The sequence below is a fragment of the Streptomyces sp. NPDC104226 genome, assembly GCF_055584085.1.
Genome location: NZ_JBVJMS010000004.1, coordinates 395,231 through 620,486, shown reverse-complemented (window position 1 = coordinate 620,486; position 225,256 = coordinate 395,231). Strand labels below are relative to the sequence as shown.

Here is a 225,256-nt window from a genome sequence, read left to right as displayed (position 1 = left end):
CGGGCTCGGGCCCAGCCCCACGCCCGCCATGCAGAGCCCGCCCGCCGCGGTGAACCCGCCCGCGAGGAGGAGCGGTCGCCGCGGCCCGAGACGCCCCGTCAGACTCCCCGACCAGGGCGCGCACACCGTGGCCCCGAGCGCGAGGGGCAGGGTCGCGGCACCGGCCGCGAGCGGGGTCCAGCCGAGGGCGTCCTGCAGGTACAAGGTGGTGAGGAGCAGGCTCACGCTCAGCGCGGCGAACACCGCCACCGCGCCCAGGACCGCCGAGGCGAAGGGCGGCCGCCGGAACAGCCGGAGGTCGATCAGGGGCTCGGGCCGGCGGAGCTCGACCCGGGCGAAGGCGGCCGTGGCCGCCGCGGCGACGGCGTAGCAGGCCAGGGCGGCGGGGGAGGTCCAGCCGATGCGGGGGCCTTCGATCAGGACGCCGACCGACACGCACAGGGCCGTCGTGAGGAGCAACTGGCCGGGCAGGTCGAGCCGCCGGGCCCGCTGCCCGCGGGACTCCGGCACGAACACCGCCACCAGGACGAGCGCGCCGACGACCACCGGGGCGTTGATCCAGAACACCGAGCGCCAGCCGAACGCCGCGATGAGGGATCCGCCGATCACCGGCCCCGCGGCCATGCTGAGCCCGAAGACCGAGGCCCATATGCCGATGGCCCGCGCCCGCTCCCGCGGGTCGGGCATCGCGTTGACCACGATCGCCAGGGCCACCGGGCTCAGCATCGAGGCCCCCATCCCCTGGACGGCCCGCGCCGCGACGAGCAGGCCGAGCGACGGAGCGAGGGCGCAGGCGAGGGAGGCCAGACCGAAGACGGCCAGCCCGCACCGGAAGACCCGGCGGCGTCCGAAGCGGTCCGCGAGGGCGCCGGAGGCGATGAGGAGGCTGGCGAGGACCAGGGTGTAGGCGTCCACGACCCATTCCAGACCGCGGGTGTCCGTCCCCAGGCCCCGCCCGATCGCGGGCAGGCCCACGTTGACGATGGTGGTGTCCACTCCGATGAGGAACATGCTCAGCGCGCAGACGGCCAGTACCGTCCACCGCCGGCGCGCGCCGAGGGCCGGCCCTGTGGCCGTTCCGGCCGGGATCGTCGTGGTCATGGGTCCGCCTCGGGTCCGCGACGGCCTGTCGGCCGCCGGCTTCGGATGTCGCCCCATGCTCGGACCGGGCGGCCGCCAAGGCCCAGGAAATTTGCCGGTACCGCAAAATGACCCCATGGACAGGGACGCCGAACACGCCGCGCACGCCGAACTCAAGCGGACCCTGGACGCCATCGGCCCGCGCCTGCGGGCGCTGCGGCGCGAGCGCGGCCTCACCCTGGAGGCCCTTTCCCAGGCTGCCGGGATCTCCGTGAGCACGCTCTCCCGCCTGGAGTCGGGCAAGCGGCGGCCGACCCTCGAACTGCTCCTCCCGCTCGCGCGCACCCATCGCGTCGCCCTCGACCAGCTCGTGGCGGCACCGGTCACCGGTGACGCGCGCGTCCACCTGAAGCCCCGCCGCCGCGACGGGAGCATCCTGGTCCCCCTGACGACGTACCCCGGCCGGGTCCAGGTCTTCAAGCAGGTGCTCGCGTACCGGGAGCCGAAACTGGTGACCCACGCCGGCTACGAATGGCTCTACGTCCTCGCCGGCGAGCTCCACCTCGTCATCGGCGAGCGGAGCCTCACCCTGCGCCCCGGCGAGGTCGCCGAGTTCGACACCGGCGAACCCCACTGGTTCGGCCCCGCCGAAGGCGAGGTGGTGGAGATCCTGCACCTGTTCGGCCCCCACGGCGAGCAGGCCGTCGTCCGCACCGGCTAGGCCGTGCCCCTCTAATACGTGCCCGTCAGGTGGGCGAAGACGACCACGTTGCCCTGGTAGCCGGTGCGCGGGGAGAAGCCCCCGCCGCAGGTGATGACGCGGAGCTCGGCGCGCGGCGATGACCCGTACACGCGGGAGTCGGGGAAGGCCTTGGCGTCGTAGACCTCCACCGCGTGGACGGTGAACACGGCCGTACGTCCGTCGGCGCGGGCGATCTCGATCAGGGCTCCGCGGCGCAGGGCGCCGAGGTGGTAGAAGACCGCGGGGCCGGTGGCGTTGTCCACGTGCCCGGCGACCACGGCGGTGCCGGTGGCGCCCGGGGTGGTGCCCTCGCGGTACCAGCCCGCCAGGTCCCGGCGCGCGGGCGGCGGAACTTCGAGACTGCCGTCGGCCTGCAGCCCGAGCCCGGTGAGCGGGGCGTCCACCCGGATGGACGGGATCCGGATCCGGGTGGGAGGGGAGCCGGGGAGCGCGGCGATGGCTGCGGGGAAGCGGGCCTGGGCGCTCAGCGCCTCACCGGGGGACGGCAGCGGAGGCCGGACGGGCTCGCTGGAGCCGCTGCCGATCAGCCAGACGCCGATGCAGGTGGCGAGCGCGACGAGCCCACCGGCGCGGGCGCGGGCGCGGCGTCCCTCTGCCTCCATGCGGCCCCCTCGGCTTGGTGACGTGTGACGTGTGACGTGAACGAGGTGACTGGCCGTCGCCCGGCCCCGCGAACGGGGGGGACCTCGCGGGGCGGGCGACGGGGGACGGTACCGGTCGGACCGCGGCCGGAGCCGCGGTGGGCGTCCGTCAGTTCCGCGTGCCGCTCGCCCGGCGACGCAGGAACCAGGTACCGCCGACGGCGGTGGCGGCCAGCACTGCCACTCCCGCCGCGATCTTGGCGGGGTCGGTGGTGGTGGTCGTGCCACCGCCCACCCCGGTGCGCACGTGGCCCTGGGGGGCGCGGTCGTGCTCGGTGACGATCAGGTCGCCGGTGGCGAACTTGCCGTTCGCGCAGGTGGCGCCGATCGCGTGGGTGCCGGGGTGGGCTCCGCGGGCGACCTGGAACTGTCCCACGACCACCTCCTTGTGGGTGCCCGGGGTCAGCTTGAAGCGACCGCCCCCGACGGTGGTGGCGTCGCCCTCGGCGTGGCTGCCGGGACCGCAGGCCGTGGTGTTCACCGTGACGGTGGTGCCGGGGGCGGCGGACTTGGGCCAGATCTCCAGCGGGGCGAAGTCGCCGGCCGCGAAGCCCGTCATGCCGAAGCCCGTCATGCCCAGGTCCGCGGCGGCGACCGCGCCGGCCACCGGTCCGGCGAACGCGACGGCGGTCAGCGCGGTGGCGGTGAGCACGTGGGCGGTGCGTCGGCGCATGGCGGGTCTCCTGTGGACACGGGGTCGTGTCTCCGAGGTAACCCGGGCGGCCGGGCGACCGCCTGCTGATGCGGTGTCAGATCGACGTCGGGGGGAGGGGGTGGCGGGGCGTTCCCGCAGGTGGGGCGCGGTGGGAGGACATTTGCGGGCCCCCACCCCGTCCGGGTGACGCCGAGCTCGCGGGTGCGGGCTCGGCCCCCGGGCCGGGTCAGGCCGGGGGGAGGGTGAGGGTGGCCGCGGCTCCGGTGGGGGTGGGGTTGGTGAGGGTGATGCCGGCTCCGATGACGTGGGCCTGGCCCAGGGCGATGGTCAGGCCGAGGCCCGTGCCCTGGCCGCGTTCCGTCGCACCCGTCAGGAACCGCTGCGGTCCGTCCCGCAGCAGCGCCTCCGGGAAGCCCGGGCCCCGGTCCCGTACGGTCACCGTGTTCCCGGACACCGTCACGGTGATCGGCTCCCCGCCGTGCTTGCGGGCGTTGACCAGCAGGTTCGTCAGGATCCGCTCCAGCCTCCGGACGTCCGTGCGGACGCGGGCCGTGCCGTCGGCGGCGCCCAGGACCTGTGCCTCCACCCCCGAACGCCGGGTGACGGCCTCCACCAGCGGCCCCAGGGGGTGGACGTCCAGCTGGGCCACCTCCCGGTCCCCGTCCAGCCGGGCCACCTCCAGGAGGTCCTCCGTCAGGCTGCGCAGGGCTGCGACCCGGTCGCGCACCAGCTCCGTGGGCCGCCCCGGAGGGAGCAGTTCGGCGGCGGTGTGCAGACCGGTCAGCGGGGTCCGCAGCTCGTGCGCCACGTCCGCCGTGAACCGCTGCTCCGCCACCAGCCGCCGTTGCAGGCTCGCCGCCATCGTGTCGACCGCCGCGGACAGCTCGGCCACCTCGTTCCGCGTCCCCGGCACGCCCGACGGGCCTATCCGTGCGTCCAGTTCGCCCGTGCTGATCCGCCGGGCCGTCTCGGCCGCGGACCGCAGGTCCTTGCTCAGCCGGCTGGCCAGCGCCGCCCCGCCGGTCGCCGCGAGGGTGACGACGACCGCCCCGAAGGCCATCAACTTCTGGTCCAGTTCCCACAGTTCCGACTGCTCCGCCGCCAGCGACTGGCGTACGGAGAGCACGTGGTCGCCCCCGACCGGCCGGGCCGCCCACACCGCCGGTTGGGGGCCGCGCAGGTCGAGGTAGGTGGTGCGCTTCCCGGCCAGGGCGGCCTGCCGCAGGGGTTCGGGCAGGCTCGGGCAGTCGAGGCGCGCGTCGGCCTCGCCGACCTTGTCGAAGTCGAGCTGGCCCGTGAGCTCGTACACCTGGCGCACCCGGACGAGCTGCGCGAGGGCGCTCTGGCGCGCCGCGTCGGCCACCTGGTTCGCCCGGGCCTCGTGGATCAGGATGCCGATGGTGAGCGCGACCAGCGAGCAGCCGACGGCGAGCAGGACGGCGATCTTCCAGCGCAGGCCGAGGGAGTGCAGCAGGCGGCGGCCGCGGAGCAGGAGGCGCTTCACCGGCCGCCCCGGTCGGTGGGTCCGGGTGTTTCGGAGCCGGAGTCGGAGCCCGAGTCGGAGCCGTCCGGCAGTGGGGCCGGGCACGTGCCGGAGCCCGGTGCGGAGATGACGTTGCCGAACCTGTGCTCGTCGCTGAGCACGCTCATCCGCTGGCCGTCCCAGTGGTAGCGGATGTCGTGCGCGGAGCCGTCGTCGTCGGTGGTGCGGACCAGCAGATCGGTGCCGACGGTCTCGGCGCTCAGCCGCCGGCCGCTGGTCATCAGGATCGGAACGATCTTCCCGTCGGCCACGGTGTAGACGCTCAGCACCGAACGCCCGGTCTGGGTGTCGGCGGCGACGATCAGCTCGTGGTGTCCGTCGCCCGTCAGGTCCGCGTACCGGGCCGGCCGGAGCCCGGCCTTGCCGGGACTCTGGATCTGCTTCCCGTCGCTGAAACGCTTCATCGCCTTGTCCGCACGGACCACGGCCATCACGTCGACCTTCTCGATGCCCCCCGGCCCCACCGTGGGGGCGTCGTCGAGCGGCCGCGGCGGCGGCACCCGGCCGGCCACCGCCGTACCGCCGGAGCTCGGGGCCTCGGTCCACGTGGGCCAGAGCGGCTTCGGCCGGGGCTGGGCGGACACGGGCGGCGCGACCTCACCGGGTCCGAGGCCCCCGGGCGCGGCGCAGCCGCCGAGGCCGGTGCAGAGCAGGGCGGCCGCGGCGATGCTGCGGAGGGTCGGTCGAGTCATGGGAGGCGGAACCGTCGGGTGGGGGGTGGGGGTGTGGTGGGGGAGGGCGGCGTGCGGGGAGGCAGACTGACGGTAGACGGTGTCGGTCACAGGGACCGGGCGGTCGTGTAACAGCCGTGCGGAGGCGGGATCCCGTGGCCGAAGTCGGGACTTCGGACCCGGACCACGGCCGGTGGGAGACCGGTCAGCAGCCCAGTCTGAAGCGAGGGAGGCCCGTATGACATCGGCCGATCGGCCGGAAGGCCAGGGCGGAGGAACGATTCCTCGGAGCGAGGAGCTGCCGTTCTTCGTCTACGGGACCCTGCGCCCGGGAGAGGTCAACCACGCCCTGTTCCTGCGCGGCCGCACGGCCGCCGAGGAGCCCGCCCGCCTCCCGGACGCGGCCCTGTACGAGGGCCCCGGATACCCGTACGCCGTGGACCGCCCCGGCTCGGCGATAGCCGGAGAGCTGATCACCCCGGCCCCCGGGGCCTACGCGGAACTCCTCGTCGCGCTCGACCTGCTGGAGGAGTACGCCGGCCCCGGACACCCCGCCAACATCTACGACCGCACCGCCCGCGAGGCCCTGCGCCCCGACGGCACCCCGGTCCGCGCCTGGGTCTACCTGGCCGCCCCGTCCCTGGCCCACCACCTGGCCCGCTCCGGCACCCCCATCCCGGGCGGCGACTGGCTGCGCCGCCGGGGAGCACCCTGATCCGGAAGGGACTGCCTACGGACCTACAGGCCTACGGACCTACAGGCCTTCCGCGCCGCGGTTGCGCAGGCGCTGGCCGTACTGCTGGAGCACCCACAGCTCTTCCTGGACCGCCGCGAGCTGCTCCGGGGCGTCCTGGTGGCCGAGGCGGGCCAGGGTGCCCTGGATCTCCTGGACCCGGCGGTCGACGGCGCGGAGCCGCACCGTGACCAGCTGCTCGCCGGCGTAGATCTCGTCCACGGTCTTGCGCATGATGACCTCGACCGCGAGCTCGGTGACCATGGCGCGGACGGTGTCGTTCGGCGCGGACTCCCGGACCCGGACCAGGTAGTCGTCGTCGGCGGCCGAAGCGCCGCCCGCGTCCTGGATGGCCTGGCGGACCGCCGCGTACGGCGGCGCCGTGAACTCGTCGACTCCGTAGGCGTCGAAGGCCGGTGAGACCAGGGCCGGTCGCTGCAGCGCCAGCTTGAGCAGTTCCCGCTCGGTACGGGCGGCGGGGCTGCGCAGGTTCAGCGCGGGACCCGAGGGGGCGGCGGCCGGCGCAGGGATGTCCTCGTACGCGTGGTCGGCCTGCCCCCGGCGCTGCTGCTGGGGCTGGTTGCCGCGCTCCCGGGCCCAGCGGTCGAGCTGGGCGATCCGCTTGACCACGAACTGCTCGTCGCGCATGCCGAGCATGCCCGCCAGCTGGACCGCCGATTCGTGCTGGATCGCGACGTTCTTGATCTTCTTGATGATCGGGGCGGCTTCCTCCAGGGCTGCCGCCCGTCCCGCCGGGTTCTCCAGGTTGTGCCGGGCCACGATGTGCTTCAGCGCGAACTCGAAGAGCGGGGTGCGGGCCTCGACCAGCTCCGCGACGGCCGCGTCGCCCTTGACCAGGCGCAGGTCGCAGGGGTCCATGCCGCCCGGGGCGATGGTGATGGAGGTCTCCGCGGCGAACTTCTGGTCGTCCTCGAAGGCGCGCAGCGCGGCCTTCTGCCCGGCCGCGTCCCCGTCGAAGGTGAAGATCACCTCGGCGGTCGCGTTGTCCATGAGCAGCCGGCGCAGGATCTTGATGTGGTCGCCGCCGAAGGCGGTGCCGCAGGTGGCGATCGCGGTGGTGACCCCGGCCATGTGACAGGCCATGACGTCGGTGTAGCCCTCGACCACGACGGCCCGGGAGGTCTTGGCGATCTCCTTCTTGGCCAGGTCGATGCCGTACAGCACCTGGGACTTCTTGTAGATCGCCGTCTCGGGGGTGTTCAGGTACTTGGGCCCGTTGTCGTCGTCGCGCAGCTTGCGCGCGCCGAAGCCGACGACCTCCCCGCTGATGTCGCGGATCGGCCACATCAGCCGGCCGCGGAAGCGGTCGATGGGCTTTCCGCTGCGGCTGTCCTGGGCCAGGCCCGAGGTGATCAGTTCCTTGTCGCTGAAGCCCTTGCCGCGCAGGAAACGCGTCAGGTGGTCCCAGCCGGCCGGGCTGTAGCCCACGCTGAAGTGCTGGGCGGCGGCCTGGTCGAAGCCGCGCTCGGCCAGGAACTTGCGGCCGATCTCCGCCTCGGCGCTGCCGAGCTGGTCCACGTAGAACGCGGCCGCGGCCTTGTGCGCCTCGACCAGCCGGATGCGCTCGCCGCGGCCGCTGGTGCCGGCGGTGTAGCCGCCCTCTTCGTACCGCAGGGTGATGCCGGCCAGGCCGGCGAGGCGTTCCACCGCCTCCGAGAAGGAGAGGTGGTCGATCTTCATGACGAAGTCGAGGGTGTCCCCGCCCGCCTGGCAGCCGAAGCAGTGGTAGAAGCCCTTGCTGGGGCTGACCTGGAAGGACGGGGACTTCTCGTCGTGGAAGGGGCAGAGGCCCTTGAGGTTGCCGCCGCCGGCGTTGCGCAGCTGGAGGTACTCCGAGACCACGGCGTCGATCGGGACTGCGTCCCGTACCGCCTTCACGTCGTCGTCGTTGATCCGTCCTGCCACACGCGCAAGTCTACGGCCGGGCGGAGACAATCCCGTCAGGCACCCTCCACCGCAACCAGGGCCGAGAGAGGAACGGAGGGATCCGCCAGCTTCTCCCGGTCCACGGGCGCCTTCGACCTGATCAGGGCCTGGATGTCCTCGGTGACGTCCCACACGTTCACGTTCATCCCGGCCAGCACCCGGCCGTCCGAGAGCCAGAAGGCGATGAACTCCCGCTTGCCCGCGTCCCCGCGGATCAGCACCTGGTCGTAGCCGCCCGCCGGGGCGTACCCGGAGTACTCCAGGCCCACGTCGTACTGGTCGGAGAAGAAGTAGGGAACCCGGTCGTACGAGACCTCCTGCCCCAGCATCGCCCGGGCGGCGGCCGGACCTCCGTTGAGCGCGTTCGCCCAGTGCTCCACCCGCAGCCGGGCTCCCAGCACCGGATGGTGCGCGGCCGCCACGTCCCCGACCGCGAAGACGTCCGGGTCGGAGGTGCGCAGCGAGGCGTCCACGGCGATCCCGCCGCCGTGCTCCCGGTCCACCAGGGCCAGGCCCGAGGTCTCCGCCAGCGCGGTCCGCGGGGCGGCCCCGATCGCCGCGAGGACCGCGTGCGCCGGGTGCTCCTCCCCGTCGTCCGTACGGGCCGCCAGCACCATGCCGTCCTGCCCGACGATCTCCGTCAGGTGGGAGCCGAAGTGGAAGCGGACCCCGTGCTCGGTGTGCAGGTCGGCGAAGAGCCGGCCGACCTCCGGACCGAGCACCGCGTGCAGCGGGGTCGGCGCCGGCTCGATCACGGTGACCTCGGCCCCGTACCCGCGGGCGGCCGCCGCGACCTCCAGGCCGATCCAGCCGGCGCCCGCGATCAGCAGGTGCCCGTTGTCCCGGCCCAGGCTGGCCAACGCCTTGCGCAGCCGCTCCGCGTGCGAGAGCCGGCGCAGGTGGTGCACCCCGACCAGCTCGGTGCCCGGGATGTCGAGCCGGCGCGGTTCGGCGCCGGTGGCCAGCAGCAGCTTGTCGTACGGCAGCGCCGTGCCGTCGCCGAGGACCACCTTCTTGGCGTCCCGGTCGAGGTGGACCGCGGGCTGGCCGAGGTGCAGCTCGATGTCGGACGCCGCGTACCAGGACGGCTCGTGGACGAAGACGCTCTCGCGCTCCTCCTTGCCCGCCAGGTAGCCCTTGGAGAGCGGGGGGCGCTCGTAGGGATGCTCGCGCTCGTCGCCGATCAGGATCACCCGCCCCGTGAACCCTTCGGACCTCAGCGTCTCGGCCGCCTTAGCCCCGGCGAGCCCTGCGCCGACGATGACGAACGTCCGGTGTGCGTCGACCACCTGATGCCTCCTCATAACCTCTGCGCCACATGCGACCACATGCGAGCGTCCCGCACCGAGCCTGCCGCGTGAAGGGGGAGTGGCCCGATCGGCTCACCCTTCGGCGCGTCGCGCGCGCTGGGTGAGGCGGGCGTGCAAGGAGCGCGCCGAGGCGTCCGTGAGGGACGCGATCTGGTCCACGACCGCCCGCTTCCTGGCCCGGTCGTCCGGGGCCGCGTCGAAGATCGCACGGAACTGCGGGTCCAGACCCTCGGGCGCGCGGGCGCTGAGCGCCTCCGCCAGTTCGGCCAGGACGATGCGCTGATCGGCGCGGATCCGCTCCTGCTCGTCGCGCTGCATGACGTAGAGGTCGGCCACGGCCTTCAGCACCGCGCACTCGTTGCGGGCCTCGCGCGGCACCACCAGCTCCGCCGCGTACCGGGTCAGCCGGCCGGTCCCGTACGCCTGCCGGGTGGCGCCCTCGGCGGCCAGGCAGAAACGGCCGATCAGCTGGCTGGTCGCATCCTTCAACCGGGCCTGGGCCACGGCCGAGCCGTCGTACCCGTGCGGCCACCACTCCTGCTCCATCAGACGGTCCAGGGCCTCGCGCAGCTCCTCCGGCTCCGTGCCGGCGGGCACGTACCGGCCGATGGCCACCCGCCAGATCTCGGCGCGCTCGGGCTCGGCGAAGAGCAGGTTCGGGTCGAGGTGGCCGGCGTGCAGACCGTCCTCGAAGTCGTGGACGGAGTACGCCACGTCGTCCGCCCAGTCCATGACCTGCGCCTCGAAGCACTTGCGGTCCGCGGGCGCCCCGCGGCGCAGCCACGCGAAGACCGGCAGGTCGTCCTCGTAGGCGCCGAACTTCACCGAGCCCGGGTCGGTGGGGTGGTCCCCGCGCGCCCAGGGGTACTTGGTGGCGGCGTCCAGGCAGGCCCGGGTGAGGTTGAGCCCGACGCTGACGAGCTCGCCGGTCGCCGGGTCGGGGACGAACCGCTTGGGCTCCAGCCGGGTCAGCAGGCGCAGCGACTGGGCGTTGCCCTCGAAACCGCCGCAGTCCTTGGCGAACTCGTTGAGGGCTTCCTCGCCGTTGTGGCCGAAGGGCGGGTGCCCCATGTCGTGCGACAGGCAGGCGGCTTCGACCAGATCGGGATCGCAGCCGAGCGCGGCGCCGAGCTCGCGGCCCACCTGGGCGCACTCCAGGGAGTGCGTCAGCCGCGTACGGGGACTGGCGTCCCAGTCGTACGAACGCGTCCCCGGGGTCACCACCTGGGTCTTCCCGGCGAGCCGGCGCAGCGCGGCGGAGTGCAGCACGCGGGCGCGGTCGCGCTGGAAGGCGGTCCGCCCGGGCCGTTTGTCGGGCTCGGTGGCCCAGCGCTCGACATCGGCGGGCTCGTACGGCTCGCCGGGCAGATCGGAGCCGGGTCGGACAGGTGCGGTGGTGCCTTCCATGCCTTCCATGGTCAAACGGTAACCGCACGAACCGACAAGACGAGTCAAGGGGAGCAATCAGAGCGATTGTGAACCAACCCGACGGCTACGCGGTGGCCAGTTCGAGCGGCCGCTCCCGTCCTGCCGTTCCCGCCAGGGGTTCTGCTACGGATCCTGCGAGCGCGGCGGCGGCTTCGTCGTAGCGCTGGAGCACCAGCCGGGCCAGCGCCGGATGCGCGCCCAGCGGGGCCGCGGCCGGGCCCGGTGCGGCGGCGGCGCTCGCGGAGGCGAAGCGGCCCGGGGCGGTGAAGTAGGAGGCGACCGCGACCCGGTGGAGGCCCCGCGCGGCCAGGGCCCGTACGGCGGCGGGCACGGAGGGCGCGGTGCCCGAGGCGTAGGCGGCCACCACGGGCACCCCGCCGAGGCGTTCCGAGAGCAGGTCGGCGGTGGCCCGCACATCGCAGGCGGAGTCGGGGTCGCGGGACCCGGCGGCGGCCAGCACCACCGCCGACCCGGCGCTCCAGCCGGCCTCCACGAGCCGCTCGTACAGGGCCTCGACGAGCAGCGGATGCGGGCCCAGCGGGGCGGCGACACGGGTCAGCAGGTGCCCGGCGCGGGCGGCGGCGGCCGGGAGGTCCCGCTTGACGTGGGTGCCGCGGCCGAGCAGCAGCGGCACCAGGACGGCGGCTCCGGCTGCCCGTACGGGTCCGTTGAGGGTGTCGTCCAGCAGCGGGTGGTTCAGCTCGATGTGACCGAGCCGGACGTCGAGGCGGGGACGGAGCTCCCGGACCCGTTCGAGCAGGGCTTCGACGGTGTGGAGGGCGCGCGGATCGCGGCTGCCGTGGGCCACGGCGACGAGGGCGGGCTGCTGCATGGGAGGACTCCTGCGTGGTGTCGGGGACGCAGACCGCTGAGCTGCGTGCCGAGCTGGGCGGTGATCCGGGTCAGCAACTCCGCGGTGGTCGCGGGCGGAAGCGGTGGCAGGGACTCGGGAGGATGCGCCGGCTCCGTCATGAACCGATCCTGCGCGCGGCAGGTTGCCGGTGCGTTGCGCGGGCGTGACGGGTGTTTTCCACCTGCTCACAGGGGGGTGGACGGCGGGGGTGGGATCGGGCCGTGCTTCCCTGTGCCGTGCGCTGGCCGCGGGCCGCTGGGGGCATGGGAAACATGGGGGGCACATGGGCGGGTTCCTGACGTGGGCGGACCGCGGCTGCGCGGCGCTGTCCGGCGGCGCGGCGGTCGTCGCCTGCGTGCTGTCGCTCGGCGCGTGGGGCTCCGGCGACCTGCTCGGCCGGATCGCCCTCTGGGGTTGGACCGCCGTCGGCGCCGCCGCGCTGAGCACGGCCACGGCGGCCGCTGCGCGGGCCCTGGCCGAGCGGGACTCGGCCGGTGCGGGGTGGTCCGGTGCGGGGTCGTCCGGCTCGGGGCGGTCAGGACCGGAATCGTCCGGCTCGGGGGTGTCCGGCGCGGTGCGGTCCGGTTCGGGGGCGGCGGGTTCGGGAGCGTCCGGCTCGGGGGTGTCCGGGCCCAAGGCGGCCCGGACGGTGGGTCGGAGGGGATCGGGTGCGGCCCGCCCTGTTTCCGGGGTGCTCGGCGTGCGGGTGCGGGAGGCGGCGGTGTGGCTGCTCGTCGCCCTGGCGTCCGCGGCGCTGCTCGTCGCCTCCTTCCAGCAGCACCACCGGCAGGCGGAGCCCGAACTGCGGCGGGCCGGGGCGGTGGTGGTGACGGCCGTCGTGGTGCGTGCACCCTCGGGCGTGCACGCGCACACCAGCGAGGGCCGGGTGCTGGGGTGGACCTCCCGGCTCGAACTGGCCGTCCCCGGAGGCGCCGAGCCGGTCGGGGCGTCGGCCTACACCTACGGGGAACCGAAGGAGGGAGACCGCGTACAGCTCCTGTACGCGCCCTCGCAGCCCGCCCTGGAAGGCCGGGTCGACGCGCGCAAGGACCTGAGGTCCGTCGCGGGTCCGGTGTCCTGGGAGCCGTTCCCGCAGGTGGACGAGGCGCGCAAAGCGGTCCTCCTGGCCGCGCTGCTGACGCTGTTCGTGCTGTTGGCGGGGCTGGCCGCCACGGCGGTGACGGACCCGGACGAACTGCGCCGGCTCCCGCGCTCTTGGCGCGCGCGGCTCTGCTGGACCGCCGCGCTGCTGCTCGCCCTCGCCCTGCACCTGCCGGCCCTGTACGGACACCCGCAGCCGGTGGTGGGCGCCGTGGCCTGGGTCTCCTTCCTGTTGCCGGCGCTGGGGCGGGGAGCGGCGTACGCGGTGGTGCGGTCCCGGCCGTGAGGAAACCTCCGGGACCGTACGCGCGTCCGTAGACGAGGGGAACGGACCGGCGGGACTGCCGGCAGCACCGACAAGGGGATCGCATTGACGAGGCGTGCAGCGCTACGAGGCCGGGCCCGGGCGGCAGGGGAGCGGCTGAAGGCCGTACGGATCGGGGTGCCCCGGACCGTACGGGCCCGGCGGCGGGCCGTGCGGCTGGTGATGGCGGGCTGCGTGCTGGCCCTGCTGCCCTCGGCCTGGACGCACGCCTACGCCGGTCCCCGGCTGCGCACCACCGCCGACGCGCCCGCCGCCGAGGTGGCGGTGGTCTTCGGCGCCGGGCTGTGGAACGGCCGGCCGACCCCGTACCTCGCGCGCCGCCTGGACGCCGCCGTCGAGCTCTACCGGGCGGGCAAGGTCAAGGTCGTCCTGGTCACCGGCGACAACAGCCGGCGCGACTACGACGAGCCCGACGCGATGCGCACGTACCTGACGGGCCACGGGGTGCCCGACGCCCGCGTCGTCAGCGACTACGCCGGCTTCGACTCGTGGGACTCCTGCGTCCGGGCCCGCGAGGTCTTCGGCGTGCACCGGGCTGTGCTGATCAGCCAGGGCTTCCACATCCGCCGGGCCGTCGCGCTGTGCCGGGCCGCGGGCGTGGACTCGTACGGGGTCGGGGTCTCCGACGTGCACGACGCGACCTGGTACTACGGCGGGGCCCGCGAGGTCTTCGCGGCGGGCAAGGCGGCCCTGGACGCGGTGTTCGAGCCGGAGCCGCGGTTCCTGGGACCGAAGGAAGAGGGGGTGTCGCGGGCCCTGGCCTCTCTGGCAGACTGACGCCGCGATCGGTGTATGCCGATTAGTCATATGGCGATCAGTCCTATGCGTGTCGTGTCGGGGTAAGGGTGTGGAACCGTGGCTGTTGTGGATCTGAGCGGCAAGGTCGTCGTCATCACCGGTGGGGCCCGGGGCCTCGGCGCGGCGGCCGCGCAGGCCGTCGTGGACGGCGGCGGCAAGGTGCTGATCACCGACGTCCTGGAGGCCGAGGGCGTCGAGACGGCGGCCGAGCTCGGCGACGCGGCGCGCTTCCTGCGCCACGACGTGACCAGCGAAGCCGACTGGGACGCGGCCCTCGCCTTCGCCCTGGCCGAGTTCGGCCGCATCGACGGGCTGGTCAACAACGCGGGCATCGCCTCCGGCTCGTTCCTGGAGCACGAGAGCATCGAGCACTTCCGCAAGGTCGTCGAGATCAACCTGGTCGGCGTCTTCATCGGCATCAAGGCCGCGATCCCGCTGATGCGGGCGAACGGCGGCGGCTCCATCGTCAACATCTCCTCCGCCGCCGGCCTCACCGGCCTCGCCCTCACCGCCGGCTACGGAGCCTCCAAGTGGGGCGTGCGCGGACTGTCGAAGATCGGCGCGGTCGAGCTCGCGGAATCCCGGATCCGGGTGAACTCCGTCCACCCCGGCATGACGCTCACCCCGATGACGGCCCCGGTCGGCATCCAGGCGGGCGAGGGAAACTACCCCGGCGCCCCCCTCGGCCGCGTCGGCCTCCCCGAGGAGATCGCCGCCGCCGTCGCCTTCCTCCTCTCGGACGCCGCCGGCTACATGACGGGCGCCGAGCTCGCGGTCGACGGCGGCTGGACGGCCGGCCTCACGGTGAAGTACCTGACCGGCCAGTGACCCGGACCCGGCGCACCCGACCGGCCGGTACCCGGCTCCGGTGCGCAGGGCCTCACCGGAGCCGCCGGGCCGCGCTGAGGAGCCGCACGCCGACTTGTAACGCGGAGCGGCGGCCCGCGTAACACCGCCGACGCACGCTGGCTCCATGCACACCTCGGACGCCACCACCGCCACGCACTGTCCGTACTGCGCGCTGCAGTGCGGGATGAACCTGCGTCCCGAGCCGGGCGGCGCGGGCGTGGCGGTGGAGGAGCGGGCCGACTTCCCCGTGAACCTGGGCGCGCTGTGCGGCAAGGGCCGCACCGCCCCCGCCGTGCTCTCCTCCCGGGTGCGCCTCACCGAGCCGCTCGTCCGCACCCGCGCCGGGCGGCTGGAGCCGGCCACCTGGGAGGAGGCCCTCGACGCCGTCGCCGAGGGCCTCGCCCGCACGCGGCGGTCGTACGGGGCCGACGCGGTCGGGGTGTTCGGCGGCGGCGGGCTGACCAACGAGAAGGCCTACGCCCTCGGGAAGTTCGCCCGCATCGCGCTGGGGACCTCGCAGATCGACTACAACGGCCGGTTCTGCATGTCCTCGGCCGCCGCCGCGCACCAGCGGGCCTTCGGGCTCGACAGGGGGCTGCCGTTCCCGCTGGAGGACATCCCCCGGACCGGCTGCGTCGTCCTCGTCGGCTCCAACCCCGCCGACACCATGCCCCCCGCCCTCCGCTTCTTCCGGGAACTCCGCGAGAACGGCGGCACGTTGATCGTCGTGGACCCGCGCCGCACGCGCACCGCCGAACAGGCCGACCTGCACCTGGCCCCGCGCCCCGGCACGGACCTGGCGCTGGCGCTCGGCCTGCTGCACCTCGTCGTCGCGGGCGGGCACACGGACGAGGAGTTCATCTCCTCCCGCACCAGCGGCTGGGAGGAGGCCCGGGCCGCCGCGATGGCGCACTGGCCTGAGCTCGTCGAGCGCATCACCGGCGTCCCGGTGCCGAAGCTCCGGGAGGCCGTCCGGCTGTTCTGCGAGCCCGAATCCGCGATGGTGCTCACCGCACGCGGCCCCGAGCAGCAGTCCAAGGGCACCGACACCGTCGGCGCCTGGATCAACCTCTGCCTCGCCACCGGCCGGGCCGGCCGCCCGCTCTCCGGCTACGGCTGCCTCACCGGCCAGGGCAACGGCCAGGGCGGCCGCGAGCACGGCCAGAAGGCCGACCAGCTTCCCGGCTACCGCAAGCTGACCGACCCGGCGGCCCGGGCCCACGTCGCCGGGGTGTGGGGGATCGACCCCGACGACCTTCCCGGGCCCGGCCGCAGCGCGTACGAACTCCTCGACGCCCTCGGCGGTGACGTCCGCGCCCTCCTCATCATGGGCTCCAACCCGGTGGTCTCGGCCCCCCGCGCCGCCCACGTCGAGGAACGCATCCGCTCCCTGGACTTCCTGGCCGTCGCCGACGTGGTCCTCTCCGAGACGGCCGCCCTGGCCGACGTGGTCCTCCCCGTCACCCAGTGGGCGGAGGAGACCGGCACCACCACCAACCTGGAGGGCCGCGTCCTGCTCCGCCGCCGGGCCCTGACCCCGCCGCCGGGGGTCCGCTCCGACCTGGAGGTCCTGCACGGCCTGGCGGCCCGACTGGGCGTGGAGAAGGGCTTCCCCACCGCCGCCGAGGAGGTCTTCGAGGAGCTGCGCCGCGCCTCGGCGGGCGGCCCGGCGGACTACTCGGGCATCAGCTACGCCCGCATCGAAGCGGAACAGGGCGTCTTCTGGCCCTGCCCCGCGGCTCCGCGGACCGGGGAGCCCGACCCGGGGGAGCCCGGACCGGAACCGGAACCGGAGCCCCACCCCGGCACCCCCCGGCTCTTCCTGGACCGCTTCGCCACCGAGGACGGCCGGGCCCGCTTCGTGCCCGTCTCCCACCGGGACGCCGCCGAGGTCCCCGACACGGAGTACCCGCTCCTCCTCACCACCGGCCGGGTCGTCGCCCAGTACCAGTCGGGCGCGCAGACCCGCCGGGTGGACGAGCTCAACGCAGCCGCCCCCGGCCCCTTCGTGGAACTCCACCCCCGCCTCGCGGCCCGCATCGGCGCCGTCGACGGAGCCCCCCTCGCGGTCACCTCCCGCCGCGGCCGCGCGGTCGCCCCGGCCCGCATCACGGACGCCATCCGCGCGGACACCGTCTTCATGCCCTTCCACTGGCCGGGCGAAGGCCGCGCCAACTCCCTGACCAACCCGGCACTGGACCCCACGTCCCGCATGCCGGAGTTCAAGGTCTGCGCGGTCCGCGTCGAGCCGGCCTAGGCCGGGCCGGCGGCGAAGGTGGGCGCGAGTGCCGCCAGCAGGCGGCGCGCGTAGGACTCCGGGGATCCGGTGATCCCGGGGTACTCCTGGTGGAAGGTGTCCCAGTCCATCGAGGTGAACCCCTCGAACACCTCCGGGGTGGGCGGCTGTTGCACCCCGCCGGCCTCGAACTCGCCGGAGAACGCGAACACGTCCGCCAGCAGCGGGTACGGCAGTGCGCAGTCCTCCGCCAGCAGGACCGCGTCGTAGAGGTCCTTGCCCTGCGGGTACATGTCCCCGGCCAGCCACACCAGCTTCCAGGCGAGCGACAGTTCCCGGGTGGCCCCCAGCAGCGGTACCCCCGCGACCTCCACGGGCTCGGGGGCGACCGGCAGGGGCTCGTTGAAGACGAAGTCCAGCTGGACCTGACCGCCCCGCATCCCCGGCGCGGACCACGGCAGGACCAGTCGGCGCCCCGGGACGCGTTCGTACGTCCAGATGTACTCGGAGACGGCGTCCGCCGCCGACATCACCAGGTCCGCGGACGAGGCCGCCCGCTCGGCCGCGGCCGCGATCGCCTCCAGCATCCGCCCGGTGCGGTCCTCCTCGATCATCCAGTCCGCGGGGACCACCACGAAGTCCAGGTCGTGCGGTTCCCGCGCGGCCTCCCCGAACCACCGGGACATCAGCATGCTGCCGCGCAGCACCAGCGCATCGGCGTACCCCGAGGCCCCGACCGCGCTCAGCGCCGCCTCCATCGCCGCCCGCCGGGCCGACTGCCAGGCCGTGCGCGCCGCCGGCTGCGGGATGACCGGATCCAGTGGCCGGTACGCCTCGCTGAAGTGCTTGAGGGCGGGATCGAAGGCCATCTCGGTCGGCTCGCCCCGGTCGCCCGTCCGCAGGGTCCGGGGCCGCTCGTCCCTCCGCCTCATCTGCTCCTCCACCGGCTCCGCGGGATCGTCCGGGCCGCCCGGGATCGACGGCTTCCACTCCTGGCTGCTCATCGCGAGCCCTCCTCCTCGATCCACCCGTCGTCCACCGACAGGTCGCTGTCGTACAGCACGAACTCCCGCTCCTCGGAGCGGATCTCGTACCCCGCCCCCGCCAGCGCCGCGACCAGCGCATCGCACGCCGCCGTCGCCTCCGGGGCGCCGCCCCGGCACCGCTGGGTCACGAAACGCTCCTGCGCGGCCCCCGGCAGGACCCGGCGGGCGTTCCAGGAGACGTGCGCCGCGTGCGGGACCACCAGGGACTCCAGCGCGGCCCGGTCCCAGCTGTCCGGGAGCCGCAGCTTGAGGTGGTGCTCGAAGTAGCCGCCGCCCGGCCCCGGCCGGTCCGTGGTCCAGGGGACGGTCTCCACCTTGACCCGGACCGGGTCGAAGCCGGCCGCGCGCAGCCGGGGCACCAGGACCTCGTGCCCGTCCCGGTCGGGCAGCGTCAGCATCGGCTGCGAGACCATCCGGCCCCGGGCCAGCACGATGTGGGTGACCTTCAACTCGCGCTCCGCCGACCATGATTCGAGCCGCGCCAGTTCCCCCGGGTCGGGGCATCGCACGGTGACGTGGGTTTCGTACACGGACATGGCCACGATCTTCTCGGACATGCGTCCGATCCGCATCGGAGTTCTGGTCCGGGGGTAACCATCGGTCACGCACCGGACCCAGAAAGTGGTCGCACGCCCCTCGTGGCAGCGATGTGTCGTACCCCACACTGAGGTGCGGTGCACCCGTCCTCGGAGCCCTGTGGAGGTCGCCCCCGTGCAGACCCAGAGCTTGACCGTCACCGTCAGCCCGCCCGCCGCAGTGCCCCCGGACACAGAGCCCGAGGCCGAGGCAGAGGCCGACGCCATGCACGAGGAGGAGGCCGAGGAGGCCGAGGAGCTCGACGGTCCGGAGCTGACGGACAAGGTGCCCGCGCCGCGCAAGCGCGCGGCCGAGGGCACCGGCGGAGCGGGGCCGTCCGCCGACCTCTTCCGGCAGTACCTGCGCGAGATAGGCAGGATCCCGCTGCTCACCGCCGTCGAGGAGGTCGAGCTCGCGCGGCGCGTGGAGGCGGGCCTGTTCGCGGAGGAGAAGCTCGGCAGCGGAGCCCCGCTCGACCTCCAGCTCACGCTCGACCTCGACAAGCTCGTCGTCATGGGCCGGATGGCCAAACGCCGCCTCATCGAGTCGAACCTGCGGCTCGTCGTCTCCGTCGCCAAGCGCTACGTCGGCCGCGGCCTCACCATGCTCGACCTGGTCCAGGAGGGGAACCTCGGACTGATCCGCGCCGTCGAGAAGTTCGACTACGCCCGCGGCTACAAGTTCTCGACCTACGCCACCTGGTGGATCCGCCAGGCCATGTCCCGGGCCCTCGCCGACCAGGCCCGCACCATCCGGGTCCCCGTCCACGTCGTCGAACTGATCAACCGCGTCGTGCGCGTCCAGCGCCGCATGCTCCAGGAGCGGGGGTACGAACCCACCGCCGAAGAGGTTGCCGTCCACCTGGAGCTGACCCCCGAGCGGGTCCTGGAGGTGCTGCGCCTCGCGCAGGAACCGGTCTCGCTGCACGCACCCGTGGGCGAGGAGGACGACGTCGCGCTCGGCGACCTCATCGAGGACGGGGACGCCGCCTCCCCGGTCGAATCGGCCGCGTTCTTCCTGCTCCGCGAGCACCTGGAAGCGGTCCTGTCGACCCTCGGGGAGCGGGAGCGCAAGGTGGTCCAGCTCCGCTACGGCCTCGCCGACGGGCGGCCGCGCACCCTGGAGGAGATCGGCCGGATCTTCGGGGTGACCCGGGAGCGGATCCGCCAGATCGAGTCCAAGACCCTCAACAAGCTCCGCGACCACGCCTTCGCGGACCAGCTGCGCGGGTACCTGGACTGAGGACGGAAAAGGGGCGCCCCGCAGGGCGCCCCTCCCGGAACCTGCCGGTACCGGCCCCGCTAGTCGACCTCGGCGACCGCCTGCGCGAACTGCGCCGCGTACAGCCGCGCGTACGCGCCGCCCGAGCGCAGCAGCTCCTCGTGCGTGCCCTGTTCCACGATCGAGCCGCTCTCCATCACCAGGATGAGGTCGGCGTCGCGGATCGTGGACAGCCGGTGCGCGATGACGAAGGACGTGCGGCCGTGCGCGAGGCGCGCCATCGCCTTCTGGATGAGCACCTCGGTACGGGTGTCCACCGAGCTCGTCGCCTCGTCGAGCACCAGGATCACCGGGTCGGACAGGAACGCCCGCGCGATGGTGATCAGCTGCTTCTCGCCCGCGCTGACCCCGGCGCCCTCGTCGTCCAGCACCGTGTCGTAGCCCTCGGGCAGGGTGCGGATGAACCGGTCGGCGTGGGCCGCCCGTGCGGCCTCCTCGACCTCGGCCCGCGTGACCTCGCGCGTGGCCCCGTAGGCGATGTTCTCCGCGAGGGTGCCGCCGAACAGCCAGGTGTCCTGGAGTACCATGCCGATGCCGCCGCGCAGTTCCTCGCGGGTCATCTTCGCGATGTCCACGCCGTCGAGGGCGATCTCCCCGCCCGTGACCTCGTAGAACCGCATCAGCAGGTTGACCAGCGTGGTCTTGCCGGCGCCGGTCGGGCCGACGATCGCGACCGTCTGACCGGGATCGACGCTCAGCGAGAGGTTCTCGATGAGCGGCTTGTCCGGCTCGTAGCGGAAGGCGACCTTGTCGAAGGTGACCTGCCCGCGCAGGTTCTCCGGACGCTCGGGGACCTCCGCGTCCGGCTCCTGCTCCGGCGCGTCCAGCAGCTCGTAGACCCGCTCCGCGGAGGCGACGCCGGACTGCACCAGGTTCGCCATGGAGGCGACCTGGGTCAGCGGCATCGAGAACTGGCGCGTGTACTGGATGAAGGCCTGGACGTCACCGATCGACAGGGTGCCCGAGGCCACCTTCAGACCGCCGACGACCGCGACGAGCACGTAGTTGATGTTCGAGATGAACAGCATCACCGGCTGCATGATCCCGCTGACGAGCTGCGCCTTGAAGGAGGCCCGGTACAGCGCCTCGTTCTGCTCGGCGAACAGGGCCGCAGACTCCGCCTGCCGGCCGAAGACCTTGACCAGGGTGTGGCCCGAGTACATCTCCTCGATGTGCGCGTTCAGGGCGCCCGTCGTCTTCCACTGGGCCACGAACTGCGGCTGCGACTTCTTGCCGATCTTCGCGGCCACGTACGCCGACACCGGGATGGTCACCAGCGCGACCAGCGCCAGCACCGGCGAGATCCAGAACATCATCGCCAGCACGCCGACGATCGTCAGGAGGGAGTTGAGCAGCTGACCCATCGTCTGCTGGATCGTCTGGCCGATGTTGTCGATGTCGTTCGTGGCCCGGCTGAGCACCTCCCCGCGCTTCTGCTGGTCGAAGTACGACAGCGGCAGCCGCGACAGCTTCGCCTGGAGCTCCTCGCGCAGCCGGTACACGGTGCCGTTCATGATGTGGTTCGACAGCCGGGTGGCGACCAGCATCAGCAGACCAGCGGCCGTGAAGACGGCCAGCGCCCACAGCGCCACCACCCCGACCGCGCCGAAGTCGATGCCCTTGCCCGGGGTGAAGTCGGTGCCGGACAGCATGTCCGCCATCCCGCCCTCGCCCCTGGCGCGCAGACCGTCCAGCGCCTGCTGCTTGGTGAGGCCCTTCTCCATGTTCCGGCCGACGATCCCCGCGAACACGAGGTCGGTGGCCTCGCCGAGGATCTTCGGGCCGGTCACCGACGCGGCGACGCTGCCGACGACCGCGAGGATCATGCCCCACAGCTTGGCCCGGTCGCGCGCCAGCGCGCTCAGCAGCCGCTTGCCCGAGCCCTTGAAGTCCATGGACCGCGTGGTCGGCGGTCCCATCATCATCCGTCCTCCGGGCCCGCTCACGCCGCCTCCGCTTCCGTCAGCTGGGAGAGCACGATCTCCCGGTAGGTCTCATTGCCGGCCATCAGCTCGTGGTGGCGCCCCTCGCCCACCACCTGCCCCTCGTCGAGGACGATGATCCGGTCCGCGTCGCGGATCGTGGAGACCCGCTGGGCGACGATGACCACGGTGGCCTCCTCGGTCTCGCGGGCGAGCGCGGAGCGCAGCGCCGCGTCCGTGGCGTAGTCCAGGGCCGAGAAGGAGTCGTCGAACAGGTAGATCTCCGGGCGCTGTACGAGCGTGCGCGCGATCGCGAGCCGCTGGCGCTGGCCGCCGGAGACGTTGGTTCCGCCCTGGGCGATCGGCGCGTCGAGCCCGCCCTCCAGCTCGGAGACGAAGCCCTTGGCCTGTGCCACCTCCAGCGCGTGCCAGAGCTCCTCGTCGGTGGCGTCGGGGCGCCCGTAGCGCAGGTTGCTGGCGATCGTCCCGGAGAAGAGGTACGGCTTCTGCGGCACCATGCCGACCGTCCTGGCGAGCAGGCCGGGGTCGAGGCGCCGTACGTCCTCGCCGTCGACGAGCACGTCGCCGCCGGTGGCGTCGAAGAGCCGGGGGATCAGCCCCAGCAGCGTGGACTTGCCGCTGCCGGTCGAGCCGATCACCGCCGTGGTCTCGCCGGGGCGGGCCACGAGGTCGACCCCGCGGAGCACGGGGGCCTCGGCGCCCGGGTAGCGGAAGTCGGCGCCGCGCAGTTCGAGGCGGCCGCGGTGGAGCAGCTTGGTGACCGGGTCGGCGGGCGGGACCACGCTGGATTCGGTGTCCAGGACCTCCTGGACGCGCTCGGCGCAGACCTCGGCGCGCGGCACCATCATGAACATGAAGGTGGCCATCATCACGGACATGACGATCTGCATCAGGTAGGCGAGGAAGGCCGTCAGCTGGCCGATCTCCATGTCACCCGAGTCGATGCGCATCGCACCGAACCAGACGACGGCGACGCTGGAGATGTTCACGACCACGATCACGGTCGGGAACATCAGCGCGAGCAGCTTGCCGGCCGCCAGCGAGACGCCGGTGAGGTCGGCGTTCGCCTCGCGGAAGCGGTCCTTCTCGTAGTCGTCGCGGATGAAGGCGCGGATCACCCGGTTGCCGGTGATCTGCTCGCGCAGGACCCGGTTGACCGTGTCCAGACGCGTCTGCATCGCACGGAACAGCGGGCGGGTCTTCAGCACGATCGCGCCGACCGCCAGGCCGAGGACCGGGACCACGGCGAGCAGCACGCCCGAGAGCTTCACGTCCAGCGAGAGCGCCATGAAGATGCCGCCGACGCACATGATCGGCGCGGAGACCATCAGCGTGAAGGTCATGAGCACGAGCATCTGGATCTGCTGCACGTCGTTCGTCGTACGGGTGATCAGCGACGGGGCGCCGAAGTGGCCGAGCTCACGCGCGGAGAAGCTCTGCACGCGGTCGAAGACGCCGGCCCGGACGTCCCGGCCGAAGGCCGCGGCGGTGCGGGCCCCGTAGTAGACGGCGCCGGCGTTGCAGACGAGCTGGACCAGCGAGACGCCGAGCATCAGTGCGCCGAAGCGCAGGATGTAGCCGGTGTCGCCGTTGACGACACCGTTGTCAATGATGTCGGCGTTCAGCGTGGGCAGGTAGAGGCTCGCGCTGGTCTGCAGCAGTTGCAGCAGGACCAGCACGGAGATCGGTTTCCGGTACGGGCCCAGATGGGTCCGCAGAAGTCGTATGAGCACGCGCAGGCTCCGGTCGGCATGATCGAGGGGGTTCACTCCATCTTCTGCCAACGGGAGGCCGGAACCCACCGGATTTCGTAAAGCCCGGTCAAAAGGAGTAGAACGCCGGACCGGCGGGGCCTACGCCACGCCGGACCGGCCGGGCTGCCGGGCCTTGGCCTATCCCCGGAACGCCCCCGGGTGGATCTGGTCCCGGGTCGCGATGTACTGCTGGCGCGCGCCCTGCCAGGCCGGGTACTCCTCGTCCGGCTCGAACAGCTGCGCCGCGGGCGCCGGCCACACCGGCGGGGTGTTCGCGGCCGGGCCGCCCTGCGCCAGGCCGAGGGCCCAGGCGGCCTGCCGGGCCGCGCCCAGGGCCGCGTAGTCGGCCGGCGCCGGCACCAGGACCTGGGTGCCGAACAGTCCCGGCGCGAAGGCCTGTACGGCCGGCAGCTCGGCGGCCGCGCCGAGCAGGAACACCCGGCGGATCTCCACCCCGCGGCTGCGCAGCACGTCGAGCGCGTCCACCAGCCCGCACAGCATGCCCTCGAAGGCGGCCCGCGCGAGGTGCTCCGGCTTCATGGAGTCCCGGCGCAGCCCCGACAGGGTCCCGGCGGTGTGCGGCAGGTTCGGCGTCCGCTCACCCTCCAGGTACGGCAGGAGGACGAGTCCGTGCGCGCCCGGGGTCGACTTCAGCGCGAGCTCGCTCAGCCCCTCCAGATCGGTGCCCAGCAGTTCGGCGGTGCCGCGCAGGGCCCGTACGGCGTTCAGGGTGTTCACCACCGGCAGGTGCAGCCCGGTGGCGTCGGCGAGGGAGGTGATCAGCCCGCCCGGCTCCGTCAGCGCCTCGTGGTGCACCGCCATCACCGATCCGGACGCGCCCAGCGAGACCACGGCGTCGCCCGGTCCCATGCCGAGCCCGAGCGCGGCCGCCATGGTCTCCCCGGTACCCGCGGAGATCAGCAGCCCCTCGGGCGTGGTCCCGGCGGCTTCGGCCGGCCCGAGCACCTCGGGCAGCAGCGCCCGGTGCCCGAGCGCCCGCTCGACCAGGTCGGGGCGCCAGGCGCCGGTGGCCGCGGACCAGTAGCCGGTACCGGAGGCGCCGCCCCGGTCGGTGGTCCGCCGGGCCGGGCGGCCCAGCAGCTGCCACACCAGCCAGTCGTGCGGGGACATCAGGACGGCCACCCGCCGGGCCGCCTCCGGCTCGGTCCGGGCCAGCCAGGCGAGCTTCGCGACGGGCTGCGCGGCGTGGGGGACGGAGCCGACGGCTTCTGCCCAGGCCTGCCGGCCGCCGAAGGACTCGACCAGGTCGGCGGCGGCGGCCTGGCCGCGCTTGTCGTTGCCGATCAGGGCGGGACGGACGAGGCCGCCCTGCGCGTCCAGCGGCAGCAGCCCGTGCTGCTGCGCGGAGACCCCGATGGCCTGCACCCCTTCGAGGAGCCCGCCGCCGGCGGCCTCGCCGAGCGAGAGCAGCCAGGCCTGCGGATCGGTCTCGTGCGGCACCGCTTCGCCGGTGGGCTGCGGATGAGGGGCGTACCCCTGGCGCAGCACGGCGCCCGTCTCGGTGTCACAGACGACGATGCGTGTGAACGTGGAAGAGCTGTCCAGCCCGGCGACTATCCCCATGCGGAGAATTCTGCCGCACGCGGGGGCGGTCTCGACCGCCCCGGAGCGCCCGGGACGGGCGCCGTCCCTTATGTGGAGCCCCGTACGGGCGGCCGGGCGGGACGCCGGAGCGGGGGCCCTCGGGCGAGGGCCCCCGCTCCGGGCCGGGCCGTCAGGTGTTGCTGGTGCCCCAGTCGTCCTCGGCCGCGCCATTGCCGCCGACCCGCGCCCGCAGGCCCCGTACGCGTCCGGCCAGGGCGTCCGGCACCGCGTCGCCCACCTTGTCGCTCACCGCGGCGAAGGCCTTGCCGGCGAACTCCCGGCTGCTCTGACCGGCGCTTTCGGCGGCGTTGCGGACCGCCGGGTTCTGCGCGAACTCGCGCGCGGACTTCTTCAACTGTTCATACCGCTCGCGTCCGGCCCGGGTCCCGAGCACGTACCCGAGGGCCAGCCCGACCGCGAACGTGACCTTGTACCGCATGCCTGCCACCCTTCGTCGTGTGGTGCCCGGCCCGCTGGCGATACCGATTGGCGGAGCACCCCCCTGCTTGCGCTAATCTATGACTCGCAACGGGCGCTCGCCCCCTGGCCAAGGCCGGAGGTGGGCTGTTCGGTGCAACGCAGCAATCCCCTGTAGCTCAATTGGCAGAGCAGCCGACTGTTAATCGGCAGGTTACTGGTTCGAGTCCAGTCGGGGGAGCGCGGTCCCCTGTAGCTCAATTGGCAGAGCAGCCGACTGTTAATCGGCAGGTTACTGGTTCGAGTCCAGTCGGGGGAGCAAGAAGGAATGAGGACCCCCGGTGGGTCCTTTTTCTTTTTTCTGCCCTCCGCACGCAACCGGGCAGGGCCCGGCGCGGTCTCTCTGGGCAGGCGAAGCCGATCATGCGAGGCATCCGAGGCAGGAGATCGTATGAGCGGCTATGCTGCGGCAGACGGCGCGCACACATGTACGCGCCACGCCGTGAAGGGGCGGTAGCTCAGCCGGTTAGAGCAGCGGACTCATAATCCGTCGGCCGTGGGTTCGAGTCCCACCCGCCCCACTGTGTCCCAGGTCAGGAGAAACGTTCTGGCCTGGGACAACGCTCTTTCGTGATCTTCGCGTGCCTCGGATCGGTGTGGCGAGCGTGTGGCGAAGATTGTTTTCTGTGGGCACGTGCAGGCGCTTGACCTGTGTTTTTGCTCGATTTCCCAGTCGACCGAGTGGTCAGTGCTCCCACCCGGCCCCGCTGTCGCGGAGGATGCAGATCCGATCCTCGACTTCGGCAGGCCCTTCACGCTGAGTGTCCCGGCCTGGGCTGACTCGGAGCCTTGATGGTGCTTCAGTCGCCCTCGATGTCTCCTGAGGTGGGCGGCCGACCCCTGGGTGAGCTGTCGGCTCCTTGGTGCCGACGGCCCGATGTCAGTGATGTCCTTGCCGGTGTGCAGGTCGATGGCGGAGTCGGCGACCTCTGCAACCGAAACACCCTGCTGAAGGTCAGCGCGGGGCGGCGAGCCGACCGCTCCGTGCCGGCGCCGGACCATGAGAGGCGCCCTGCGCGCAGGGGAAGCCTGAGGAGCGTCTCCGTGTATCCGTGAAGGTCGCCCACCGGTCTCCGTGGAGGTCGAGAATCGGCCATTCATCGGTGACGGTCATGGAGCGGTAGTTCCAGGCCGTGTGCGGTTGGCGCATCCGGTGTCGCCAGGCTCGGCCCCGATCGCTCAGGGGCGCCGGGGTGTTTCGTGGCATCCGGGTTCGGGGGCCCCGGCGGATACGGGCCGGCACCGTCGTAGTCCGGATGTCGAGATCCGCCGGCGGACCGTGACTTTAGGCCCGTGTGCAGGCTTGGTGCGCCGCATACTGTGTGACGTTGCATGAGGTGTCACATGGCGGATGCCTCGGTGCGCCTATGTCGTTCGCTGCGTGAAGCCGCAGGGTCGGAGGGGTTCCGAGGATCTTTCCCGCCGCAGCGAACGAGAGCCGGGGGTAGCCGCAGCCTATGAGCGACGAATTCGACGCCATGTACGAGACGTTCACGGCGATCTTGGACTCGTTCCCGCCCGCGGAGGCGGTCAAGCGGCTGGAGCAGTTCGGTATCAGTCCGGACGTCGTGCAGCGGATCCGTGAGAGGCACGAGCAGAAGACGATTCTGATCAAGGAGCTCGAAGAGCCGCATGCGGTGATCCTGGGCAACCGCGACACCTGGTACACGGGTCCGCGGGCCAAGGACAAGTGCTGGCCCGCGATCGAAGACCTGCTGATCAAGGACCGTTGGCCGCGCGAGCCGGCGATCCGGAGTCTCGACGAGTCCTCCACGCGCATCATGTCCCTGCTGAACCACCCCAAGGAGAAGGCCTTCTCCACCCGGGGACTCGTCGTCGGCTACGTGCAGTCGGGAAAGACGACCAACTTCACCTCGGTTATGGCCAAAGCCGCGGACCGCGGCTACAAGCTGTTCATTGTCCTCGCGGGCATCCACAACGGTCTTCGGCGCCAGACGCAGGCGCGACTGGAACAGCAGCTGGTGATGCCCAACCCCGCGATGTGGTCGCAGCTCACAGGGCTCGACAAGGATTTCACTCCGCAGGAGAACCCGGCCTCCTACTTCGGGAAGAGCAACAAGACGCACGTGTTGTGCGTGGTGAAGAAGAACGCGACGGTCCTGCGCAAGCTCTCCCGCTGGCTGGAGAAGGCGTCCGACTACCTCGTGGACTGTCCGGCGCTGATCATCGACGACGAGGCCGATCAGGCCACCGTGGCGACGAAGTCGATCAACCCGCTCATCCTGGACATCATGGGTTGCCTGCCGAAGTCCGCGTACCTCGGGTACACGGCCTCACCCTTCGCCAACCTGCTGATCGACCCGAGTGCCGAGGATCTCTACCCCAAGGACTTCGTCGTCAATCTACCGAAGCCGCACGGGCACTTCGGTACCGAGGTGCTCTTCGGACGTTACGCCCTCGACGGCGAGGATCCGGCTCAGGTCGACGACGGATACGACATGATCCGGTCCGTTCCTCAGGACGACGTCGCATGCGTGCGTCCCGAGAAGAAGGCGGATGTAGAGGGGTTCGAGCCCGTCATCACCGACACCCTGCGCAGGGCGGTCGAGTATTTCTGGCTCGTCACGGCGGCCCGACGCGCACGCGGATCCGGCAACCCGCACAACACGATGCTGGTCCACACCAGCGTCAACACCTCCGTGCACAACAGCTTCAAGCGCCCCCTGCAGCACCTCTGCGAGCAGGCGGCGCAGTCCCTCACGGACGCCGATTACCTTGATCGACTGCGTGTTCTCTGGGAAGAGGAGACCGCGAAGGTATCCGCGGAGGACTTCGGTGAGACCCGCGTGCCCTTCGAGCAACTGGTGCACGAGCTGCCGGCGGTCCTTCGCAAGTGCCGGGTCATCATGGACAACTCCAGCAGTGAGGACCGTCTCGACTACGAGAACGGCCCGGTCGTGGCGATCGCCGTGGGAGGCAACACCCTGTCGCGTGGTCTCACCCTCGAAGGGCTGTCCGTCAGCTACTTCGTTCGCGCCGTGTCCGCCTACGACACGTTGCTGCAGATGGGCCGATGGTTCGGCTTCCGCAACGGGTACGCCGACCTTCCCCGGATTTGGATGACCGACGAGCTCGCCGAGTGGTTCCGTCACCTGGCCACGGTCGAGACCGAGATGCGTCGGGACATCGACGTCTACATGACAGAGGACGAGACCCCCCTCACCTTCGCCGTGCGTCTGCGCACGCATCCGGCCCTGCGCGTGACGGCCGCCGCCAAGATGCGCGATGCCGTCACGGCGGCTTCCTCCTACGGTGGCAAGCGGGTGCAGACACACTTCTTCCACACCGACCGTGACTGGCTGAGCGGCAACATCGCCGCCGCGCGTTCGCTGGTGGAGGCCTCGGTCGCCAACGCCGTCCGCGCCGATCAGCGTCCCGAAGACGGACGGCACGTCTTTCGCGACGTCCCGCACGAGGTCGTCACCGAGTTCCTGTCGACCTACAAGTTCCACGAGAACTCTCCGGAGAACGATCCCGAGCTGATCATCGGCTACATCCGAAAGCGCATCGCAGCGGCGGGCTCGTTGGGACGATGGAACGTCGCCGTCATCGGCAATTCGGCGGGGGACCGGGACTTCACCTTCGCTCCGGGCGTCACCGTCGGGCGGAACCTCCGTGCACGGCTCGCTGTCACCAATCCCACGCCCGGCTCCGCCGACATCAAGACGCTCATGAGCCGTCGGGACGCCGCTGTGGACTTGATCGGAGAGACGGCGAAGCTGACGGAGGAGGGAATCATGGAGCTGCGTCGTGTCCAGGCCCCGGACACCGGCCTGTTGGTCCTCTACCCGATCGACAGGGTCTCGGAGCCCATCCCTTCGAAGAAGCTGCGTACGGCCTTGAACGCCGAAGAGCACGTGATCGGTGTGGGACTGGTCTTCCCGGCGCCACGGCACGGCGACAGCACGGTGGAGAAGTACATCTCGGCCAAGCTCCCCAACATCTCGATCGAGGACGAGGACTTCAGCTTCCTCGACAGTGACGACGCATGAACGAGGAAGTGCTGCGCAAACTCATACAGGAACGTTGGGCCGAGCTCGAAGCGGAGCAGACCGCGGGCGAACGCAGTCTGAGGGTCGCCGAGCTGCCTGTGGTGGTCGACCAGGGTCCGCTGGCCGTGGCCGTCGACAGCGAGGGGCATCGGCACGTCCTCGTGCCGATCCAAGCCAACCGAAAGCTCCGCTCCGGCCTCGACGGTCCCGGCCTCCAGCTCCGCCGACGTGCACTCGAGGGCGAGGAGACGTACCAGGTCTACGCCGACCTGGCCTGTCGGGGCGAGGATCTGGACGACCTCTTCACCGAGCTGTGTGTGGACGTGCTCGGCGAGACTGGAGAACTGCCAGAGAACCCGGTCAAGGCGCTCTACCGGGTTCTGGACCGTTGGAGGGCCCTCTTCCGGACACGGGGAGCGCGGCTCGGCCCGGACCAGGTCGCGGGCCTCTTCGGCGAACTCCTGGTACTGGAGCGGCTGCTCGCGAAGGACCCGAGCGGGCACCGCCTGTGGCGTGGCCCGGAGGGCCACCCCCACGACTTCTCCAACGGGACCACCGCCGTCGAGGTGAAGTCGAGCACGGCCGAAACGGGCCGGCGGCCACGGATACACGGGTTCGCCCAGCTCGAAGCGCCGTCGGCCGGAACGCTCTGCCTGGCCTGGTTCGGCCTGCGGCGCGCCACCTTGGACGGCAAGGGGGTCGCCCTCGTGGATTTGGTCGACCGACTGATGCACATGTGTGATGACGAGAAGGCCCTCCTTGCACGGCTGGCTCGGGTCGGATACCTCCCCCTCGACGCGGAGCAGTACCGGGATGTCCGCTTCGTGATCGCCGAGGAGCGCTGGTACCGAGTCGGTGCAGGCTTCCCCCGTCTGGTGGGGCAGAGCCTCGTCGCCGGAGTTCCGGCCCTGGTCTCGGACGTTTCGTACACCATCGACCTGTCGGGCGAGACGATCGGGACCATGGGGCCCGGCGAGGTGTCGCAGACGGTCGACTACCTGATTCAGGAGTCGCTGTGACGGCGCCACGATGGGTCTCCCAGCCCTACCCGCCGGAAGGCGCGAGTGCCGCGGAGGGCATTCGCAACCAGTTGGGACGCCCTGAACTCGATCTGCTGACGATCCTGGTGAGGGAGTCCGCACAGAACAGCTGGGACGCCCGGGTCCCTTCGTCCTCCGAGCCTGTCGACTACGGCATCGACATGTGGACGGTCGGGCCGGCCCACGCCGAGTCCTGGCGTCGACTGCTGCTCGACGGGGCTCCCGCCGGAGTAAACAACTTTCCGTTGCGCGAGACCGTCAAGCAGGGGGCGATCCGCGTGCTGGCCGTCTCTGACCGGGGCACGCGCGGGCTCGGAGGGCCGACCCGCGCTGACACGGCCGTGGGTCCCGACCGTGATTTCGTCTCCTTCGTCCGCAACATCGGAGAACCGCGCAGCACAGCTCTGGGTGGAGGCACCTACGGCTTCGGCAAGGGCATCTTCTACCTGTTGTCGAGGTCCGGAACCGTCCTGGTGCACTCTCGGTGCCGCACGGAGCAGGGCGGCGCCCAAACACGTCTCATCGGGTGCGCGCTCTGGAAGAGTTACGAAGGTGTGGGCCCGCACGCCGGCCGCCGCTTCACCGGCCGGCACTGGTGGGGCGACACTTCGGGAGATGTGGTGGAGCCTCTACTCGGACAGGAGGCGGAGGCTGCGGCCCACCGGTTGGGCTTGAAGCCGTTCGGCCCCGACGAGACGGGGACGACCGTGGTCGTCATCGACCCGATCCTGGACGGGCTCACGACATCGGAGGCCGCGGACTACCTCGCCGAGTCCATTACCTGGCACCTGTGGCCCAAGGCGATCGCGACCGGAGGCAGAGCACCCGCCATGCGGTTCTCCGTCACCTGTGACGGGGTCGAGCATCCGGTGCCGGACCCGAGGGAGACCCGTCCTCTCGACATGTTCGTCGCCGCCTACGAAGCGATGGCCGGCCCGGACGGCGCCGAACTGGAATGCAAGAGCCCCAAGCGACACCTGGGGCGCCTCGGGTTGGTGAAGCGGATCATCCCGCCGCTGGAACCGACACGGGCATCCCGCATGCTGGACATCGAGGACCTCGTCCACCACGTGTGTCTCATGCGCCCCGCCGAACTCGTCGTCACGTATTTCTCCGGGCCGAAACCCCCGAGCGAGAACCAGGGCTACGCCGGGGTCTTCCGAGCCGACGAGACCATGGACGAGATCTACGCGAAGGCCGAACCGCCGACACACGACGCCTGGAACCCCCAGTCGCTCGAAAGACCCGAGAGCACATTCGTGCACACGACGTTCAGGCGCATCAACGAGGCTCTGGAGGGGCTGCTCACCCTCGGCGGCGTCGCCAAAGCCGGGACGAGCAGCGTCCCGTTGGGGGCGGCGAGCGCGTTCTTCTCCGGGTTGGTCGGCGGCGCGTGGGGGATCGGCGGAGCCACCGCCTACGCGAAGCCCGGCAGCACGGCCACCCGCGCCTCCAATCCCGAAAAGGTGAGGGGAGCCGCGTCCGGCGCGAAGCCGGATCGCCTCGACGACGACGTGGCGACCTCCGGCGGAGTCCCCGGGACAGAGGGCACCGGGCACGGCGCAGCGGGCGTGCCCCGCCGTCGCCCGCGCGTGGAGTACGTGGGCGACCCCTACTACGACGATCACGACGACGACTCCGTGCTGATCCAGAACTTCCGCCTGCCTGTGAGGGGGCCCCAACGAGTTCGGATCGACCTGGCCATCGTGCTTCCGGGTTCCGGGGGTCGAGAGACGGACCCCCCGCTGGGCGCGAGCATGCCCCGGCTCGTCGGCTGGGAGAGCGGGGACGGGCTTCTGTACACCTCCGAGACCTGCGTGATCGAGGGAGGGGACGCCGTCTGGCGTGCCGTCGTGCGGCCGGCGGCGGACACCATGACCGAGATCGGCATCAAGGTCGAGGCGGTGGTGGGTTCGTGACACGACGTGTCCTTCCCTATCGTGTCCCCTCCGAGGACGTCGTCGGCGCCGAGGTATGGCACTTGGTGACCGAGGACGGGGAGGTGGCCCTTTCCGAGGCCCTTTCGGACTGGGACTATCGGATGGACCTCCCGTTGCGGAGGGTCGTACGGGTGGATCTGGACCGAGCCAGGTCGGAGTCGGGCCTCCGCGCGAACGCCGCGCTCATGCTCTCGGTCGTCTGGACCGCCACGGGCTCCAACCTCAGTGGGCCGGCTCGACATCTGCGGCTGACCGGTACCGGAGTCGTCGATCTCGTGCTCGACGTGCGATTGCGTGGCGCCGACCTGGGAGGGTTGCTCCTGCTCGACACGGCGCTCGTACTGGCTGAACGGCTGAGTAACGCCCGTCCGTCCGCCCCCCGTAGAGCGGGCTCCGTGCTGTGGAGCGACCGCCGGTCGCTGCGTTTGCAGGGAGACGCTCCCCAGTTCCCCATGGCGGTGATCGACTTCGCTCGTACCTCCTTCCCCGATGACGCGGCTTGGCACCTGCAGATCAGTGGAGGATTGGAGAGCGCCACCATGGGCTCCCTGCTGTTGTTGGTCAACGAGCGGAACACCGTGACCGCCACCGCATTCCGAAACGCGAGCAAGCCTCGGGCGGTCGATCGGATCGTGCTGTCGGCGGTGTACGCGGACACCGCCCGCATCATGATCGAGCACGCTCTTCACATCGACGAGTTCGTCGAGGACGTCGACTTCCCCGACGGGTCCCTGGGTGCCACCCTGATGAGTCTTTTCGACCGGCTCTTTCCGGGGCGATCGGTCACCGACATGCGGCTGCGCCAACGACAGTCGCCGGCCCTGTTCGCCTCGGACCTTCAGGCGGCGGTCAGAATCTTCGAGGTGTCGTGATGAGCTTCCTCTATCCTCGGCTCCTCGCCGACCAGGCCAAGCCCCTTTTCGAGGAGTACCGGAACCTGACCGTTTCCGAACTCACCGGGCGGGTGGACTCGTCCCACGAGTCGGCGGTGTACGTGGCCACGGGAGGGGACCGGGTCTCCGCCGCTCGGCTCCTGGAACTGCGTGCGGCCATCGTCGACCTGGCCCGGCGGTCCGGCTTCCCCGACGACACAGATCGCACCCGAAACGCGGAGTTCGACCTCCGGCTCGCGGCCTTGCTGCACGCCGAGACGGGCATGGTCCCGGCCGAGGCCGCCTCGCGTGACGTGTGGGCCTTCCTCGCGGTGGTCCTCCTTCCGGACGTCGCGTTCTGGCGTTACCCCAAGCCCCCCGCGGACCGTGTTCTCGGTACGGACCTGACGCGGCACGTCTTCGGGCGCCTGTGGTGGAGGGCGCAGCTCGTGCACTCCTCGGACGCTGCGGAGCCGTACGAAGCCCTGAAGATTCTCGGGGAGGCGGCATTCGACCAGATCTACGCCCGTCGTGCGGCCCTGGGAGGCAGCCCCCATCTGGTGCGGGCCATCCTGCATGTCTGGAGCCGACTGGATCTCACCGGGCTGAACGAGCGCGACACCCTCCGCGATTTCCTCAAGAGACTGCTCCGGCTCGCACCGTTCGTCCTGTTCGACGGTGTGGAGGAAGACGCGCTGGTCGAGGAACTGCATAGTGTCGCCGGGGAGTCAGTGGACGCGCAGCGGCGTGTGTCCGTGCCGGCGGCCGGGCCCACATCCGATCCCGCTTCCACCGCGACCGAACCGGTGTCGGGGACGGATCCGCGGATCGCGGTCTCCCATCCCGTGTCCCCTGCCTCCCAGGTGGCGCCGCGTCGCTTCACATCGGTGGAGCTGTGCGCCGGGGCGGGCGCCCAGGCGCTCGGCCTCGAGCTGGCAGGTTTCGACCCGGTCCTCCTCATCGACAGCAAAGCGGATGCCTGCTTCACGATCGACCTCAATCGTCCGGATTGGGAGGTCGTCTGCATGGACGTGGCGCAATTCCACCCGAGCATGCGGCCGGAGACAGTGGGGGTTGATCTGCTCAGTGGTGGCCTTCCGCGAGTTAAAGCCCAGGCTGCCGTCAGTCGTCCGGAGGACGACAAAGAACGTCACGTACTCAAGGCCGCGATCGCATTGGCGCGAGAGATCAAGCCCAGAGCCGTGCTGCTGGAGAACCTTCCCGAACTTGTAGAGGGGCAGAACTTCGAGGAGGACCGAAAAGAGATCGAGGATGTTCTCGGTGCTCTGGGATATCGAACGGCGTGGCGTGTGCTGAACGCTGCAGATTTCGGAGTTCCGCAGAATCGCAGCAGCGGATTTCTCATCGCGTTGAGAGAAGCGGATTTCCCCGGATTCCGCTGGCCTGAACCGCACGATCTTCCCCCTCCGACCGTGGGTGAGGTCCTCGGCCCGTCCATGGCCGTACACGGTTGGCCAGGGGCCGAACGCTGGATCAAGGGTGCCGATCGCATCGCACCTGCGGTGGTCGGAGGGTCCGACCGTCGGGGTGGCGCGGACCTCGGTCCCACCGGAAGCAAGAAGGCGTGGGCCGCGCTCGGGGTCAACGGCATCAGTCTGGGTGACAGTGCACCAGACGCACAGTTCCCCGTCGATGCCGTACCGAGGCTGACCGTGGACCAAGCCGCGCTGATCCAGGCCATCCCCGAGCAGTGGAAGTTTTTCGGTGGCAAGACCTCCAGATATCGGCAGATCGGACATGCGATGCCTCCACCCCTCGCGGAAGCGGTCGGACGGGCGATCGCAGTGGCCCTGCACGGATAGGATCGTCCCATGCACGCGCGCAGCCCCAAGACCTCCGAGCCCATCACCGTCGTCGATCTGTTTTCCGGCTGTGGTGGCTTCACCCAGGGGTTTCACGAGTTCCGTCCCGAGAGTGGATCCGACGGGGGGGCCGTCTTTCGCAGCATTGCTGCGGTCGAGCACAACAAGGCCGCGGCTGCGACGTATGCCGCGAACTTCGGCAGCGCACGGCTGGAGGCGGATGTCTCGCCGGCCCGTGTGTACGTGGGTGACATCGAGGATTGGCATCCGACGCCGGAGGAACTCCACGCTGACGTAGTGGTCGGAGGTCCTCCGTGTCAGGGGTTCTCGGCCCTGAATCGCACGAAGAAAGGCAGCCACCGAAACCGGCTCTGGGAAGAGTACGTTCGCATCGTCAGGCGTGTTCGCCCGAAGGTGTTCGTGATCGAGAACGTCGACCGCTTCCTGAAGTCGGACGAATTCGCCAATCTACTCGGGGAGGTACAGGAGGGCGGGCTGCTGGAGGACTACCGCCTCGTTGACCCTCCCGGCTGCCTGCCCTCCGACACGCCGGAGGAGCGGAACAAGCGGTACCTCCTGAACGCCGCCAACTACGGTGCCGTTCAGGCGCGTCGACGGGCCATCGTCATCGGAGTACTGCGCAGCGAGTCGAACGATCGGGAGATGGCCTACCCGATTGCGACCCGGACGCGGGCGCCGAAGCGGACGAACACCTCGAAGAAGATCTCCATGCAGCCGATTGACGGGATCGACGAGGGAGCTCTTCACTGGCTGCCCGTCGACAGTGTTTTCGAGGAGTCCTCCCGACTTGGGCTCCGAGGAACCGAGCTGCCGGACGGCAAGGAACACGTCGCCGAGATCGATGCCATGATCCCCGGTTTCTTCAAGACCGAAGATCTTCATTTCGGCCGAAATCCGGAAGAGCTTTCCAGGGCCCGTTACGAGGCCATCCCGCCGGGCGGGAACCGGAAGAACCTGCGTGACACGTGGTATGCGGTCAATGCGAACGGGAAATTTGAATTCTTCTCCGTTCCGAACCCTCCGGGCGTGGTCGCGCCGGTCTCCTATCTCTCGACAGCGAGCTGGGACAGGCACAACAACGGAAGTGGCGATGTCATGGGTCGGCTCCGCGAGGGTGAGCCGTCCGTCACCATTCGGACGGAATTCTTCAAACCGGAGAAAGGTCGCTACCTCCACCCGACCCTGCCCCGTCCGATCACCCACTACGAAGCCGCCCGAATCCAGGGGTTCCCGACCGAATTCCGTTGGTGCGGATCGAAGACCGAAATCGCGACCCAGATCGGGAACGCCGTTCCAATTCCGCTGGGGACGGCCATAGCATCCGCGATCCACGCCTACCTGCGCGGCTGAGAGAGCACAAGGCGGGCCGGCTCGCCGTGCGTCGAAGGCGTAGCCCCGGAGGCTGTTCCGGCTGTGGCTTCGGCGCGCTCCGCTATGACTGCGGGGCCGGCCGGCCCGGCCGGTGACCAGGTGTGGTCTTCCCAAGCGGTGGCACCAGCTGGGTGACATCGTTGCGGTTCCCGTCGGGCGACGACACGGCGGCTGGGATGCCCTGGCCGTCGACGATCGGGTGGTGCTTGCCGACCGGACGCCCACGGTCTACCAGGCAGGCCGGCACCGCTTTGGGCCCCGCCCAGCGGCCCTGGCGTGGGAGGAGTCGATCACTGCGCGTGACCCGTCAGCTTTCGCGACCCGCAGCTTCCTCGGCAACAGCAGGCGCAGATGGTCCCGGACAGCGGCCTCGTAAGGCCCGAGTGTTCATACGCCCAGACTGCCGCACGCGCCCGACGGTTCGGCCGCCAGGGGCAGACCGCAGGCCCGACTTCGCGGACCGCGTCCACGAGGCACGCCCGGCTGCCGTTCGCAGTCAAATGCCGCTCAGGGTAGGGACTTTGTGAAGCCGCGAGCATGTCAACCGTGCTGGTAGAAAGGGTGGGCGGCAGGACGTGAAGGCGATCCCGGCATCAGGCTCACCTTCACCCCGTGCACGTGTAGCGATCAGGGGCCCACCATGACGCCCGCCCCCGACCCCGCGCAGGAACTTGCCACCGAGCGGCAGGTGACCGAGGTGTGGCAGCGCATCTCCAGCTGGCTCGCACAGCATGTGCCTGCTTCTCACGCCGCCCTGCTCCCCGGCCTCACCGACTTGTTCGAGCAGGATCTGGGCGTGCGCATTCCCGTCGAGCGGCGGGCCCTGTGGCACAGGTGCGGCGGAGACGGCGGAACCAACCGAGGAGGCTGCATGCCCGGAAGCATGGCTCTCCTGCCCCGGGAGCAGATTGTCGGCTTCTACCGGCAGCAGATCAACGCGCAGGGTTCCGGCTGGGGTGCCGACTGGATCCTCGTGATGTCCAACAGGGGGGACTGGGCGATCGGGCTGTACCTCGACACCGGAACCAGCATGCTCGGCCAGTGGTCCCGGTACGGCGATACCGAGCTCGACGAAGCCGACACGGTGGTCACCTACCTGGAGGAGATGGCCGACATGCTGGAGTACCCGGCGCTGGCTGCACGGGACCTGCCCGGCCTGGTCGGCGGCCGCCTGGTGTGGGGCGACAGTCTGGACCCCGCTGATGACGCAGCGTGGCGGCCCATGGTTGGGTGATCTCACGCCGACACAGGCGCCAAGTCCCCTCCCCGGCCCGGCGAGTGGGGGAGGTGCCTTGGTGCTGTCGGCCGGCGCAGGACCGCGTTGAGGTTGTTGACGGCCCGCCGGAACGGTACTCGATGGCCGGCAGGCTTGAGCCGAGCAGGGGCCGTTCGGAGGTGAAGTCGAGACGGAAGCGGCATGCCACGCAACGTTGAGGAATGCGAACGGGATTGCGATGACGGACAGGTACCGTTTGGTCATGGGTATTGCGGTGTCGGCACAGTGATTCCCTTCGATGAGGTGCCGCCGTGGCGATGAGGGACCGTATAGACCTGCATCTGGCCGGCGTGCGCCTGGGCCTCCGTAGGGAGCGGTGGCTCACGGCAGGCCTGTACGCATCGCCTGTCCTGTGGCGGCACCGAACGGGTTCGTACGTATCGGCCGAGCACGGCCCGGTCACGGCCCCCGATGCCGTTGCCGTACAGATGGCAGGACCGGACTGGGGAGTTGTTCTGTCCGTCGAACTGCAGGCCGACGGAACGGTCGCTCTGGCCTACCACTCCTCCCTCGGGTGGGTGCAGGAGCGCAGACGTGTCCGCTCCCTCGAAGCATGGGACGCCCTGCTGGACAACGCCGTGCAGAACGGTCACGCACTGACCTTGCAGCATGCCCAGTTGCTTGCCACCAGTTGCACGACGGGCTGGCTCGACTGGTTGCACGGTGAGTTGTGGCTACTGCCGGGCTCGCTGGTCCGCATGCGGGGCGGATTTCGCGACGCGTTCGTGCGGTCACTCAGCTCCGGTGTGCCGGAACACACCGCCACCACTGTGATCAGCTTTGATCCGGCGGCCGTCCTCGCAGGGCACCGCACCAACAAGGTCATCCCCCTCGACGGCATCGGGAACGCCCGTCTGCACCGCGGCCCCATTACGTCCGGCCTTGCCGTGACGATGAAGGACGGCACGCGCCACAAACTGCTGTGGCTGTCCTCCGAGCCGGCTCGCCGCATCCTCGTAGACCGGCTGCTGCCCGTACTCGGCTCCCGCCTGACCCGGTGAGCTGGCAGCCTCCAGGAGCAACTGCCTCTGAACTGCGCGCCCCAGCCCATCGAATTCGGCCTGACGCCGACCACGGTGGAGGCGTCGCCCATCGCGTCTCAGGAACGGAGGTGCCGGCCGCCAAGCCGAGGGCCTCGACGGCGTCCTCGGTGAGCTCGCCGCCCTCGACGGGCGTTGCGGCTCACCCGCACCGTTCGCTCCACTACGAGGCCAAGGGATGCCCACTTGAGAGACGGCGGGACACCTTGGAACTCTCGGTCTGACAACACCCGTCACTCCGGGAGCAGCCCCTACCTCACTGCTCGCTGCCGTGTCATGACCGACGAAAAGCCCGTCAACTCTGCAACGGTAGGGAGTCCCAGCGAAGCCTGCGATCCTGTTCCACCACGGGCATGTCGCGGTCGAGGGGTTGGTTGGTTTCGAGCGACGTGGCGATTGCCACCATGAGCACTGGCAGAGACGTCCACATCTCATGCCTCTGGCGCGAAACGCCCTGCTCCGCGTCGGCATTGTGGACGCGCCCCCGGTCGATCTCGGGACGGTGGTCCAGTACGCATCCCGTCACAGGGTGCTGACAGCCTCAAGGGAGCACTCGGACTGCGGCCGGCTCTGGGCCGGGCGAAGAGACTCCAAGTCCCGATACGCGATGCTTGTTCGCGTAGGACTTGAGATGGTGGCGAGGATGTCCGCCTCTCCTGTTGCCGTTCGTTCGCAGCCTCTGGGCATGGAGGGTTGGGGTGCGCCGGCGGCCGTCGCCGCATCAGCCCCCGGGTGCGAAGTCGATGTGGCAGCCGGAGCCGTGCTGGTCCGGGCGGAGCGTGATCGATGTTGCGGTGTCCGCCACCAGGCCTCGCAGGACGGCTTCGTGTACGGCGCAGACGAGCGGGTTCGAGCGGCGCAGCGGTTCGCCGTAGGGGCAGGCGCGGAGCGGAAGGCTGGTCGGGGAACCTGGGGACGGGGGAGCCTCGGGCGCCATGAGCATGCGGGCGCAGTGCGTGAGGACCCGGTCCGTGGCCGCCGTGTGGGGGAAGCAGGTCCGTGCCAGACGAACACCCCAGGCGTGAGCCGTGTCGAGCACTTCGGCCGGTTTGCCGGTGAGTGCGTCGGCGAGGGTGCCGAACAGCCGGTGGTGCTCGCCTTCCGGCAGGGCTGTGGTGGCGGCGACGTAGCTCAGCCGGGAGCGGCGGCTTCCCTGCCTCGCGGAGTGGACCGGGATCGCGAGTCCGGCTGCGACGAGGGCGCCCAGGTAGTGGCGAAGGGTCGTCGCCGACGGGCCGAGGCGGGCTGACAGGGATGAGAGCGACAAGGGGGAGCCGCTTTCGCGCAGGGCCGCCAGCACGTGCTCCTTGGAGCAGGAAGGTGCGTGGGCGGTCGGAAGGGGAGGTCTGTCCGTGGCCATGGGGGTGATCAGGGCCGCTTCGCCCGACAGCACCGCCATGACGTGCCCGTACGGAGTCGAAGGTCTGTCTCGCCGGGGGCACTGTCCCCGGCGGGGGCAGGGGCCTGGGTGGAGGAGTTACGGGCTGCCGTGGACGGGGTGAGGGGTGCGGTCAGGTCCAGTGCGCAGGTGCGTTGGTTCACGTTGGCTTTCCCGGTGGAGGAGAACCGGTTGCGGCGGTCAGCGGCCAGTGGCCTGGGAGTGCGGACGGGCAGGTGGCCGTCCGGGTGCTGTCTCGCCCGGCCGTCGCGGATACTGCCTGCGGCGGCCGGGCGAGGGGGTGGTCGGTGGCTGTCAGAGGGTGCTGTGGAAGGTGCGGTTGACGACGTCGAGCTGCTGTTCGCGGGTGAGGCGGACGAAGTTGACCGCGTAGCCGGAGACGCGGATGGTGAGCTGGGGGTAGTTCTCGGGGTGTTCCATGGCGTCCATGAGGGTGTCGCGGTCCAGGACGTTGACGTTCATGTGGAAGCCGCCGCTCGCCATGTAGCCGTCGAGGACGCCGGAGAGGTTGGTGACGCGCTCTTCGGGGGTGCGTCCCAGGGCGTCGGGGGTGACGGTGTTGGTGAGGGAGATGCCGTCCTCGGCGTCGTCGTAGGGGAGCTTGGCGACGGAGAGGGCGGAGGCGATGTAGCCGTGCTCGTCGCGGCCGTTCATCGGGTTGGCGCCGGGGGCGAAGGGCTCGCCCGCGCGGCGGCCGTCGGGGGTGTTGCCGGTCTTCTTGCCGTAGACGACGTTCGAGGTGATCGTGAGGATCGACTGGGTGTGGACGGCGTCGCGGTAGGTGGGGTACGTGCGGAGCTTGTCCATGAAGTCGTGCACGATGCGGACGGCGAAGTCGTCGGCGCGGTCGTCGTTGTTGCCGTAGGCGGGGTAGTCGCCCTCGATCTCGAAGTCGACGGCGAGGCCGGTCTCGTCGCGGATCGGGCGGACCTTGGCGTGCTTGATCGCGGAGAGGGAGTCCGCGGCGACCGACAGGCCGGCGGCGCCGAAGGCCATCGTGCGCATCGGGTCGTAGTCGTGGAGCGCCATCTCGATGCGCTCGTAGGCGTACTTGTCGTGCATGTAGTGGATGACGTTCATCGCGTGCACGTACGTCTTGGCGAGCCAGTCGAGCAGCGCGTCGTACTGCCGGGCGACGGTCTCGTAGTCCAGGACCTCGTCGGTGATCGGCTCGAAGCCGGAGGCGACGACCTTGCCGGTCTTCTCGTCGCGGCCGCCGTTGATCGCGTAGAGGAGGGCCTTGGCGACGTTGACGCGGGCGCCGAAGAACTGCATCTGCTTGCCGGTGGCCGACGGGGAGACGCAGCAGGCGATCGCGGTGTCGTCGCCGTACTTGGGACGCATCAGGTCGTCCGACTCGAACTGGAGGGCCGAGGTGTCGATGGCCACCTTGGACGCGAAGTCCTTGAAGCCCTGCGGGAGTCGGGGGGACCAGAAGACCGTGAGGTTCGGCTCGGGGGCCGGGCCGAGGTTGTAGAGGGTCTGGAGGTAGCGGAAGGAGGAACGGGTGACCAGCGGGCGGCCGTCCTCGCCGATGCCGCCGATGGACTCGGTGACCCAGGTGGGATCGCCGGAGAAGCCCTGGTTGAAGTCCTCGGTCCGCAGGAAGCGCACGATGCGCAGCTTGATGACGAAGTCGTCGATGAACTCCTGAGCCTGCTCCTCGGTGATGAGGCCGGCTTCGATGTCGCGCTGGAGGTAGACGTCGACGAAGGTGGAGGTGCGGCCCAGCGACATGGCCGCGCCGTTCTGCTCCTTCACGGCGGCCAGGTAGCCGAAGTAGACCCACTGGATGGCCTCGCGGCCGGTGGTGGCCGGGCCGGAGATGTCGTACCCGTAGGAGGCGGCCATCGCCTTGAGTTCACCGAGCGCCTTGATCTGCTCGGAGATCTCCTCGCGGTCGCGGATGATTGCGTCCGTGGGCCACTGGTCGTCGAGCGCGGCCTTCTCGGCCTGCTTGGCGGCGATCAGGCGGTCCACGCCGTACAGGGCGATGCGGCGGTAGTCGCCGATGATGCGGCCGCGGCCGTACGCGTCCGGGAGACCGGTGATGACCCCGGAGGAGCGGCAGGCGCGGATCTCGGGGGTGTAGGCGTCGAAGGTGCCGGCTTGTGGGTCTTGCGGAGCTTCGTGTAGATCTCCTTGACCCGCTCGTCCGGGGTGTAGCCGTAGTCGGTGAGCGAGGATTCGACCATGCGCCAGCCGCCGTTGGGCATGATGGCGCGCTTGAGCGGGGCATCGGTCTGCAGGCCGACGATCAGGTCCAGGTCCCGGTCGATGTAGCCGGGCGCGAAGGCGTCGATGCGGGACGGGGTGGACACGTCCACGTCGTAGACGCCCCGGGCGATCTCCTCCGGGAACATCCCGCACAGCTTGTCCCACACGGCCTTCGTGCGTGGAGTGGGTCCGGTGAGGAACGAGGCGTCGCCCTCGTAGGGGCGGTAGTTCTGTTGGATGAAGTCGCGGACGTCGATCGCGTCCCGCCAGGCTCCGCCCGTGAAACCGTCCCAGGCCCGCTCGCCGGCCGGGGCTTCAGAAATGGCTGTCATGGGTTCGCGCCTTCCGATTGAGCTGCTGCCCCCCGACTTCTCCATTGGACGACTTTTGATCGATCATTTCGTCCGGTAAAGGTCCCGCACCGAAGGTCCAAGGTCATTCCGGTCCGCGCGACGACACTCCAACTCCGCGGCTGAGAAGGGTCGGAGGGGTGGATCTATCGGACGCGCGCCGACCGGCACGGCATTCTTGATGAAGCCCTGCATTCCGCCCGAATTTGACACTCGGTGCCGATTTAATTCCCTCATGGTGGCACTGAGTGCCATTTAGGGAAGGGTGTCGGTGGTCGCCTTCGGGCCCGTCGGCGCTGTTCTCGCGGATCCGGACGGCGGCCTTGGCGGGCGAGGCGTTCTCACGTCCAGTGGTGTTCGTTGCTCCAGGCGTAGACCGTGTTGCCGCGGACCGCAATCCAGGCCGGGTGCTCGCGGGGTGAGTCGTCGCCGGTGCAGTACGGTGTGGCGTCGTCGGTCAGTCCCTCCGGCATCCAGCGGGGCTGCAGGAACGGGTCCTGCGGTGTGCCGGCGGGTTGGTCGCAGTCGCTGGACGGCAGTGCGGTGGCGCCGAGCTGGAAGCGGATGAGGCGTTCGCCGCCGGTGGTGCTGTAGTCGGCCCGTACGTCTGCGGCGTCCTCGGGAATCCACGAGAAGAGATGACGGGACTGGCCGGCGGTGGCGTCCCGGGCCCGGTCCACGATGAAGCTCTCGCGGTGGAACAGGGTGCTGTCGACTGCGTCGCTCAGGGCGCGGAAGGCTGACGGCCCGTGAGCCGGGACAAGGGTCGCCACGAGGGACATCGTGCCCAGGAACGCGAGCGAGCCCGCCACCAGGGCGGTGCCGACGGTCAATGTGCGGCGGTTCATCAGGGCCTCCGAAATGCGGGTCGGTGCCCTTGACGGGCCGGCTCCCATTGCAACCGGCCATCCGCACCGAAATCGTCATGCACCGGGATGATCCGTCCTAGCTCCTTCGGGCAGGTGACACGCAGCAAGGGGCGCCCGCCCGCGCGGTCGGTGACGTTGTGACCTGCAGTCTTCTCCGCCTCGATGAACGGATGCACGTGCGCCGGCGGCCCCGGAGAGCTCCGGTCCGCCTCACGCCTCGGGAAATCCGAAGGCGTACCCCTGTTCCTTGAGCCAGGGCAGGAGCTCTTCGAGGGCCGCATAGGTCTGTTCGCGGTTCCCGCCGCCGTCGTGCATGAGGATGGTCTGGTGCCCGGCCTGCACGCCGGCCTTGACGTTGTCGACGATGCTCTGGACACCGGGGAGCTTGTAGTCGCCGGGGTCGATGCGCCAGCCGAGCGGGCGCATGCCCTGCTCCGCGGCGTACTGGCGGCTCTCGGGGGTGAACGCGCCGCCGGGGGCTCGGTAGTACAGAGGGGCGATGCCGCCGGAGGCCTTGACGATCTGCTGGCGGGCGTCCTCGATTTCCTTGATCTGGTAGGCGACGGGCTTCTTGTCCATCGCGGTGTCGTGGCTGACGGTGTGGTCGCACAGGCGGTGGCCCGCGGAAACGACCTGCTTGACGACCTCGGGGTGGGCGGCGGCGTTCGGGCCGACCATGCAGAAGACGGCCTTCACGTCGTTCTGCCGCAGCAGTTCGAGCATCTTGGGGGTCCAGGTGGGGTCCGGACCGTCGTCGAGGGTGATGTTGACGGCCTTGCCCTTGGTCTCCGACGCACGCGATATCTCGGAGTTCACTGTGCCGGCCGAGGCTTGCGCGACATCGCCGCTCCGGTCCGGCGCGGGACGCGAACCGGAGCCGAACAAGGCCGGTCCGGCGAAGGCGGCGACGGTGGCGACCGTCACCGCGACGGCCGCGCTCACGACCAGAGGACGGATGCGACGGCGCGCGGGGCGCGGGACCGTCGGGAGCGGGGGCCGCGGAGCCGTGTTCGGGGCTGAGGTCTTGAGTTCGGCTGAGGTCTTGAGTTCGTCGGTCATGGGAGACAGCGAACCAGGGCAAAAACGGCCAATCCCGGTTCGTCATCTCCCCGTCATGGAGCGGGGGCGGGCTCATCACGACAGAGGTGAAGGCAACGCTTACGGAGCGGCCCCGAACGCCGGTACCACCACGGACTGGGGGCCGCAGCGCACGGGGAACGGCGCCCCCCGCGTCTCGGGGCCTCCCGCGCTGTTCTCGTGGACCCGGACGACGACCTTGTCGGGCGGGACGTCGCCGATGTTCTTGGTGTGCGCGAGGGTGCAGACCATCTGGCTCAGTGCGACGTTGTCCAGCTCCCCGGCCGAGATGGTCAGGGGTACGTAGAGGTCCACGCCGCCACTGATCGCGAACGCGCTCGCCTGGCGGGGCTGGAGCGGAACGCGGTTGGTCAGGCCGCGCTCGCGCTCGCTCTCGGTGGGCCCCTCGAGGAGCAGGTTGAGGGCTTGCTGGGGGGTGGTGGCGCCGTTGGCCGGCCGGGAGACCTGACGGACCCCGTACGGGCTGGCGAAGTAGAGCTTTACGGTCTTGGTCTCCGACGGCCGTTGGGGTACTCCGGTCGCGGGGCCGCCCGCACGGACCGGCCCGGTGGAGCTGATGCCGCAGCCCGTCAGGACGAGGAGCGAAGCGGCCGCGGCGGCAGCGGACGGTGCGCCGTACATGCGCGCGGTGCGGAGGGCTCGTCGAGCCCGGCGGGCGGTCAAGGTGCCTGCTCCGTTCCGGGACGCGCGGTGTCGGCATCCGCGTCGGCCAGTGGCAGGGTCAGGGTGAACACCGCACCCCCGCCGGCCCCGTGGGTGTTGGCGGCGGTGAGGGTGCCGCCGTGCAGGTGGACGTTCTCGGCGGCGATGGAGAGCCCGAGGCCGCTGCCGTCGGAGCGGGGGCGGGCGGAGTCGGCCTTGAAGAAGCGGTCGAAGACGTGCGGCAGCGCGGCCTCCGGGATGCCGGGCCCGGTGTCGGTGACGGTGAGCACGGCGGCGGCGTGCCGCGGGCAGGTACGGCCGTGCACGGTGACCGGGGGACGGCCGTGGTGCAGTGCGTTGCCGACGAGGTTGGCGAGGACGACGTCGATGCGGCGGGTGTCGATCCGTACGGGGAGCGGTTCGGGCAGGTCGATCAGGATCCTCGGGTCCTGCGCCCAGCCGCGCAGCCGCAGGGTGGTGGCGAGCGCGGTGCGCAGGTCGGTTTCCTCGGCGTGCAGTTCGGCGCGTCCGGAGTCGAACCGGGCGACTTCCATCAGGTCCTCCACGGTGCGTGCCAGGCGCCGGGTCTCGGTGGCGACCAGGGTGGCGGCGTCGGCGGTGTCGGGCGGCAGGATGCCGGAGGCGGCGTCCTCGTCGAGGACGTCGGTGACGGCCGTCATGGCGGCGAGCGGGGTGCGCAGTTCGTGTGCGACGTCGGCGGCGAACCGGCGGGCGTTCTCCTCCAGGCGGCGCAGCTCCGCGTCATCGTGCTGGAGTTTGCCGGCCATGGTGTTGAAGGTGGCGGTGAGCTGGGCGAGTTCGTCGTTGCCGGTGACGTCGAGGCGGGTGTCGAGGTGCCCTGCCGCGACGCGTCGGGCGCCGTGGTGCAGTTGCCGTACGGGCAGCAGGACCCGGCGGGCGGCCAGCAGGGCGGGGACGAGGGCGAGCGCCAGGGCCGGGAGGATGCCGGCTTCGGCGGCCGTGACCAGTGCGGAGATGTCCGAGGCTTCCTTGCCGAGGGGGAACACGGCGAAGACCCGCAGCCCGGTCGGCTGCGGGGGGCGGCCCTCCGCGGTGGCCGCCAGGGGGACCCCGATGGCCAGCCAGGGTCTGCCGCCGAAGTCGAAGCGCTGGTAGGCGGAGTCGGTGCCCGTGCGCAGCTCGTCGGCGAGGGCGTCGGGCACTCCGGGCGTGGGCGGAGCGGGCCGCCCGGGGGTGGAAGCGCCGGGTGCCGGGGTGGGAACGGCCGCCACGGGGGGCTCGGCGCCCTGTACGGCGGTGGTGGTCCAGCCGCGCGAGCCGCCCGCCAGGTCCAGCTGGAAGGTGAGGGTCCGCAGATCGGCGGTCGTGGGAGGCATCGGTAGATCCGGGGCGAGCGAGGTCAGCTGGGTCCGCAGGTCTCCTACGGCGGCGCTCTGCGTGCGGTCCAGCGTGGAGGCTCGTGCTGCGCGGAAGGTGAGCACCGCGGTCAGCAGGGAGCCGAAGGCCGTGGCGAGGAGGAAGGCCACGATCAGGCGGCCGCGCAGCCCTCCGGCCCAGGCCGTGCGTCGATGGCGGTTCACCGGCCGGCCCCTCGTGCGAAGGTCCTGCCGGTGGGTCGGCCTGCCCGGTCGAAGCGGCTCACAGCGGCCCGAAGCGGTAGCCGAAGCCCCGCACGGTCTGGATCATGACGGGCCGGCGGGGGTCGTCCTCGATGCGGCTGCGGAGCCGCAGGACGCAGGCGTCGACGAGGCGGACGTCGCCGTGGAAGGTGTACTCCCAGACGAGTTCGAGGAGTTGCTGGCGGGAGTAGACCTGGCCGGGGCTGTTGGTGAGGAAGAGCAGGAGCTTCAGCTCGGCGGGTGCGAGGGGGAGCTCGGCGCCGTTCTTGAACACCATCAGGGCCGGGCGGTCGATGGTCAGGGGCCCGTGCACCTCCGGACCGGGCGGCCGGGGCGCGGCGGGCTCCTCCTCCGGACCGGCCGGGGCGACCCGGCGCAGCACCGCACGCATGCGGGCCTCCAGGAGCGCCCCGCTGGCCGGCTTGACGAGGTAGTCGTCGGCCCCGGCCTCCAGGCCCACGATCATGTCGAGCTCCTCGCCGCGGGCGGAGAGGATGATGATCGGGACGCGGGAGACGGCGCGGATCCGCTGGCACACCTCCAGGCCGCTGATCCCGGGCAGCATCAGGTCCAGGAGCACGAGGTCCGGCGCGAAGTCGTCCAGTGCGAGCAGGCCGTCCTCGCCCGTGGGTGCGGCCTCGGCCTCGTGCCCCAGCCGGTGCAGCGCGAGCATGACGCCCCTGCGGACCGCGGGGTCGTCTTCGATGAGCAGAACGCGAGCCATGAAACCTTCCCGGCATTTCGGACAGACAAGGCAGTCTGTCCGATCTCTCGCGGAAAGGATGTGACGGGACGATGACGGTTCCCACGCGTCACGCACGAGGCGCCTCGTCGGCGGCCTCGACCGGGCGCACCCGACGGCTCCACCCCCTCCCCATGATGAATCCACCCGTGATCCATGACGGGAGGATGACGAACGCCGGATCCGCCCGAACCACCTGTTTTCGTGATCGGCATGAACACCACCGAACACGCCCACCGCATCCGGCCCACTCGCTCCGCGAACCCGCTGCGGCGTGCGGTCGTCCTTTCGGCCGCAGCGCTGGCCGCGACCCTTTCCCTCACCGCGTGCGGATCGCAGCCGAAGTCCGGAGCCTCGGACGACGCCGGAGGAACCGAGCAGCAGCAGTCGGGGTCCGCCACCGACGCGTCCACCTCCACCGGCGAGGGCGGCCTGAAGAAGCCCGCGAAGATGCTGTGGATGGGCGACTCCATCGCCGTCGGCGAGGCCCTCCCCGTGACCGCCGCCCTGAAGGCCTCCGGCATCACGGTCACCTCCATGGCCGCGGACGGCGGAGGCGGCATCCTCGGGCCGAAGCCGATCACCGACTCCACCTGGGCGGAACTCGACAAGCAGCTCAAGGAGGTCCGCCCCGACACGGTCGCCTACCAGATCACCACCTACGACTGGGGCAGCGCGCAGGAGCAGCAGCAGGCCTACGAGAAGCTCATCGGCACCGTCAAGGCGGCGGGCGCGCACCTGGTGCTGGTCACCGCGCCGCCCTTCGACACCGACGACGAGTTCTACGCGAAGAAGAAGGCCGACATCGCCTCGGCCCCGCAGGCCGCCAAGGCCGCGGTGGCGGCGCACTCCTCCGACGCCTCCTTCCTCGACGCCTCCGCGCTCTGGGGCACCGACTACAAGGATCCGAAGGCGATGCGCTCCGCCGACAAGACCCACTCCTGCCAGCAGGGGAGCGCGAAGTTCGCCCAGTGGTTCACCACCGAGCTCGGCAAGCTGGCAGGTTTCACCCCCGGCGACGCCAAGGACTGGGCCAACGGCGACTGGACCAAGTCCAAGGTGTTCGCCGAACTGAACTGCTCCTGACGTGCCCGCCACACCGTCGGCGCAGACCGCGCCCGCGCCCCCGCCGCCGTCCCCCGCCGGGCGTACCGCCCCGCCCTCACACCGCCGCACGGCGCCCCGCCGCCGGTCCCACATCCCACCCCTGGACGGCCTGCGCGGCCTGGCCGTCCTCGGGGTCGTCCTCTTCCACCTCGGCTGCTTCCCCGGCGGCTTCCTCGGCGTCGACCTGTTCTTCGTCCTCTCCGGCTTCCTCATCACCGGCCTCCTGCTGCGCGAGGCCGCGGAGAACGACGGCCGGATCGACCTGGCGGCCTTCTGGGGCCGCCGGGCCCGCCGGCTGATGCCCGCACTGGCGGCGATCCTGGCCGCGACGATGATCGTGACCACGCTGCTGGGCAGCCCGGCCATGGTCCTCTTCGCCCACCAGGACGCCCCCTGGGTGGTGGCCAACCTCGCCAACTGGCACTTCGTCTCCGAACAGGTCGGCTACTTCCAGGCCACCCCCACCCGCGTGCTCACCCACATGTGGAGCATCGCCGTGGAGGAACAGTTCTACGTCCTGTGGCCGCCGGTGGTCCTGCTCCTGATGCGAGCGCGCCGGGGCGCCCCCGGCCCCCGCGCCCTGGCCGCCCTCGCCCTCCTCGGCGCCCTGGCCTCCGCCGCGCTGATGGCCCTCCTCCTCAACCCGGCCGACACCACCCGGGTCTACGAGGGCACCGACACCCGCGCCTTCGCCCTGCTGCTCGGCGCCCTCGCGGCCACCCCGGCCGTACGGACCCGCGTGGCACGGCTGTCCGGACCGGCGGCGGGCCGCCTGGCGCTGGTCCCGGCGGGACTGCTGGCCACCGCATGGGCGGTGTCCTCCGGCACCGGGCAGACCTTCCTCTTCCAGGGCGGGCTGTTCCTGCACTCGGCGGCGGCGGCCTGGCTCATGGCCCTGCTCGCGCACGCCCCCGCGAGCCCCCTGGGGCGGGTCCTGGGCTGCCGCCCGCTGACCGTGCTGGGCGGCCTCTCGTACAGCCTCTACCTGTGCCACTGGCCGTTGATCCTGCTGCTCGACCACGCCGGACCCCAACTGCCCGGCTGGGCCCGGCCGCTGGTCCTCGGCGGTACGGCTCTGGCCCTCGCTGTGGCCTCCAAGGTCCTCGTGGAGGACCCCGTCCGCCACCGCGCCCGCTGGGCCCACGGCCGCCGCGGCATCGCCGCCGCCGCGGCCACCCTGGCGGCGCTCGCCGCCCTGTGGCTGGCCCTCCCCCTGGCCGCCCCGGCCGCCCCGGGCCCGGCCGTGGACGTCACGCAGCTGGCGGGCCCGTAGCCGAACCATCTCCTGCCGTTGGCGGCCGGCGACCCACCGCTACGGCCCCCTGGAACGGGGCCGGCGGAACGAGCGAGACGCCCCTCTCCTTCGTCCCGGCACCGGCACGACCTGTTCCGCATTCCGTGAGTTGGCGTCCGGTTAACGGAGCGTCTGCCAACGGACCCAAGACTCCCGGTGGGCGCCGGACCGCACTCCGGTGTTCCGTACATGGCACGTCGTGGAGGTTGCAGTGGTTGGGCGTCGTAAGGTCCTGGGAATGCTGGGCGCGGGTGTCGGGGCGGGAATCGTGGCGTTGGGGGCGGGTACGGCCTCGGCGGCCGAGGTCGAGGCGGAGCGAGGCGGCCCTCGCCGAACCCGGACGCTGAAGGTCATGCAGTTCAACATCTGGCTCGGCGGCGCCCGGGTGGCCGGCGGCCGCGCCGGGATCGCGGACACCGTCGCCGCGGTCCGCCCGGACGTCGTGATGCTCAGCGAGTCCAGCCCGGACCGGGTCGCGAACCTGCTCGCCGACCTCGCGGAGCGCGGGCTGGTCTACTACGGGAACTCCGCCCCCGGCGACGCCGCGGTGATCTCCCTCCACCCGGTCGTGGCGCACGAGTCGTACCCGTACTGGTCCAAGGCGGTCGTCTCCGTGGACGGGACGGAAATAGCCGCGTACTCCGGGCACCTGGAGTACCGCTACTACGTCAACTACCTGCCCCGCGGGTACGGCGGCGGCACGCCCGCGCCGCTGGAGACCTCCGAGTACGGATGGGACGAGATCCCCGCCGGCCCCATCACCGACACCGCGCTCATCAACCGCCTGAACGCGGCCTCGGGGCGCACCCAGGTCACCAGGACGGTCCTGGCCGACGCCGAACGGGAGCGCAAGCGGGGCCGGCTGACCCTGCTGGCCGGCGACTTCAACGAGCCCTCCCACCTCGACTGGACCCGCCGCACCCGCCACCTCTACGACCACAACGGCACGGTGATCGAGTGGTCGACCACCAAGGCCTTCGAGAAGGCCGGCTTCCGCGACAGCTACCGCGAGGTCCACCCCGACCCGGTCACCAGCCCCGGTTTCACCTGGCCCAGCGACAACCCGGGCGCGGACGTCTCCGAGCTGACCTGGGCGCCGAAGGCCGACGAACGCGACCGCATCGACTTCGTCTTCTACCACCCGGACCGCCGCATCCGCCTGCAGGACAGCGTGATCGTCGGCCCCGCCACCTCGATCGTGCGCAACGAGCGGGTACGGGAGAACGGCCGGGACACCTTCGTGGAGCCGACCTGGACCTGGCCCACCGACCACAAGGCCGTCCTGAGCACCTTCCGCCTGGACACCCGACGCCAGGACTGAGCCGGACCGCGCCGGGCGGGCACCCCGATGGGGCCCTCATCGGGTCAGGCGGCCTCCGTCTCGTCCACCAGGTGGTGCAGGACGTCCTTCAGGTCGCCGCGGCGGGCGAAGGCGGTGCGCTGGCGGTGGGCGCCCGAGCCGTCGCGCAGGAGGCCGGCCATGGTTCTCGACGCGTGGTCGAGGTCGCCGGACGCGGACAGTTCGGGGGCCACCAGGTCGAGCAGGGCCTCCGCCAGGTCCGCCGCCGGGAGTTCCACGCCCGTGTAGGGGTCCAGCCCGAAGCCCTCCAGGCCGTCGTGGGCCGCCCGCCAGCGCGCGAGGCGCAGTACGTCGTCCCGTACGGGCGGATCCGGCCGCTGCTCGGCGATCTCGCGCAGGGCCGTCGCGACGAGGGCGCGGGCCAGTTCGGCCTGGAGGATGGCCGAGTCGATGTCCGGGGACATGTCGGGTGCCCGGAGTTCGAGCGTCGGCCAGTTCCCCGAGGGCCGGAGGTCCCAGTAGACCATCTTGGTGTCGAGGGCCGCCCCGGAGCCGAGCAGGGTCTGCACGGAGCGCCGGAAGTGGGCCGTCGAGGTGTGGTGCGGGGGCAGGCCCGCCGAGGGCCAGCCCGCCCAGGCCATCGCCCGCCAGCTGGCGTGGCCGGTGTCGCGGCCGCCCCAGAAGGGGGAATTGGCCGCCAGCGCGATCAGCGTGGGCAGCCAGGGCCGGATCCGGTTGGAGACGGCCACCGCCGTGTCCACGTCGAGGGTGCCGATGTGGACGTGCCGGCCGCAGCTGACGAGGGTGTCGGTGAGCGCGCCGAAGCGCCGGGCCTGCTCGCGCTGGCGCGGCTCGTCGTCGGTCAGGTGGAGGGGGCCATCCAGGGCGACCACCGGCGAGGGCGCGGCCAGCAGCCGGCAGCCGTGGGCGCGGGCGGCCCGCGCGAGGGTGCGCCGCAGGCCGGCGAGCTCGCCGCGCAGGATCGCGGCCGAGTCGGCGACGGGGGTGGAGATCTCCACCTGGTAGCGGGTGCCCTCGGGGTGCAGTTCGTGGGGGAGTCCCGCGGCGGTGGACAGGACGAGCGGGGCGGCCGGGACCACCCGCAGGGTGCGGGCGTCGACGAGGAGGAACTCCTCCTCGACCCCCAGGGTGAGGGGGAAGACCGGACCGGTCGCGCGCGGTCCCTGCGCCTTCGGTCCCGTTGCGCCTTTTGCCGTGCGGCCCGATGGCGTGGTGCCCGATGGCGTCGTGCCTGAGGGCGTGGTTCCCGATGCCGCGGTGCCCGATGTCGTGGTGCCGGTGCTCGTGGTGCTGGTGCCAGGTTCGATCACTGCGCCTCCCTGGACATACGAGTCTTTTCATCATGAGCTGAACTTCCGGCGAGGAGCGCACGTCTATTCGGTCAAATGTCCGGTGATAGTGGCGAGTTAGCGGCAAGGAATGCGCCGCGGCGGGGCGCGGGTTCCGGGTGGGGTGAATGGTGTCCGTGCGGGAAATGCGGAGTCCGCCCGAGCGGCCTTCGGGCGGGCCCTGAGCGGCCTCCCGCCGCGCTTCGAGCGGGCTCCGGCCGGGGAGCGCCGGGTCCCGAACGGGGGCGGGCTTATCATCCGATGTGACTCGTACGACTGTTCCGCCCACATCCACCCGCCCCCGACGCCGCATATGGGCCGATCCCACGCCGCTGAAGACCTCGCCGGACTTCCGCAGGCTGTGGTTCGGCGGAACCGTCTCCTCGCTGGGCCAGGCGATGACCGCCCTGGCCATCTCCCTCCAGGTCTACGAGATCACCGGCTCCAGCCTCTCCGTCGGACTCGTCGGGCTCTGCTCGCTCGTCCCGCTGGTCACCTTCGGGCTCTACGGCGGGGCCATCGCCGACACCGTCGACCGGCGCAAGCTCGGCCTCGTCAGTGCGCTCGGCCTGGCCGTCCTCTCCTTCGCCCTGGCCGGCGCCGCGCTCCTGGACTACCACCGGGTCTGGCTGCTGTACTCCGTGGTCGCGCTCCAGTCCCTCTGCGGAGCCCTCAACGCGCCCGCCCGGTCCGCGATGATCCCGCGGCTCCTGCCCGTGGAGCAGCTGCCCGCCGCCAACGCGCTGAACTCCATGACCTGGACCTTCGGGATGACGGCCGGCCCGGCACTGGGCGGGGTCATCGTCGGCTGGTGGGGCTACCAGGCCGCCTACCTGGTCGACGCCCTCACCTTCGGCGCCGCCCTCTACGCGATGTGGCGGCTGCCGCCGATGAAGCCCGAGGGGTCCGGTGAACGCAGGGGGCGGGCTTCCGTCCTCGACGGCCTGCGCTTCCTGGGGACGCGGCCGAACATCCGGATGACCTTCTTCTCCGACCTGGCCGCCATGGTGCTGGCCCAGCCGAAGGCGCTGTTCCCGGCCGTCGCCGTGCTCTGGTACGGCGGCGACGCCAAGACGGTCGGGCTGCTCGTGGCCGCCCCGGCCGTCGGGGCGTTCCTCGGGGGGCTGCTCTCCGGCTGGCAGGGGCGGATCCAGCGGCACGGGGTGGCGATCCTGCTCTCCGTCGCCGCGTGGGGCCTGGCCATCGCCGTGTTCGGGCTGACCCGGGACCTCTGGCTCGGGCTGCTCTTCCTGGCCCTGGCCGGATGCGCCGACAGCATCTCGATGGTGTTCCGCACCACCATGCTCCAGGCCGCGACCCCGGACGAGATGCGGGGCCGCCTGCAGGGCGTCTTCGTCGTGGTCGTCGCCGGCGGGCCCCGGCTCGGGGACTTCCTCGCCGGCGCCACCGCCGAGCTCACCTCCCCGACCGTCGCGATCACCGGCGGCGGGCTCGCCTGCGTCCTCGTCCTGGCGCTGCTGGCCGCCCGGTGGCGCGGCTTCGCCCGGTACGACGCACGGACACCTCAGGCCTGAGGGGTCCCGGGGCGGGTGCCTCCTGCCGCGGCGGGAGGACGCCCACCACGGGGCCCGCCCCGGGACGGCAGACCGCCCTACGCGTCCACCGGCTCGCGCGTGCGGTCGCTGAGCTCCCCGCCGGTGTTGGCGGTGCCGGTGGGCTCGAACAGCAGGATCGCCGTCTCCCCGTCGGCCTGCGGGCAGTGCTCCACCCCGCGGGGGACCACGTAGATCTCCCCGGGGTTCAGTACGACGTCCCCGGCGCGCAGCCGGATCGTCAGGGTGCCGCTGACGACGAGGAAGAGCTCGTCGGTGTCCTCGTGGGTGTGCCAGATGAACTCGCCCTGGACCTTCGCGATCTTGACCTCGTAGTCGTTGACCCGGGCGATCCGGTGCGGCGCCCACTGCTCGGTGAAACCGGCCAGCTTCTCCGCGATGTTCACCACGGCCGCCGTGGGCCGAGCGTTCTCGTACGTGCTCTCGGATGTCGTCATGCGGACAGGCTGCCGGGGTGCGGGCGGGAGATCTTGTACGTTCCTGACATGTCAGCCGCGATACGTCCGCCGCACCGCACGGTCTCGGCCTGGCAGCCGCCGGTGCCGGGCATCGCCGAGGTGTTCCACGCCCGGTTCACCGACCACGCCTACCCCGCACACGTCCACGACACGTGGACGCTGATGATCCTCGACGGCGGCCGCGTCGACTTCGGGCTCGACCGCGAACGGCACGGCGTGGGCGGCTCGGACACGGTGGCCCTGCTGCCGCCCGGGGTGGTGCACGACGGGCGGACCGTCACCGAGACGGGCTTCCGCAAGCGGGTGCTGTACCTCGACGCGACCGTGCTCCCGGAGTCGCTGACCGGGGCCGCCGTCGACGCACCGCTGCTGCTCGACGCCGCCCTGCGGGACCGCGTGCACGGACTGCACCGCGCGCTGGGCGCCCGGGAACTGCCGGCCGGCGCGGTCGAGCGGCTGGAGGCGCAGTCGCGGCTCGCCTTCGTCCAGGAGCGGCTGCGCACGTGGCTGGAGGGGCGCCCGATGGTCCCGTACGGGGCTCCGCGCCCGGATACGGCCGTACGACTGCGCGAGCTCCTCGATGCGCGGGTCCTCGGCGGGATCACCCTGGAGGAGGCTTCCGCGCTTCTGGGACACACCCATCCCACCCACCTGATCCGCAGCTTCCGGCAGGCGTTCGGGCTCCCTCCGCACGCCTACCTCACCGGGCTGCGGGTCGCGAAGGCGCGGCGGCTGCTGCTCGCGGGGATGCGGCCGGCCGAGGCCGCCGTGGCGGCGGGCTTCTACGACCAGGCGCACCTGACACGGCACTTCGGGCGGCACGTGGGGATCAGCCCGGCACGGTTCGCGCGATCCGGCCGCAGGTGAAGGGAAGTTGGCGGTTTCGTTGCCGTCGCGTTGCCGGGTCTTCCGTTTTCTTTCGATTCGCCATATGACAGTTAGGAAGTAACGCCCCCCCCCGCACCCGCCTCGCAACTCCCCGTCCGATCCAGGAGGAAGGCCTTCATGCGCCTTCGTACGCTCGTCACCACCGCCGTGGCCACCGCCGCACTCTCCGGAGCTCTCGTTCCGCAGGCCCTCGCCGCGCCCACGGCCCCCGGAGCGCCTAAGGGGGACCGTTCCTGCTCGCCGTACCTCTCGGTCGCCGGCTACTCGGACTCCCTCGACAAGGCCCTCCTCGACGGGAAGCCGGTCGGCGGGCTCTCCGGCCTCGCGGTGGACCGGGACGGCACGATCGCCGCGATCTCCGACAAGTCGGCCCTGTACAAGCTCAAGGTGGGCCGCGGCGACACCCCGACGGCGACGGCCGCCGCCCGGCTGCCGCTGACCGACGGCGCGGGCAGGATCCTCGACTCCGAGGGGATCGCCGTCGACCGAGACGGCACCTACCTGGTGACGGATGAGAACGCTCCGGCGATCCGGCGGTACTCCCGCACCGGTGAGGTGCTGGGCACGCTGCCGATCCCGGGCGCCTTCAAGCTCGCGCCCGAGGGCCGGGCCACCGTGAACCAGACCTTCGAGTCCCTGACCCTGCTGCCCGGCGGGCACACCCTGGTCGCCGGCGTCGAGGGCGTGCTGGCCGGAGACGGCAAGGACGCGCAGGGGCGGACCCTCCAGCGGATCCAGACCTGGGAACGCCGCGGCCGGGACGGCGGGTTCGTCCTCGGGCGGCAGTACGCGTACCCGGTGGACGCCGGACACGGGCTGGTGGAGCTCGCGCCGACGCGCGACGGCCGGCTGATCGTGCTGGAGCGCGGCTTCACGCAGCAGTTCAAGATCACCGTGCGGCTGTACGTCGCCGACCCGCTGGGCGCCACCGACACCTCGAAGGTGGCGGCGCTGGAGGAGGGCCCGGGACTGCGGACCGCACGCAAGACGCCGATCGGCGACCTCGACGGCTGCCCGACGCTGGGCGCGCCGTCCAAGCTGCCGCAGAACCACCCCCTGGTCGACAACGTCGAGGGCATGGTGGTCACGGATGACGGCGGGCACGACGGGCACGGCCGGTCCGGCCGTGTGCGGCTGCTGCTGACCAGCGACGACAACGAGCTCCCGCAGCAGATCACCCGGCTGTACCGGCTGGACGTGAAGCTCCCGGCACGGAGCTGGGCCCGGCAAGACCCGAAAGCGACTGCCTAGGTCCCGTCGGTGGACTTCGCGGGGGAGACGATGCCGCGGGCGACGCCCAGGGCGACCAGGTCCTGGGGGCGGACGCGCAGTTGGTCCGCCGTCGCCGGGGCCGACTCCGCGGGGCGCTTGAGGATGGCCGCCGCCAGTTCGGGGGCGATCACCGAGAAGTAGCTGTCCGGGGTGACCCAGGTGTTGCCGGGCGCCGCCAGGGCGAGCGCGCCGCCCGAGCCGCCCTCGCCGATGAGCAGGGTGGTGACGGGGACCGTGGCCGAGGCGAGCGCCGCGAAGGCGTCGGCGATGGCGGCGCCCGCGCCCGCGTGCTCGGCGGCGGCGTCGTTGGCCGCGCCGGGGGTGTCCACCAGGGTGAGCACCGGGATCCCGAGCCGGTCCGCGAGCCGGACGACGCGGGCCGCCGTACGGTACCCGGCCGGGCGGGTCGCCGTGCCGCACTGGGCGGCGTAGGCCACGGCCCGGCCCTCCCGGAGCCCGAACCCGCACAGCATCCCGGGGTCGGTGCCGCCCGCCCGGTCGCCGGAGAGGTGGAGGCGGAGCTCGAAGTAGGCGTCCAGGTACTGCTCCGCGCGCGGCCGCCCGGGGTGCCGGGCCTGCCGGACGGCGTCCCATCCCGTGGCCGGCAGCTCTACGTCGGCCAGCGCGGCGGGGGGTTCCACCGGCTCGGCGGAGCGCGGCGCGGCCAGCACCCGGAGCCAGGCCGCCAGGGTCGCGGGGAGGTGCAGGGCGGGGACGAGGGCGTCCACGTGCCCGGCGGCGTACTGCCCCTCGGCGGTGTAGGCGGCCGGATCCGCGTCCGGCGGCCGCACCCGGGACCCGGCGAACCCGACCTGCGCCCCGGGCAGCGCGAGGATCACGTCGGCCCCCGCTCCGAGGGTGGCCCAGCCGCCGCCGGTCGTGGGGTCGCGCAGGACGGCGATCTGCGGGAGGCCGGCGGTGCGGGTGAGGGCGGACTGGCGGGCCACGCGCTGCAGTTGGGTCAGCGCGAGCATGCCCTCCTGCATGCGGGAGCCGCCGGTGGCGATGAGGGAGACCAGGGGGAGGCGGTGGGTGCGGGCGTGGGTGTAGGCCGCCTCCAGCCGGTCGCCGGTGCGGTGGCCGAGGGAGCCGCCGAGGAAGCCGAACTCGAAGGCGATCACGGTGGCTTCGCGGCCGCCGATGCGGGCGGTGCCGGTGATGACGGACTCGTCCTCGCCGGTGCGTGCGGTGGCGCGGGCGCGGGAGTCGTCGTAGCCGGCCCAGCCGAGGGGGCCGTCGGGGGCGGAGTCCCCTGGCGGGGCGGGGAGTTCGGTGAAGGTGCCGGGGTCGGTGGCGGAGGTGATGGCGGCGCGGGCCGAGGGGCGGGTCGTCACGCCGCCAGCGTACGGCCGCCGGCTGGTGCGAAGCTCGCGTGGCGCCCGACCGCTCCCTGCGGGGCCGTCCCCGACCCGCCCTTCCCCCGTTCCCCGGGCTGCGCCCGGACCCTTGCAACGTGCGGCGCCGTCGCCAGGGGCCAGCCCCCGGACCCCCGCTCCTCAAACGCCGGAGGGGCTGGATTTCGCCCGGCGGGGCCGGATGGTGCCGGAGGCGGCTGGATTGCCCGCAGGGCAATGTCAGCCGCGCCGGCGTTTGAGGCGCGGGGTCTGGGGCGGAGCCCCAGGAGGGGTCCGGGCGCAGCCCGGGGAACGGTGGAAGGGCGGGTAGGGGACTTCGCCCCGCGGGGCACGGCTCCGCAGGGCACGCGAGCGGCGCAGTGTCAGAGGGGGGCTTCCCAGGTCAGGGTGGTGCCCCGGGTGCCCGATTCCGTGCGGCCGTCGTCGGAGACGGTGAGACGGACCCGGGAGGGGACCGCGTCGACCTCGACTTCGATGGAGGTGACCTCCGCCCGCCGGTGCGCCGCGGCCAGCGCCCCCCGCAGCGCGGCGAGGAGGTCGCCCGCGACGGGGTCGGGGAGCAGCGCGTCCACCGTGCCCGCGAAGTGCACCGACGGCTGGAAGCCCAGCAGGACCGCCGCCCCGCCGGTCTCCCGCAGGACCCGGCCCCGGAAGGTGGTCGGGGCGTCCGTCGGCGGCTGCTGGAGGGCGAAGATGGCCGTGCGGACCTCCTGGATGGTGGAGTCGAGCTCGTCCACCGCGCGGCCCAGCTCCTCGCCGACCGTGTCCCCGGCGGGAGACTTGGCGGAGCGCCGCCGCGTGCTCTCCAGCATCATCTCGGTCGCGAACAGCCGCTGGACCACCAGGTCGTGGAGGTCGCGGGCGATGCGGTCCCGGTCCTCGTAGACGGCCAGCTGCTCGCGGTCGTGCTGCGCGTCCGCCAGGACCAGGGCCAGGGCGGCCTGGGAGGCGAACTGCGAGGCCAGCAGCCGGTCGACCGCGTCGTAGGCGGGACCGCCGCGGACCCGGGGCAGGGCGAGCGTGCCGATGAGCTGGCCGCCGCTCTGCAGGGGCAGCATCATGCTGGGGCCGAAGCGCTCCCGTACGTGGGTGGTCATCCGGGGGTCCGTCGCCGAGTCCTCTATGAACACCGGCTCCCCGCCCAGGAGCTGTTCGAGGACCGCCGAGCCCGGGGCGATGGCCGTGCCCACCAGGTCTCCGGGGTCCCCCTGCGTGGAGGCGGCCACGATCTCCATGCCGCCCTCGGGGGTCGGCTGGAGGACGACCCCGGCCGCGGCGTCGGCCAGCAGCCTGGCCCGTTCGGCGACGCACATCAGCGCGTCCGCGGCCGGCCGGCCCGCCAGCAGGGTGGTGGTCACGGCGGCGGCGCCCTCGATCCAGCGCTCCCGGCGGCGCGCGGTCTCGTACAGCCGGGCGTTGCCGATCGCTATCCCCGCCTGCGAGGCCAGGACGCGCACGAGCGCGAGGTCCTCGTCCGTGAACGGGCCGCCGCCCTGCTTGTCGGTGAGGTAGAGGTTGCCGAAGACCTCGGTGTGGACCCGGATGGGGACGCCGAGGAAGCCCTTCATCGGGGGGTGCCCCGGCGGGAATCCCGCCGCGCGGGGGTCCTGGCCCAGGTCCTCCAGCACGAGCGGGCGCGGATCGGTGATCAGGGCGCCGAGCAGGCCGGAACGGCCGTCCGGGAGGTGGGGGATCGCAGCCCTCTCGGCCTCGGTCATGCCGGAGGTGAACAGCTCGGTCAGCCGGGCGCGCTCGGGGTCGACGACCCCGAGCGCTCCGTAGCGTGCCGCGCACAGTTCGGTCGCCGAGTCCACGATGTGCTGGAGGGTGTTGCGCAGTTCGAGTTCGGAACCGACGCTGAGGACCGCCTCCAGGAGGACGGGCAGGCTCGCGGCCTGGCGGGCGGCGATGCCCGTCCCGTCCTCGGGTGGCGGAGCGGAGGACGGGGTCGAGGGCGGAGTGGGGGACTCGGCGCGCGTCATTCGGCCAGGGGGTTCAGAACCATCGGGGCGATCTTCCCTTCGAGCATCATGCCGAGGCCCAGTACCGCGCAGACGTCCGGGCGTTCCGCGATGACCACGGGCATCCCGGTGGCATCGCGGAGCATCTGGTCGAGGCCCGGCAGCAGGGCGCTGCCACCCACCATCATGATCCCTCGGTCGGTCAGATCGGCCACCAGGTCCGGCGGGCAGTCGCGCAGCACCTTGCCGATGCCGTCGAGCACGGCGGTCAGCGGGGTGTGGATGGCGTCCCGGACGGCCGCGGTGTCCACCTGCACGGAGCGGGCGAGGCCTGTGGCCACGTCGCGGCCGTGGATGAGGGTGGAGGTCGGTCCGCCGGCGGTGATGCCGTTGCCGTGCAGGGCCAGTTGGAGCGGGCGGACGGCCTGGCTGGGCAGCATCAGCTCGTGCGCGTGGCGCAGGTGCTGCACGACGGCGTGGTCGATGGCCTCGCCGCCGACGGGGATCCGTACGGCGGTGACGATGGAGCCGAGGGAGAGGACGGCGACCTGCGTTGCGGCGGCCCCGCACACCATGATCATCGTCGCGGTCGGCTGCTCCACGGGCAGTCCGCAGCCGACGGCCGCCGCGATCAGGGTGTCGACGAGTTCGACGCGCCGGGCGCCGAGCCCGACCATGGTCTCCACCGCCGCGCGCTGGGCGAGCGGGTCGGCGTCGTGCGGGGTGCAGGCGGCGGCCCGCAGCCGGGGCTTGCGGCGCAGGGCGCGCCGCAGCTTCTCGCCGAGGAGGTGGCGCAGCATGCGCTGGGCCATCTCGATGTCGACGACGGTGCCGCCGGAGACGGGGCGGACGACCCTGATGTAGTCGGGCGTGCGGCCGGTCATCCGCTCGGCGAAGGTGCCGACGGCGATGAGTGCGCCGGTCCGCGTGTTCACGGCGGCGACGCTCGGCTCGTCCACGACCAGGCCGAGGCCCTTGACGTAGACGCGGGTCCTGGCCGCTCCGAGGTCGACGGCCACGTGGCAGCGGCGCAACTGCTCAAGACTTACGGTCACGGCAGATCCTCCCGAGAGCACTGACGCAAGAAGACCGGCGGGCGCCGGTCACACTTCGTATCTTCTCGGGTGAATTACCCGTATTGCCCGATTTGATGCTCCGGGTGGGGGGTGTCTTGAGATACGGAAGGGTCACGAGAGGTGCCGGTGGGTGCTGCACGGGGGTGGAATTCTGCGACGCCAGGCGCGACCATGCCCGCACCGATCGTGCTACTCGTGCGTAACAAGGTAAAGGGGACTCGATGCTGACGGTCCGCCAGCGACTGCTCGCGCTGCTGACGCTCTGCCTGACGCTGCTCGCGGCGCCCGCGCTCCCGGCCCAGGCCGCCGACGGGCATCGGGGCGCTTCGCCCTCCGGCGCCATCTGGGGGACGGCCCCCGCGGGCGCCATCTGGGGAACGGCGCCCGCCGGTGCCATCTGGGGAACGGCACCCGCCGCCGTGCGCTCCGGATCGGCCGGTGCGCGCAATCCGGTGGTCTTCGTGCACGGCTACAACGCCGACCCCGGCGTCTGGGGCTCCCTGCGCGAGGACCTGCGCGCCGACGGATACGCCGACTCCGAGCTCTTCTCCTTCGGCTACGACACCCACCAGTCGGTCAACGAGGTCCTCTCCGGACGGCTCGCCGCCTACGTGGCCGAGGTGCGCCGGCAGACCGGCGCCGCCCGGGTGGACCTCGTCGCGCACTCCTTCGGCTCGCTGGTCACCCGCTGGTACGTGAAGTTCGGCGGCGGCGGCTCCTCCGTCGACCGCTGGGTCTCCCTCGCCGGCCCCAACCGCGGCACCTCCACCGCCTGGGCCTGCGCCCTGTGGGACCAGGCCTGCCGGGACATGACCCCCGGCTCCTACGTGGTGAAGAACCTGAACTCCGGTGACGAGACCCCCGGCACGGTGCGGTACGCCACCTTCTGGTCGAACTGCGACGAGGTCATCAACCCCGACGACAGCGTCCCGCTCACCGGGGCGGCCAACACCCCGGTCGGCTGCCTCAAGCACAACGACCTGCTCGGGGACGACCCCACCTCGGCGGGCGTACGGGCCTTCCTGCGCTCCTGATCCCTCAGGCCGGCCGGGGCGGCTCCGCCACCGAGACCTCCTGGAGCAGGCCGTACGTGAACTCCGCGACGCAGGCCCGCCCCGACGCGGTGAACGCCAGCCTCCACCGCGTCGGGGCGGTGCCCTCCATGGGGCGCACGGGGGCGAAGGCACGCGCCACCTCGTCGACCGTCGCCGACCAGGGCAGCAGGTCCGCCGCCCCCTCCAGCACGGGCCCGGGCGCACCCGGGGCCCGGACCAGCCACTCGTTCCAGACCGCCCCGTCCGGCGCGGCGAGCACCTCGAAGCGCAGTCCGGGCCACAGCGGCACCGGCCACAGCAGGGCCTCGCACGTCAGATCGCCGATCGTGCGGGAGGAGGCGGACTCGGGCGGGCCGAGCACCGAGCGGTAGCGGGCCAGGGCGCCCCGCGAACGCGGTGAACGGACCATGGCCTGCCAGCGCTTGTTGGCCTCCCGCTGCTCGGCGAGGGAGGCGCCGAGCCGCAGCCGCGCCTCCTCCGCGAGGCCGGGCTGGAAGTCCGCCATCCGGCGCAGCAGCACCAGTTGGAAGCCCCTGGGGCCGAAAGGGCCCGGGGCGGGGGGCGCTGTCCCCGGCGTCCGCGGTGTCCTCGTCATGGGTTCCCACCCTTCCACACAGGATCCTCACGATCCCGGTATACGGCCGTTGCGCGCGGGCGCGTAGCCTGCGGGGCGCCATGGACTATTGCATCGCCTGCCGCAGGTACCTCAACGGCGCGCTGGCGTGCGCCGGATGCGGGACCCCGGCCGAACGCCTGATATCCGCCGCGCCCACCCCGCCCGCCCCGCCCGCCCCGGGCTCCGCCGGCGCCTTCGGGAGCGACCCGGCCGTGCTCGCCGACGTCTACGCCGACTCCCTCGTCGTGCTGTCCGGGGACCGCGAAGACGGCCGGGGCCGGAGCCGGGCCCGCGGACGCGCGGGCGACCGCCGCCGCGCCGGGCACCGCCGACGCCGCCGGACCGCGCTCACCGCGGGCCTCGGGCTGCTGTTCGCCGCCGTCGCGACCCTGGGCCTGGCCCGGCTGACGGCCGACGGGGAGCGCACCGACCGGGCGGCGACGGTGGTGCTGACCGACGACGCGCCCGCGGAGCCGGCTCCGCTGCCGGGCCTGACGCAGGACCCGGCCGCGCCCACCGGGACGGCCACGGCGAAGGGGCGGGCCACCGGCTCCGCGAAGGCCACGGCCGGGAGTGCGAAGCCGGGCGGGGCCGGCCGGAGTACCGGACCCGCCACCGCCGGGTCGTCGGGATCCGCCTCCGCCTCCGCGCCGGCCGAGCCGTCGCGGAGCGCCTCCCGGGCTCCCACGTCCGCCGCTCCGAGCCCGTCGGGGTCCAGCGGCGCGGCCACTCCCGGAAAGCCCTCGGGTACGAAGAAGCCCGAGGGGAAGCCGAAGCCCCATCCGAAGCCGCCCCCGTCCCCGGACCCCACTCCGGAGTGCGACGACTGGTGGAACCCGCTGTGCTGGTGAGCGCGGGGCTCAGCCCAGCATCCGCCTGAGCAGGTCCCGCAGGACCGCGCGCTCGGCCGGGGAGAGCCCGGCCAGGGGCTCCCGGGCGAAGTCCAGGGACTCGCGGAGCCGGTCGGCGGTCTGCAGGCCCTCCTCGGTGGGCGCGGCCAGCTTCACCCGGCGGTCGGCCGGGTCGGGGCGGCGCTCGACCAGCCCCCGGGTCTCCAGGCGGTCCACGATGCCGGTGATGTTCGACGGCTCGCACCGCAGCTTCTGCGCGATCTTGCGCATCGGCATCGGCTCCAGCGAGAGCAGGTTCAGCACGCGCGCCTGGGCACCGGTGAGCTGGTGGCTGGAGGCGGCGTGCTCGTACTCCTGGTGGTAGCGGGTCACGACGTCGCCGATGAGCTCGACGACCTCGAGGGTCAGGGGGTCTGCGCGACGGCTGGGCATGGATCCAGCGTACCCATTTACTTGACAACATGAAATATCCAGGCGCATGGTTGTTTCACGTTCTGAAGCATTTGCACTTCTTCCCCTCCCCAGGAGTGACGCCATGTCCGAGATCCCCGCCGTCAGCCGTGAGTGGCACCTCGTCCGCCGCCCGCAGGGGTGGCCCGTCGCCGAGGACTTCGCCCTGCGCGAGGTACCGGTGAACGCCGAGCCCGCAGCCGGCCGGATTCTGGTGCGCAACCTCCACATGTCCGTGGACCCGTACATGCGCGGCCGGATGAACGACGTGAAGTCGTACATCCCGCCCTTCCAGCTGGACAAGCCCATGGACGGCGGCGCGGTCGGCGAGGTCGTGGCCTCGGCCGACGAGCGCTTCGCGGTCGGCGACCACGTGCTGCACGGTCTGGGCTGGCGCGAGTACGCGGAGCTGGACGCCAAGCACGCCACCAAGGTGGACGCCGCGCTCGCCCCCCTCTCCGCCTACCTCGGCGTCCTCGGCATGCCGGGCCTGACGGCCTACGCCGGGCTCTTCGAGGTCGCCTCCTTCAAGGAGGGCGACTCCGTCTTCGTCTCCGGCGCCGCCGGAGCGGTCGGCAGCCTCGTCGGCCAGTTCGCGAAGATCAAGGGCGCCTCCCGGGTGATCGGCTCCGCCGGCTCCGACGAGAAGGTGACGCTCCTCACGGAGAAGTACGGCTTCGACGCCGCCTTCAACTACAAGAGCGGCCCCGTCGCGGAGCAGCTCAAGAACGCCGCCCCCGAGGGCATCGACGTCTACTTCGACAACGTCGGCGGGGACCACCTGGAAGCCGCCATCTCCTCCCTGAACGTCCACGGCCGGGCCACCCTGTGCGGGGCCATCGCCCAGTACAACGCCACCGAGCCCGTGCCCGGCCCGCGCAACCTCGCCCTCGTCATCGGCAAGCGGCTGCGCCTGCAGGGAATCCTGGTCGGAGACCACGCGGGACTTCAGCAGCAGTTCGTCCAGGACGTGGCCGGCTGGCTGCGTTCCGGGCAGCTCGTCGCCGACGAGACGGTCGTCCGGGGAGTGGAGAACGCCGCCGACGCCTTCCTCGGAATGCTGCGCGGTGACAACACCGGAAAGATGATCGTTTCTTTCACCGGTTAGGCTCACTGCACACCGCCGTGACGCGTGGGCGCGAGTCCCGGCGATTCACCAGGAGGATTTCCTTACATGTCCATCCAGCAGTCCGACGTCGCGTACACCGCTGTTGCCACCGCCGAGAACGGCCGTGACGGTCGCGTCGCCACCAACGACGGTCGCCTCGACGTCGTCGTGAACCCGCCGAAGGAGCTCGGTGGCAGCGGCGAGGGCACCAACCCCGAGCAGCTGTTCGCCGCCGGCTACAGCGCCTGCTTCCAGGGTGCGCTCGGCGTCGTCGCCCGCAACGAGAACGCCGACATCTCCGGCTCCACGGTCACCGCCGAGGTCGGCATCGGCAAGAACGACGACGGCTTCGGCATCATCGTCAAGATCTCGGCCTCCATCCCGAACGTGGACGCCGCCACCGCCAAGGACCTCATCGAGAAGGCCCACCAGGTCTGCCCGTACTCCAAGGCGACCCGCGGCAACATCACGGTCGAGCTCGCGGTCTGATCTCCGACCCGCCCGGCTGTACGCCGAAGGCCGCACCCAGGCACCGGGGTGCGGCCTTCGGCATGCCCGCCGTCCGCCCGTACGTGCGCCAGCCCTAGACTGGATCCATGCGTGATCTTGCGGGGGGATTCGGCTATCTGCTGGCCGGACAGCGATGGGTACTGGGTCACGGACGGTGGCTCGGCTTCGGCCTGCTGCCCGGACTGGTCTCCCTGGTGCTGTACGCCGCCGCCCTCGTCGGCCTCGGCTTCGGCGCCGACGACCTGACCGCCTGGGCGACCCCCTTCGCCGACGACTGGTCCGCCCCGTGGCTCGGGCTCTTCCGCGGCTTCCTGACCGCCCTGGTCTTCTGCCTCGGGCTCTTCCTCGCGGTGATCACCTTCACCGCCGTGACCCTGCTCGTGGGCCAGCCGTTCTACGAGTCCCTCTCGGAGCAGGTCGACCGCACCGAGGGCGGCACGGTGCCGGAGTCGGGACTCACCCTCGCGCAGGAGCTGTGGATCTCCGCCCGGGACAGCCTGCGGATCCTCGGCCGGGTGCTGCTCTTCGGGATCCTGCTCTTCGCGCTCGGCTTCGTCCCGGTGATCGGACAGACCGTGGTCCCGGTCCTCGGCTTCTGCGTCTCCGGCTTCTTCCTCGCCCAGGAGCTCACCTCCGTCGCCCTGATGCGCCGCCGGGTCCAGCTCACCGAGCAGCTCGCGCTGCTGCGCGCGCGCCGGATGCTGGCGCTCGGCTTCGGGGTGCCGCTCGTCGTGTCCTTCCTGGTGCCGCTGGTCGCCGTCTTCCTGATGCCGGGCGCGGTGGCCGGAGCGACGCTCATGGTCCGCGACCTGGTGGGCGAGAACGACACCGAGGACGGGGCCGAGGAGCAGGGCCGGGCGCAGGACCGGGCTCAGGCCCAGCCGCAGGGCCACGGACAGGACCAGGCTCAGGCCTACGGCCGGCCGCACGGCCAGGCTCCGGGTCAGGCTCCGGGTCCGGGGCAGGGTCCCGTTCAGGGCAAGACGCTCAGCGCCTGAGCAGGGTGATCGCCCCGGCCGTGTCCTCGCGGCCGTGGGCCGCCGCGTCGGCCTCCAGCCGTTCCCGCATCAGATCCAGGTACGGGCTGATCAGCTCGGCGCTGACCCCCTGCTCCGCGGCGGTCCGCAGGAGGGTGTCGCTCGCCGTGACCTGCATGGCCAGGTTCGACTCGACCCCCGTGGTGAAGTCCCCCGAGACCAGCCGCTCGGCGGCGGCGCCCGCGAAGAACCCCATCGCCCCCAGCCACTCGGTCAGCAGCGGAGCCAGGTCCTTCGGGGAGACGTCCTCGCCCTCGATCAGCGCGTAGGCGTGCGAGATCCCCGCGAAGAGCCCCGTCATGGCACTCAGCAGGGCCACGTCGTGCAGGGCCGCGTGCCCGGGGTCGGAGCCGACGAAGCGGACTCCGGCCGGGACCTCCAGGGTGCTGCGGTGCTCCTCGAACAGGGCGGGGGAGCCGCTGTAGAAGACGTACCCGCCGGCCGCGGGGGCGCCGATCATCGACGGGGTGCCCATGATCCCGCCGTCGAGGAACCGGGCCCCGCGCTCCTGGGCCCACGCGGCGCGGGCGCGGCCGTCGACGGGCGTGCCGGTGGTCAGGTCGACGAGGTCCTTGCCGGTGAGGTCCAGGCCCTCCAGGGCCGAGCCGACGCTGGCGTGGTCGAGCAGGCAGGTCACGATGAGGCCGTTCGCGGCCACCGCCTCGGCGGCGCTCGCGGCGACGACGGCGCCTTCGGCCGCGAGGGCCCCGGCCTTGCCGGGGGTGCGGTTCCAGACGGTGAGGGGGTGACCGGCGGCGAGCCAGGTGCGGGCGAGGGCGGTGCCCATCGCACCGAGTCCGAGGAGGGTGAGCGGGGTCTTCGTGCCGGTCTTCGTGCTGGTGTCGGTCATGCCGTTTAGCCTGGTTCAGGGCCGTCAGGTGCTCAAGTACGCACTTCGGAGTGGGTGGTTACCCCGAGGTGAGCGAACAGGTGGGGAGGGGTGCGCGATGGCGTCGACTCAGCGGCCGGGCGCGGATCACTGCGGGATCGCCGCGGCGATGTCCGTGATCGACGGCAAGTGGAAGGTGTCGGTGCTGTGGGAGCTGGAGCAGCGCCCGCGCCGCTTCGGCGAACTGCGCCGCCTGGTCCCGGGGGTCTCCGAGAAGGTGCTGGCGGCGCAGCTGCGCGAACTGGAGACGGACGGCATCGTCCACCGCGAGGTCTACGAGGAGGTCCCGCCGCGCGTGGAGTACTCGCTGACCCCGCTCGGCCACGAACTGAACGGGGCCCTGGAGGCCCTCGGGGCGTGGGGCACGAAGCACCTGCTCCCCGAGGCCGTCCAGCCGGTCCGCGCGTGAGGCCGGGGCGGCCGGGCCCTCACTCCGGGCGGCGGAACAGCGCCGTCCAGAGGAAGGCCTCGCCGAAGGAGCCGGAGGACTCGGGCTCGTCGTTCATCCGGCGCAGCTCCACCTCGGTGAGGTCGCCGAAGATCCGGCGCAGCGCCTCGGGCGTGTAGGCGAGCCCGCCTTCGAGGCGGGCCCGGCCGTAGAACTCCGCGTCGGGCAGCTCGGATCCCATGGCGCCCGAGGCGAAGCAGGTCAGGGCGAAGCGGCCGCCGGGGGCCAGCAGCCGGTCCAGCAGGTCCAGGTAGCTGACCCGCCGGTGCGGCGGCAGGTGGTGGAAGCAGCCCGAGTCGTAGATCAGGTCGTACGGACCCACGAGCCCGGCGCCGGCCGCGCCGAAGGCGTCGCCCTGGTGGAAGCGGACCCGGGCCCCCGCGGCGCGGGCGCGCTCCCCGGCCCAGGCCAGGGCCGTCGGGGAGAGGTCGACGGCATCCACCTCGAAGCCCCGGGCGGCCAGGTGCAGGGCGTTGCGGCCGGGGCCGCAGCCGAGGTCAAGGGCGCGGCCGCCCGTCGGGATCAGCCCGCGGTCGAGGCAGGAGACGAGGCTCTCGTCGGGCTTCGCCGCGAAGAAGGGCACCGGCCGCTCGCGGTCCGCGTAGAAGCCGTCCCACCAGGCGGAGCCGCCGTCGGTCCAGCGGTCGGCCTCCGGTGCGAAGAGGCCGTCCAAGAGGGCGAGCACGTCGTCGACACTGCGTATGTTCCGGTCCATTCGAACCCCTTTCAGCTGTCCCCGATTTTATCGGCGATCAAGGAGAAAGCCCAGGTCAGGTGGGGTGTTCGAGAGGTGTGGCGGGTCTTCTGACGCCCCGTCGCGGCAGGGGTGGTCCCGGCCCCCGGGGGCGGGGAGGCCGGGCGCTCCAGGCCCCCGCCCAGGGCCCCGGCGGGCCCTTCTCCGGCCGCTCCGGGCCCTGTTTCCGTACGGGTTCGGGAGCCCTGTCCTGCCGTACCCGACCCTGTGCGGGGGCCTGGGGCACCTCCCGGGACTCCGCAGCGCTCCTGCGCCACCCGATAGGATGACAAGCGGCAAGATTCAAAGCTGTCCCCCACGTCCCAGAGCCCGCGTCCTTGTCCGGAGCATCGGCCGTACGGGGTCCGAGCCCGACAGTGCCTTGCTCAGAGACGACCGGCCGCAGGGCTGTGCACCGACCAGCAGTAGGGACACCTTTCACGTGAGAGTCAGTACCGAGGGGTTGGAGCCTGTGCGCTCGGACCCCGCGAGCGGGCCTGCCACGCGCGCCCGGCCCGTTTCGGGTCCCGCGCGTGGGGTCCTCCGCTCCCGGGGCGCCCTGTTGCTTGTGGAAGCCGTCGTCGCCTTCGCCGCGGCGCTCGTGCTCCCCGTGATGGCCGTGGGCTTCAAGCTCGATCCGCTGGACCGCATCGCCCAGGTCAGCGGCCTGGCCGCGATCCAGTTCCGGTTCGCCCTGATCGGTCTGCTCTTCATCGCCGCGGTCGTGCTCGCGATGCGGCTGCGCGGTGGCCGCCACTTCGACCTGACCACCCGGATATCCGCGGCCGCCCTCGCCGGCCTGGCCAGCGGGTTCGTCGCGGCGGGAGCGGTGGTCGCGCTCCACGGCACGCCCTGGCCGATGTTCGGCCTCAACGGCGACAGCGGCCGGATCGTCGAGTGGGCCCACGCGGTCGTCAACGGGCAGCCCTCCGGCTCCCCGGTCTACCCGCCCGCACCGCTCTACACCCTCGGGTACTACGCGGATTGGTTCCACGGCGGCAACACCGCCTACGCCTTCAAGGACCTCCAGATCCTCGGGGCCGCCTTCTTCGGGCCGTTCGTCTACTTCGCCTGGCGGCTCCTGCTGAGCCCGCTGCGGGCGCTGGCCTTCGGCGTCGTACCGGCCTTCGCGCTGATCGACGCGTACAAGCCGTACGCCCAGACGGTCCTCGTGGTGCTGATCCCGGTCCTGGTCGCCCTGGTGGTGGCGCTGCGCCGCAGCGGCACCGAGAACTGGCGGCCGCTGCTGCTCAAGGCCGCCGGGTTCGGCGCGCTCATCGGTGTGCTCTTCCTCACCTACTCCGGCTGGTTCCTGTGGAGCGCGGCCGGCGTCTTCTTCGCCGCGGCCCTGTACTTCCCCTGGAAGACGAGCCGGGCCAAGGGCGCCGCGTTCCTCGGCGTCACCCTGGCGGCCTTCATGGCCGTGGCGGGGAAGTACCTGGTCGTCATGTTGACCGAGGGCCAGGAGACCAAGGACTTCAACTTCCGCTTCGACACCTTCACCGACCCGGCCTACTACCTGATGTGGCGCACGGACATGCCGGGCAAGGTGGTCGGGGACTGGCCGCCGCCCGGCGAGTTCGGCGGGGTCGGCCTGTTCGCCCTGGTGACCTTCATATGCCTCGGCGTCGCGATATGGCTGGGCCTGCGCAAGCCGATGGTGGTCACCATCACGGCGATGTTCGTCTCCGCCTGGCTGATGCGCATGTACATCGCCTCGCACATGTACGAGACGCAGACCGTCCAGCTCTACACACGCACCAACAACCAGCTGCTCTACTGCGGGCTGATCCTCGCCGCACTCGTCGCCCACCTGGTGTCGCAGCGGCTGGCCGAACGGCGCACATTGGACAATGGTGACGCCACGGCCGTACGGGGCCGGGGATTGCCGGGCCGGGAGGGGGCCGTCATCGGGACCCTGTGCGCCCTGCTGCTCCTGCTCGGAACGGTGTCGTCCTCGATGGCCGACCGGTACATGCCGGCCCAGGACGGGACCTACCGGATCCTGCCGTACGTGTCGCACACGGTTCGGCAGATGAACGGAAAGTGCCCCCAATTCGCCCCCGAGCACAAGTGCTCCAAGGACGGCGATCAGACTTGGCTGACATACATCAGATGATCACGAGGACGACATGATCTCCGCATTGACGCGGCTGGCCGACTGGTCGGCCCGGACCCCCAAGAGGCTCTGGGCCGTCAGCTTCGTCCTCTTCTTCACCATCGCGGCCAGCTGGTCGGCCGCGACGCCGTTGGGCGCGTCGCCCGACGAGCACGCCCACTTCATCCGGGCGGCGGCCGTCGCCCGGGGGCAGATCAACGGCTCCGAGGTGATGGTTCCGCACATCGTCGCGGGCATCAAGGGCGACTTCGCCGAGACCGGCGTGCAGCTCCCCGAGTGGTACTCGGACCTTCCCAAGCACCACGAGTGCTACTCCTGGCACGCGGGTACCCCTGCCTCCTGCGCGCCCGCCATCGGCACCTCGGACACCATCGTCGAGGTCCCCACCGCCGCCGGCCGCTACCACCCGGCGTACTACCTGATGACCGGCTGGCCGAGCCTGCTCGTGGAGGGCACCAACGGGCTCTACCTCATGCGCCTGATGTCGGCGCTGTTCTGCTCGCTGCTGCTGGCCAGCGCCGTGGTGACGGCCTCCGAATGGCGCCGCGGACGCTCGCTGGCCCTGCTCGGCGTCTTCACGGCGGCGACGCCCATGGCCCTGTTCATGGCCGGCATGGTCAACCCCAGCGGCGGTGAGATCGCCGCCGGAATCCTGGTGTGGACGGGCCTGCTGTCGATCCTCATGTCGCCCGATCCGACCCTGCTCAACCGCAGGCTCGCCCGGGTCGGCATCGGCGGCCTGGTGCTGATCAACATCCGGCCGCTCGGACTGATCTGGTTCGCCGGCGCGGTCTGCTTCGGCCTGCTGCTGGCCGAGCGCGGCGTGCTGCGCTCGGTGCTCCGCCGCAAGGCGATGTGGCTCTGGACGGGGCTGCTCGGCCTCGCCACGGTCGGCGCGCTCGCCTGGGCGGCCGCGCACCCCGACAACTCGGTCATAAAGATCCCCAAGTACCTCACCACGACGGAAGCGGCCCGCCGCACCCTCGGCGCCTCCGAGATGTACATCCAGCAGATGCTCGGCTACTTCGGCTGGCTGGACACCCCGGCGCCGCTCGTCACCTGGTACGTCTGGCTCGGCGTGATCGCCGTGGTGACCGTGCTGGGACTGATGTACGGCCGCAAGCGCGAAATGGTGGCGCTGCTCGGCATGCTGATCGCCATCTGGATCGTGCCGGTGGTCGGACAGACCTCGCAGGCCTCGAAGATCGGCCTGGTCTGGCAGGGCCGCTACCTGCTGCCGTTCGCCGTCGGCCTGCCGCTGATGGCGGTGCTGATCCTGGCGCGCCGGATGCCGGAGAAGGGCTTCCCGCTGCGCAGGCTGATCGGCTACTCCCTGCCCCTGCTCGCCCTGGGCAACGCGGCGGCGTTCTACTGGACCCTGCGGCGCTTCGCCGTCGGGATCAGCGGCCCCGTGATCCCGTACGCCGCGCACTGGGCCCCGCCCGGCGGCTGGGTGTTCTGGACCGGCGTCTACACGGTGGCGGCGTTCGCCCTCGTACTGCCCGGGCTGATGCGGGACCGCGTGGCCGACGGGGCGCCCGTACTCCCACCGCCCGCCGCCGTGCCCGCAGCCGGCGGGGCGCAGGGCCCGGCGGACCTTTCCGGATCCCTTCCGGAGCCCGGCGCGGAAGCCCACCGCCACCCACGGGTGACCCAGGTCCGCTGAACCGCCCGACCGCTGAACCGCTCGACCCCCGAACTGCCGGCCCCGGCCCGGCGGGCGCGTCCCCGGACGCCCCGTCAGCCCGGGGCCGCACTCGTCAGCGGCCCCCGTCCCGGCTTCCCGCCGGCGCCTCCGCGGGTACCTCGGCCGGCACGTCCGCCACGGCGACCGACGGCGTGTGCGCGTCCGCCTCGGCCGACGGCGTCCCGTCCGGCGCCCATACGGCCGCGCCCCCGCAGCCGGTCCACGGCCCGGCGGGTCCCACGTGGTTGGCGAGGGCCACGTACATCCCGAACTCCCGGGCGATCCCCGGGTGGACCGCCGCCCGCTCGGCGACGCCGTCGCCCGTGCCGTAGAGCGAGCTCGCCAGGTGGACCCGGCAGCCGGCCGCGGCGCCCGCGGCGGGCACGTCCGCGAAGTGGTTGTCGAAGCAGATCCCCAGGGAGAACCGGATCCCGCCGAGCTCGAAGCGGCCCGGGAGCGTGCCCGCGGCGAAGACCTCCTGCTCGTGGCGGAACAGGTGCTGCTTGGCGTACGTGGTCACGTGCGCGCCGTCCGCGTCGTGGACCAGGGTCGCGATGACGGGCCGGGGGCCGTCCGTGCGCAGCGCGACGTTGACGGCGGTGGCGATCCCGGTGGAACGGACGGGGTCCAGCCGGGGATCCTCGGCGTCCGCCAGCCACAGGCCGGGGTCGGCGGCGAGGGCGGCCGGCTCGTAGCCGGTCAGGGTGAGCTCGGGGAACACCACCAGGGCGGCGCCCTCCTCCCGGGCCCGCACGGCGAGCGCGGCCGCCCGGGCGGCGTTGGCGGACACGTCGGCGGGGACACAGCTCAGCTGCGCGGCAGCGATCTTCACCCGGCCCAGCATGCCAGCCCCGGTCCCGACCCCGCGGGCAGGCCCGGTGACGGGCCCGGGGTCAGGCCCGGGGCCCCTGGATCAGGTCCAGGAAGGCGCGGAAGGCGCCGGGCATGTCCACGGATTCGGGGGCCAGCAGCCACTGGTACTGGAGGCCGTCCATCACGGCGGCCAGCAGCGGGGCCGCCTGCTCGGGGGTGAGCCCCGAGGGGAGCCGGTCGCCGTACTCCGCGCGGAGCACGTCCGCCATCGCCGAGCGCACCTGCGCGTACCGCTCGGCGAAGAACTCCCGCGCCGGGTGGCCGTCGGTGACGCTCTCGCCGAGCAGCGCCGAGAAGGTCTGCACGATCCCCGGGCGCATGGCGTTGTACTCCACCAGCGAGGCCAGCAGCTCCGGGCGCCAGGCGTCGGCCAGCGCACGGGCGCCGCCCCCGGTGTCCCAGCGGTCGCGCTCCTCCAGGACGGCGACCAGCAGGGCCTCCTTGGTCGGGAAGTAGTGCAGCAGCCCCTGCTGGGTCAGGCCCACGCGCTCGGCGACCGTGCCCAGGGCCGCGCCGCGGTAGCCGCGCTCGGCGATCACCTCGAGGGCGGCGCGGACGATCTCCACGCGCCGTTCCTCACTCCTGGCCCTGACCATCGCCCCGCCACCCCTTCCGTTCCACACCTGCCAGCAGGACCGTACGGCATGGCCGCACCGGATCCGGAATATCACGAACAGATTACGAACCCTACCGCTCTACAGGTAATGGGTCCACCATGGGGTCACCGCGCCGCACCGCGCACCCGCACCCAACGAGGAGGCATGGCCGTGACCGATGCCGATCAGGTCCGCAACGACGCCGTAGAGACGGCCCTGGGCAAGCTGGACCTCGACACCAAGACCCGGCTGCTGGCCGGCCAGGACATGTGGACCCTGCCCGCCGTCCCCGAGATCGGACTGAAGTCCCTGGTCTTCTCCGACGGCCCCATCGGGGTGCGCGGGGTGCGCTGGACCGCCGACGACCCGTCGATCGCCCTGCCCTCCCCGACCGCGCTCGCCGCCGCGTGGGACCCCGAACTGGCCCGCCGGGCCGGCCGCCTCCTCGCCCAGGAATCCCGCCGCAAGGGCGTCCACGTCCTGCTCGCGCCCACCGTCAACCTGCACCGCTCCCCGCTCGGCGGCCGGCACTTCGAGTGCTACTCCGAGGACCCGTTCCTCACCGGCGCGGTCGGCAGCGGCTACGTGAACGGCGTCCAGGACGGCGGCGTCGGCACCACCGTCAAGCACTTCGTGGGCAACGACGCCGAGACCGAGCGGTTCACCGTCGACAGCGTCATCGCCCCGCGCCCGCTGCGCGAGCTGTACCTGGCCCCCTTCGAGGCCATCGTCGCCAACGCCCACCCGTGGGGCATCATGACCGCCTACAACCGGGTCAACGGCGTGTTCATGAGCGAGAACGCCCACCTCGTCAACGAGGTCCTGCGCGCCGAATGGGGCTTCGACGGCGCCAACGTCTCCGACTGGATGGCCGCCCGCTCCACCACCGGCGACATCCTCGGCGGCCTCGACGTGATCATGCCCGGCCCCGTCACCGTCTACGGCACCGCGCTCGCCGAAGCCGTCCGCTCGGGCGAGGTCCCCGAGTCGGCCGTCGACGAAGCCGTCCGCAACGTGCTGCGCCTCGCCGCCCGCGTCGGCATCCTGGAGGGCGCCCCCGCCGTGGTCGGCGAGGCCCCCGCCCCCGTCGACGGCCAGGCCCTGGCCCGCGAGCTGGCCGCCCGCGGCTTCGTCCTCGTACGCAACGAGGCCGGCTCCGGCGAGGGCCCGCTGCTCCCGCTCGACGCGTCCGCCGGCCGCACCGTCGCCCTCATCGGCGCCGCCGCCCGCGACGCCCGCGTCCTCGGCGGCGGCTCCGCCACCGTCTTCCCCGAGCGGGTCGTCTCCCCGCTGGACGGGCTCACCGAGGCCCTGCCCGACGGGGCCCTGACCTTCACCGTCGGCGCCGACCCCAGCGACGAACTGACCCCCGCCGACAAGGGCTTCGAGCTGCGGGCGATCTGCCGCGACGCCTCCGGGTCGGTCCTCGGCACGGGCTCCCTGCCCACCGGGCAGCTCCAGTGGATCGGCGACGACCTGCCCGAGGGCGTCACGTACGAGACGATGGCCAGCATCGAGGTCGTCGGTACGTTCGTCCCGCGCGAGAGCGGCGAGCACGCCTTCGGCACCCGCGGACTCGGCGCCTTCAGCCTCGCCGTCGGCGGTGAGGTCCGCTGGCACGGCGTCCAGCAGCTGGGCAGCGAGGCCGACCCCTTCGAGGCCTTCTTCGGCGCCCCCAACGAGCGGGCCCGCCTGGATCTCACCGAGGGCGAAGCCGTCGAGGTCTCGCTGACCTACCAGGTCCCCGACACGACGGCCCTGCCCCTCAAGGCCATCATGTTCTCCCTCCTCCACCTCGGCCCGCAGCGCTCCGCCGACGAGCTCATCGCCGAGGCCGTGGAAGCGGCGCGCGCCGCCGACACCGCCGTCGTGGTCGTCGCCACCACCGAGCGGGTGGAGTCCGAGGGCTTCGACCGCAAGGACCTCACCCTCCCGGGCCGCCAGAACGACCTGGTGCGCGCCGTCGCCGCGGTCAACCCGAACACCGTGGTCGTCGTCAACGCCGGCTCCCCGGTGGAACTGCCGTGGCGCGAGGAGGTGGCCGCCGTCCTGCTGACCTGGTTCCCCGGGCAGGAGGGCGGGGCCGCGCTGGCCGACGTACTCCTCGGCGAGGCCGAGCCGGGCGGGCGGCTGCCCACGACCTGGCCCGCCGAGTTCGCCGACGCGCCGGTCACCGAAGTCACCCCCACCGAGGGGCGCCTGGAGTACACCGAGGGGCTCTTCATCGGCTACCGGGCCTACGAGAAGCACGGGATCGCCCCGGCGTTCCCCTTCGGGCACGGCCTCGGCTACACGGACTGGGCCTACGAGTCCCTGGAGGCCACCCCCGCGCGGGCGACGGTCCGCGTCACCAACACCGGCACCCGGCCGGGCCGCGAGACCGTACAGCTCTACCTCGCGCCCGTCGCGGACACCGTCGAACGTCCGGCGAGCTGGCTCGCGGGCTTCGCGAGCGTGACCGCGGGCCCCGGAGAGAGCGTCGAGGTGGAGATCGCCCTGCCGGAGCGCGCCTACGAGATCTGGGACGAGTCCTCGCACTCCTGGCAGCTGATCGGCGGCTCCTACGAGGTCCGCGCGGGCCGTTCGCACGGCGACACGCGGCTGACGGCGACCCTCGACCTGTAATGGCCGGAAATCACCCCACGCGGAGGTGATCCACACACCGGACCGGGGGCGGGCCCTGACACCCGCCCCCGGTCCCATCCGTTCACCGCGTCAACGCGGAGGCTCGGCCGAGGTCACCTGTCGGTGCGCCAGTTCCGCGAGCCGCGCCTGTCCGCCCTTGCCCGGATGGAACCAGTCCCAGCGGCTCAACTGCTCCGCCGAGAACGGGTACTGGAACACCGCGCCGCCGTCGTAGCGGCACAGCGCGTCCTTCGCGCAGACCTCGCGCAGCGCCTCGTTGTACTCGACCACGCGCGCCCGCACCTGCTCCCGCCGGGCCGTCGCACCGGCGGCCGCCGAGGTCGGATCGGCGAGCATCGACTGGCAGATGCCCAGCTTCCACACCTGGCGCACCATCGGGTCGTCCTTGCCCTGCTCCCACAGCCGCTGGAGGTCCGGGACGCTGGAGACGTACACCTGCGAGGCCGGCGAGGCCGCCCGCAGGCCGGCCAGCGCCTTCTCGAAGCCGGAGCGGAAGGCGGCCACCGGGGTCATCGACGAAGCCGAGGGCCGGCAGGCGTCGTTCGAGCCCACCATCACCGTGACCAGGCCCGGACTGTGCGCGGCGGCCGAGGCGAGCTGACCCGGCAGGTCCGCCATCCGGGAGCCGGTCACCGCGTAGTTCCAGCTGCGCGCGGGCACCTCGGCCTCACCGAGGAGCCGGGCGGCCAGCGAACGCACCTCGGGGTCGTCACCGGTGGCCCAGGAGGCCTCCGGACAGTCGGCCAGCACCGAACAGGCGTCGAATCCGCGCGTGATGGAGTCGCCCACGGCGGCGACCGACGCCGGTGCGGTGTTCCACCGCGGGGCCGCCTGCGCACCGCGTTCGCCCCCGGTCCGCTCCGCGTCCGCCGAACACCCGGTCAGCGCACCCGCCGCCAGGAGCAGCAGGGCGGCCGCCGCGCCCGCGCCCGCAGAGGTCCGACGCGCGCGGCGGCGTGGGGCGGTGGTGCGCATGGCGGAAGGTCCCTCCTCGTCGTCCCCACATCGTTCGGGGGCGTCCTGCTGAGTGAATGCTCTGTGTTTACGGGCTTCGGAGCGACCGTACGTCACACCATGACCCCCGGCGCACGGTAGCTTTTTCCCGTGGCGTTTCGGCCGCAAGTCCCGCGACGCAATGTCAAATAATTTCCGTTACATTACATCACGTCACATACTGTCCGTTTTCTGGAGTTTATTCCCGACCTCGTCCCATACTGGAGGTCCCGGTGACGACACGTGGAGTCCTGTACGTGCACTCCGCACCGCGCGCGCTCTGCCCGCACGTGGAATGGGCTGTTGCGGGCGTGCTCGGGGTGCGGGTGAACCTCGACTGGATCCGTCAGCCCGCCTCCCCGGGCACCTGGAGAGCCGAGTTCTCCTGGCAGGCCGAGGCGGGCACCGCATCGAAACTCGCCTCCGCCCTGCGCGGCTGGCACCTGCTCCGCTTCGAAGTGACCGCGGAACCCTGTCCGACCGCCGAGGGCGAGCGCTACAGCTCCACCCCGCAGCTGGGCATCTTCCACGCCGTCACCGGCATGCACGGCGACATCCTGATCCCCGAGGACCGGCTGCGCGCCGCCCTCGCCCGGTCCGCGCACGGCGAGACGGACCTGGAGGCGGAGATCGCCAAACTCCTCGGCAAACCCTGGGACGACGAGCTCGAACCCTTCCGCTACGCGGGCGAGGGCGCCCCGGTGCGCTGGCTCCACCAGGTGGTCTGAGCCCCGGACACGCCGAAGGCCCGCCCGGGATGCCCGGGCGGGCCTTCTACGTGTCAGCGGACGGCTCAGACGGTCCTGAAGGCCAGGGAGACGTTGTGGCCTCCGAAGCCGAAGGAGTTGTTGATCGCCGAGATCGGGCCGTCCGCCGGGAGCTTGCGGGGCTCGTCGCGCACGATGTCCGCGTCGATGTCCTCGTCGATGTCGTCGAGGTTGATCGTCGGCGGCGCGAGCCGGTGGTACAGCGCCAGCACCGTCGCGACGGTCTCGATGCCGCCCGCGCCACCCAGGAGGTGACCGGTCATCGACTTCGTGGCCGAGATCGCGATGTGGTCGAGGTCCTCGCCCAGCACCTTGCGCAGGGCCTTCAGCTCGGCCGTGTCACCCTGCGGGGTGGACGTGGCGTGCGCGTTCACGTGGACCAGCTCGGCCGGGTCCAGACCCGTGTTGTCGAGCAGGTTCTGCAGGGCGGCCGAGACACCGCGGCCGGTGGGCTCGGGCTGCGCGATGTGGTGGCTGTCCGCGGACAGGCCCTGGCCCAGCACCTCGCAGTAGACCCGGGCCCCGCGCGCGGCGGCGTGCTCGGCGGACTCCAGGACCACGACGCCGGCACCCTCGCCGAGGACGAAGCCGTCGCGGGCCTTGTCGTACGGACGCGAGGCCGTGGTCGGGTGCTCGTTGTTCTTGGACATCGCCATCATGTTGGCGAAGGCCGCGATCGGCAGCGGGTGGATCGCCGCTTCGGTACCGCCGGCGACGACCACGTCGGCACGGCCGGTACGGATCATCTCGACGGCGTAGCCGATGGCCTCGGCGCCGGAGGCGCAGGCGCTGACCGGAGTGTGCACACCCGCGCGGGCGTTGACCTCCAGGCCGACGTTGGCCGACGGGCCGTTCGGCATGAGCATGGGGACGGTGTGCGGGGAGACCCGGCGCACACCCTTTTCCTTCAGTACGTCGTACTGGTCGAGCAGGGTGGTCACGCCGCCGATGCCGGAGGCGATGACGGTGCCCAGACGCTCGGGCGCGATGGACGCGTCCTCGCCCGCCGGGGCGGTGTAACCGGCGTCGGCCCACGCCTCGCGGGCCGCGATGATCGCGAACTGGGCCGAGCGGTCCAGCTTGCGGGCCAGCGGCCGGGGGAGGACCTCGCTCGGGTCCACGGCGACGGTGGCGGCGATGCGGACCGGGAGTTCGGCGAAGCGCTCACCCTCGAGGGGCTTTACGCCGGAACGGCCGGCAAGCAGACCTTCCCAGGTCGAAGCGCTGTCGCCACCCAGCGGAGTGGTTGCGCCGATACCGGTGACGACCACGGTGCGATTGGTCGGGCTCACAGGAATTCTTTCTCCATGTTTCAGGGGGTGAATTGTCACGGCGCCACCGCCAGGTGGCGACAAACGCTCGTCAGGCTCAGGCCTGGTGCTTGAGGATGTAGCTCGCGGCGTCGCCGACGGTCTTCAGACCCTTGACGTCCTCGTCCGGGATCTTCACCTCGAAGCGCTCTTCGGCGGCGACGACGACCTCGACCATGGACAGCGAGTCGACGTCCAGGTCGTCGGTGAAGGACTTCTCGAGCTGGACGTCCTCGGTCGGGATGCCGGCGATCTCGTTGACGATCTCCGCGAGACCTTCGACGATTTCTTCCTGGGTGAAGGCCATGATGGCGCTCCTTCTTTAGCTAGCTGGGGGTCGAACGGAGCACGGGATGTGGATCCCGGGCCCTAGGGGAGGGTAACGACCGTGGCGGCGTAGACGAGCCCCGCCCCGAAGCCGATGACGAGCGCGGTGTCGCCGCTCTTCGCCGCACCGGTCGCCAGGAGCCGCTCCATTGCGAGCGGAATCGAGGCGGCCGAGGTGTTGCCGGTGGTTTCGATGTCACGGGCGACCGTGACGTGCTCCGGCAGCTTCAGAGTCTTCACCATCGAGTCGATGATCCGCATGTTCGCCTGGTGCGGAATGAAGACGTCCAGGTCATCGGCGGTGATCCCGGCTGCGTCGAGCGCCTGCTGGGCCACCTTGGCCATCTCGAAGACGGCCCAGCGGAAGACCGCCTGGCCCTCCTGCGTGATGGCGGGAAACTTTTCGCCGCCGTCCTTGCCGAGGTACTCGTCCCACGGCACGGTCTGCTTGATGGTCTCCGACTTGTCGCCCTCCGAGCCCCACACCGTGGGGCCGATGGCCGGCTCGTCCGAGGGTCCGACGATCACGGCGCCCGCGCCGTCACCGAAGAGGAAGGCCGTCGCGCGGTCCTCCAGGTCGGTCAGGTCGGAGAGCCGCTCCACGCCGATGACGAGGACGTACTCCGCGGAACCTTCCACCACGAGGCCCTTGGCCAGGGTCAGGCCGTAGCCGAACCCGGCGCAGCCGGCGGAGATGTCGAAGGCGGCGGGCTTGTTCGCGCCGATGCGGTGTGCGATCTCGGTCGCCACGGCCGGGGTCTGCTTGAAGTGCGACACCGTCGAGACGATCACGGCGCCGATCTTCTCCGGGGCGATCCCGGCGGCGGCCAGGGCCTTGCCCGAGGCCTCCACCGACATCGCGGCGACGGTCTCCTGCGGGGAGGCCCAGTGGCGCGTCGCGATGCCCGAACGGGAGCGGATCCACTCGTCGGAGGAGTCGATGGTCTCGAGGATGACCTCGTTCGGCACCACACGGACCGGGCGGTAGCCGCCCACTCCGAGGATGCGGGCGTACGGGGAGCCCTTGGCAGGCTTGATCTTCGACATGCTGAGTGGGCTCCTTCTCTCAGACCGCGTGCTCGGAGACGAGCGCCGCGGCCTTGTCGAGATCGTCCGGGGTCTTCAGCGCCACGCTCGGTACGCCCTTCAGCGCGCGCTTGGCCAGACCCGTCAGGGTGCCACCGGGGGACAGTTCGACGATCCCGGTGACGCCCTGAGCGGCGAACGTCTCCATGCACAGGTCCCAGCGGACCGGGTTGGCCACCTGGCCCACCAGCCGGGCGACGACGTCGGCGCCCGTGGTCACGACCTGACCATCCTTGTTCGATACGTACGTCAGCGCCGGGTCGGCCGGGGAGAGCGCCGCAGCGGCCTTCTCCAGACCGGCGACCGCCGGAGCCATGTGGTGCGTGTGGAAGGCGCCCGCGACCTTGAGGGCGACGACCTTCAGGGAACCCTCGGGCTTCTCGGCCTCCAGGGCCGCGATCTGCTCCATGGTCCCCGCGGCCACGATCTGGCCCGCGCCGTTGACGTTGGCCGGGGTCAGACCCAGCTTCTCCAGGTGCGCGACGACGACGTCGGTGTCTCCGCCGAGGACGGCGGCCATGCCCGTCGCGGTGATCGCCGCGGCCTCGGCCATGGCGAGCCCGCGGGTGCGTACGAAGGACAGCGCGTCCGTGTCGGACAGCACCCCGGCGTACGCGGCGGCGGTGATCTCGCCGACGCTGTGGCCCGCCACGGCGCCGAAGGCACCGGGGCCGACCTTGGCGGTCAGTTCGGCCGCGGCCAGCAGGCCCGCGGCCACCAGCAGCGGCTGTGCAACGGCCGTGTCGCGGATCTCGTCCGCGTCGGCCTTCGTGCCGTAGTGGGCAAGGTCGAGCCCGATGGCGTCCGACCAGCCGGCGACGCGGTCAGCGGCGCCGGGCAGTTCGAGCCAGGGAGTCAGGAAGCCGGGCGTCTGTGCGCCTTGGCCGGGAGCGACGAGTACGAGCACCCTCACACTCTCTCTTGTGTTCGGTCCGCGCCGCCCGTGGGGACAGGGACGAAGAACCATCGGGGTAATTGTTGATGTCCGACAAAAGCTTAGGACTGAAGATCGCCGTCGGCCAGACGCCCGAGGATCAGGGCGATTCGCAGCGTGAACGCGGAGCGGACATCCGAGGGCGACCAGCCGGTGACGTCTGTCACACGTCGCAGCCGGTAGCGCACGGTGTTCGGGTGTACGAACAGCATCCGGGCGGCACCTTCGAGGCTGCTCGCCTGCTCCAGGTAGACACTCAGCGTTTCCAGCAGGGCCGAGCCCGCCTCTTCGAGCGGTCTGTAGATCTCCTCCACCAGCTGCTCGCGAGCCGAAGGGTCGGAGGCGATCGCGCGTTCGGGCAGGAGATCGTCCGCGAGCACCGGCCTCGGCGCGTCCTGCCAGGCCGTACAGGCCTTGAGCCCGGCCGCGGCGGCCTGCGCCGACTTCGTGGCGTTCAGCAGGTCCGGGACCACCGGTCCGGCGACCACCGCACCCGCCGCGAAGGGCCCGATCAGCGACTTCGCCACCTGCATCGGATTGTCGCTGCCACCCGCGATGACCACGAGCCGGTCGCCCAGCACACCCGTGAGCACCTGCAGCTTGTGGTGGCGGGCGGCCCGCCGGATCGCCTCGACCGTCAGCTCGCTGTCGCCCTCCGGAGCGGTGCCCAGCACCACGCACACGTGCTCGGGGGAGTTCCAGCCGAGGGCCGCGGCCCGGGACAGCGCGCCCTCGTCGGCCTCGCCGGACAGCACCGCGTTGACCACGAGGGACTCCAGCCGGGCGTCCCACGCACCGCGCGCCTCGGCGGCCTGCGCGTACACCTGGGCGGTCGCGAAGGCGATCTCCCGGGCGTACACGAGCAGGGCCTCGCGCAGGATCGACTCGTCGCCGGGCGCCGCGACCTCGTCGATCGCGGCCTCCATGACCTCGATCGTGGTGCGGACCATCTCGACGGTCTGGCGCAGGGTGATCGCCCGGGTCAGCTCGCGCGGAGCCGTCCCGAAGACGTCGGTGGAGATCGCCTGGGGCGTCTCCGGATGCCGGAACCACTCGGTGAACGCGGCGATGCCGGCCTGGGCGACCAGGCCGATCCAGGACCGGTTCTCCGGCGGCATCGCCCGGTACCACGACAGCGTCTCGTCCATGCGCGCGATGGCGTTGGCGGCGAGCCGGCCGGAGGACTTCTCCAGTCGGCGCAGCGTCGCGGAGTGCGGATGGGGCGGAGCCGGATGCGCGGAGTGGACCGCGGGTGAATGCTCACGTTCGGGTTGGGGCACGTGACAAGACTGCCTTATCGGGACGGCTGCGCGGAGTCCGGTCCCGTCCCGGGCCGCGCCCCGGGGACTACGGTGGCCCCCATGATTGATGTACGCCGAGGCACCGACCGGTACGAGGGAGCGGACGCCGACGCCCCGGCGGGCGGTCCGGCCACGGGGATCACCACCCGGCACGCCTTCTCCTTCGGCCCGCACTACGACCCCGACAACCTGCGGTTCGGCCCGGTCATGGCGTGCAACGAGGAGAGCCTGGCCCCCGGTGCGGGCTTCGAGGAGCACCCCCACAGCCACACCGAGATCGTCACCTGGGTGGTCGAGGGCGAGCTCACCCACCGCGACGCCACGGGCGCGGCCACCCTGGTGCGGCCCGGGGACCTGCAGCACCTCGCCGCGGCGTCCGGGACCCGGCACGTGGAACGCAACGACGGCTCCGCGCCGCTGCGCTTCGTCCAGATGTGGCTGGCCCCGGCCGATCCGGTCGCTCCGGCCGGGGAGCCCTCGTACACGCTGGTCCGGGAGATCGCCGACGGCACGCCCTACGCCGTGCCCGCGGCCGGGGCCGTCCTGCACGTCCGGCGTTTCGGCGCGGGCGAGCGGGTCGCCGTACCGGCCGCCGGGCGGGTCTACCTGCACGTCGTACGGGGGGACCTGCGGCTGGACGGCGCGGAGCTCGGGCCCGGGGACTCGGCGCGGCTCACCGGCGAGCCGGAGCTGGAGCTGGTCGCCGGATCGCCGGCCGAGGTGCTGATCTGGGAGTTCCCGTAGGACTCAGCGGGTCCTGAGCTCGGCGAGCACCGCGTCGGTGAACGGCGGCCAGGCCTCGACCGCCCACGGCCCGAAGGCGCGGTCCGTCAGCGCCACGCAGGCCGCGCGGGCGTCCGGGTCCACCCACAGGAAGGTCCCGGCCTGCCCGAAGTGCCCGAAGGTGCGCGGCGAGGAGCCGGCGCCCGTCCAGTGCGGGGCCTTCCCGTCGCGGATCTCCAGGCCGAGACCCCAGTCGTTGGGGGACTGGTGGCCGTATCCGGGCAGCACGCCCTTGAGCCCGGGGTGGACCACCGCGGTGGCCTCCGCGACGGTGCGCACGTCCAGCAGCCGGGGCTGCTGGAGCTCGGCGGCGAAGCGCAGGAGGTCGGAGACGGTGGAGACGCCGTCCTTGGCGGGGGAGCCCTCCAGGCTGCTCGACGCCATGCCCAGCGGCTCGAAGACGGCCTCGGCCAGGTATGCGGCGAAGGGGATCCCGGTGGCCTTCGCGATGTGGTCGCCGAGCTCCTCGAAACCGGCGTTCGAGTACAGCCGGCGCTGCCCGGGAGGGGCCGTCACCCGGTGCTCGTCGAAGGCCAGGCCGCTGGTGTGGGCGAGCAGGTGGCGCACGGTGGAGCCCTCGGGCCCGGCCGGCTCGTCCAGCTCGATCGCGCCCTCCTCGTAGGCGACGAGGGCGGCGTAGGCGGCGAGCGGCTTGGTGACGGAGGCCAGCGGGAAGCGGTGGTCCACCGGGCCGTGGGAGCCGAGCACGGTCCCGTCGGCGTGGACGACGGCCGCGGCGGCGGTCGGAACCGGCCAGTTCTCGATGATGCGCAGACTCTGCAAGCTCTCCATGCGGCCGAGGGTACTTGCTTGGAGTGCACTCCAAGGATTTAGCGTGGAGCCATGAGCCTGACCCAGACCCCCCTGCAGACGCAGACGCGGTACACGATCAGCGAGGTCGAGGCACGGACCGGTCTGACCCAGCACACCTTGCGCTGGTACGAGCGGATCGGCCTCATGCCGCACGTGGACCGCTCGCACTCGGGGCAGCGGCGGTTCACCGACAAGGACCTCGACTGGCTGGGCTTCGTCGGCAAGCTGCGCACCACCGGAATGTCGGTGGCGGACATGGTCCGGTACGCGGAACTCGTCCGTGAGGGCCCGCACACCGCCGACGACCGGCGCGAACTGCTGGAGCGCACGCGCGACGAGGTGCGGACGCGGATCGCGGAGCTGACCGACGCGCTCGCCGTCCTGGACTACAAGATCGATACGTATGCGATGTGCACCGCCGGCGCGGGAGCGGGCGCGGGAGCCGTCGCGGGAGAGGCAGACCGGACATGACCGGGAACACGGCAGGGATCGAGCAGGTCGAACTGGGCGCCGGCGGCCCGCTGGTGGGCGTCCAGGGCCTCGGCTGCATGGGCATGAGCGAGTTCTACGGGGCCACCGACGAGGCGGCCGCCCGGCAGACGCTGGACGCCGCGCTGGAGGCCGGGGTCACCCTCTTCGACACCGCCGACGTCTACGGACGCGGCGCCAACGAGGAGTTCCTCGCGCCGTTCGTGGCCGCGCACCGGGACCGGATCACCCTCGCCACGAAGTTCGCCATCGAGCGGACGGACGACCCGCTGTACCGGGGGGTCCGCAACGACCGCGCCTACGTCCGCGGCGCGGTGGAGGGCAGCCTGCGCAGGCTGGGTACCGACGTGATCGACCTCTACTACATGCACCGGCGCGATCCGGCCGTTCCGCTCGCCGAGTCGGTGGGCGCGATGGGGGAGCTGGTGCAGGAGGGCAAGGTGCGCCACCTGGGGCTCAGCGAGGTGACCGGCGCCGAACTGCGCGAGGCGCACGCGGTGCACCCGATCGCCGCGCTCCAGTCGGAGTGGTCGCTGTTCAGCCGGGACGTGGAGCGCAGCGCGGTGGGCGCGGCGGCGGAGCTGGGCGTGGCCTTCGTGCCGTACTCCCCGCTCGGGCGGGGCTTCCTGACCGGGGCGTTCGCGGACGCGTCGGCGGAGCTGACGGCCGATGACTTCCGGCAGTACCAGCCCCGGTTCACGGGGGACAACGCGAAGACGAACGGGGCGCTGCTGGCGCCCGTACGGGAGATCGCGGCGGCCCGCGGGGCCACCGCGGCGCAGATCGCCCTGGCCTGGGTGCAGCAGCGGGCGGCGGTGCACGGCCTGACGGTCGTCCCGATCCCGGGCACCCGCAAGCCCTCGCGCCTCGCGGAGAACACAGGCGCGACCCGCATCACGCTGACGCCCGCGGAACTGGCCCTCCTGGAGCCCATCGCCGCGGGGGTCGCGGGCGACCGCTACCCGGACATGAGCTCCACGTCGACGGCGCGCGAGGGGTAGCTCCTTCAGCCGTCCGGCGCTTGAGGGCCGGGGTCCGGGCGCAGCCCGGGGAACGGCGGAAGGGCGGGTGGGGGACAGCCCCGCAGGGTCAGGCTCCGGCCGTGAACCGGTCCCGCAGCGCCCGGTACTCGGCATCCGTGAGCAGCCCCGCATCGTGCAGCTCGGCGAGATGCCGGATCCGCTCCCAGGACCGCTGCGGCGGCACGGCGGCGACCGGGGTGCGCGCCCGCAGGGCGGCCAGCACCGCGGCCGCGAACGGCAGGGACTCGTGCACGGCCCCGCACCCCACGCCGAAGACGGCCGAGGCCAGGTCGTGGTCCGGCCGCGGATCGCCGGCGCCCTCGCGGGGCAGCAGCCGCAGGTGTCCGCCGGACCGTTCCGGGGAGTGCCAGACCAGTCCGGCCAGGGCGGCCAGCGGATACCGCTGGTCGCCCGCCTTCCACTTGGTGCTGGTGGCCCCGGTGCGCGACCAGCGGAAGGTGACGGCCCCGCCGTCGAAGGCGAGCCGGGCGTCGTACGCCTTCAGCGTGGCCGGGGGCTCCGGGACGGAGACGAGGAACCGGTCGGCCGGATCGGCCGGACCCAGCTGCTCGTGGAGGGCCCCGGCGAAGGCCGCCGCCCGGTCTGCCCCGGCTCCGCCACCGGGCAGCACCAGCCGGTACGGATCGCAGGCTTCTCTCAACTGTCCCGCCGCGGCCTCCATCAGGGGGTCCGCTCCCACCCGTACGCGGGCGTGCAGCACCAGGGTGTCCCGCCGTCCCGCGGTCAGGCCCACCCCGGACAACGCTTCGAGGGGAACCCGCCGTTCCCCCAGGGCGTGCCAGAGCCTTGGCGTTCGCATCCCCCGTGCGAAGCGGATGATGAGCGAGTTCGTGGTGCGGTCGAACTCCCAGACGGCATGATTTCCGGCCAGTACGTCACCCATGCGGCACATCGTAAAGGGACGCACCCCCGTGCGTCCCCCCTGCCGTGAGGTCCGATTTCGGGTCGGCCGAGCGGTCAGGGACCGTCCGTCCCGGATGTTCCGCGTCGGCAGGTGTCGTTCCCGGAGGCGCACACCGTGGAACCGAACGCACCGGTTCCGATTTTGGCGAAGTTGTCCAGGGATTCGGTTCCTGGCTCGAAGTAGCCGGTGTGGCTCTTGGCTCCGGCCGCCGACAGGACCCGCGCGCCGAACTCCCCGGAGACCGGATCCGCGCCGTGGCCCAGGCCCCCGAACTCCAGGTGGGGCACGTCGGCGATCCAGTCACCGGCGTCCCGCATCGCCCACACCCGCGCCGAGGTGCCCAGCCCGGCGGCGTTCGCGGCGCGCATTCCGGGGCTGCCCGCCACCACGATGTCCGTGACCCGGGGCGGCAGTTCGCGGGCGGCCACGCCGCACACCACGGAACCGTAGCTGTGGCAGAACAGCGCCACGCTCGCCCGTGCGGGCAGCGCGGAGGTCAGCGAGCGCAGCCTGGCCGCGCCGTCCACGGCCAGTCGCCCGGTCGCCGCGTCCATGCCGACGCCGGTAGGGGCGGTGTAGCCGGCCCAGGCGATGACCGCGGTCCGGCTGCCCGGGGAGGCCGCGCGCTCGGCCGCGTACAGGGACTCCGCCATGCCGACGGGGGCGGTCAGCCGGCGCATCGTGCGCTCGAAGGTCAGCGCGTCGGTGTCCACGCCGGGGACGATCACCGATACCCGGCGGGCCTCCGCGAGGTCGCCGAAGACCTCGGCGACGAGGGCGCTGCCGGTGGGGTCGAAGACGAGGATCTGCCGGCCGGGCTCGGCGAGGGACGCGAAGCGGTGGGCGCGCCGGGCGGCGGTCGCACGGTCGGAAGGGGACAGGGTCCTGTCGCGCGCGCGGGCGTCCTCGGTCCGCACTGCCTGCTTCAGCGCCATCCGGTTGGCCCGGTAGCGGACGCCGGACGGCACGCCGTCGAGATTGCCGACCACCAGCGGGTGGCCCTCGGTGAGCCGGGCGCGCTGGGCGCCGTCGAGGCTCGCGAAGAAGCGTGCCACCACGGGTGCCGGGGCATCCGCGGCGGGCAGGGCCCGGCCTTCGAAGCGGGCCGCGGCCCAGGAGGCGAGCGCCGCGTCGCGCGGGGACGCCTCGCTCGCGGTCCGGTAGACGGCCGTCCAGCCCGTGGTCGCGAGCATCAGGAAGACCACCGTCAGCGCGAGCAGGGCGCGCAGGGCGGCCGGGCGCGCGGGAGCGTCGGCGGAGGTGGGGTGGGCGGGGCCGGGCAGGTTCACTGCGCCCAGCCTAGGAGACCGTCGCGGGTGCCTGCGCGCCGGGTGACGGGAGTCACCGCCGACCGTGGGACGCCCCGCCGGCGGGTGTTCCCGTACGGGATCCGTGTGCGCGGACGCCCCGGCCCGTACGGGATGTTCGTCCGGGTTCGTCCGGCCGGTGCCCGGCGGCGCGTGCCGGGCGGAAAGTGCACCGGTCAGACGGGTCGGCGCCAGTCGGAGGCCAGCGCCGGGCCGATCTGGTCGAGGTAGACCTCGGTCATCCGCCGGATGGCGGCCACGCTCGTGTCCTCGCCCTGCCCCCAGAGCCGTCCGGTGACGCGCATCACGCCCGTGAACGCGGCGACGGCCACCCTCGGGCGCGGATCGGTGTCCACGTCCAGGCCCTCGCGCTCGGCTATCAGCCGGGCGATCCGCTCCTCCAGCTCGGTGGAGCGGCGCAGGTGCACGGCGAGCAGGGCCGGGGTGGACTCGATCAGCCGGTAGCTGCGCATGTACAGGTCGAGCGGGACCAGGTCCGAGATGGCCTCTTCGACGGTGTCCCAGGCGGCCAGCACGGCCGAGCGCATCGCCTCGAAGGGGCCCTCGGCGGGGGGCCGGGAGTGCAGCGCCGCGACGAAGTGCGATTCGACCAGGTCCTGGACGGCGAAGGCGACCTCTTCCTTGTTGGCGAAGTACCGGAAGAAGGTGCGCTGGGACACGTCCACGGCGTCGGCGATCTCGTCGACGGTCGTCTTTTCGTACCCCTGGGCGATGAAGAGGAGGAGGGCCGCGCGCAGCAGCGCGTCGCGCGTGCGCTGTTTCTTGCGCTCGCGCAGTCCGGCCGGCGGTGCGGACACGGGCTGCTGATCGGTCATCACGGCGGTCAGGGTACCTGTGACCGACCTGACAGTGGCTGTCTGACGAACCGGCCTGTGAAGTGTCAGTCGCTGTCACTAACCTGTTCGCATGACTAGTCAGATCACCGTCGACGGCGGGGACGCACTCTCGCTCACCAAGGAACCGGGCCCCTCGCCGACCCGTACGGGCCTTCGGGGCCACCCGTGGCTCACCCTGTTCGCCGTCGCGATCGGCGTCATGATGGTCACCCTCGACGGCACGATCGTCGCCGTCGCCAACCCGGCCATCCAGAAGGACCTCGGCGCCTCGCTCGCCGACGTCCAGTGGATCACCAACGGCTATCTGCTGGCCCTCGCGGTCTCCCTCATCACCGCGGGCAAGCTCGGCGACCGCTTCGGCCACCGCCAGACCTTCCTCATCGGCATCGCCGGTTTCGCCGTCTCCTCGGCGGCCATCGGCCTCTCCACCGGCGTCGAGCTCGTCATCGGCTTCCGCGTGGCGCAGGGCGTCTTCGGGGCGCTGCTGATGCCCGCCGCGCTGGGCCTGCTGCGGGCCACCTTCCCGGCCGAGAAGCTCAACATGGCCATCGGCATCTGGGGCATGGTCATCGGCGCCTCGACCGCCGCCGGGCCGATCGTCGGCGGCCTGCTCGTCGAGAACGTGAGCTGGCAGTCCGTGTTCTTCATCAACGTGCCCGTCGGCATCGTCGCGCTCGCCTTCGGCCTGTTCATCCTGGTCGACCACCGGGCCGAGAACGCCCCGCGCTCCTTCGACGTCCCGGGCATCCTGCTGCTGTCGGCCGGGATGTTCTCGCTGATCTGGGCCCTGATCAAGGCCTCGGAATGGGGCTGGGGCGACACCAGGACCCTCGCCTTCCTCGGCGGGTCCCTCGTGTGCTTCGTGGCCTTCGGCCTCTGGGAGAACTTCGTCTCCGAGCCGCTGATCCCGCTCGGGATGTTCCGCTCGCTGCCGCTGTCCGCGGGCACCGTGCTGATGGTCCTGATGGCCTTCGCCTTCATGGGCGGACTGTTCTTCGTCACCTTCTACCTGCAGAACGTCCACGGCATGAGCCCCGTCGACAGCGGCCTGCACCTGCTGCCGCTGACCGGCATGATGATCGTCGGTTCCCCGCTGGCGGGCCTGGCCATCACCAAGGTCGGCCCGCGGCTGCCGCTGGTCGCCGGCATGGTCGCCACCGCCGCCGCCTGCTTCGGGATGTCCCAGCTGACCCCGGGCACCTCCACCCTCACCATGTCGCTCTGGTTCGCCCTGCTGGGCCTCGGGCTCGCGCCCGTCATGGTCGGCGCCACCGAGGTCATCGTGGGCAACGCCCCGCTGGAGCTCTCCGGCGTGGCCGGCGGGCTCCAGCAGGCCGCCATGCAGGTCGGCGGCAGCCTGGGCACCGCCGTGCTCGGCGCGGTCATGGCGAGCAAGGTCGGCAGCGTCTTCGAGGACAACTGGGCCGGAGCCGGGCTGCCGCCGCTCACCCCGGAGCAGGCGGACCTCGCCGAGAAGGGCATCCAGGTCGGCATCTCCCCGATCCCGCCGGGCGCTCCGGAGCAGCTCGCGGCGACCATCACGGGGGTCGCGCACGACACGTTCGTGTCAGGGATGAGCACGGCCTTCACCGTCGCCGGCGTCGTCGCGGTGTTCGCCGCGATCGTGGCCGGCTTCACGAAGCGCGGCGAGAACGCGGCGGCGGGCGCGGGCGCCGCCCACATCTAGCCCCGGACCGGCCGCGACCGAGCGGCCCCAGGACCGGCGCCGCCCGGGCTGCCCGCTGCTGCCCGGGCGGCGCCTCGCACGCCTCCGCGGCCCCGACCGCCGCCGATCGGAAGGGGCCGCGGAGGCGTCAACTCCGTGCGTACGACAGCCCTGCCGGGCGGTTCCGGCAGGGCTGTCGCCTATCCGGGTGGACCCGCTCGCGGCCCCTTCCGCCGGCCCGTCCGCGCAGGTCAGCGTGGTGCCGACGGAGCTTCGGAAACGGTCCGGGGCCCGCACGTCCACCAGGAGTTGACCCGTCATGCGTACGTGGAGCACCACCCTCACCGGGCGCACCGCCGCCACCGCCACCGTCCTCGCCGCCACCCTGCTGATCCCGACCACCGCGGAATCCGCCCACGCGGCGGGCCTGATCCCCGCCCAGGCCCACGTACAGGCCCAGGCGAAGGAGCGGACGAAGGGCCGGGCGGCCGGGCCGCCGGCGCTCGGGGCCTGCGCCACCGGGCAGTTGTGCCTGTGGGCCAAGCCGGAGTTCAAGGGCGCCCGCACGACCCACGAGCTCAGCACCCTCGACATCAACAGCTGCACCGCCCTGCCCGCCGGGACCACCGCCCAGTCCCTCACGAACCGGACCGGCCGCCCGGTCACCACCTACCAGTCGGCCGAATGCGCCGAGACCGGTGAGTTCCAGACCTACCCGGGTGACGGGGTGTGGCTGCCCCAGTCGCCGTACCAGGTCAGGGCGTTCAAGGTGTGGGAGCGCTGACGGCGGCGCCGCCCTCGGGGGCGACCGGGGCGGGCACCCCCGCCCCGGCCGTCCCTGCCGCGGCCGCCCCCGCGGGAGCCGCCCCGCCGAGGCGGGCGACCTCGGCGCGCAGCGCCCGTACCTCCGCCGCCAGTTCGGAGATCGCCGCCGTCTGGGCGCGCTCCACCTGGTCGTCGCGCTCGAAGCGGGAGATGAACCAGGCCGCGATGTTGGCGGTCACCACACCCAGCAGCGCGATCCCGGACAGCATCAGCCCCACGGCCAGCAGCCGTCCGAGCCCGGTGGTGGGGGAGTGGTCCCCGTACCCGACCGTCGTCATCGTGGTCACCGACCACCACAGCGCGTCCCCGAGGTTCTTGATGTTGCCGTCGGGGGCGTCCCGCTCCACGCTGAGCACCGCCAGCGAGCCGAACATCAGCAGCCCGACCACGGAGCCCGCCACGTAGGTGGTGAGCCGGATCTGCGGGGCCATCCGGGCCCGCCGGCCCACCAGCATCAGGGTGGACACCACCCGCAGCAGCCGCAGCGGCTGGATCATCGGCAGCACCACTGCCATCAGGTCCAGCCAGTGGGTCCGTACGAAGGCCCTCTTCGAGTGCGCCAGGCCCAGCCGCACCAGGTAGTCCGCGGCGAAGGCGGCCCACACCACCCACTCGGCGTGCTTGCAGGCGCCGTGCACCGCCGGGCTCGCGTCGGGCAGGACGATCGGCACCGCGTAGGCCACGGCGAAGCCCAGGGCGAGCACCAGCAGCGGCGTCTGCGACCGGCGTTCCCACCGGGCCTGGGGGGAGGGTTGCTTCATGCGGAGCATCGTAAAGAACGCGTAAGGGGCGCCGGGACAGGTGTCCCGGCGCCCCTCACGGAAGCGCGACTGCTACGCGTCGCCGCCGGCCGCGCCCGGGTCGGCCGCCCGGACGTCCAGCAGCTGGTACCGGTCGATCGCCTGCTTCAGCGCCGAGCGGTCGATCTTGCCTTCCTTGGCCAGCTCGGTCAGCACCGAGAGGACCACCGACTGTGCGTCGATGTGGAAGAAGCGCCGGGCCGCGCCCCGCGTGTCCGCGAAGCCGAAGCCGTCCGCACCCAGCGAGGTGTACGTGCCGGGCACCCAGCGCGAGATCTGGTCCGGGACCGCCCGCATCCAGTCGGAGACGGCCACGAACGGACCCTCCGCGCCGGACAGCTTGGTGGTCACGTACGGGACGCGCTGCTCCTCCTCCGGGTGGAGCAGGTTGTGCTCCTCCACGGCGACGGCCTCGCGGCGCAGCTCGTTCCAGGAGGTCGCCGACCAGACGTCCGCCTTGACGTTCCACTCCTCGGCGAGGATCCGCTGCGCCTCCAGCGCCCACGGCACCGCCACGCCCGAGGCCATGATCTGCGCCGGGACGGCTCCCGAGGTGCCCGCCGAGACCCGGTGGATGCCCTTGAGGATCCCGTCCACGTCCACGCCGGCCGGCTCGGCCGGGTGCTGGATGGGCTCGTTGTAGACCGTCAGGTAGTAGAAGACGTCCTCGGCGTCGGGGCCGTACATGCGCCGCAGACCGTCCTTGACGATGTGCGCGATCTCGTACCCGTACGCCGGGTCGTACGCCACGCAGCCCGGGTTCGTCGAGGCCAGCAGCTGGGAGTGGCCGTCGGCGTGCTGCAGGCCCTCACCCGTCAGGGTGGTCCGGCCGGCGGTCGCGCCGAGGACGAAACCGCGGGCCAGCTGGTCCGCCATCTGCCAGAACTGGTCACCCGTGCGCTGGAAACCGAACATCGAGTAGAAGACGTAGACCGGGATCAGCGGCTCGCCGTGCGTCGCGTACGCCGAACCCGCGGCGATCAGCGAGGCCGTGCAGCCCGCCTCCGAGATGCCGTCGTGCAGCATCTGGCCGGTCGGCGACTCCTTGTACGCGAGCAGCAGGTCGCGGTCGACCGCCTCGTACTGCTGGCCCAGCGGGTTGTAGATCTTGGCGCTCGGGAAGAACGCGTCCATGCCGAAGGTGCGGTACTCGTCGGGGGCGATCAGCACGAAGCGCTTGCCGATCTCCTTGTCCCGCATCAGGTCCTTCAGGATGCGGACGAAGGCCATGGTGGTGGCGATCGACTGCTGGCCCGAGCCCTTCTTGGCCGCCGCGTAGGTCGCGTCGCCCGGCAGCTGGAGCGGCTTCGCACGCACCACGCGGGTCGGCACGTAGCCGCCGAGCGCGCTGCGGCGGTCGTGCATGTACTGGATCTCGGGGGAGTTGCGGCCCGGGTGGTAGTACGGCGGCGCGCCGTCCTCCAGCTGGGCGTCCGTGATCGGGATGTGCAGGCGGTCGCGGAAGCGCTTGAGGTCGTCGGCCGTCAGCTTCTTCATCTGGTGGGTCGCGTTGCGGCCCTCGAAGTTCGGTCCGAGGGTCCAGCCCTTGACCGTCTGCGCCAGGATCACCGTCGGCTGGCCCTTGTGGGCCTTGGCCGCCGCGTACGCCGCGTAGACCTTCTTGTGGTCGTGACCACCGCGGCCCAGGTGCTGGATCTGCTGGTCGGTCATGTTCTCGACCATGGCCCGCAGCCGGTGGTCGCCGCCGAAGAAGTGCTCGCGGATGTACGAGCCCGTCTCGGTGGCGTACGTCTGGAACTGGCCGTCCGGGGTGGTGTTCAGCTTGTTGACCAGGATGCCGTCGCGGTCCTGGGCCAGCAGCGGGTCCCAGGAGCGGTCCCAGATCAGCTTGATGACGTTCCAGCCGGCGCCGCGGAACTGCGACTCCAGCTCCTGCATGATCTTGCCGTTGCCGCGGACCGGGCCGTCGAGGCGCTGCAGGTTGCAGTTGACGACGAAGGTCAGGTTGTCGAGGCCCTCGCGGGCCGCGATGGAGAGCTGGCCGAGGGACTCGGGCTCGTCCATCTCGCCGTCGCCCAGGTACGCCCAGACGTGTGACTTCGAGGTGTCCGCGATCCCGCGGGCCTCCATGTACCGGTTCATCCGGGCCTGGTAGATCGCACCGAGGGGGCCGAGGCCCATCGAGACGGTCGGGAACTCCCAGAAGTCCGGCATGAGCCGCGGGTGCGGGTAGCTGGAGAGGCCGTACGGGGCCTTCGACTTCTCCTGGCGGAACGCGTCGAGCTGCTGCTCGGAGAGCCGGTCCAGGAGGTAGGCGCGGGCGTAGATGCCGGGCGAGGCGTGGCCCTGGAAGAAGATCTGGTCGCCGCCGTCGCCCTCGTCCTTGCCCCGGAAGAAGTGGTTGAAGCCCACGTCGTAGAGGGAGGCGGAGGAGGCGAAGGTGGCGATGTGGCCGCCGACGCCGATCCCCGGACGCTGGGCGCGCGAGACCATGACGGCCGCGTTCCACCGGGTGGCGTTGAGGACCTTGCGCTCGATCTCCTCGTTGCCGGGGAAGAAGGGCTCGTCCTTGGTGGCGATCGTGTTGACGTAGTCCGTGGAGCGCATCTCGGGCACGGCCACGCGCTTCTCGCGGGCCCGCTCGATCAGCCGCAGCATCAGGTAGCGGGCGCGCTCACGGCCCCGCTCGTCGACGGCCGCGTCGAGGGAGTCGAGCCACTCCTGCGTCTCCTCCGGATCGAAGTCCGGTACCTGACTCGGAAGGCCACCAATGATGATCGGATTGCGATCGGATGCGGAAGCCACGCTGTTCCTTCGCTGTCGGGGGTGTCGTGCTGAAGATGTAACGGGGTTCGCCGCCCCCATGGTCTTACGCTCGGCAGAAATCGTCATCTTTACCGTTGGGTAATCCCTGGAGGTGGCGGGATTGCGCTGGCTCCGGCGACGACAACGCCCAAACCGCAACCTTACGCCCATGTCGATCACTCCCTTCGCAAGGCCGTTCGTCCCTCAAACAGGTGCGAAAGTCCCGGGGGCGTGCCGAATGAGGTGGAATGGTGTGGGATGAATCACCAGGGGTACATGCGGAAGGGCTGAAAGTTGCGGCGAGACGGCCGCAATCGTCACCGTTTCGACGGTCTCGGCGGCCGGGTACTTGCGCGATCCGCCGCGCCCGTGTGGACTACGCCCAATGCTGCGCGTACGCGCGCCGCCGAAGAACATTCACCGAACATGAGCAGGAGGCACCCCGTGAGCGCGACCGCGGACCACGCGGAGAACCTGGCCGCCAGGCTGGGTTTCCAGTCCGAACAGGTGGTCCAGGAGATCGGCTACGACGACGACGTCGATCAGGAATTCCGTGATGCCGTAGAGGATCACGTCAACGAGCTCGTCGATGAGGACTTCGACGATGTCGCAGACGCGGTTCTGCTGTGGTTCCGGGAGGACGACGGCGACCTGACGGACGCCCTGGTCGATGCGACCGAGCTGGTCGAGGACGGCGCACTGATCCTGCTGGTGACTCCCAAGACCGGCAAGGACGGTTTCGTCGAGGCCAGCGACATCAGCGAGGCCGCCGAGACGGCCGGCCTTTCGCTGGCGAAGGGTCTCCCCGTCGGCAAGGAGTGGACCGCCACCAAGCTGGCGACTCCGAAGACGGCCAAGTCCAAGCGCTGAGCCGCGCCCCGCAGCCATGCGGACACACGCACCCCGCCCGCCGGAAGCTCTCCGGTGGGCGGGGTGTGTGCGTTTCGCGGGCGGCCGGAGCCGGACGTGCGCGGGACCCATAAGGTGAGATCACCCGAACAGCCCAACGCAGGGATGCGGGACGAAGGGATGCGACAGATGGCGATCGAGGTCGGCAGCAAGGCCCCGGACTTCGAGCTCAAGGACAACCACGGCAGGGTCGTGCGGCTCTCCGACTTCCGGGGGGAGAAGGCCGTCGTGCTGCTCTTCTACCCCTTCGCCTTCACCGGCGTCTGCACCGGCGAGCTCTGCGAGCTGCGCGACCAGCTGCCGCGCTTCCAGAACGACGACGTGCAGCTCCTGGCGGTCTCCAACGACTCCGTGCCGACCCTGCGCGTCTTCGGCGAGCAGGAGGGGCTGGAGTACCCGCTGCTGTCGGACTTCTGGCCGCACGGCGAGGCCTCCCGCGCCTACGGGGTCTTCGACGAGGAGAAGGGCTGCGCGGTGCGCGGCACCTTCGTCATCGACCGCGAGGGCATCGTCCGCTGGAGCGTCGTCAACGGGCTGCCCGACGCCCGTGACCTGAACGAGTACATCAAGGCCCTCGACAGCCTCTGAGTCCGTGCCGCAGGCTCGTGGGCACGGTGCCGACAGGCACGAGGGCCCGTTCGCCTGGAATAAGCCCGTACAGGCGGGAACCCGTCACTAGGATCGAAACGTTGATCCGGTAGCAACCGCACGACGGGGCCCCGCCCCACACAAAACCTTATGGAGGACCCGTGGGAGTCAGCCTCAGCAAGGGCGGCAACGTCTCGCTGACCAAGGCCGCGCCGAACCTGACGGCGGTCATCGTCGGTCTGGGCTGGGACGCTCGCACCACCACCGGTGTCGACTTCGACCTCGACGCCAGCGCGATCCTGACCAACGACCAGGGCAAGGTCGCCAGCGACGCGAACTTCGTCTTCTTCAACAACCTGAAGAGCCCCGACGGCTCGGTCGAGCACACCGGTGACAACACCACCGGTGAGGGCGAGGGCGACGACGAGGCGATCAAGGTCAACCTCGCCGGCGTGCCCGCCGACGTGGCCAAGATCGTCTTCCCGGTCTCGATCTACGAGGCCGAGAGCCGCCAGCAGAGCTTCGGCCAGGTCCGCAACGCGTACATCCGCGTCGTGAACCAGGCCGACAACGCCGAGCTCGCCCGCTACGACCTGTCGGAGGACGCCTCGACCGAGACCGCCATGGTCTTCGGCGAGCTCTACCGCAACGGTGCGGAGTGGAAGTTCCGGGCCATCGGCCAGGGCTACGCCTCGGGCCTGCGCGGCATCGCGCAGGACTTCGGCGTCAACGTCTGATCCTGCTCCACCGGAGCAGTCGTTCCATCCGTCCGGCGCCGTGCACTCGCGTGTACGGCGCCGGACCGGCTTTACGGCCCCGCGGCCGCACTGTCACACCGCGATACCGCCACACCGCCACATCGCCGTACGGTCGTACGGCCACCGCGTCACACCGCCACCGTCGTCCGGGGAGGACCACATCATGGGCGTCACACTCGCCAAGGGGGGCAATGTCTCCCTCTCCAAAGCCGCACCGAACCTCACCCGGGTTCTGATCGGCCTGGGATGGGACGCGCGCTCGACCACGGGCGCCGACTTCGACCTCGACGCCAGCGCACTGCTGTGCAGCAACGGCCGGGTGCTCGGGGACGAGTACTTCGTCTTCTACAACAACCTGAAGAGCCCCGAGGGCTCCGTCGAACACACGGGGGACAACCTCACCGGCGAGGGTGAAGGCGACGACGAGTCGATCATCATCGACCTGACCAAGGTCCCGGCCGGCGTGGACAAGATCGTCTTCCCGGTCTCGATCCACGAGGCGGAGGCCCGCAGGCAGAGCTTCGGCCAGGTCAGCAACGCCTTCATCCGCGTGGTGAACGAGGCGGACGGCCAGGAACTCGCCCGCTACGACCTGTCGGAGGACGCCTCCAGCGAGACCGCGATGATCTTCGGCGAGGTCTACCGGTACGGCGGCGAATGGAAGTTCCGTGCGGTGGGGCAGGGGTACGCGTCGGGGCTCCGAGGCATCGCTCTAGACTTCGGGGTCAACGTTTCGTAAAGCCGTACAACACGATGGGATGCCAGTGGTTCTGAAAACCTTCGGCTGGTCGTTCGCAGTCACTGCGCTCGGACTGGTCGCAGCGGTGTTTTACGGGGGGTGGAAGGCCTTCGGGGTGGTCGCGATCCTGACCATCCTCGAGATCTCCCTGTCCTTCGACAACGCGGTGGTCAACGCCGGAATCCTGAAGAAGATGAATGCCTTCTGGCAGAAGATCTTCCTCACCATCGGTGTCCTCATCGCCGTGTTCGGCATGCGCCTGGTCTTCCCGATCGTGATCGTGGCCATCAGCGCCAAGATCGGCCCGATCGAAGCCGTCGACCTCGCGGTGTCCGACCAGGACATGTACAAGCAGCTGGTCACGGACGCCCACCCGTCCATCGCCGCCTTCGGTGGCATGTTCCTGCTGATGATCTTCCTCGACTTCATCTTCGAGGACCGCGACATCAAGTGGCTCGCCTGGCTGGAGCGCCCGCTCGCCAAGCTCGGCAAGATCGACATGCTGTCGGCGTGCATCGCGCTGATCGTCCTGGTCATCACCTCGATGACCTTCGCCACCCAGGCCCACCAGCACACCGGTCACGTGGACAAGGCGCAGACCGTCCTGATCTCCGGCGTTCTCGGCCTGATCACGTACATGATCGTCGGCGGCCTCTCCGGCTACTTCGAGAACAAGCTGGAGGAGGAGGAAGAGGCCGAGCACGAGGCCGAGGAAGCGGCGAAGAAGAGCGGCAAGCCGGTGACGGCCATCGCCATGGCCGGCAAGGCCGCGTTCTTCATGTTCCTCTACCTCGAAGTCCTCGACGCCTCCTTCTCCTTCGACGGGGTCATCGGCGCCTTCGCCATCACCAGCGACATCGTGATCATGGCCCTCGGCCTCGGCATCGGTGCCATGTACGTCCGGTCGCTCACGGTCTACCTGGTCCGCCAGGGCACCCTCGACGACTACGTCTACCTGGAGCACGGCGCGCACTACGCCATCGGCGCGCTCGCCGTCATCCTGCTCGTCACCATCCAGTACGAGATCCACGAGGTCATCACCGGCCTCGTCGGCGTCGTGCTGATCGCCTGGTCCTTCTGGTCCTCGGTGCGCCGCAACAAGCGCCTGGAACTGGAGGGTTCCACCGCCGAGGCATGATCACGGCGGTAATGCGGAACGCTCAAGTGCGGGGCGGTCCGGCGGGTCCACGGACCCACCGGGCCGCCCCGTCCGCATGTCAGCAGGCGCGTCGGCGGGGGTCCGGGAGCGCCAAGGGAGCAGGGGGGTTGTGGAGATGGGATTCTTCGACGGCATCAGGGGCAGCCGCGGCGCGCAGTTCCAGTCGGGCGGTGCCTCGTCGAACGCGATCGAGCTGACCAAACGCCATCCGACGGTGTCGCTCACCAAACAGGGGGCGGTGCACGGCAATCTGCGCGTGAACCTCTCCTGGCGGATGCGCACCTCGGACTTCGGCGGCCGCAGCGCGGGCCAGAGCGGGCAGCTCTTCCGGCATCCGTTCAAGCTGTTCAAGCCGGACATGGTGCAGGCGCACACCCAGGGCATGGTCAATGTCGACCTCGACATCGGCTGCCTCTACGAGCTGACCGACGGAAGCCGGGGCGTCGTCCAGCCGCTGGGGAACCTGCACGGGGACATCAACAGCCCGCCGTACGTGAAGCTCAGCGGCGACGACCGGTTCGGGGCGCCCTCCGGCGAGACGATCTTCGTCAATCTCGACCATGCCGAGGAGATCAAGCGGCTGCTGGTCTTCGTCTACATCTACGACCAGACCCCGGCCTTCGACCGGACGCACGCCCTGGTCACGCTCTACCCGATCACCGGGCCGCGCATCGAGATCCCCCTGGAGGAGCGCCACCCGCACGCCCGCTCCTGCGCGGTCGTCTCCCTGGAGAACGTCAAGGGAGAACTGATCGTGCGGCGCGAGGTCACCTTCGTGTACGGGTTCCAGGCCGAGCTGGACCGGCTGTACGGGTGGGGCCTCCAGTGGGGCCGGGGCTACAAGACCAAGACCTGAGGGGGCCGGGGAGCGGGCGGGGCGGCCCCGCCGGCCCGGCCGCCGCTCACCGCCGGATGAACTGCGGGCCCTGCGCCGGCAGCCGGAAGGACGGGTCCCCGCCCGGACCCGGTACCGGGGCCTGCGCCACCGGCTGCGGGTAGCCGTAGGCGGGCTGGGCCACCGGCGGGGCCTGGGTGGGCGGCGCCGGGGCCGCGGGGGAGGCCTGGCCCGCGCTCTGGCTGCCCTGGCCCTGTTCCTGGGCCTCGGGGGCGTTCTCGTCGACGGAGATCCCGTGATCGGTGGCCAGGCCGACGAGCCCGTTGGAGTAGCCCTCGCCCAGCGCGCGGAACTTCCACGCGTCGGCCCGCCGGTACAGCTCGCCGCAGATCAGCGCCGTCTCGGCGCCCGTCTCCGGCCGCACGTCGAAGTAGGCCAGCGGTTCGGCGCCACCGGCCGCGGTGGCGTCGTAGAGGAGGATCCGCAGGTCGTGGACCCGCTGGAACGGGACGTCCTCGGCGGAGGCGACGACCAGGATCCGGTCCACGACCGGGGTGACGGCCCGCAGGTCCGCCTGGACCGCGTCGGTGATCGCGTCGCCGATCTGCTTCTTCCCGAGCCGCCAGACGGCCCCGGAGGGGTGCCGGGGCTGGTTGTAGAAGACGAAGTCCTCGTCCGAGCGCACGCGCCCGTCCGCCCCCACGAGCAGCGCCGAGGCGTCCACGTCGGGTACGTCGGGCCCCGCGGTCCAGCGCAGCACCGCGCGGACCGCCACGGCGGCCACGGGGATGTTGGAGCCCTTCTGCATCGCGTGCGTCATGGCGGTCATCCTGCCCTCCCGGGCGGGACCGGGACAATGCGGCCCCCCGTAGACCTTGTCCGCATCGCGAGACCTGGGCATGGTGCATGAGGGGTTACCTGGATTTCATGTGCTTGAGGAATTTTTGACTCGCGTTCGTACGTACTATTACCGGCCACGCCAGATCGGCCGCCGAGCCTGTACGGGGGAAGCACATGCGTCACTTCGGGCATATTTCGCCCACCGTCCGCAAGGACCTCTTCCACCAGGAGCCGGCAGAGTTCACCGCCGCCTCCCCCTCCGCCGTGCTCGCCGCCGCCCTGGGAGCCACGCTCTACAGCCCGGCCACCCGGCCCCAGCTCGCCCGTGACATCCGCAAGCAGGCCGGCCTCGGAGTCGTCTCCATGGTCCTCTGCCTGGAGGATTCCATCAGCGACGCGGACGTCGTGGGAGGCGAGGAGAACCTCGTCCGGCAGTTCGCCGCCCTCCACGAGGACCCGGCCGAGCTCCCCCTGCTCTTCATCCGCGTCCGGGAACCCGAGCAGATCCCCGACCTCGTGCACCGGCTCGGCGGCTCGGCGGCGAGGCTGGCCGGATTCGTGCTTCCCAAGTTCAGCGAGACCCGGGGCATCGCCTTCCTCGACGCCGTCGCACAGGCGGAGGCCGCGAGCGGACAGCCCCGGCTGTACGCGATGCCGGTCCTGGAGACCCCCGAGCTGCTCCACCTGGAGACCCGGGTCGAGGCCCTCGCCGGGATCTCCCGCACGGTCAACAAGTACCGCGAGCGGGTCCTGGCGCTGCGCCTCGGCGTCACCGACTTCTGCTCCGCCTACGGGCTGCGCCGCACCCCCGACATGACCGCCTACGACGTCCAGATCGTGGCCGGGGTGATCGCCGACGTGGTCAACGTGCTCAGCCGCGCCGACGGCACCGGCTTCACCGTCACCGGGCCCGTGTGGGAGTACTTCCGCAGCCAGCAGCGCCTCTTCAAGCCGCAGCTGCGCCGCAGCCCCTTCCTGGAGGAGGGCGTCGAGGAGCTGCGCACCGCGCTGATCGAGCACGACCTGGACGGGCTGCTGCGCGAGATCGAGCTCGACCGGGCCAACGGGCTGCTGGGCAAGACCTGCATCCACCCCGCCCACGTCACCCCGGTCCACGCGCTCTCGGTGGTGTCGCACGAGGAGTTCAGCGATGCTCAAGACATCCTGCGCCCCGAGCGCGGGGGCGGCGGAGTGATGCGTTCCGCCTACACGAACAAGATGAACGAGGTGAAGCCCCACCGGGCCTGGGCCGAGCGCACCATGCTGCGCGCCGAGGTCTTCGGTGTGGCGAAGGAGGAGGTCGGCTTCGTCGACCTCCTCACGGCCGGGCTCCAGGTGTGAGCGGGCCGTTGACTGCGAAGAAGGGCAAGACGATCGAAGCGGTGTGGTCGGGAACGTGGGTCGCGGACCGGCTGGGCGTGAGCCTGGAGGACGGGACGGGTACCGCAACCGGCGGGCCGGCGCTGGAGGAGCTCCTCGGGCTGGCGCTGCGGCGCAACCCCAAGCGGGCGCACCTGCTCGTGTCGCGGGTGCTGGGCAAGCACGTCCCGCAGTCCCCGGCGGCCGTGTACGCCGCCGGGTACGGGCTCGGCGAACGGGTCCGGGAGCTGCTGGGCGACGCGGAGGCGGCCTCGGCGGTGGTCCTGGGCTATGCGGAGACCGCGACCGGACTGGGCCACTGCGTGGCCGACGGCCTGGGCGGCGCCCCGTACCTGCACTCCACCCGCCGCCCCGTGCCCGGCGTGGCCGCCGCGGGCGGCTTCGAGGAGGCCCACTCGCACGCCACCTCGCACCTGCTGCTGCCCGAGGACCCGAAGCTGCTGGCGGGCACGGGCCCGCTGGTCCTCGTCGACGACGAGTTCTCCACCGGCAACACCGTCCTGAACACCATCGCCGACCTCCACGCCCGCCACCCGCGCGGCCACTACGTGGTCGTCGCCCTCGTCGACATGCGCTCCCCGGCCGACCGCGACCGACTCCTCGCCTTCGCGGAGGACCTGGGCGCGCGCGTGGACCTCATATCCCTGGCCTCCGGCACGGTCTCCCTCCCGGAGGGGGTGCTGGAGAAGGGCCAGGCCCTGGTGGAGCGCTACGAGGCCCTGGCGACGGCAGCCGCCGGCGACTCGCCGGCCGACCTGGCTGCCGCCCCGACTGCCGGCTCCGCGGACGATCCGGCCGCCGCTGCGGCCGCTGCGGCGCCCGAGGGCGCATCGCAGCCCGGGGGCGGGCAGATCCAGCCCCTGCGGCGTTTGAGCAGCGGGGTCCGGGGAGGCGCCCCGGGAGACGGCCCGCACGCGGTCACCCGCGTGGAGCTGGGCTGGCCGGCCGGGATACCCGACGGCGGACGCCACGGTTTCACCCCCGCGCACCGCGCGGCCCTGGAGGCGGCTCTGCCCGCCATGGCCGACCGGCTCGCGGCCGCGCTCGGAGCGGCCCCCGCGCGGGTCCTCGTACTCGGCAACGAGGAGCTGATGTACGCCCCGCTGCGCCTCGCGCAGGCCCTGGAGGCGTCCGGCGCCCTCGCCGCACCGGCTGAGGTGCGCTTCTCCACCACCACCCGCTCGCCGGTGCTCGCCGTGGACGACCCCGGCTACGCCATCCGCACCCGGCTGGTCTTCCCCGCCCACGACGCCCCCGCGGACGGCCCCGGCGACCGGTACGCGTACAACGTCGCCCCCGGTGCGTCCGGCGCCGGCTTCGACGCCGTGGTCGCCGTCGTGGACTCGGCCGGGGACACCGCGGAGCTCCGTACCGGCCTGCTCGCGGCCCTCGCCCCGCACACCGGCCGGGTCCTGCTCGCGGTCATACCTTCGTACGTACCCGACCGGCAGGAGCCGATCATGACCGAGCCCCAGCACGGGCCCCAGCACGAGGCCCAGCACGGGCCCCTGGGCGAACCGCTGCGCGGCCCCGCCTTCTCCTCCTACGCCGCCGAGGACGTCGGCTGGCTGCTCCAGGACCTCTCCGACATCGAGCTGGAGGCCCCGACCGAGGAGCGCGAGGAAGCCATCCAGGCCGGCGGCGCCCACTACGCGGAATCGCTGCCGGTGGAGTTCCAGCCGTCCCCGGAGTACCAGCAGCTCTACCAGAGCGCGCTGACCGCCTCCGCCGCCCGGATGGCCCGCGCCGTCGGCACCGTCACCGAGACGGTCCTCGCCGAACGCTCCCCGTCCCCCGTCCTCGTCTCCCTGGCCCGCGCCGGCACCCCCGTGGGCGTTCTCATGCGGCGCTGGGCGCAGGCCCGGCACGGCCTGGACCTGCCGCACTACGCCGTCTCCATCGTGCGGGGCCGCGGCATCGACGCCAACGCGCTGCGCTGGCTGGCCGCCCACCACGACCCGGCCGACGTGGTCTTCGTCGACGGCTGGACCGGCAAGGGCGCCATCACCCGCGAACTGCGCGAGGCCCTGGCCGAGTTCGAGGGCTTCAACCCCGAGATCGTGGTGCTCGCCGACCCCGGCTCCTGCGTGGAGACGTACGGCACGCGCGAGGACTTCCTGATCCCCTCCGCCTGCCTCAATTCCACCGTTTCCGGGCTCGTCTCGCGTACGGTTCTCAGGTCCGACCTGGTCGGGCCCGCCGACTTCCACGGCGCGAAGTTCTACCGCGAGCTCGCCGGTGCCGATGTCTCCGTCGCGTTCGTCGACACCGTCTCCGCGCACTTCGAGGAGGTGGCCGAGGCCGTGGACGCCGAGGTCAAGGAGCTCCTCGCCGCCGACCGTACGCCGACCTGGGTGGGCTGGCGGGCGGTGGAGCGGATCAGCGAGGAGTACGGCATCCACGACGTGAACCTCGTCAAGCCCGGCGTCGGCGAAACCACGCGGGTGCTGCTGCGCCGGGTGCCGTGGAAGATCCTCGCGCAGCGCGGCGCCGGTGCCGACCTGGACCACGTACGACTCCTCGCGGAGCAGCGGGGGGTGCCGGTCGAAGAGGTCGACGGCCTGCCGTACAGCTGCGTAGGACTCATCCATCCCCGCTTCACGCGCGGCGCCACGGGCGCCGACGGAAAGGCTGTGGCCGCCAAGTGACCGTCCTCGTAGCCAGTGACCTCGACCGTACGCTCATCTACTCGACGGCCGCGCTCGGCCTGACCATGCCCGACCCGGTGGCCCCGCGGCTGCTGTGCGTGGAGGTGCACGAGAGCAAGCCGCTGTCGTACATGACGGAAACGGCGGCGGGGCTGCTGGCGGAGCTGTCGGCCGACCCGGGAGCGGTGTTCGTCCCGACCACCACCCGGACCCGCAAGCAGTACCAGCGCATCCGCTTCCCCGGCCGCCCGGCGAAGTACGCGATCTGCGCCAACGGCGGCCAGCTGCTCGTCGACGGGGTCCCGGACCGGGACTGGCGCCGCCAGGTCGCGGCCCGGCTCGCCGCGGAGTCCGTGCCGCTGGAGGAGATGAACGCGCACCTGACGTCCGTGGCCGACCCGGCGTGGCTGCGCAAGGCGCGGGTGGCCGAGGACCTGTTCGCGTACCTGGTCGTGGAGCGGGCGATGGTCCCCGCGGAATGGATCAAGGCGCTGACGGAGTGGTCCGAGGCGCGCGGCTGGACCATCTCGCTCCAGGGCCGGAAGATCTACGCCGTCCCGCGGCCGCTGACCAAGAGCGCGGCGATGCGGGAGGTGGCCCGGCGCACGGGGGCCACGAGCACGCTGGCCGCCGGCGACTCGCTGCTCGACGCCGACCTGCTGCTCGCGGCCGACACGGCCTGGCGGCCGGGCCACGGCGAGCTGGCCGACGCGGGCTGGATGGCGCCGCACGTGACGGCGCTGGCCCAGGCGGGCGTCCTGGCCGGTGAGGAGATCGTGCGCGCGTTCACCCGCGAAGTGACGCGACTGGGCACACCCGCCGCCTGATCGTGGGCACACTGGGCCCATGACCAAGGGCAACAGCACCAAGATCACAGACGAGCTCTACCAGTACATGCTCGCGCACAACCCCCCGCTGGACGAGGTCCAGCGGGGGCTGGTGGCGACGACGTACGAGGTGTTCCCGGACGCGGCCGGAATGCAGTCGGCGCAGGAGCAGGGGCCGCTGCTGGCCTTCCTGGTCCGGCTGACCGGAGCGCGGCACATCGTGGAGATCGGCACCTTCACCGGTTTCTCCTCCCTGTCGATGGCGCAGGCCATGCCGGCGGACGGCCGCCTCATCGCCTGCGACGTCTCGGAGGAGTGGACGGCGTACGCGCGCGAAGCCTGGGCGAAGGCCGGGGTCGCGGACCGCATCGACCTGCGGATCGCGCCCGCGCTGGAGACGCTGCGCGCGATGCCGGAGGAGCCGCACATCGACATGGCGTACATGGACGCCGACAAGCAGAGCCAGGTCGCCTACTGGGAGGAGCTCGTCCCGCGGCTGCGCCCGGGCGCGCTCCTCGTCACGGACAACACGCTGTACCACGGCCAGGTGCTGGACCCGGCGGCGACCGGCGGGGCGGCGGGGGTCCAGGCCTACAACGACCACGTCATGGCGGACCCCCGCATGGAATCGGTGCTGCTGGCGATCTCCGACGGCATCACCCTGTCCCGCAAGCGCTGACCGGCGGCCTCCTAGCCGCAGCCGCCCCCACCACAGCAGCCTCCGCCGCCCCCCATGGGCGCGGCGGGGGCCGCACTCGTCCCGCCGACGGCGACGGCGGAGAGCAGCTTGACGGTGTCGGCGTGCCCGGCGGGGCAGTCGGCGGGCGCGGAGGACTCGGCCATGGGCCGGCTGACCTCGAAGACGTCTTCGCAGGTCCGGCAGCGGAATTCATAACGGGGCATGCGGACAGGCTACGCAGTCCGGCCGGGCCTCCGGAATCCCCGCGCGCCGGATCCGGGGCGCGGTCGGGCCGGCCCTGCGGGGCGAGGTCCCCTACCCGCCCTTCGCCCGTTCCCCGGGCGCTGCCCGGACCCGGTCCGCGCTGCGGCACATCCAGCCCCGCCGGCGTTTGAGGCGCGGGGTCTGGGGCGGAGCCCCAGGAGGGGTCCGGGCGGAGCCCGGGGAACGGGGGAAGGGCGGGGAGGGGACGGCCCCGCAGGGCCCCCGAACCGGCGGAGCCCGGACGCACCCCCGTGTCGCCCCGGCCCCGCCGGAGTCTCAGCGGACCACCGTGCCCGCAGGGGCGGACAGGAGCCCGAGCTCGGCGCGGGTCGGCGCACCCTCCCAGTCACCCCGCGAGGCCACCGCGAAGGCGCCGGCCGTGACCGCCCGGTCCAGCCGGGCCTCCGCCGTGCCCCCGTCGAGGAACGCCGAGAGGTAGCCCGCCACGAAGGCGTCGCCCGCGCCGACCGTGTCGACGGCGCGGACGGGCCGGGCCGGGGCGTGCACCGTCCGGCCGTCGTCCGTGTAGGCCGTCGCGCCGGCCGCGCCGAGTTTGACGACCACCTCGCCGACGCCGAGGGCGAGGAGTTCCTTCGCCTGGACGGCCGGGTCGGCCGGGGTGTGCGCTGGGAGGCACAGGGGGAGTTCGTCGTCGGAGGCGATGAGCACGTCCACCGACGGCGCCCACCCGCGCAGCACCTCCGCAGCCTCCTCCGAGGACCAGAGCCGGGACCGGAAGTTCACGTCCAGGCAGACCAGCGCCGAGTGCTCGGCCGCGAGGCGCAGGGCGAGGGTGCAGGCCGAGCGGGCCGAGCGGGAGAGCGCCGGGGTGATCCCGGTCAGGTGCAGGACCTTGGGCGGGGCCGCCGTGAAGGCCCGCTCCAGGGAACAGGCCTTGAGGCGGGAGCCCGCCGAGCCCGCGCGGTGGTAGTGCACCCGCGTGACCTCCGGCAGCCTGGGCTCCGCGATCATCAGCCCGGTCGGGGCGCCGCCGTCGTCGCGGGAGGCTCCGGAGACGTCGACGCCCTCGGCACGCAGGGTCCGTAGGACCAGCTCACCGGCTTCGTCCTCGCCGACCGCACCCGCCCAGCGGACCGTGTGCCCGAGCCGGGCCAGGCCGATCGCGACGTTCGACTCGGCGCCCGCGACGGAGACCTCCATGGACCCGCCGAGGCGCAGCGGGCCGCTGCCGCGCAGGGCGAGCATCGTCTCCCCGAAGGTGAGGACCTCGGGGGCGGTGACGGCCCCGGCCCCGGTCCAGGTCCCGGTCACGCGCAGGCCGCCTTGAACTCCGCAGCCCGGCGCCGCAGCGCGAGCAGGTCGCCGCCGTCGGCCGCGTCGCCGATCAGCGGGGAGCCCACGCCGACGGCCACCGCGCCGGAGGACAGGTACTCGGCCGCGTCGGCCGCGTCCACCCCGCCGACGGGTACGAACGGCAGGTCGGGGAAGGGGGCGCGCAGGGCCCGGAGGTACGCCGGTCCGCCGATCGTGCCCGGGAACAGCTTGAGCGCGGAGGCCCCCGCCGCGTCGGCCGCCATGACCTCGGTCGGGGTGATGACCCCGGCCAGGACCGGCAGCCCCTGCCGGACGGACTCGTCCACGCCCGCGCCGAGGCCCGGGGTGACCATCAGGTTGGCTCCGGCCTCGGCGGCCCGCTGGGCGTCCTCGGCGGTCAGGACCGTACCGGCCCCGAGCCAGGCCCCGTCGCCGAGCTCCTTGCGGGCCCGGCCGATGACGTCCAGCGCGTCGGTGCCGCTGAGGGAGACCTCGATGAGCGGGACCCCCTCCTCGACGAGGGTCATGACGGTGCGGAAGGACGCCTCCGCGTCCCGTCCGCGGACGATGGCGACGAGCCGCTCCTGTCGCAGCGCTGCGCCGAACTCCATGGGAATGCCTGCCTTCTGATGTGTGGGGGGTGGGGGTGCCGTTGTGGGGAGTGGGGGTGGGGGTGGGGATGCCGCCGGGTGGTGGTGGGGGCTCACCACTCGGCGAAGGAGCCGTCTTCGTGGCGCCACACCGGGTTGCGCCAGGCGTGGCCCTTCCTGTCGGCGGCCCGGACGGCCGCCTCGTCGACCTCGACGCCGAGGCCCGGCCGCTCGGTGCGGACCAGGGAGCCCGCGTCGAAGCGGAACGGCTCGGGGTCGGTGACGTAGTCGAGGAGCTCGGCGCCCTGGTTGTAGTGGATGCCGATGGACTGCTCCTGGATGAGGAAGTTCGGGGTGGTGAAGGCCACTTGGAGGCTGGCCGCCAGGGCGACCGGCCCGAGCGGGCAGTGCGGCGCGATCTGGGCTCCGTAGACCTCGGCGAGGGCGGCGATGCGGCGCAGTTCCGAGATGCCGCCGGCGTGCGAGATGTCGGGCTGCAGGATCGCCACGCCGGCCTGCAGGGGGGCGAGGAACTCCCGCCGGGAGAAGAGCCGTTCGCCGAGCGCGAGGGGGATGTTGGAGGCGTTCACCAGATCGGGGACGGCCTGCATGTACTCGGAGAGGACCGGCTCCTCGACGAACATCGGGTCGTACGGGGCCAGCAGCGGCAGGATCCGGCGGGCGTTAGCGGGGGAGACCCGGCCGTGGAAGTCGAGCCCGAAGTCCCGGTCGTCGCCGAGGACTTCGCGGGCGGTCTCGGCGCGCCGGAGGCAGTCGCGGACCTCGGAGCGGGTCGCCAGGGGGCTCATGCGGCCGCAGCCGTTCATCTTGACGGCCGTGAAGCCCGCCTCGATCTGCCGGACCAGCGCGTCCTCGATCTCGTGCGGCTCGTCGCCGCCGACCCAGGCGTAGGCGCGGATCCGGTCGCGGACCGGCCCGCCGAGGAGCTGGTGCACGGGCTTCCCGTACGCCTTGCCCTTGATGTCCCACAGCGCCTGGTCGAGCCCGGCGACGGCGGAGGACAGCACGGGGCCGCCGCGGTAGAAACCGCCCTTGGTCATGACCTGCCAGTGGTCCTCGATCCGCAGGGGGTCCCGGCCGACGAGGTACTCCGACAGCACCTCCACGGCCGCGCGCACCGGCTCGGCGCGCCCTTCGACCACGGGTTCGCCCCAGCCGACGACGCCCTCGTCGGTTTCCACGCGGACGAACATCCAGCGCGGCGGGGCCATGAACGTCTCGATGCGGGTGATCTTCACGGTTGACGGTGTCCTCTCCTTGTGGGGTGGCAGGAGGGGATCTCTGGGGAGGCGGCGGCCGGCGCTGCGGGCGCTGGCCGATGCCTCGGGTACGGGTCGGGTGCTACCGGTCCTACGGGTCTTGTGCGGGTCTTGCGGGTCCTACGGGTGGTCGCGCTGCGCCATGTCGAGGAGGTCGAGCACGGCCCGGTGCGCCCCGTCCGGGTTCCCGGCCCGGATCTGGTCGACCACGGCCCGGTGGATCGCGTGCGGGTGCTCGAAGTCCCCCTTGTGCACCGCGCGGTCGCGTTCGACGAGGGCCGGGATGATCACCCGGTACATCTGCGTGAAGAACAGGTTGTGCGAGGCGGTCAGCAGCGCCAGATGGAACGAGGCGTCCGCCCGCACGTGCAGTACCGGGTCGGAGTCGCTTGCCGCCATCGCGGTCAGCGCCGCGTCCAGCGCGGCCAGGTCCTGCTCGGTGGCCCGTACGGCGGCCAGCGCGGCGGCGGCCGGCTCGACCGAGCGGCGCAGTTCGAGCAGGTCCGAGAAGAAGCAGTCGGGCGCGCCGGCCGCGAGCTTCCAGCGCAGCACGTCGGCGTCGAAGAGGTTCCAGTCGGTGCGCGGGCGCACGAAGGTGCCGCGCTTCTGCCGGGCGTCGACCAGACCCTTGGCCATGAGCACCTTGATGGCTTCGCGGAGCACCGTCTGGCTGACGTCGAGCTCCTCCATCAGGAGGGGGAGGTCGAGGGTGGCCCCCTCGTCGTGCGTGCCGTCGAAGATCCGCCGCGCCAGTTCCTCCACCGCCGCCTTGTGGACCCCGCGACCGGCGTACGCGGCCTCGCTGCTGCTCATTCCGGTTTCCCCTCTCCCTGCCGGGGCTTTGGTCCCTACTTGTCGCCCTGACAAGGCAAAGACTTGCACAAGTAATCGTTAATTAGCAATTATCGAGTCGCGCTACCGGAACATCTGATTCCGTCTGCTCCGCGCTGTGCTGCGGCCCTCCTGGGCGCTCTCCGGAGCCCCTGCGCGCGCCGCGTACCGCTCGGCACGCGCCGCTCGGCACGCGCCGCTCGGCGCTCCTGGCACGTCACCCCCACACGTCATCCCCACACGTCCCCCCGGGAGACAACGATGTCCCTCAGCCACGACCCGGCCGCCGCGACCACGCGGCCGGGCAGCGGCACCGGCCCCTCCGGCCCGGCGAAGCCACCGGAGCTGCCGAAGCGCAGGATCGGCAGGTACCGTTTCGCGATCCTCGCCGTCCTCTTCGTCAGTACCGCCATCAACTACCTGGACCGCAGCGTCCTGTCGATCGTGGCGCCGGACGTCTCCAAGGACCTCGGCATCTCGCCGGAGACGATGGGCTGGCTCTTCTCCGGCTTCGCCTGGACCTACGCCCTCGCCCAGATCCCCGGCGGCCGCCTCGTCGACAGGTTCGGCCCGCGCATCGTCTACGCCTGGGCGCTGATCGGCTGGTCGGTCATGACCGCACTCGGCTCGCTCGCCAAGGGCTTCGGCTTCCTGTTCGCCAGCCGCATGGGCCTCGGTCTCTTCGAGGCCCCCGCCTTCCCCTGCAACGGGCGCGTCGCCGCCTCCTGGTTCCCGCGCGCGGAACGCGGCCGGGCGGTCGCCGTCTACACCTCGGGGCAGTTCATCGGCCTGGGCGTGGCCTTCCCGCTGATCGCCTGGATGGCCGCCACGCTCGGCTGGCGCCACGTGTTCTGGATCCTCGGCGGCGTGGGCGTCGCCTGGGCGCTGGTGTGGACGAAGGTCATCCGCAACCGACCCGAACAGCACCCCAAGGTCGGCGCGTACGAGCTCGTCCACATCACCGAGGACGGGGCGACCGCCGACAGCTCCGCCCAAGCCCGGGAGAAGGGCGCCTTCCGCCGCGACATGGGCTTCCTGCTGCGGCAGCGCCGTATCTGGGGCGTCTTCCTCGGCCAGTTCGCCATCGCCTCGACGCTGTACTTCTTCCTGACCTGGTTCCCGACCTACCTCACCAACGAGCGCGGTCTGAGCCTCGACAAGGGCGGTCTGACCGGAGCCCTGCCCTTCGTTGCCGCCCTCGTGGGCGTGCTGTGCGGCGGCAGTTGGTCCGACTGGATGGTCAAGCGCGGCATGTCGGCGTCCTTCGCCCGCAAGACCCCGATCGTGACGGGCCTGGGTCTCGCGGGCGTCATCGTCGCCGCCAACTACGTCACCTCGAACGCCGCGATGATCGCCATCATGTGCGTGGCCTTCTTCGCCAACGGCCTCGCGTCGTTCTCCTGGGTCCTGGTCACCGAGATCGCACCGGAGCGGATGCTCGGCGTGGCCGGCGGGGTCTTCAACGTCTTCGGCAACCTCGCCGGCATCGTCGTACCGATCGTCATCGGCTACATGATCGGCGGCGGCGACGGCTCCTTCGCCCTCCCGCTGATGCTGATCGGCGGCATCACGGTCGGCGGAGCCCTGTCCTTCCTCTTCCTCGTGGACAAGGTCGAACGCATCGAGGCGTAGGGCCGGGGGCAGCGCCTAGGCAGGCCTGCCGACGGGCGCCCTCCCGCTCCGGCCCCCGCTCGCGCTCATACGCGCCCGCTGCTCCCGAGCCGCCTCCTCGGGGTGGCGGGCGCGCCAGTACGGGTTGTCGTGCGGCAGGGCGCTGCCCACCCGCCCGTACATCCCGAACCACATCAGCATCACGCCGACCACGAAGCTGAACAGCACGTTGGGGATGCGGAAGGCCAGGAAGTTCATCCCGGTGTCGAGCAGTGCGAGGTTCACGAACCCGCTCGCGATGAACAGCACGCCCAGCACGATGTTGAGCGTCGAGGCGAACGTGCCGCCGATGACCATCCCGATGAACAGCAGCAGTCCGATGCAGATCGACAGCACGCTCAGCGCGCCGTTGGTGTTCAGCGCGAGCACGGTGTCCCCACCGGTGTCGAAGAACCCGATCCGGTCGATGAGCCCGAGGATCCCGAAGACCACCAGCAGGAGTCCGGTCAGCCCGGCGCCGACCCGGTAGACCTTGCTGAGGCGGTGATCGCTGGGCAGGTGCTCGTCGAGGCTCGCGTTCACGGGACGCATCATGCGCTGCAGGACCCCGGGGGAGGTCCGGGGCGGTGCCGCCGTCGCGTACGGCTCGTGGGCGACGTAGGGCGCGTAGTGCTCATGGGGCTCGTGGCACCCGTAGAGCGCGTGGGGCGCGTACGACTCCTGCGACGCGGGAGGCGCCGGGGGCGCAGGGGAAACCCGGGACCAACGGGGCCTGTGCGGCCTGCGCAATCCGAGAGTCATGTGGCGGCGGTGGTGACGGTGGTGGTGATGGTGTCCATGGGAAGCGTGGGCGGCCATGGCGCCCTCCTCTGCTCCGTTCCTGGCCCCTCCAGCATCCGCCGGTGCCCCCGCCCGGACAAGTCCGGACGGCACGGCACTAGCCGTGGCCGCGCTCGGTCCGGATGTCCGTCACCACCCGCTGCACGGACGACCGTACGGCCTCCATCTCCTGGAGGAAGGCCCAGTAGTCGGGGTGCCGGTCCTCCAGTGCGGCCAGCGCCCGGGCGACCCTGGCCACCGCGTCGTCCAACGGGCCCGCGTGCCGGGGCTCGGGGACCGTACGGCCCTCCATCGCCAGGCGCTGCGCGTCCCGGATCGCGAACCGGGTCCGCTCCACCTCCGCCTGCGGATCCCGGGCCACCGCCTCCAGCCGGGTCAGCCGGTCCTGCGCCGCCGACACGGCCTCGTCGGTGGAGTCCAGCGAAGCCCGCACCGCCTCGACCAGGGCCGCCACGACCGCCCACTGCTGCTGGTCACGGGCCCGGCCGGCCTCCGCGAGCCGCTCCTCCGCCTGCGCGACGTCCCGTACCGCCTGCTCCGGAACCTGCTGGAGGTCCTGCCAGCAGGCCGCGCTGAAACGCCGGCGCAGCTCGCTGAGCACCGGATCCACCCGGTCCGCCCGGTTGCGCAGGGCCTGCGCCCGGGTCCGCAGACTCACCAGCCGCCGGTCGATCTCCGCGGCCCGCTCCGGGAGCCGCGCCGCCTCGGCCCGTATCGCCTCGGCGTCGCGCAGGATCCGGTCGGCGCGCTGCACGGTCTCCTGCACGCCGTGCTGCGCGGCGCCCTGGTTCAGCTTCGTCAGCTCCGGCCCGAGCGCGGCCAGCCGCGCCGCCAGATCATCGGCCCGGATCCCCTTGCCGCGCACCTCGTCCAGCGCCGTGCTCGCCGCGAGCAGCGCGGCCCTGGCCCGCTCCCGCGCGGGCGCCACCCGCGCCAGCTGCGTCTCCGCCCGGCCGAGCAGCGGCTGCAGCCCCTGCGCGAACCGGTCGAGCTCGCCCTTGACCCGGACCAGCTCCTCCTTGGCCCGCGTCAGCTCGTCCCGGGCACGCGTCGCGGCCGACGCCTCCAGCTCCACCCGGTCGAGATCGTGCGCGTCGACGGCATCGATGTAGACGTGGCTGACCTGGTCGATCCGCTGCCCGAGCGCGGCGAACCCCTCACCGGCCCGGCGCGCCTCCGGCGACCCGTCCGCGGCCGCGATCGTCTCGATCGAGATCCGCAGATCCCGCTGCGCGGTGTCCAGCTCGTAGAACGCCGCCGCGGCAGCGTCCTTCGCCGCCTGAGCATCCGCCCGCCGACTCTCGTCCCGCCCGCCGCCGAACCACCGCCGGGGTGCCGTCGTCACAGTCGCCTCTCCCGTACCCGGTCCGCATGTCCCCTGCCCCGGCCCATTCTCCCCCACGGGAACGGGTTTGCGTGGGGGGTGCGCCCTGCATGTAGGCTGTCCACTCATCCACGGGTGCGTAGCTCAGGGGTAGAGCGCTGCTCTTACAAAGCAGATGTCGGCGGTTCGAAACCGTCCGCGCCCACCAGTACGAAGGCCCCCAACCGATCATGGTTGGGGGCCTTCGGCCGTAGTTCTCGACGGCAGCCGCCCTTGGGCGGGAGCCTCCCGGTGCGCTCCTGGCGATGGCTCCCACCCGCGGAGTCGGCCGGCCTACGGGCCCAGCCAGGTTCCGCGATGGCGGGCCACGGCGTAGACGGCTTCGACCTGGTCCTGGGTGAGTTTGCCGGTGAGCGGTCCCAGGACGGAGACCTCCCGCTCCCGGTAGATCCGCACGCCGAGCTGAGTCGGGACCCGCGGCAGGTCCTGGGCGCCGACGAAGACGAGCACGGGCTCGACCGGAACGGGGAAGGCGCAGTAGCGCTCCAGCACCCCGCGCACGTACGTCGCTTCGGCCCGGCTCTTGGCCGGGTACGGGCGGGCCGGGCCGTGGTCCACCTTGACCACGTCGTCACCGATCCACACGGACTTCCCTTGCAGGTTCTTGGTGTTGATCGTGAACACCCCGCCTGGCCCGATGAGCAGGTGGTCTACGTCCCCTCCGCGTGACAGCCGGATCGAGTGCAGCACCTTCCACCCGTGCCGGGCCAGCCGCCCGAGCTCGGCGCCGGTCCTCCGCTCGCCGGCCAGGCCCCTGGACCACGAGTCCCACCGGCTCTTCCTTCGCAACAACCGATTGACCACCCGCTCCACCGGCCGCGGCCCCTGAGCCGCCAGCAGGTCGCGCACCTGCGCCCCGGGGCGGTTCCGGGCCAGATCGTTCTCCTTGGTCAGCGCGGGCAGCTCCGCGACACCCCGTGACCGCACTCCTTCCGGGCGCGGACGCGATTCCGGCTCGGGCGACGTGCCCGGCTGCTCCGAAGCCCTGGACTGTTCGGCGAAGTGCGCGCGAAGCGCGGCCACCGCCTCAGCCCGCCGCTCCTCCACCACTATGGTCACCTTGCCGGTCCGAACGTCCGCCCATGCGACGGCGGTCCCGTCCGGGAGGTTCACGTACCACCGGTCGTGACCAGGCCTACGCCATCGGGAAACCCTCAGCTCGCCCATGCCGCCCCCTGACACTTCGCGCCCCGAAGCCAATGGGAACAGCCGAACCGCACCACGACAAGACGACCGGGACGCGTCGCGGTAGCGGGCCGAGACCGCTCTGAGCTCCCCGTGCGTTGCTGTGCGCCCTTCCTGCTCCTCGGAGCTTGCGGCACGGTGCAAGGAGTGCGTACGGCAGGTGAGCGGGAGAGGGGTGGCGGGGTGACGCAGCCGAGGTGTGGTGCGGTGACCAAGCGTGGGGGGCGGTGCCGGAGCAAGGCCATCGTCGGGAGCGGCCAGTGCGGCAGGCACCAGGGGCGCTGGACTCGGCAGGGGGACGCGCAGGCGGAGGCGAAGCGGGCCAAGGCCAAGATGCAGGAGCTGCGGAAGAAGAAGTGGGGGTGGTGGTGAGTGGCCGGCTTTGCCTGTCGGTAGGTGGTGCGGGGCGGGATAGTGGAGGTATGTGCCGATCGATCAAGACGTTGCGTCCGCCCGCCATCCCGGAGAAGGCGACCGAAGAGGAGATCCGGGCCGCCGCCCTGCAGTTCGTGCGGAAGGTGTCCGGCTTCCGGGCGCCCGCCGCGCACAACCAGGAGGTCTTCGACGCCGCCGTCGACGCGGTCGCGGAGGCTACGAGGGACCTGCTGGAAGGGCTTCACGTCAGGGGAGCGGGGGCTGCCGTGGCCGGGTGAGGGTGCCGGGCGGACGGTCAGGCGGCTGCCGGGACGGCGTCCTCTTCCAGGGGGACCACCGCGACCGGGCAGCCGGTGTGGAGCAGCACCGCGTTGGTGACGGAGCCCAGGCGCGGGGAGAGCGGGCGCTTGCGGTGGCGGCCGATGACGATCAGGTCCGCGGCCTGGGAGGCGGCCACCAGGTGGCCGGCCGCGTCGCCGGGCGCCGACAGCTGCTCGATCGCCACCTCCGGGTACTGCTCGGCGTACGGGCGCAGGTGCGCGGCGGCCAGGGCCGCGACCTCGTGGGCGTTGGCGGTCTCCTCGTGCGCTGCCGTGCCGATGGCCCCGGCGACGGTGAAGGTCCGGCCGGGCCAGGCGTGCGCGACGACGACCTGGAGCCGGGCCCCGCGCCGGGCCGCCTCGCGGAAGGCGAAGGAGGTGGTGCTCGCGTCGGGGGCCGCGCTGTTGAGGCCGAGTACGACCTGCCCGTACGGGTCGTGCAGGGGAGGCTCGGCGCGCGGGACGACCACCACGGGGCAGGCGGCCTGGCTCGCGCAGGCGATGCCGTTCGAGCCGAGGAGCAGGCTGGCGAAGCCGCCGCGGCCGCGTGAGCCGAGGACCATCATCTGGCCGTCCTCGCCCAGCCGGGGCAGCACCTGGTCGGGGGCGCCGGGGTGCGAGGCGTACTCGATCGGGGGGAGGCCGGCGCGGCCGTCGAGTGCCTCGCGGACCCGGATCAGTACGGGGTCGTCGTCGAGGCCCGGCTCCGTGAAGCCGCCGGACAGGGCTGCGCCGATGGAGTTCATGTAGAGGCGGGCGTGCACGATGCGCAGCGGGGCGGAGGTCATCAGGGCCTGGGAGATGGCCCATTCCAGGGCCCGGTTGCCGTTCGCGGATCCGTCTACGGCGGCGATCACGGGGCGCGGGCTCTGGTCCATGGCGGGCTCCTTGAGGGGCAGCGGTGCGTGGACTCAGCCTTGCGGGAGGGAATTCCGGGCGGGAGTGGGGAAAGTCCCGAATGCGGCGGGACCATCGGCCACTCCCGTCGGCGGAGTGGGAGTACGGGTTCTGGGTGGGGCGCGGTGGGGGCGCGTCGGGTCGGGTCAGGAGGCGTGGTCCGTGCGGCGGCGCAGGATCCAGGCGCCGGCACCCAGCGCAGCGGCTACGAGGCCGCCGCCGATGGCGATCTGGCCCGGGCTCATGGAGTCGACGCTGCCGCCGAGTCCGCCGCGGGCGGCGCCCGGGGTGATGTTCAGCGCCACGGTGACGCGTTCGCCGCCGGGGCCGCCGCACTCGAAGGTGACGGGGTGTGAGCCGGCGCTGATGTTCCGGGAGGTGGTGGCGGATCCGAAGAGGTTGGTGGCCTCGGCGTTGCCGGGGGTCAGCCAGACGTCGCCGAAGGCGCGGGAGGTGGCCTTGCCGGTGCGGGTGCCGCAGCCGGTGACGTTGAGGCTGACCCGGCCCCCGGGGGCGACGTTGGTCGGGGAGACGCTGCCGGAGGGCTGGGCCTGGGCGAGGGTCGGCGGCGCGCCTGCGGCGAAGGCGACGGTCGCTGCGGCGACGGCCAGCAGGCGGGGGAGGCGGCGGTACCGGCGGGGGCTGTGGGGGGTGGCGGGCATGGAGAGGACTCCTCGGGCTCCGGGAACTGCGCGGCGCGGATTCGGGTGCGCACCGTCCTCTGGACGCTAGGAGCCCCGCGTGGCCGCGGCGATCGCTGCCGGGTGAACGGGTGAGCCACTGCTCCGCCCGGGGGAGGCGGGGCGGGGCGGAACGGGCGGAGCCGTTGTCGGAGCCGGGTGCGGGTTGCTGCGGGCGGGCGGGCGGGCGGCCGGGCGGGCGAGGGAGTCGGGGGATCGGCCGGGGGCCGTACCTCTGGGGGCCGGCTCCAGGGTGTGCGGCTGCGGGGATCGCTGGTGGGGAGCGGGCGGGGTCGCTGCTCCGCCCTGGGAAGGCGGGGCGGAGCGGGCGGGGGCGGAGTCGGGGGAGCGGTGCGGGCCCTACCCGGCGTCGTGCGGCTGCGGGGATCGCTGGCGCGGGAGCGGGTGAGCCGCTGCTCGCCCGGGGGAGGCGGGGCGGAGCGGAGCGGGCGGGGGCGTTGCCGGAGCCGGGTGCGGGTCGCTGCAGGCGGGCGGGCGAGTCGCTGCGCTGCCTGGGGGAGGCGGGGCGGAGCGGACGGGGGCGGAGTCGGGGGACCGGCGGTGCGGGGGCGACCCCGTGTCGTGCGGCCGCGGGGATCGGCCTGGGGCCGGACCTCTGGGGCCGGCTCGGGGGTGTGTGGCTGCGGGGATCGCTGGGCTACCCGTCCAGCGGGGGCGGGGTGGCCCGGGTCAGGCGGTGGGGGTGGGAGTGGGGGTGGGGCGGCGGACCACGAAGGCGGCCAGGGAGCCTGCGGCGAAGAGGGCGAGCAGGGAGATCGCGGTGCCGAGCCAGGTGGTGCCCAGCCACTGGGTGCCGAAGTAGCCGAGGGCGATGCTGTACCCGGCCCAGGCGATGGCGGCCAGGACCGACCAGGGAAGGAACTCCCGGACCTTGCGGTGGGTCTTGCCCGCGCCCAGGGAGACCACCGAGCGGCCGGCCGGGGCGAAGCGGGCGATCACCACCAGGGCGCCGCCGCCGCGCGCGAGGGCGGTGCCGAGGCGCTCGTGGGCCCGGGTCAGCCGGCGCGAGCGGGCGATGGCGCGGTCGAGGCGGGCCCCGCCCCGGCGGGCCAGCCGGTACGCGGCCATGTCACCCAGTACCGAGGCGGTGACGGCCGTGACCAGCAGCGCCAGGATGTCCGGCACCTGGGACTGCACGGGCACGGGTCCCGCCGCCCCGGCTGCCGCCGCGGCAGCCGCCGCAGCGGTGACCACCAGCACCCCGCTCGGCAGCACCGGGAGGAACACGTCGAGCAGGATGGACAGCGCCACGAGGGCGTAGATCCACGGGCTCGAAGTCATCGAGCCCAGAGTCTCAAGCAAAACGGGACTCCCCAGTCCGGTTGACGTGCCTCGGCGTGAGGCGCCGCGACGTCGCGGGGGAGCGGCAGGGGCGGCTGACAGCGGAACAGCGTACGCCGGGTGTCCACGGACCGGACGCCCGGGTCGGTGCTCCGCCGTGACGGGTCGCCCGCCGTGCGTCAGCGCGGCGGCGTGAGGTCGCGGTCCAGGACCGTCACCAGGCGGGGGCCCTTGCGGGCCTGGTCCAGGCACAGCCGCGCCGAGCGCCCCGACAGCGCGAGCGTCATGAGCTGGTTGCCGAAGAACGGGCCGCCCGTCCGCCGCCAGCTCAGCGGGGGCCGGCCCGTCCGGCCGTGCCGGGAGAAACCCCGGCCCAGCCACCGGCCGAGCCGTGACCAGCCCAGCCTGAAGCCCCACTTCACTGCGGTGTGGATGGAGTTGTGGACCGGGGAGCAGGTCAGCTGGAACACCTGCGCCGTGCTGGGTATTCGGGGCTCGGCCACGTACGCGTGGTGCACGTCCCCCGAGAGCACGCACACCGTCGCCGGCGCCCGCGGGCCCGTGCCCACCTCCTCGATCAGGTCGCTGAGCATCGCGAACGAGGCCGGGAACGCCGCCCAGTGCTCGAGGTCGCTCCGCCGGCGCAGGTCCTCTCCGATCCGGGCCCACCTCGGGCCCCGCTCCCCGCGGCACAGCGCGGCATTCCACACCTCCGCGTCGTGCACGAGCGGCGGCATCAGCCAGGGCAGTGAGGAGCCGATGAGGAGGTGGTCGTACGCCCCGTGCCCGTCCAGGGCGTTCTCGCGGAGCCACTGCTGCTCCGCCGGGTCGAGCATGGCCCGCTCGTCCTCGGCGAGCACCCGGGCCGCCCGGGTGTCCACCATCAGCAGCCGGGACCGGCCGAAGTCGCGGCGGTAGCTCCAGCGCACCGTGGTCGGGTCGGCGTCCGCCGAGGTGGCGAAGGCCCGTAGCGCGTCGGTGCCGTCGGGGGTCGCCCGTACCGCCTCGAACACGGGGTCGGCCGCCAGCTCGGCGGGGGAGAGGTTGCCGAGGTGCTGGTACACCCAGTACGTCATGAGGCCGCTGACCACCCGCTCCTGCCACCACGGGGTGGCGCGCATCTCCGCCAGCCACGCGGCGCTGGTGTTCCAGTCGTCGATGACGTCGTGGTCGTCGAACATGTGCAGGCTGGGGACGGTGGAGAGCAGCCAGCGGATCTCCGGATCGAGCCAGGACTCGTAGTAGAGCCGGGTGTACTCCTCGAAGTCCGCGACCTGGGCGCCGGGGGCCTCGCGCAGGTCCCGCCGGGCCGCCAGCCATTGGCGGGTGGAACGGGAGAGCTGGTCCGCGTACACCTGGTCGCCGAGGAGGAGCAGGACGTCGGGCCGCACCGCCTCCGGGTCGGCGGCCAGATCGGCGGCGAGGGTGTCGAGCGCGTCGGGGCCGTGGGGTCCGCGCCGGTCGGCCGGCGGGGCGGCCTGGCGGCAGGAGCCGAAGGTCAGGCGCAGGTCGGGAGCGGTCGCGGAGCCGCGCCGCCCCGCGGGCGGGGTGGTGATGGTGCTCGCGGGGAACGGGCTGTCGGGCAGCGGCCAGACCCGGAGGCCGTCGAGGAGGACCTCGTAGGCCGTGGTGGAGTCCGGGGTGAGGCCGGTGACGGTGATCAGGGCGTAGTGGTGGCCGGCTATCTGGAAGGTGTGGACGCTCCCGCCGGAACCGTCGGCGCACCGCACCTCGGCGGTGCACGGGCGGTCCGCCTCGATCCACAGCGTGGCGGAGTCGCCCGCGTCCCAGTCGACGTGGCGCAGCAGTGGTCCCAGGCGCAAGGCCCCCATGTAACTCCCCCTCCTTCGTCCGGCGTTGCCGTGTGATCACCGTACGACGGGGAGGGGGTGGTCCACCTCCCCCTGGCGGGGGAAAGATCCTTGGCCAGGGGTGGGGTGGGGGCCTGGTGGGGCTGTGTGCTGCGTCAGCAGGCGTTGAGGATGTTGACCAGGGCCGTCTTCTCCGTGGAGTCCATGCTCAGGGCCCAGTACTGCTTGACCTGGACCCACATGCGCGCGTAGGTGCAGCGGTAGGCGGTGCGCGGCGGCAGCCACTTGCCGGGGTCGAGGTCGCCCTTGGCCTGGTTCACGTTGTCGGTGACCGCGATGAGCTGGGGGCGCGTGAGGTCGTTGGCGAACTGCTGGCGCTTGGCGGTGGTCCAGGAGTTGGCGCCGGATCGCCAGGCCTCGGCGAGGGGGACCATGTGGTCGATGTCGATGTCCGAGGCGGCCGTCCAGGTGGCGCCGTCGTACTCGGAGTACCAGCTGCCGCTGACGGCGGCGCAGGCGGAGTCCTGGACCACGCCCGAACCGTCGCGCTTCAGGACGGTCTCGCGGGTGTTGCAGGTGCCGGAGACGGTGCTCCAGTGGGGGAAGAGGTCCCGGCTGTAACCGCTGGTGGAGCCTTCGGTCTTCGGGGTGACGGTGGCGAGGTACGAGCGGGCGGCCGCGGCGCTGATGGGGGTGGGAGGGGAGGCGGCGGCGGTAGGGGCGCTGAGGAGGGTGGTCAGGGAGGCTGCCGCGAGTATGGAGGCGAGCGTGCCCAGTCGACGCGCGTAGACGGAGGACGTGGAAGTGCGGGAGGGGGTGGAGGACATGAGGGCTCCTGGGTGGGGTCAGGGGTGGTGGGCGCCGGGGCGCCGGAGGCGCTGTGGGCGCGGGTGCGTGGTGCGGCGTGGCCATGCTGGCCGCGCCGGGTTTCGGGGGGATGGGCGCGAAGTGACAGTCTGAAGGCATGAGCATGTCATGGCGAGGTTCGTGACGGGGCCTGGGGTGGGGGGAGTTGGAGTTCTGGGGTGGCTTGGGCGGGGGTGAGGCTAATGTTCCGCGCCCGGTTCGGGGGGTATGGCGACGGCGCCGCGCCCGGTCGTTCCGGGGGCGGCGCCGTGATGCGGAATCAGAGTCCGGTGGTGAAGGGGTTGTTGTGGACCGCGTTGGAGTGATAGGTGACCCGGTCCTTGCGGAGCTGCTCGGTGCGCTCCAGCTCGATCAGGATCCCCTCCGACGCCACCGAGCGGCGGCGGCTTTCGCGGCGCAGCACCTTGACGATGAGGTACAGCGCTGTGATCCCCATCAGGCTGAACAGGACGATCAGTTCGGTCATGGCATTTCCCCCCGTGGTCACGCTCTCGGCCTGCGCACTCCGGTGATCCGGTGATCTGGTGATCGAGTCATCCGGTGCGCCGTGGTCGACCGTACCTTCCGTTGTCAGACCCGCCTGCGAGGCTGAGGCCATGGAGACCACGTTGCAACTGACGATCGACTGCGCCGATCCGGCGGTGATGGTGACGTTCTGGGTCGAAGCCCTCGGCTACGTGCCGGAGCCGGCGCCGGACGGGCACGCGACCTGGCGGGCGTACTGGGAAGGCATGGGGGTGCCTGCGGAGGAGCTGCCCGAGGGGGTCGGGGAGTTGCCGGAGTCGATCGTGGATCCGTCCGGGCGGGGGCCCCGGGTGTGGTTCCAGCAGGTCCCGGAGTCGAAGGCGGGCAAGAATCGGCTGCACCTGGACCTGAAGGTCAGCGGTGGGCGCGGGGTTCCGATGGAGCTCCGGAGGCGGCGGGTCGACGACACGGTGCAGCGGCTCACCGGTGCGGGGGCGAGGGTGCTGCGCGTGCTGGACGAGTTGGAGACGCACTATGCGGTGGTGATGCAGGACCCCGAGGGGAACGAGTTCTGCGTCGCCTGAGCCTGGGGCGCGGTGCGGGCCTTGTGTGGGCGCCAGGGTGGCGTGGGAGCACCGGCTGCGCCCCGCGGTGTGCGGGATGCCCGGCCGCGGCCGCGGCCTCGGTCGTAGGCGGGCCTGTCGGGGCGACCGGGCCCGCCGGAACGGGCCGCCGGGGTGCTCGTCGGGGGGCTCCGAGTGAGCCGTCTGGTCGTGTGGCCCCGGCGGGCCGTCCGTCGGGGTGCGCCGGCGGGCCGTTCCGGCGGGCTGCCCGGGTGGGCTCTCGGTCAGGCCGTTTCGATGGTGAGGGTGATGGAGCCGTCGGGGGAGGTGGTGACGGCGACGGCGGTGAGGTCGAGGACGTGGGCGGTGGGGCCGTGGGCGGCGGCGCGGGGGCCGACGCCGATGACCCGCATGCCCGCGGCCTGGCCTGCGGCGATGCCGGCGGCGGAGTCCTCGAAGACGATGCAGTCGGCCGGGTCCACGCCGAGGGCGGCGGCGCCCATCAGGAAGCCCTCCGGGTCGGGCTTGCTGGCCTGCACGGACTCGGCGGTCACCCGCACCTCGGGCATCGGCAGGGCGGCGGCCGTCATCCGGGCCGTGGCCAGGGCCGCGTCGGCGGAGGTGACCAGGGCGTGCGGGAGGGTGCTGAGGGCGGCCATGAAGGCGGGAGCGCCGCCGATCGGGACCACGCCCTCGGTGTCGGCGGTCTCGCGGGCGAGCATCACCGCGTTCTCGGCGAGGTTCTCCTCCATCGGGCGGTCCGGGAGAAGGATCGCCATCGTGGCGTAGCCCTGGCGGCCGTGGACCACCTTGAGGGCCTCCTTCGGATCCAGGCCGTGCTCCACGGCCCAGTCGTGCCAGCAGCGCTCGACCACCGCGTCCGAGTTGACGATGGTGCCGTCCATGTCCAGGAGCAGGGCCTTGGCGGTCAGGACGGCGGGGGCGGTGGTGGTGCTGGCCGGCATCGGAGGGGCTCCAGACGGGACGGGAAAAGAGAACAAGTGGTTCCGTCCACCGGTCAGGGAGTGAGGACGGAACCACTTTGTTCCTGAAGAATACAAAACGCAGAGGGGTGCTCGCCACCGGATGGGGTGTGTTCTATCCCTCCAAGGCGCGACGGGTCGCCGGGCCGTAGACGCCCCAAGGGTCCTCGTCGATGCCGTTGTACGCCTGGAACGTCGAGACCGCCGATTCCGTACGCGCGCCGTAGCGCCCGTCGTACTTGCCGCGGTAGATGCCCTGCGCTGCCAGCAGGCGCTGGAGCTTCTCCACCTCGGGGCCCGAATCCCCGTACCGGAGGGTCGGTGCCTGCGTCGGGGGCCGCGAGGTCGGTCGGGAGGTGCGGCTCGGGGTGGGGGAGGGGGTGGCCGACGGGGTCGACGAACGGCTCGGGGTGGGGGAGGGCGAGGGAGAGGGGGACAAGGACGCGGAGGCGGAGGTGGACCGGGACGGGGTGGTGGAGGGCGACGGGGTCGGACCGGTGCTCGCGGTGGCCTGTGACGGGGCGACCTGCGTGAGGCTGGTCAAGGGGGAGGAGGGCTTCGCGTCGACGAGGGCCGTCTCCGGCGAGGCGGGCCCCGAAGTGGCACGCAGGGCGAGGACGACCGCGCCGATCACCACGACGGCGGCGCCCGCCATGAGGGCGAGCGCGCGGGTGCGGCGTCGCGGGGGTTTGGGGGAGTGCGCCCCGTCCGGCCCCTCGGGCCCGTAGGCCCCGTACGCCGGGCCGCCCGCGCCTCCGGGGTGGGGTGCGGGTGCCCCGTACGGGTCGTACGGGGGTACCGGGCGCAGCTGCATCGTTTCTTCGGGCAGGGACGCTACGGGTGTCCCGTACGCGGGAGTCTCAGCCCCGGGCGGCACCGGCTCGGTGCGGGTGGGGGTGGTCGGGGGTGAGTGCGGCGACGCGGGATCCGCCGGGCCGGGGTAGGCCGGGAGCACGGCCGTCGGGCCGGTGTGCGCGGAGGTGCCCACGGCCTCCGTGCCGGCCGCACCGGAGTGCGCGGCCGTGCCCGCCGGGCCGGGGTGTACCGGCGGGGCGTCGGCCGGGCCGGGGGCCGTCGGGGTGGCGCCCACCGGGTCGGTGGCGGGCGTAGGGGTGTTCGCCTCGCCGGGGTGTGATGGCAAGCCGGGTACCCGGCCCGGGTGCGGAGCGGAACCGGTCGAGTCGGGCCGCGCAGCGGCGCCGGTCGAGCCGGAGTAGGGCGACGCGGTGCCCGTCGGCCCCGGGTAGGCCGACAGGCCGGTCGTGGGGCCCGGGTGCGGTGCGGGGTGTGGGGAGACGTCCTGCGCAGGGCTGTCGGCGGGGTCGGCTGTGCGCGTGCTTGCCGGGTCGGAGTAGGGCGGCGCGCCGGCCGTTTGGCCCAGGTGCGGTGCGGGATGCGGGGAGGCGGAGCGCTCAGTCGTGCCCGTGCCCGCCGACGGGGTATTGCCCGGCTGGGGATGCGGTTGCAGCCCGGCAGACTGGGTCGCCCCCGCGGGCGTGCCCGTCGGGCTGGCGTGCGCCGGGGATTCCGCCGGGCCGGGGCCCGCGGACGTGATGCCCGTCCAGCCGGGCCGCCGCGTGGTGTCCGGTCGGGCTGCATGGGGCGGCGTCGTGGCCCCATTGCCCGGGTGGTGCACCGGGACGGCTGGCGGCCCGGGGTGTGGCGGGGTGGCGCCCGGGTTGGGGCGCGGAGCAGTGCTCGCCGAGCCAGGCGGCGGAGTGGTGCCCGGCATCCCTGCGTGCGGCGGCGTCATCCCCGCCGGGGCGGGGTGGTGGGCCGTCGTGGCTGTCGGGCTGGTGTGCGTCGCCTGGGTGTCGGCCGGGCCGGGGTGGACAGGGGTGGGGCTCGTCCAGTCCGGGTAAGGCGGCGTGGTGTTCGGTATGCCTGCGTGGTGCGGTGGCGTGCCCGCCGGGCTGGGGCGCGTGGAGGTGGTGCCCGGGCCGGGGTGCGGGGCAGCGCTCGCCGGGCCAGGGAGCGGTGGAACGGCGCCCGGTATGCCCGCGTGGGGCGGTGTTGTGTCGACCGAGCCGGGCTGGTGGGCCGTGGTGCCAGTCGGGCTGGTGGGCGTCGGCTGGGTGCCAGCGGGGCCGGGGCGGGTGGAGGTGCTGTCCGTCCAGCCGGGGTGAGGCTGAGCGGTGCCCGGCATGCCTGAGTGCGGCGGTGTCGTGCCCGCCGGGGCGGGGTGTGCGGAGGTGGTGGCCGTCCAGCCGGGGTGAGGCGGCGTGGTGCCCGGGCCCGGGAGCGGAGCAGTGGGCGCAGGGCCGGGATGCGGAGTGGTGCTTGGCGGCGGTGGCGTGGAGTTCGGGTGGGCTGTGTGGGGTGTCGCCGTGCCCGCTGAGCCGGGGCGTGCGGACGTGGTGCCCGGGCCGGGCGGCTGCGGCGCGGTGCTCGCTATGCCCGTGTGGGGCGATGTTGTGCCCGCCGAGCCGGGGCGTGCGGAGGTGGTGCCCGGGCCGGGGGGCCGCGGCGCGGTGCTCGGTATGCCCGTGTGTGCCGAGGTGGTGCCCGCCTGGCCGGGGTGTGCGGAAGTGGTGCTCGTCCAGTCGGGGTGGGGCGGCGTGGTGCCCGGGCCCGGGAGCGGAGCAGTGGGCGTCGGGCCAGGGGGTGGTGGAAGGGTGCCCGGTGTGCCGGAGTGGGGCGGCGTCGTGCTCGCCGGGGCGGGGCGTGTGGAGGTGGTGTCCGGGCCGGGGTGTGGCGCCGGGGGGTTGGGGAGGGTGATGTACGGGCGGATGCGGAGGGGCTGGAAGCCTGGTGTGCAGTCGCAGGTTCCTTCCGTCGTGCCGCATTCCGGACAGTGCTCAGTACTCACTCGAATCCCTCCCCTGGCTGCTGCCAGCGATTATGCAGACCGCCGGTAACCCGCCCAACCCGCCCGGGAGGCCATAACGGGACACACCGCTCAGGATGGAGGAGTCGATCAGGCCCGAGGAGGAGCCGATGGTGCAGGACGTGACCACGGAGCCCGGCCCGCGCAAGCGGACATCCGGCCCCAGCGCCGAACACGCCTCACGCGAGGTGCTCGTCTCCATCGGTGCGCTGCTGCTGGGGCTGCTCATCTCTTCGCTCGACCAGACGATCGTGTCGACGGCCCTGCCGACGATCGTCAGCGACCTCGGCGGGATGTCGCACCTGTCCTGGGTGGTCACGGCCTACATGCTCGCTTCGACGGCCGCCACCCCGCTGTGGGGCAAGCTCGGGGACCAGTACGGGCGCAAGAAGCTCTTCCAGGGCGCCATCGTGCTCTTCCTGATCGGGTCCGCCCTGTGCGGCCTGGCGCAGAACATGCCGCAGCTCATCGGCTTCCGCGCGCTGCAGGGACTGGGCGGCGGCGGGCTGATGGTGCTGTCGATGGCGATCGTCGGGGACATCGTCCCGCCGCGCGAACGCGGCAAGTACCAGGGGCTCTTCGGCGCGGTCTTCGGAGCCACCAGCGTGCTGGGTCCGCTGCTCGGCGGACTGTTCGTGGACCACCTTTCGTGGCGCTGGGTCTTCTACATCAACCTCCCCATCGGTCTCGTCGCCCTCGTCGTCATCGCCGCGGCCCTGAAGATCCCGGTGCGCACCGAGAAGCACACCATCGACTACCTCGGCACCTTCCTCATCGCCTCCGTCGCGACCTGCCTGGTGCTCGTGGCCTCGCTCGGGGGTACGTGGGGCTGGAGCTCGCCCGAGATCATCGGGCTCGCGGTGCTCGGACTCGTCCTGCTGGTCTGCTTCGTCCTCGTCGAGCGCCGGGCCGTGGAGCCGGTGCTCCCGCTCAAGCTGTTCGGGATCCGGACCTTCACCCTCTGCTCGCTGATCAGTTTCATCGTCGGCTTCGCGATGTTCGGCGCGATGGTCTACCTGCCGACCTTCCTCCAGGTGGTCCAGGGCGTCTCCCCGACCATGTCGGGCGTCCACATGCTGCCGATGGTGCTCGGACTGCTGATCACCTCCACCGTGTCCGGCCAGATCGTCAGCCGTACCGGGCGCTGGAAGGTCTTCCCGATCGCGGGTACGGCACTGACCGCGGTCGGGCTGCTGCTCCTGCACCAACTGGAGCGCACCAGCTCCACCTGGGAGATGAGCCTCTACTTCTTCGTCTTCGGCGCCGGCCTCGGGCTGGTCATGCAGGTGCTGGTCCTGGTGGTGCAGAACTCGGTCAGCTACGCCGATCTCGGTGTCGCCACCTCGGGCGCCACCTTCTTCCGCTCCATCGGCGCCTCCTTCGGCGTCGCCATCTTCGGCACGATCTTCACCAACCGGCTCGACGACAAGCTGGCCGGTGCGCTCAAGGGGATCCCGCTGCCGCCGGGGGTGAACGCGGGCAGGCTGGAGGCCGACCCGCGCGCCATCGGCGCCCTCCCCGCCGTGCTGCGACCGCGCGTGCTCGACGCCTATGCCACCTCCATCACGGACGTCTTCCTCTACGCGGCACCCGTGGTGCTGGTGGCCTTCGTCGTGGCCTGGTTCCTGAAGGAGGACAAGCTGCGCGGTTCGGTGACGGCGCCCGATGTCACCGAGACCCTCGCCTCCAACCCCGTCCAGCGCTCCTCGCGGGAGGAGGTCGCCCGCGCCCTGACGGTGCTCGGGACCCTGCAGGGCCGCAAGCACGTTTACGAGAAGATCACTGCGAAGGCCGGCTACGACCTGCTGCCCGCCGCCAGCTGGATGCTGCTGCGGATCAACAAGTACGGAACCGTCGATCCGGCCGTGCTGGCCGAGAAGACCATGGTGCCGCTGCGAGCCATCACGGACGCGGGCCGCCAGATCGAGGAGCGGGGGCTGGCCGTCCGCGAGGGTCTGCCGCTGGTCCTGACGGAGAAGGGCCGTGAGAGTGCGCTGAAGCTGTCCGCCGCGCGGGAGGAGTCGCTCGCCGAGCTGCTCGGAGACTGGTGGACCGCGGACCGCCCGACCGACCTCTCCGAGCTCGTCGCGGAGATCAACTCGGAGCTCTGCGGATCCGTCGACGAGGAGCCCTACGAGACCTTGCCCCGCCGGGACCATTCCGCCCGGTGAACGGGCAGGCCAGGTGAACGGTCAGGCCCGTGAACAGTCAGGCCCGTGAACGGTCAGGTCAGGCGCTTCTCGAACCAGTGCTCCGCGTAGGGGCCGGAGTTGTACGCGGGTATCTCCGCGTACCCGTGGCGCGCGTACAGCGCGCGGGCCTCCACCAGGTCGGACCGGGTGTCGAGCCGGACCCGCTCGGCGCCCAGGGCGCGGCCCGCGTCCTCCAGGGCCCGGAGCAGGGCCGCCCCGCCGCCCGTACCGCGGGCGCGCGGGTCCACGTACACCCGGGTGAGCTCGGCCGTGACGGGGTCCAGGAGGCGTATCCCGCCGCACGCGAGGGGCTGCCCGTCGAGCCGGCCGACCACGAACCGGCCCGTCCGTCCCGTGAGCTCGTCGTCCGGGAAGTCCAGGAGGCCCTGGTCGATCTCGGCCTCGGTGACGGACCGCCCCCAGTACCGGCCGGCGACCTCCGCGTAGTACGCGCGGCGCAGCAGCGTGGCGTCCGGGGTGGTGAACGCTTCGGTGGCGACCTGCCAGGCCCCGCCCGAGGGCCGGGCGATGGGTGTGGGTGTGGGGGCGGGCGTGGGGGTGCGTGTGGACGCAGGGGTGGAGGTAGGGGGAGGGGTGGAGAGGGTCTCTTCCGTGGTCATGGCGTCATTGTGGGGCGGCGCCGCGCTGCCCGCGTTGGAATATCCACAGGGCCGGGCCGATGATAGGGAAAAGGGCAAAACGTACCCACGAAGGGCGTGACCGTCATGTCGGAGCATCCTGACTGTGCCCTGATCCGCCGCGGCTACGAGGCTTTCGGCCAGGGCGACATGGAGAAGCTGAGCACGATGATGACGGCCGACGTCATCCAGCACATGCCCGGAAGCGGCCCCCTCTCGGGGCACCACAAGGGGCGGGAAGCCGTCTTCGAGCTCTATCGCCGACTCGGCGAGGAGACGAACGGCACATTCAACATACATCTGGACAAATTGCTCGCCGACGGCCGCGGCCACGTCATGAGTTTCCACACAGCGCGCGCCGACCGGGGCGACCGCGGGATCGAGATCCACGAGGGAATCTTCTTCACGATCGTCGCCGGAAAGATCAGCGACCTCGACGTCTGCACCGAGGACATCGAGGAGAGCGACAGCTTCTGGGCCTGAGGCCCGAGGCCCGAGGGGCCCGGGGCTCCCGAGGGGGAGCAAGAGGAACGTGAGAAGGGCCCGGAGCCGTGGCTCCGGGCCCTTCCGATGCTCAGCCCTGCTTCGGCGCCGCCTGCTGCACGACCTCGAACGACCACACCGACGAGCCCGTGGCAGCGGGCTTCGGGCGCTCCGCGCCGCCTTCGGCACCCGCCGCGCCGCCCGCCGGACCGCCACCCTGGTGGGCCGCCTTCATGGGCCCCTCCATCCACGCCTGGAAGTCCTCCTCGGAACGCCACCGCGTGTACACGAGATACTGGTCCGTGCCCTCGACGGGCCGCAGCAGCTCGAACCACTCGAAGCCGTCCGAGCTCTCCACGGAGCCGGCACGGGAGGCGAACCGCTGCTCCAGAACCTCTCGCTGCGCGTCCGGGACGGTGAGGGCGTTGATCTTCACGATGCTCATGCCCGCCATCCTAGGTATCGCGCGGGAGATATCGTCGTCCGGGTAAATGAAGCGCGCGGTATGAAACGCAGTACGAAACGCGGCAGCCAGGCGAAGTCAGGGTTGCAGTCAACAGGGCGGGAGGCCGGCGAGGCGTGGCTAACGCGGCGGAGCACAGTGGTGCGAACGGACATGCCGGGGTCATAGGCGGTAGCGGCGGCAGCAGACTCGGGGCGGCACGCCTCATGCTGTGGGCGCTGGCCCTGCTGCTCGCCGTCAGGCAGGCCGCGGTCGTGCTGCGCGTGCCACCGGGCGAGTGGCTCAGCGGCTTCCACCTCCCGGGCAGCCTGCCGGGCTCGCTCTACACGAACGGCCAGTTCACCGGGACCCCCTTCGCGGGGCTGGTCCTCAAGCCGCTCCTGGGCCTTGCCGCGCCCTCCCTGGAGGTGGCCTGGACCTGCGTGACGCTGCTGCTCGTCGCCGCCGTCGGGCTGGTCGCCGCGCGCGCCCTGCCCGACCCGGTGCCGCGGCGCACCGCGCTGCTGGCCGCGCCCGTGCTGGTCGCGCTGATGATGGTTTCGCTGCCCGTACGCGAAGCCGCGCTGCCCGGGCAGACCGCCGTGCTGCCCGTGCTGCTGGTGCTCCTCGCCGTGTTCCGGGTCCCGAGCGAGCGCCCCTCCGGCTTCCTGATCGGCCTGGCCGCCGCCCTCCAGCCCGCGCTGCTGCTCTTCGCGCCCCTGCTGTGGCTGTCCGGACGCCGCACCACCGCGCGCTCCGCCGCCGCGGCCTTCGCCGGAGCCACGGCCCTCTCCTGGGCGGCCCTGCCCAGCGACTCGTGGACGTACTGGGTCCAGCACCTGGCCGGCACCGGCCTCGGCGGCGCACCCGATGGGCTCGCCAACCAGTCCGTGCACGGCGCCCTGCTGCGCCTGGGCCTCTCCGGCCCCGGCGAGATCCTGCTCTACGTCGCCCTCGCGGCCCCGATCGTCTGGATCGGCCTGCGCCGCGCCGCCCGCTACGCCCGGGACGGCCAGCTGCTGCTCGCCGTCGCGATCACCGGCTGCGTGGCCGTCGCCGTGTCCCCGACGGGCTGGCGCCACCAGCTGCTGTGGGTGCTGCTGGCGGTCGCGGGCAAGGTCGGCAAGCGGGCCGCGGACCGGCCGGTGTGGCCGGTGGCCGTGGTGCTCGCCATGACCCTGCCGAGCGACGTGCTGCTGCCCAACCTGGTCGCGCTGGCCCCCGTACGGGACAACGTGCTGCTGCTCGCCGCCCTCGCGGCGGCCTGCGCGGTGCCGTTCCTGCCGCGCTCCTCCCCGTACTGGCGCGAGCCGGTCCCCACCGCCTATGGACGGCCCGCGCCCGCACGCTGGGCGCGGGTCCCGCTGCTGCCGTTCTGGCGGCGCGTGCTGTCGCGTCCGAACCTGCTGCTGGAACTGCTCCTGATACGGGTGGGCTACTCGCTCTACTCGCACATCCGGGCCGCCGCCCCCACCAGCCGGACCCTGGCGGAGGGCAACGGCAGCCAGATCCACGGGATCGAGAAGGCGCTCGGGATCGACATCGAGCACGCCGTGAACCACGCGGTGGTGAACACGCCCTGGCTGGAGGCGTTCTTCAACTTCTACTACACCTCCTTCCACTTCGTGGTCCCGCTCGGGATCCTGGCGGTGCTGTACTGGCGCCGGCCCAAGGACTACCGGTGGGCCCGCGCCTCGCTGGGACTGGCGACGGTGCTCGCGCTCATAGGGTTCTGGCTGTATCCGCTGGCGCCGCCGCGGCTGATGCCCGGCCTGGGCTTCGTCGACACCGTGCACGGGGTGCAGGACCTGGCGAACCCGAGCTACGGGGCCATGACGGCGATCTCCAACCAGTACGCGGCGATGCCCTCGCTGCACTTCGGCTGGTCGCTGTGGTGCGGGGTCGTGATCGTGACGCTCGCGCCGAAGGGGTGGCAGAAGCTGCTGGGTGCGCTGCATCCGACGATCACCGTGTGCGCGATCGTCGCGACCGCCAACCACTGGGTGCTCGACGCGGTCGGCGGCGCGCTCGTCGTCGGGGCCGGGTTCGGGCTCGTCTACGTGCTGTCGGGGCCCCGGGGCGATGCGGTGCCCGCCGGGGTGGCCGTGCCGAGGCCTCGGAGGCCGGAGCGGGTCGGAGCGGGGTCCGTGGAGCGGACCAGGGCCTGATCGGCCGCCTGGGTGGCCTGGGCGGCCGGGGTGGCCGGGGTGGCCGGCGTGTGACGAAGGGGTGCCGGGGCGGTGTAGCAGCCCGCCCCGGCACCCCTTCGCGATGGATCGCCGCGTTCTGCCAGGATCCGCCCGCGGGGTGGCTTCCGCCACTCGGAGCGGGGGCGGCCGGGGCCGGCGGGGTGGGGCGGGCCCTGCGGGGCTGTCCCCTACCCGCCCTTCCACCGTTCCCCGGGCTCCGCCCGGACCCCTGTCGCGTGCGGCGCCGTTGCCGGGGGCCAGCCCCCGGACCCCCGCGCCTCAAACGCCGGCGGGGCTGGAATTGGCCCGGCCCGGTCAGTCCGTCGGCAGGTTGGCCACGACCAGGGCTATGGCCGCGTGGGCCGTGTCGGCTTCGCCGAGGATGGTGGTTTGGCGGGGGTTCCGGACGCGGAAGCGGCCGTCGGGGAGGGGTTCCACGGCCGGGGCGGTCACGGCGAAGGGGTGGCCCGTGGAGGCGCTGAACCACAGGGTGAAGTGGCTGGTGTACGGGTAGAGCCGGCGGAGTTCCGGCTCCTCGCGGGCGGCCTCGATGAGGGCCAGGACGCCCCGGCTCATGGGCTCGGACCCGCCGCTGAGATCGACCATCCGCTGCCACGTCGTGGGCAGCCGCTGCCACCGTCTCGCGCTGGGGTCATCGAGGTTCATCCGGGCAGTCTGGGGTCCGCCCCGGCGCCAAGGCAATGATCCCGAAGGCGGCGAGACGGTAACGACCGGTGACCGGCGAGTAACAACCGGGGGACGGCAGGGGCCGGGCGTGGGAGGTGGGGCCCCTGCCGTCCTGGGTCACGGGTCACGGGTCACGGGTCAGGCGTCAGCCGGTGGGCCTCAGCTGTGGCTGACCCGGAGTTCCTTGATGCCGTTCAGCCAGGCCGCACGCAGCCTGCGCGGGCCCTCGCCGACGAGGCGCAGGTCGGGCAGGGTGTCGGCCAGGGCGTTGAACATCAGGTCGATCTCCATGATGGCCAGCGACTTGCCGAGGCAGAAGTGCGGGCCGCCGCCGCCGAAGCCGAGGTGCGGGTTCGGGTCGCGGGTGATGTCGAAGACGTCGGGGTCGGTGAAGACCTCGGGGTCGTGGTTGGCCGAGGAGTAGAACATGCCGACCCGGTCGCCCGCCTTGATCTTCTGCCCGCCCAGTTCGGTGTCCTGGGTGGCGGTGCGCTGGAAGGACACCACGGGGGTGGCCCAGCGGACGATCTCCTCGGCGGCGGTGGAGGGTCGGGTGCGCTTGTAGAGCTCCCACTGCTCGGGGTGGGTGAGGAAGGCGTGCATGCCGTGGCTGATGGCGTTGCGGGTGGTCTCGTTGCCGGCGACCGCCAAGAGGAGGACGAAGAAGCCGAACTCGTCGGAGCCCAGGTTGCCCTGGCCCTCGGCCGCCACGAGCTGCGTGACGATGTCCTTGGCCGGGCACTCCTTGCGGGCGGCGGACAGGTTCATCGCGTAGCCGATCAGCTCCGCCGCGGCGTTGCCGCCGACTTCGGCGGTGATCGCGTACTCCGGGTCGTCGTACGCGATCATCTTGTTCGACCAGTCGAAGATCCGGGACCGGTCCTCCTGCGGTACGCCGATCAGCTCGGCGATGGCCTGGAGCGGGAGTTCGCACGCCACCTGGGTGACGAAGTCGAAGCTGCCGTCCGCGGAGGCTTCGAGGGCCTCCGCGACGATCTTGCGGGCCCGGTCGCGCAGGGCGTCCTCCAGTCCGCGGACGGCCCGCGGGGTGAAGCCCCGCTGCACGATCTGGCGTACGCGGGTGTGTTCCGGCGGATCCATGTTCAACATGATCAGTCGCTGGGCATCTATGGTCTCGCGCTGGATGTGCTCGTTGAAGCGGATGATCGCGGTGTTCGTGGTGGAGGAGAACAACTCCGGGTGCGTGGAGATGTACTTGACGTCCGCGTGCCGGGTGACGGCCCAGTACCCCTCGTCGTCGAAGCCGGTGATCCCCCGCGGCTGCGGGCACCACCACACGGGTGCGGTCTGCCGCAGCTGTGCGAACTCGGGGTAGGGGACCCGGTCTTGGAGGACGTCCGGGTCGGTGGCGTCAAAGCCTTCGGGCAGCGCGGGGCAGGTCATCGGGCGACTCCAAAGTCTGACGGCCCATCAGAAGTTGGCTTGAAGGTAATAACGAGTTCTAGAAGTGACAAGGGGCCCCGCGCCAACTGTTGCGTGTGGAATCCGTGTAAGCCGCGTGCAAGACCCTTGCGTACCGGGTGTTCTCGTCATAAGACTGCGGGGAGAACTAGAACGCGTACTAGTTCGGGTGGGGCGCCGGGACGGCCCGCCCGTCAGCTGAGGCGCGCTAGCCGATGCGCGCTGTGCGCTACGCAGGAGCAGGAGAGGACGAGCTCATGGCCGCGGAACCCGTCATCGTCGAAGCCGTACGCACCCCGATCGGCAAGCGCGGGGGCGCGCTCGCCAATCTTCACCCCGCCTACCTCCTCGGCGAGACCTACCGCGAACTCCTCGCCCGCACCGGAATCCAGCCCGACTGCGTGGAGCAGATCGTCGGCGGCACCGTCACCCACGCCGGCGAGCAGTCGATGAACCCGGCCCGCAACGCCTGGCTGGCCATGGGCCTCCCGTACGAGACCGCCGCGACCACCGTGGACTGTCAGTGCGGCAGCTCCCAGCAGGCCAACCATATGGTCGCCAACATGATCTCCGGCGGTGTCATGGACATCGGCATCGCCTGCGGCGTCGAGGCCATGACCCGCGTACCGCTCGGCTCCGGCTCCAAGCACGGCCCGGGCAAGCCCTTCCCGGACGAGTGGAACGTCGACCTCCCGAACCAGTTCGAGGCCGCCGAGCGCATCGCCCGCCGCCGGGGCCTGACCCGCGAGGACGTGGACCGCCTCGGCGTCCTGTCCCAGCAGCGGGCCGCCGCCGCGTGGGCCGAGGAGCGGTTCAAGCGGGAGACCTTCGCCGTGCAGGTGCCCACCACCGAGGCCGAGCAGGCCGCCGGCCAGGGCATGTGGCGGCTGGTCGACCGGGACGAGGGCCTGCGCGACACCTCCATGGAGGGCCTCGCCCGGCTCAAGCCGGTCATGCCGACCGCCGTGCACACCGCCGGGAACTCCTCGCAGATATCCGACGGCGCCGCCGCCGTGATGTGGGCCTCGCGCAAGATGGCCCGCGCGCTCAAACTGCGGCCGCGCGCCCGGATCGTCGCCCAGACGCTGGTCGGCTCCGACCCGCACTTCCACCTGGACGGGCCGATCGACGCGACGCGTGCGGTGCTGGGCAAGGCCGGCATGTCGCTGAAGGACATCGACCTCGTCGAGATCAACGAAGCCTTCGCCTCCGTCGTGCTCAGCTGGGCCCAGGTCTTCGACCAGGACCTGGAGAAGGTCAACGTCAACGGCGGCGGCATCGCGATCGGCCACCCCGTCGGCGCGACCGGCGCCCGCCTGATCACCACCGCCCTGCACGAGCTGGAGCGCCGGGACAAGGAGTTCGCGCTGATCACCATGTGCGCGGGCGGCGCGCTGGCGACGGGCACCATCATCCAGCGGCTGTAGCACCTGCTGCGCCGCCTTTGGACCCTGTGGGATGGGATCGCGAAGGCCCCGGTGGCCGGACCTGGGGAGGTCGGCTGCCGGGGCCTTCGCATGTGCGTGTGCTGGTGGTGCGTGGTGCGTGGTGCCGCTGGCTTAGTACCAGTGGTGGGTCTGCCAGAAGTTCCAGGCGCCCTCGGGGCTGCCGTAGCGGGAGTTCATGTAGTCCAGGCCCCACTTGATCTGGGTGGCCGGGTTGGTCTTCCAGTCCGAGCCCGCCGAGGCCATCTTCGAGGCCGGCAGGGCCTGGACCAGGCCGTAGGCGCCCGAGGAGGCGTTCGTGGCGGTGTGGTTCCAGCCGCTCTCACGGGACACGATGTTGTTGAACGCCGCGAACTGCGCCGGGTCCTTGATCATCTGCTGGGCGATCGCCTTCGCACCCATCGGAGCAGCCTGCGCCGGAACGGCGGCCAGCATGGAGCCGGCAACGCCCAGGGCGAGGACGGTGCCCGCGAAGGTCTTCTTCGAAGCGGCGATGCGGCGGATGACGGCGTTGGACACGGAGCAACCTTTCGGCGGGGGCAAGGGCGGTCGCAGGCACGCCGGAGGCGTGCGTGAGCCACTCACGCGAAGGAGAGGGGATCGGTGGCGGGAGCGGGAGGACCGGGTGTGTACCCGGGGGATCTCCGTCCGCCCTGCGACTCATCCAGTTCTACGGGGGTGGAGCCCGCCTGGCAACGACCCCTCTTACTAGTGGTCCTCGCAGCCGAGGCGCAACGACCCCTCCCGGGGCGGGTGGGTATCGGTGCAGGTGGGGGGTGGTGCGGAGGGGGTGATGTGGGACGAGTGAGGACTACTATCCCGCTTCGTATGTGACCTGGGTCCTGTGGGGCGGGTCACCGCCGGGAGGCCCGGATCTCACCCTCCGTGGCTGCTCGTACCCCTTCCGGGGGAAGGTTCCGGCGCGGGTCCGGCCCCCGGATCGAAGGCCACGGGTGCGTCGAACGCCGCTTTCCGAGTGGCCCGCCGCAATGCCTTCAGCAGGGTCGCGCCGAGCGTGAGGGTCAGTACGACGGTCAGCGCGGCCCGGCCCAGGTCCCAGCCGAGCGAGGTCGTCAGGTAGTACACGACGAACCGCACCAGGTTCGCGGGCAGCGGCTCGCCCGGTCTGAAGGCGATGCCCTCATTGAGCCCGGCAATGATCGTCCAGCCCTGCAGGTTCATGATGAAGCCGTACGCGAAGGCGGCCGCGAATCCGTACGCCGCGAGCATCGCCAGCTCGGCCCGCCCCCGGATCCGGTCCGCACCCGGCAGCAGGCCGGCCCCCAGGGCGAACCAGCCCATCGCCAGCATCTGGAACGGCATCCACGGCCCGACACCACCCGTGAGCAGGGCCGACGCGAACATCGTGACCGCACCCAGGACGAAGCCGAAGCCCGGGCCGAGGACCCGGCCGCTCAGTACGAGCAGGAAGAACATGGGCTCCAGGCCGGCCGTACCGGCGCCGAGCGGGCGCAGGACGGCGCCGACCGCGGCCAGTACGCCGAGCATCGCGACGGCCTTCGCGTCCATGCCGTCGTCGGCGATGGTCGCGACGACCACGCCGACGAGGAGCGGCAGCAGGGCGGCGAAGAGCCAGGGGGCGTCCTGGGCGTGGGCGAGGCCGGACCGGGCGTCGGCGAGCAGCGGCCAGCCGAAGGCGGCGATGCCGATGAGGGTGACGAGGACCAGGGCGGCGGCGGCGCGGGGGCCGATGCGGAGGGGGCGGGTGCGGAGGGGACTGGGGCGGAGGGGACTGGGGCGGAGCGGGCTGGTGCGGGGGGTGGCCGCGTCGCCGCGGGGGCTCATGAGCCGTCCCGGGCGGAGAGGGCCGCCTCGACCTGGGAGACCGTGAGCCAGTGGCCCGGGGCCAGGATCTTGGCCACCTGCGGAGCGAAGGCGGGGGAGGAGACGACGACCTCGGCGGTCGGGCCGTCCGCGACGATCTCGCCGCCGGCCAGGATCACCACGCGGTGGGCCAGCTCGGCGGCGAGCTCCACGTCGTGGGTGGCCAGGACGATGGCATGGCCGTCGGCGGCGAGCCCGCGCAGGATCTCCACCAGGCGGGCCTTGGCGGCGTAGTCCAGCCCGCGGGTCGGCTCGTCGAGGAGCAGCAGGGCCGGACGGCCGGTCAGGACCAGCGCCAGGGCGAGGGCCAGGCGCTGGCCCTCGGAGAGGTCGCGGGGGTGGGTGTCGTCGGGGACGTCGGGGAGGAGCGCGGCGACGAGGGCACGGCAGGTGCCGGGTGCCTGGCCGGCGTCGTGGTCGGCGGCCGTGCACTCGGCTGCGACGGTGTCGGCGTAGAGGAGGTCGCGGGGCTCCTGGGGGACCAGGCCGACGCGCGTCACCATCTCGGCGGGTGGCGTGCGGTGGGGGGTGCGGCCGCTGACCGTGATCTGGCCGGTGGTGGGCTCCAGCGTGCCGATGAGGGTGGCGAGGAGGGTGGACTTTCCGGCGCCGTTGCGGCCCATCAGGGCGATGGTCTCGCCCGGGGCGACGGTGAGGTCGATGGTGCGGAGGACTTCGGCGCGGCCGCGGCGGAGGGATACGGCCTTGGCCGTGGCCGGGGTGGCCGGGGTGGCCGGGGCCTGGCCGGTCGGCTGCGCGGGCCGGGGGGTGGGGTGGCCTCCGCGGGCGCGGCGCAGCCGGGCGAGCAGGCCGGTGCGGGTGCGGGGGCCGGTGCCGGTGTGGGGGCCCTGCGGGCGGCCGTCCCCTACCCACCCTTCGCGCGTTCCCCGGGGCTCCGCCCCGGACCCCGCCGGGGGCTGCGCCCCGGCGCCCGCTTGGGGCTGTGCTCCGGCACCGGCCTGGGGCTTCGCCCCGGACCCCGCCGGGGGCTGCGCCCCGGACCCTGCTTGGGGCTGCGCCCCGGTACCGGCCTGGGGCTGTGCCCCGGTACCCACCGGGGGCTGTGCCCCGGACCCGGCCGGAAGCTGCGTCCCGACACCCGCCTGGGGCTGTGCTCCGGCACTGGCCTGGGGCTGCGCCCCGGACCCGGCCGGAAGCAGCGTCCCGGCACCCGCCTGGGGCTGTGCTCCGGCACTGGCCTGGGGCTGCGCCCCGGATTCCGCGTGGGGCTGTGCGCCGGACCCCGCGTGGGGCTGTGCCCCGGCGCCCGCCGGACGCTGCGCCCCGGTACCTGCTTGGGGCTCCGCCCCGGACCCCGCCGGGGGCTGTGCCCCAGCACCGGCCCGGGGCTCCGCCCCGGCCCCCGCCGGATGCCCCGCCCCCGGCGTCGGAGGCTGCGGTAGGCGGGCCAGGAGGGGGGCTGCGTGGCGGCGGGCGTTGCGGATGGAGAGGGGGAGGGGGGACCAGTTGGCCAGGCGGCCCAGGGCTACCACCGGGGGGTGGACCGGGGAGACGGCCATGATGTCGGCGGGGGTGCCCAGGACGGCGGGTGCGCCCGGGGAAGGGAGGAGCAGGACCTGGTCGGCGTACTGGACCACCCGCTCCAGGCGGTGCTCCGCCATCAGAACGGTCGTGCCCAGGTCGTGGACCAGGCGCTGCAGGACGGCCAGGACCTCCTCCGCGGCCGCGGGGTCGAGGGCCGAGGTCGGCTCGTCCAGGACCAGGACCTTCGGGTGCGGGGTGAGGACCGAACCGATCGCCACCCGCTGCTGCTGGCCCCCGGACAGGGTGGCGATGGGGCGGTCGCGCAGCTCGTTGAGGCCGAGGAGGTCGAGGGTCTCCTCGACGCGGCGGCGCATGACGGAGGGCGGCAGGCCCAGGGATTCCATGCCGTAGGCGAGCTCGTCCTCGACGACGTCGGTGACGAAGTGCGCCAGCGGGTCCTGGCCCACCGTGCCGACCACGTCCGCGAGCTCCCGCGGCTTGTGCGTGCGGGTGTCCCGGCCGGCGACCGTGACCCGGCCCGTGAGGGTGCCCCCGGTGAAGTGCGGGACCAGGCCCGAGACCGCCCCGAGGAGGGTGGACTTGCCGACGCCGGAGGGGCCGACCAGGAGGGTCAGCTCGCCTTCCGGGAGCGTGAAGTCGGCGTGGACGAGGGAGGGGGAGGCCGCGCCCTCGTACGTCACCGACACGTCTTCGAAGTGGATCATGGGGGCTGCTCACGCCTCCTGTGAGGGCGGTCGGGGGGCCACCAGGGCCGGGAGGAGGCCGATCAGGATCGCTGCCGCAGGCCAGAGCGGGAGGGCGGGGGCGACGAGGGGGACGACGCCGGGGCGCAGGGCCCCCGGGTCCAGGGACGCGGCCCGGATCATCAGCGCCGCGACCGCCGCGCCCGACCCGGCGACCAGCCAGGCCCGTACGCCCCACCGGTCCGGCCGGTACCGGGTCCGGATCGACCGGCGGCCGCCGAGCCGCAGCCCGGCCAGGGCCAGGAGGAGGGAGGCGAGGAGGAGGGCCAGGCCGTACTCGGCTCCCTCCGCCGCCAGCAGTCCGTACGTCCCCGCGCAGATGCCGAGCAGCCCGCCGAGGGTGAGCACGTTGGTGGTGTGCCGGACGGCGGCGGGGACGCGCGCGGTGCGGCCGTAGCCGCGGGCGTCCATCGAGGCGGCGATGGCGACCGAGCGTTCCAGCGCGCCTTCGAGGACCGGCAGGCCGATCTGGAGGACGGCCCGGACCCCGCCCGTGGGACGGCCGCGCAGGCGGCGGGCCGTGCGGAGGCGGACCACGTCCGCGACCATGTTCGGCGCGAAGGTCATCGCGACGACCACGGCGACGCCGACCTCGTACAGGGCAGCGGGCAGCGACTTCAGCAGCCGTGCCGGGTTCGCGAGGGCGTTGGCGGCGCCGACGCAGATGAGGAGCGTGGCCAGCTTCGCGCCGTCGTAGAAGGCGAAGACGAGCTGCTCGGCGGTGACCCGGCCGCCGAACCGGATGCCCTGCGCCCAGGCCGGGAGCGGGACCTCCGGGAGGGTGAAGAGGGTGTGCGTGCCGGGGATGGGGGAGCCGAGGAGCATGGAGAAGACGAGGCGCAGGCCGATGACGAAGAGGCCGAGCTTGACGAACGCCCCGTAGGAACGCGCCCAGGGCGCGTCCGTACGGCGGGCCGCGACCACGTAACCGGCGACGCCGACGATCAGGCCGAGGAGGAGCGGGTTGGTGGTGCGGGAGGCGGCGGTCGCGAGCCCGAGGGCCCACAGCCACCAGGCACCCGCGTGCAGGGCGTTGCCACGCGTGGCCTCGGGGGCGCTCCATTTTTCGTACGCCGGCACCCGCGGGCCGCCGGTTGCCCGGCCGGTGATGCGGGCGGTCGGGGTGGGGACGTCGTGTGCGGGGCCGTGGGTGGTGCCGTGGGGGTGGCGGGTGCGGGGGGCGCGTGCCGCGCCGTCGTGGGTGCGCCCGGCCTGCGGCCGGGCGGGGTTCCCACCCGCACCACCCGTGCGGGTGGCCCTGGTGGGTGGTTGCCCGCCGTCGGCGGCCGTCCCGCCGTTCCCGGCGCCCGTCCCGCCGTTCCCGCTCCCGCCCACCACCGTCATCGGGTCCGGCGGCGGCGGGACTGCCAGAGGGCGGCCGCGCCCAGGGCGGCCACCGCTGCGATGCCCGCGAGGAGGCCCGCCGACGGGCCGCCGCCGTCGGAGCCGGCGGCAGTGTCGGCGGCAGGCGTGGCCGTGGCCGGCGCCGCATCCGGGAGGGGCTCGCCGCAGCCCTGCTTCGGGTAGCCGGAGATCGCGCACAGCAGGGCCGCGCTGTTGTAGCGCAGCGGCTTGGCCACCTCCGCGAGCGCCTCGGCCGTCGTGGCGTCCGGGCCGACCTGCGCGCACGCCGTACGCGGAGCGTCCTGCGGCGGGGTCTCGCCCGCCTGGGCTTCGGCGGAGGTGCCGAAGTCGATGACCAGCGCGATCCGCTTCTTGCCCGCCGCCGGGGCGGTGCCCGAGCAGATGGACGCGAAGTCGGGAGCCGTGCGCGGCGGGGCGGCCTGATCGGCCGCGTCCTTGCTCACCACGAAGTGGAAGCCCTGCACGGAGCCGTCCGCCGGGCGGAGCGAGGAGGGGCCCTGGGTGGCGTACGCCCAGGTGCCGCCCGCGCCCGTCCCTTCCCAGAACGACCAGTAGCGGTAGGTCGAGGCCAGGGCGGGGGACGCGGCGAGCAGGGTCATGGCCAGGGCCAGGACGATGCCGATGACGCCGCCGACGCGGGCGGGCAGGGCCGGGCGGGCCGGGCGGGCCGGGCGGGGGCTGCGCATCAGAGCTGGTTCTTCTTCCGGCGGCCGCTCAGCACGATGCCGATGCCCATGCCGGCCGCCGCGCCCGCGAGGATCATCCACCAGACGTTGCTGCTGCCGGAGTCCTCCTTCTTGTCGTCCTTCTTCTTCTCCGCCGGCTGCTCCGACGCGTTCGCGGACGCGCCCTGCGGGGCCGGGCCCGTCGCGTTCAGCGCCGTCACCAGGTCGGTGCCGCCGAAGGCCTTCGGGTCGGTGCCGGTCGCGTGCGCGGCCAGGATCAGGGTGGCGAGACCGGCCGGGTTGCCCTTGGACCACTCGGCGGAGTTGGCCTTCAGCCATTCCAGGGCGCCGGCCGCGGACTGCTTGTGCCCGGCCGCGGCCAGGGCGATGACCGCGTCGGCGGTGTTGCCGTGGTCGGCGGTCGACTGGTCGGCACCCGGGGTCAGGGCGGTGAGGTGGCCGTCCTTCTTCAGGGCCTCCGCCAGGTAACCGGCGCCGCCCTGGGCCGCCGCCACCGGGTCGCCGGCGGTCGCCGGGCAGGCGAGCGGGGCCGCGGGGGTGTCCGTGGCGGAGGGGGCGATGACCGGGCCCGTGCCGAGTCCGGCCACCACGGCGGCGGCCGTCGCGTCGGCGCTGGCGGACAGCTTGCCGCCGGCCGGCTGGAACGCGAAGGCGCCCCGGTCGGCGGCCGGCTCGGCCGAGCAGCCCAGCTGGAAGGTGAGGAGGGCCTCGTACGGGGACTTGCCCGCCTTCGACTTGACCTCGGCCGGCTTCTCGCCGGCCGCCTCCAGGGCGCGGATCACGAGGGCGGTCGAATTGGCGTCCGAACCGTTGTCCATGGCGCCGCCGGGGTTGCTGCTCCAGCCGCCGTCGTCCTTCTGTACGGACTTCAGCCAGCCGACCGCCTTCTTCACCGTGTCGGCGTGCCCGCCGACCGCGGTCAGGGCCTGCACGGCGACCGAGGTGGCGTTGGAGTCGATGTACGACGAGGCGTCGCAGGGCTTGGCGGTGTCCGCGCGGAAGGCGGCGAAGGAGCCGTCGGCGCACTGCTGGCCGACCAGCCAGTCCACGGCCTGCGGCGCGGGCTTCTCGCCCACCGTGGTCTGGGCGAGCAGCGCGAACGACTGCCGCCACACCCCGTCGTACGACGGGTCGGCCTTGCCGAAGAGACCGGAGGGGACCACGGGCGACGGGGACGGCGTGGCGACATCGGCGAGGGCCGCGGGGGCCGAGCCCGCGCAGAGCACGGCGGAGACGGCGAGCGTGGCGGCGCTGCGGCGGACGTTCATGCGGGGCGGGTGCCTCTCGTGCTGGGGAACCGGGAGGCAGGCAGCACAGCGGTGGAGGCTGGTACCGGGCTCCGGCTCCGTTTACCTCGACGGTGCCGGCCGCCGGAAGACCCGGCGGCACGAGCCGCGCACCTCCGCAACGGGGCAATCCGGCTCCCCGCCCCGATGCTGCCGGGGCGGGTCACGGTTGCGGGTCAGCGCCGGATTCGCACCGGCTTCCCCCCGTACGGAAGTGTGGACGACCCCCGTACTCTACCGGCCCGTAGCCCCGGTGCCGGGTGGCGCCGCCCGCCCGCGCCCCTTACACGGCGCGGTACGTCACGGGGTCGCTGCCCGGCACCGCCTCCGCGCGGCCCTGCTTCACCAGGCGCCGCAGGTGGGCTTCCGCTTCGGAGACGGCGATGTTGCGGGAGCCGTACGGGATCTGCTCCCAGGGCCGGTTCCACTCCATCCGCTCCGCCAGCGCCCACGGGGTCAGCGGCTCGGCGGCGAGCAGGTCGCGCAGCCCGGTCAGCCGTTCCTCGTGGTGGTCCAGCAGTTCCCGTACGCGGCCCTGCGCATCGGTGAAGGCGTACTGGTGGGCCGGGAGCACCTCGGCGGGCCGGAGGCGGCCGATGCGTTCGAGGGAGTCGAGGTAGTCGCCGAGGGGGTCGGTGACCCGCTCGGAGGAGGGGTCCTCGTAGAGGCCGATGTGGGGGGAGATCCCGGGCAGCAGGTGGTCTCCGGAGAAGAGGCGGCCGTTGCCGGGGAGGTTCCCCGGGTGCTTCTCCTCCAGGTGGAGGCAGACGTGGCCGGGGGTGTGCCCGGGGGTCCAGATCGCCCGGAGCCGGCGCCCGGCCAGCGGCAGCAGCTCGGCGGGCACGATCTCCCGGTCGGGGACGGCGGCGCGCAGCCCGGGCAGGGTGGTCATCCGGCCGCTCGCGCGGGCGGCGCGCAGCGGGGCGATGTGTTCCTCGGGGGCTCCGGCGGAGGCCAGCTTCTCGCTCATGTAGTCGAACCAGACGCCTGGTTCGGAGGACCGGGTCCGTACGACGACCTCGGTGTCGGCGGCGTGCATGGCGATCCAGGCGCCGGAGGCCTCGCGGACCCGGCCGGACAGGCCGTGGTGGTCGGGGTGGTGGTGGGTGATGACCACGCCGTGGATGTCGGTGACGGCGAGGGAGAGGGCGCCGAGGCAGGCGACGAGGGTGTCCCAGGACTCGGGGTCGTCCCAGCCGGTGTCGATGAGGACCGGGCCGCGGTCGGTGTCGAGGACGTGGACGAGGGTGTGGCCGAGCGGGTTGTCGGGGATGGGGACCTTGATGCCCCACACGCCTCCGCCGTGATCGGTGACGTGGGGGGTGCCTTGTGTCGTGCCCCGTGTCGTGTCCTCTGCCTTGAAGGGCTCCACTCTGGCTCCACTCTCACGAGAACGTGTTGCATTAGTAGCCCAAGTCGACCACTTGAGCGGCGTTCTGACTAGTCGTTGGATCTTCGATGTGTTGTACGAGGCGGTTCGGTCAGCTCCGTGGACTACTAGAACTAGAACTGGTATCAGTTCTGGAACGCCAAGCCGCAGGAGGCATCAGCCATGACCGAGCTCGTGGAACACGGAAAACTGTTCATCGGCGGTGAATGGACGGATCCGCTGGGCACCGACACGATCAAGGTCGTCTCGCCCCACACCGGGCAGGTCATCGGCAGCGTCCCGCACGCCTCGAAGGCGGACGTGGACCGGGCCGTCGCCGTGGCCCGCAAGGCCTTCGACGAGGGCCCCTGGCCGCGCACCTCGCTCGAGGAGCGGATCGCGGTCGTGACCAGGATCAAGGACGCCATAGCCGTCCGGCACGAGGAGATCGCCCGCTCGATCAGCTCCCAGAACGGGTCTCCGTACTCCTGGAGCGTCCTCGCCCAGGCCCTCGGCCCGATGATGGTCTACGACGCCGCGATCACCGTGGCGCGCGACTACCCGTACGAGGAGTACCGCCAGGGAGCCCTCGGCCCGATCCTCGTCCGGCGCGAGGCCGTCGGCGTCGTCGCAGCCGTCATCCCGTGGAACGTCCCGCAGTTCGTGGCCGCCGCCAAGCTGGCGCCCGCGCTGCTCACCGGCTGCACCGTGATCCTCAAGCCGTCCCCCGAGGCCGTCCTCGACTCCTACATCCTCGCCGACATCGCCCGCGAGGCCGGACTGCCCGAGGGAGTGCTGTCGATCCTGCCCGCCGACCGCGAGGTCAGCGAGTACCTCGTCGGCCACCCGGACGTGGACAAGGTCGCCTTCACCGGCTCCGTGGGCGCCGGCCGCAGGGTCATGGAGGTCGCCTCCAAGAACCTCACCCGCGTGACCCTGGAACTCGGCGGCAAGTCCGCGGCCGTCATCCTCCCCGACGCCGACCTCGACACCGCCATCGCCGGCATCGTCCCCGCCGCCTGGATGAACAACGGCCAGGCCTGCGTGGCCCAGACGCGCGTCCTCGCCCCGCGCAGCCGCTACGAGGAGATCGCCGACGCCCTCGCCGCCGCCGCCTCCGCGCTGGTCGTCGGCAACCCGATGGACCCCGCCACCCAGCTCGGCCCGCTGGTGGCCAGGCGGCAGCAGCAGCGCTCGCTCGACTACATCCGGATCGGCCAGGAAGAGGGCGCCAAGGTCCTGTCCGGCGGCGGACGTCCGGCCGGCTCGGACCTGGACCAGGGCTGGTACGTGGAGCCGACCCTCTTCGGAGACGTCGACAACTCGATGCGGATCGCCCGCGAGGAGATCTTCGGCCCGGTCGTCTGCCTGATCCCGTACGGGGACGAGGCGGAGGCCGTACGGGTCGCCAACGACTCGGAGTTCGGGCTCAGCGGCAGCGTCTGGACCGGCGACGTGGAGCACGGCATCGACTTCGCGCGGCAGGTGCGGACCGGCACCTTCAACGTGAACACCTTCAGCCTGGACATGCTCGGGCCGTTCGGCGGCTACAAGAACAGCGGTGTCGGGCGGGAGTTCGGCCCGGAGGGGCTGAGCGAGTACCTGGAGCACAAGATGATCCACCTCCCGGCCGGCTACGTACCCCCCGCGGCCGGTGCGTGATGGGTGACCGCTGGCACGTCGAGGTGGACCGCGGCGTCTGCATCGGCTCGGGGATGTGCGTGAACCACGCCCCGGACGGCTTCGCCCTCGACTCGGCCCGGCAGTCGCATCCACGGGCGGCGGAAACGGACGCGAACGAGCCGGTGCTCACGGCGGCGGAGGGATGCCCGGTCGAAGCGATCGCCATCACCCTCCTGGGCAGCGGCGAGGCGGTGTTCCCTCCGGAGGAGTGACCGCCCCGGCACCGGTGCCGCGACCGGGCCCGGGGCCGGGGGTGCGACCCCCGACCCCGGGCCCCTTCGCGGGCTCCGCGCTTGCTCCTCGTCCCGGCGGGTACGAGCATCCACGTACAGGAGTGGCTCGTGGGTGAGGAGTGGCGGAAGTGATTCGCAAGCTGCAGGCCGTCGCGTTGGACTGTGCCGATCCGGTGGGGCTGGCGCGGTTCTACGCCGAGCTGCTCGGCGGCCGGGTCGTCGTGGACGCCGAGGACTCCGGGTGGGTCGAGGTGCACGGCTTCGAGGGGATCCCGATCGCCTGTCAGCGGGTGGACGGCTACCGGCCGCCCGTATGGCCCGGCCAGGAGCGTCCGCAGCAGCTCCACCTCGACTTCGACGTGGACGACCTCGACGCCGAGGAGGCGCGGGCGCTCGCGCTCGGAGCCACCCTGCTGGAGCGGACGGACCAGCTCCGCCCCGAGGCCAACTGGCGGATCTATGCCGACCCGGCGGGGCATCCGTTCTGCCTCTGCGTGCACTGAGCCCGCAGGCGCCCGCAGGAGCCCGCAGGCCCGCCCGGGGCAACGGCCAGATCAGGACTTTTTCGGGGGCTGCGCAGAGGGCTCGGGCGAGGACTCGGGTGAGGACTCGGCCGGGGGCTTCGGGGCCGTGAGGTCGATCAGGCGGCAGACCGTCTCGATGTCGATCTTCACCTGGGCGATCGAGGCCCGGCCCGACAGCCAGGTGATCAGGGCCGAGTGCCAGGTGTGCTCGATGACGCGGACCGCCGACAGCTGTTCCGCCGTCGGCGGGGCCTCCAGGCCCATCGCGTCCAGGATGATCGCCGTCGTGAGGCGGGACACCGTGTCCACCTCCGGGCTCACGCTGCGGTCCGCGAAGGTCAGCGCCCGGACCATCGCGTCCGCCAGCTGCGGCTCCCGCTGGAGCGCGCGGAAGGCGCGCATCAGGGTCTCCGCGACGCGGGCCGCGGGCTCGTCCCCGGCCGGCGGGCGCTTGCGCAGCGTTCCGTGCATGTGCTGGAGCTGGTCCTGCATGGTCGCGACGAGCAGGTGCACCTTGGAGGGGAAGTACCGGTAGAGGGTGCCCAGCGCCACGCTGGAGGACTCCGCCACCTCCCGCATCTGCACCGCGTCGAAGCCGCCCCGGCTGGCCAGCTGGGCGCTGGCGTGCAGGATCCGCCTGCGCCGCGCCTCCTGGCGCTCCGTCAGGGGCGGAGACGCCGGTGTGGTGACGGCTGGGGTCACGGCCTTCGCTTCCGCTGTCATCTGTCCCGTTCCGGTTCCGAGGCGTTCCAGTTCCAAGGCGTTCATGTCCGTGGCGTTCGTGTCTGTGCCGGGGCGGCCGCGGAAGTCGCCCCGGACCGTCGCGCGCCCAGCATGGCAGGCGCCCGAGCCGTGGCGCGAATCACCTGCCACCCCTCTTACGGTGTGGTTTCCGGCCGGTAGATTCAATGCTCTTCAGCGGATCAAGTCTGAAACTTGTTCTACATTATCCGAGCGGTTACGCTCCGGCGAAAGTGCAGGGAGAAGGGGGCCGGGAGTGACCGCAGAGGCCATGGTGACAAGCCCTCCCACGGGTCGGGCAGACGACGGCAGCCGCCCGCTGCGGATCGCGCTCCTCACCTATAAGGGGAACCCGTTCTGCGGTGGCCAGGGCGTCTACGTCCGCCACCTCGCCCGCGAGCTCGTCAAGCTGGGACACTCCGTCGAGGTCATCGGCGCGCAGCCCTACCCGGTGCTCGACACCGACGCCCTCACCGGCGAGGGCGCCACCCTCACCGAGCTCCCCAGCCTGGACCTGTACCGCAGCCCCGACCCGTTCCGCACCCCCAAGCGCGACGAGTACCGCGACTGGATCGACGCCGTCGAGGTCGCCACCATGTGGACCGGCGGGTTCCCCGAACCGCTGACCTTCTCGCTGCGTGCGCGCCGCCATCTCGCAGCCCGCGCCGGTGAGTTCGACGTCATCCACGACAACCAGACCCTCGGCTACGGACTGCTGGCCGACCTCGGCGCCCCGCTGGTCACCACCATCCACCACCCCATCACCGTCGACCGCAAGCTGGACCTGGCCGCCGCCAAGGACCGCCGCAAGCGGGCCTCCGTACGGCGCTGGTACGGGTTCACCCGCATGCAGGGCCGCGTCGCCCGGCGACTGGCCTCCGTGCTCACCGTCTCCGGCTCCTCCAAGAAGGAGATCGCCGAGCACCTCGGCGTCCGGGACGAGCGCATCCACGTCGTCCACATCGGCGCCGACACCGACCTCTGGTCGCCCGACGACTCCGTGGCCGAGGTGCCCGGGCGGATCGTGACCACCTCCAGCGCCGACGTCCCGCTCAAGGGGCTCGTGCACCTCGTCGAGGCGCTCGCGAAGCTCCGTACCGAACAGCCCGACGCCCACCTCGTCGTCGTCGGCAAGCGCGCCGAACAGGGCCCGGTGGCCCGGGCGATCGAGACGTACGGACTCCAGGACGCCGTCCGCTTCGTCAAGGGCATCACCGACACCGAGCTCGTCGACCTGGTCCGCAGCGCCCAGATCGCCTGCGTGCCCTCCCTCTACGAGGGCTTCTCGCTCCCGGCGGCCGAGGCCATGGCCACCGGCACCCCGCTGGTCGCCACCACCGGCGGCGCGATTCCCGAGGTCACCGGACCCGACGGCGAGTCCTGTCTCGCCGTGCCGCCCGGCGACGCGGGCGCACTGGCCGCCGCGCTGGGCCGGCTGCTGGCCGACCCCGAACTGCGCACCCGGCTCGGCGCCGCCGGCCGCGAGCGGGTCCTGTCCCGCTTCACCTGGGCCAAGGCCGCCGAAGGCACCGTCGTCCACTACCGCGCCGCCATCGAGCGCGCGGCAGCGGCGGGCGCCAAGGCCCCGAAGGCCTCGAAGGACTCGGCGGGCGCCAAGGCCCCGACGGCCTCCACGACCCGGTGACCTCCACCTTCCGTCCGATGCAGTTCCCTTCCCCACCCCGCGACCGCGAAGGCAGGACCACGTGCTGACCGTCGATTTCTCCCGGTTCCCGCTCGCCGCAGGCGACCGTGTACTCGATCTGGGCTGCGGCGCAGGCCGGCACGCCTTCGAGTGCTACCGGCGCGGCGCCCAGGTGGTCGCCCTCGACCGCAACGGCGAGGAGATCCGCGAGGTCGCCAAGTGGTTCGCCGCGATGAAGGAGGCCGGCGAGGCCCCGGCCGGTGCCACCGCCACCGCGATGGAGGGCGACGCCCTCGCGCTGCCCTTCCCCGACGAGTCCTTCGACGTCGTCATCATCTCCGAGGTGATGGAGCACATCCCCGACGACAAGGGCGTCCTCGCCGAGATGGTCCGCGTCCTGAAGCCCGGCGGCCGCATCGCCATCACCGTGCCGCGCTACGGCCCCGAGAAGATCTGCTGGGCGCTCTCCGACGCCTACCACGAGGTCGAGGGCGGCCACATCCGCATCTACAAGGCGGAGGAACTGCTCGGCAAGATGGAGTCCGCGGGCCTCAAGCCGTACGGCACCCACCACGCGCACGGCCTGCACTCGCCCTACTGGTGGCTCAAGTGCGCCTTCGGCGTCGACAACGACAAGGCGCTGCCCGTCAAGGCGTACCACAAGCTCCTGGTCTGGGACATCATGAAGAAGCCGCTGGTCACCCGGCTCGCGGAGCAGGCCCTGAACCCGGTCATGGGCAAGAGCTTCGTCGCCTACGCCACCAAGCCGCACCTGCCCGCAGCCGAGGTGGCGGACGCGGACGCGGCCGAGCCCGTGGGCGCCGCACAGTGAGCTCTCCCGGGCGCACCGCACCCGAACACCTCGTCCTGGACGGCGTACTGACGGCCGACCAGGCCGCCGCCACCGTCGCCGGGATCCTCGCCGCGCAGCGCGCCGACGGGGCCATACCCTGGTTCCGCGGGCACCACCTCGACCCGTGGGACCACACCGAGGCCGCGATGGCCCTCGACGCGGCCGGCGAACACGAGGCCGCCGAGCGGGCCTACGACTGGCTGGTGCGCCACCAGAACGACGACGGCTCCTGGTACGCGGCCTACACCGACCGCGAGGACGGCGTCGACACCCGCGAGCCGCAGGACGCGAGCCGGGAGACCAACTTCGTCGCGTACCTCGCCGTCGGCGTCTGGCACCACCACCTGTCCACCGGGGACGACGCCTTCCTCGACCGGATGTGGCCCGCCGTCTACGCGGCCGTCGAGTTCGTGCTGCTGCTCCAGCAGCCGGGCGGCGAGATCGGCTGGAAGCGCGAAGCCTCCGGCGAGGCCGTCGCGGACGCCCTGCTCACCGGCTCCTCCTCCATCCACCAGGCGCTGCGCTGCGCGCTGGCCATCGCCGAGTACCGGGGCGATCCGCAGCCGGACTGGGAACTGGCCGCGGGAGCCCTCGGGCACGCGATACGCCGGCACCCGGAGCGGTTCCTCGACAAGTCCCGCTACTCCATGGACTGGTACTACCCGGTCCTCGGCGGCGCGCTGACCGGCGCGGAAGCGAAGGCCCGGATCGAGGAGCGCTGGGACGAGTTCGTCGTCCCCGACCTCGGCGTGCGGTGCGTGCTGCCGAACCCGTGGGTGACCGGCGGGGAGTCCTGCGAACTGGCGCTCGCGCTGTGGGCGACGGGGGAGTCCGACCGGGCCCTGGAGATCCTGCGCTCGATCGGCCACCTGCGGGCCGACAACGGCATGTACTGGACCGGGTACGTCTTCGACGACCGCAAGGTCTGGCCCGTGGAGCAGACCACCTGGACGGCGGGCTCGCTGCTCCTCGCGGTGGCCGCCCTGGGCGGCGACGAGGCCACCGGCACGGTCTTCGGCGGGCTGACGCTGCCGTCCGGACTCGAACCGGACTGCTGCGGCTGACGGCAACCCGACTGCAGGGAGGAGCGGACACGGGCTGCGCCCGTGCCCGCTCCTCCTTCGTGTGCGTCCCGCCCTACTGCACGTCCACGTAGTCCACGCGGCCGATGCCGATGTAGTACGGCTGGGCGGCGTCGAGGTAGCGGATCTGCCAGTCGCCGTCGCTGCGGGCGGTGACCTTGGTGCTGAACGAGCCGTTGGCGGCGGTCGTCGCGGCGCCCTGGTAGGCCCAGGCGGAGCCGGGGGCCTTGGCCTTGAAGTAGACGCGGACCTTCTGGCCGGCGATCGGCAGCCAGGAGGTGCCGGACTTCGCCTGGAGCACTCCACTGGCAGTGATCCTGGTCCCGGCGGGGATCTGCTCGGGGGCCAGGTTGTCGCGGACGATCCGGGTCGTCTTGCGGGTGAGCCGGACGGTCGGGGCGGCGGGGCCGATGTCGGCGGTGCCGGCGTAGCGCAGGCGGACGTAGTGGCCGTCCTGCTCGGCCGTGTGCCTCACCTGCTGGCTGAAGTCCGTCCCGAAGGCGGTGGTGAAGGACTTCACCGTCTTCCACCCCGTCTTCCCGTCCGCGGACAGCTGCACGTCGACCGTGGCCTTGGCGCCCGCGGGGGCGGACCCCTGCTGGACGGCCAGCCGGCCGGCGGCGGTGATCGTCCGGTTCTGGTCCGCGGTCACCTTCAGCGGGGAGAAGGTGGTGGTGTGCGTGGCGTCCACGGACAGGCGGGCGGAGAGGCTGCTGCCGGTGAACCATCCGTTGTTCGCGGACGGCAGCAGCTCCACGCGTGCGTATCCGTCCCGCGTGACGGGGTAGGGCACGTCGAAACCGCCCGCGGTGTCACTGGACTGCCAGTCCAGCACGCACTGGGCCCCCGAGCACCCTTCGTTGGACAGGCCCACGGCCGCGTCCGCCAGCGGCCGGACGGTGCCGTCGGAGCCCGTCCAGGTCACCGTTCCCCGGACGGGCGCCTTGCTGCCGTACCGCCCGACGATCCCTGCGGCGGGCTGCCGGACGGTGAGCTTGGCGGGCGTCGCGCGCACCTGGAGGTCCAGGGTCCGCTGCACCGTGGGACCGGGGGTGCCCGGCGGCTGGTCGAACAGGGCCTGGATGCGGGGCTTCGCTTCGCCGCCCTTGTACTGGAAGAGAGCGGCGAAGCGGCCGGCGCCGTCGGTGGTCAGGCGCTCCGTCTCGTGATTGCCCCCGTCGGACCGGCGGACCAGCTGCACCGGGGCGTCCACCAGCGGTTTCACTTCGTGGGTGCGGGGGTGCTCGGCCACCAGGGTGCCGGAGGCCTTCCCGGCGCGGTGCTCGTAGGAGAGCACCGGAATGCTGGACGTCAGGGCGGCGAACCGGGGGTTGAGTGCGTAGGCGAAGCTCTGTCCTGCCTGCATGTACTCCCTTTCGTCCGCGGCTCCCTTGTGCAGGACGACGTCCAGGTCGTACATGCCCATGTCGTCGAGGACGAACGGCGCCGAGTCGCTGCGACTCAAGGTGCAGTCGTCGTCGAGCTCGGTCACGCACGACCAGGTGCCGAACCCGCCGACCTCGGCCACGGCCTTCTCGCCGTCCTTGGGCCGTACCCGGACCACCGTCTCACCTGCGGGTTCCTGACCGGCAACGACCCGGATGCGGAACTCGCCACCGGACTGGAGAACGACGACCGAGGGGATACCGACGTCGTCGGCCTGCGCCACCGAACCGAAACCGAGACCCGACGCGGCCGCGGTGACGGCCAGGGCGACGCCGAGCGACGTCGTCAACTTCTTCAACGATCCCCCAGGAGAAGGCATGTGTGTGCGGCGGTGTGTCACGGGGTCACCACGGTGAAGGTGGGGCTGGTGACGGGCTCCAGTCCCTTGGCGCCCTCGAAGTGGATGCGCCAGGTTCCGCCCGCGGGGAAGGTGCCCGGTTCCAGCGTGAGCAGGATCGGCCCGGTGCGCCGGAGAGAGGTGCTCCGGTACGTCTTCCAGCCCGTCTTGCCGTCGGCCGAGTGCTGGATGCGGTACACGTCCTTCTCGGAGTTCGTGCCGTAGCCGAGCCGGGTGCTGCCCTGGACGGTCAGGCGGCCCTGGGCGTCCTTGGTCGCCTTCAGGTCCGAGAAGGCCTCGGTCCGGTCGACCTTCACGGCGACGGGGGTCCGGGCGACTCCTTCGAGCAGCGGTCCGGGACGGTGGGTCACCGCCAGCACGGTGTCACCGTGCACGGTGTACCGGTCCCAGTCGAACAACGGCCCGTGGTTCCGCGCGGTGATCGTTCCGCACTGCGGTCCGGAGGCGTCCCGGATCTCGCAGGTGTCCCCGTCGCGCACGAGATCGAGGTTCGAGAGGGAGCGCAGTTTGCCGTCGCCGCCCAGGAACCTGACCTGGCCCGAGATGCGGAAGCGGCTTCCGTACCCGGGTTCCACCGAGGACGGCGTGCTCAGGGTGATGACGACCTTGCGCTTCTCCACGGGGAGTTCCGCCGTGGCCGGTACGGCTCCGTCCGCCTTCGCGGTCACGGCCGTGCTGGTGTTCCGCGGGGTGTAGGTGTAGGAGGTGGAGAAGGCCCCGTCGCTGCCGGCGACTGCCAACTGTGCCTCTGGGTTTCCGTACTGGCCGACGAACACGAGCGTCACCGTGCGGCCCTTGAGCGGGCTCTCGGCGCGGGTACGCGGATTGCGCAGGACCACCTTGCCGGTGACGGTCGCCGTCGGCTTGTCCAGGGAGACCGGCGCGGTCGCCGGATCCAGGGTGACCACGGGGTGCGGCAGGTAGCGCAGTTCGCCGCTGTCGGCGCACTTCACGGCCTTGCCCGCGGCGTCCGTGTACCGGACGTCGAGGGCGTAGCGGCCCAGCGAGGCGAGCGCGGGCAGCGCGGCGGAGCGGTGGCGCACGCCGAAGCCGGGCCGCGCCGCGGACTCGAAGCCCCCCGCGGTGGCCAGCACCTGAGTGGTGCCCGGCGCGCGGACGTCGACCCGGAGGTCCTTCAGGGCGCCGAACGCGTCGACCTGCACCCTGGCCGCGTCGGCGAGATCGGTCACGGCCACCACGTCACAGGCGTTGGCGGCCGTGGCGGCGAGGCTGCCCGGCGCGGCGGCGACCATCGTCGCCGCGATACCGAAAGAGGCAACGAGAGCCGTTGCCGTACGAGTTGTCCTGGCGGACATCAGCGGATGTCCTCCCGTTCTGTCTTGGCCCGTGCCTGTCCTTGGTCCTGCGGGGCGGGCATGGCGGGACCCCCGTACCGGTCTTGCCCGCCCCGCAGACGTTCGTACGAGGCACGGGTCAGCGGATGGCGGCGTAGTCCTCGCGGTGGTGCGCCCGTCCCCCGGTGGAGACGGCGAACCGGAAGACGGCGCAAGGCTCACCCGGGGCGGCGGGCGCCGTCGGCGGCTGGGGCGCGGAGTCGGCGGGCACGGCTGACTCGGGCGCGGTGTTCTTCTGCAAAAGAGCCCCCCCGGGCGAGGTCCAGTTGATCGACCTGATCAACTCTCGCCCGTACGACCAGCGACCGGCACGGATGGTTGCCCTCGCATGCCGGAATTCTTTGGAGGAGAAGAAACGAAGCGCGCGGCCGCTGACGGCATGCCCCGGCGGCTCGTCGGCCGGGCAGGGCGATCTAGGGTGTGCCCGTGAAGACCCTCCCACCACCGCAGATACCGGCGAATGAACTCCGGCCCAGCCGCCGCTGGTATGCCACGGCAGTCGCGATCGCCGTCGTGCTGATCGTGACGGGCGTGGTCATCGGTGCGTTCCGGTTCTACGACGCGATGGACTCGGTGGACACCGGCCATCGGTTCGCCAACGGCGAGACCGTCACCCTTCGTCTTGAGCCGGGGAGCGAGAAGGCCATCTGGATCAGGGACGAGGAGTTCGGCCCGGACGCCGCCCCGAAGTGCAGCATCACCGGGCCGGGCGGCGCCCGTCTCACCGATCCGGGAGCCGACGTGTTCCTCACCCGTGACGAGACCTGGAATCCGCTCTCCACCATCGACGTGCGACGAGCAGGCGAGTACGAGATCACCTGCTCGTCGCACGCACGCTCCGCCTACGCCATCGGCGACTCCGGAGGCCTTTTCGCCCTTGCGGGCTGGCTGGTCCTGGCCATCGCCCTGCCCGTCCTCGGAATCACCCTCTGCGCCGTCCTCGTCCTCGTCACCGCCGTCCGCCGCAGCCGCCACCGCAAGCAGCTGCTCGCCGAACGGCAGACGGCCTAGGTCGTCTCTTTCGGATCTTGTCGGCCGAGTCCGCGGTGTCTGGTGCCGTGCCTGGGCGTGCTGTCGGGGCGCTCGCGTACTGGGCGTACGTGGTCGTCTCGGCAGTGCGGCCGGGCGCGGTGCCGGGCGCCGCGGGCCCGGCAAGATCCGAAAGAGACGGCCTAGCGGCGGTACAGGCGGCCCGCGATGGCGTGGCCGATGACGAGGTAGGCGACGGCGGCGATGCCGTAGCCGATCACCACCTGGACCCATTCGCGGTTGAAGGTGAAGAGGTCGTACGACCAGCCGGCCAGCCAGCTCGCCGCGTCGTGGATGAAGTCGACCAGTGAGTTCCCCTGGTTGGCGTCCAGCAGGTACAGCAGGATCCACAGGCCGATCACGAAGGCCATGACGTCGGCCACGACCGCGACGGCGCGGCCCGCCTGGCTGCTTCCTCTGGTGTGTGCTCGCGTATGTGTGGGCATGCCGCGCTTCTGGCCGCTTCCCGGCCGGGTAAACCCCGCCGGGGAACCCGAACGGGTCCCCCGGGTGGCGGAGCCCGGTGCCCGGGGCGAGGCTGCGGGGGACGCCTCAGTCCCCGGAGGAAACCCGTGTCCCTACCCACCACAGCCGTCCGCTTCCGCCGTGCCCTCACGGCGGTGCTCCTGTCCTGCGCCCTGCTCGGCGGTGCCACCGCCTGCGGCTCGGGCGGTGGCGACAAGGTCGCCGCCGGTCAGGCCGACGAGGTTTCGGTGGCCATGGCCGCGTTCGCCGAGGCCGACGCCGCGGCCTCCGCAGAGGACGCGGAAGCGGCCGCCGCCACTCCCTCGCCCAGCACGCCGGCAGAGAAGCAGAAGTTCGCCAAGACCCGCTTCGTCGCCAACGCGGGGCTCGCGGCCGGAGCCACGTACCAGTGGATCATCAAGCCGTACCGCGACGGCAAGTTCAAGAAGGGCGCCAAGGGCCGCACCTTCGCCCTGGTCAAGGCGGGTCTCGCCGGTGCCTTCGCCTACAACCGGCTCAAGGCGGCCAGCGAGAACGCCAAGGGCGACCCGCTGCTGTCGAAGGCGGTGGGCCCGCTGACGGCGGGCATCGACTCCCTCAAGGGGCTCGGTACCAAGCTGCGCAAGGGCCAGGCGGGCGACGCCGACATCGGTGCCTTCGAGGACGTCATCAACAGCGTCAAGGAGGCCGGCAAGAGCGCGGGCGCCACGGTGACCGACAAGGTCCCGAGCGCGGGCCAGCTGACCGGCTGAGTGCTCTTCCTCTCGCAGCAGACCGGACCGGAGCATTCCGGTCCGGTCTGCTGCGTGCCCGTTCCACCTGTTTGAATGGGTGGGTGATCGAGTACGTGGTCCTCGCCGGCGCCGCCGCCGGAACCGCCTGGCTGATGCGCCGCAAGCACCGCAGCCGCCAGGCCGCGACGCCCGTGCCCGGGATCCCGTGCATGGCGCGGCGCCCCGCGGGCAGCGGCCGCTGGCGCAGCGGCCGGTTGTACGCCGACCAGGGCGCGGCCCGTTGGGTGCCCGGCCGGGGCGAGCCCGTGGTCCTGACCGGAGCCCGGGCCACCGGCGTACGGGCGCCCTCCGTGAAGGAGGGCATCTCCATCAACCCGGGCTCGCGGATCGTGACCGTCGAGTGCGGGGGAGACGCCGACGGCATGGAGATCGCCGTGATGCCGCTGGACCTGCGGGAGCTCCTGGCGGCCCTCCCGGAGACGCCCCCGGCGGCCCTCGCGGAGGAACCCCCGGGCGCCGAGCCGCGGTAGCCCCGCCGGCCGCGACGCACCCTTCGCAAACCCCCGGCCCGCCCCGAGAATGGGCGCCATGGCCGACAACACACTCTGGGTGGGCGTCCTCACCGCGGGCACGGCGGTGGTCGCGAGCTGGGTGACCAGCCGGGGCACGGCCCGGGCCGCCCGGATCCAGGCCGAGACGACCGCCGCCGTCCAGCGGACGGACCAGCGGCGCACCGCGCGGCGCAACGCCTACGCGGACGTCATCGAGCAGGCGCAGAAGATGGGCGACCTGCACTGGAAGGTCAACGACGCCCACGCCGACCCGGATCCCGAGGCGCGCACCGCCGCGCTCAAGGACCTGCGCCTGCGGCTGCGCGACGCGTACGCGGAGCTGCGTCACCTCGTGCGCATCGTGGAGCTGGAGGGGCCGGCGGAGGTCGCGGCGGCCGCCGACCGGCTGCGGCGGTCGACGTCCGACAGCTACCAGGCGCTGGAGGACATGATCGGCGGCGACGCCGATGCGATCCAGCGGTTCGACGAGTGCTACGCCCCGTTCTGGGCGACCGTGGTCGCCCTCGTGGACGTGGCGCGGGAGGTGCTCCAGGACGGTGCCGTCTCCGTTCGCGTTCCCGCCTCCGCTCCCGTTCCCGTCCCGCGGACCCGGCCGCGCCGGCCGGGACTGTGGCGGCGGTCGGGGCCGGGGCCGGGGCCGGGGTCGGAGGGTGGGCGGGTCGGCTAGCCGGCCTAGTTGTTCAGCTCCGCCAGGACCCGCAGGGTGTGCGGGTCGGGGGCGGTCAGCAGGAGGTCGGTCACCGGGCCCTTGCGCCACAGTTCGAGGCGCTCGGCGATCCGCTCCCGCGGTCCGACCAGGGAGATCTCGTCCGCGAACGCGTCCGGGACGGCCATGACGGCCTCTTCCTTGCGCCCGGCCAGGAACAGTTCCTGGATCCGGTGCGCCTCCTCCTCGTAGCCCATCCGTCCCATGAGGTCGGCGTGGAAGTTGCGTGCCGCGTGGCCCATTCCGCCGATGTAGAAGCCCAGCATCGCCTTGACCGGGAGGAGTCCCTCCGCGACGTCGTCGCAGACCTTCGCGCGGGCCATCGGGGCGATCATGAACCCTTCGGGGAGCTCGGACAGCGAGGCCTGGTAGACGTCCGTGCGGGTCGGCGACCAGTAGAGGGGGAGCCAGCCGTCCGCGATGCGGGTGGTCTGGGCGATGTTCTTGGGACCCTCCGCGCCGAGCAGGACGGGCAGGTCGGCCCGCAGGGGGTGGGTGATGGGCTTGAGCGGCTTGCCGATGCCGGTGCCGTCCGCTCCCCGGTACGGGTGGCTGTGGAAGCGGCCGTCGAGCGCGACCGGCGCCTCGCGGCGCAGCACCTGGCGGATGACGTCCACGTACTCCCGGGTCGCCGTCAGGGGGCTGGAGGGGAAGGGGCGCCCGTACCAGCCTTCGACCACCTGCGGTCCGGACAGGCCGAGGCCGAGCATCATCCGGCCGCCGGACAGGTGGTCCAGGGTCAGGGCCTGCATGGCGGTGGCGGTCGGGGTGCGGGCGGCCATCTGCGCGATGGCGGTGCCCAGGCGGATGCGCGAGGTGTGCGCGGCGATCCAGGTGAGCGGGGTGAAGGCGTCGGAGCCCCAGGCTTCGGCGGTCCAGACGGAGTCGTAGCCGAGGTTCTCGGCTTCGGCGGCGAGGTCGAGGTGGTCCGGATTGGGGCCGCGGCCCCAGTAGCCGAGTGCGAGTCCGAGGCGCATGGGACGGTCCCCTCCAGGAATCTGACGATGCGTCAGGTGACTGTAGGGCAACGGCCCCCCACCCGGAAGGGCAGGGGGCCGTCGTACGTGCGCGTGCCCGGGATCAGCCGCGCTGGATGCCCGAGGTGTCGTTCAGGACGCCGCGGCGGCCGTCCTGGGTCTGGGCGATCAGGGTGGCCGGACCGCGCTGCTCCACGGCCAGGTACCAGGTGCCGGGCGCGAGCTCCGCGATCGGGGCGGGGCTGCCGTCCTCGGCAAAGAGGGGGCGGGCCACCGGAACGGCGAACCAGAACGGCGTGAAGTCCGCCGCCGGGGCCGGAGCCGGGGTCTGGTCCTGCGGAGCCTGGGCCTGGTCCTGGCCGCCGTAGGGCGGGACCGGCTGCGGGGCGGCCCCGTACGGCTGCGGCTCCTGGCCGCCCGGGTAGCCGTACCCGGCGCCCGGCTGCTGCTGGCCGTACGGCGGGACGGCCGCCGTGGGCGGCTTCGGGTCCGGCACGAGCTGCCCGGCGAGCGCGGGGATCTTCGAGCCGAAGAGGGTCACGCCGGCCAGCGCCGCGGTGGCGAGGAAGGCGATGACGGCGCCCGCGCCGAGGTCGGCCCCGGTCGGGCAGGTGATGAGCCCCCAGAGCGCCGACCAGGCGGCCGCGACGGAGAGGACCGTGCCCCAGGCCTCGAAGGGCAGGCCCAGGAGCTGGCGCCCGGCGGGCTGCAGGCGGGCGGCGACGAGCAGGCCGACGGCGATGAACGCGAGCAGGAAGATGCTCGGCAGCGCCAGGCGGTACACGTCGGTGTCCCATGCGCTCGGTGCGTCGACACCGGGTGCGGAGTAGAAATCGAGGAACGAGGCGATGAACAGCAACGCCGCTGCTCCGATCACCACGCCGTCGCCTCGAGTGAGGGATCGGATGTTCACGTCTTAGGTGTCCTTCTCGGTCTCGTCGTCTCGTGGTGCCGTGGGTGCCCGCCGTGACGCAGGGGTGGCGGGCGGCACCATGGTACGGAGCTTCGCCGCGGCCGAGAGGATCGGGGCTGCGGGCCGTCCGGAGGGACGGTCCTGGTGGCCCTACCCGCCGAGGAAGCCGACGATGCCGTCCGCGATGCCCTGGGCCGCTTTCTGGCGCCACTCCGGACTCGACAGCTGTGCCGCGTCCTTGGCATCACGCATGTTGCCGCATTCGATGAACACCTTGGGGCGGGTCGAGAGGTTCAGTCCGCCCAGATCGTCGCGGACGACCAATCCGGTGCCGCTGCCGAGGTAGTTCGCGGGGGCGGCACCGGTGGTCCGGGCGAAGTTCCCGGCGATCCGCTCGCCGAGCTGCCGGGACGGTCCGACGATCTTCGCGGTGTCGGCGCCGCCGCCCTTGACCTTGGCGGGGAGGATGACGTGGAAACCGCGGCTGCCGGCCGAGACCCCGTCCGCGTGGACGGAGACCACGGCGTCGGCGGCGGCCTCGTTGCCGATGCGGGCGCGCTCGTCGATGCAGGGGCCGAAGGGGCGTTCCTTGCCGGCCTCGTGCGTGAGGACCACCTTGAGGCCCTTGGCCTCCAGGACGGTGCGCAGCCGCCGGGACACGTCCATGCTGAACTCGGCTTCCATGTAGCCGGAGTTGGTGGTCGTGCCGGTGGTGTCGCACTCCTTGCGGTTGGTGCCGATGTCCACCTGGCGGTTGATCTCGGTGGTGTGCTTGAAGTTGCCCGTGTTGTGGCCGGGGTCGATGACGACGGTACGGCCGGCGAGGGCGTTCGCCGCGGCCCCTCCGGGGGTTGCGCCGGGGGCCGGACTCGCGGCGGAGGCGGAGGCGGACGCGGACGCCGGTGCGGATGCCTGTGCCGGTACCGGCGCTGCGGAGGATGCCGCCGCCGACGCCGCGAGCGGCATCACGATCCGGGGCGGCCGCGAGTCGTCGCTCGCACCCCCGCCCAGCACCTCGGTCAGGACCCAGCCGGCCAGGCAGGCCGGGGCGATCGCGGCCGCCGCGACGACCAGGGTCGACCGGCGGGCGTACCAGGGCCGGTCCGGGCTGATGGAGCTCGCGGACTCGGGGAGCGGCGGGGAGCTTTCGTCGTAGCGCACCCGGCGATGCTAGACCGGAGGTCGGTCGGGTGTACGGACCGTGGGCCATCCGGGGGCGCGGTGAGGTTATATGCCGGGGCCCGCTCCTGGGCCCGCTCCGGGACGTGCCCGGGCGGGCCCCGAAGGTCAGATGCCCGGGCCCGTGCGGCGCAGGACGCGCAGGGAGTCGGTCACCGAGACCTCCTCGAAGGCGCCCGAGGCCAGGGCGCGCAGGTAGATGCGGTACGGGGCCTGGCCGCCGTCGGCCGGGTCGGGGAACACGTCGTGGATCACCAGCGTGCCGCCCTCGGCGACGTGCGGGGCCCAGCCCTCGTAGTCGCCGGTGGCGTGCTCGTCGGTGTGGCCGCCGTCGATGAAGACCAGGCCGAGCTTGCCGCCCCAGGCCGCGGCGACCTGCGGGGAGCGGCCGACGATCGCGATGACGTGCTCCTCCAGCCCGGCCCGGTGCAGGGTCCGGCGGAAGGTGGGCAGGGTGTCCATCAGCCCGATCTCCGGGTCCACGACGCTCGGGTCGTGGTACTCCCAGCCGGGCTGCTGCTCCTCGCTGCCCCGGTGGTGGTCCACGGTGAGCGCGCTCACCCCCGCCTCGCGGGCGGCGTCGGCGAGCAGGATCGTGGAGCGCCCGCAGTACGTTCCGACCTCCAGCAGCGGCAGCCCGAGCCGCGCCGCGGCGGCGGCCGCCTCGTACAGGGCGAGCCCTTCCCCCACGGGCATGAACCCCTTGGCGGCCTCGAAGGCGGCGAGGGTCTCCGGCTTGGGGCTGGCCATGGTGTTCCTCCTGCGGATCGGTCGGCATACGGCACACGGCGTACGTCGGCATGCGTCGGCGCACGTCGGCGGCCCATGCTGCCTTACCCGCTGGTAGGACGCCATGCCCGGGGCCGCGGGCGATCTTCGGCCCGCCGCCCCGCGTCCCTGTCGTGACAGTTTTACTTGTCACAGACACTCTCGACAGGTAAACATGTCGCATGAGCGATTCGACGGGACCGATCCCGACCCCCGACAGGAACGACGAGGACTTCTGGGCCGCCGTCACGGCCCTGGTGGAGCCGCCCTGGAGTGAGCCCGCCCAGGACGAGGCGTTCGCCATGGACGACCAGGTGCTCGACGCGGTCCGGCCGCTGGCCCAGCGCATCTCGACGCGCGCACAGGCCTACAGCGCCGCGGGCAAGCCCTTCGACGCCGCCCTCATGGCCGCGCCCGACGTACAACTGGCCCTGCTGCGGGCCCTGTACGAAGCCAAGCGGTCCGTCGACCGGATGGCGGAGAGCGCCGCGACCGTCGCCGGCCGCAGCGGAGCCAACTATGCGCAGCTGGGTGCGGCCTGGGGCGGCATCAAGCGCCAGTCCGCCCGCCTCAAGTGGCCCCACGCGGTGGCGAAGCGCCCCGCCGGCGAGTCCATCCCGCTGCGCTACGCGGGCGGCACCGCCGCCATCCACCACGACCCGGACGCCGAGGCCTGGTGGTACACCGCCGAAGCCGCGGACGGCCGGGAAGAGGAGTCGCAGCCCGTACACCCCACGTACGCCGAAGCCATCGCCCGAGCCGCCGAATTCCTCCTGGCCCACGCCGACCCCACCGGCCCGGCGGCTTCCTGACGCCCTGCCGGGGTCAGCGACCGAAGAGGCGGGAGAGGGCGCCGCTCCCCGTGCCGGCGCCGCGCCGGCGCTCGCGCAGTGCGCGGCGCAGGTCCGCCCGGGTGTCCGTGACCTCCTGGGTCAGCCAGTCGCCGCTGCCGAAGACGAACGGGAGTCGGTGCAGCAGCGGGCCGATGAGGCTCAGGGCGGTCTCGGGGTCGCCCGCCTCGCCGATGCTGCGGATCACCCGGTGCGCCACCTCGGGGTCGCCGCGTTCCACGAGCTCCTCCAGGTCCGGGAACAGTCGCAGGTACAGCGGTGCGGCCGCCGCGAAATCGCCGACCAGCCACGCGTCGTGCGCCAGTCGGCGCCGTACGTCGAGAAGGATCGGCCCGTCCGCGGGCAGGGCCCGCTCCAGCCCGGGCAGCAGCGGTCCCAGCAGCGTGCGTTCGCTCTCGGCCCGCTCGGGCGTGCGGGCGTCCCACTGGCCGTCGCGGTCCCGGGCGCCCCGCTGCGTCGCCGAAGCCAGGTAGTACCGGGCGGTCATCGTGACCTCGTCGTCCGGGCCGAAGACCCGGGCCGCCTGCTCGATGATCTCGCGCAGTTCGCCCTCGTGGCGGTGGCCGTCGCCCGGTCCGTGGGCCGCGGCCTCGCCGACGGACGCGATCCGCGCGGTGATCGTGTCGGGGTGCTCCAGGCCGAGCACCCGCACCATGCGGGGCAGGAGGCGCTCCAGCTCGATGCCGGACTGCCCGCGCAGGCGTACGGCCCGGTGGTACGCGGCCCGTACCGTCAGCGGGTCGTTCGCTCCGAGCTCTTCCGTCGAGTCGGCGGCCAGCATGCCCAGCCGTTCCAGGAGGTCCGCCGGGCCGTCCGCCAGGAGCCGCTCCAGGCGCCGCCGCAACAGGGCCCGGACGGGATCCTCGACCGGCTGCGCCCCGAGGACGTGGACGGTCGGGGAGTACGACGGCACCGGAGGCGCGGAGGAGGGGGCGGACGCCGGTCCGGGCGAGGGGGTGAGGGCCGGCACGGACATCGGTCCGCCCCGGGCCAGCTCCGTCAGCCGGCGTGCCACCTCGTGGGCATCGGCGGGACGTTCGCCGGGGTCCTTGGCGAGCAGGCCGAGGACGAGCTCGTCGAGGCCGGGCGGCAGCCCCGGCCGGAGCGAGCCGGGGGAAGGCGGTGCGGCCGTCAGGTGCTGCGCGAGGAGCTCGTGCATCTCGCGTGCCGGGAAGGGGCGTTGGCCGGTGAGCAGCTCCATCAGGACGCAGCCCAGGGCGTACAGATCGCTGCGTCCGTCCACGGGGACCCCGTTCGCGCCACCCGTCCAGCGCTCCGGAGCCATGTAGGGGAAGGAGCCGATCACCATTCCGGTGCCCGTCAGCTCCGTACCGGGTCCGCCCCGGGCCTTGGCGATCCCGAAGTCGAGGACCTTCGCCACCCCGTTCCCGACCACCATCACATTGGCCGGCTTGACGTCCCGGTGGACGATCCCGGCGTCGTGCGCGGCCCCGAGGGCGTCCGCGATCTGCCGCGCCCAGTCCAGGGCGTCATCGAGGGGCGGCACCCCTTCGTTCAGGATCTCGGCGAGGCTGCGTCCCGTGAGCAGCTCCATGACCATGAACACCGCGTCGTCCCCCGCACGTTCGGTGCGGCCGAAGTCGTGGATGGTGGCGATGTGGGGGTGGGCGAGGCTTCCCGCGAGGCTGGCCTCCCGCTCGAACCTGCGGGTGTCCTCGTACGTCAGGGGGTACCCGATCTTGACGGCGACGACCCGGCGGCCGACCCGGCGGTCGGTGGCCCGCCACACCTCGCCGAACCCGCCCCGGCCGAGCAGATCCTCCAACTCGTACCGGTCCTCGATCAGTTCCCGCACCCGCTCGTCTCCCCGCCGTGATCTTCGCCCCGCCTGGGCGAAGCCTATGGCCGGCGCAGCTCCGTGCGGCCCGTGAGGAAGGAGACCAGGTTCGCCGTGTGCGGGGTCGGGTCCGTGGGGTGGAGGAGTTCCGTGCGGTGGACCAGGCGGGGGGTGCGGACCGGGACCGCCGTGGTGCCGGGGAAGGCGGCGGCCAGGGAGAGGGGGAGGGCGGTCAGGCCGTGGCCGGCGGCGGCCAGGGCGGCCAGGGCGTGCGGGTCGGTGCCGTGGTGGCGGATGCGGGGGTGGAAGCCGGCGGTGTGGCTGACCTCGCGGAGCCGGGCGAGGGGGACCGCCGTGTCGGGGGCGTCGATCCACTGGGCCTGTGCGAGGTCGGGCAGCCGGACCGAACGGCGTCGCGCGAGGGGGTGGGTGTGCGGGAAGAGCACGGCCAGGGGCTCCTCGGCGACGGCCAGGGTGACGGTCGGGCCGAGGTCGGGCAGCGGGAGGGGGTCGCTGGGTGCGGCCACCCCGTCCACGAGGCCGAGGTCGGCGCGGCCGGTCAGGACCTCCTCGACGACCGCCTCCCGACCCAGGACGCGGAGGTCGACCTCCACCGGCCCCGCGGCACGCAGCCCGGCCAGGGCCCTCGCCGCTTCCGGGCCGAAGGCCGCGGGGGAACAGGCCAGCGTCAGCCGGGCGTCGGGGGCCCGGCGCAGCCGGGCGATGTCGGCGCGGGCCGCGTCCAGGCGCAGGAGCAGCGCGGGGGCGTGTTCCATCAGCCGGGCCCCCGCCCCGGTGGGGGCGACGGGCCGGCGTTCGACCAGCCGGGCGCCCAAGTCGGCCTCCAGCGCGGCGATGTGCTGGGAGACGGCCGACTGCGTGTAGCCGAGGACCGAGGCGGCGGTGGAGAAGGAGCGGTGTTCGAGGACCGCGACGAAGGTGCGGAGCAGATGCGGATCCATGGGCACCAGTATGGCTCAGGCATCAGGATCGCTTATGTGGACAGTGGAGATCATCGTTGGACGTGATGGGGCGGCGGCTCCGAGGATGGTCTTCATGAACGCGAACCACACCGGCAGCACGCCGTCCCCCGCCCGCATCGCCCTGATCGCGGACCGCTCCGACGCCGTACGGTCCCACGCCCGTGTCCCCGGCCTGCTGGAGGCGCTGCGCCTGCGCGAGGGCCTGGACCTGGACGCCTACTGGATCCCCACCGAGGAAGCCGGCGAGGGCATGGACGGCTTCGATGCCGTCTGGGTGCTGCCCGGCAGCCCCTACCGCAGCGAGGGCGGCGTGCTCACGGCGATCCGGGACGCCCGCGAGAACGGCATCCCCTTCCTCGGCACCTGCGGCGGCTTCCAGCACGCCCTGCTGGAGTTCGCCCGTACAGTCTGCGGCCTGGACCGGGCCGCCCACGCCGAGAACGACCCTGCGACCGCCGACGCGGACGCCGTGGTCGTCCCGCTGGCCTGCTCGCTCGTGGGCCACGAGGGGACCGTACGGGTCACCCCGGGATCCCGCGCCGCCCACCTGCTCGGCGCGGACCGCACGCAGGCCCGCTACCACTGCAACTACGGCCCCAACCCCCTCCACCTGGACCTGCTCCGGGCGCACGGCATGACCTTCACCGGCACCGACGAATCCGGCGACATCCGCATCGCCGAACTGGCCGAGCACCCCTTCTTCCTGGCGACCCTCTTCCAGCCCGAACTCGACGGCGACGGCACCCGCGCCCACCCCCTCGTCGCCGGACTCGCGGCGGCGGCGGTCCGGCACGCGCGCACCGGGGGAGACGCGTAGGCCGGGAGCGCGGACCGTCCGTCACTTCGCTCTGCCCGTAAGCCCGTAAGCCCGTACAACCTTCGGGCGGGCCGCGAAGTCCTCTGGGTGATCGTTGACGACGCATCACGGGGGGACACGATGAACAGGAACATCAGCGCCACACTCTGCACCATGACGGCCTTGGCCGCCGTCCTGTCCGTGCCCACGGCCGCGCACGCCGCGGACCCCTTTGCGAAGGGGGTCGTCGCGACCGCGGGAAACGAAGAGGTGAACGTGTATGTCCGAACGGGCGGAGACACGTGGCCCGAGAACCTCAAGGTCCACCTGCGCGCGAAGGGCACGACTGCCCGGGTGGCCACCCTCACCAGGTTCGTACAGGGCGGCCCGAGTGACTGCGAGCCCTCCTGCGGCCCCGACTTCGTCCGCTTCCAGGCAGACGTGCCCAAGCTCGCCGCCCTCGGCGACTACACCGTGGACGTGGAGTACACCGGCACCCGTGGCGAGCCCGTCCTCCACCAGGGCAAGGCGACGCTCAACTACCGCCTCCGGCCGGTCTTCTCCGGCCTGAAGGCCGCGAACGCGGTGTCGTTGGACGGGCGGGACACCACCCTCTCCGGCGACATCAAGCTCTACGATCCGCGTGACGGCTCGCAGAAGCCGTACGCGGGCGCCGCGTTCACGGCCGCCAGCGGGGGCGTCACCACCGCACTGGTCGCCGACGCGCAGGGGCACTTCGCGTCCAAGGTGACCGTGCACGGTATCGAAGGCAACTCGGTCCGGGACCCCAGGAGCGGGAAGCTGCTCGGGTGGGAGACGGCCGTCAGCCTCTCGACCGAGGCGAACGGCAAGAAGGAGCAGACGAGGGCAGCCGTCCCGGTGACCCCGGTGGAGGCGCGCATCGCACTGGACTCGACGACCGTGACGGGCCCCTACGCCACACGGGGCAAGGTCGGCGGCTCCTTCACGTGGAAGGCCGCGGACGGCACCTGGAAGCCGGTACCCGGGGCCATGAAGCTCGTCGTCCACAGCGGCTCCGTCGCAACCGACACCGCGGGCCGGTTCACCTGGTCCGGCGAGCTGACGGAGGACACCTCGTGGCGCGTCAGCGAGTGGAACGCCTGGGTGTCCGCGGAACTCCAGGACGTGAAGGTGGACGTCACGGGCGGGACCTCCTTCCCCTCGCTCACCGCCAGGGTGGACCAGAGCAAGATCCTGAGACTGGTGGGGGAGTTCAACCGCGGTCAGATCCCGGCAGGCGTCAACGCGGTCACGGTGGAGGTCCAGTACTCGGCGGACGGCAAGACCGGCTGGACCACGCGCAAGAAGGTGGAGGACTACATCGGGCACCCGGTGAGCGGCGTGCACACCCTCAGGACCGCCCTGCCCTACCCGGGCCCCGGATTCGTCCGGATGCGGTACGCGGGCACCCCGGACATCAACGGCTCGGTCTCGTCCCCCGTCCAGGTCGTGCCGCGGACCGAGACGGTGATCCCGGAGTTCAACGCCGCACCCGAGCCGGTCAAGAAGGGCAAGCCGATCACGCTGACCGGGAAGCTCACCACGGCCGACCCGGCCCGTAAGCCCCTCGCGGGCCGGTACGTCCACTACTACTTCCGGCCCGCCGGCAGCACGGAGTGGAAGCTCATGGGCTACTCGGTCACCCGAGACGACGGCACCTTCACCAGGAAGTACACCGCGACGCAGAGCGGCTCCTGGTCCGCCCGCCACCACCTCACGGACGAGGCGCACTACCGCTCGTCGAGCCGCGAGGACGACGTCGTCGTCACCCCGTGACGGGCCGGGGGGCATCGCACTCGAACCACACCGTCTTACCGGTGAGATCCGGGTCGGTGCCCCAGCGGTCGGTCACCGCCTCGACCAGGAGCAGGCCGCGGCCGCCCTCGCCCAGCTCCTCCGGATCGGCCGCCGCACGCCGTGGCGGCGCGGGGCACCCGTCCGAGACCTCCACGCGCAGCCCGTCCGGCTGCCGCAGGAAGAGGACCACGCAGCCCCGTCCCGGTACGTGGCGCACGACGTTGGCGACCAGCTCGGTGAGCGCGAGCTCCGCGGGGTCCGCGAGGGCGTCGAGCCCCCACTGGGTGAGGAACATCCGGAGGATGTGGCGCATGTGGCGGGCCGAATGCTCACCGACGGTGAAGCCCATGCGGTAGCTGCCGTCAATTGCTGCCGATGAGGGGCCAGTTGCAAGATTCACGACTTCAGGGTGGGGCTGCGTCGTTACGCTCGGCTATGGACCGAAACGAACGCCGCACGGTGTGAACTTGGGGGTGACCGCTCCATGGTCAACATCCGCAGTCTCGACCCCAGCGCTTCTCCGCTGGACTACTACGGTTCGGAACTGCGCCGCCTACGGGAGGCCGCCGGGCTCAAACAGGGCCAGCTGGGCGACATCATCTTCTGTGCGGCCTCGCTGATCGGCCAGATCGAGACGGCGAGGAAGGTGCCGACCCGGGACTTCTCCGAGCGGGTCGACGCGGCACTGGTCACGGGCGGTGTGTTCTCCCGCCTGGTGGGGTTGGTCCTACGGAGCCAGCTGCCCACCTGGTTCCAGGCGTACGCGGAGATGGAGGCGAGGGCCACGTACATCTCCTCGTTCCAGGCGCAGTTGGTCTACGGCCTGTTGCAGACGGAGTCGTACGCGCGGGCGATCCTCGGGGTCCGGGGTGACGAGGGGCTCGACGGGAAGGTCGCCGCCCGTATGGAGCGGCAGCGAATCATGGACCGGAGTGAGCCGCCCTTGATGTGGGTGGTGTTGAGCGAGGCGGTACTGCATCAGGAGATCGGCGGCCGGGAGGTGATGCGGGAGCAGCTCGCGCACCTGTTGGACCTGCGACAGCGGGAGTGGGTGAAGGTGCAGATCCTGCCCTTCGAGGTGGGTGCGCACGCGGGGCTCCCGGGGTCGTTCACAGTTCTGCGGTTCGACGACGACCCGGACCTCGTCTACACCGAGGACTTCGTGCAGGGGCATATGACCGCTAATCCGCAAGCCCTCAGGGAGGGTTCGCTCCGTTACGATCACCTGCAGGCTGCCGCCCTGTCCGTAGAGGGATCGGCGGCACTGATCGCCCGTGTGATGGAGGAACGCTATGGACAGCATCCAGGACCTGACGGGCGCGCGCTGGCGTAAGTCTTCGTACAGCTCGGACACCGGTGGCGAGTGCGTCGAGTGTGCCCCGCTCGGCCCCGCCGACTGGCGCAAGGCCTCGTACAGCGGCGACACCGGCGGCGACTGCGTGGAGATCGCCACCCAGCCCTGCCGGATCGCCGTCCGGGACTCCAAGGTGCCCGACGGGCCCGCCTTCACCGTCGCGCCGGCCGCCTTCGTGGAGTTCGTGCGGAGCCTCTGACAGGTGGGGCGGCCCCCTCGGGGCTGGGTCACTCGTTCGGCATGCGCACATACGTTTCTTCCTGCGCCGGACGAGTGGCCGGGCGGGTCACCCCGCGGGATCGGGGAAATCCAGGGCTGACCCGATCCCGCGCGTGCAAAGGAAGCCCGACATGAAACCCGCCCGCTCCCTCGCCCTGGCCGCCGTGACCTCGCTCGTGCTCCTGGCCGGCAGTGCGTTTTCCGCCAACGCGTGGGACTCCGGGGGCGATCCGCCCAAGCCCGCGCCGCCCACCGACGCCGGTGTGGTCGCGCCGCAGAGCGCGCACGCGCAGTACCGGGGCGACAACGTCTTCATCCCGGCCGGCGGGTTCGGATTCGCGCACGTGAGCTGCCCGGCGGGCACGGTGCCCACCGGAGGGGGCGGCCAGACCGGCAGCACGCTCACCTTCCTCACCGACTCCCTGCCCAGCCCCACGGGCTGGTCGGTGGGAGTGAAGAACACCGACACCGGACAGAGCCACGCCGCCTCCGCCTGGGTCGTCTGCACCGCGGCGTAGGCCTGGGCGTAGCTTCATCCTGAACGTAACTGCCCTTACCCTGAGGCGGGTTCGGCCGGACACGCCAGTCCGGCCGACCGCGACGGACCATCGGGGGACGGGGCAGCATGAGCAGCGTGCGCAGGGATGACGACGACAACGTCGAGGGGGGCATAAAGCCGCTCGCATCCGGTGATCCGAGCCGGATCGGGCCGTACCTGCTCCTCGGGCGCCTCGGGGCCGGCGGGATGGGCCGGGTGTACCTGGCCCGGTCCGAGGGCGGGCGTACGGTCGCGGTCAAGGTGGTGCACGAGGAGCACGTCGCCGACGCGCAGTTCCGGGCCCGCTTCCGCCGGGAGATCGACGCCGCCCGGAAGGTCGGGGAGCGGTACACCGCCCCCGTCCTGGACGCCGACCCCGACGCCGAACGTCCCTGGGTCGCCACCGGATACGTACCCGGGCTCTCGCTGGAGCAGATCGTGCGCCGGCACGGCCCCCTGCCCGTGGACTCCGTCCACGCCCTCGCGGACGGGCTGCTGCACGCCCTCAAGGACATCCACACCGCCGGGATCGTGCACCGCGACCTCAAACCGTCGAACGTGATGCTGACCGTCGAAGGCAGCCGGGTCATCGACTTCGGGATCTCGCGCGCCCTGGAGACCTCCGTCGAATCGCTGCTCACCAGCACCGGCATGGTCGTCGGCTCGCCCGGGTTCATGTCGCCCGAGCAGGTGCGCGGTCAGCGGGCCGGGGCGAAGAGCGACGTGTTCACGCTCGGCTGCGTCCTGATGTACGCGGCCACGGGGGAACTGCCCTTCGGGCACGGGGCCAGCAACCAGCACGCGGTGATGTTCCAGATCGTGGAGGGCGAACCGGCCCTGGAACGGGTCGCGGACGAGTCCCTGCGTGCGCTCATCGGCCGCTGCCTGGTCAAGGGAGTGGAGGAACGGCCAGGCGTCGACGAGCTGCTGGCCGACCCCGAGCGGGTCCTCCCTGCGGCACGCGGCGGGGCGTGGCTGCCGCCCGGCGTGGTGGAACGCCTCGCCCGGCAGGCGGCGCGGCTGCTCGACGCGGAGGCGGCACCGGCGGCGGAGGAGGCCGCGGCCGTACCCGTACCCGTACCGGCGCCCGAGGTGCAGACCCCGGACCGGGGGACGCTCGGGCTGCGGCCGGAGGCGGGAGCGGCGGGGGAGTCCGGCGAGCAGGTCGTCGCGGCCGTCGAGGGAGCCGGTCCGGCGACCGGGCCGTCCACCGCCGGCGGCGTGGCGGCGGGGGAACGGCGCGGGGCGCGGCGGCGGTTGACCGTCGTGGTGCCGGCCGTCCTGGTGTTCACCGTCGGCGGGGGCACGGTGGCCCTGCTCCAGCCGTTCGGCGGCGGTGACGCCGACGGGCGGCTGGCTTCGCCCCCGGCGAGCAGTGCGCCCGTGGTGCCCGGTGCCTCCTCCGGCTCCCCTTCGGCGGCGAGCGGCTCACCGGCTCCGGGTGCGCCGAACTCCGAGAGCCCCCAGGCCCCCCAGAGCCCGCCCGTACCGGCGCCGGACGGCCAGGCCGCCGCCGGGCAGGGCGCGGCGGCGGGTGCGGGGACCCCCGGCGGGGGAGCCGGCACCCCGGGCGGCAGCAGCGCGAGCCAGGGCGGAGGCGGGAGCCCGGCCGGCGGAGGCACCGGTACGGGCACCAGCCCGGGCGCCACCCCGGGGGGCGCGGGCTCTCCGAGCGGAGGCGGCTCCCCGAGCGGGGGGTCTCCGAGCGGCGGCTCCCCGAGCGGCGGCGGCTCGCCCAGCGGCGGCTCGGGCGGCGGCGACGCGGTGCCCGCGTACTTCGCCGGGACCTGGACCTACAAGGCCGACCTCAACATCGGCCAGCCGAGCACGGTGATCATCAGTCGCTCCGGGGCGGTCCGCCTGATCACCGAGTCCCAGATGGGGCACTGTGAGCACATCGCCAAGGTGACCTCGCTGGCCTCCGGCGGGAACCGGATCAACATCGGCGCGGGCGCGGAGGACAAGTCCAAGTCCACCAGCCAGTTCTGCGGGGTCCTGGACCCCTCCTTCTTCACCAAGAGCCTGCCGAAGGGCCTCCAGCACAACGTGGGCCCCTCGCACGGCGACGGCTACTACTACGAGAAGTCCTGACCGGGCGGATCAGCGGAAGGCGGGGAGGGCGAGGGCGAGGGCGGCCCAGCCGAGGAGGGCGGTGGCGGTCACGAGGAGCACCCGTCCGATCCACTCGAAGGCGTCGCCCAGGCCGCTGGGCACGACTGCGCGTGCAGGGTGGGCGGGGTGATAGGAGACGCGGTACGGACCGCTCGCTGCGTTGCCGCCGGGGGCGGGCCGGACCCTGCCGTCTGTGGCGGTGTATCCGTAGGCGGCCAGTCCGCGGACCTGGGTGGGCTGTGCCTCGACCGTGATGCCGTGGCGGGGCAGGTACCACCTGTTCCACAGGGTCACCGTCGTTGTGAGCAGCAGACGGCCGGCCCCCAGGGCGGTGGCGCCGAGCAGCAGCACGGCGAGTGCGCGGCTCACGTGATCCCCGGTGATCACCACACCCGCGGCGAGGGCGAGGACCCCGAGTCCGGCGGCGGCCGTCACGCAGCGGACGACGACGTCAACCGGCTGCAGCGCCTCCGCCGGCTCCGCCTCCTCCTCCGCTTCGCCGTCCGCTTCCCGGCCGCCGTCCGCACCGTCCCGGGGCGTGACCGTCACGAGCGTCGAGCCGTCCACCAGGGCCTCTCCGGCGGGGCGTTCGGGCAGCGAGGCGTTCAGCGCTTCCGCGAAGACGGCGGCCGCGGCGCGGCTCACGCCCTCGATCCGGTACAGGGTCGCCCCGGTCCCGGCGGGGGCCGTCAGTTCCACGGCCACCACCCTCCCGTTCGCGTGTACGTGCGCGACGGCGGCGAGGGGGATGCGGACCTCCTCGCGGGGGCGTCGTAGGAGCAACCCATCTTCCTCGGCTCGGAGTTCGGCTCCGTGGTCACCCAGGAGGACGGGTATGGAGGAAATGATCGACATGGGCGCGATCGTATGGGGCCGGGGTTTCCCGGAGGTAGTCGCGGACGTACGGTCACCGATGTGGACATGGTCATTCTGGTACTCACGGTGTACGTCCTGGCGGGCCTCGGCCTGGCCTTCTTCGGTCTGATGTGGCTCTGGGGGGAGAGCGGCAACGTCAAGGAGTTGAAGGAGCTGAAGGAAACCGGCGTCGAGGTCACCGCGGTCCTGGTGGCGCTGGAACCGCTGCGGGGGACCGACACCCTGCGCGCCCACTACGACTACCCGCAGGCGGGCGGCACGACCGCCCGGCACACCGAGGGCGTCGGCCCCCGGCCCCCGCGCGTCGTGGGCGACGAGTACACGCTGGTGCGGCTGCCGCGCGTGGCGAAGCGGGTCCAGATGGGCACGATGGCCGCCGTGCGCAAGGAGCTCGGGGAGCGCGAGGGGTACGTCCGCTCCGCCCGGTGGATCGCGATCGCGGGTGCCGCGGCGCTCGCCACGGCCGTGACGGGGCTCGCCCTCCTCCCCTGAGGCCACTTCGCCCCCTGGCGCCCCGTCCACAGAGTGAGAACACGTTTCAGTTCTGACCTTCCGTCAGAATGAAACGTGTTCTACTCTGCCGCGCATGGGCATCGGAATCACGAAGGAACAGCGGGAGTTGGCCGAAGCCGTCCGCGGCTGGGTCGCGCGGGCCGTGCCGCCCGAGGAGGTCCGCAAGCTCCTCGACACCCCGCCGCAGACGGGCGCGCGGCCCGCCTACTGGGACGGGCTGCTCGCCTCCGGGCTGCTGGAACCGCACCTGGAGGGCGGCACCCTGCTCGACCTCGCCGTCGTGGTGGAGGAGGCCGCCCGGGCGGCGCTGCCCGGGGCGTACCTGCCGAGCGTGCTGGCCTCCGTCCTCCTCGACCGGGCCGGGGCCGAACCCCTCGGCGGCCGGGTCGGCGCCGTGGCGCTCGGACCCGGGGACCTCACCGCCGTCGCCGTGGAGGGCGGCTACCTCCTCGACGGGACCGCCCCGCCGGTGCTCGGCGCCGGCGAGGCCGACCTCGTGCTGCTCGCCGCCGAGACCGCGCACGGGACCCGCTGGTTCGCCGTCGACGCCGCCGCGCTGGACATCCGCACCCAGGACAGCGCCGACCCCACCCGGCCCACCGCCGAGGTCCGCGCCCGCGGAGTCACCGCCGGACCGGGGGCCCAGCTGGAACTCGACGCCGCCCTCGTACGCGACCTCGCCTGCGTGCTCTTCGCCGCCGACGCCTGCGGCACCGCCGCCTGGGCGCTGCAGACCGCCGCCGAGTACGCGAAGGTGCGCGAGCAGTTCGGGCGGCCCATCGGGCAGTTCCAGGGGATCAAGCACCTGTGCGCCGACATGCTGGTGCGCGTGGAGCAGGCCCGCGCGCTCGCCTGGGACGCCGCACAGGCCGCGGAGGAACCGGCCGAGGTGCGCTCGCTGGTGGCCGCGCTGGCCGCCGGCACCGCGCTCGACGCCGCGTACTCCTGCGCCAAGGACTGCGTCCAGGTCCTCGGCGGCATCGGCTTCACCTGGGAGCACGACGCCCACATCTACTTGCGGAGGGCCTTGGTCGCCCGCCAGCTCCTCGGCTCCGGAGACGGCCACCGGGTCCGGGCCGTACGGCTCGCCGCGGCCGGAGCCCGGCGCGAGCTGCGCCTCGAACTGCCCGCCCAGGCCGAGAAGCACCGCGCGAAGGCCCGTACCGCCATCGCGGACGCGGCCGGGCTCGACCCCGCCACCGCCCGCCGGGTCCTGGCACCCACCGGGTACGCGGCCCCGTACCTGCCGGCCCCGTACGGGCTCGGCGCCGGACCCGTCGAGCAGCTCGTCGTCCAGCAGGAACTCAAGGCCGCCGGGGTCAAGGTCGCCGACCTCGGGATCGCCACCTGGGTCGTACCCTCCCTGCTCGCCTACGGGACCCCCGAGCAGCAGGAGCGCTACCTGCTGCCCACGCTGCGCGGCGACGTCACCTGGTGCCAGCTCTTCTCCGAGCCGGGCGCGGGCTCCGACCTCGCCTCGCTGCGGACCAAGGCGGAGCGGGCACCCGGCGGGGACGGCTCCTGGGTGGTCAACGGGCAGAAGGTGTGGACCAGTTCCGCGCAGAGCGCCGACTACGGGATCCTGCTCGCGCGGACCGACCCGGACGCCCCCAAGCACAAGGGGCTCGGATACTTCGTGGTGGACATGAAGACCCCCGGGATCGACATCCGGCCGCTGAAGGAGATCACCGGCGAAGCCCTCTTCAACGAGGTCTACTTCGACGACGTGCCGCTCCCGGCCGACGCCCTGGTGGGCGCGGAGAACGGGGGCTGGAAGGTCGCCCGCAACACCCTCGGCAACGAACGCGTCCACATGGCCGACCAGATGACCTTCGACACCGGCCTGGAAGCGCTGCTCGCCCGCTCCGCCGAACTCGAAGGCGGATACCGGGTCCGGATCGGGGCCCTGGCCGCCGAGGCACACGCCCTGGCCTGCATCGGGCTGCGCACCACGCTCCAGCAGGTGTCGGGGCTGGAGCCGGGCGCGGGTGCGTCCGTACGCAAACTCGTCCAGACCCCGCACCAGCAGCGGACCGCCGAGCTCACGCTCGAACTGCTCGGACCGGCGGGCGCGGTGAGCGAAGGGGTGGGGAAGCGGGCGGTGCACGGCATGCTCATGTCGCGCTGCCTGACCATCGCCGGAGGCACCACGCAGGTCCAGCTCAACGTCGTCGCCGAGCGGATCCTCGGCCTTCCCAGGGACTGAAGGGCAGTACAGACATGAAGTCGTACATCGTGGGCGTCGGCATGACGAAGTTCGAGAAGCCGGAGTCGAGGGACTGGCAGTACTGGGACATGGCGAAGGAGGCCGGCGACGCGGCGCTCGCGGACGCGGGCATCGAGTACGGGCTGGTCGAGCAGGTACCGGTGGGCTACTGCTTCCAGGCCTCCACGGCCGGCCAGCGGGCGGCGTACGAACTGGGACTGAGCGGGGTCCCCGTCTACAACGTCAACAACAACTGCGCGACGGGCTCGACGGCGCTGATGATGGCGCGACAGTTCGTCGAGGGCGGGATCAACGACTGCGTGCTGGCGCTCGGCTTCGAGAAGATGAAGCGCGGGGCGCTGGGCGGCGGTTCGGACGGCGGGGACTTCAAGACCTCGCCGGTCGCCCGGCACTACGGGATCATGGCCGCCGGGCACGGCTTCGAGATGTCCCCGCCGACCGCGCAGATCTTCGGGAACGCGGCGCGCGAACACATGAAGCTGTACGGGACTACGGCCGCGCAGCTCGCGATGGTCGGGGCGAAGAACCACCGGCACTCGGCGAACAACCCGAACGCGCAGTTCCAGGACGTGTACACCGTGGAGGAGATCCTCGCGGCGAAGGCCATCCACGAGCCGCTGACCAAACTCCAGTGCTCGCCGACCTCCGACGGGGCGGCGGCTGCGGTCGTCGTGTCGGAGCGGTTCGTGGAGCAGCACGGGCTCGGGGACCGGGCGGTGGAGATCGTCGCCCAGTCCATGACCACGGACACCGAGGCGTCCTTCGCCTCCGGCACCTGCATCGACGCGGTCGGCAAGCCGATGACGGCGGCGGCGGGGCGGGCGGTGTTCGAGGCGTCGGGGCTCGGGATCGGGGACGTGGACGTCATCGAGCTGCACGACTGCTTCTCGATCAACGAGCTGCTGACGTACGAGGCGCTGGGCATGTGCGAGGACGGTGGGGCGGGGGCGCTGGTGGAATCGGGCGCGACGACGTACGGCGGGCGGTGGGTGGTCAACCCGTCGGGCGGGCTCATCTCGAAGGGCCACCCGCTCGGTGCGACGGGGCTCGCGCAGGCGGCGGAACTCGTCTGGCAGCTCCGGGGTGCGGCGGGGCCGCGGCAGGTGCCGGGGGCGCGGGTCGGGCTCGCCCACAACATCGGGCTGGGCGGGGCGGCGGTGGTCACCCTGCTGCGGCGGTAGCCGGGGACCGGTCCCCGGACCCCTGCGCCTCAAGCGCCGGCGGGGCTGGGGTTGGCCTGGGCGCGGGGTTGCTGCGGGTGGGGGGCGGTGCCGGGGCCGGGGTGGGGTGTCGGTCTGGACTGCATGATTTAGGCGCCCCCTGCCCTACTCCGACAAGGCGAAGCCTGTTTCCGCGCCACAAATCACGCTCTACGTCCAGACCGACACCCCACCCCGTCCCCGTCCCCGCCCCGGCCGTCTCCAGCCTCGCCGGCGTTTGAGGCGCGGGGTCTGGGGCGGAGCCCCAGGGGGTCCGGGCGCAGCCCGGGACCCTGTCTTTCAGCCCGTCCGGCGTTTGAGGACCGGGGTCCGGGCAGCGCCCGGGGAACGGTGGAAGGGCGGGTAGGGGACTCTGGCCCGCGCAGCGGTGGCCGTCGCAGCGGGTCTGCTGTGGGGACTTCGGCCCGCGCAGCGGTCAGACGGGTGCGGGGCTCAGCGGAGCCAGGGCCGGCATCAGGCGCAGCGCGTTGTCCCGGTTGATCGCCCGATGGTGATCCGGCGTCAGCGCGGGGTCGGCCGCCAGCGCGGGCAGCGCGACGTCCGTGACCATCTCCGCGGGGCACGCCGGCCAGTCGGTGCCGAAGAGGATCCGGTCGGGGGACGCCATCGCCAGCAGGGTCCCCGCAGGGGACATGGGCCCGGCCGTGTCGTAGTAGAAGCGGGCCAGGTGGTCCCGGACCATTGCCGGCTCGACGGGCGGGGTGAGCGACCCCGCGAAGGCCTCCACCCGGGTGGCGATGTGCGGGAGGAAGCCGCCCGCGTGCGGCAGGATCACGGACAGGTTCGGGAAGCGGTCCAGCGTGCGCTTGTGGATCATGTTCAGCGCCGCCCGGGTGGTGTCCAGGAGGAAGTCGCACAGGAAGTGCGGGATCCCCGGCACGGCCACCGCCCCCGGCCCGCCGGCCCCGCCCGGCCCGTGGCCCCCGCCGGGTCCGCCGCCCGCCCCCGGCCCACCGTCCGCACCGGGCCCCGCATGCGCCCCGGGTCCTCCGCCCGGCGGGGGTCCGCCGCCGACTCCCGGGAGGTTGTGCGGGTGGGTGTCCACGATGGCGGAGCGTTCGTTCAGGTCCGCGAAGAGGGGGTCGTAGGAGGGGTCGCCCAGGTAGACGCCTCCGTAGTTCGCCGTCACGTTCACACCCACCGCCCCCATCTCGTCGAGCCCCCACCGCAGCGCCCACCGCGCGACCTCCGGGTCGTCGAAGAAGAGCGGGACGTGGAACGCGAAGCGGCCCGGGTGGGCCCGGGCCACCTCCGCCGCCGCCCGCAGGGTGACGGTCGTGGCCTCGCGCAGTTGCGCGGACGTGGCGTAGCGCGCCGGCAGCATCGGCTTGAGGACGGCGGTCGCGATGCCCGCGCGGTCCATCAGGGCCAGGGCCGCCGCCGCGTCCCAGCGCGCCCACGGCGGCAGCGCCTTCCGGTTCGCCAGGCCCTGGCCTTCGGCCCACTCCAGCCACTCCGGGGCGCAGAAGTGGTGGTGGACGTCGATCCTGCTGTCGCTGCCGTCGTCGGGCGGGAGCGGGGTGGTGTCTGCGATGTCCGGCATGGGGGGACCTTATGGCGGGGCCCCGCGGGCGTTCGCGGGACGGCTCGGGGACCCGGCCGATCCGCTCAGGCGGGCGTAGTTTCGGGCCCGAACGGGGTAACGGGCGTTATGCGGGGCGCGGGCCGAGGGAGTGAGGGGCTGGACAGTCGAGCCCCGAGCCCCGAGCCCCACGAGAGGTCTACGCCGTGACGACCGAACCCGCAGTGGCCGTGAGTGACGGCCTTCCCGTCGGCGAGGCCCAGGCGGCCGTGTCCATGGGCACGCCGGAGTACCGTACGTGCCCCTACCCGGTCTACCGGTCGCTGCGCGAGCAGGCCCCCGTCTGCAAGCTGACCACGCGCCACGGGGTGGACACGTATCTCATCACCCGGTACGAGGACGCCCGGCTCGCGCTGTCCGATCCGCGCATCGGCAAGGACATGCACGAGGGCATCGACATCTACCACGCGGTCTTCGGGGACACCTGCGACGCCCTCGACGACAACCTGATCTTCGCCGACCCCCCTCGGCACACCCGGCTGCGCCACATCGCCCACGAGGCCTTCACTCCGCGCCACGTCAAGCTGCTGCGCCCGCGCATCGAGCAGCTCGCCGACGAGCTGCTGGCGAAGTGTCCGACGGACACCCCCGTGGACCTGATGACGGCCTTCGCCCTGCCGCTCCCCGTCATGGTCATCTGCGAACTCCTCGGCATCGTCGGGGACGAGCGCACCGACGTCCTGAAGTGGTTCGGGCAGGTGACGCGCTCCCGGTTCAGCAAGGACATGGCGGGCGAGCTGGCCGAGGCGGAGGACTGGCTGCGGAACTACTTCCTCGACCTGGTGGCCCGTAAGCGCGCCGAACCCGCGGACGACTTCCTCACCGTGCTGATCCAGACGCAGCACGAGGACGGGGCCCTGACGGACGACGAACTCGTCTCGATGATGTGGGTCCTGCTCTTCGCGGGACACAAGACCACCACCTACCAGATCGGCAACGCGGTCTTCTCTCTGCTGTCCCACCCCGACCAGCTCGCGCTCGTCCGGGCGGACCGGGGGCTGCTGCCCCAGGCGGTCGAGGAGCTCGTCCGGTTCGAGTGCTCGGTGGAGACCTCCACGTTCCGCTACGCCCTGGAGGACGTGGAGATCGGGGGAGTGACCATCCCGAAGGGGGCACTGGTCCAGATCGCGATCTCCTCCGCCAACCGGGACCCGGAGAAGTTCGCGGAACCGGACACCCTGGACGTGACGCGCAAGGGGCTGCAGAGCACCCACCTCGGCTTCGGCCACGGACCGCACTACTGCCTGGGCGCCCCGCTCGCCCGGATGGAGCTGGAGACCGCGCTGACGGCCCTGCTCGACCGGTTCCCCGAGATGGTCCTGGCGACCCCGGAGCCGGGCCACGAGGAGTGGCTCAAGGGGCCCTTCCCGGCCTTCCGCGGGCTGGAGAGGCTGCCCGTCGCCCTGGATCCGTCGCGGACGGTCGACGACTGGACGGCGCCCGCCTCCGGCCGCTGAGCAGGCCGTCTGCCGCACACACACCCGCCCCGCGGATCCGGAGGATCCGCGGGGCGGGTGTGTGTGCGAGGTCCCGGCCCTACGTGGCCTGCGGGTCGCGCGGGGTCGCCAGGGCCGGGTCGACCACCGACTCGCCCCGGGACGCGCGGCGGATGCCGTCCGCGAGGTCCTCGACCGGGCCGTCCCGCAGGACCAGGCCGGCCGCGCCGGCGGCCAGGGCGGCCTCCGGCAGGCCCGGATGGGCGGAGCCCGTCAGCACCAGGATCCGGCATTCCGGATCCTCCGCCAGGAGGGCGGGGACGCGGTCCACCGCATCCGTCAGCGCCACCGCCGGGCGGGCCAGCGGCGAGGCCACGACCTCGATGTCCGGCTGGAGGCCGAGGTGGACCGCCAGGGCAGGGTTCGGCGGGTCCAGGAGCACCCGCAGGGATCGGGCGGGGCGCTGGGGAACGGGCATCTCATCCACCCGGCCAGGGTAGGGGCGAAGTATCCCGTACCCGCGCAACGCGCCGTGCGTGAAGTAAGTCTGACAGATAGTCAGGAGTCTTCCCAAGTGCTGGGGCGTGCGTTATACATTCCTTCACCGGGCAACCTAGAACGCGTTCTAGAGTGCCGGGTCCCGCATACGACCTCGGTGCGGCCGACGGTGCGGACGGCCGCGCCGAGGTCTTCCAAGGCACCGCGCTCTCACAGCCGGTGCCGCACAGCAGGTGCCTCAAAGACGGTGTTTCCAACACAGGGAGCAGCACGCCCATGCCGATCGATGCCGCCAAGGCCCTCGCCGCCGAACCCCGCAAGGGGAACATCGCCTGGGACCACAAGGACATCCAGCTCTACCACCTCGGACTCGGCGCGGGGACCTCCCCGAACAACCCCGGGGCCGCCACCGACCCCGAGGAGCTGCGCTACACCCTGGAGTCCAAGCTCCACGTGCTCCCCAGCTTCGCGACGGTCGCCGGTGCCGGCATGGCCATGATGGGCGGCCTCGCCGCCCCCGGCATCGAGGTCAACCTCGCCAACGTGCTGCACGGCAGCCAGTCCATCGAGCTGCACCGGCCTATCCCGGTCAAGGGCCAGGCCGACTCGACGGCCACGGTCGCCGCGATCTACGACAAGGGCAAGGCCGCGGTGATCGTCCTGCGCACCGAGGTCGCGGACGCCGACGGGCCGCTGTGGACCTCCGACGCCTCGATCTTCGTACGCGGTGAGGGCGGCTTCGGCGGCGACCGCGGGCCCTCCGTCAAGGCCGAGCAGCCCGAGCGGGCGCCCGACCGGGTGGAGGAGCGCAAGATCCGCGAGGAGCAGGCGCTGCTGTACCGCCTCTCCGGAGACTGGAACCCGCTGCACGCGGACCCCGAGTTCGCCAAGATGGCCGGCTTCGACCAGCCGATCCTGCACGGCCTGTGCTCGTACGGGATGACCCTCAAGGCCGTGGTCGACACCGTCCTGGACGGCGACGTGTCCCGCGTCCGCGCCTACCGCACCCGCTTCGCCGGGATCGTCTTCCCCGGCGAGACCCTGCGGATCCGGATGTGGCAGGAGCCCGGCCGCGTCCTCGTCACGGTGAGCGCCGCCGACCGGGACGACGCCCCGGTCCTCGCCGACACCGTCGTCGAACACGGCTGAGCCGACCGCAGCGGCCGGCTCGGCCGAAGTCCGCGAGTACCCCCGCACCCACCACCGAAGGAGCCGCACCGTGCGCGCAGCACTCCAGAGCGAGATAGGCCAGGACAAGCTCGAAGTCGTCGAGGACATGCAGGCCGTGGGCTTCGGCCCCGGCAAGGTCAGGATCCGCATCAAGGCCACCGGCCTGTGCCACTCCGACCTCTCCGCGATGAGCGGCGTCCTCCCGCAGCCCGCCCCCTTCATCCCGGGCCACGAGGGCTCCGGCGTGATCACCGACGTCGGCGACGGGGTCACCAGCCACAAGATCGGCGACCGGGTCCTGGTCTGCTGGCTCCCGCCCTGCGGGCACTGTCCCTCCTGCAAGCGCGGCCAGGGCCACCTGTGCCTGGAGGCCTTCGGCAACGTCGCCACCCCCAACTTCCAGCGCGGGGACGCCGGCATCTTCGGCTTCGCGGGCACCGGCACCTTCGCCGAGGAGATGGTGGTCCCGGCGGCCTGCGCCGTACCCATCCCGGACGACGTGCCCTTCGACATCGCCGCCCTCATCGGCTGCGGAGTCACCACCGGGCTCGGCGCGGCCATCAACACCGCCAACGTGGAGGCCGGTTCCTCGGTCGCCGTCATCGGCTGCGGCGGCGTCGGCATCTCCGTCATCCAGGGCGCCAAGGTGCAGGGCGCCGCGCAGATCATCGCCGTCGACCCGGTCGCCTCCCGGCGCGAGGCCGCGCTGCGCTTCGGCGCCACCGAGGCGGTCTCCCCGGAGGAGTTCGCCGACGCCAAGAACCGGATCACCGCGGGCGAGGGCTTCGACTACGTCTTCGAGGTCGTCGGCAAGTCCGCGACCACCAAGACCGCCTACGACATGACCCGCCGCGGCGGCTCCGTCGTCGTGGTCGGCGCCGGCGCACTCGACGACAACTACTCGATCAACATGTTCTCCCTCTTCTTCGACGAGAAGAAGATCCTGCCGTCGATGTACGGCGGCGGCGACGTGCTCCGCTCCTACGAGCGCACCATCGCGCTGTGGCGGGCCGGCCGGGTGGACCTGGCGGGCCTGATCACGCACCGCGTGCAGCTCGCCGAGATCAACGACGCGCTCGACCAGATGCGTACGGGCACGGCCCTGCGCACCTGCATCGAACTCTGACCCGTTTCGAGAGGAACCGTACGGATGTCACTGCCACTTGAGGGACTCGTCGCCATCGTCACCGGGGCGGGCCGCGGGCTCGGCCGGTCCGAGGCGATCGAACTCGCCCGGCTCGGCGCGAGCGTGGTCGTCAACGACTTCGGGCAGCCCGGCCGCGACGGCTCCGGCGAGGCCTCGGCCGCACCGGCGGAGGAGGTCGCGGCGGAGATACGCGCCGCGGGCGGACAGGCGGTGGCGCACCTGGGCGACGTGGCCGACTTCGAGCAGGCGCGCGAGCTGGTCGAGCTGGCGGTGAACAGCTTCGGCAAGCTCGACATCCTGGTCAACAACGCGGGCATCCTGCGCGACCGGATGGTCTTCTCGATGTCGGAGGCGGAGTGGGACTCGGTCATCCGGGTCCACCTCAAGGGCCACTTCAACACGACCCACTTCGCCTCGGTGCACTGGCGCGAACGCTCCAAGGCGGCGGGCGGACCGGTCTACGGCCGGATCATCAACACCTCCTCCGAGGCCTTCCTCGGCGGCTCGGCCGGCCAGCCCAACTACGCGGCGGCCAAGGGCGGCATCGTGGGCCTGACCACGTCCACCGCCCTGGCGCTCGCCAAGTACGGGGTGACGGCCAACGCCATCTGCCCGCGGGCCCGTACCCGGATGACGGAGGACGTCTTCGCGGGCTTCCAGGTCCCGGAGGAGGGCAAGCTCGACGCCCTCGCCCCCGAGCACGTCTCCCCGCTGGTCGGCTACCTGGCCTCCCCGGCCTCGGCGAAGGCCAACGGGCAGCTGTTCGTCGTCCACGGCGGCATCGTGGTCGTCATGGAACGCCCGAAGGTGGCGGCGAAGTTCGACACCACCAAGGAGTCCTTCTCCTACGAGGAGCTCGACGAGGTCCTCACCCCGCACTACGACTCCCGCCCCGCGAACGAGACCTTCGCGGCGGCGGAGGTCCTCGGCCTCAAGCACGGCGGCTGACCGATACGACGGATACGCAGCTACGCGAGCGCCGGGCCCGGGGTGTCACACCCCGGGCCCGGCGTCGTTCCGGGAGACCGCTGGGAAATTTGAATGCGTTCAATTACTGTGGGGGGTGGGTCGCAAGGGCTCGAACCCGGGCTGCCGTCCGGGTGGTTGGGGGGAAGTGTGCGCGTGATGCGACGGGTATGGCGGCCGGTCTCGCTGGTGGCCGCGGCGATGGCTCTCACGGCGTCCTGCGGCCTCGCCGCGGGAATCTACGCCGCCGACCTCTCCGCGGAACGGCTGGAAGGGCGCTGGACCGACGGCGGGGTCGCGTCCCTGACCTTCCGTGCGGACCACACGTTCAGCGCCGAGAACCTCGACAGGTACCCCGTCGCCTCGAAGTGCGGGACCGCCGCAGGCCCGGCCTCGGGCACCTGGGCGTTCTGGGCTCCCACCGAGCCGGGGGACACGTCCTTCACCGTGCAGGAGACCGCCACGCGCGGCAGTGCGCTGTCACTGACGTTCGACGGCCGGAAGTGCAGCATGGACGTCTACCTGTACGGCGACGACGACGCCCCTGCGATGTGCCCGGCCGTCGACGCCGACGAGGGCTGCGCCATGACCGGGTACCTCAGCCGGAGCGACGAGGACTGACGGCCCGGCCCGCCGGGCACCCGGTGGGCGGGCTACCCCAGCGGGGCCTGCTGGAGCGGGACCGGGCGGGTGGGGGCCGGGGGGAGGGGGATCGGGTCCAGGCGGATGGGTGGGGGCGGGGAGACCGGGATGTTCATCCCGAGGATGCCGCACGGCACTTCGGGGGTGGCGTACGGGAGGTGCAGGCGGCCCTCCGCGGTCCAGCGGCCCGTGCCGCCGAGCCAGCCGGCCGGGGCGCCGAGCCGGAACACGTGCCGGTCGGCGGGGCGCCACAGGGCCAGCCCGGCCACGGAGCCGTCGTAGCCCTCGCCGGCCTCGTCCACCCGCAGCGCGACCCCGCAGCTCTCCGGCATCAGCACCTGCCCCGGCTGCACCGCGAACGGCGTCGCCGTCGCCCCGACCGCCCGCAGGCAGTCCGGGAAGCGCACCGGGCGGGCGCTGCCCAGCACCCCCCAGCCGAGCCGGGGTTCGCCCGGCGCGTCCGAGCGGATCAGCAGCAGTCCGCTGTCGGTGTCGGCCAGCAGCAGCCGGTCGTTGCTGTCCTCCGCGATCTGGAGCAGCGGCGACACCTCCCCGGCCCGCCGCAGGTCCACCGCGACGGCCTTGGTGACCGGCCCGCCGGGGCCGTCCGCGCCGCCGGGGCCGTCCAGTTCGCGGTCCAGGGCCAGCAGCCGGCCCGTGCGGTCCAGCCAGACCCCGCCCGAACAGCGCCCCGGGATCCGGGCCACCCGCTCCGGCCCGAAGGGGACCCCGGCCACCTGCCACACCGTGGTCGCGGTGGCCTCCACGGCCAGGGCGAAGGCCCCGTGCCCGTCGGGGGACGGGGGCAGCAGGGTGACCCGTACGCCGTCGGCCGCCGGGATCGCGCCGAGCTGGAGCTCCCCGGTCCGGGGCCCGGCGCCCGCTTCGCCGCCGCCCGTCGGGTAGAGCAGTGCGAACGCGTGCCGCTCCGCGACCCGCCGGTGGATCAGCACCCGCCCGTCGGTCAGCGGCAGCACCTCGCTGTCGGCCTCCTCGGGCTGCGCGAGGGGCAGGGGCACCGCGTACGGCTCGGGACCGGTCAGCGTCCACCGCTCCGGATAGCGGGCTTCGCCGTCCCCGGCCAGCCGGGCGGCGTAGGACCCGTCCGCGGCGATGGTGAACGGGGTCGCGCTGGTCTTCTCGATGGCACAGACAGTCATCTGCGGACACCTCCGCCGAGGAAAGTAGTGATCGCGCTTCCCTCCGGACAACGCGACAATCCCCGCTTCACACATACGGGTGGTGCGGTGGCGATTCGGCTGTGGTGGGGGAGGCGATTGTGCTGCGCGATATCAGGGCGTTTAGGGTGAGGGGCCTGGTTAGGTACACCTAACCCGGTTTTTGTCGGCTTTCGCTGTTTCGCCCTCCCCCCACCCCCCTCAGGAGACGTTCCATGTCCCTCCGACGCCGCACGCCCCGGCGCGGCTCCGCCGCCGTCGCCCTGGCCGCTGCCGCCGCACTCGTCCTCACCGCCTGCGGAGGCCAGGACGACAAGGCCGCGCAGCCCGGCAAGGAGGCCCCGGCCGGAGGCACCGAGAAGAAGGCCGCCGCGCAGGGCGGCAAGGACTTCTCCGACGCGGCGAAGAAGACGGCGGCCTTCGGGACCACCGCGGCCGCCGGGCAGTTCCCGCGGACCGTCACCCACGCCATGGGCTCGACCGAGCTGAAGGCCGCGCCCAAGCGGGTCGTCGTCCTCGACGTCGGCGAGCTCGACAACGTGGTCTCGCTGGGCATGCAGCCCGTCGGCTACGCGCCCACCGAGGGCGACGAGGGCATTCCGACCTACCTGAAGAAGGACGCGGGCGAGCCCAAGTCCGTCGGCACCATCAACAACCTCAACCTCGAAGCGATCAACGCCCTCAAGCCCGACCTGATCCTCGGCAGCCAGCTGCGCTCCGCGGACAAGTACGACGCGCTCTCGAAGATCGCCCCGACCGTCTTCTCCATCCGCCCCGGCTTCCCGTGGAAGGAGAACTACCTCCTGAACGCCGCCGCCCTCGACAAGACCGCCGAGGCCAAGGCCAAGCTCGACGCCTACCAGGCCAAGGCGGCGAAGCTCGGCGCGGACCTCGGCGAGAAGAAGCCGACCGTCACGATGCTGCGCTACATGCCGGGCAAGACCCGGCTCTACGCCGGCGCCTCCTTCATCGGCACGATCCTGAAGGACTCCGGCATCCCGCGCCCGCAGAACCAGCAGGTCGAGGACCTCGCGGTGGAGATCAGCCCGGAGCGCATGGACGAGGCCGCCGCCGACTGGATCTTCACCGGCGTCTACGGGGCCAAGGACAAGACCAAGCGCGACTCCGCCGAGGACAACCCGCTGTGGAAGGGCCTGGAAGCCGTGAAGCAGGGCCGGGCCAAGGACGTCCCGGACGAGACCTGGTACCTGGGCCTCGGCGTGACCGCCGCCGACAAGGTCCTCGACGACCTGCGCACGTTCCTGATCAAGTAGACGGAGCGGCTGGCCGGTCGCCACGGACGGTAGCCTTGGCCTGTGCCCCGTCTCTCTGAAGTCATCGCCGCGCTGGACGCTCTGTGGCCCCCCTCGCGGGCCGAGGAGTGGGACGCCGTCGGCACCGTCTGCGGCGACCCCGACGCCGAGGTCACCCGGGTCCTGTTCGCCGTCGACCCCGTCCAGGAGATCGTCGACGAAGCGGTAAAGCTGGGTGCCGACCTCCTCGTCACCCACCACCCCCTCTACCTGCGGGGCACCACCACCGTCGCAGCCGGCACCTTCAAGGGCCGGGCCGTGCACACGCTGATCAAGAACGACATCGCGCTGCACGTCGCCCACACCAACGCCGACACCGCCGACCCCGGCGTCTCCGACGCCCTCGCCGGCGCCCTCGACCTGCGCGTCACCGGCCCGCTGGTCCCCGACCCGACCGACCCCAAGGGCCGCCGGGGCCTGGGCCGGCTCTGCGAGCTGGACCGCCCCGAGACGCTGCGCGAGTTCACCGCGCGCGTCGCCGCCTGGCTCCAGCCGACCGCGCAGGGCATCCGGGTGGCCGGCGACCCCGACGCGATGATCCGTACCGTCGCCGTCAGCGGCGGCTCCGGCGACAGCCTCTTCGCGCAGGTCCGGGCCGCCGGAGTCGACGCGTACGTCACCGCCGACCTGCGCCACCACCCGGTGTCCGAGGCCCGCGAGCAGAGCCCGCTCGCCCTCGTGGACGCCGCCCACTGGGCCACCGAATGGCCCTGGTGCGAGCAGGCCGCGGCCCAGCTCGACGCCATCTCCGAGCGCAACGGCTGGGGTCTGCGGACCCACGTCTCGCGCACGGCCACCGACCCGTGGACGGCGCACGCGCCGTCCGTGACATCCCCTTCTCACCCTGGAGCCCCCAACTGAACGCCGAGCCCGCCGACCAGATCCGACTTCTCGACGTCCAGGCCCTGGACGTCCGGCTGTCTCAGCTGACCCACAAGCGCAAGATGCTCCCCGAGCACGCCGAGGCCGAGGCGCTGACCAGCGACCTCGCCCAGCAGCGCACCTTCCTCATCGCCGCCCAGACGCAGGCCGCCGACGCGGCCCGCGAGCAGACCAAGGCCGAGCAGGACGTGGACCAGGTGCGCCAGCGCGCCGCCCGCGACCAGGCCCGCCTGGACTCCGGCACCGGCGTCTCCGCCCGCGACCTGGCCAACCTGCAGAGCGAGATCGTCGCCCTCGCCAAGCGCCAGGGAGACCTGGAGGACGTGGTCCTGGAGGTCATGGAGCGCCTGGAGGGTGCGCAGGAGCGCGTCACCGAGCTCACCGACCGGGTCGCCTCGCTGGAGGCCAAGCTCGTCGACGCCACCGCGCGCCGCGACGCCGCCACCGGCGAGATCGACGCCGAGGCCGCGGGCATCGCCAAGGACCGCGAGGTCATCGTCACCTCCATGCCGGCCGCGCTGATCGCCCTGTACGAGAAGATCCGCGCCAAGCAGGGCGGCGTCGGCGCCGCCCGCCTGTCGCAGCGCCGCTGCGAGGGCTGCCGCCTGGAGCTCGACCTCGCCGAGGTCAACGAGATCAAGGCCGTCCCGCGCGACCAGGTCGTCCGGCACGAGAGCTGCGGCCGCATCCTGGTCCGCATGGCCGACTCGGGCATCTGATGCCGAAGTTCGTTGTGGAAGCCGACGGCGGCTCCCGGGGCAACCCGGGGCCCGCCGGCTACGGCTCCGTCGTCCTCGACCCGGCCACGGGCGAGACGCTGGCCGAGCGCGCGGAGTACATCGGCGTCGCGACGAACAACGTGGCCGAGTACAGGGGCCTCATCGCCGGACTGAAGGCCGCCCGCGAGCTGGACCCCGACGCGGTGGTCCTCGTACGCATGGACTCCAAGCTCGTCGTCGAGCAGATGTCGGGCCGCTGGAAGATCAAGCACCCGGACATGAAGCCGCTGGCGGCGGAGGCGGCGAAGGTCATGCCGCGCGCCCAGGTGACGTACGAGTGGATCCCGCGCGAGCGGAACAAGCACGCGGACCGGCTCGCGAACGAGGCCATGGACGCGGGCAAGCGGGGCAAGCAGTGGGAGCCCTCGAACTCCTCCGCCGCCCTGGACGCCTCGGCGGCCCGCGCGCTGGCCGGGCCTCCCGGCGATGCGGCGAAGGGCGCTGCGGCGGTCCGTGCGGCCCTCGCCTCCGGCGGCGGTACGCGGACCCGCGCGGGCGCCGCCGCGGGCCTCGGGGCCGGCTCCGCACCGGCCGGGGCGGACACCCTCTTCGGCGACCCGGCGGCTCCGGTGGCCCCGGCCGACCCGGTGGCCCCGGCTGCCGGGCCGGACGCGACCGCCGCGGCCGGGCCCGCCGGCGGTGCGTCCGCCGACACCGCCGGCGCTCCCGCGGCGGGACAGGGCTGGGGGCCCGACATGGGACCCCCCGCCACCTTCGTGCTGCTGCGCCACGGAGAGACCGCGCTGACCCCGCAGAAGCGGTTCTCCGGCAGCGGCGGCAGCGACCCGGAGCTCTCCGACGCGGGCCGCCGCCAGGCCGCCGCCGTCGCGGAGTCACTCGCCGCGCGCGGCACCATCGAGACGGTGATCAGCTCTCCGCTGCGCCGCTGCCGGGAGACCGCGCAGGCCGTCGCCGACCGGCTCGGGCTCACCGTCACGGTCGAAGAAGGGCTGCGCGAGGTCGACTTCGGCGCGTGGGAGGGGCTGACCTTCGCGGAGGCGCGCGAGCGCCACCCCGAGGACCTCCAGGCATGGCTGGACTCCCCGAAGGCCGCCCCCACGGGCGGCGGCGAGAGCTTCGCCTCGGCCACCCGCCGGATCTCGGCGACCCGGGACCGGCTGCTCGCCGAACACGCGGGCCGCACCGTCCTGCTGGTCTCGCACGTCACGCCGGTCAAGATCCTGGTCCGGCTGGCGCTGGGCGCCCCGCCGGAAGCGCTGTTCCGCATGGAGCTGTCGGCGGCCTCCCTGTCGGCGGTCGCCTACTACGCCGACGGCAACGCCTCGGTCCGCCTCCTGAACGACACGTCCCACCTGCGCTGATCCCCCGGACCCGGCCCCGGCCGCACGAGAAGACCCCCCGCCCCGACCCGGGCGGGGGGTCTCTCCGTCCCTCCCGCCCTGACACGACACGGGCCGGTCCACACCATGAACGAACGACCTGAGCATCCTGAGCACCACAGGAAGGACCGCCCGTGCCGCCGTCGTACCCGTCCGGCTTCCGGTAGGTACCCCAGGAGAGCCCTGGGGCGCCGCTGGAGGACCTCCATGTCCCGCACCGCCCACCACATCCCCGCCGAACGCACCCCGTTCGCAGCGCGGCGCCGCGAGGAGCGCGACGCGTTCGGCCGGCACCCGTACGCCGGCCCCTGGCGCCGGGTAGACCTGCGCAGCCTGCGGTACCCGGCCACCGAACTCCGCACCGCTGCCCGGGAAGGCCGCCGCCCGCACCCGCGGCAGATCCGCCGCGCCTTCGACAGCTGGCGCTACTGCTGCGCCTTCGGCGGCTCCCGCTCCGAGGACGCGCGCCTCGCGGAACGCCGCGCCCGCGCCCGCTCCCGTACGGCCTGCCGCGCCGCCCTCCACGACCCCGAGACGGTCATCGAGCCCTACCGGCACCGCCACGGGGTCCACTGGGGGGCCTGAGCAAGGCCCCGCCGCCCACGGAAGGGCGGGCCGCCCCTCTCCTCGGGTGAGGAAGGGACGGCCCGCCCCGAGGGCCCGGGTCAGGTCACGTGCAGAACGGGACCTCGCCGAGGTTCTTCGCGTAACGGGCGGAGATCCAGCCGCGACCGTCGGCGAGGCGGTACCAGAGGTTGTTGTCGCCGACCTGCTCGCCCTTCACCTTGCACGTGAGGGGCACGACCGTGCCCGGCTTGATGGTCCCGACGGTCTTGCTGGACCGGGTGCTGCCGCTGTGGATCGGCAGCGGGCCGTGCGAGGTGACCTTGGCCTTGTGGTGGTGGTGCTTGCCGCAGTTCCGGCAGGCACCGGGCTCACCCTGGTCCCCCTTCTCCCCCCGGGGCCCGGCGGGACCGGTGTCCCCCCTCGGCCCCTGAGGCCCCGCCTCCCCGGTGGCGCCGGGGTCGCCCTTCGGACCCTGGTCACCGGTGGTGCCGGGGTCGCCCTTCGGGCCAGTCTCACCGGCTGTGCCGGGGTCGCCCTTCGGGCCAGGGGTCCCGGAGGGACCTGCCTCACCCCGTGTGCCCGGGTCGCCGGTGGCTCCGGTGGCACCCGTCTCGCCGCGCCGGCCGGGCTGTCCCTGCTCGCCCTTCGGGCCGACCGGGCCCTGCGCTCCGGCCGGACCCTGCGGGCCCGCGTCACCCCGGTCCCCGCGGTCGCCCTTCGCGCCCGGGTCGCCCTGCTCGCCCTTCGAACCGGCCGGACCGGCGGGCCCGACCGGGCCCTGGACGCCCGGCGTTCCGCCGTCACCCTTGGTCCCTGCGGGACCCCGCTGTCCAGCGGGCCCCTGAGGCCCGGCCGGACCCTGCACTCCGGCAGCGCCCTGCTCGCCCTGGACCCCGTCGGCACCCTTGGCCCCGGCGGGACCCTGAACGCCATCCGCACCCTGCGGTCCGGCCGGGCCCTGGTCTCCGGTGGCGCCCTGGTCGCCCTTGGCCCCGGCGGGGCCTCGGACGCCGTCCGCACCCTGCGGTCCGGCCGGACCTTGGTCTCCGGTGGCGCCCTGGTCGCCCTTGGCCCCGGCGGGGCCTCGGACGCCGTCCGCGCCCCGCGGTCCGGTCTGGCCTTGTGCTCCGGTGGCGCCGGGCTGCCCTTGCTCGCCCTTCGCCCCGGCAGGGCCTCGGACACCGTCCGCGCCCTGCGGGCCGGTCGGGCCTTGGACACCGGCAGCGCCCTGCTCGCCTTGGACCCCGTCGGCGCCCTTGGCCCCCGCGGGGCCTTGGACGCCGTCCAAGCCCTGCGGACCCGTCGGGCCTTGTGCCCCGGTGGCGCCGTGGTCGCCCTTGGCCCCGGCGGGGCCTCGGACGCCGTCCGCGCCCTGGGGGCCGGCCGGGCCCTGCGTACCGGTTGCGCCTCTTTCGCCTCGGGTGCCGACGTCGCCCTTGGGCCCGGTCGGGCCCTGCTCGCCGGCTGTGCCCTGGTCGCCCTTGGGTCCGGCGGGGCCCTGGATGCCGTCGCCGCCCCGGGGGCCGACCGGGCCTTGTACACCGGCTGGGCCCTGCTCGCCGCGGGTGCCGTCGTCGCCCTTCGGGCCGGCCGGCCCCCGGACGCCGTCCGGGCCCTGCGGGCCCGCCGGGCCCTGGGCGCCGTCCACGCCCTGCGCACCTCGGTCGCCTGGGTCGCCCTTGGGCCCGGCCGCACCGGCGGTGCCCTGCTCGCCCTTCGCCCCGGCGGGCCCGGCCGGGCCCTGCGCGCCGTCGTCGCCCCGCGGCCCGGGGATGCCCTGCGGACCGGCTGCACCCTGCTCACCCCGCGGACCGGCCGCTCCGGCAACGCCGTCCGCGCCCGTGTCGCCCTTGGCGCCCTTGAGGGAACTCACCCAGGTCTCGTGGTTCTCCTGGTTGCTCTTGCCCGGGTTCGTGGTGAACGTGCCGGTCTCGACGGCGATCTCGTACGCCGACTTCCCGGCCGGACCCGTCGCCCCGGCCTCGCCCTGCGGGCCGATGGCGCCGTCCGCGCCCCTGTCGCCCCTCGGCCCTACCGAGCCGACGGCTCCGGTCGCCCCCGTGGCCCCCTGGGGCCCGGTCGCTCCGGCAACCCCGGGGTCACCCTTGGCGCCCGGTGCTCCGTCGGACCCTTGTGCGCCGGTGGCACCGCGTTCGCCCTGTGCCCCGGTCTGGCCGGAGTCTCCCTGGGCTCCGGTCTCGCCCTTGGCTCCGGTCGCGCCGCGCTCGCCCTGGGCGCCGACGGCTCCCGTGTCGCCCTTCGGACCGACCGCCCCGGCCTGACCGTCGTCCCCCTTCGCGCCCGGCGTTCCGGCTGCGCCGGTGTCGCCCTTCACGCCCGGGTCGCCCTTGGCGCCCGAGGCACCCGCCGGACCCTGCTCGCCGGTGGCGCCTCGCGCTCCCGCGTCGCCCTTGGCCCCCGTCACTCCCGGCGCACCGGTTGCCCCCGTGGCACCCTGGGGCCCGGTCTGGCCGGTGTCACCCTTGGCGCCCTGGGGGCCGGTCGCTCCAGCAACCCCGGGGTCACCCTGGAGACCGGTCGCTCCCTGCGGGCCGACGGCTCCGGTATCGCCCTTCAGGCCGGTCGCCCCCTGCGTGCCTGTGGCGCCCTGGGCGCCGACCGCTCCCGTGTCGCCCCGGGCGCCGGCCTCACCGCGCTCACCCTGGGCGCCGGTCGCGCCGGTTACCCCTTGCGGGCCGGTGGTTCCGGTGGCTCCGCTGTCGCCCTTCGGGCCGGATGGTCCGGTGGCTCCCTGGGTACCGGTTGCACCGGTACTGCCTTGCGGGCCGACTGCTCCCTCCGCGCCCGCGTCGCCCTTCGGGCCGGTGGCTCCCTGCATGCCTGTGATGCCCTGGACTCCGGTCTCACCACGTTCACCCTGGGCTCCGGTCGCACCGGTTACCCCTTGCGGGCCGGTGGCTCCGGTATCGCCCTTCGCGCCGGTACTGCCTTGCGGACCGACTGCTCCGTCCGTGCCCACGTCGCCCTTTGGCCCGGTGGCTCCCTGCATGCCTGTGGTGCCCTGCGGTCCGACCGCTCCCGTGTCGCCTCGGGCGCCGGTCTCACCGCGCTCGCCCTGGGCGCCGGTGGGTCCGGTTACTCCTTGCGGGCCTGTGGCTCCGGTATCGCCCTTCGCGCCCGTGGTGCCCTGCGGTCCGACCGCTCCCGTGTCGCCCCGGGCGCCGGCCCCACCGCGTTCACCCTGGGCGCCGGTCGGCCCAGTTGCCCCTTGCGGGCCGGTGGTTCCAGCGGCTCCGGTGTCCCCCTTCGGGCCGGATGGTCCAGTGGCTCCCTGGGCTCCAGTCGGTCCGGTTGCGCCCTGCGGGCCGGTGGCTCCTGCGTCGCCCTTGGGGCCCTGCAGGCCGGTGGCTCCCGTTGTGCCCTGAGGGCCGGTCGCTCCGGTGTCGCCCTTCGGGCCGGTGATGGGGGTGTTCACTGCGAACAGCCCGGGGGAGCCCGTGTAGCCGGTCTCCACGACCCACCGGCCGCCCTCCAGCGTCGTCCCCTGGGGGGCGGCCGCGTCTACGCGGAGCACCACCGACAACCGGGTGCGGGTGTTCGCCGGGAAGAGCGGTGCCCCCGGGATGGTCGGGATGCACGTCAGGAGCCGCTGGTCGGCCGATGCCGTGCACGGGATCGTGCCCTGCGAGTCGTCGAAGTAGTAGCGCGTCTCGGCGAACGTGGTCTGCGCCGGAGCCGTGATGCGGAACGCGGCGATGCCCGCGGCCCCCGCACCGTTGGCCGCCACGATCATGGCCCGCCCGGTCGCGCCCGGCGCGATCGTGGGGACGTACGGCTGCGTGAACGTCATCGACGCCGCGTCCGCGTACGCGAGCGGGGAGAGCGGAGCCACCAGGGTTCCGGTGGCGAGCGCGGCGACCATCACGGCGCGCAGGTGTCTACGGGACATCGGGGTTCCTCGTCTGGGGGCGGTCCAAGGCCGTCAAGGAGTGCAGAGCGCTGACGATGAGCTGATGATCGACATGGCGCGCACCGGGTGCGGCTCGCCACGCCACCGGCAGCCGGAAGCTGGCCCGCCCGGCCCAACTGGACGCGCGTGACGGGAACGTTCCGGCTGGTCGCAGCGGGTGCGGCACACCCCGGCCCCCGGAGCCGACCGGGCCCGGACGACCCGGAGGTGTCCTGGTGGCCTCTGCACGGGTAGCCACCGTTTCCCGTCGCCGTGGCGCCCGTTCGGGTGGCGTCGTGTCGGTCCTTCGGGTGGGGACGGGGGCCGGGGGAGGCCGGCGGCGCCCGCTCCGTGAAAGCTGTCCCCGGGGCCGTGGTGGCCCGTGTTGCGCCGGTGAAGGGATCAGGTCATGGGGATGGGTGGACTTCGGTCGTGCTGCGCTGCTGCAGGCCTCGCGGTCGCACTGCTGGGCGGTGCGGTGTCGGCGGCCCCGCCCGCCGCGGCCTCCGCTCAGGCCGTCCCCGGGGCGGGTACGACCGACTGCACGTGGGAGCCGAACGTGTGGAATCCGCAGGGGCCCTGGGTGTGCATCCCGCCCGGCGCGGTCCAGTAGGGAGCGGCCGGAGGGCCGTACGCGGATCGAAGTGTGCGGCGCCGGCAGGGAGTTCCCCGGCCGGGAGTTCCCCGGGCGGAGGAAGGACGGCAGACGAGTCGGCCTGTACGCCGGGTTCTGTCACCCGGTGACCTCGCGGTCGCCGGGGAGACGGCCATCCATCTAGGACCGGCGTTGCCGCCGGCCTCGTGCGGTCTACCCGCGAACTCGGGCGGGCAGCCCTCGAACGTTCGCGCAGGGCCGTCCGAGAACGACCCCTCTTGACCTTGCTCCGGGTGGGGTTTACCTAGCCGCCTGAGTCACCTCAGGCGCTGGTGGTCTCTTACACCACCGTTTCACCCTTACCGGGGGCCGAAGCCCCAGGCGGTCTGTTTTCTGTGGCACTGTCCCGCGGGTCACCCCGGGTGGCCGTTAGCCACCACCCTGCCCTGTGGAGCCCGGACGTTCCTCGGCGGGATCCGGGGACCCCGACGCGGCCGCCCGGCCGACTCGTCTGTCGTGCCGCCCATCGTACCGGCTGCGTCATCACGGCTTGACCTTGACGCAGCGGCAGGGTTTCTACTGGAGCGCATGCGGATCGGAGAGATCGCCGCGCTCGTCGGGCTCACCACCCGGGCGATCCGGCACTACCACCACGTCGGCCTGCTCCCCGAGCCGGACCGGCGCCCCAACGGCTACCGCGCCTACACCGTGCGCGACGCCGTCCGGCTGGCCCGGGTGCGCCGGCTGACCGAGCTCGGGCTGAGCCTCGACGAGGTGCACGACGTGCTCGCGGACGACGCGGGGCGCGAGCTGGCCGAGGTGCTGGCCGAGCTCGACGCCGACCTCGCCCGCCAGCAGGCCGAACTGGCGGAGCGCAGACGGCGCCTCGCCGTCCTGCTCGCCGCCCCGCCCGGGGAGGCCGAGCCGGTCTCGCCCGCACTCGCGGAGCTGCTCGCCAGGGCGCCCGCGACGACGTCGCCGTCGGCCGCGCTCGACCGCGAGCACCTGAGCCTGCTGGACGCCTCGGGCGCCGTGGGGGAGGAGCTCTACGCCGTGCTCGGCACGGTCGCCGCCGACCCGGCCGTGCTCGCGCTGTACGAGCGGCTCGACGAGCTCGCCGACGCGGACGGGGACGATCCCCGGATCGGGCCGCTCGCCGCGGACCTGGTGGCCGCGGTGCCCGCCGAGGCGTTCGCGGCGATGGCGACGGCGTCGGCGACGACGGCCGGAGAGGGGGCCGGCGGGCGGCAGGACGTGCCGGGCTTCATGGAGGCCCTGCTCGCCGAGTACGCCCCGGCGCAGGCGGAGGTCGTCCGCCGGGTGATGGAGGCCTTCACCGACGCGTGGGCCGCGCGGACCGACGTACGGACCGAAAGGGGCCGGGAATGAGCGCGATACGCGCGGCACGGATCGGGGTGGCCGCCGTGCTCCCCCTGGAGCTGGCGCTGGTGGTGTGCGTGGCCGCCGGAGTGCGGCCGCCCGGCTGGGCCCTCGCCGTCGCCGAGGTGGTGGTGCTGGGGGTCCTCCTCCTGGAGGCCCGCGTCCTGTACTCCCTGTACGCCGCCGCCCGCGCCCGCGGCGCCGACCCCGCCACGGCCCGCCGCGAGGCCGTACGGGCCGTGGTGCCCGTGCCCGTACGCCGCCTCGTGCTGCACGAGCTGCGCGCGTCCGCGGCGCTGGCCCGCTGGGCCCTGCGGCGGCCGCCGCACGGGGTGCGCCCCGGAGACCACGCAGCCCCGTACACCGGACCGCAGACGGCCATGATGTACGGCCTGGTCTTCGTGTCGCTGATCGAGACGGTGGCGCTGGCCGTCCTGATCCCCTGGCCGGCCGTGCACCGGGTGGTGCTCGTCCTCGACGTGTACGGGGTGCTGCTGGTGCTCGCCCTGCACGCCGCCTGCGTGACCCGGCCGCACGTCGTACGGCCCGACGGGACCCTGCGCGTCCGCTACGGAGCCCTCTTCGACCTGACCGTCCCGCCGGACGCGGTGGCCTCGGTCCGGGTGGACCGGCGCTACCCCGAGGGCCGGCTCGTCACCCTCTCCGAGGACGGGGTGCTCGACCTGATCGTCGGCAGCCAGACCACCGTCACCGTCGAACTGACCCGGCCCCTCGCCTTCCGCCGCCCGCTCGGCGCCCGCGCCGAAGCCCGCGTCATCCGCTTCCACGCGGACGAGCCCCGTGCGCTGGTCGCGGCACTGCGGCAGCCCGCACCCCCGTGACGGGCCGCCGTAGTGCCGGGGGTGTGCGCCGAGCGTGACAAGCCGGTGCGCGCCTGTCTTGTCGAAAACGGCACGGCCGGAAAACGACGCCTCCGACGGGACGGGAGGGGCGCAAGAGGTTGCGGACGAGGTTCTAGCGGATCAGCCCGAAGGTCGTGGCCGCCACGGCCGCGCCGACCGCGGTGCCCGCGATGACCTGGGCGAGGGTGTGGTCCTTCAGCTCGACCCGGGACCAGCCGACGACGGCGACCAGCGCGTACGCGAGCAGCAGCCAGGGCCCGTAGGTCATCGCGAGCATGGCGACGCTCCCGGAGGAGACGGCCGCGTGCACGCTGATCTTCCAGGCGGGGGTCACGGCGAGCAGGGCCGCGAGGGTGACCAGCATGGCCGCGATCAGCGCGATCATCGTGCGGGGGGAGCCGAGGAGCGCCATCAGCAGGATGCCGGTGGCGACCGAGCCGATGATGAACACCATGACGACGATGCGCTGGTGGCGCTGGCCGACGTGCCGGTCGGCCCAGCGTCCGCGCCGGATGCCGTACTTGATGAAGGCGAGCGGGATGACGGCGGCGAACAGGCAGCCCAGGAGCCCCCATCCGACCCCGGCGAGGCCGGCGGTGTGCCAGCCGATCAGCAGGGTGTCGGCGATGATCCAGGTCTTGGGATCGAGCCCGTCGGTGATCAGGCGGGCGGATCGGGACTCGGCGGGCGGGGTGGTGAGCGTGGCGGTCACGCCGTGGCCTCCTGGCTGGTCGTGGTGAGGAACTCGTCGGCCACGGCGGAGTGGTAGACCCGGGCGAGCTGGATGAGGCGCAGTACCTCGGTGCCGAAGTCGAGGTCGTCGATCCCGACGGCGGCCGCGGGCTCCTGGGCGCCGCGCAGCGGCAGGGCCCCGCGGGCCTTGCCCTCGCGGGCCGCCCGCATCCAGAGCGCTTCGGCCGCCGGACTCGTCGCCGGGTCGAACCCGGCCGCCAGGGCGGCGCGGTGGGCGCGCTCGCGGACGTCGGCCGTGGTGTAGGCGTCCAGGGTCAGGGCGGCGTCGCGGATCTCGATCACCCGCCGGTACAGCCGAAGCCGCGGGCTGCGCAGGAGGCCGGCCTTCAGGACGATGTCGGGGGTGACCGCGGTCAGGTCCTGCCAGAGCGGCTGGAGCCGGCGGTGGTGGCGGCCGTCCTGGACGGTGCGCCAGGCCACGCCGAAGGCGGGGATGCTGCTCCCGATCAGGATGAAGCCGATCGCCAGGTACTTCAGGGCGTCGGTGGCGTTGTCGACGGCGATGTCGCTGGTGTCGTCCGTGAGGCCCGTGAGGCGGGTCGCGATGTACCCGGCCCGCACCAGGGTGTAGAACACGCCGACGGCGGTTCCGATGCCCATGAGGCGGACGCCGGTCCGCAGCCACAGAGCGCTGGCATGCCGGGCGCTGCCCCAGAACAGCCAGGTGGCGGTGGCCATGGCGATGCCGAGGTAGACGACGAAGAGGAGGTAGTAGGCCGTGGCCCAGCCGTTGCCGGCGGTCTCCTCGAAGAAGTCGGTCATCTCGTGGGGCCGCGGGACGAAGAACGCGAAGAGCACCGCCATGGCCGTCATCGCGGTCAGGGCGGCGTAGTGCCGGGCCCGCAGTCGGCGGCCGGTCTCCGGGCGGGCGATGGCGACGACGAAGTCGACGACCGCGCCGGCCGCGATCATGCCGAGCCAGTGCTTGATCAGGGTGGAGAGGTTGTTGACCCCCGCCCAGTCGTCCAGGGTGCGCATCACGCCGGGGAGGCGGAGCGTCATGGAGAGGGTCAGGGCGGCGAACGCCGTCCACAGGGCCCGCTGTTTGACCGACCGGACGGCCGAGGGGGCGCGCCAGAGGGTCACCGTCCAGAGCATGACCAGGATGGCGATTTCGAGGTGTTTCACTTCACGACCACGTGTTTCGAACGGGGTGCCCGAGGGCGTCATGGAGGCGTACGAGACGGTCCTCGGCCTCACTGTCACGGGAGGTCGACTGCGTCGTGTCGTAGCGGCCGGCCCGCTCGTGGATGAGCGTGGCCAGGGTCTCGGCCTGCCGCTCCTGCGGGCTGGCGAACTTGCTCCGCCCCATGAGGTGCGCCAGGCGGTCGATGTCGAGGCCGAGTTCCTCGTCGATCGATTCGGTCGTGCGGGCCACGGTCCGGATCCGGGCCGCCTCGGTGCGGATGATCGAGGCCACGGGCAGCTCGGGGCGGTCGATCCCGGAGACGGCCGTGTGCGTGCGCGTCAGCAGCCGCTGGAAGTGCTCGGAGGCGCGGGCGATCTCCTGGTCCGACGGCTGTTCGGGGATGTCGAGTTCGGGAGCGACGTGGCCGAGCAGCATGTGCGAGATCTCGTGCAGGACGATCTGGACCTTGAGGATCTCGGCCGCGGCGGCGTCGTAGAAGACGAGGTCGGCGACGTCCAGTCCGAGCCAGATCCCGCAGGGCAGGGCCGGGTCGGGGGGTCCGTCGAGGGGCAGCAGGATCAGCGGGCGGCCGCGCTGCGCGGCGATCCCCTCGCAGAAGGCTTCGAGGTCGAACGGCCGGGGTATGACGAGCCGGTCGGCGACGGCGGCGCATTCCGCGTCGGCGCGCTTCCACCAGCGCATGGTCGCCCTCCCCGCCCGTCGTCGCTCCAGTCCGCACACCCGATCGGGTCGAGAGTAACCGGAAGCGCAGCAGGGGCTCACTGAGGGCGTACGGGTGGCCGGAATACGGCTGACAGGGTGCGGCGCGTGGCTGGTTTGCGCCTCAGGCGTCCTTGCCGCGGCGGCGGCGGGGCTTCACATCCGGAAGCCCTTCGGCCTTCCTGAGCTGCTTGATCAAGCCGGTGACGGACCGCATGGAACCGGCGGACAGCCCGCTCAGGCGGAAGGCCGCGGCCTTGACCTGTTCGTCCTCCAGGACCTGGGCGAACTCGTCGGCCGCCGCGGCCTTGCCCATCTCCTCGCGCAGCCGCGCGATCCGCTCCTCGATCCGCTGCTCGATCGCCTGGGCGTTCTCCCCGTCGGCCAGGTACCCGACGGTGACGCCGAAGAAGTTGGCGATGGCGCGGATCGAGTCGATGCCCGGGTTCGGGTTGTTGTTCAGGCGGATGGTCTGGACCGTGCCGTGCGAGACGGAGGGACCGGACAGCTTCTTGGTGCCCTCGGCGATCTCCTGGTACGTGTACGGACCACGGCCCGCAGGGTGGATCGTCTCGATCAAGAAGCCGAGACGGTCGCCCATGGTGTCCCGGCGGCCGGTGGGGGTCTCCTCACCCATCACCGTCACTGCTCCCGTCTCCTGCTGGATCGCATGGTCCAGTACTAAATCATCGCCAGCATTATCTACCTGCCTAGATGGCTTTCGCCACACAGTGCAACGAACTTCGTCTACCCAGCTAGCGGACCCAGTGGAATGTGACCCACGCCATATTGCCCCTGGGGCACGCCGCGGGACCTTGACAGGGCATGCGTACGGCGGCGTATCTTCGTCCAGCCGTCTAGCGCACTAGATGGATCGGCGCTCAAACGCTCGACGCACAGCGTCTAGCCGACTGAGCGGCCGAGCCGGTGTGCGAAGGCGGAAAGGGGGAGGGGCCGCAATGCCGTCACGGCGGCAGGCTCCAGGTGCAGGACCAGGGGGTCGGAGCGCCCGCTCACGGGCTGAGGTACGGGGGTCCTCAGCCCGGGGCGGGCGAACCGCCCGACGACGGGAGCCGACGCCCGTCGCCGGGGTCCGGCGGAATTCCAACGGGGGAGCCGCCGCCGGACGGTACGGTCCGGCCGCGACCCGGGACGCGATCCGAGGCGCGCCCCGGGTCGCGATCCGGGTCGCGATCCGGCGGGGCCCGTACGCCGGGATCCGTTCGGGTCGTACGCCGGGATCCGGTCGGCCGTACGTCGGCCGCGTGCCCGGCCCAGGCCGTCCGACAAGATCCGAAAGGGACGGCCTAGCCGGCCAGCAGCACGCTGCTGACGCGGCCCGCCATCCGGTCCAGGGCCGAACCGGGCGCCAGCCCGCCCCGCAGCAGGACGAACCGGGACGGGGGCAGCCCCGTCATCGCCTTCACCTCACGGCTCAGGTGCGCCTGGTCGTGGTAGCCGCACACCGCCGCCACCTGCGCGGCCGCCGTCCCCGCGGCCAGCATCCGCAGCGCGTGCTGCAGCCGGAACACCCGGGCCACGGCCTTCGGGGACAGCCCCACCTGCTCGCGGAACCGCGCCCGCACGGTACGGGCGCTCCACCCCGTCGAGGCGCTCACCCGGGTCAGGGACCGGGCGTCGGCCCAGAGCCCGGAGAGGGCTCCGTCGACCTCGGGCGCCGCGAAGGGCCCCTCGTCGAGGCGGGCGCAGAACACCGCGTCGAGCAGCGCGAACCGCTCCGTCCACGAGGGGAGCGCCTGCAGCCGTTCGCAGAGGTGGCGGCCCTGCCGCCCGAGCACCTCCACCAGGTCCACATGGGCGTCCTCGAAGTGCCACATGGGGATGCCGAACAGCCGGTAGCAGCCCTGCGGGGTCATGTTCACCTCCAGCCCGTGCACGACCCCCGAGTGCACCCCGATCGCGGGGACCGTGCGCGGGCCGCTGATCATCGCCCGGGCGGCCGGTCGCAGCCGGGCCGTGGCGAGGTCCTCCGTACGGGAGACCCACAGGCCCTCGGAGAAGCTGAAGACCAGGGTCACGCAGCCGGTGGGCAGCTCCAGTCGGCGCCTCGGGGCGGTGAACTCCGTGTGGAAGCCCGTGTAGTTGATGATCAGCGGTCTCAGTGCGGCGGCCGGCGGGCGGCGGCGGGCCGATCTGCCGCCCGTGGCGGCGGCCGGCACGGTGCCTGCGCCGAAGGTGTCGACCGATCCCATGTCCGGTCCCTCTTCCCGCTGTTGCGCGGCCGGTGGTACCGCGCGGTCGGCCGATGATGGCAGGCCAGGGGGCCTGATGGCCAGAGCGGCCCGGCAGCGGACCGGGGCCGCCGCACCTGCCGCCGGGCCGGGCCGGGCTGTCAGGATGCGTGCATGACAGAGATCATCAAGGGGGGCAACCTTCCGCTCAGCGGCGAGTCGATGCGCGTCGCCGTCGTCCGCCGGGACGACGGACCCGGCTCGCCCGCGGTCGACGCGGCCGCGCTGCTCGTCGGGGCGGACGGCAAGGTCAGGGGCCGGGGCGACCTGGTCTTCTACAACCAGCCCGAGCACGCGCGGAGCGCCGTACGGCTGTCGGGTGACGCCCGGGGCGAGGGCGGGGTCGCCGCGGACTGGCTGGAGATCGACCCCGGCCGCGTCGAACCGGGCGTGGAGCGGATCGTGGTCGCGGCGTCCTGCGACGGCGGGACCTTCGGGGAGGTCGAGGGCCTGTACCTGCGGGCGGTCGGCGCGGCCACGGGGGAACAGCTCGCGCTGTACGCCGTGGAGGGGGCGACGACGGAGACCGCGATCCTGCTGGGCGAGTTCTACCGCCGGGACGGGGGATGGAAGTTCCGTGCGGTGGGGCAGGGCTACGCGTCCGGGCTGCCGGGCCTGGCGACCGACTTCGGCTTCACGGTGCCGGCGCCGGTGCCTCCGGCGGTCGTGGAGCCCCTGCCGAGCGCGGTGGTGCCGGTGCCGGTGCCGCTGCCGTCGCCCCAGGCCCCGCAGCCCCGGGCCGTCGCGAAGGTCGCGGGCCCTGCGCCGGGCCCCGTGCCGGTCTCCGGCCTCGCTTCCGTGCCGGGCCCCGTGCCGGTCTCCGGCCCCGGTTTCGTGCCGTGCCCCGTGCCGGTCTCCGGCCCCGGTTTCGTGCCGGGCCCCGTGCCGGTCTCCGTTGCTGTGGAGGCGGCGGCTGCGGGGCGGCTCAACTCGCTTCCCTTCGAGTTCGGCAAGGAGTTCGAGCCGATCCGGTGGTCCGGGTCGGGCCCCGGCATGGTCGAGATCGACACCCCGATCCCGCGCGGCTTCGTCGTGGTCGAGGTGGCGAAGGAGGGCGTCGGGCACGTCGACGTGGTCCTCCTGAGGCCCGACGGCGACGGCCGCCGCAAGACGGCGATCATGAGCAGCCGGATCGACGACCTGCGGGGCCGGGCCGTCTTCCGCAACCTCGGCGACCTCCCGCTGCGGCTGGAGGTGGACACCCGGTGCGCGTGGACGCTCACCCTGCGGCCCGTGACGGTCGTCCCCGAGCTGTCCCACGACCGGATCGAGGGGCACGGCCCGGACGTACTGGCCTGCCAGTACGTCCTCGACGTCAAGATCAGGAACCTCGGCAAGCAGGAGGAACGGGGCGACATGGAGGTGCTGGCCGCCCGGAACAACGACAACCGCGAGCGCATCTTCCACCGCCACCGCCGCGGCCGCGGCCGCGGCATCGCCACGCTCCCTCCGGGCCCGCGCCTCCTGCTGATCGACGCGCCCGGCGCCTGGTCCATAGAGCCCGCGGAGCTGAACGCCGTCAGCTTCTGGCTCCGCCACCGCTGACCGCTCCCGGAGCGGGCCCGGGGCGGGAGCATCCGCCCCGGGCCTAAGCCGGTGCGAAGAGCACCTTCGCCCGCCCCGGGTCCGCCTCCGTCAGCCGGACCCGGATCCGCTCGCCCAGCGGGAGCTCCCGCGCCGTGGACTCCACGCGGCCGATCACCGCCGGCTCCTCCAGGTGGACCGTGCCGACCATCGGCTCCCGTTCCTTGACGTCGATGACCGTCGCCTCGAAGGTCTCCCCGACGCGGTCCTTGAGCAGCGCCGCCTCCACCAGGTCCACGGCCTCCCGCTCCGCCGAGTTCGCCAGCCGGGTCCCGTCCGCCATCTCCTTCGGCAGGGCGTCGAGCGCCTCCAGCGCCCACCCGGGGGGTTCGGTCCCGGCCGGATCGAGCCCGCGCACCAGCTCCGCGTACGGGACGTGGTGCGGCCACTCGATCCGCAGGGCCTTCGCCGCCCGGCGCAGCCGCCCGACGGCTCCGTCGGGGGCGGTCGGCAGGGTCCGTAGGATGCCGGTCCCGGCGGCGAGCATCAGCTCGGCGGCCGCCATGCCGGTCATCAGGGAGATCTGCGCGTTCCAGCCGTCGGCCGGCAGCGGAGCCCGGTAGGCCAGGCGGTACGAGCCCTCGTGCTCGACGATCTCCTGCTCGGGCACGTTCAGCGAGATCCCCCCGCGCTCCGCCTCCAAGGCCTCGCGCAGCCGCCCGATGTCCTTCAGCAGGGCCAGCGGCTCCTCGGCGGTGCCGCCGTCGATGGACTTCTGCACGCCGTCGTAGTCGAGCTTGGCCCGGCTGCGGACGAGCGCGCGGCGGACCTCGGTGCTTTCGACGCGGCCCTCGGCATCCAGGTCGAGCCGCCACAGCAGGGCCGGGCAGGTCTGGTCGGGGAGCAGGCTGGCCGCGCCCTCCGAGAGCACGGCCGGGTGCAGGGGGACCTTCTCGTCGGGGAAGTAGAGGGTGGTGACCCGGCGGTGGGCCTCGGCGTCGAGGGCGCCGCCGGCAGTGACGTAGGCGGCGACGTCGGCGATGGCGTAGTGGACCCGGTAACCGCCGGAGGGGCGCTTCGCCAGGTGCATGGCCTGGTCCAGATCGCGTGAGGTCGGCGGATCGATCGTGAAGAAGGGGATGTCGGTGGCGTCGGAGTCCGGCAGGCGGGGGCTGCGCACCGCCCGCTCCGCCTCGGCGAGTACGGGTGCCGGGAACTCCTCCGGCACCCCCAGCTTCGTCCGCAGTTCACGCAGCGCGGCCCGCAGAGCAGCCCCGTCTGCGCCGGTCATGATCATTTGACGGCGTGGCATGAGCCGAGCCTATGGCCGGTGGGCCCGAGCGGCGCGGCGAGCCGTCTACCCTGGTCGGGGGCCGCACCCCCGCCGCTGTGTCATGCCCGCCCGAAGGAGAACCACCGTGCTCGTGCTGCTGCCGCCCTCCGAAGGAAAGGCCGCCGGCGGCTCCGGCGCACCGCTGAAGCCGGAAGAGCTCTCGCTGCCGGGGCTGGCCGCGGCCCGCGCGGCGGTGCTGGAGGAGCTGGTCGAGCTGTGCGTGGGCGACGAGCTGAAGGCCCGTGAGGTGCTCGGCCTGAGCGAGGGCCTGCGCGGCGAGGTCGCCAAGAACGCGGAGCTGCTGACGGCGGTCGCCCGCCCGGCCGGGGAGATCTACACGGGCGTCCTGTACGACGCGCTGGGCCTGTCCACGCTGACGCCGGAGGCGGCGGCGCTGGCCGCGGAGTCCCTGCTGGTCTTCTCCGGTCTGTGGGGGGCGGTCGGGGTCGGGGACCGGATTCCCTCCTACCGGTGCTCGATGGGCGTGAAGCTGCCGGGGCTGGGGGCGCTGGGTGCGTTCTGGCGTGAACCGATGGCTTCGGTGATGCCGGAGGCGGCGGGGTCGGGGCTGGTCCTGGACCTGCGGTCCTCGGCGTACGCCTCCGCCTGGAAGCCGAAGGGGGAGGTGGCGGGGCGTACGGCGACGGTGCGCGTGCTGCACTCGCAGATGGTCGACGGGGTGGAGAAGCGGTCGGTGGTGAGCCACTTCAACAAGGCCACGAAGGGCCGCCTGGTCCGCGACCTCCTGTCGGCGGGCGCGGTCCCCGCGTCCCCGGCGGAGCTGGTGACGGCCCTGCGCGACCTGGGCTTCACGGTGGAGGCGGAAGCGCCCGCGAAGCCGGGCAAGGCGTGGTCGCTCGACGTGGTCGTCACGCAGATCCACTGACTGGGGGAGGGCTGCTGCGGGTGGGGGTCGGGGACGGGGGCGGGGTGGGGTGTCGTCCGGGACTGCATGATTTAGGCGCCCTGACCCCGACATTCGACAGCCGGGCCTCGTGCAGCGCCACAAATCACGCTCTACGTCCCGGACAACACCCCACCCCGCCCCCGTCCCCGACCTGGCCGACCGCAGTCAGTTCAGCCGTCCGGCGTTTGAGGACCGGGGTCTGGGGCGGAGCCCCAGGGTTCGTGCGGGTCAGGGCGGAGCCCTGGGAACGGTGGAAGGGCGGGTAGGGGAACTCCGCCCCGCGCAGCGGCGACGGTCGCAGCCGGCACTGCTGGGGAGGCCGCCCCGCGCAGGGGGTCAGCGGCCCAGGGGCCAGGCGACCGTGGCGGGGGTGTGGTCGGAGGCGCCGGCGTAGGTGGCGCACGCGTCCGTGAGGGTTTCCAGCAGGGTCAGCGGATCGACGAGCGGATGCTCCATGCCCCGGAGCCAGGACACGGAGAAGTCACCCGGCAGTGCGGCCGGCGGGACCAGGACGTAGCTGCCGCGGCAGTGCCAGCGCAGCCCGGGGTGCTCGTCCATCGTCTCGGGGTGGCAGTCCAGTTCGCAGGGCCACCACTCGTCCTCGTCCTCGGGGGTGCCCCGGGTCGCGGTGAAGAAGAGCATCCGGGCCTGGTCGCCCGTACCGCCGGACTCGGCGACCGGGCCGACCTCGATGCCGGCGGCCAGCAGGCGTTCCAGCGCGTTGTGGCCGGCTTCCAGGGGGACGTCCAGTACGTCGTGGACCATGCCCGTCGCGGTGATGAAGTTGGCCGCGGGCTGGTTGCGGGCCCAGCGTTCGACCTGGGCGCGGTCCGTCGTGGACTGCGTCTGCCAGGCGAAGGAGAGGGGGTGCCGTGCGGGCGTCGGACAGCCGATCCGGTCGCACGAACACCGGTATCCGGCCGGATGCGCGGCGGGCGAGAGCGGCAGACCCGCTCCGGCGACGGCCAGCAGCAGGGCCTCGCGTTCTCGTGCGGGGTCCTCGGCGTCGGGTTTGGGCTTGCGGCGCAGCCACTGGGAAATCCTGCTCTGCTCGCCGCGCGTGACGCGGCCCGACTCAGACCCCATCTATCCCCTCACCTACACCGTTGCCCCGGCAGACCCTCACATGTTCCCACCATCCTGGGCGCCGGGTGACCGCACCCCCCGACCAGGGCTCCCACATAACCATAGAAACAGGCCATATGTTCTCGGCCGTCAGGTGGTCCGGCCGTCAGGCGGTCATGACTTATCCCACCCCGCCCCGGCCAGCACCGAGTCCACCAGCGCATCCGCGTACGCGTGGGTGAGCGGCGCCGTGCGCAGCAGCCAGCGGTAGGTCAAAGGTCCGAGCAGCATCTCCACGGTCAGCCGCAGATCGGTGTCGGCAGGGAGTTGACCGGCCTCGCGGGCCGAGCGCAACCGCTCCTCGTACAGCGCGAGCTGGGGCTCCAGCAGCTGCTCGGTGAAGCGTGCCCCGAGCTCGGGATCGGTGGCGCCGGCCGCCGTCAGGGCGCGCGCGGGGGCCGCGTACCGCTCGTCGGCGAACTCGTCGACCGTCGCCCGCAGTACGTACTTCAGGTCGGCGGCCAGGTCCCCGGTGTCGGGGAAGCCGGTCCACGCCCCCTCGTCCTGAGCGTCGCCGGCGAGGGCGACCGAGGCGTCCAGCAGGACCGCGGCCTTCGACGGCCACCAGCGGTAGATGGTCTGCTTGCCGACTCCGGCGCGGGCGGCGATGGCCTCGATGGTCAGCTTGTTGTAGCCGACCTCACCCACCAGATCGAGCGCCGCGTCCAGGATGGCCCGCCGCGAGCGGTCGCTGCGACGCGTGGCGTCCGGGGACCGGGGGGCCGAGGAGACGTCGGGTCCGGATTCGGGGCCGGGAGCGGGGAGGGGACTGGAGCTCATTTCGGCAATTTATCAACCGTGAACCGCTCGTCTTTCAGCCGTTCGGTAAACCACCCAATCAGTTCACTGCGCGGTGACCGTGGAGGAGGGACGATTCTCTTCTCATCACCGTGAGGAGCCTTCATTGCGCAGAGACGCCACACCCCGGCGCTACCTGATGTGCCCGCCCGCGCACTTCAAGGTCACGTACTCCATCAACCCGTGGATGGACCCCACGAAACCGGTGGACCTGCCCCTGGCCATGGCCCAGTGGGAGGACCTCCGCGACCGCTACCGGGCCCTCGGCCACACCGTCGAGACCCTCGTCCCCGACCGCGGACTGCCCGACATGGTCTTCGCGGCGAACGGCGCCCTCGTCGTCGACGGCCGGGTGCTGGGCGCGCGGTTCGCCTACCCCGAGCGGGCCGCCGAGGCGGAGATCCACCTCGACTGGTTCCGTGCCAACGGCTTCCCGGACGTCCACGAGCCGTCCCACGTCAACGAGGGCGAGGGTGACTTCGCCGTCACCGCCACCTACATCCTGGCCGGCCGAGGCTTCCGCTCCAGCCCGCTCTCGCACGACGAGGCCCAGGAGTTCTTCGGCCGGCCGGTCATCGGTCTCGACCTGGTCGACCCGCGCTACTACCACCTGGACACGGCCCTGTCCGTGCTCGACGGCGACGAGGTCATGTACTACCCGGAGGCCTTCTCCGAAGGCAGCCGTGCGGTCCTGCGCCGGCTCTTCCCGGACGCGCTGATCGCGACGTCCGAGGACGCGGCCGCCCTCGGGCTCAACGCGGTCTCGGACGGGCTGCACGTGCTGCTCCCGCAGGAGGCGGCCGGGCTCTTCGCGCCCCTGCGGGCGCGGGGGTTCGAGCCGGTCCCCATGGACCTGGGGGAGCTGCTCAAGGGCGGCGGCAGCGTGAAGTGCTGCACGCAGGAGCTGAGGCCCTAGGGGGCGGCGGGTTCCTGCGGGTCCGGGCCGGGCCCACGGGCCCGGCCCGGGCTCAGGCCCTCGGGGCCCCGGTGGCTCAGGACTCGTCCTGCGGGGGCGGCCACTCCTGGCCCCAGTCGGCGTTGCGCGCGGCCTTGTACAGGTCGCCGTGGCGCTTGGTCACGTTGACCCGGGTCTGGCCCTCGGTCTCGGGTCCGCACAGCTCCAGCTGGACCAGCCCCTTCCGGATCTGCGGCCTGCGCGTGATCCGGGAGGCGGCCGGCTCCACCGGGAAGCGGGTCGCGGCCACGTAGCTGAACTTCTCGTCCTCGTAGGAGAGGGAGCCGCCCTTGACCTGGCGGTGCAGCGAGGACCGGCTGACCCGGGCCGAGAAGTGGCACCAGTCCTTGCCGATCTCGATGGGGCAGGTCCCGTCGTGCGGGCACGGGGCGGCGACCCGCAGCCCGGCCTCGATCAGCTGGTCGCGGGCCTCGCGGATGCGCAGGTACCCCTCGGGCGTGCCCGGCTCGACCACCACCACGGCCTGACCGGCCCGCGCCGCCTCGGCGACCACCTCGCGGCGGGCCTCCGGGGTCAGTTCGCCCAGCACGTACGAGACCGTCACCAGGTCCGCGCCGGGCAGTGTCATCCCGGCCCCGATGACGCTCTGCCGCCACTCGGCGGCCCGCAGCGCGGCGGAGGAGGAGGCCGCGGCCAGCTCCTTGCCGAGCACCAGCGCCGGATCCGCCCAGTCCAGTACGGCCGTCTCGCGCGGCCCGCCCCAGGTGGCGTCCGTGGCCCAGGCCGCCGCGCCGGTGCCGCCGCCCACGTCCACGTGCGAGGCCGGGGACCAGTCCGGGGCCGCCTCGGCGAGCCCGTCCAGGGCGGACCGTACGGCCTCGAAGGTGGCGGGCATCCGGTACGCCGCGTACGCGGCCACGTCGGAGCGGTTGCGCAGGACGGGGGCGTTGGTCGGGATCGTGCCGCGGTAGTTGGCGATCAGCCGCTCCACGGCGGCCGTGGCCTGCTTCTGCGGGAGGCCTTCGAGCAGCCCGGCGAGGGCGCTGCGCAGGGTTTCGGCGGTGGTGGTGGCGGTGTCGTTCACCCGCCAAGTTTACGGGCGGCGGGCGGCGGGGCCGGGCCGGGGAAGAACCCCCGGTCCGGCCCCGCCGCCGGCCCGTCCGGTCAGGCCGTCGGCGCCGCCGCCGTCCGGCCGCGCCAGGGGCGGCACAGGGCGGTGAAGCAGAGGACCGCCAGGAAGGAGCAGGCCGCCTGGACCAGGGCCATCGGTACGGCCGTGTCCTCACCCGCGATGCCGACCAGCGGGGAGGCCACGGCCCCGACCAGGAAGGAGGAGGTGCCGAGCAGGGCGGAGGCCGAGCCGGCCGCGTGCGGGGCGCGCATCAGGGCCTGCGCGTTGGTGTTCGGCAGCACCAGGCCCATCGCGGACATCAGGACGAACAGCCCGGCGCAGATCGCGAAGAGCCCGACCTCGCCGAAGACCCCGGCGGTCATGAGGAGCAGGGCGACGGAGGCCGCCGCGATGACCGCGAGCCCGTACCCCAGCACCTTGTCCAGGCTGACCCGGCCGACGAGCAGCTTGCCGTTGATCTGGCCCACCGCGATCAGGCCGAGGGAGTTGACGCCGAACAGCAGGCTGAAGGTCTGGGCCGAAGCGCCGTAGATCTCCTGCACGACGAACGGCGAGGCGGAGATGTACGCGAACAGCGCCGCGAAGGCGAAGCCGCCGGCCAGCGTGTAGCCGGCGAAGACCCGGTCGGCGAACAGCCCGCGCATGGTCCGCAGCGCGGCGCCGACGCCGCCGGTCTGGCGCCGCTCGGGCGGCAGCGTCTCGCCGAGCTTCCGCCAGACCAGGAGGGTCAGCAGGGTCCCCACGACGGTGAGGACGAGGAACACCCCGCGCCAGTCGGCGAAGCGCAGCACCTGGCCGCCGATCAGCGGGGCGATGATCGGGGCCACGCCGGATATGAGCATCAGGGTGGAGAAGAACCGGGCCATCTCGACCCCGTCGTACAGATCGCGTACGACGGCCCGCGCGATCACGATCGCGGCCGCGCCGGCCAGGCCCTGGAGCAGCCGGAAGGCGATCAGCAGCTCGACGGTCGGGGCGAAGGCGCAGATGGCCGTGGCGAGGACGTAGACGACCATGCCGATGAGCAGGGGGCGCCGGCGGCCCCACTTGTCGCTCATCGGGCCGATCACGAGCTGGCCGAGGGCCATGCCGGCGAGGCAGGCGGTGAGCGTGAGCTGGACGGTCGCGGCCGGGCTGTCCAGGGCCGTGGTCACCGTCGGCAGGGCCGGCAGGTACATGTCCATGGACAGCGGGGGCAGTGCGGTGAGCCCGCCGAGGATGAAGGTGACGAGCAGTCCCGTCCGGCGGGCGGCCGTCAGGGGCGCGGTGAGGGAGGGGGTGGAAGTGGGGGAAGGGGAGGGGGTCGAGGGCGACTCGTCCTTCGAGGGCGCGGTCGCGGGGCCTCTCTCCGACATGCGGACACTCCAGTCTTATCGTCATTTCTCAGCACCCCTGCCGCCCCATGCTCTCAGCAATCGGAACGTTCCGGGACGGGAGCCGCATGTGACGTAGCCTGCGGCCCCATGAACGCACGTGTGAAGCAGATCGCCGTAGTGACCGGAGCCGGATCCGGGATCGGCCGTTCCGTGGCCCTCACCCTCGCCGCCGCCGGATGGGCCGTGGCGGCGGCCGGCCGCAGGATCGGGCCGCTGGAAGAGACCGCCGAGGCCGCCAGGGCCGCCCACCCGGACGCGGACGTGCTGTGCGTCCCGGCCGACGTCAGCGATCCGGACGCCGTGGCGTCGCTGTTCGAGACCGTCCGCGAGCGCTACGGGCGGGTCGACCTGCTCTTCAACAACGCCGGCACCTTCGGCCCGGCCGGAGTCCCGCTGGAGGACATCTCCTACGAGGCCTGGCGCTCGGTGGTCGACGTCAACCTCACCGGCTCCTTCCTCTGCGCGCAGGCGGCCTTCCGGGTGATGAAGGCCCAGGACCCGCAGGGCGGCCGCATCATCAACAACGGCTCCATCTCCGCGCACGTCCCCCGGCCGAACTCGATCGCGTACACCGCGACCAAGCACGCCATGACCGGCCTGACGAAGTCCCTGTCGCTGGACGGGCGCCCGTACGGGATCGCGTGCGGGCAGATCGACATCGGCAACGCGGCCACCGAGATGACCGAGCGGATGCAGACCGGGATCATGCAGGCCAACGGACAGCTCGCGGTGGAGCCCGTCATGGACGCCTCCGACGTGGCGCGCACCGTGCTGCACATGGCGGAGCTCCCGCTCGGGGCGAACGTGCAGTTCGCGACGGTGATGGCGACGGCGATGCCGTACATCGGGCGCGGCTGACCCGGTTCTCCGCCGGACCGGGGCCTTCCCCTTTTCCGGCCTGCGGATACGCCCCGGACCCGGGAATGCCGGGCCGGGCGCGGCCGTTGAGTCGATCATGACAGACGTGTTGCGCTACACCGCCTTCTCCGACGACCCGGCCGGCGGCAACCCCGCCGGTGTCGTCCTCGACGCCGCGGGCCTCGACGAGGCCGCCATGCTGAGGATCGCCGCCGAGCTGGACTACAGCGAGACGGCCTTCCTCACCGCTCCGCCCGAGGGCCTCGGCGGCGAGCCCGGGAGGGCCTTCTCCGCGCGCTACTTCAGCCCCAAGATGGAGGTCCCCTTCTGCGGGCACGCCACCGTGGCCACCGCCGTTGCCCTCGGCGAGCGGGTCGGCCCCGGCGAGCTGCTGTTCGCGACCGCGGCGGGCACCGTACCGGTTTCGGTGACCCGCGAGGGGGACGGCCTGCGCGCCACCCTGACCAGCGTCGAGCCGCACACCGAGGACCTGGACCCGGCCGACCTCGCCGAGGCCCTGGCCGCGCTGAACTGGCCGGCCGCCGACCTGGACCCGGCGTTCCCGCCGCGGATCGCCTACGCCGGCGCCCGCCACCTGGTGCTCGGCGCCGGCACCCGGGCCCGGCTCGCGGACCTCGACTACGACTTCGCCCGGCTGGAGGCACTGATGCGCCGCCTCGACCTGGTCACCGCCCAGCTCGTGTACCGGGCGGGCCCGGCGGAGTTCCACGTACGCAACCCCTTCCCGGTCGGCGGAGTCGTCGAGGACCCGGCGACCGGCGCTGCCGCGGCCGCCTTCGGGGCGTACGCGCGCGAGCTCGGGCTGGTCCCGGCCGACGCCGTCCTGACCCTCCACCAGGGCGAGGATATGGGCCGCCCGGGCGTGCTCACCGTCGAGCTGCGCTCCGGCGACGACCGGGTCCGGGTGGGCGGCGCGGGGGCGCTGATCCCGTAGTGGGAACCGAGGGGTCCATCGAGACCTACGAAGCCCTGCCCTCCGGGCTCGCCGAGCAGGTGGCGGCCCTGGAGGCGCAGGCATGGCCCGGGTCGTCCCCCGGGCACGACCCGGCGCTCGCCCCGCGCGCGGTCCTGCTGCTGGACGCCGGCGGGCGGGTCGCCGCCAGCCTGGCGCTGCTCCACAAGCCGGTCCGGCTCGCGGACGGGCGGACGTACCGCGCGGCCGGGCTGAGCGGCGTGGTGACCCGGGCCGACGTACGGGGCCGCGGGTACGGGGGCCGGCTGGTCGCGGCCGCCCGCGCCCTGCTCGCCGCCGATCCGGGGGTGGACCTGGCGCTGTTCAGCTGCGACCGGGAGCTGGTCCCGTTCTACGAGGCGGCCGGGTTCGAGGTGCTGCCCGGCACGGTCCTGGTCGGCGGCACCCCCGCGGAGCCGCTCGCCACGGACGCCCCGGGCATGGACAAGACCGTGCTCGGGGCGTTCCCGGTCCGCGCCGGGGACGGCGAAGGCCGCGCGGACGGGGTCCGCGCGGCCTTCACCGGCATCCGCGTCCCCCTCTACCCGGGGACGATCGACAGGCTGTGGTGAGTCAGGAGCCGCTCGGCTCCGGCTTCGGTCCGGCCTTCGGCCCGGTGCGCTTGCCCGGAGCCTGAGCCAGGAACAGGGCGAGCACCGGGACCAGGTACAGGGCCCACACGATGACCTGGAGCACGGTCGGGTCCGGCTGGAAGTTGAGGGTGCCCTTGAGCAGGGTCCCGTACCAGCTGTCCGGCGGGATCGCCGAGCTGACGTCGAAGGCCTTGTCGGTCAGACCCGGCAGGAAGTCGGCCTCCTGGAGGTCGTGGACGCCGTACGCGAGGACGCCCGCGGCGACCACGACCAGCATGGCGCCGGTCCAGGTGAAGAACTTCGACAGGTTGATCTTCAGCGCGCCCCGGTAGAACAGCCAGCCCAGGAGGATCGACGACCCGATGCCGAGCAGCACGCCGATCAGCGGGCCCGCGCCGTCACCGGCCGCGTGCACCGAGCGCCACACGAACAGCGAGGTCTCCAGGCCCTCCCGGCCCACGGCCAGGAACGCCGTCGCCACCAGGGCGCCGGTGCCCATCGCGAGCGCCGCGTCGAGCTTGCCGTGGAGCTCGGCCTTCAGGTGCCGCGCGGTGCGCTTCATCCAGAAGACCATCCAGGTGACCAGGCCGACCGCGACGATCGACAGGCTGCCGCCGATCGCCTCCTGCGCCTTGAAGGTCAGTTCCTGCGTGCCGAACTCCAGGCCCGCGCCGAAGGCCAGGGACAGGGCGGCGGCCAGGCCGACGCCCAGCCACAGCGGCGCCAGCCTGTCCTTGTGCCCGGTCTTGACCAGGTAGGCGATGAGGATGCAGACGACGAGGCTGGCTTCCAGTCCCTCGCGCAGCCCGATCAGATAGTTGCTGAACACTTCGGTTCTCCCGGTCCCTTACGCGAACAGCGTCCGGCCCCACCAGTCGTCCTTGTCGCGGACGCCCGGCGGGACGGCGAAGACGGCCGAACCCACGTGCTGGATGTATTCGTTGAGGACGTCGGACTTCGCCAGCTTGCGCTGGATCGGCACGAAGCCCGTGCGCACGTCGCGCTGGTAGGCGAGGAAGAACAGGCCCGCGTCGAGGCGGCCCAGTCCGTCCGTGCCGTCGGTGAAGGAGTAGCCGCGGCGCAGGATCGTCGCACCGTCGTTGGAGTCCGGGTGCGCGAGGCGGACGTGCGCCTCCGGCTTCATCGCCTTCAGGAACGGCTCGTCGCGCTCCTTGGACTTGCCCACGGGGGCACCCTCGCCCTTGTCGCGGCCGAAGATGTCCTCCTGCTCGCCCAGGGGCGTGCGGTCCCACGTCTCGATGTTCATCCGGATCCGGCGCGCCACGAGGTACGAGCCGCCGGTCAGCCAGTCGCTGCCGTCGCCGGCGCCGACCCACACGTGCTTGTCCAGGGCGGCCTTGTCGGTGCCGGCGATGTTCCGGGTGCCGTCCTTGAAGCCCATCATGTTGCGCGGGGTCTGCTCGTCGGGCGTGGTCGACGAGGTCTTGCCGAAGCCCAGCTGCGACCAGCGCACCGCCGTCTTGCCGAAGCCGATGCGGGCGAGCTGGCGGATGGCGTGCACCGCGACCTGCGGGTCGTCGGCGCAGGCCTGCACGCACAGGTCGCCGCCGGAGCGGGCCGGGTCGAGGTTGTCGCCGGGGAAGAGCTCCAGGTCGATCAGGGCGCCGGGGCGCTTGCCCTCCAGGCCGAAGCGGCCCTTGGCGAACAGGCCCGGCCCGAAACCGATGGTCAGGGTGAGGCGGGAGGCCTTCAGGCCCAGCGCCTCGCCCGTGTCGTCCGGCGGGGCCTCCGGGAGGCCGCCGTAGCCGCCCTCGCCGACCGGCTGGCCGGCCGTCATCAGCCGGGCCGCCGCGGTCCAGTCCTTCAGGAGCTGGACCAGCTCGGCACGGTCCTTCGTCTTCACGTCGAAGGCCGCGAAGTGCAGGCGGTCCTGGACGGCACTGGCGATGCCGGCCTGGTGCTCACCGTGGAACGGTACGGCCGCGCCGGCCGCGGCCGCCGAGACCATGTCGGAGCCCGAGGACAGGGCGACGGCCGTACCGCCGGCCGCCGCCGCGCCGAGCGCGAGGCCCGCGCCGCCCCAGCCGAGGACGGCCCGGCGCGAGGGCGCACCCGCGCCCGGCTGCTGCTCCGGCGCGGCATCGAGCGCGGCCTGCGCCTCGTCCTGCACGGGCTCCTGCCCGGACACCGACTCGCTCATGTGAGGATCTCCCGCCTGCTCTGCTGATCCGGAGTTACTTCGCGACCGCGGCAGCGAGCTTCGAGAGCGGCTCGGCCAGCGCGTTGACGCCGTCGGAGAGCTCCTTGCGCTCGGCCTCGCCGACCTTGTCGTACGAGACGAACTCGTAGGCGGCCTTGTTCGGGCGGTACTTCTCCAGCAGGTTGTTCAGCGCGGCGAACTGCTTGTCCAGCTCGGCGGTGAGCGCCGGGTCCGTCTTCGAGGTGACCGGCTTGAGCAGCTCGTACGCCTTCTCCGCGCCCTCGACGTTGGCCTTGAAGTCGACCAGGTCGGTGTGGCTGTAGCGCTCTTCTTCACCCGTCACCTTGCCGGTGGCGACCTCGTCGAGGAGCTCCTTGGCGCCGTTCGCCATCGAGGTGGGGGTGATCTCCGCCTCGCCGACCTTCTTCTGCCACACGGCCAGGTCGGCCATCAGGGTCTCGGCGAGCTTCTTGTCGTTGTCGTCGATCTTGTTGCCCTCGAAGAGGGACTTCTCCAGCTTGTGCCAGCCGGTCCAGTCCTTCTCCGGGTCCTGGCCCGCCTCCAGGCCGTCCTCGCGGACGTCGACCTTCGGGTCGATGTCGCCGAAGGACTCGGCGACCGGCTCGGTGCGCTCCCAGCCGATGCGCGAGGGGGCGTACGCCTTCTTCGCGGCCTCGACGTCGCCGGCCTTGACCGCGTCCGCGAAGACCTGCGCCTTCGGGATGGTCTCGTCGGCCTGCTCCTGCACGTACTTGCGGTACGCGGCGACCGCGGCGTCGGCCTCGGGGCTGCGCTTCACGGCCTCGCCCGAGCCGGTGGCCTTGACGCTCTGGCGGATGCCGTCGCCCTTCATGCCGGGCTTGCAGGCGATCTCGTAGTCGCCGGCCTTGAGCTCGGCGGTGATGGTGGCCTTGGTGCCGGGGCCGATGTTCTCGCGCTCGGCGACGATGCGGTCGTCGGGGAAGAGGACGTAGAGCTCGGTGACCTTGGAGCCCTTGTTCTCGACCTCGAAGGCGACCTTGCCCGCGGGGAACTCCTTGGTGGAGACCTCGCAGGAGGAGTCGGTGGCCGCCACCTTGATGGTGCCGTCGCCGGACGCGTCGCTCTTCTCGGAGCAGCCGGTGACCGCGGTGAGGGCGGCCGCGACGGCGGCCGCGGTGACGACGGTGAGGCGGACGGGGCGCATAGGGGGCTCCTGGCAGTCTGGCGTTCGGCAGACGACCGCCCCGATCGGTTGGGGGCAGCCGGTGAGGCGGACCTAACTTAACCGAGGCTTACCTGACCCATACCCGCACGTCCAGTGATACAGCCCACACATTTCGGGGCCGGACACGGGGCCGTCACGGGTGCCCCACGCCGACCCCATGGCCGGGTCAAGCAGAGGTCAAACCCAGCCGGCCGTTCCGTACTGCGGAACGCTCGCCGCCGGGCTGCTCCGGCTCGCCGTCCCGTACGGGGACCACCAGCGGCGCCCCGGTGCGCGGGTGCGGGAGCACCTCCACCGGCTGGCGGTAGACCCGGCTCAGCAGCCCGTCCTCGAACACCTCCGCGGGCGGGCCGTCCACCGCGATCCGGCCGTCGTGCAGGACGGCCACCCGGTCCGCGTACGCCGCCGCCAGGCCCAGGTCGTGCAGGACCACCACCACCCCGTCCCCGGCCGCCGCCCGGTCCCGGCAGATCCGCAGCACCAGCTCCTGGTGGCGCAGGTCCAGCGCCGCCGTCGGTTCGTCGAGCAGCAGCAGCGGGGCCCCCTGGGCCAGGACGCGGGCCAGCGCGACCCGGGCCCGCTCGCCGCCGGAGAGCCCCGAGAACGGGCGGGCCGCGAAGCCCGTCACCTCGGTGGCGGCCATGGCGGCGGCCACCGCCTCCTCGTCGCCGTCGGCCGTCCCGGTGCCCGCCCAGGGGGCCCGGCCCATCCGTACGACGTCCTCCACGGGAAAGGGGAAGGCCAGTTCGGCCGACTGGGGGAGCACCGCCCGGCGCAGGGCCAGCTCGGGAGCCGGCCAGCCGCCCACCGGGCGCCCGTCGATCCGCACCTCCCCGGAGCCGGCCGGCAGGTCCCCGGACAGGGCCGCCAGCAGGGTGGACTTGCCCGCGCCGTTCGGCCCGACCAGGGCCAGCACCTCCCCGGCCCGCACGGTCAGCCCGATCCCGGCGAGCACCTCGCGCCCACCGAGCCGCAGCCGCAGGTCCGTGACCTCGGCGAGCGTCGCGCCGGGGGCCGGCCGGGCGGGAACGGTGCGCTTGTTCCTGCGGAGGGCGGCGAACAGGGCGCTCATGCCCAGCCTCCTTGCTTGCGGCGGGTGCGGCGCAGCAGCCAGAAGAAGAACGGGCTGCCGAGCAGGGCGGTCAGGACGCCGAGCGGCAGCTCGGCGGGCTGGGCGAGGGTCCGGGCGGCCAGGTCCCCGGCGACCAGCACCACGGCTCCGGCGAGCGCACTGCCGGGCACCAGGAAGCGGTGGCCCGGACCGTTGGCCATGCGCAGCAGGTGCGGCACGAGCAGCCCGACGAAGGTGATGATCCCGGCCACGGCGACGGCCGCCGCGGTGAGCAGCGCGACGACCAGGATCAGCGCGAGGCGCAGCCGCTCCACGTCGACGCCGAGGTGGCGGGCGGGGCGCTCGCCGAGGGACAGCAGGTCCAGCTTGCCCGCGTAGAAGGGGGCGACCAGCAGGCCGGCCAGCGCACAGGGGAGGACGGCCAGCACCTTGGGCCAGGTGGCCTGGGCGAGGGAGCCGAGCTGCCAGAAGGTGATCTGGTTGACCTGGCCGCTGTCCGCGAAGAACACGAACAGGCCGATCAGGGCGCCCGCGAAGGCGTTGACGGCGATGCCGGTCAGGATGAGGGTGACCACCTCGGTCTTCCCGCCGTTGCGGGACAGCAGGTAGACGGCGCCGACGGTGACCAGCCCCGCGACGAACGCACAGGCGGTGATGGTCCAGTTGCCGAAGAAGCTCAGGCCCAGCCCGATCGCGGCCACCGCGCCGACGGCCGCGCCCGCCGAGATCCCGATGACCCCGGGCTCGGCCAGCGGATTGCCGAACACCCCCTGCATCAGCGCCCCGGCGCAGCCGAGGCTCGCCCCGACGAGCAGCGCGAGCACCACGCGCGGCAGCCGTACGTTCCACAGCACGCTCTCCCCGACCCGGTCGAGGGCGGCGCCCCCGAGGCCGAGGCGGTGCTGCACCGACCCGACGACCTCCCCGAGCGGGATCTCGTAGGCGCCGACTCCGGCGGAGACCAGCGCGAGGAGCACGAGTACGACGGCCAGTCCGCCGGTGAGCCAGGCGGAACCCCACCGCCGCCGGGGCGGTGCGCCGGCGGCGGTGGGGACGGCCCGGGACGCCGCCCGCTCGGGAGCGGGAAGGGGGTCCGCCGGGGGCGGCGTCCCGGGGGCTTCGTAGGAGAGGGGCACGTCAGGAGGCCTTGCCGTAGAGCTGGGTGATGAGGGAGGCCAGGACCTGGTCGGTGCGCGGGCCGTAGTTGAGCAGGACCCCGTCGTCGACGGTGACCACCCGGCGGTCCATGCCCGCCGGGGTCTGGGCCACGCCCGGGATCTTGACCAGCCCGTCCACGCCGCCGACGGACTCCAGGCCCTTGGACATGACGAGGATGGCGTCGGGCGCGGCGGCCGCGAGGGCCTCGCTGGTGATCGGGGTGAAGTCCTTGCCGAGCCCGGACTCCGGGCCCGTGTCCAGCGCGCCGGCCGCCTCCAGCAGGGAACCGGCGCCGGAGTCGGAGCCGCCCATCAGGTACACGGAGGCGGTGCCGCGCAGGTAGAGGAAGGCCACGCGGGGCTTCTTGCCCGAGGCGGGCAGGGCCTTGCGGGCGGCGGCGATGCGGTCGGCGGTGCGCTGGTTGAGCTGCGCGCCGGCCTCCTTGACGCCGAGCGCGGCGGCGACGGCGTCGGTCCGCTTCGCCACGTCGTCCAGGGACTTGGCCGGGGCCACCACCAGCAGCGGGATGCCCGCGTCGCGGATCTGGGCGATCGCTTCGGCGGGGCCGGAGGTGGTCTCGGCCAGCACCAGGGTCGGACGGAGCGACAGCACGCTCTCGGCGGAGACCTCGTGGCCCCGCGTCACCACCGGGAGCTCCGCCGCCTGTTCGAAGGTGGCGGTGATGTCCTTGGCGACGACCTTGGGGCCCAGCCCGAGGGTGTACACGATCTCGCTGAGGCCGCCGGTCAGCGGGATCACCCGGTCCGCCGAGGTGACGGTCACCTGGACGCCGTCCGCCGAGGCCACGGTCGCCGGAAGCGCGGGCACGGGCGCCTGGGCGAGGGGTTCCACCCGGTCGGGGAGGGCCGGGGCGCCGGCTCCGGTGGCGGGGGAGGGGGCGGCCGTACCTCCGCAGGCGCTCACGCCGAGTGCCAGGACCACGGAGGTCAGGGCGACGGCGAAGCGGGACATGCGGGTTGACGCGGCGGGCGTAGGCACGAAGGCACCGTCCTGATCGTCCGACTGGGGTGGTGGACCCGGTTCGCTGGTGGTGGAGACCCGGTTCGGGTTCCGGGTGCCAGGGGGTTTCACACCCGGCCGAACGTAGCTTAGGTTAGCCTAACCTCGCTCGCTAGACCCTGGAGGGGACATTCATGCCCGCTAGACCCGTCCGCGCGTCCGCCGTCGCCCTGCTGGCGACCCTGGCCGCCCTGGGTGCCGTCCTGCTCCCGGCGCCCGCAGCCCAGGCCGCAGGCCGGACCGTGGAGGGCGGGCGGCTCGACTGGGGCATCAAGTCCTCCTTCCAGAGCTACGTCACCGGGCCGGTCGCGAAGGGCGCGTTCAAGCTGAGGAACGGAGCCGCCACGGCCGGCGGCAGCCTGTTCCGCTTCCACTCCGCCAGCGGCTCCTACGACCCGGACAGCGGCTCCCTGGAAGCCTCCTTCAGCGGCGGCGTCACCTTCCAGGGCCACCAGAAGGCGGACGGCACGTACGAGCTGGACATGAGCGTCAGCCGCCCCACCGTCAAGATCAGCGGCGGCAGCGGCACCCTCTACGTGGACGTCTCCAGCAAGGCCAAGGAGGGCGGAGCGGTCACCACCGCCTCCCAAGTGCCCTTCGCCAAGCTGAACCTGGGCGGGGTGAACATGAAGGGCGGCACCAGCCCCGTCGCCCTCGCGAACGTCCCGGCCACCCTCACCGACCAGGGCGCCAAGGCCTTCGCCGGCTACTACGCGGCCGGCGCGCAGCTCGACCCGGTCTCGCTCTCCGTGGACGTCAAGGCCCCGGCGGCCGAACAGCCCGCCCCGCCGGCGTCCTCGCCCAGCACTCCGGCCGGCTCCCCGTCCCCGCAGGCCGCCGGGCAGTTCACCGACGCCGCCGTGGACTGGGGGGTGCGGCGCACCTTCCGCGAGTACGTCTCCGGCTCCATCGGCCAGGGCAAGTGGGAGCTCGCCGACGGCGCCCAGGACGGCGGGGCGCTGTTCCGCTTCCCGCAGGGCAAGGGCGTCTACGACCCCGCGAAGGGCATCCTCGACGCCGCCTTCGCCGGCTCCGTGCACTTCACCGGGGCCCACCTCGACCTGAAGCTCGCGAAGCTCACGGCCAAGGTGGAGAACGGCAAGGGCGTGCTGTCCGCGGACGTCACCACCGGCACGGACACCAAGCCCGCCGTCCCGCTCGTAGAGTTCGACGCCAAGGGCCTCACGGCCGCGGGCGGCCTCGCCACCCTCGCCGAAGCCCCGGCCACCCTGACGGAGGGCGGAGCCCAGGCCTTCAACTCCATGTACAAGGCCGGCACCGAGATGGACCCCGTCTCCCTCGCGGTCGCCCTCGACGGGGCCGCGAAGCTCCCGGCCCTCCCGAACCTCGGCTCCACGGCCACCCCGTCGGCCCCCGCGGCCCCGGCCACGCCCGCCGCCGCGCAGCCGGCCGCGTCCTCCTCGAACACCGGCCTGTACGCCGCCCTGGCCGCAGCCGTCCTCGTCCTCGTGGGCGGAGCCGTCTTCCTGACCCTCCGCACCCGCAAGAACCGACCCGCCCAGGCGGAGCCCGCCCCGACCCCGGCCCCGGGCGCCGCAACTCCGGCCCCGACCCCGGGTGCCGAAGCCCCGGCCCCGGGCGCGGGCACCGCAACTCCGGCCCCGGGCGCCGCAACTCCGGCCCCGAGCGCCGAAGCCCCGGCCGCTCCGGCAGCCGGGAAGCCCGACTCCTCCGACTCCCCGGGCCCCTCCGGGGACGACGGGGGCGCCCCGCGCGGCTGATCCGCGCACCTACCGTCCGCCCGGCCCCCGCGCCACCCCCGCCGCGCGGGGCCGGGCTCGCCCGAACCGCCCAGCCCGCACGCCCCGTACAGCCGTACACCCGTACACCCGTCCAAGCCCCGCAGGGCCCCGCACCGCCGGGGCTCGGCTTCGCCCTGCCCCGCAGGGATCCGCCTCCTTCACCCCCGTTCAGGAGACCCGCCATGTCATCGACCCGCCGTCCCCTCGCCCTCGCGGCCGCCGTGGCCACCGCCGTGGCGATCGGAGCCACCGCCCTGGTCCTCCCCGCCACCGCGGCGGGCAGCGCCCCCGCCGCCCCCGCCGCGCAGGGCGCCCCCGCGACGATCCCGGTCCTCGGCGGCACCCTCGACTGGGGCGTCCTGGAGAGCTACCGCACCTACGTCACGACCATCGCCCAGGGCCAGATCACCGTCGCGGACGGCGCGAAGAAGACGGCCAACGGCTTCACCTTCGTCTCCGCCACCGGCCAGTACGACCCGGCCACCCACCTCGTGACCGCCGCCTTCAAGGGCAGCGTCACCTTCACCTCGGCCGCGCACCACTTCGAGGTCAAGCTCGCCAACCTCCGCATCGACACCGGCAAGAAGCTGCTGATCGTCGACGTCACCCGGGACGGCAAGCTCACGAAGGACGTCGGCTTCGCGAAGGTCGCCTTCACCGGGCCGTCCATGTCCGGCCTGGCCACCACCCTGACGGAGGATGCCGCCAAGCTGCTCGGGTCGGACGGCTACAAGGACAAGGCGGGCGACCCGCTGACGGCCGTACTGGAGTTCCCGCCGCCGCCCTCCCACAGCCCCTCCCCGTCCGCCTCGGCCTCCTCCTCCCCGTCGCCGTCGGCGTCCGCGTCCCCGTCGGCCTCCGCCTCCCCGTCGAAGCCGGCCTCTCCCACCCCCTCCGCCTCCACCAGCTCCCCGGCGACCGGCGGCCCCCAGCAGGTCCTCGACGGCAAGCTGGCCTGGGGCGTCAAGGAGTCCTTCCGCCAGTACGTCCAGCGCGCGGGCGGCACCGTCACCCCCACCGACGGGGCGGTCGCGAACGGCGACAGCTTCGCCTTCGCCGGAGGCAAGGGCACCCTCGACACCAAGGCGCGGAAGCTGAACGCCGCCTTCGCCGGCAACCTCCGCTTCCAGTACGCGGCCCACGGCATCGACATGACCTTCGGCAACGTCCGCATCACCGCGGAGGGCGCCAAGGGCACGCTGGTCCTGGACGTGAAGACGGCCGCCGGGGTCAAGGCGAACATCCCCTTCGCCACGCTCGACCTCTCCAAGGCCGAGTACAAGACCGACAACGGCGTCCTCACCCTGAACGCCGTCCGCACCGCGCTCACCGCGGAAGGCGCGGCGGCCTTCGCCAACGACGCCACCGGCTCCATGTACCCGCCGGGCACCCGCGCGGACGACGTCAACCTGACCGTCTCCGTGACCAAGGGCGCCGTCCTGCCCACGAGCCCGGCCGGCACGGGCGGCAACACGGGCGGCAGCACGGGCGGCGCCGGTACCACCGGA

Annotated in this window: 198 protein-coding genes, 4 tRNA genes, 1 other RNA gene, 3 pseudogenes and 1 riboswitch (2 of these 207 cut by a window edge); of the genes and pseudogenes, 99 read left to right on the top strand and 107 right to left on the bottom strand. The window is 72.6% G+C overall.

From position 1 onward, the window contains the following. Positions 1–1,101: the 5' portion of an MFS transporter gene (locus ACZ60J_RS16250; RefSeq protein WP_469682379.1), read on the bottom strand. The gene continues 318 nt to the left of window position 1, outside the view; 1,101 of the gene's 1,419 nt are visible here — the first part of the coding sequence; its start codon is at positions 1,099–1,101; its stop codon lies beyond the left edge, outside the window. A 115-nt stretch (positions 1,102–1,216) separates the two neighbouring features. Here ACZ60J_RS16250 and ACZ60J_RS16245 point away from each other — a divergent pair, with 115 nt between their 5' ends. Further along, positions 1,217–1,801, top strand: a complete 585-nt coding sequence (locus ACZ60J_RS16245) for a helix-turn-helix domain-containing protein (protein WP_469682377.1) — start codon at positions 1,217–1,219, stop codon at positions 1,799–1,801. Between the two features lie 11 nt (positions 1,802–1,812). Here ACZ60J_RS16245 and ACZ60J_RS16240 read toward each other — a convergent pair whose 3' ends face one another. The 4 genes from ACZ60J_RS16240 to ACZ60J_RS16225 all read right to left on the bottom strand — a co-directional run bounded on the left by ACZ60J_RS16240 (position 1,813) and on the right by ACZ60J_RS16225 (position 5,374). Next, positions 1,813–2,445 (bottom strand): class F sortase, encoded by a 633-nt coding sequence (locus tag ACZ60J_RS16240; protein WP_469682376.1) that lies wholly within the window; start codon positions 2,443–2,445, stop codon positions 1,813–1,815. Between the two features lie 148 nt (positions 2,446–2,593). Further along, entirely contained in the window at positions 2,594–3,157 is a 564-nt protein-coding gene (locus ACZ60J_RS16235; RefSeq protein ID WP_469682375.1) for a hypothetical protein, read from the bottom strand. 208 nt (positions 3,158–3,365) lie between these two features. Beyond that, the gene (locus ACZ60J_RS16230) at positions 3,366–4,643 is read right to left on the bottom strand and encodes an ATP-binding protein (protein WP_469682374.1); all 1,278 of its coding nucleotides are present in this window, start codon (positions 4,641–4,643) and stop codon (positions 3,366–3,368) included. Next, the gene (locus ACZ60J_RS16225; RefSeq protein WP_469682373.1) at positions 4,640–5,374 is read right to left on the bottom strand and encodes a hypothetical protein; all 735 of its coding nucleotides are present in this window, start codon (positions 5,372–5,374) and stop codon (positions 4,640–4,642) included. The genes ACZ60J_RS16230 and ACZ60J_RS16225 overlap by 4 nt, the downstream gene beginning before the upstream one ends. Positions 5,375–5,591: 217 nt before the next feature. Between ACZ60J_RS16225 and ACZ60J_RS16220 the strand changes: the two genes are divergently transcribed. After that, a complete protein-coding gene (locus ACZ60J_RS16220) occupies positions 5,592–6,068 on the top strand; it encodes a gamma-glutamylcyclotransferase family protein (protein ID WP_469682371.1) in 477 nt (158 codons plus the stop codon). Between the two features lie 39 nt (positions 6,069–6,107). Here ACZ60J_RS16220 and dnaG read toward each other — a convergent pair whose 3' ends face one another. The 4 genes and pseudogenes from dnaG to ACZ60J_RS16200 form a co-directional block, all read right to left on the bottom strand. Then, complete coding sequence (gene dnaG / locus ACZ60J_RS16215) at positions 6,108–8,012, bottom strand: DNA primase (protein WP_469682370.1); 1,905 nt, start codon at positions 8,010–8,012, stop codon at positions 6,108–6,110. A 35-nt stretch (positions 8,013–8,047) separates the two neighbouring features. Then, positions 8,048–9,322, bottom strand: coding sequence for an NAD(P)/FAD-dependent oxidoreductase (locus ACZ60J_RS16210; RefSeq protein WP_469682369.1), 1,275 nt, complete (start codon positions 9,320–9,322; stop codon positions 8,048–8,050). 93 nt (positions 9,323–9,415) lie between these two features. After that, complete coding sequence (locus ACZ60J_RS16205) at positions 9,416–10,759, bottom strand: deoxyguanosinetriphosphate triphosphohydrolase (RefSeq protein ID WP_469682367.1); 1,344 nt, start codon at positions 10,757–10,759, stop codon at positions 9,416–9,418. Between the two features lie 76 nt (positions 10,760–10,835). Beyond that, a pseudogene (locus ACZ60J_RS16200) lies at positions 10,836–11,743 on the bottom strand (sirohydrochlorin chelatase). A 164-nt stretch (positions 11,744–11,907) separates the two neighbouring features. Here ACZ60J_RS16200 and ACZ60J_RS16195 point away from each other — a divergent pair. From ACZ60J_RS16195 to ACZ60J_RS16180, 4 genes are all read left to right on the top strand, one after another. After that, positions 11,908–13,011 (top strand): hypothetical protein, encoded by a 1,104-nt coding sequence (locus ACZ60J_RS16195; protein WP_469682366.1) that lies wholly within the window; start codon positions 11,908–11,910, stop codon positions 13,009–13,011. A 201-nt stretch (positions 13,012–13,212) separates the two neighbouring features. Further along, positions 13,213–13,827 (top strand): SanA/YdcF family protein, encoded by a 615-nt coding sequence (locus ACZ60J_RS16190; RefSeq protein ID WP_469682464.1) that lies wholly within the window; start codon positions 13,213–13,215, stop codon positions 13,825–13,827. A 78-nt stretch (positions 13,828–13,905) separates the two neighbouring features. After that, entirely contained in the window at positions 13,906–14,676 is a 771-nt protein-coding gene (locus ACZ60J_RS16185; RefSeq protein WP_469682365.1) for a glucose 1-dehydrogenase, read from the top strand. A 145-nt stretch (positions 14,677–14,821) separates the two neighbouring features. Beyond that, the gene (locus ACZ60J_RS16180) at positions 14,822–16,954 is read left to right on the top strand and encodes a molybdopterin oxidoreductase family protein (protein ID WP_469682363.1); all 2,133 of its coding nucleotides are present in this window, start codon (positions 14,822–14,824) and stop codon (positions 16,952–16,954) included. On the opposite strand, the gene ACZ60J_RS16175 is transcribed toward ACZ60J_RS16180, so the two are convergent. Continuing rightward, on the bottom strand, positions 16,951–17,937 hold the full coding sequence (locus tag ACZ60J_RS16175) for a nucleotidyl transferase AbiEii/AbiGii toxin family protein (protein WP_469682362.1): 987 nt from the start codon (positions 17,935–17,937) through the stop codon (positions 16,951–16,953). The two genes, ACZ60J_RS16180 and ACZ60J_RS16175, sit on opposite strands and share 4 nt — an antisense overlap. Beyond that, on the bottom strand, positions 17,934–18,536 hold the full coding sequence (locus ACZ60J_RS16170) for a hypothetical protein (RefSeq protein WP_469682360.1): 603 nt from the start codon (positions 18,534–18,536) through the stop codon (positions 17,934–17,936). Before ACZ60J_RS16170 ends, ACZ60J_RS16175 begins: the two co-directional genes overlap by 4 nt. A 112-nt stretch (positions 18,537–18,648) precedes the next feature. Between ACZ60J_RS16170 and ACZ60J_RS16165 the strand changes: the two genes are divergently transcribed. Next, positions 18,649–19,797: an RNA polymerase sigma factor gene (locus tag ACZ60J_RS16165; protein ID WP_469682358.1), complete on the top strand. Its 1,149-nt coding sequence runs from the start codon at positions 18,649–18,651 to the stop codon at positions 19,795–19,797. Between the two features lie 59 nt (positions 19,798–19,856). On the opposite strand, the gene ACZ60J_RS16160 is transcribed toward ACZ60J_RS16165, so the two are convergent. The 4 genes from ACZ60J_RS16160 to ACZ60J_RS16145 form a co-directional block, all read right to left on the bottom strand. Beyond that, a complete protein-coding gene (locus ACZ60J_RS16160; RefSeq protein WP_469682356.1) occupies positions 19,857–21,782 on the bottom strand; it encodes an ABC transporter ATP-binding protein in 1,926 nt (641 codons plus the stop codon). Further along, positions 21,779–23,512 (bottom strand): ABC transporter ATP-binding protein, encoded by a 1,734-nt coding sequence (locus ACZ60J_RS16155; RefSeq protein ID WP_469682355.1) that lies wholly within the window; start codon positions 23,510–23,512, stop codon positions 21,779–21,781. Before ACZ60J_RS16155 ends, ACZ60J_RS16160 begins: the two co-directional genes overlap by 4 nt. Positions 23,513–23,671: 159 nt before the next feature. Continuing rightward, positions 23,672–25,117 carry an FGGY family carbohydrate kinase gene (locus ACZ60J_RS16150; protein WP_469682353.1) on the bottom strand — a complete coding sequence of 482 codons (1,446 nt, stop codon included), beginning with the start codon at positions 25,115–25,117 and terminating at the stop codon, positions 23,672–23,674. 151 nt (positions 25,118–25,268) lie between these two features. After that, positions 25,269–25,577, bottom strand: coding sequence for a YtxH domain-containing protein (locus tag ACZ60J_RS16145; RefSeq protein ID WP_250745599.1), 309 nt, complete (start codon positions 25,575–25,577; stop codon positions 25,269–25,271). A 146-nt stretch (positions 25,578–25,723) separates the two neighbouring features. On the opposite strand from ACZ60J_RS16145, the gene ACZ60J_RS16140 reads away from it, so the two are divergent. From ACZ60J_RS16140 to ACZ60J_RS16085, 12 genes and pseudogenes are all read left to right on the top strand, one after another. After that, positions 25,724–25,796 (top strand) — tRNA-Asn (locus ACZ60J_RS16140). Between the two features lie 5 nt (positions 25,797–25,801). Continuing rightward, positions 25,802–25,874, top strand: a tRNA-Asn gene (locus tag ACZ60J_RS16135). A gap of 188 nt (positions 25,875–26,062) precedes the next feature. After that, positions 26,063–26,136 (top strand) — tRNA-Ile (locus ACZ60J_RS16130). Positions 26,137–27,072: 936 nt separating this feature from the next. After that, entirely contained in the window at positions 27,073–29,628 is a 2,556-nt protein-coding gene (locus ACZ60J_RS16125; protein ID WP_469682351.1) for a Z1 domain-containing protein, read from the top strand. Then, positions 29,625–30,647 (top strand): PD-(D/E)XK motif protein, encoded by a 1,023-nt coding sequence (locus tag ACZ60J_RS16120; protein WP_469682349.1) that lies wholly within the window; start codon positions 29,625–29,627, stop codon positions 30,645–30,647. The genes ACZ60J_RS16125 and ACZ60J_RS16120 overlap by 4 nt, the downstream gene beginning before the upstream one ends. Next, the gene (locus ACZ60J_RS16115; RefSeq protein WP_469682347.1) at positions 30,644–32,587 is read left to right on the top strand and encodes a hypothetical protein; all 1,944 of its coding nucleotides are present in this window, start codon (positions 30,644–30,646) and stop codon (positions 32,585–32,587) included. Before ACZ60J_RS16120 ends, ACZ60J_RS16115 begins: the two co-directional genes overlap by 4 nt. A 65-nt stretch (positions 32,588–32,652) precedes the next feature. Further along, positions 32,653–33,480 (top strand): hypothetical protein, encoded by an 828-nt coding sequence (locus ACZ60J_RS16110; RefSeq protein ID WP_469682346.1) that lies wholly within the window; start codon positions 32,653–32,655, stop codon positions 33,478–33,480. Further along, the gene (locus ACZ60J_RS16105; RefSeq protein WP_469682345.1) at positions 33,480–35,303 is read left to right on the top strand and encodes a DUF6339 family protein; all 1,824 of its coding nucleotides are present in this window, start codon (positions 33,480–33,482) and stop codon (positions 35,301–35,303) included. The genes ACZ60J_RS16110 and ACZ60J_RS16105 overlap by 1 nt, the downstream gene beginning before the upstream one ends. Positions 35,304–35,312: 9 nt before the next feature. Continuing rightward, positions 35,313–35,957, top strand: a pseudogene (locus ACZ60J_RS16100) (DNA cytosine methyltransferase); the annotation flags it as partial. Positions 35,958–36,350: 393 nt separating this feature from the next. Then, the gene (locus tag ACZ60J_RS16095; RefSeq protein ID WP_469682462.1) at positions 36,351–36,674 is read left to right on the top strand and encodes a DNA cytosine methyltransferase; all 324 of its coding nucleotides are present in this window, start codon (positions 36,351–36,353) and stop codon (positions 36,672–36,674) included. Positions 36,675–37,335: 661 nt separating this feature from the next. Next, entirely contained in the window at positions 37,336–37,929 is a 594-nt protein-coding gene (locus ACZ60J_RS16090; RefSeq protein WP_469682343.1) for an SMI1/KNR4 family protein, read from the top strand. Positions 37,930–38,222: 293 nt separating this feature from the next. Continuing rightward, positions 38,223–38,972 carry a hypothetical protein gene (locus ACZ60J_RS16085; protein WP_469682341.1) on the top strand — a complete coding sequence of 250 codons (750 nt, stop codon included), beginning with the start codon at positions 38,223–38,225 and terminating at the stop codon, positions 38,970–38,972. A gap of 760 nt (positions 38,973–39,732) precedes the next feature. On the opposite strand, the gene ACZ60J_RS16080 is transcribed toward ACZ60J_RS16085, so the two are convergent. From ACZ60J_RS16080 to ACZ60J_RS16050, 7 genes and pseudogenes are all read right to left on the bottom strand, one after another. Further along, on the bottom strand, positions 39,733–40,410 hold the full coding sequence (locus tag ACZ60J_RS16080; RefSeq protein ID WP_469682339.1) for a helix-turn-helix domain-containing protein: 678 nt from the start codon (positions 40,408–40,410) through the stop codon (positions 39,733–39,735). A 294-nt stretch (positions 40,411–40,704) separates the two neighbouring features. Next, positions 40,705–42,959 (bottom strand): annotated as a pseudogene (gene pflB, locus ACZ60J_RS16075) (formate C-acetyltransferase). A gap of 359 nt (positions 42,960–43,318) precedes the next feature. Then, a complete protein-coding gene (locus ACZ60J_RS16070) occupies positions 43,319–43,825 on the bottom strand; it encodes a hypothetical protein (protein WP_469682338.1) in 507 nt (168 codons plus the stop codon). Positions 43,826–44,056: 231 nt separating this feature from the next. Then, a complete protein-coding gene (locus ACZ60J_RS16065) occupies positions 44,057–44,905 on the bottom strand; it encodes a polysaccharide deacetylase family protein (protein ID WP_469682336.1) in 849 nt (282 codons plus the stop codon). Between the two features lie 99 nt (positions 44,906–45,004). Further along, entirely contained in the window at positions 45,005–45,607 is a 603-nt protein-coding gene (locus tag ACZ60J_RS16060; RefSeq protein ID WP_469682335.1) for a GerMN domain-containing protein, read from the bottom strand. Next, positions 45,604–47,148, bottom strand: a complete 1,545-nt coding sequence (locus tag ACZ60J_RS16055; protein WP_469682333.1) for a sensor histidine kinase — start codon at positions 47,146–47,148, stop codon at positions 45,604–45,606. Before ACZ60J_RS16055 ends, ACZ60J_RS16060 begins: the two co-directional genes overlap by 4 nt. Positions 47,149–47,206: 58 nt before the next feature. Beyond that, a complete protein-coding gene (locus ACZ60J_RS16050; protein ID WP_469682331.1) occupies positions 47,207–47,911 on the bottom strand; it encodes a response regulator transcription factor in 705 nt (234 codons plus the stop codon). A 231-nt stretch (positions 47,912–48,142) separates the two neighbouring features. On the opposite strand from ACZ60J_RS16050, the gene ACZ60J_RS16045 reads away from it, so the two are divergent. The 3 genes from ACZ60J_RS16045 (at position 48,143) to ACZ60J_RS16035 (ending at position 51,651) form a co-directional block, all read left to right on the top strand. After that, on the top strand, positions 48,143–49,015 hold the full coding sequence (locus tag ACZ60J_RS16045; RefSeq protein WP_469682329.1) for an SGNH/GDSL hydrolase family protein: 873 nt from the start codon (positions 48,143–48,145) through the stop codon (positions 49,013–49,015). Between the two features lies 1 nt (position 49,016). Continuing rightward, positions 49,017–50,309 carry an acyltransferase family protein gene (locus ACZ60J_RS16040; RefSeq protein ID WP_469682328.1) on the top strand — a complete coding sequence of 431 codons (1,293 nt, stop codon included), beginning with the start codon at positions 49,017–49,019 and terminating at the stop codon, positions 50,307–50,309. A 373-nt stretch (positions 50,310–50,682) separates the two neighbouring features. After that, a complete protein-coding gene (locus tag ACZ60J_RS16035) occupies positions 50,683–51,651 on the top strand; it encodes an endonuclease/exonuclease/phosphatase family protein (RefSeq protein ID WP_469682326.1) in 969 nt (322 codons plus the stop codon). A 44-nt stretch (positions 51,652–51,695) separates the two neighbouring features. Here ACZ60J_RS16035 and ACZ60J_RS16030 read toward each other — a convergent pair whose 3' ends face one another. Further along, entirely contained in the window at positions 51,696–52,961 is a 1,266-nt protein-coding gene (locus ACZ60J_RS16030; RefSeq protein WP_469682324.1) for a carboxylate-amine ligase, read from the bottom strand. A 281-nt stretch (positions 52,962–53,242) separates the two neighbouring features. Here ACZ60J_RS16030 and ACZ60J_RS16025 point away from each other — a divergent pair, with 281 nt between their 5' ends. Further along, positions 53,243–54,514, top strand: coding sequence for an MFS transporter (locus ACZ60J_RS16025; RefSeq protein WP_469682323.1), 1,272 nt, complete (start codon positions 53,243–53,245; stop codon positions 54,512–54,514). A gap of 77 nt (positions 54,515–54,591) precedes the next feature. Here the strand turns inward: ACZ60J_RS16025 and ACZ60J_RS16020 are convergent, their stop codons facing one another. Further along, positions 54,592–54,990, bottom strand: a complete 399-nt coding sequence (locus tag ACZ60J_RS16020) for a cupin domain-containing protein (protein WP_469682321.1) — start codon at positions 54,988–54,990, stop codon at positions 54,592–54,594. A gap of 48 nt (positions 54,991–55,038) precedes the next feature. On the opposite strand from ACZ60J_RS16020, the gene ACZ60J_RS16015 reads away from it, so the two are divergent. Next, positions 55,039–55,878: a helix-turn-helix domain-containing protein gene (locus tag ACZ60J_RS16015; protein WP_469682319.1), complete on the top strand. Its 840-nt coding sequence runs from the start codon at positions 55,039–55,041 to the stop codon at positions 55,876–55,878. A 138-nt stretch (positions 55,879–56,016) separates the two neighbouring features. After that, positions 56,017–57,150, top strand: a complete 1,134-nt coding sequence (locus ACZ60J_RS16010; RefSeq protein WP_469682318.1) for an esterase-like activity of phytase family protein — start codon at positions 56,017–56,019, stop codon at positions 57,148–57,150. On the opposite strand, the gene ACZ60J_RS16005 is transcribed toward ACZ60J_RS16010, so the two are convergent. From ACZ60J_RS16005 to ACZ60J_RS15995, 3 genes are all read right to left on the bottom strand, one after another. Then, positions 57,147–58,505: a carboxyl transferase domain-containing protein gene (locus tag ACZ60J_RS16005; protein WP_469682316.1), complete on the bottom strand. Its 1,359-nt coding sequence runs from the start codon at positions 58,503–58,505 to the stop codon at positions 57,147–57,149. The genes ACZ60J_RS16010 and ACZ60J_RS16005 overlap by 4 nt on opposite strands. Positions 58,506–58,888: 383 nt before the next feature. Then, positions 58,889–60,508 (bottom strand): sensor histidine kinase, encoded by a 1,620-nt coding sequence (locus ACZ60J_RS16000; protein ID WP_469682314.1) that lies wholly within the window; start codon positions 60,506–60,508, stop codon positions 58,889–58,891. After that, positions 60,505–61,542 (bottom strand): rod shape-determining protein, encoded by a 1,038-nt coding sequence (locus ACZ60J_RS15995; RefSeq protein WP_469682312.1) that lies wholly within the window; start codon positions 61,540–61,542, stop codon positions 60,505–60,507. Before ACZ60J_RS15995 ends, ACZ60J_RS16000 begins: the two co-directional genes overlap by 4 nt. A gap of 242 nt (positions 61,543–61,784) precedes the next feature. On the opposite strand from ACZ60J_RS15995, the gene ACZ60J_RS15990 reads away from it, so the two are divergent. Further along, complete coding sequence (locus ACZ60J_RS15990) at positions 61,785–62,597, top strand: esterase/lipase family protein (protein ID WP_469682310.1); 813 nt, start codon at positions 61,785–61,787, stop codon at positions 62,595–62,597. Between the two features lie 4 nt (positions 62,598–62,601). On the opposite strand, the gene ACZ60J_RS15985 is transcribed toward ACZ60J_RS15990, so the two are convergent. Further along, the gene (locus tag ACZ60J_RS15985; RefSeq protein ID WP_469682308.1) at positions 62,602–63,213 is read right to left on the bottom strand and encodes an RNA-binding protein; all 612 of its coding nucleotides are present in this window, start codon (positions 63,211–63,213) and stop codon (positions 62,602–62,604) included. Between the two features lie 80 nt (positions 63,214–63,293). On the opposite strand from ACZ60J_RS15985, the gene ACZ60J_RS15980 reads away from it, so the two are divergent. Further along, positions 63,294–64,085, top strand: coding sequence for an SCO2400 family protein (locus ACZ60J_RS15980; RefSeq protein WP_469682306.1), 792 nt, complete (start codon positions 63,294–63,296; stop codon positions 64,083–64,085). Between the two features lie 9 nt (positions 64,086–64,094). Here ACZ60J_RS15980 and ACZ60J_RS15975 read toward each other — a convergent pair whose 3' ends face one another. Continuing rightward, entirely contained in the window at positions 64,095–64,517 is a 423-nt protein-coding gene (locus ACZ60J_RS15975; RefSeq protein ID WP_250745587.1) for a MarR family winged helix-turn-helix transcriptional regulator, read from the bottom strand. Positions 64,518–64,620: 103 nt separating this feature from the next. On the opposite strand from ACZ60J_RS15975, the gene ACZ60J_RS15970 reads away from it, so the two are divergent. From ACZ60J_RS15970 to ACZ60J_RS15960, 3 genes are all read left to right on the top strand, one after another. Then, positions 64,621–65,643, top strand: coding sequence for an NADP-dependent oxidoreductase (locus ACZ60J_RS15970; protein ID WP_469682305.1), 1,023 nt, complete (start codon positions 64,621–64,623; stop codon positions 65,641–65,643). Positions 65,644–65,709: 66 nt separating this feature from the next. Further along, a complete protein-coding gene (locus ACZ60J_RS15965; RefSeq protein ID WP_266877487.1) occupies positions 65,710–66,132 on the top strand; it encodes an organic hydroperoxide resistance protein in 423 nt (140 codons plus the stop codon). A 107-nt stretch (positions 66,133–66,239) separates the two neighbouring features. Further along, a complete protein-coding gene (locus tag ACZ60J_RS15960) occupies positions 66,240–67,151 on the top strand; it encodes an EI24 domain-containing protein (protein WP_469682303.1) in 912 nt (303 codons plus the stop codon). Here ACZ60J_RS15960 and ACZ60J_RS15955 read toward each other — a convergent pair. Next, positions 67,141–68,040: an NAD(P)-dependent oxidoreductase gene (locus ACZ60J_RS15955; RefSeq protein WP_469682302.1), complete on the bottom strand. Its 900-nt coding sequence runs from the start codon at positions 68,038–68,040 to the stop codon at positions 67,141–67,143. The genes ACZ60J_RS15960 and ACZ60J_RS15955 overlap by 11 nt on opposite strands. A 97-nt stretch (positions 68,041–68,137) precedes the next feature. On the opposite strand from ACZ60J_RS15955, the gene ACZ60J_RS15950 reads away from it, so the two are divergent. Then, on the top strand, positions 68,138–68,488 hold the full coding sequence (locus tag ACZ60J_RS15950) for a winged helix-turn-helix transcriptional regulator (RefSeq protein WP_469682300.1): 351 nt from the start codon (positions 68,138–68,140) through the stop codon (positions 68,486–68,488). Between the two features lie 19 nt (positions 68,489–68,507). On the opposite strand, the gene ACZ60J_RS15945 is transcribed toward ACZ60J_RS15950, so the two are convergent. Next, positions 68,508–69,242 (bottom strand): class I SAM-dependent methyltransferase, encoded by a 735-nt coding sequence (locus ACZ60J_RS15945; protein ID WP_469682298.1) that lies wholly within the window; start codon positions 69,240–69,242, stop codon positions 68,508–68,510. Positions 69,243–69,822: 580 nt separating this feature from the next. Here ACZ60J_RS15945 and ACZ60J_RS15940 point away from each other — a divergent pair. Next, positions 69,823–71,379 carry a hypothetical protein gene (locus ACZ60J_RS15940; protein ID WP_469682297.1) on the top strand — a complete coding sequence of 519 codons (1,557 nt, stop codon included), beginning with the start codon at positions 69,823–69,825 and terminating at the stop codon, positions 71,377–71,379. Positions 71,380–71,392: 13 nt separating this feature from the next. After that, a complete protein-coding gene (locus ACZ60J_RS15935) occupies positions 71,393–73,045 on the top strand; it encodes a DUF2142 domain-containing protein (RefSeq protein WP_469682295.1) in 1,653 nt (550 codons plus the stop codon). Between the two features lie 94 nt (positions 73,046–73,139). Here ACZ60J_RS15935 and ACZ60J_RS15930 read toward each other — a convergent pair whose 3' ends face one another. Further along, entirely contained in the window at positions 73,140–73,898 is a 759-nt protein-coding gene (locus ACZ60J_RS15930) for a carbon-nitrogen hydrolase family protein (RefSeq protein ID WP_469682293.1), read from the bottom strand. A gap of 61 nt (positions 73,899–73,959) precedes the next feature. Then, positions 73,960–74,535: a TetR/AcrR family transcriptional regulator gene (locus tag ACZ60J_RS15925; protein WP_469682291.1), complete on the bottom strand. Its 576-nt coding sequence runs from the start codon at positions 74,533–74,535 to the stop codon at positions 73,960–73,962. A gap of 165 nt (positions 74,536–74,700) precedes the next feature. Here ACZ60J_RS15925 and ACZ60J_RS15920 point away from each other — a divergent pair, with 165 nt between their 5' ends. Next, positions 74,701–77,160, top strand: a complete 2,460-nt coding sequence (locus tag ACZ60J_RS15920; protein WP_469682289.1) for a beta-glucosidase — start codon at positions 74,701–74,703, stop codon at positions 77,158–77,160. A gap of 90 nt (positions 77,161–77,250) precedes the next feature. Here the strand turns inward: ACZ60J_RS15920 and ACZ60J_RS15915 are convergent, their stop codons facing one another. Beyond that, positions 77,251–78,156: an SGNH/GDSL hydrolase family protein gene (locus ACZ60J_RS15915; RefSeq protein WP_469682287.1), complete on the bottom strand. Its 906-nt coding sequence runs from the start codon at positions 78,154–78,156 to the stop codon at positions 77,251–77,253. A gap of 251 nt (positions 78,157–78,407) precedes the next feature. On the opposite strand from ACZ60J_RS15915, the gene ACZ60J_RS15910 reads away from it, so the two are divergent. Continuing rightward, entirely contained in the window at positions 78,408–78,902 is a 495-nt protein-coding gene (locus ACZ60J_RS15910) for a DUF3145 domain-containing protein (protein ID WP_267754836.1), read from the top strand. Positions 78,903–78,967: 65 nt separating this feature from the next. Here ACZ60J_RS15910 and fabF read toward each other — a convergent pair whose 3' ends face one another. From fabF to ACZ60J_RS15885, 5 genes are all read right to left on the bottom strand, one after another. Beyond that, entirely contained in the window at positions 78,968–80,233 is a 1,266-nt protein-coding gene (fabF, locus tag ACZ60J_RS15905) for a beta-ketoacyl-ACP synthase II (protein WP_469682285.1), read from the bottom strand. Positions 80,234–80,309: 76 nt separating this feature from the next. Then, positions 80,310–80,558, bottom strand: a complete 249-nt coding sequence (locus tag ACZ60J_RS15900) for an acyl carrier protein (RefSeq protein WP_243329395.1) — start codon at positions 80,556–80,558, stop codon at positions 80,310–80,312. Positions 80,559–80,620: 62 nt separating this feature from the next. Beyond that, positions 80,621–81,625 carry a beta-ketoacyl-ACP synthase 3 gene (locus ACZ60J_RS15895; protein ID WP_469682283.1) on the bottom strand — a complete coding sequence of 335 codons (1,005 nt, stop codon included), beginning with the start codon at positions 81,623–81,625 and terminating at the stop codon, positions 80,621–80,623. A gap of 19 nt (positions 81,626–81,644) precedes the next feature. Then, positions 81,645–82,571, bottom strand: a complete 927-nt coding sequence (locus ACZ60J_RS15890) for an ACP S-malonyltransferase (RefSeq protein ID WP_469682281.1) — start codon at positions 82,569–82,571, stop codon at positions 81,645–81,647. Positions 82,572–82,660: 89 nt separating this feature from the next. Next, positions 82,661–83,878, bottom strand: coding sequence for a PucR family transcriptional regulator (locus ACZ60J_RS15885; RefSeq protein WP_469682280.1), 1,218 nt, complete (start codon positions 83,876–83,878; stop codon positions 82,661–82,663). Positions 83,879–83,959: 81 nt separating this feature from the next. On the opposite strand from ACZ60J_RS15885, the gene ACZ60J_RS15880 reads away from it, so the two are divergent. Beyond that, positions 83,960–84,643: a pirin family protein gene (locus tag ACZ60J_RS15880; protein WP_469682279.1), complete on the top strand. Its 684-nt coding sequence runs from the start codon at positions 83,960–83,962 to the stop codon at positions 84,641–84,643. Positions 84,644–84,646: 3 nt separating this feature from the next. Here the strand turns inward: ACZ60J_RS15880 and ACZ60J_RS15875 are convergent, their stop codons facing one another. Beyond that, entirely contained in the window at positions 84,647–85,474 is an 828-nt protein-coding gene (locus ACZ60J_RS15875) for a serine hydrolase domain-containing protein (RefSeq protein WP_407839324.1), read from the bottom strand. A 51-nt stretch (positions 85,475–85,525) separates the two neighbouring features. Here ACZ60J_RS15875 and ACZ60J_RS15870 point away from each other — a divergent pair, with 51 nt between their 5' ends. After that, positions 85,526–85,966 (top strand): MerR family transcriptional regulator, encoded by a 441-nt coding sequence (locus ACZ60J_RS15870; protein ID WP_469682277.1) that lies wholly within the window; start codon positions 85,526–85,528, stop codon positions 85,964–85,966. After that, positions 85,963–86,985, top strand: coding sequence for an aldo/keto reductase (locus tag ACZ60J_RS15865; RefSeq protein WP_469682276.1), 1,023 nt, complete (start codon positions 85,963–85,965; stop codon positions 86,983–86,985). The genes ACZ60J_RS15870 and ACZ60J_RS15865 overlap by 4 nt, the downstream gene beginning before the upstream one ends. 88 nt (positions 86,986–87,073) lie before the next feature. Here the strand turns inward: ACZ60J_RS15865 and ACZ60J_RS15860 are convergent, their stop codons facing one another. The 3 genes from ACZ60J_RS15860 to ACZ60J_RS15850 form a co-directional block, all read right to left on the bottom strand. Next, positions 87,074–87,919 (bottom strand): DUF4429 domain-containing protein, encoded by an 846-nt coding sequence (locus tag ACZ60J_RS15860; protein ID WP_469682274.1) that lies wholly within the window; start codon positions 87,917–87,919, stop codon positions 87,074–87,076. 65 nt (positions 87,920–87,984) lie between these two features. Further along, positions 87,985–89,214, bottom strand: coding sequence for an alpha/beta hydrolase (locus ACZ60J_RS15855; protein ID WP_469682460.1), 1,230 nt, complete (start codon positions 89,212–89,214; stop codon positions 87,985–87,987). 200 nt (positions 89,215–89,414) lie between these two features. After that, a complete protein-coding gene (locus tag ACZ60J_RS15850) occupies positions 89,415–90,074 on the bottom strand; it encodes a TetR/AcrR family transcriptional regulator (RefSeq protein ID WP_469682273.1) in 660 nt (219 codons plus the stop codon). Positions 90,075–90,165: 91 nt separating this feature from the next. Between ACZ60J_RS15850 and ACZ60J_RS15845 the strand changes: the two genes are divergently transcribed. Together ACZ60J_RS15845 and ACZ60J_RS15840 are read left to right on the top strand one after the other, a co-directional pair. Continuing rightward, a complete protein-coding gene (locus ACZ60J_RS15845) occupies positions 90,166–91,782 on the top strand; it encodes an MFS transporter (RefSeq protein WP_469682271.1) in 1,617 nt (538 codons plus the stop codon). A 298-nt stretch (positions 91,783–92,080) separates the two neighbouring features. Continuing rightward, positions 92,081–92,545 carry a peptidase inhibitor family I36 protein gene (locus tag ACZ60J_RS15840; protein ID WP_469682269.1) on the top strand — a complete coding sequence of 155 codons (465 nt, stop codon included), beginning with the start codon at positions 92,081–92,083 and terminating at the stop codon, positions 92,543–92,545. On the opposite strand, the gene ACZ60J_RS15835 is transcribed toward ACZ60J_RS15840, so the two are convergent. Next, a complete protein-coding gene (locus ACZ60J_RS15835) occupies positions 92,526–93,347 on the bottom strand; it encodes a potassium channel family protein (RefSeq protein WP_469682267.1) in 822 nt (273 codons plus the stop codon). The two genes, ACZ60J_RS15840 and ACZ60J_RS15835, sit on opposite strands and share 20 nt — an antisense overlap. Before the next feature lie 72 nt (positions 93,348–93,419). After that, complete coding sequence (aceE, locus tag ACZ60J_RS15830) at positions 93,420–96,152, bottom strand: pyruvate dehydrogenase (acetyl-transferring), homodimeric type (protein ID WP_469682265.1); 2,733 nt, start codon at positions 96,150–96,152, stop codon at positions 93,420–93,422. Between the two features lie 444 nt (positions 96,153–96,596). Between aceE and ACZ60J_RS15825 the strand changes: the two genes are divergently transcribed. The 6 genes from ACZ60J_RS15825 (at position 96,597) to ACZ60J_RS15800 (ending at position 101,161) form a co-directional block, all read left to right on the top strand. Then, positions 96,597–97,022, top strand: coding sequence for a DUF3052 domain-containing protein (locus ACZ60J_RS15825; RefSeq protein ID WP_469682263.1), 426 nt, complete (start codon positions 96,597–96,599; stop codon positions 97,020–97,022). A gap of 168 nt (positions 97,023–97,190) precedes the next feature. After that, positions 97,191–97,649: a peroxiredoxin gene (locus tag ACZ60J_RS15820; RefSeq protein ID WP_469682261.1), complete on the top strand. Its 459-nt coding sequence runs from the start codon at positions 97,191–97,193 to the stop codon at positions 97,647–97,649. A 161-nt stretch (positions 97,650–97,810) separates the two neighbouring features. Continuing rightward, a complete protein-coding gene (locus ACZ60J_RS15815; RefSeq protein WP_112446263.1) occupies positions 97,811–98,386 on the top strand; it encodes a TerD family protein in 576 nt (191 codons plus the stop codon). Positions 98,387–98,570: 184 nt separating this feature from the next. Next, the gene (locus tag ACZ60J_RS15810) at positions 98,571–99,146 is read left to right on the top strand and encodes a TerD family protein (protein WP_266877467.1); all 576 of its coding nucleotides are present in this window, start codon (positions 98,571–98,573) and stop codon (positions 99,144–99,146) included. Between the two features lie 25 nt (positions 99,147–99,171). Beyond that, on the top strand, positions 99,172–100,284 hold the full coding sequence (locus tag ACZ60J_RS15805) for a DUF475 domain-containing protein (protein WP_469682458.1): 1,113 nt from the start codon (positions 99,172–99,174) through the stop codon (positions 100,282–100,284). 136 nt (positions 100,285–100,420) lie between these two features. Further along, positions 100,421–101,161 carry a TerD family protein gene (locus ACZ60J_RS15800; RefSeq protein WP_469682456.1) on the top strand — a complete coding sequence of 247 codons (741 nt, stop codon included), beginning with the start codon at positions 100,421–100,423 and terminating at the stop codon, positions 101,159–101,161. Positions 101,162–101,207: 46 nt separating this feature from the next. Here the strand turns inward: ACZ60J_RS15800 and ACZ60J_RS15795 are convergent, their stop codons facing one another. Further along, a complete protein-coding gene (locus tag ACZ60J_RS15795) occupies positions 101,208–101,960 on the bottom strand; it encodes a TerD family protein (RefSeq protein ID WP_469682455.1) in 753 nt (250 codons plus the stop codon). Between the two features lie 194 nt (positions 101,961–102,154). Here ACZ60J_RS15795 and ACZ60J_RS15790 point away from each other — a divergent pair, with 194 nt between their 5' ends. From ACZ60J_RS15790 to ACZ60J_RS15775, 4 genes are read left to right on the top strand one after another with little or no spacing between them, the layout of a single operon-like run. Continuing rightward, a complete protein-coding gene (locus ACZ60J_RS15790; protein ID WP_469682259.1) occupies positions 102,155–103,321 on the top strand; it encodes an HpcH/HpaI aldolase/citrate lyase family protein in 1,167 nt (388 codons plus the stop codon). Positions 103,322–103,329: 8 nt separating this feature from the next. After that, complete coding sequence (locus ACZ60J_RS15785; protein ID WP_469682258.1) at positions 103,330–106,008, top strand: phosphoribosyltransferase; 2,679 nt, start codon at positions 103,330–103,332, stop codon at positions 106,006–106,008. Then, positions 106,005–106,835, top strand: a complete 831-nt coding sequence (locus ACZ60J_RS15780) for an HAD family hydrolase (protein WP_469682257.1) — start codon at positions 106,005–106,007, stop codon at positions 106,833–106,835. The genes ACZ60J_RS15785 and ACZ60J_RS15780 overlap by 4 nt, the downstream gene beginning before the upstream one ends. 19 nt (positions 106,836–106,854) lie before the next feature. Then, positions 106,855–107,514, top strand: coding sequence for an O-methyltransferase (locus tag ACZ60J_RS15775; RefSeq protein ID WP_469682255.1), 660 nt, complete (start codon positions 106,855–106,857; stop codon positions 107,512–107,514). 11 nt (positions 107,515–107,525) lie between these two features. Here ACZ60J_RS15775 and ACZ60J_RS15770 read toward each other — a convergent pair whose 3' ends face one another. From ACZ60J_RS15770 to ACZ60J_RS15750, 5 genes are all read right to left on the bottom strand, one after another. Beyond that, positions 107,526–107,738, bottom strand: coding sequence for an FmdB family zinc ribbon protein (locus ACZ60J_RS15770; protein WP_469682253.1), 213 nt, complete (start codon positions 107,736–107,738; stop codon positions 107,526–107,528). 316 nt (positions 107,739–108,054) lie between these two features. Then, complete coding sequence (locus ACZ60J_RS15765; RefSeq protein ID WP_469682252.1) at positions 108,055–109,050, bottom strand: sugar kinase; 996 nt, start codon at positions 109,048–109,050, stop codon at positions 108,055–108,057. Further along, positions 109,047–109,664, bottom strand: coding sequence for a bifunctional 4-hydroxy-2-oxoglutarate aldolase/2-dehydro-3-deoxy-phosphogluconate aldolase (locus ACZ60J_RS15760; protein ID WP_469682251.1), 618 nt, complete (start codon positions 109,662–109,664; stop codon positions 109,047–109,049). Before ACZ60J_RS15760 ends, ACZ60J_RS15765 begins: the two co-directional genes overlap by 4 nt. Positions 109,665–109,756: 92 nt before the next feature. Further along, positions 109,757–110,902, bottom strand: a complete 1,146-nt coding sequence (gene dgoD, locus ACZ60J_RS15755) for a galactonate dehydratase (protein WP_469682249.1) — start codon at positions 110,900–110,902, stop codon at positions 109,757–109,759. A 141-nt stretch (positions 110,903–111,043) separates the two neighbouring features. Beyond that, on the bottom strand, positions 111,044–111,736 hold the full coding sequence (locus ACZ60J_RS15750) for a FadR/GntR family transcriptional regulator (RefSeq protein WP_469682246.1): 693 nt from the start codon (positions 111,734–111,736) through the stop codon (positions 111,044–111,046). A gap of 279 nt (positions 111,737–112,015) precedes the next feature. Between ACZ60J_RS15750 and ACZ60J_RS15745 the strand changes: the two genes are divergently transcribed. Further along, positions 112,016–113,386, top strand: a complete 1,371-nt coding sequence (locus ACZ60J_RS15745) for an MFS transporter (protein ID WP_469682244.1) — start codon at positions 112,016–112,018, stop codon at positions 113,384–113,386. 15 nt (positions 113,387–113,401) lie between these two features. Here the strand turns inward: ACZ60J_RS15745 and ACZ60J_RS15740 are convergent, their stop codons facing one another. Next, positions 113,402–113,956 (bottom strand): DUF4383 domain-containing protein, encoded by a 555-nt coding sequence (locus tag ACZ60J_RS15740; protein WP_469682453.1) that lies wholly within the window; start codon positions 113,954–113,956, stop codon positions 113,402–113,404. Between the two features lie 346 nt (positions 113,957–114,302). Next, positions 114,303–115,550 (bottom strand): hypothetical protein, encoded by a 1,248-nt coding sequence (locus tag ACZ60J_RS15735; RefSeq protein ID WP_469682243.1) that lies wholly within the window; start codon positions 115,548–115,550, stop codon positions 114,303–114,305. Positions 115,551–115,662: 112 nt separating this feature from the next. On the opposite strand from ACZ60J_RS15735, the gene ACZ60J_RS15730 reads away from it, so the two are divergent. Next, a tRNA-Val gene (locus tag ACZ60J_RS15730) sits at positions 115,663–115,737 on the top strand. Positions 115,738–115,862: 125 nt separating this feature from the next. Here the strand turns inward: ACZ60J_RS15730 and ACZ60J_RS15725 are convergent. Next, positions 115,863–116,648 (bottom strand): nuclease-related domain-containing protein, encoded by a 786-nt coding sequence (locus ACZ60J_RS15725; RefSeq protein ID WP_469682241.1) that lies wholly within the window; start codon positions 116,646–116,648, stop codon positions 115,863–115,865. 333 nt (positions 116,649–116,981) lie between these two features. Between ACZ60J_RS15725 and ACZ60J_RS15720 the strand changes: the two genes are divergently transcribed. Both ACZ60J_RS15720 and ACZ60J_RS15715 read left to right on the top strand, forming a co-directional pair. Next, complete coding sequence (locus ACZ60J_RS15720) at positions 116,982–117,146, top strand: hypothetical protein (RefSeq protein ID WP_469682240.1); 165 nt, start codon at positions 116,982–116,984, stop codon at positions 117,144–117,146. A gap of 50 nt (positions 117,147–117,196) precedes the next feature. Further along, a complete protein-coding gene (locus tag ACZ60J_RS15715; protein WP_254385331.1) occupies positions 117,197–117,427 on the top strand; it encodes a DUF2277 domain-containing protein in 231 nt (76 codons plus the stop codon). Between the two features lie 17 nt (positions 117,428–117,444). On the opposite strand, the gene ACZ60J_RS15710 is transcribed toward ACZ60J_RS15715, so the two are convergent. The 6 genes from ACZ60J_RS15710 to ACZ60J_RS15685 all read right to left on the bottom strand — a co-directional run bounded on the left by ACZ60J_RS15710 (position 117,445) and on the right by ACZ60J_RS15685 (position 123,492). Continuing rightward, positions 117,445–118,347: a universal stress protein gene (locus ACZ60J_RS15710; RefSeq protein ID WP_469682238.1), complete on the bottom strand. Its 903-nt coding sequence runs from the start codon at positions 118,345–118,347 to the stop codon at positions 117,445–117,447. 165 nt (positions 118,348–118,512) lie between these two features. Beyond that, a complete protein-coding gene (locus ACZ60J_RS15705) occupies positions 118,513–119,028 on the bottom strand; it encodes a hypothetical protein (protein WP_469682237.1) in 516 nt (171 codons plus the stop codon). A gap of 708 nt (positions 119,029–119,736) precedes the next feature. After that, positions 119,737–120,369, bottom strand: coding sequence for a DedA family protein (locus ACZ60J_RS15700; RefSeq protein ID WP_469682235.1), 633 nt, complete (start codon positions 120,367–120,369; stop codon positions 119,737–119,739). A 158-nt stretch (positions 120,370–120,527) separates the two neighbouring features. Next, a complete protein-coding gene (locus ACZ60J_RS15695; RefSeq protein WP_469682233.1) occupies positions 120,528–122,180 on the bottom strand; it encodes an alkaline phosphatase D family protein in 1,653 nt (550 codons plus the stop codon). A 134-nt stretch (positions 122,181–122,314) separates the two neighbouring features. Beyond that, a complete protein-coding gene (locus ACZ60J_RS15690; protein ID WP_469682232.1) occupies positions 122,315–122,986 on the bottom strand; it encodes an HNH endonuclease family protein in 672 nt (223 codons plus the stop codon). Between the two features lie 299 nt (positions 122,987–123,285). After that, the gene (locus tag ACZ60J_RS15685) at positions 123,286–123,492 is read right to left on the bottom strand and encodes a hypothetical protein (RefSeq protein WP_469682231.1); all 207 of its coding nucleotides are present in this window, start codon (positions 123,490–123,492) and stop codon (positions 123,286–123,288) included. A 130-nt stretch (positions 123,493–123,622) separates the two neighbouring features. On the opposite strand from ACZ60J_RS15685, the gene ACZ60J_RS15680 reads away from it, so the two are divergent. After that, positions 123,623–124,075 (top strand): VOC family protein, encoded by a 453-nt coding sequence (locus tag ACZ60J_RS15680; protein ID WP_469682230.1) that lies wholly within the window; start codon positions 123,623–123,625, stop codon positions 124,073–124,075. 263 nt (positions 124,076–124,338) lie between these two features. Here the strand turns inward: ACZ60J_RS15680 and ACZ60J_RS15675 are convergent, their stop codons facing one another. Continuing rightward, positions 124,339–125,019, bottom strand: coding sequence for an HAD-IA family hydrolase (locus tag ACZ60J_RS15675; protein WP_469682228.1), 681 nt, complete (start codon positions 125,017–125,019; stop codon positions 124,339–124,341). Between the two features lie 133 nt (positions 125,020–125,152). Further along, positions 125,153–126,178, bottom strand: a complete 1,026-nt coding sequence (locus ACZ60J_RS15670) for a peptidoglycan-binding domain-containing protein (protein ID WP_469682226.1) — start codon at positions 126,176–126,178, stop codon at positions 125,153–125,155. A 1,796-nt stretch (positions 126,179–127,974) separates the two neighbouring features. On the opposite strand from ACZ60J_RS15670, the gene ACZ60J_RS15665 reads away from it, so the two are divergent. Then, positions 127,975–130,035: an MDR family MFS transporter gene (locus ACZ60J_RS15665; protein ID WP_469682225.1), complete on the top strand. Its 2,061-nt coding sequence runs from the start codon at positions 127,975–127,977 to the stop codon at positions 130,033–130,035. 53 nt (positions 130,036–130,088) lie between these two features. Here the strand turns inward: ACZ60J_RS15665 and ACZ60J_RS15660 are convergent, their stop codons facing one another. Next, entirely contained in the window at positions 130,089–130,676 is a 588-nt protein-coding gene (locus ACZ60J_RS15660; protein ID WP_469682223.1) for a GNAT family N-acetyltransferase, read from the bottom strand. 105 nt (positions 130,677–130,781) lie between these two features. Between ACZ60J_RS15660 and ACZ60J_RS15655 the strand changes: the two genes are divergently transcribed. Further along, positions 130,782–131,177 (top strand): nuclear transport factor 2 family protein, encoded by a 396-nt coding sequence (locus ACZ60J_RS15655; RefSeq protein ID WP_469682452.1) that lies wholly within the window; start codon positions 130,782–130,784, stop codon positions 131,175–131,177. A 91-nt stretch (positions 131,178–131,268) separates the two neighbouring features. On the opposite strand, the gene ACZ60J_RS15650 is transcribed toward ACZ60J_RS15655, so the two are convergent. After that, a complete protein-coding gene (locus tag ACZ60J_RS15650; RefSeq protein ID WP_469682222.1) occupies positions 131,269–131,622 on the bottom strand; it encodes an antibiotic biosynthesis monooxygenase family protein in 354 nt (117 codons plus the stop codon). Positions 131,623–131,846: 224 nt separating this feature from the next. On the opposite strand from ACZ60J_RS15650, the gene ACZ60J_RS15645 reads away from it, so the two are divergent. After that, a complete protein-coding gene (locus ACZ60J_RS15645) occupies positions 131,847–133,787 on the top strand; it encodes a bifunctional glycosyltransferase 87/phosphatase PAP2 family protein (RefSeq protein WP_469682221.1) in 1,941 nt (646 codons plus the stop codon). Between the two features lie 336 nt (positions 133,788–134,123). On the opposite strand, the gene ACZ60J_RS15640 is transcribed toward ACZ60J_RS15645, so the two are convergent. After that, positions 134,124–134,474: a DUF6193 family natural product biosynthesis protein gene (locus tag ACZ60J_RS15640; RefSeq protein WP_469682219.1), complete on the bottom strand. Its 351-nt coding sequence runs from the start codon at positions 134,472–134,474 to the stop codon at positions 134,124–134,126. A 180-nt stretch (positions 134,475–134,654) separates the two neighbouring features. Then, the gene (locus ACZ60J_RS15635; protein ID WP_469682218.1) at positions 134,655–135,899 is read right to left on the bottom strand and encodes a cytochrome P450; all 1,245 of its coding nucleotides are present in this window, start codon (positions 135,897–135,899) and stop codon (positions 134,655–134,657) included. Positions 135,900–136,174: 275 nt separating this feature from the next. Between ACZ60J_RS15635 and ACZ60J_RS15630 the strand changes: the two genes are divergently transcribed. Then, a complete protein-coding gene (locus tag ACZ60J_RS15630) occupies positions 136,175–137,344 on the top strand; it encodes a steroid 3-ketoacyl-CoA thiolase (RefSeq protein WP_469682217.1) in 1,170 nt (389 codons plus the stop codon). A gap of 132 nt (positions 137,345–137,476) precedes the next feature. On the opposite strand, the gene ACZ60J_RS15625 is transcribed toward ACZ60J_RS15630, so the two are convergent. The 7 genes from ACZ60J_RS15625 to ACZ60J_RS15595 all read right to left on the bottom strand — a co-directional run bounded on the left by ACZ60J_RS15625 (position 137,477) and on the right by ACZ60J_RS15595 (position 146,165). Then, entirely contained in the window at positions 137,477–137,881 is a 405-nt protein-coding gene (locus tag ACZ60J_RS15625; RefSeq protein ID WP_469677952.1) for an aggregation-promoting factor C-terminal-like domain-containing protein, read from the bottom strand. A 357-nt stretch (positions 137,882–138,238) separates the two neighbouring features. Continuing rightward, positions 138,239–139,168, bottom strand: a complete 930-nt coding sequence (locus tag ACZ60J_RS15620) for an ECF transporter S component (protein WP_469682215.1) — start codon at positions 139,166–139,168, stop codon at positions 138,239–138,241. Beyond that, positions 139,165–141,417 (bottom strand): ABC transporter ATP-binding protein, encoded by a 2,253-nt coding sequence (locus ACZ60J_RS15615; RefSeq protein ID WP_469682213.1) that lies wholly within the window; start codon positions 141,415–141,417, stop codon positions 139,165–139,167. The genes ACZ60J_RS15620 and ACZ60J_RS15615 overlap by 4 nt, the downstream gene beginning before the upstream one ends. Positions 141,418–141,426: 9 nt before the next feature. Then, positions 141,427–142,566 carry an energy-coupling factor transporter transmembrane component T gene (locus ACZ60J_RS15610; RefSeq protein ID WP_469682451.1) on the bottom strand — a complete coding sequence of 380 codons (1,140 nt, stop codon included), beginning with the start codon at positions 142,564–142,566 and terminating at the stop codon, positions 141,427–141,429. A gap of 230 nt (positions 142,567–142,796) precedes the next feature. Further along, positions 142,797–143,510 carry an SCO2322 family protein gene (locus ACZ60J_RS15605; RefSeq protein WP_469682450.1) on the bottom strand — a complete coding sequence of 238 codons (714 nt, stop codon included), beginning with the start codon at positions 143,508–143,510 and terminating at the stop codon, positions 142,797–142,799. Then, positions 143,507–144,775, bottom strand: coding sequence for an LPXTG cell wall anchor domain-containing protein (locus ACZ60J_RS15600; RefSeq protein WP_469682212.1), 1,269 nt, complete (start codon positions 144,773–144,775; stop codon positions 143,507–143,509). Before ACZ60J_RS15600 ends, ACZ60J_RS15605 begins: the two co-directional genes overlap by 4 nt. A gap of 173 nt (positions 144,776–144,948) precedes the next feature. Continuing rightward, positions 144,949–145,021: riboswitch (cobalamin riboswitch) on the bottom strand. Positions 145,022–145,076: 55 nt separating this feature from the next. Continuing rightward, positions 145,077–146,165, bottom strand: a complete 1,089-nt coding sequence (locus tag ACZ60J_RS15595; RefSeq protein ID WP_469682210.1) for an MBL fold metallo-hydrolase — start codon at positions 146,163–146,165, stop codon at positions 145,077–145,079. Between the two features lie 180 nt (positions 146,166–146,345). Here ACZ60J_RS15595 and ACZ60J_RS15590 point away from each other — a divergent pair, with 180 nt between their 5' ends. The 3 genes from ACZ60J_RS15590 (at position 146,346) to ACZ60J_RS15580 (ending at position 148,581) form a co-directional block, all read left to right on the top strand. Then, entirely contained in the window at positions 146,346–147,824 is a 1,479-nt protein-coding gene (locus tag ACZ60J_RS15590; RefSeq protein WP_469682208.1) for an aldehyde dehydrogenase, read from the top strand. Beyond that, a complete protein-coding gene (locus ACZ60J_RS15585) occupies positions 147,824–148,057 on the top strand; it encodes a ferredoxin (RefSeq protein ID WP_328298408.1) in 234 nt (77 codons plus the stop codon). Before ACZ60J_RS15590 ends, ACZ60J_RS15585 begins: the two co-directional genes overlap by 1 nt. A gap of 149 nt (positions 148,058–148,206) precedes the next feature. After that, entirely contained in the window at positions 148,207–148,581 is a 375-nt protein-coding gene (locus ACZ60J_RS15580; protein WP_469682207.1) for a VOC family protein, read from the top strand. A 51-nt stretch (positions 148,582–148,632) separates the two neighbouring features. Here the strand turns inward: ACZ60J_RS15580 and ACZ60J_RS15575 are convergent, their stop codons facing one another. Beyond that, positions 148,633–149,325, bottom strand: a complete 693-nt coding sequence (locus ACZ60J_RS15575) for a TetR family transcriptional regulator (RefSeq protein ID WP_469682205.1) — start codon at positions 149,323–149,325, stop codon at positions 148,633–148,635. A gap of 274 nt (positions 149,326–149,599) precedes the next feature. Here ACZ60J_RS15575 and ACZ60J_RS15570 point away from each other — a divergent pair, with 274 nt between their 5' ends. The 3 genes from ACZ60J_RS15570 to ACZ60J_RS15560 all read left to right on the top strand — a co-directional run bounded on the left by ACZ60J_RS15570 (position 149,600) and on the right by ACZ60J_RS15560 (position 152,905). Further along, positions 149,600–150,988 carry a glycosyltransferase family 4 protein gene (locus ACZ60J_RS15570; protein ID WP_469682204.1) on the top strand — a complete coding sequence of 463 codons (1,389 nt, stop codon included), beginning with the start codon at positions 149,600–149,602 and terminating at the stop codon, positions 150,986–150,988. Positions 150,989–151,049: 61 nt separating this feature from the next. Next, the gene (locus ACZ60J_RS15565; protein WP_469682202.1) at positions 151,050–151,820 is read left to right on the top strand and encodes a class I SAM-dependent methyltransferase; all 771 of its coding nucleotides are present in this window, start codon (positions 151,050–151,052) and stop codon (positions 151,818–151,820) included. After that, on the top strand, positions 151,817–152,905 hold the full coding sequence (locus ACZ60J_RS15560) for a prenyltransferase/squalene oxidase repeat-containing protein (protein WP_469682200.1): 1,089 nt from the start codon (positions 151,817–151,819) through the stop codon (positions 152,903–152,905). Before ACZ60J_RS15565 ends, ACZ60J_RS15560 begins: the two co-directional genes overlap by 4 nt. Before the next feature lie 73 nt (positions 152,906–152,978). On the opposite strand, the gene ACZ60J_RS15555 is transcribed toward ACZ60J_RS15560, so the two are convergent. The 3 genes from ACZ60J_RS15555 to ACZ60J_RS15545 all read right to left on the bottom strand — a co-directional run bounded on the left by ACZ60J_RS15555 (position 152,979) and on the right by ACZ60J_RS15545 (position 156,323). Further along, positions 152,979–154,667 carry a hypothetical protein gene (locus tag ACZ60J_RS15555; protein WP_469682198.1) on the bottom strand — a complete coding sequence of 563 codons (1,689 nt, stop codon included), beginning with the start codon at positions 154,665–154,667 and terminating at the stop codon, positions 152,979–152,981. Between the two features lie 38 nt (positions 154,668–154,705). After that, complete coding sequence (locus ACZ60J_RS15550) at positions 154,706–155,980, bottom strand: hypothetical protein (protein WP_469682197.1); 1,275 nt, start codon at positions 155,978–155,980, stop codon at positions 154,706–154,708. Between the two features lie 181 nt (positions 155,981–156,161). Next, entirely contained in the window at positions 156,162–156,323 is a 162-nt protein-coding gene (locus ACZ60J_RS15545) for a hypothetical protein (RefSeq protein ID WP_469682195.1), read from the bottom strand. A gap of 185 nt (positions 156,324–156,508) precedes the next feature. Between ACZ60J_RS15545 and ACZ60J_RS15540 the strand changes: the two genes are divergently transcribed. After that, the gene (locus tag ACZ60J_RS15540; protein ID WP_469682193.1) at positions 156,509–157,093 is read left to right on the top strand and encodes a hypothetical protein; all 585 of its coding nucleotides are present in this window, start codon (positions 156,509–156,511) and stop codon (positions 157,091–157,093) included. 161 nt (positions 157,094–157,254) lie between these two features. Here ACZ60J_RS15540 and ACZ60J_RS15535 read toward each other — a convergent pair whose 3' ends face one another. Next, positions 157,255–157,557, bottom strand: a complete 303-nt coding sequence (locus tag ACZ60J_RS15535; protein ID WP_469682192.1) for a hypothetical protein — start codon at positions 157,555–157,557, stop codon at positions 157,255–157,257. 273 nt (positions 157,558–157,830) lie between these two features. Between ACZ60J_RS15535 and ACZ60J_RS15530 the strand changes: the two genes are divergently transcribed. The 3 genes from ACZ60J_RS15530 to ACZ60J_RS15520 all read left to right on the top strand — a co-directional run bounded on the left by ACZ60J_RS15530 (position 157,831) and on the right by ACZ60J_RS15520 (position 159,549). After that, complete coding sequence (locus ACZ60J_RS15530; RefSeq protein ID WP_469682449.1) at positions 157,831–158,328, top strand: hypothetical protein; 498 nt, start codon at positions 157,831–157,833, stop codon at positions 158,326–158,328. A gap of 83 nt (positions 158,329–158,411) precedes the next feature. After that, entirely contained in the window at positions 158,412–158,840 is a 429-nt protein-coding gene (locus ACZ60J_RS15525; RefSeq protein WP_469682190.1) for a hypothetical protein, read from the top strand. A 58-nt stretch (positions 158,841–158,898) separates the two neighbouring features. Further along, positions 158,899–159,549 (top strand): hypothetical protein, encoded by a 651-nt coding sequence (locus tag ACZ60J_RS15520; RefSeq protein ID WP_469682188.1) that lies wholly within the window; start codon positions 158,899–158,901, stop codon positions 159,547–159,549. Between the two features lie 5 nt (positions 159,550–159,554). On the opposite strand, the gene ACZ60J_RS15515 is transcribed toward ACZ60J_RS15520, so the two are convergent. From ACZ60J_RS15515 to ACZ60J_RS15500, 4 genes are all read right to left on the bottom strand, one after another. Next, on the bottom strand, positions 159,555–160,565 hold the full coding sequence (locus ACZ60J_RS15515) for an LLM class F420-dependent oxidoreductase (RefSeq protein ID WP_469682186.1): 1,011 nt from the start codon (positions 160,563–160,565) through the stop codon (positions 159,555–159,557). 103 nt (positions 160,566–160,668) lie between these two features. Further along, positions 160,669–161,478 carry a hypothetical protein gene (locus ACZ60J_RS15510; RefSeq protein ID WP_469682184.1) on the bottom strand — a complete coding sequence of 270 codons (810 nt, stop codon included), beginning with the start codon at positions 161,476–161,478 and terminating at the stop codon, positions 160,669–160,671. Between the two features lie 150 nt (positions 161,479–161,628). Continuing rightward, positions 161,629–162,639: an N-acetylmuramoyl-L-alanine amidase gene (locus ACZ60J_RS15505; RefSeq protein WP_469682183.1), complete on the bottom strand. Its 1,011-nt coding sequence runs from the start codon at positions 162,637–162,639 to the stop codon at positions 161,629–161,631. Between the two features lie 126 nt (positions 162,640–162,765). Further along, positions 162,766–163,407, bottom strand: a complete 642-nt coding sequence (locus ACZ60J_RS15500; RefSeq protein WP_469682181.1) for a class I SAM-dependent methyltransferase — start codon at positions 163,405–163,407, stop codon at positions 162,766–162,768. Between the two features lie 200 nt (positions 163,408–163,607). Here ACZ60J_RS15500 and ACZ60J_RS15495 point away from each other — a divergent pair, with 200 nt between their 5' ends. Next, on the top strand, positions 163,608–164,237 hold the full coding sequence (locus ACZ60J_RS15495) for a hypothetical protein (RefSeq protein ID WP_469682179.1): 630 nt from the start codon (positions 163,608–163,610) through the stop codon (positions 164,235–164,237). Positions 164,238–164,250: 13 nt separating this feature from the next. Here the strand turns inward: ACZ60J_RS15495 and ACZ60J_RS15490 are convergent, their stop codons facing one another. Both ACZ60J_RS15490 and ACZ60J_RS15485 read right to left on the bottom strand, forming a co-directional pair. Continuing rightward, positions 164,251–166,092 carry a serine/threonine-protein kinase gene (locus ACZ60J_RS15490; protein ID WP_469682178.1) on the bottom strand — a complete coding sequence of 614 codons (1,842 nt, stop codon included), beginning with the start codon at positions 166,090–166,092 and terminating at the stop codon, positions 164,251–164,253. A 44-nt stretch (positions 166,093–166,136) separates the two neighbouring features. Further along, on the bottom strand, positions 166,137–167,036 hold the full coding sequence (locus ACZ60J_RS15485; protein ID WP_469682176.1) for a LysR family transcriptional regulator: 900 nt from the start codon (positions 167,034–167,036) through the stop codon (positions 166,137–166,139). 94 nt (positions 167,037–167,130) lie between these two features. Between ACZ60J_RS15485 and ACZ60J_RS15480 the strand changes: the two genes are divergently transcribed. Both ACZ60J_RS15480 and ACZ60J_RS15475 read left to right on the top strand, forming a co-directional pair. Continuing rightward, entirely contained in the window at positions 167,131–167,874 is a 744-nt protein-coding gene (locus ACZ60J_RS15480; RefSeq protein ID WP_469682175.1) for a CTP synthase C-terminal region-related (seleno)protein, read from the top strand. A 153-nt stretch (positions 167,875–168,027) separates the two neighbouring features. After that, positions 168,028–169,650 carry a hypothetical protein gene (locus tag ACZ60J_RS15475; protein ID WP_469682173.1) on the top strand — a complete coding sequence of 541 codons (1,623 nt, stop codon included), beginning with the start codon at positions 168,028–168,030 and terminating at the stop codon, positions 169,648–169,650. On the opposite strand, the gene ACZ60J_RS15470 is transcribed toward ACZ60J_RS15475, so the two are convergent. Further along, a complete protein-coding gene (locus ACZ60J_RS15470; RefSeq protein WP_469682448.1) occupies positions 169,640–170,020 on the bottom strand; it encodes an ATP-binding protein in 381 nt (126 codons plus the stop codon). The two genes, ACZ60J_RS15475 and ACZ60J_RS15470, sit on opposite strands and share 11 nt — an antisense overlap. 135 nt (positions 170,021–170,155) lie before the next feature. Here ACZ60J_RS15470 and ACZ60J_RS15465 point away from each other — a divergent pair, with 135 nt between their 5' ends. The 4 genes from ACZ60J_RS15465 to ACZ60J_RS15450 all read left to right on the top strand — a co-directional run bounded on the left by ACZ60J_RS15465 (position 170,156) and on the right by ACZ60J_RS15450 (position 173,873). Then, entirely contained in the window at positions 170,156–171,004 is an 849-nt protein-coding gene (locus ACZ60J_RS15465) for a helix-turn-helix domain-containing protein (protein ID WP_469682172.1), read from the top strand. Next, complete coding sequence (locus ACZ60J_RS15460) at positions 170,964–171,224, top strand: DUF397 domain-containing protein (protein WP_469682170.1); 261 nt, start codon at positions 170,964–170,966, stop codon at positions 171,222–171,224. The genes ACZ60J_RS15465 and ACZ60J_RS15460 overlap by 41 nt, the downstream gene beginning before the upstream one ends. 151 nt (positions 171,225–171,375) lie before the next feature. Beyond that, positions 171,376–171,762, top strand: a complete 387-nt coding sequence (locus ACZ60J_RS15455) for a hypothetical protein (RefSeq protein ID WP_469682168.1) — start codon at positions 171,376–171,378, stop codon at positions 171,760–171,762. 107 nt (positions 171,763–171,869) lie between these two features. Beyond that, on the top strand, positions 171,870–173,873 hold the full coding sequence (locus ACZ60J_RS15450; RefSeq protein WP_469682166.1) for a serine/threonine-protein kinase: 2,004 nt from the start codon (positions 171,870–171,872) through the stop codon (positions 173,871–173,873). A gap of 9 nt (positions 173,874–173,882) precedes the next feature. Here the strand turns inward: ACZ60J_RS15450 and ACZ60J_RS15445 are convergent, their stop codons facing one another. Beyond that, on the bottom strand, positions 173,883–174,749 hold the full coding sequence (locus ACZ60J_RS15445) for a hypothetical protein (RefSeq protein WP_469682164.1): 867 nt from the start codon (positions 174,747–174,749) through the stop codon (positions 173,883–173,885). 60 nt (positions 174,750–174,809) lie between these two features. Here ACZ60J_RS15445 and ACZ60J_RS15440 point away from each other — a divergent pair, with 60 nt between their 5' ends. From ACZ60J_RS15440 to ACZ60J_RS15430, 3 genes are all read left to right on the top strand, one after another. Continuing rightward, on the top strand, positions 174,810–175,262 hold the full coding sequence (locus ACZ60J_RS15440) for a hypothetical protein (protein ID WP_469682162.1): 453 nt from the start codon (positions 174,810–174,812) through the stop codon (positions 175,260–175,262). Positions 175,263–175,356: 94 nt separating this feature from the next. Beyond that, positions 175,357–177,489, top strand: a complete 2,133-nt coding sequence (locus tag ACZ60J_RS15435) for an acyl-CoA dehydrogenase (RefSeq protein WP_469682160.1) — start codon at positions 175,357–175,359, stop codon at positions 177,487–177,489. Between the two features lie 14 nt (positions 177,490–177,503). Further along, the gene (locus tag ACZ60J_RS15430) at positions 177,504–178,691 is read left to right on the top strand and encodes a thiolase C-terminal domain-containing protein (RefSeq protein ID WP_469682158.1); all 1,188 of its coding nucleotides are present in this window, start codon (positions 177,504–177,506) and stop codon (positions 178,689–178,691) included. Positions 178,692–179,145: 454 nt separating this feature from the next. Here ACZ60J_RS15430 and ACZ60J_RS15425 read toward each other — a convergent pair whose 3' ends face one another. Beyond that, positions 179,146–180,273, bottom strand: a complete 1,128-nt coding sequence (locus ACZ60J_RS15425; protein ID WP_469682157.1) for an amidohydrolase family protein — start codon at positions 180,271–180,273, stop codon at positions 179,146–179,148. Positions 180,274–180,458: 185 nt separating this feature from the next. Between ACZ60J_RS15425 and ACZ60J_RS15420 the strand changes: the two genes are divergently transcribed. After that, entirely contained in the window at positions 180,459–181,769 is a 1,311-nt protein-coding gene (locus tag ACZ60J_RS15420; RefSeq protein WP_469682155.1) for a cytochrome P450 family protein, read from the top strand. Between the two features lie 79 nt (positions 181,770–181,848). Here ACZ60J_RS15420 and ACZ60J_RS15415 read toward each other — a convergent pair whose 3' ends face one another. Continuing rightward, positions 181,849–182,226 (bottom strand): response regulator, encoded by a 378-nt coding sequence (locus tag ACZ60J_RS15415; protein WP_469682447.1) that lies wholly within the window; start codon positions 182,224–182,226, stop codon positions 181,849–181,851. Positions 182,227–182,522: 296 nt separating this feature from the next. Between ACZ60J_RS15415 and ACZ60J_RS15410 the strand changes: the two genes are divergently transcribed. The 4 genes from ACZ60J_RS15410 to ACZ60J_RS15395 all read left to right on the top strand — a co-directional run bounded on the left by ACZ60J_RS15410 (position 182,523) and on the right by ACZ60J_RS15395 (position 186,150). Continuing rightward, positions 182,523–183,395 carry a MaoC/PaaZ C-terminal domain-containing protein gene (locus ACZ60J_RS15410; RefSeq protein ID WP_469682153.1) on the top strand — a complete coding sequence of 291 codons (873 nt, stop codon included), beginning with the start codon at positions 182,523–182,525 and terminating at the stop codon, positions 183,393–183,395. Between the two features lie 70 nt (positions 183,396–183,465). Further along, positions 183,466–184,542, top strand: a complete 1,077-nt coding sequence (locus ACZ60J_RS15405) for a Zn-dependent alcohol dehydrogenase (RefSeq protein ID WP_469682151.1) — start codon at positions 183,466–183,468, stop codon at positions 184,540–184,542. Between the two features lie 24 nt (positions 184,543–184,566). Then, complete coding sequence (locus tag ACZ60J_RS15400; protein ID WP_469682150.1) at positions 184,567–185,511, top strand: 3-oxoacyl-ACP reductase; 945 nt, start codon at positions 184,567–184,569, stop codon at positions 185,509–185,511. A gap of 177 nt (positions 185,512–185,688) precedes the next feature. Continuing rightward, a complete protein-coding gene (locus ACZ60J_RS15395) occupies positions 185,689–186,150 on the top strand; it encodes a hypothetical protein (RefSeq protein WP_469682148.1) in 462 nt (153 codons plus the stop codon). 32 nt (positions 186,151–186,182) lie between these two features. On the opposite strand, the gene ACZ60J_RS15390 is transcribed toward ACZ60J_RS15395, so the two are convergent. Continuing rightward, positions 186,183–187,331: a hypothetical protein gene (locus ACZ60J_RS15390; protein ID WP_469682146.1), complete on the bottom strand. Its 1,149-nt coding sequence runs from the start codon at positions 187,329–187,331 to the stop codon at positions 186,183–186,185. Positions 187,332–187,564: 233 nt separating this feature from the next. On the opposite strand from ACZ60J_RS15390, the gene ACZ60J_RS15385 reads away from it, so the two are divergent. The 5 genes from ACZ60J_RS15385 (at position 187,565) to ACZ60J_RS15365 (ending at position 192,248) form a co-directional block, all read left to right on the top strand. Next, the gene (locus ACZ60J_RS15385) at positions 187,565–188,623 is read left to right on the top strand and encodes an ABC transporter substrate-binding protein (RefSeq protein WP_469682144.1); all 1,059 of its coding nucleotides are present in this window, start codon (positions 187,565–187,567) and stop codon (positions 188,621–188,623) included. A gap of 42 nt (positions 188,624–188,665) precedes the next feature. Then, complete coding sequence (locus ACZ60J_RS15380) at positions 188,666–189,523, top strand: Nif3-like dinuclear metal center hexameric protein (RefSeq protein ID WP_382971606.1); 858 nt, start codon at positions 188,666–188,668, stop codon at positions 189,521–189,523. Further along, on the top strand, positions 189,520–190,263 hold the full coding sequence (locus tag ACZ60J_RS15375; RefSeq protein WP_469682446.1) for a zinc ribbon domain-containing protein: 744 nt from the start codon (positions 189,520–189,522) through the stop codon (positions 190,261–190,263). Before ACZ60J_RS15380 ends, ACZ60J_RS15375 begins: the two co-directional genes overlap by 4 nt. Then, positions 190,263–191,645 (top strand): bifunctional RNase H/acid phosphatase, encoded by a 1,383-nt coding sequence (locus ACZ60J_RS15370; RefSeq protein ID WP_469682142.1) that lies wholly within the window; start codon positions 190,263–190,265, stop codon positions 191,643–191,645. The genes ACZ60J_RS15375 and ACZ60J_RS15370 overlap by 1 nt, the downstream gene beginning before the upstream one ends. A gap of 225 nt (positions 191,646–191,870) precedes the next feature. Then, positions 191,871–192,248, top strand: a complete 378-nt coding sequence (locus ACZ60J_RS15365) for a hypothetical protein (protein WP_469682140.1) — start codon at positions 191,871–191,873, stop codon at positions 192,246–192,248. Between the two features lie 85 nt (positions 192,249–192,333). Here the strand turns inward: ACZ60J_RS15365 and ACZ60J_RS15360 are convergent, their stop codons facing one another. Both ACZ60J_RS15360 and rnpB read right to left on the bottom strand, forming a co-directional pair. After that, positions 192,334–196,140, bottom strand: coding sequence for a collagen-like protein (locus ACZ60J_RS15360; RefSeq protein WP_469682138.1), 3,807 nt, complete (start codon positions 196,138–196,140; stop codon positions 192,334–192,336). A gap of 703 nt (positions 196,141–196,843) precedes the next feature. After that, positions 196,844–197,245: RNase P RNA component class A (gene rnpB, locus ACZ60J_RS15355), an RNA gene on the bottom strand. A gap of 78 nt (positions 197,246–197,323) precedes the next feature. On the opposite strand from rnpB, the gene ACZ60J_RS15350 reads away from it, so the two are divergent. Continuing rightward, positions 197,324–198,124 (top strand): MerR family transcriptional regulator, encoded by an 801-nt coding sequence (locus ACZ60J_RS15350; RefSeq protein ID WP_469682136.1) that lies wholly within the window; start codon positions 197,324–197,326, stop codon positions 198,122–198,124. Further along, positions 198,121–198,957, top strand: a complete 837-nt coding sequence (locus ACZ60J_RS15345) for a hypothetical protein (protein ID WP_469682134.1) — start codon at positions 198,121–198,123, stop codon at positions 198,955–198,957. The genes ACZ60J_RS15350 and ACZ60J_RS15345 overlap by 4 nt, the downstream gene beginning before the upstream one ends. A 133-nt stretch (positions 198,958–199,090) precedes the next feature. On the opposite strand, the gene ACZ60J_RS15340 is transcribed toward ACZ60J_RS15345, so the two are convergent. The 5 genes from ACZ60J_RS15340 to ACZ60J_RS15320 all read right to left on the bottom strand — a co-directional run bounded on the left by ACZ60J_RS15340 (position 199,091) and on the right by ACZ60J_RS15320 (position 203,793). Continuing rightward, positions 199,091–199,690 carry a hypothetical protein gene (locus tag ACZ60J_RS15340; protein WP_469682133.1) on the bottom strand — a complete coding sequence of 200 codons (600 nt, stop codon included), beginning with the start codon at positions 199,688–199,690 and terminating at the stop codon, positions 199,091–199,093. Continuing rightward, on the bottom strand, positions 199,687–200,859 hold the full coding sequence (locus ACZ60J_RS15335) for an MAB_1171c family putative transporter (protein WP_469682131.1): 1,173 nt from the start codon (positions 200,857–200,859) through the stop codon (positions 199,687–199,689). Before ACZ60J_RS15335 ends, ACZ60J_RS15340 begins: the two co-directional genes overlap by 4 nt. A 1-nt stretch (position 200,860) precedes the next feature. Continuing rightward, positions 200,861–201,562 carry a hypothetical protein gene (locus ACZ60J_RS15330; protein WP_469682129.1) on the bottom strand — a complete coding sequence of 234 codons (702 nt, stop codon included), beginning with the start codon at positions 201,560–201,562 and terminating at the stop codon, positions 200,861–200,863. Positions 201,563–201,704: 142 nt separating this feature from the next. Next, the gene (locus ACZ60J_RS15325; RefSeq protein ID WP_469682444.1) at positions 201,705–202,217 is read right to left on the bottom strand and encodes an XRE family transcriptional regulator; all 513 of its coding nucleotides are present in this window, start codon (positions 202,215–202,217) and stop codon (positions 201,705–201,707) included. 670 nt (positions 202,218–202,887) lie between these two features. After that, a complete protein-coding gene (locus tag ACZ60J_RS15320) occupies positions 202,888–203,793 on the bottom strand; it encodes a helix-turn-helix domain-containing protein (protein ID WP_469682127.1) in 906 nt (301 codons plus the stop codon). A gap of 153 nt (positions 203,794–203,946) precedes the next feature. Between ACZ60J_RS15320 and ACZ60J_RS15315 the strand changes: the two genes are divergently transcribed. After that, on the top strand, positions 203,947–205,377 hold the full coding sequence (locus tag ACZ60J_RS15315; RefSeq protein WP_469682125.1) for a TerD family protein: 1,431 nt from the start codon (positions 203,947–203,949) through the stop codon (positions 205,375–205,377). 43 nt (positions 205,378–205,420) lie between these two features. On the opposite strand, the gene ACZ60J_RS15310 is transcribed toward ACZ60J_RS15315, so the two are convergent. After that, positions 205,421–206,668, bottom strand: coding sequence for an RNB domain-containing ribonuclease (locus ACZ60J_RS15310; protein ID WP_469682123.1), 1,248 nt, complete (start codon positions 206,666–206,668; stop codon positions 205,421–205,423). A gap of 106 nt (positions 206,669–206,774) precedes the next feature. Between ACZ60J_RS15310 and yaaA the strand changes: the two genes are divergently transcribed. Next, entirely contained in the window at positions 206,775–207,575 is an 801-nt protein-coding gene (gene yaaA / locus ACZ60J_RS15305; protein ID WP_469682121.1) for a peroxide stress protein YaaA, read from the top strand. 357 nt (positions 207,576–207,932) lie between these two features. On the opposite strand, the gene ACZ60J_RS15300 is transcribed toward yaaA, so the two are convergent. Both ACZ60J_RS15300 and ACZ60J_RS15295 read right to left on the bottom strand, forming a co-directional pair. Next, complete coding sequence (locus ACZ60J_RS15300; protein ID WP_469682120.1) at positions 207,933–208,682, bottom strand: bifunctional DNA primase/polymerase; 750 nt, start codon at positions 208,680–208,682, stop codon at positions 207,933–207,935. 153 nt (positions 208,683–208,835) lie between these two features. Continuing rightward, entirely contained in the window at positions 208,836–209,501 is a 666-nt protein-coding gene (locus ACZ60J_RS15295; protein ID WP_469682118.1) for a TetR/AcrR family transcriptional regulator, read from the bottom strand. Between the two features lie 79 nt (positions 209,502–209,580). Here ACZ60J_RS15295 and ddaH point away from each other — a divergent pair, with 79 nt between their 5' ends. Next, entirely contained in the window at positions 209,581–210,435 is an 855-nt protein-coding gene (gene ddaH / locus ACZ60J_RS15290; protein ID WP_469682116.1) for a dimethylargininase, read from the top strand. A gap of 76 nt (positions 210,436–210,511) precedes the next feature. Here ddaH and ACZ60J_RS15285 read toward each other — a convergent pair whose 3' ends face one another. Then, positions 210,512–211,519, bottom strand: a complete 1,008-nt coding sequence (locus ACZ60J_RS15285; RefSeq protein WP_469682114.1) for a small ribosomal subunit Rsm22 family protein — start codon at positions 211,517–211,519, stop codon at positions 210,512–210,514. Positions 211,520–211,599: 80 nt separating this feature from the next. Beyond that, complete coding sequence (locus ACZ60J_RS15280; protein ID WP_469682113.1) at positions 211,600–212,922, bottom strand: Bcr/CflA family multidrug efflux MFS transporter; 1,323 nt, start codon at positions 212,920–212,922, stop codon at positions 211,600–211,602. Positions 212,923–213,030: 108 nt separating this feature from the next. On the opposite strand from ACZ60J_RS15280, the gene ACZ60J_RS15275 reads away from it, so the two are divergent. From ACZ60J_RS15275 to ACZ60J_RS15265, 3 genes are all read left to right on the top strand, one after another. Then, entirely contained in the window at positions 213,031–213,801 is a 771-nt protein-coding gene (locus ACZ60J_RS15275; protein ID WP_469682111.1) for an SDR family oxidoreductase, read from the top strand. Between the two features lie 97 nt (positions 213,802–213,898). Continuing rightward, positions 213,899–214,756 (top strand): PhzF family phenazine biosynthesis protein, encoded by an 858-nt coding sequence (locus tag ACZ60J_RS15270; protein WP_469682109.1) that lies wholly within the window; start codon positions 213,899–213,901, stop codon positions 214,754–214,756. After that, entirely contained in the window at positions 214,756–215,346 is a 591-nt protein-coding gene (locus ACZ60J_RS15265; protein WP_469682107.1) for a GNAT family N-acetyltransferase, read from the top strand. The genes ACZ60J_RS15270 and ACZ60J_RS15265 overlap by 1 nt, the downstream gene beginning before the upstream one ends. Before the next feature lies 1 nt (position 215,347). On the opposite strand, the gene efeU is transcribed toward ACZ60J_RS15265, so the two are convergent. From efeU to ACZ60J_RS15235, 6 genes are all read right to left on the bottom strand, one after another. Continuing rightward, positions 215,348–216,196, bottom strand: a complete 849-nt coding sequence (efeU, locus tag ACZ60J_RS15260) for an iron uptake transporter permease EfeU (RefSeq protein ID WP_469682105.1) — start codon at positions 216,194–216,196, stop codon at positions 215,348–215,350. Between the two features lie 18 nt (positions 216,197–216,214). After that, on the bottom strand, positions 216,215–217,528 hold the full coding sequence (gene efeB / locus ACZ60J_RS15255) for an iron uptake transporter deferrochelatase/peroxidase subunit (RefSeq protein WP_469682104.1): 1,314 nt from the start codon (positions 217,526–217,528) through the stop codon (positions 216,215–216,217). Between the two features lie 34 nt (positions 217,529–217,562). Then, complete coding sequence (gene efeO / locus ACZ60J_RS15250) at positions 217,563–218,714, bottom strand: iron uptake system protein EfeO (RefSeq protein ID WP_469682103.1); 1,152 nt, start codon at positions 218,712–218,714, stop codon at positions 217,563–217,565. 187 nt (positions 218,715–218,901) lie between these two features. Further along, complete coding sequence (locus ACZ60J_RS15245) at positions 218,902–219,807, bottom strand: heme ABC transporter ATP-binding protein (RefSeq protein ID WP_469682101.1); 906 nt, start codon at positions 219,805–219,807, stop codon at positions 218,902–218,904. Continuing rightward, entirely contained in the window at positions 219,804–220,943 is a 1,140-nt protein-coding gene (locus ACZ60J_RS15240; protein ID WP_469682099.1) for a FecCD family ABC transporter permease, read from the bottom strand. Before ACZ60J_RS15240 ends, ACZ60J_RS15245 begins: the two co-directional genes overlap by 4 nt. Before the next feature lies 1 nt (position 220,944). Further along, positions 220,945–221,937 (bottom strand): heme/hemin ABC transporter substrate-binding protein, encoded by a 993-nt coding sequence (locus ACZ60J_RS15235; protein WP_469682097.1) that lies wholly within the window; start codon positions 221,935–221,937, stop codon positions 220,945–220,947. A 182-nt stretch (positions 221,938–222,119) separates the two neighbouring features. On the opposite strand from ACZ60J_RS15235, the gene ACZ60J_RS15230 reads away from it, so the two are divergent. Next, positions 222,120–223,727, top strand: a complete 1,608-nt coding sequence (locus ACZ60J_RS15230; RefSeq protein WP_469682095.1) for an HtaA domain-containing protein — start codon at positions 222,120–222,122, stop codon at positions 223,725–223,727. Between the two features lie 203 nt (positions 223,728–223,930). Then, positions 223,931–225,256, top strand: the 5' portion of a protein-coding gene (locus ACZ60J_RS15225; RefSeq protein WP_469682093.1) for an HtaA domain-containing protein. The gene runs 144 nt beyond the window's last position; the window shows 1,326 of its 1,470 coding nt (coding positions 1–1,326); the start codon lies at positions 223,931–223,933; its stop codon lies off the right edge, out of view.

What these genes read in the sequence shown, in the direction of transcription:
- ACZ60J_RS15275 (WP_469682111.1), top strand. Translation starts at nt 213,031, where the DNA reads ATGAACGCACGTGTGAAGCAGATCGCCGTAGTGACCGGAGCCGGATCC.
- ACZ60J_RS15880 (WP_469682279.1), top strand. Translation starts at nt 83,960, where the DNA reads ATGATTGATGTACGCCGAGGCACCGACCGGTACGAGGGAGCGGACGCC.
- ACZ60J_RS15760 (WP_469682251.1), bottom strand. Translation starts at nt 109,664, where the DNA reads ATGGAGTTCGGCGCAGCGCTGCGACAGGAGCGGCTCGTCGCCATCGTC.
- ACZ60J_RS15370 (WP_469682142.1), top strand. Translation starts at nt 190,263, where the DNA reads ATGCCGAAGTTCGTTGTGGAAGCCGACGGCGGCTCCCGGGGCAACCCG.
- ACZ60J_RS15480 (WP_469682175.1), top strand. Translation starts at nt 167,131, where the DNA reads ATGAACGCGAACCACACCGGCAGCACGCCGTCCCCCGCCCGCATCGCC.
- ACZ60J_RS15915 (WP_469682287.1), bottom strand. Translation starts at nt 78,156, where the DNA reads ATGCGCACCACCGCCCCACGCCGCCGCGCGCGTCGGACCTCTGCGGGC.
- ACZ60J_RS15690 (WP_469682232.1), bottom strand. Translation starts at nt 122,986, where the DNA reads ATGTCCTCCACCCCCTCCCGCACTTCCACGTCCTCCGTCTACGCGCGT.
- ACZ60J_RS15750 (WP_469682246.1), bottom strand. Translation starts at nt 111,736, where the DNA reads ATGAGCAGCAGCGAGGCCGCGTACGCCGGTCGCGGGGTCCACAAGGCG.
- ACZ60J_RS16235 (WP_469682375.1), bottom strand. Translation starts at nt 3,157, where the DNA reads ATGCGCCGACGCACCGCCCACGTGCTCACCGCCACCGCGCTGACCGCC.
- ACZ60J_RS15550 (WP_469682197.1), bottom strand. Translation starts at nt 155,980, where the DNA reads ATGGTCGCCGCCGCGCCGGGCAGCCTCGCCGCCACGGCCGCCAACGCC.
- ACZ60J_RS15425 (WP_469682157.1), bottom strand. Translation starts at nt 180,273, where the DNA reads ATGCCGGACATCGCAGACACCACCCCGCTCCCGCCCGACGACGGCAGC.
- ACZ60J_RS15310 (WP_469682123.1), bottom strand. Translation starts at nt 206,668, where the DNA reads ATGCCACGCCGTCAAATGATCATGACCGGCGCAGACGGGGCTGCTCTG.
- ACZ60J_RS15320 (WP_469682127.1), bottom strand. Translation starts at nt 203,793, where the DNA reads ATGGGATCGGTCGACACCTTCGGCGCAGGCACCGTGCCGGCCGCCGCC.
- ACZ60J_RS15775 (WP_469682255.1), top strand. Translation starts at nt 106,855, where the DNA reads ATGACCAAGGGCAACAGCACCAAGATCACAGACGAGCTCTACCAGTAC.
- ACZ60J_RS15500 (WP_469682181.1), bottom strand. Translation starts at nt 163,407, where the DNA reads ATGGCCAGCCCCAAGCCGGAGACCCTCGCCGCCTTCGAGGCCGCCAAG.
- ACZ60J_RS15235 (WP_469682097.1), bottom strand. Translation starts at nt 221,937, where the DNA reads ATGTCCCGCTTCGCCGTCGCCCTGACCTCCGTGGTCCTGGCACTCGGC.
- ACZ60J_RS15935 (WP_469682295.1), top strand. Translation starts at nt 71,393, where the DNA reads ATGATCTCCGCATTGACGCGGCTGGCCGACTGGTCGGCCCGGACCCCC.
- ACZ60J_RS16205 (WP_469682367.1), bottom strand. Translation starts at nt 10,759, where the DNA reads ATGGAAGGCATGGAAGGCACCACCGCACCTGTCCGACCCGGCTCCGAT.
- ACZ60J_RS15470 (WP_469682448.1), bottom strand. Translation starts at nt 170,020, where the DNA reads ATGGGCTTCACCGTCGGTGAGCATTCGGCCCGCCACATGCGCCACATC.
- ACZ60J_RS15385 (WP_469682144.1), top strand. Translation starts at nt 187,565, where the DNA reads ATGTCCCTCCGACGCCGCACGCCCCGGCGCGGCTCCGCCGCCGTCGCC.
- ACZ60J_RS16010 (WP_469682318.1), top strand. Translation starts at nt 56,017, where the DNA reads ATGCGCCTTCGTACGCTCGTCACCACCGCCGTGGCCACCGCCGCACTC.
- ACZ60J_RS16190 (WP_469682464.1), top strand. Translation starts at nt 13,213, where the DNA reads ATGGCGGGCTGCGTGCTGGCCCTGCTGCCCTCGGCCTGGACGCACGCC.
- ACZ60J_RS16070 (WP_469682338.1), bottom strand. Translation starts at nt 43,825, where the DNA reads ATGAACCGCCGCACATTGACCGTCGGCACCGCCCTGGTGGCGGGCTCG.
- ACZ60J_RS15975 (WP_250745587.1), bottom strand. Translation starts at nt 64,517, where the DNA reads ATGCCCAGCCGTCGCGCAGACCCCCTGACCCTCGAGGTCGTCGAGCTC.
- ACZ60J_RS16000 (WP_469682314.1), bottom strand. Translation starts at nt 60,508, where the DNA reads ATGACGCGCGCCGAGTCCCCCACTCCGCCCTCGACCCCGTCCTCCGCT.
- ACZ60J_RS15925 (WP_469682291.1), bottom strand. Translation starts at nt 74,535, where the DNA reads ATGGTCAGGGCCAGGAGTGAGGAACGGCGCGTGGAGATCGTCCGCGCC.
- ACZ60J_RS16035 (WP_469682326.1), top strand. Translation starts at nt 50,683, where the DNA reads ATGCAGTTCAACATCTGGCTCGGCGGCGCCCGGGTGGCCGGCGGCCGC.
- efeB (WP_469682104.1), bottom strand. Translation starts at nt 217,528, where the DNA reads ATGAGCGAGTCGGTGTCCGGGCAGGAGCCCGTGCAGGACGAGGCGCAG.
- ACZ60J_RS15640 (WP_469682219.1), bottom strand. Translation starts at nt 134,474, where the DNA reads ATGAACCTCGATGACCCCAGCGCGAGACGGTGGCAGCGGCTGCCCACG.
- ACZ60J_RS16240 (WP_469682376.1), bottom strand. Translation starts at nt 2,445, where the DNA reads ATGGAGGCAGAGGGACGCCGCGCCCGCGCCCGCGCCGGTGGGCTCGTC.
- ACZ60J_RS15835 (WP_469682267.1), bottom strand. Translation starts at nt 93,347, where the DNA reads ATGAAGCAACCCTCCCCCCAGGCCCGGTGGGAACGCCGGTCGCAGACG.
- ACZ60J_RS15810 (WP_266877467.1), top strand. Translation starts at nt 98,571, where the DNA reads ATGGGCGTCACACTCGCCAAGGGGGGCAATGTCTCCCTCTCCAAAGCC.
- ACZ60J_RS15870 (WP_469682277.1), top strand. Translation starts at nt 85,526, where the DNA reads ATGAGCCTGACCCAGACCCCCCTGCAGACGCAGACGCGGTACACGATC.
- ACZ60J_RS15485 (WP_469682176.1), bottom strand. Translation starts at nt 167,036, where the DNA reads ATGGATCCGCATCTGCTCCGCACCTTCGTCGCGGTCCTCGAACACCGC.
- ACZ60J_RS15705 (WP_469682237.1), bottom strand. Translation starts at nt 119,028, where the DNA reads ATGCCCGCCACCCCCCACAGCCCCCGCCGGTACCGCCGCCTCCCCCGC.
- ACZ60J_RS16120 (WP_469682349.1), top strand. Translation starts at nt 29,625, where the DNA reads ATGAACGAGGAAGTGCTGCGCAAACTCATACAGGAACGTTGGGCCGAG.
- ACZ60J_RS15800 (WP_469682456.1), top strand. Translation starts at nt 100,421, where the DNA reads ATGGGATTCTTCGACGGCATCAGGGGCAGCCGCGGCGCGCAGTTCCAG.
- ACZ60J_RS15395 (WP_469682148.1), top strand. Translation starts at nt 185,689, where the DNA reads ATGCGACGGGTATGGCGGCCGGTCTCGCTGGTGGCCGCGGCGATGGCT.
- ACZ60J_RS15245 (WP_469682101.1), bottom strand. Translation starts at nt 219,807, where the DNA reads ATGAGCGCCCTGTTCGCCGCCCTCCGCAGGAACAAGCGCACCGTTCCC.
- ACZ60J_RS15955 (WP_469682302.1), bottom strand. Translation starts at nt 68,040, where the DNA reads ATGACCGACACCAGCACGAAGACCGGCACGAAGACCCCGCTCACCCTC.
- ACZ60J_RS15980 (WP_469682306.1), top strand. Translation starts at nt 63,294, where the DNA reads ATGGACTATTGCATCGCCTGCCGCAGGTACCTCAACGGCGCGCTGGCG.
- ACZ60J_RS16245 (WP_469682377.1), top strand. Translation starts at nt 1,217, where the DNA reads ATGGACAGGGACGCCGAACACGCCGCGCACGCCGAACTCAAGCGGACC.
- ACZ60J_RS16170 (WP_469682360.1), bottom strand. Translation starts at nt 18,536, where the DNA reads ATGTCCGAGAAGATCGTGGCCATGTCCGTGTACGAAACCCACGTCACC.
- ACZ60J_RS15680 (WP_469682230.1), top strand. Translation starts at nt 123,623, where the DNA reads ATGGAGACCACGTTGCAACTGACGATCGACTGCGCCGATCCGGCGGTG.
- ACZ60J_RS15295 (WP_469682118.1), bottom strand. Translation starts at nt 209,501, where the DNA reads ATGAGCTCCAGTCCCCTCCCCGCTCCCGGCCCCGAATCCGGACCCGAC.
- ACZ60J_RS16050 (WP_469682331.1), bottom strand. Translation starts at nt 47,911, where the DNA reads ATGGCTCGCGTTCTGCTCATCGAAGACGACCCCGCGGTCCGCAGGGGC.
- ACZ60J_RS15520 (WP_469682188.1), top strand. Translation starts at nt 158,899, where the DNA reads ATGGCCGACAACACACTCTGGGTGGGCGTCCTCACCGCGGGCACGGCG.
- ACZ60J_RS15770 (WP_469682253.1), bottom strand. Translation starts at nt 107,738, where the DNA reads ATGCCCCGTTATGAATTCCGCTGCCGGACCTGCGAAGACGTCTTCGAG.
- ACZ60J_RS15410 (WP_469682153.1), top strand. Translation starts at nt 182,523, where the DNA reads ATGCCGATCGATGCCGCCAAGGCCCTCGCCGCCGAACCCCGCAAGGGG.
- ACZ60J_RS15875 (WP_407839324.1), bottom strand. Translation starts at nt 85,474, where the DNA reads ATGGAGAGCTTGCAGAGTCTGCGCATCATCGAGAACTGGCCGGTTCCG.
- ACZ60J_RS15860 (WP_469682274.1), bottom strand. Translation starts at nt 87,919, where the DNA reads ATGTGCCGCATGGGTGACGTACTGGCCGGAAATCATGCCGTCTGGGAG.
- ACZ60J_RS16080 (WP_469682339.1), bottom strand. Translation starts at nt 40,410, where the DNA reads ATGGCGGTGCTGTCGGGCGAAGCGGCCCTGATCACCCCCATGGCCACG.
- ACZ60J_RS15535 (WP_469682192.1), bottom strand. Translation starts at nt 157,557, where the DNA reads ATGCCCACACATACGCGAGCACACACCAGAGGAAGCAGCCAGGCGGGC.
- ACZ60J_RS15390 (WP_469682146.1), bottom strand. Translation starts at nt 187,331, where the DNA reads ATGACTGTCTGTGCCATCGAGAAGACCAGCGCGACCCCGTTCACCATC.
- ACZ60J_RS16105 (WP_469682345.1), top strand. Translation starts at nt 33,480, where the DNA reads ATGAGCTTCCTCTATCCTCGGCTCCTCGCCGACCAGGCCAAGCCCCTT.
- ACZ60J_RS15455 (WP_469682168.1), top strand. Translation starts at nt 171,376, where the DNA reads ATGAAACCCGCCCGCTCCCTCGCCCTGGCCGCCGTGACCTCGCTCGTG.
- ACZ60J_RS16175 (WP_469682362.1), bottom strand. Translation starts at nt 17,937, where the DNA reads ATGAGCAGCCAGGAGTGGAAGCCGTCGATCCCGGGCGGCCCGGACGAT.
- ACZ60J_RS16045 (WP_469682329.1), top strand. Translation starts at nt 48,143, where the DNA reads ATGAACACCACCGAACACGCCCACCGCATCCGGCCCACTCGCTCCGCG.
- ACZ60J_RS15840 (WP_469682269.1), top strand. Translation starts at nt 92,081, where the DNA reads ATGCGTACGTGGAGCACCACCCTCACCGGGCGCACCGCCGCCACCGCC.
- ACZ60J_RS15965 (WP_266877487.1), top strand. Translation starts at nt 65,710, where the DNA reads ATGTCCATCCAGCAGTCCGACGTCGCGTACACCGCTGTTGCCACCGCC.
- ACZ60J_RS16180 (WP_469682363.1), top strand. Translation starts at nt 14,822, where the DNA reads ATGCACACCTCGGACGCCACCACCGCCACGCACTGTCCGTACTGCGCG.
- ACZ60J_RS15465 (WP_469682172.1), top strand. Translation starts at nt 170,156, where the DNA reads ATGGTCAACATCCGCAGTCTCGACCCCAGCGCTTCTCCGCTGGACTAC.
- ACZ60J_RS15590 (WP_469682208.1), top strand. Translation starts at nt 146,346, where the DNA reads ATGACCGAGCTCGTGGAACACGGAAAACTGTTCATCGGCGGTGAATGG.
- ACZ60J_RS16145 (WP_250745599.1), bottom strand. Translation starts at nt 25,577, where the DNA reads ATGCGGTACAAGGTCACGTTCGCGGTCGGGCTGGCCCTCGGGTACGTG.
- ACZ60J_RS15710 (WP_469682238.1), bottom strand. Translation starts at nt 118,347, where the DNA reads ATGGACCAGAGCCCGCGCCCCGTGATCGCCGCCGTAGACGGATCCGCG.
- ACZ60J_RS16225 (WP_469682373.1), bottom strand. Translation starts at nt 5,374, where the DNA reads ATGACTCGACCGACCCTCCGCAGCATCGCCGCGGCCGCCCTGCTCTGC.
- ACZ60J_RS15660 (WP_469682223.1), bottom strand. Translation starts at nt 130,676, where the DNA reads ATGACCACGGAAGAGACCCTCTCCACCCCTCCCCCTACCTCCACCCCT.
- ACZ60J_RS15495 (WP_469682179.1), top strand. Translation starts at nt 163,608, where the DNA reads ATGAGCGATTCGACGGGACCGATCCCGACCCCCGACAGGAACGACGAG.
- ACZ60J_RS15515 (WP_469682186.1), bottom strand. Translation starts at nt 160,565, where the DNA reads ATGCGCCTCGGACTCGCACTCGGCTACTGGGGCCGCGGCCCCAATCCG.
- ACZ60J_RS15685 (WP_469682231.1), bottom strand. Translation starts at nt 123,492, where the DNA reads ATGACCGAACTGATCGTCCTGTTCAGCCTGATGGGGATCACAGCGCTG.
- efeO (WP_469682103.1), bottom strand. Translation starts at nt 218,714, where the DNA reads ATGCGCCCCGTCCGCCTCACCGTCGTCACCGCGGCCGCCGTCGCGGCC.
- ACZ60J_RS15360 (WP_469682138.1), bottom strand. Translation starts at nt 196,140, where the DNA reads ATGTCCCGTAGACACCTGCGCGCCGTGATGGTCGCCGCGCTCGCCACC.
- ACZ60J_RS15990 (WP_469682310.1), top strand. Translation starts at nt 61,785, where the DNA reads ATGCTGACGGTCCGCCAGCGACTGCTCGCGCTGCTGACGCTCTGCCTG.
- ACZ60J_RS15435 (WP_469682160.1), top strand. Translation starts at nt 175,357, where the DNA reads ATGGGCATCGGAATCACGAAGGAACAGCGGGAGTTGGCCGAAGCCGTC.
- ACZ60J_RS15820 (WP_469682261.1), top strand. Translation starts at nt 97,191, where the DNA reads ATGGCGATCGAGGTCGGCAGCAAGGCCCCGGACTTCGAGCTCAAGGAC.
- ACZ60J_RS15945 (WP_469682298.1), bottom strand. Translation starts at nt 69,242, where the DNA reads ATGGACCGGAACATACGCAGTGTCGACGACGTGCTCGCCCTCTTGGAC.
- ACZ60J_RS15365 (WP_469682140.1), top strand. Translation starts at nt 191,871, where the DNA reads ATGTCCCGCACCGCCCACCACATCCCCGCCGAACGCACCCCGTTCGCA.
- ACZ60J_RS15715 (WP_254385331.1), top strand. Translation starts at nt 117,197, where the DNA reads ATGTGCCGATCGATCAAGACGTTGCGTCCGCCCGCCATCCCGGAGAAG.
- ACZ60J_RS15415 (WP_469682447.1), bottom strand. Translation starts at nt 182,226, where the DNA reads ATGCCCGTTCCCCAGCGCCCCGCCCGATCCCTGCGGGTGCTCCTGGAC.
- ACZ60J_RS16150 (WP_469682353.1), bottom strand. Translation starts at nt 25,117, where the DNA reads ATGGGGATAGTCGCCGGGCTGGACAGCTCTTCCACGTTCACACGCATC.
- ACZ60J_RS16020 (WP_469682321.1), bottom strand. Translation starts at nt 54,990, where the DNA reads ATGACGACATCCGAGAGCACGTACGAGAACGCTCGGCCCACGGCGGCC.
- ACZ60J_RS15460 (WP_469682170.1), top strand. Translation starts at nt 170,964, where the DNA reads ATGGACAGCATCCAGGACCTGACGGGCGCGCGCTGGCGTAAGTCTTCG.
- ACZ60J_RS15450 (WP_469682166.1), top strand. Translation starts at nt 171,870, where the DNA reads ATGAGCAGCGTGCGCAGGGATGACGACGACAACGTCGAGGGGGGCATA.
- ACZ60J_RS15280 (WP_469682113.1), bottom strand. Translation starts at nt 212,922, where the DNA reads ATGTCGGAGAGAGGCCCCGCGACCGCGCCCTCGAAGGACGAGTCGCCC.
- ACZ60J_RS15600 (WP_469682212.1), bottom strand. Translation starts at nt 144,775, where the DNA reads ATGAACGTCCGCCGCAGCGCCGCCACGCTCGCCGTCTCCGCCGTGCTC.
- ACZ60J_RS15475 (WP_469682173.1), top strand. Translation starts at nt 168,028, where the DNA reads ATGACGGCCTTGGCCGCCGTCCTGTCCGTGCCCACGGCCGCGCACGCC.
- ACZ60J_RS15865 (WP_469682276.1), top strand. Translation starts at nt 85,963, where the DNA reads ATGACCGGGAACACGGCAGGGATCGAGCAGGTCGAACTGGGCGCCGGC.
- ACZ60J_RS15790 (WP_469682259.1), top strand. Translation starts at nt 102,155, where the DNA reads ATGCGTCACTTCGGGCATATTTCGCCCACCGTCCGCAAGGACCTCTTC.
- ACZ60J_RS15665 (WP_469682225.1), top strand. Translation starts at nt 127,975, where the DNA reads ATGGTGCAGGACGTGACCACGGAGCCCGGCCCGCGCAAGCGGACATCC.
- ACZ60J_RS15445 (WP_469682164.1), bottom strand. Translation starts at nt 174,749, where the DNA reads ATGTCGATCATTTCCTCCATACCCGTCCTCCTGGGTGACCACGGAGCC.
- ACZ60J_RS15900 (WP_243329395.1), bottom strand. Translation starts at nt 80,558, where the DNA reads ATGGCCTTCACCCAGGAAGAAATCGTCGAAGGTCTCGCGGAGATCGTC.
- ACZ60J_RS15985 (WP_469682308.1), bottom strand. Translation starts at nt 63,213, where the DNA reads ATGACGAGGACACCGCGGACGCCGGGGACAGCGCCCCCCGCCCCGGGC.
- ACZ60J_RS15630 (WP_469682217.1), top strand. Translation starts at nt 136,175, where the DNA reads ATGGCCGCGGAACCCGTCATCGTCGAAGCCGTACGCACCCCGATCGGC.
- ACZ60J_RS15740 (WP_469682453.1), bottom strand. Translation starts at nt 113,956, where the DNA reads ATGCGTCCCGTGAACGCGAGCCTCGACGAGCACCTGCCCAGCGATCAC.
- ACZ60J_RS15655 (WP_469682452.1), top strand. Translation starts at nt 130,782, where the DNA reads ATGTCGGAGCATCCTGACTGTGCCCTGATCCGCCGCGGCTACGAGGCT.
- ACZ60J_RS15745 (WP_469682244.1), top strand. Translation starts at nt 112,016, where the DNA reads ATGTCCCTCAGCCACGACCCGGCCGCCGCGACCACGCGGCCGGGCAGC.
- ACZ60J_RS15645 (WP_469682221.1), top strand. Translation starts at nt 131,847, where the DNA reads ATGCTGTGGGCGCTGGCCCTGCTGCTCGCCGTCAGGCAGGCCGCGGTC.
- ACZ60J_RS16065 (WP_469682336.1), bottom strand. Translation starts at nt 44,905, where the DNA reads ATGACCGACGAACTCAAGACCTCAGCCGAACTCAAGACCTCAGCCCCG.
- ACZ60J_RS15350 (WP_469682136.1), top strand. Translation starts at nt 197,324, where the DNA reads ATGCGGATCGGAGAGATCGCCGCGCTCGTCGGGCTCACCACCCGGGCG.
- ACZ60J_RS15270 (WP_469682109.1), top strand. Translation starts at nt 213,899, where the DNA reads ATGACAGACGTGTTGCGCTACACCGCCTTCTCCGACGACCCGGCCGGC.
- ACZ60J_RS15650 (WP_469682222.1), bottom strand. Translation starts at nt 131,622, where the DNA reads ATGAGCATCGTGAAGATCAACGCCCTCACCGTCCCGGACGCGCAGCGA.
- ACZ60J_RS15675 (WP_469682228.1), bottom strand. Translation starts at nt 125,019, where the DNA reads ATGCCGGCCAGCACCACCACCGCCCCCGCCGTCCTGACCGCCAAGGCC.
- ACZ60J_RS16195 (WP_469682366.1), top strand. Translation starts at nt 11,908, where the DNA reads ATGGGCGGGTTCCTGACGTGGGCGGACCGCGGCTGCGCGGCGCTGTCC.
- ACZ60J_RS15315 (WP_469682125.1), top strand. Translation starts at nt 203,947, where the DNA reads ATGACAGAGATCATCAAGGGGGGCAACCTTCCGCTCAGCGGCGAGTCG.
- ACZ60J_RS15230 (WP_469682095.1), top strand. Translation starts at nt 222,120, where the DNA reads ATGCCCGCTAGACCCGTCCGCGCGTCCGCCGTCGCCCTGCTGGCGACC.
- ACZ60J_RS16125 (WP_469682351.1), top strand. Translation starts at nt 27,073, where the DNA reads ATGAGCGACGAATTCGACGCCATGTACGAGACGTTCACGGCGATCTTG.
- ACZ60J_RS16015 (WP_469682319.1), top strand. Translation starts at nt 55,039, where the DNA reads ATGTCAGCCGCGATACGTCCGCCGCACCGCACGGTCTCGGCCTGGCAG.
- ACZ60J_RS15850 (WP_469682273.1), bottom strand. Translation starts at nt 90,074, where the DNA reads ATGACCGATCAGCAGCCCGTGTCCGCACCGCCGGCCGGACTGCGCGAG.
- ACZ60J_RS15895 (WP_469682283.1), bottom strand. Translation starts at nt 81,625, where the DNA reads ATGTCGAAGATCAAGCCTGCCAAGGGCTCCCCGTACGCCCGCATCCTC.
- ACZ60J_RS15845 (WP_469682271.1), top strand. Translation starts at nt 90,166, where the DNA reads ATGACTAGTCAGATCACCGTCGACGGCGGGGACGCACTCTCGCTCACC.
- ACZ60J_RS15920 (WP_469682289.1), top strand. Translation starts at nt 74,701, where the DNA reads ATGGCCGTGACCGATGCCGATCAGGTCCGCAACGACGCCGTAGAGACG.
- ACZ60J_RS15970 (WP_469682305.1), top strand. Translation starts at nt 64,621, where the DNA reads ATGTCCGAGATCCCCGCCGTCAGCCGTGAGTGGCACCTCGTCCGCCGC.
- ACZ60J_RS15615 (WP_469682213.1), bottom strand. Translation starts at nt 141,417, where the DNA reads ATGATCCACTTCGAAGACGTGTCGGTGACGTACGAGGGCGCGGCCTCC.
- ACZ60J_RS15795 (WP_469682455.1), bottom strand. Translation starts at nt 101,960, where the DNA reads ATGACGCACGCGATGCAGAAGGGCTCCAACATCCCCGTGGCCGCCGTG.
- ACZ60J_RS15950 (WP_469682300.1), top strand. Translation starts at nt 68,138, where the DNA reads ATGGCGTCGACTCAGCGGCCGGGCGCGGATCACTGCGGGATCGCCGCG.
- ACZ60J_RS15585 (WP_328298408.1), top strand. Translation starts at nt 147,824, where the DNA reads ATGGGTGACCGCTGGCACGTCGAGGTGGACCGCGGCGTCTGCATCGGC.
- ACZ60J_RS15325 (WP_469682444.1), bottom strand. Translation starts at nt 202,217, where the DNA reads ATGGGTGAGGAGACCCCCACCGGCCGCCGGGACACCATGGGCGACCGT.
- ACZ60J_RS15345 (WP_469682134.1), top strand. Translation starts at nt 198,121, where the DNA reads ATGAGCGCGATACGCGCGGCACGGATCGGGGTGGCCGCCGTGCTCCCC.
- ACZ60J_RS15530 (WP_469682449.1), top strand. Translation starts at nt 157,831, where the DNA reads ATGGCCGCGTTCGCCGAGGCCGACGCCGCGGCCTCCGCAGAGGACGCG.
- ACZ60J_RS16090 (WP_469682343.1), top strand. Translation starts at nt 37,336, where the DNA reads ATGACGCCCGCCCCCGACCCCGCGCAGGAACTTGCCACCGAGCGGCAG.
- ACZ60J_RS15635 (WP_469682218.1), bottom strand. Translation starts at nt 135,899, where the DNA reads ATGACCTGCCCCGCGCTGCCCGAAGGCTTTGACGCCACCGACCCGGAC.
- ACZ60J_RS15620 (WP_469682215.1), bottom strand. Translation starts at nt 139,168, where the DNA reads ATGAGCCCCCGCGGCGACGCGGCCACCCCCCGCACCAGCCCGCTCCGC.
- ACZ60J_RS15695 (WP_469682233.1), bottom strand. Translation starts at nt 122,180, where the DNA reads ATGGGGGCCTTGCGCCTGGGACCACTGCTGCGCCACGTCGACTGGGAC.
- ACZ60J_RS15400 (WP_469682150.1), top strand. Translation starts at nt 184,567, where the DNA reads ATGTCACTGCCACTTGAGGGACTCGTCGCCATCGTCACCGGGGCGGGC.
- ACZ60J_RS15330 (WP_469682129.1), bottom strand. Translation starts at nt 201,562, where the DNA reads ATGCGCTGGTGGAAGCGCGCCGACGCGGAATGCGCCGCCGTCGCCGAC.
- ACZ60J_RS15300 (WP_469682120.1), bottom strand. Translation starts at nt 208,682, where the DNA reads ATGGGGTCTGAGTCGGGCCGCGTCACGCGCGGCGAGCAGAGCAGGATT.
- ACZ60J_RS15575 (WP_469682205.1), bottom strand. Translation starts at nt 149,325, where the DNA reads ATGACAGCGGAAGCGAAGGCCGTGACCCCAGCCGTCACCACACCGGCG.
- ACZ60J_RS15960 (WP_469682303.1), top strand. Translation starts at nt 66,240, where the DNA reads ATGCGTGATCTTGCGGGGGGATTCGGCTATCTGCTGGCCGGACAGCGA.
- ACZ60J_RS16220 (WP_469682371.1), top strand. Translation starts at nt 5,592, where the DNA reads ATGACATCGGCCGATCGGCCGGAAGGCCAGGGCGGAGGAACGATTCCT.
- ACZ60J_RS15430 (WP_469682158.1), top strand. Translation starts at nt 177,504, where the DNA reads ATGAAGTCGTACATCGTGGGCGTCGGCATGACGAAGTTCGAGAAGCCG.